Origin of the sequence: Rhizobium sp. BK316 (genome assembly GCF_014193695.1) — a bacterium.
Taxonomy (GTDB): domain Bacteria; phylum Pseudomonadota; class Alphaproteobacteria; order Rhizobiales; family Rhizobiaceae; genus Rhizobium.
In genome coordinates this window covers 114,377-339,375 of sequence record NZ_JACHZR010000002.1, presented here as the reverse complement: position 1 = coordinate 339,375, position 224,999 = coordinate 114,377, and the positions used below count along the sequence as shown (strand labels likewise).

General features: G+C 60.5%; 225 protein-coding genes, 2 tRNA genes and 3 pseudogenes (2 of these 230 running past the window's edge). 139 read left to right on the top strand and 91 right to left on the bottom strand.

Features of this window, described 5'->3' with window-relative positions; translation table 11 throughout:
- Nucleotides 1-142, bottom strand: partial view of an NADP-dependent malic enzyme gene (locus FHT87_RS10205; RefSeq protein ID WP_183727959.1) — the 5' portion only. The gene continues 2,144 nt to the left of window position 1, outside the view; only the first 142 of its 2,286 coding nucleotides appear in the window; it begins with the start codon at nt 140-142; the stop codon falls past the left edge of the window.
- Between the two features lie 113 nt (nt 143-255).
- Here FHT87_RS10205 and mutS point away from each other — a divergent pair, with 113 nt between their 5' ends.
- The 4 genes from mutS to murJ all read left to right on the top strand — a co-directional run bounded on the left by mutS (nt 256) and on the right by murJ (nt 7,853).
- Complete coding sequence (gene mutS / locus FHT87_RS10200) at nt 256-2,982, top strand: DNA mismatch repair protein MutS (protein WP_183801518.1); 2,727 nt, start codon at nt 256-258, stop codon at nt 2,980-2,982.
- A gap of 12 nt (nt 2,983-2,994) precedes the next feature.
- The gene (locus FHT87_RS10195; protein ID WP_183727955.1) at nt 2,995-3,270 is read left to right on the top strand and encodes a hypothetical protein; all 276 of its coding nucleotides are present in this window, start codon (nt 2,995-2,997) and stop codon (nt 3,268-3,270) included.
- Nucleotides 3,271-3,384: 114 nt separating this feature from the next.
- Nucleotides 3,385-6,276, top strand: a complete 2,892-nt coding sequence (locus FHT87_RS10190; protein WP_183801515.1) for a [protein-PII] uridylyltransferase — start codon at nt 3,385-3,387, stop codon at nt 6,274-6,276.
- Complete coding sequence (murJ, locus tag FHT87_RS10185) at nt 6,273-7,853, top strand: murein biosynthesis integral membrane protein MurJ (protein ID WP_183801512.1); 1,581 nt, start codon at nt 6,273-6,275, stop codon at nt 7,851-7,853. The genes FHT87_RS10190 and murJ overlap by 4 nt, the downstream gene beginning before the upstream one ends.
- 21 nt (nt 7,854-7,874) lie before the next feature.
- On the opposite strand, the gene FHT87_RS10180 is transcribed toward murJ, so the two are convergent.
- Nucleotides 7,875-8,303, bottom strand: coding sequence for a DUF882 domain-containing protein (locus tag FHT87_RS10180; RefSeq protein WP_183727948.1), 429 nt, complete (start codon nt 8,301-8,303; stop codon nt 7,875-7,877).
- Nucleotides 8,304-8,489: 186 nt separating this feature from the next.
- On the opposite strand from FHT87_RS10180, the gene FHT87_RS10175 reads away from it, so the two are divergent.
- The 16 genes from FHT87_RS10175 (at nt 8,490) to FHT87_RS10100 (ending at nt 22,389) form a co-directional block, all read left to right on the top strand.
- Nucleotides 8,490-8,894, top strand: a complete 405-nt coding sequence (locus FHT87_RS10175) for a VOC family protein (RefSeq protein WP_183727947.1) — start codon at nt 8,490-8,492, stop codon at nt 8,892-8,894.
- A gap of 91 nt (nt 8,895-8,985) precedes the next feature.
- Nucleotides 8,986-10,050, top strand: a complete 1,065-nt coding sequence (gene trpS / locus FHT87_RS10170) for a tryptophan--tRNA ligase (protein WP_183727945.1) — start codon at nt 8,986-8,988, stop codon at nt 10,048-10,050.
- A 75-nt stretch (nt 10,051-10,125) separates the two neighbouring features.
- Nucleotides 10,126-10,617 carry a universal stress protein gene (locus tag FHT87_RS10165; RefSeq protein WP_183727943.1) on the top strand — a complete coding sequence of 164 codons (492 nt, stop codon included), beginning with the start codon at nt 10,126-10,128 and terminating at the stop codon, nt 10,615-10,617.
- 107 nt (nt 10,618-10,724) lie between these two features.
- Nucleotides 10,725-11,291, top strand: a complete 567-nt coding sequence (locus FHT87_RS10160) for a NifU family protein (protein WP_183727941.1) — start codon at nt 10,725-10,727, stop codon at nt 11,289-11,291.
- Between the two features lie 88 nt (nt 11,292-11,379).
- Nucleotides 11,380-12,039 (top strand): tRNA (adenosine(37)-N6)-threonylcarbamoyltransferase complex dimerization subunit type 1 TsaB, encoded by a 660-nt coding sequence (gene tsaB / locus FHT87_RS10155; protein WP_183801509.1) that lies wholly within the window; start codon nt 11,380-11,382, stop codon nt 12,037-12,039.
- Nucleotides 12,036-12,536: an N-acetyltransferase gene (locus FHT87_RS10150; protein WP_183727937.1), complete on the top strand. Its 501-nt coding sequence runs from the start codon at nt 12,036-12,038 to the stop codon at nt 12,534-12,536. The genes tsaB and FHT87_RS10150 overlap by 4 nt, the downstream gene beginning before the upstream one ends.
- A 34-nt stretch (nt 12,537-12,570) precedes the next feature.
- Nucleotides 12,571-12,999, top strand: coding sequence for a Fur family transcriptional regulator (locus tag FHT87_RS10145; RefSeq protein ID WP_183727935.1), 429 nt, complete (start codon nt 12,571-12,573; stop codon nt 12,997-12,999).
- A 27-nt stretch (nt 13,000-13,026) separates the two neighbouring features.
- Nucleotides 13,027-13,824: a lysophospholipid acyltransferase family protein gene (locus FHT87_RS10140; protein ID WP_183727933.1), complete on the top strand. Its 798-nt coding sequence runs from the start codon at nt 13,027-13,029 to the stop codon at nt 13,822-13,824.
- Between the two features lie 48 nt (nt 13,825-13,872).
- Complete coding sequence (miaB, locus tag FHT87_RS10135) at nt 13,873-15,282, top strand: tRNA (N6-isopentenyl adenosine(37)-C2)-methylthiotransferase MiaB (RefSeq protein ID WP_183801506.1); 1,410 nt, start codon at nt 13,873-13,875, stop codon at nt 15,280-15,282.
- An 18-nt stretch (nt 15,283-15,300) separates the two neighbouring features.
- Nucleotides 15,301-16,353 carry a PhoH family protein gene (locus FHT87_RS10130; RefSeq protein ID WP_183801502.1) on the top strand — a complete coding sequence of 351 codons (1,053 nt, stop codon included), beginning with the start codon at nt 15,301-15,303 and terminating at the stop codon, nt 16,351-16,353.
- Nucleotides 16,353-16,868, top strand: coding sequence for an rRNA maturation RNase YbeY (gene ybeY / locus FHT87_RS10125; protein ID WP_183727927.1), 516 nt, complete (start codon nt 16,353-16,355; stop codon nt 16,866-16,868). The genes FHT87_RS10130 and ybeY overlap by 1 nt, the downstream gene beginning before the upstream one ends.
- Nucleotides 16,865-18,001, top strand: a complete 1,137-nt coding sequence (locus FHT87_RS10120) for a hemolysin family protein (RefSeq protein ID WP_183801499.1) — start codon at nt 16,865-16,867, stop codon at nt 17,999-18,001. The genes ybeY and FHT87_RS10120 overlap by 4 nt, the downstream gene beginning before the upstream one ends.
- Before the next feature lie 78 nt (nt 18,002-18,079).
- Nucleotides 18,080-19,684, top strand: coding sequence for an apolipoprotein N-acyltransferase (lnt, locus tag FHT87_RS10115; RefSeq protein WP_183801496.1), 1,605 nt, complete (start codon nt 18,080-18,082; stop codon nt 19,682-19,684).
- A gap of 153 nt (nt 19,685-19,837) precedes the next feature.
- Nucleotides 19,838-20,257 carry a helix-turn-helix domain-containing protein gene (locus FHT87_RS10110; protein WP_183727916.1) on the top strand — a complete coding sequence of 140 codons (420 nt, stop codon included), beginning with the start codon at nt 19,838-19,840 and terminating at the stop codon, nt 20,255-20,257.
- A 180-nt stretch (nt 20,258-20,437) separates the two neighbouring features.
- The gene (gene metK, locus FHT87_RS10105) at nt 20,438-21,691 is read left to right on the top strand and encodes a methionine adenosyltransferase (protein ID WP_183727914.1); all 1,254 of its coding nucleotides are present in this window, start codon (nt 20,438-20,440) and stop codon (nt 21,689-21,691) included.
- Nucleotides 21,688-22,389: a tRNA (guanosine(46)-N(7))-methyltransferase TrmB gene (locus tag FHT87_RS10100; protein WP_183727912.1), complete on the top strand. Its 702-nt coding sequence runs from the start codon at nt 21,688-21,690 to the stop codon at nt 22,387-22,389. Before metK ends, FHT87_RS10100 begins: the two co-directional genes overlap by 4 nt.
- A gap of 57 nt (nt 22,390-22,446) precedes the next feature.
- Here FHT87_RS10100 and FHT87_RS10095 read toward each other — a convergent pair whose 3' ends face one another.
- From FHT87_RS10095 to FHT87_RS10085, 3 genes are all read right to left on the bottom strand, one after another.
- A complete protein-coding gene (locus FHT87_RS10095; protein WP_183727911.1) occupies nt 22,447-22,632 on the bottom strand; it encodes a hypothetical protein in 186 nt (61 codons plus the stop codon).
- A 159-nt stretch (nt 22,633-22,791) separates the two neighbouring features.
- The gene (locus FHT87_RS10090) at nt 22,792-23,049 is read right to left on the bottom strand and encodes a DUF1150 family protein (RefSeq protein WP_183727909.1); all 258 of its coding nucleotides are present in this window, start codon (nt 23,047-23,049) and stop codon (nt 22,792-22,794) included.
- Nucleotides 23,050-23,096: 47 nt separating this feature from the next.
- Nucleotides 23,097-23,522 (bottom strand): Hsp20 family protein, encoded by a 426-nt coding sequence (locus tag FHT87_RS10085; protein WP_183727907.1) that lies wholly within the window; start codon nt 23,520-23,522, stop codon nt 23,097-23,099.
- A 282-nt stretch (nt 23,523-23,804) separates the two neighbouring features.
- On the opposite strand from FHT87_RS10085, the gene FHT87_RS10080 reads away from it, so the two are divergent.
- The gene (locus FHT87_RS10080; RefSeq protein ID WP_183801493.1) at nt 23,805-24,749 is read left to right on the top strand and encodes a nucleoside hydrolase; all 945 of its coding nucleotides are present in this window, start codon (nt 23,805-23,807) and stop codon (nt 24,747-24,749) included.
- A 70-nt stretch (nt 24,750-24,819) separates the two neighbouring features.
- Here FHT87_RS10080 and grpE read toward each other — a convergent pair whose 3' ends face one another.
- Nucleotides 24,820-25,455 (bottom strand): nucleotide exchange factor GrpE, encoded by a 636-nt coding sequence (gene grpE, locus FHT87_RS10075; RefSeq protein WP_183727903.1) that lies wholly within the window; start codon nt 25,453-25,455, stop codon nt 24,820-24,822.
- Between the two features lie 111 nt (nt 25,456-25,566).
- On the bottom strand, nt 25,567-26,655 hold the full coding sequence (gene hrcA, locus FHT87_RS10070; RefSeq protein ID WP_183727901.1) for a heat-inducible transcriptional repressor HrcA: 1,089 nt from the start codon (nt 26,653-26,655) through the stop codon (nt 25,567-25,569).
- A gap of 177 nt (nt 26,656-26,832) precedes the next feature.
- Here hrcA and rph point away from each other — a divergent pair, with 177 nt between their 5' ends.
- The 4 genes from rph to hemW all read left to right on the top strand — a co-directional run bounded on the left by rph (nt 26,833) and on the right by hemW (nt 29,906).
- Entirely contained in the window at nt 26,833-27,549 is a 717-nt protein-coding gene (rph, locus tag FHT87_RS10065) for a ribonuclease PH (RefSeq protein ID WP_183727899.1), read from the top strand.
- A gap of 74 nt (nt 27,550-27,623) precedes the next feature.
- Nucleotides 27,624-28,040 carry a VOC family protein gene (locus FHT87_RS10060; protein WP_183727897.1) on the top strand — a complete coding sequence of 139 codons (417 nt, stop codon included), beginning with the start codon at nt 27,624-27,626 and terminating at the stop codon, nt 28,038-28,040.
- A 9-nt stretch (nt 28,041-28,049) separates the two neighbouring features.
- The gene (rdgB, locus tag FHT87_RS10055) at nt 28,050-28,694 is read left to right on the top strand and encodes an RdgB/HAM1 family non-canonical purine NTP pyrophosphatase (protein WP_183801490.1); all 645 of its coding nucleotides are present in this window, start codon (nt 28,050-28,052) and stop codon (nt 28,692-28,694) included.
- Between the two features lie 9 nt (nt 28,695-28,703).
- Complete coding sequence (hemW, locus tag FHT87_RS10050) at nt 28,704-29,906, top strand: radical SAM family heme chaperone HemW (protein ID WP_183727893.1); 1,203 nt, start codon at nt 28,704-28,706, stop codon at nt 29,904-29,906.
- Between the two features lie 4 nt (nt 29,907-29,910).
- Here the strand turns inward: hemW and FHT87_RS10045 are convergent.
- Nucleotides 29,911-30,830, bottom strand: a pseudogene (locus tag FHT87_RS10045) (DMT family transporter).
- A gap of 142 nt (nt 30,831-30,972) precedes the next feature.
- Between FHT87_RS10045 and gcvA the strand changes: the two are divergent.
- Nucleotides 30,973-31,857: a transcriptional regulator GcvA gene (gene gcvA / locus FHT87_RS10040; RefSeq protein WP_183727891.1), complete on the top strand. Its 885-nt coding sequence runs from the start codon at nt 30,973-30,975 to the stop codon at nt 31,855-31,857.
- A 45-nt stretch (nt 31,858-31,902) separates the two neighbouring features.
- Here the strand turns inward: gcvA and FHT87_RS10035 are convergent, their stop codons facing one another.
- The 5 genes from FHT87_RS10035 to mutM all read right to left on the bottom strand — a co-directional run bounded on the left by FHT87_RS10035 (nt 31,903) and on the right by mutM (nt 37,681).
- Nucleotides 31,903-32,985, bottom strand: a complete 1,083-nt coding sequence (locus tag FHT87_RS10035) for a saccharopine dehydrogenase C-terminal domain-containing protein (RefSeq protein ID WP_183727889.1) — start codon at nt 32,983-32,985, stop codon at nt 31,903-31,905.
- Nucleotides 32,986-33,117: 132 nt separating this feature from the next.
- Nucleotides 33,118-34,671 (bottom strand): chromosomal replication initiator protein DnaA, encoded by a 1,554-nt coding sequence (gene dnaA, locus FHT87_RS10030; protein ID WP_183727887.1) that lies wholly within the window; start codon nt 34,669-34,671, stop codon nt 33,118-33,120.
- 862 nt (nt 34,672-35,533) lie between these two features.
- Nucleotides 35,534-35,812 carry a 30S ribosomal protein S20 gene (gene rpsT, locus FHT87_RS10025; protein WP_183727885.1) on the bottom strand — a complete coding sequence of 93 codons (279 nt, stop codon included), beginning with the start codon at nt 35,810-35,812 and terminating at the stop codon, nt 35,534-35,536.
- 195 nt (nt 35,813-36,007) lie between these two features.
- Nucleotides 36,008-36,781, bottom strand: coding sequence for an enoyl-CoA hydratase (locus tag FHT87_RS10020; RefSeq protein ID WP_183727883.1), 774 nt, complete (start codon nt 36,779-36,781; stop codon nt 36,008-36,010).
- Between the two features lie 9 nt (nt 36,782-36,790).
- Nucleotides 36,791-37,681: a bifunctional DNA-formamidopyrimidine glycosylase/DNA-(apurinic or apyrimidinic site) lyase gene (gene mutM / locus FHT87_RS10015; RefSeq protein WP_183727880.1), complete on the bottom strand. Its 891-nt coding sequence runs from the start codon at nt 37,679-37,681 to the stop codon at nt 36,791-36,793.
- A 153-nt stretch (nt 37,682-37,834) separates the two neighbouring features.
- On the opposite strand from mutM, the gene ubiE reads away from it, so the two are divergent.
- From ubiE to FHT87_RS09975, 8 genes are all read left to right on the top strand, one after another.
- Nucleotides 37,835-38,611 carry a bifunctional demethylmenaquinone methyltransferase/2-methoxy-6-polyprenyl-1,4-benzoquinol methylase UbiE gene (ubiE, locus tag FHT87_RS10010; RefSeq protein WP_183727878.1) on the top strand — a complete coding sequence of 259 codons (777 nt, stop codon included), beginning with the start codon at nt 37,835-37,837 and terminating at the stop codon, nt 38,609-38,611.
- A gap of 5 nt (nt 38,612-38,616) precedes the next feature.
- Nucleotides 38,617-40,191: a 2-polyprenylphenol 6-hydroxylase gene (gene ubiB, locus FHT87_RS10005; protein ID WP_183727876.1), complete on the top strand. Its 1,575-nt coding sequence runs from the start codon at nt 38,617-38,619 to the stop codon at nt 40,189-40,191.
- 91 nt (nt 40,192-40,282) lie between these two features.
- The gene (locus FHT87_RS10000) at nt 40,283-41,866 is read left to right on the top strand and encodes an aromatic amino acid lyase (RefSeq protein ID WP_183727874.1); all 1,584 of its coding nucleotides are present in this window, start codon (nt 40,283-40,285) and stop codon (nt 41,864-41,866) included.
- Between the two features lie 27 nt (nt 41,867-41,893).
- The gene (locus FHT87_RS09995) at nt 41,894-43,261 is read left to right on the top strand and encodes an amidohydrolase family protein (RefSeq protein WP_183727872.1); all 1,368 of its coding nucleotides are present in this window, start codon (nt 41,894-41,896) and stop codon (nt 43,259-43,261) included.
- Nucleotides 43,258-44,538, top strand: coding sequence for a Zn-dependent hydrolase (locus tag FHT87_RS09990; protein ID WP_183727870.1), 1,281 nt, complete (start codon nt 43,258-43,260; stop codon nt 44,536-44,538). Before FHT87_RS09995 ends, FHT87_RS09990 begins: the two co-directional genes overlap by 4 nt.
- Nucleotides 44,519-45,616: a DUF917 domain-containing protein gene (locus FHT87_RS09985; protein ID WP_183727868.1), complete on the top strand. Its 1,098-nt coding sequence runs from the start codon at nt 44,519-44,521 to the stop codon at nt 45,614-45,616. The genes FHT87_RS09990 and FHT87_RS09985 overlap by 20 nt, the downstream gene beginning before the upstream one ends.
- A 3-nt stretch (nt 45,617-45,619) precedes the next feature.
- Nucleotides 45,620-45,949, top strand: a complete 330-nt coding sequence (locus tag FHT87_RS09980; protein WP_183727866.1) for a TfoX/Sxy family protein — start codon at nt 45,620-45,622, stop codon at nt 45,947-45,949.
- A gap of 47 nt (nt 45,950-45,996) precedes the next feature.
- Nucleotides 45,997-47,658 (top strand): urocanate hydratase, encoded by a 1,662-nt coding sequence (locus FHT87_RS09975; RefSeq protein WP_183727864.1) that lies wholly within the window; start codon nt 45,997-45,999, stop codon nt 47,656-47,658.
- A gap of 11 nt (nt 47,659-47,669) precedes the next feature.
- Here the strand turns inward: FHT87_RS09975 and FHT87_RS09970 are convergent, their stop codons facing one another.
- Both FHT87_RS09970 and FHT87_RS09965 read right to left on the bottom strand, forming a co-directional pair.
- Entirely contained in the window at nt 47,670-48,071 is a 402-nt protein-coding gene (locus FHT87_RS09970) for a GFA family protein (protein ID WP_183727862.1), read from the bottom strand.
- Between the two features lie 58 nt (nt 48,072-48,129).
- Complete coding sequence (locus tag FHT87_RS09965) at nt 48,130-49,383, bottom strand: MFS transporter (RefSeq protein WP_183727860.1); 1,254 nt, start codon at nt 49,381-49,383, stop codon at nt 48,130-48,132.
- A gap of 91 nt (nt 49,384-49,474) precedes the next feature.
- Here FHT87_RS09965 and FHT87_RS09960 point away from each other — a divergent pair, with 91 nt between their 5' ends.
- The gene (locus FHT87_RS09960) at nt 49,475-50,350 is read left to right on the top strand and encodes a LysR family transcriptional regulator (RefSeq protein WP_183727858.1); all 876 of its coding nucleotides are present in this window, start codon (nt 49,475-49,477) and stop codon (nt 50,348-50,350) included.
- On the opposite strand, the gene FHT87_RS09955 is transcribed toward FHT87_RS09960, so the two are convergent.
- Nucleotides 50,319-51,251 (bottom strand): LysR family transcriptional regulator, encoded by a 933-nt coding sequence (locus FHT87_RS09955; RefSeq protein WP_183727856.1) that lies wholly within the window; start codon nt 51,249-51,251, stop codon nt 50,319-50,321. The two genes, FHT87_RS09960 and FHT87_RS09955, sit on opposite strands and share 32 nt — an antisense overlap.
- A 125-nt stretch (nt 51,252-51,376) precedes the next feature.
- On the opposite strand from FHT87_RS09955, the gene FHT87_RS09950 reads away from it, so the two are divergent.
- Nucleotides 51,377-52,141, top strand: coding sequence for an SDR family oxidoreductase (locus FHT87_RS09950; RefSeq protein ID WP_183727854.1), 765 nt, complete (start codon nt 51,377-51,379; stop codon nt 52,139-52,141).
- Between the two features lie 61 nt (nt 52,142-52,202).
- Here the strand turns inward: FHT87_RS09950 and FHT87_RS09945 are convergent.
- Nucleotides 52,203-52,370, bottom strand: a pseudogene (locus tag FHT87_RS09945) (NmrA family transcriptional regulator); the annotation flags it as partial.
- 149 nt (nt 52,371-52,519) lie between these two features.
- On the opposite strand from FHT87_RS09945, the gene FHT87_RS09940 reads away from it, so the two are divergent.
- The gene (locus FHT87_RS09940) at nt 52,520-53,440 is read left to right on the top strand and encodes a DMT family transporter (protein ID WP_183727852.1); all 921 of its coding nucleotides are present in this window, start codon (nt 52,520-52,522) and stop codon (nt 53,438-53,440) included.
- Nucleotides 53,441-53,512: 72 nt separating this feature from the next.
- Entirely contained in the window at nt 53,513-54,724 is a 1,212-nt protein-coding gene (gene coaBC, locus FHT87_RS09935) for a bifunctional phosphopantothenoylcysteine decarboxylase/phosphopantothenate--cysteine ligase CoaBC (RefSeq protein ID WP_183727850.1), read from the top strand.
- On the opposite strand, the gene FHT87_RS09930 is transcribed toward coaBC, so the two are convergent.
- Nucleotides 54,711-55,523, bottom strand: coding sequence for a class II glutamine amidotransferase (locus FHT87_RS09930; RefSeq protein ID WP_183727848.1), 813 nt, complete (start codon nt 55,521-55,523; stop codon nt 54,711-54,713). The two genes, coaBC and FHT87_RS09930, sit on opposite strands and share 14 nt — an antisense overlap.
- A gap of 548 nt (nt 55,524-56,071) precedes the next feature.
- Between FHT87_RS09930 and FHT87_RS09925 the strand changes: the two genes are divergently transcribed.
- The 5 genes from FHT87_RS09925 to otsA all read left to right on the top strand — a co-directional run bounded on the left by FHT87_RS09925 (nt 56,072) and on the right by otsA (nt 61,931).
- Nucleotides 56,072-56,749, top strand: a complete 678-nt coding sequence (locus FHT87_RS09925; RefSeq protein WP_183727846.1) for a FadR/GntR family transcriptional regulator — start codon at nt 56,072-56,074, stop codon at nt 56,747-56,749.
- Nucleotides 56,746-58,032 (top strand): MFS transporter, encoded by a 1,287-nt coding sequence (locus tag FHT87_RS09920; protein WP_183727844.1) that lies wholly within the window; start codon nt 56,746-56,748, stop codon nt 58,030-58,032. The genes FHT87_RS09925 and FHT87_RS09920 overlap by 4 nt, the downstream gene beginning before the upstream one ends.
- 100 nt (nt 58,033-58,132) lie before the next feature.
- Entirely contained in the window at nt 58,133-59,674 is a 1,542-nt protein-coding gene (locus FHT87_RS09915) for a carboxypeptidase (RefSeq protein ID WP_183727842.1), read from the top strand.
- A gap of 48 nt (nt 59,675-59,722) precedes the next feature.
- Entirely contained in the window at nt 59,723-60,520 is a 798-nt protein-coding gene (gene otsB / locus FHT87_RS09910; protein WP_183727840.1) for a trehalose-phosphatase, read from the top strand.
- Nucleotides 60,521-60,557: 37 nt separating this feature from the next.
- Nucleotides 60,558-61,931 carry an alpha,alpha-trehalose-phosphate synthase (UDP-forming) gene (gene otsA, locus FHT87_RS09905; RefSeq protein WP_183727833.1) on the top strand — a complete coding sequence of 458 codons (1,374 nt, stop codon included), beginning with the start codon at nt 60,558-60,560 and terminating at the stop codon, nt 61,929-61,931.
- Between the two features lie 160 nt (nt 61,932-62,091).
- Here the strand turns inward: otsA and FHT87_RS09900 are convergent, their stop codons facing one another.
- Nucleotides 62,092-62,799: a glutathione S-transferase family protein gene (locus tag FHT87_RS09900; protein ID WP_183727831.1), complete on the bottom strand. Its 708-nt coding sequence runs from the start codon at nt 62,797-62,799 to the stop codon at nt 62,092-62,094.
- Between the two features lie 111 nt (nt 62,800-62,910).
- On the opposite strand from FHT87_RS09900, the pseudogene FHT87_RS09895 reads away from it, so the two are divergent.
- Nucleotides 62,911-63,806: pseudogene (locus tag FHT87_RS09895) on the top strand (LysR substrate-binding domain-containing protein).
- Here FHT87_RS09895 and FHT87_RS09890 read toward each other — a convergent pair.
- Nucleotides 63,807-65,390: a peptide chain release factor 3 gene (locus FHT87_RS09890; protein WP_183727827.1), complete on the bottom strand. Its 1,584-nt coding sequence runs from the start codon at nt 65,388-65,390 to the stop codon at nt 63,807-63,809.
- Between the two features lie 90 nt (nt 65,391-65,480).
- Here FHT87_RS09890 and dut point away from each other — a divergent pair, with 90 nt between their 5' ends.
- Nucleotides 65,481-65,951 (top strand): dUTP diphosphatase, encoded by a 471-nt coding sequence (dut, locus tag FHT87_RS09885; RefSeq protein ID WP_183801487.1) that lies wholly within the window; start codon nt 65,481-65,483, stop codon nt 65,949-65,951.
- Nucleotides 65,948-66,841 carry a GNAT family N-acetyltransferase gene (locus tag FHT87_RS09880; RefSeq protein ID WP_183801484.1) on the top strand — a complete coding sequence of 298 codons (894 nt, stop codon included), beginning with the start codon at nt 65,948-65,950 and terminating at the stop codon, nt 66,839-66,841. The genes dut and FHT87_RS09880 overlap by 4 nt, the downstream gene beginning before the upstream one ends.
- 2 nt (nt 66,842-66,843) lie before the next feature.
- On the opposite strand, the gene FHT87_RS09875 is transcribed toward FHT87_RS09880, so the two are convergent.
- A complete protein-coding gene (locus tag FHT87_RS09875) occupies nt 66,844-67,308 on the bottom strand; it encodes an Lrp/AsnC family transcriptional regulator (RefSeq protein WP_183729182.1) in 465 nt (154 codons plus the stop codon).
- A 111-nt stretch (nt 67,309-67,419) separates the two neighbouring features.
- Here FHT87_RS09875 and FHT87_RS09870 point away from each other — a divergent pair, with 111 nt between their 5' ends.
- Entirely contained in the window at nt 67,420-68,322 is a 903-nt protein-coding gene (locus tag FHT87_RS09870) for a DMT family transporter (protein ID WP_183727821.1), read from the top strand.
- A gap of 4 nt (nt 68,323-68,326) precedes the next feature.
- On the opposite strand, the gene FHT87_RS09865 is transcribed toward FHT87_RS09870, so the two are convergent.
- Nucleotides 68,327-68,845, bottom strand: coding sequence for a DNA starvation/stationary phase protection protein (locus FHT87_RS09865; protein WP_183727819.1), 519 nt, complete (start codon nt 68,843-68,845; stop codon nt 68,327-68,329).
- A 230-nt stretch (nt 68,846-69,075) separates the two neighbouring features.
- Between FHT87_RS09865 and FHT87_RS09860 the strand changes: the two genes are divergently transcribed.
- Complete coding sequence (locus FHT87_RS09860) at nt 69,076-69,693, top strand: LysE family translocator (protein ID WP_183727817.1); 618 nt, start codon at nt 69,076-69,078, stop codon at nt 69,691-69,693.
- A 143-nt stretch (nt 69,694-69,836) separates the two neighbouring features.
- Nucleotides 69,837-70,799, top strand: a complete 963-nt coding sequence (gene cysK, locus FHT87_RS09855) for a cysteine synthase A (protein ID WP_183727816.1) — start codon at nt 69,837-69,839, stop codon at nt 70,797-70,799.
- A 105-nt stretch (nt 70,800-70,904) separates the two neighbouring features.
- On the opposite strand, the gene FHT87_RS09850 is transcribed toward cysK, so the two are convergent.
- The 5 genes from FHT87_RS09850 to rsmI form a co-directional block, all read right to left on the bottom strand.
- Nucleotides 70,905-72,437 (bottom strand): YifB family Mg chelatase-like AAA ATPase, encoded by a 1,533-nt coding sequence (locus FHT87_RS09850; RefSeq protein ID WP_183801481.1) that lies wholly within the window; start codon nt 72,435-72,437, stop codon nt 70,905-70,907.
- Nucleotides 72,438-72,701: 264 nt separating this feature from the next.
- Nucleotides 72,702-73,649, bottom strand: coding sequence for a glutathione synthase (gene gshB, locus FHT87_RS09845; protein WP_183801478.1), 948 nt, complete (start codon nt 73,647-73,649; stop codon nt 72,702-72,704).
- Between the two features lie 96 nt (nt 73,650-73,745).
- Nucleotides 73,746-74,249, bottom strand: coding sequence for a cupin domain-containing protein (locus tag FHT87_RS09840; protein WP_183727810.1), 504 nt, complete (start codon nt 74,247-74,249; stop codon nt 73,746-73,748).
- Nucleotides 74,250-74,383: 134 nt separating this feature from the next.
- Nucleotides 74,384-74,752, bottom strand: a complete 369-nt coding sequence (locus tag FHT87_RS09835) for a YraN family protein (RefSeq protein WP_183727808.1) — start codon at nt 74,750-74,752, stop codon at nt 74,384-74,386.
- Nucleotides 74,745-75,659 (bottom strand): 16S rRNA (cytidine(1402)-2'-O)-methyltransferase, encoded by a 915-nt coding sequence (gene rsmI / locus FHT87_RS09830; protein ID WP_183801475.1) that lies wholly within the window; start codon nt 75,657-75,659, stop codon nt 74,745-74,747. The genes FHT87_RS09835 and rsmI overlap by 8 nt, the downstream gene beginning before the upstream one ends.
- Before the next feature lie 247 nt (nt 75,660-75,906).
- Between rsmI and dnaN the strand changes: the two genes are divergently transcribed.
- The 7 genes from dnaN to FHT87_RS09795 all read left to right on the top strand — a co-directional run bounded on the left by dnaN (nt 75,907) and on the right by FHT87_RS09795 (nt 80,853).
- On the top strand, nt 75,907-77,025 hold the full coding sequence (dnaN, locus tag FHT87_RS09825) for a DNA polymerase III subunit beta (RefSeq protein ID WP_183727804.1): 1,119 nt from the start codon (nt 75,907-75,909) through the stop codon (nt 77,023-77,025).
- Nucleotides 77,026-77,136: 111 nt separating this feature from the next.
- Nucleotides 77,137-77,730 (top strand): phospholipid N-methyltransferase PmtA, encoded by a 594-nt coding sequence (pmtA, locus tag FHT87_RS09820; RefSeq protein WP_183801472.1) that lies wholly within the window; start codon nt 77,137-77,139, stop codon nt 77,728-77,730.
- Nucleotides 77,731-78,312: a histidine phosphatase family protein gene (locus tag FHT87_RS09815; protein ID WP_183801469.1), complete on the top strand. Its 582-nt coding sequence runs from the start codon at nt 77,731-77,733 to the stop codon at nt 78,310-78,312.
- A 6-nt stretch (nt 78,313-78,318) separates the two neighbouring features.
- Nucleotides 78,319-79,026 (top strand): orotidine-5'-phosphate decarboxylase, encoded by a 708-nt coding sequence (pyrF, locus tag FHT87_RS09810; RefSeq protein ID WP_183727798.1) that lies wholly within the window; start codon nt 78,319-78,321, stop codon nt 79,024-79,026.
- A 12-nt stretch (nt 79,027-79,038) separates the two neighbouring features.
- Complete coding sequence (locus FHT87_RS09805) at nt 79,039-79,326, top strand: DUF1330 domain-containing protein (RefSeq protein WP_183727796.1); 288 nt, start codon at nt 79,039-79,041, stop codon at nt 79,324-79,326.
- Nucleotides 79,327-79,436: 110 nt separating this feature from the next.
- A complete protein-coding gene (locus tag FHT87_RS09800) occupies nt 79,437-80,417 on the top strand; it encodes a complex I NDUFA9 subunit family protein (RefSeq protein WP_183801466.1) in 981 nt (326 codons plus the stop codon).
- 283 nt (nt 80,418-80,700) lie between these two features.
- A complete protein-coding gene (locus FHT87_RS09795; RefSeq protein ID WP_165911864.1) occupies nt 80,701-80,853 on the top strand; it encodes a hypothetical protein in 153 nt (50 codons plus the stop codon).
- A gap of 184 nt (nt 80,854-81,037) precedes the next feature.
- Here the strand turns inward: FHT87_RS09795 and FHT87_RS09790 are convergent, their stop codons facing one another.
- Nucleotides 81,038-81,835, bottom strand: coding sequence for an undecaprenyl-diphosphate phosphatase (locus FHT87_RS09790; RefSeq protein ID WP_183801464.1), 798 nt, complete (start codon nt 81,833-81,835; stop codon nt 81,038-81,040).
- A 279-nt stretch (nt 81,836-82,114) separates the two neighbouring features.
- Between FHT87_RS09790 and FHT87_RS09785 the strand changes: the two genes are divergently transcribed.
- The 5 genes from FHT87_RS09785 to FHT87_RS09765 all read left to right on the top strand — a co-directional run bounded on the left by FHT87_RS09785 (nt 82,115) and on the right by FHT87_RS09765 (nt 87,091).
- The gene (locus tag FHT87_RS09785; protein ID WP_113298271.1) at nt 82,115-82,807 is read left to right on the top strand and encodes a glutathione S-transferase family protein; all 693 of its coding nucleotides are present in this window, start codon (nt 82,115-82,117) and stop codon (nt 82,805-82,807) included.
- A gap of 12 nt (nt 82,808-82,819) precedes the next feature.
- A complete protein-coding gene (gene queG, locus FHT87_RS09780; protein WP_183801461.1) occupies nt 82,820-83,980 on the top strand; it encodes a tRNA epoxyqueuosine(34) reductase QueG in 1,161 nt (386 codons plus the stop codon).
- Nucleotides 83,980-84,849, top strand: a complete 870-nt coding sequence (locus FHT87_RS09775) for an SDR family oxidoreductase (protein WP_183801458.1) — start codon at nt 83,980-83,982, stop codon at nt 84,847-84,849. Before queG ends, FHT87_RS09775 begins: the two co-directional genes overlap by 1 nt.
- 409 nt (nt 84,850-85,258) lie before the next feature.
- Nucleotides 85,259-85,621 (top strand): septal ring lytic transglycosylase RlpA family protein, encoded by a 363-nt coding sequence (locus FHT87_RS09770; RefSeq protein ID WP_183801455.1) that lies wholly within the window; start codon nt 85,259-85,261, stop codon nt 85,619-85,621.
- Nucleotides 85,622-85,801: 180 nt separating this feature from the next.
- Nucleotides 85,802-87,091 carry an RsmB/NOP family class I SAM-dependent RNA methyltransferase gene (locus FHT87_RS09765; RefSeq protein ID WP_183801453.1) on the top strand — a complete coding sequence of 430 codons (1,290 nt, stop codon included), beginning with the start codon at nt 85,802-85,804 and terminating at the stop codon, nt 87,089-87,091.
- A gap of 3 nt (nt 87,092-87,094) precedes the next feature.
- Here FHT87_RS09765 and FHT87_RS09760 read toward each other — a convergent pair whose 3' ends face one another.
- Nucleotides 87,095-87,604: an HPP family protein gene (locus FHT87_RS09760; RefSeq protein ID WP_183727783.1), complete on the bottom strand. Its 510-nt coding sequence runs from the start codon at nt 87,602-87,604 to the stop codon at nt 87,095-87,097.
- A 233-nt stretch (nt 87,605-87,837) separates the two neighbouring features.
- Between FHT87_RS09760 and FHT87_RS09755 the strand changes: the two genes are divergently transcribed.
- The 4 genes from FHT87_RS09755 to FHT87_RS09740 are packed head-to-tail and all read left to right on the top strand — an operon-like array spanning nt 87,838 to nt 92,909.
- Entirely contained in the window at nt 87,838-89,115 is a 1,278-nt protein-coding gene (locus FHT87_RS09755) for an imelysin family protein (RefSeq protein ID WP_183801451.1), read from the top strand.
- A 47-nt stretch (nt 89,116-89,162) separates the two neighbouring features.
- Nucleotides 89,163-90,701, top strand: coding sequence for a di-heme oxidoredictase family protein (locus tag FHT87_RS09750; protein ID WP_183801448.1), 1,539 nt, complete (start codon nt 89,163-89,165; stop codon nt 90,699-90,701).
- Nucleotides 90,701-91,804, top strand: a complete 1,104-nt coding sequence (locus FHT87_RS09745; RefSeq protein ID WP_183727778.1) for an imelysin family protein — start codon at nt 90,701-90,703, stop codon at nt 91,802-91,804. Before FHT87_RS09750 ends, FHT87_RS09745 begins: the two co-directional genes overlap by 1 nt.
- 4 nt (nt 91,805-91,808) lie before the next feature.
- Entirely contained in the window at nt 91,809-92,909 is a 1,101-nt protein-coding gene (locus FHT87_RS09740) for a DUF1513 domain-containing protein (protein WP_183801444.1), read from the top strand.
- Here FHT87_RS09740 and FHT87_RS09735 read toward each other — a convergent pair.
- Nucleotides 92,888-93,967, bottom strand: coding sequence for a DUF2252 family protein (locus tag FHT87_RS09735; protein WP_183801442.1), 1,080 nt, complete (start codon nt 93,965-93,967; stop codon nt 92,888-92,890). The two genes, FHT87_RS09740 and FHT87_RS09735, sit on opposite strands and share 22 nt — an antisense overlap.
- 231 nt (nt 93,968-94,198) lie before the next feature.
- Here FHT87_RS09735 and FHT87_RS09730 point away from each other — a divergent pair, with 231 nt between their 5' ends.
- From FHT87_RS09730 to guaA, 3 genes are all read left to right on the top strand, one after another.
- On the top strand, nt 94,199-94,648 hold the full coding sequence (locus FHT87_RS09730; protein ID WP_183802656.1) for a PaaI family thioesterase: 450 nt from the start codon (nt 94,199-94,201) through the stop codon (nt 94,646-94,648).
- Nucleotides 94,645-95,283 (top strand): 5'-methylthioadenosine/S-adenosylhomocysteine nucleosidase, encoded by a 639-nt coding sequence (locus FHT87_RS09725; RefSeq protein WP_183727770.1) that lies wholly within the window; start codon nt 94,645-94,647, stop codon nt 95,281-95,283. Before FHT87_RS09730 ends, FHT87_RS09725 begins: the two co-directional genes overlap by 4 nt.
- A 193-nt stretch (nt 95,284-95,476) precedes the next feature.
- Nucleotides 95,477-97,039, top strand: coding sequence for a glutamine-hydrolyzing GMP synthase (gene guaA, locus FHT87_RS09720; RefSeq protein ID WP_183727768.1), 1,563 nt, complete (start codon nt 95,477-95,479; stop codon nt 97,037-97,039).
- 146 nt (nt 97,040-97,185) lie between these two features.
- On the opposite strand, the gene FHT87_RS09715 is transcribed toward guaA, so the two are convergent.
- Nucleotides 97,186-97,833 carry a TetR/AcrR family transcriptional regulator gene (locus FHT87_RS09715; protein WP_183801439.1) on the bottom strand — a complete coding sequence of 216 codons (648 nt, stop codon included), beginning with the start codon at nt 97,831-97,833 and terminating at the stop codon, nt 97,186-97,188.
- 196 nt (nt 97,834-98,029) lie between these two features.
- Between FHT87_RS09715 and FHT87_RS09710 the strand changes: the two genes are divergently transcribed.
- Together FHT87_RS09710 and FHT87_RS09705 are read left to right on the top strand one after the other, a co-directional pair.
- Nucleotides 98,030-98,923 (top strand): NAD(P)/FAD-dependent oxidoreductase, encoded by an 894-nt coding sequence (locus FHT87_RS09710; protein WP_183802653.1) that lies wholly within the window; start codon nt 98,030-98,032, stop codon nt 98,921-98,923.
- Between the two features lie 21 nt (nt 98,924-98,944).
- Nucleotides 98,945-99,418 carry an isoprenylcysteine carboxylmethyltransferase family protein gene (locus FHT87_RS09705; protein WP_183801436.1) on the top strand — a complete coding sequence of 158 codons (474 nt, stop codon included), beginning with the start codon at nt 98,945-98,947 and terminating at the stop codon, nt 99,416-99,418.
- A gap of 364 nt (nt 99,419-99,782) precedes the next feature.
- Here the strand turns inward: FHT87_RS09705 and FHT87_RS09700 are convergent, their stop codons facing one another.
- Complete coding sequence (locus tag FHT87_RS09700; RefSeq protein ID WP_183801433.1) at nt 99,783-100,433, bottom strand: hypothetical protein; 651 nt, start codon at nt 100,431-100,433, stop codon at nt 99,783-99,785.
- A gap of 239 nt (nt 100,434-100,672) precedes the next feature.
- On the opposite strand from FHT87_RS09700, the gene FHT87_RS09695 reads away from it, so the two are divergent.
- The 8 genes from FHT87_RS09695 to FHT87_RS09660 all read left to right on the top strand — a co-directional run bounded on the left by FHT87_RS09695 (nt 100,673) and on the right by FHT87_RS09660 (nt 107,562).
- Nucleotides 100,673-101,392 (top strand): ParA family protein, encoded by a 720-nt coding sequence (locus tag FHT87_RS09695; protein ID WP_183801430.1) that lies wholly within the window; start codon nt 100,673-100,675, stop codon nt 101,390-101,392.
- A 262-nt stretch (nt 101,393-101,654) separates the two neighbouring features.
- Nucleotides 101,655-102,176 carry a 2'-5' RNA ligase family protein gene (locus FHT87_RS09690; RefSeq protein WP_183801427.1) on the top strand — a complete coding sequence of 174 codons (522 nt, stop codon included), beginning with the start codon at nt 101,655-101,657 and terminating at the stop codon, nt 102,174-102,176.
- A 69-nt stretch (nt 102,177-102,245) separates the two neighbouring features.
- The gene (locus tag FHT87_RS09685) at nt 102,246-103,307 is read left to right on the top strand and encodes a succinylglutamate desuccinylase/aspartoacylase family protein (RefSeq protein ID WP_183801424.1); all 1,062 of its coding nucleotides are present in this window, start codon (nt 102,246-102,248) and stop codon (nt 103,305-103,307) included.
- A gap of 103 nt (nt 103,308-103,410) precedes the next feature.
- Entirely contained in the window at nt 103,411-104,541 is a 1,131-nt protein-coding gene (locus tag FHT87_RS09680) for a TIGR03364 family FAD-dependent oxidoreductase (protein ID WP_183801421.1), read from the top strand.
- A complete protein-coding gene (gene phnX, locus FHT87_RS09675; RefSeq protein WP_183801418.1) occupies nt 104,538-105,317 on the top strand; it encodes a phosphonoacetaldehyde hydrolase in 780 nt (259 codons plus the stop codon). Before FHT87_RS09680 ends, phnX begins: the two co-directional genes overlap by 4 nt.
- A 70-nt stretch (nt 105,318-105,387) precedes the next feature.
- Nucleotides 105,388-105,738, top strand: a complete 351-nt coding sequence (locus tag FHT87_RS09670; RefSeq protein WP_183801415.1) for an ArsC family reductase — start codon at nt 105,388-105,390, stop codon at nt 105,736-105,738.
- Between the two features lie 3 nt (nt 105,739-105,741).
- Complete coding sequence (ybaK, locus tag FHT87_RS09665; protein WP_183801412.1) at nt 105,742-106,215, top strand: Cys-tRNA(Pro) deacylase; 474 nt, start codon at nt 105,742-105,744, stop codon at nt 106,213-106,215.
- Between the two features lie 93 nt (nt 106,216-106,308).
- Nucleotides 106,309-107,562 (top strand): aminopeptidase, encoded by a 1,254-nt coding sequence (locus tag FHT87_RS09660; protein WP_183801409.1) that lies wholly within the window; start codon nt 106,309-106,311, stop codon nt 107,560-107,562.
- Here the strand turns inward: FHT87_RS09660 and FHT87_RS09655 are convergent.
- Complete coding sequence (locus FHT87_RS09655) at nt 107,510-108,433, bottom strand: EamA family transporter (protein ID WP_183801405.1); 924 nt, start codon at nt 108,431-108,433, stop codon at nt 107,510-107,512. The two genes, FHT87_RS09660 and FHT87_RS09655, sit on opposite strands and share 53 nt — an antisense overlap.
- 81 nt (nt 108,434-108,514) lie before the next feature.
- On the opposite strand from FHT87_RS09655, the gene FHT87_RS09650 reads away from it, so the two are divergent.
- Nucleotides 108,515-109,012 carry a MarR family transcriptional regulator gene (locus tag FHT87_RS09650; protein WP_183727740.1) on the top strand — a complete coding sequence of 166 codons (498 nt, stop codon included), beginning with the start codon at nt 108,515-108,517 and terminating at the stop codon, nt 109,010-109,012.
- On the opposite strand, the gene FHT87_RS09645 is transcribed toward FHT87_RS09650, so the two are convergent.
- Nucleotides 109,013-109,603: an NAD(P)H-dependent oxidoreductase gene (locus tag FHT87_RS09645; protein WP_183727738.1), complete on the bottom strand. Its 591-nt coding sequence runs from the start codon at nt 109,601-109,603 to the stop codon at nt 109,013-109,015.
- A 2-nt stretch (nt 109,604-109,605) separates the two neighbouring features.
- Nucleotides 109,606-111,186 (bottom strand): exodeoxyribonuclease VII large subunit, encoded by a 1,581-nt coding sequence (gene xseA, locus FHT87_RS09640; protein WP_183801402.1) that lies wholly within the window; start codon nt 111,184-111,186, stop codon nt 109,606-109,608.
- A gap of 580 nt (nt 111,187-111,766) precedes the next feature.
- Here xseA and FHT87_RS09635 point away from each other — a divergent pair.
- Nucleotides 111,767-112,009 carry a hypothetical protein gene (locus FHT87_RS09635; protein WP_183727734.1) on the top strand — a complete coding sequence of 81 codons (243 nt, stop codon included), beginning with the start codon at nt 111,767-111,769 and terminating at the stop codon, nt 112,007-112,009.
- A gap of 11 nt (nt 112,010-112,020) precedes the next feature.
- Here the strand turns inward: FHT87_RS09635 and FHT87_RS09630 are convergent, their stop codons facing one another.
- Nucleotides 112,021-113,868 carry a hypothetical protein gene (locus tag FHT87_RS09630; protein WP_183802650.1) on the bottom strand — a complete coding sequence of 616 codons (1,848 nt, stop codon included), beginning with the start codon at nt 113,866-113,868 and terminating at the stop codon, nt 112,021-112,023.
- Nucleotides 113,869-114,024: 156 nt separating this feature from the next.
- On the opposite strand from FHT87_RS09630, the gene FHT87_RS09625 reads away from it, so the two are divergent.
- Both FHT87_RS09625 and FHT87_RS09620 read left to right on the top strand, forming a co-directional pair.
- The gene (locus FHT87_RS09625) at nt 114,025-115,020 is read left to right on the top strand and encodes a glycosyltransferase (protein ID WP_183727732.1); all 996 of its coding nucleotides are present in this window, start codon (nt 114,025-114,027) and stop codon (nt 115,018-115,020) included.
- Nucleotides 115,017-115,400, top strand: coding sequence for a GtrA family protein (locus tag FHT87_RS09620; RefSeq protein WP_183727730.1), 384 nt, complete (start codon nt 115,017-115,019; stop codon nt 115,398-115,400). Before FHT87_RS09625 ends, FHT87_RS09620 begins: the two co-directional genes overlap by 4 nt.
- Nucleotides 115,401-115,505: 105 nt before the next feature.
- Here FHT87_RS09620 and FHT87_RS09615 read toward each other — a convergent pair whose 3' ends face one another.
- Nucleotides 115,506-116,492, bottom strand: coding sequence for a Gfo/Idh/MocA family oxidoreductase (locus FHT87_RS09615; RefSeq protein ID WP_183801399.1), 987 nt, complete (start codon nt 116,490-116,492; stop codon nt 115,506-115,508).
- Between the two features lie 180 nt (nt 116,493-116,672).
- Here FHT87_RS09615 and FHT87_RS09610 point away from each other — a divergent pair, with 180 nt between their 5' ends.
- Together FHT87_RS09610 and FHT87_RS09605 are read left to right on the top strand one after the other, a co-directional pair.
- Entirely contained in the window at nt 116,673-117,620 is a 948-nt protein-coding gene (locus tag FHT87_RS09610; protein ID WP_183727726.1) for an aldo/keto reductase, read from the top strand.
- A 14-nt stretch (nt 117,621-117,634) separates the two neighbouring features.
- Nucleotides 117,635-118,078, top strand: a complete 444-nt coding sequence (locus tag FHT87_RS09605; RefSeq protein ID WP_183727725.1) for a GNAT family N-acetyltransferase — start codon at nt 117,635-117,637, stop codon at nt 118,076-118,078.
- Here FHT87_RS09605 and FHT87_RS09600 read toward each other — a convergent pair.
- Nucleotides 118,068-118,685 carry a hypothetical protein gene (locus FHT87_RS09600; RefSeq protein WP_183727723.1) on the bottom strand — a complete coding sequence of 206 codons (618 nt, stop codon included), beginning with the start codon at nt 118,683-118,685 and terminating at the stop codon, nt 118,068-118,070. The two genes, FHT87_RS09605 and FHT87_RS09600, sit on opposite strands and share 11 nt — an antisense overlap.
- 144 nt (nt 118,686-118,829) lie before the next feature.
- Between FHT87_RS09600 and FHT87_RS09595 the strand changes: the two genes are divergently transcribed.
- On the top strand, nt 118,830-119,330 hold the full coding sequence (locus tag FHT87_RS09595; RefSeq protein ID WP_183727721.1) for a ferritin-like domain-containing protein: 501 nt from the start codon (nt 118,830-118,832) through the stop codon (nt 119,328-119,330).
- Between the two features lie 114 nt (nt 119,331-119,444).
- Nucleotides 119,445-119,804, top strand: a complete 360-nt coding sequence (locus FHT87_RS09590) for a nuclear transport factor 2 family protein (RefSeq protein WP_183727719.1) — start codon at nt 119,445-119,447, stop codon at nt 119,802-119,804.
- Nucleotides 119,805-119,854: 50 nt separating this feature from the next.
- On the opposite strand, the gene pheT is transcribed toward FHT87_RS09590, so the two are convergent.
- The 5 genes from pheT to infC all read right to left on the bottom strand — a co-directional run bounded on the left by pheT (nt 119,855) and on the right by infC (nt 125,009).
- Nucleotides 119,855-122,278, bottom strand: coding sequence for a phenylalanine--tRNA ligase subunit beta (gene pheT, locus FHT87_RS09585; RefSeq protein WP_183801397.1), 2,424 nt, complete (start codon nt 122,276-122,278; stop codon nt 119,855-119,857).
- A 15-nt stretch (nt 122,279-122,293) separates the two neighbouring features.
- Nucleotides 122,294-123,376 (bottom strand): phenylalanine--tRNA ligase subunit alpha, encoded by a 1,083-nt coding sequence (gene pheS / locus FHT87_RS09580; protein ID WP_183801393.1) that lies wholly within the window; start codon nt 123,374-123,376, stop codon nt 122,294-122,296.
- A 148-nt stretch (nt 123,377-123,524) separates the two neighbouring features.
- Entirely contained in the window at nt 123,525-123,929 is a 405-nt protein-coding gene (gene rplT, locus FHT87_RS09575; protein WP_112541929.1) for a 50S ribosomal protein L20, read from the bottom strand.
- A gap of 39 nt (nt 123,930-123,968) precedes the next feature.
- Nucleotides 123,969-124,172 (bottom strand): 50S ribosomal protein L35, encoded by a 204-nt coding sequence (gene rpmI / locus FHT87_RS09570; RefSeq protein WP_004108077.1) that lies wholly within the window; start codon nt 124,170-124,172, stop codon nt 123,969-123,971.
- A 300-nt stretch (nt 124,173-124,472) separates the two neighbouring features.
- Complete coding sequence (gene infC / locus FHT87_RS09565) at nt 124,473-125,009, bottom strand: translation initiation factor IF-3 (RefSeq protein ID WP_183729176.1); 537 nt, start codon at nt 125,007-125,009, stop codon at nt 124,473-124,475.
- Between the two features lie 179 nt (nt 125,010-125,188).
- Between infC and FHT87_RS09560 the strand changes: the two genes are divergently transcribed.
- Both FHT87_RS09560 and FHT87_RS09555 read left to right on the top strand, forming a co-directional pair.
- Complete coding sequence (locus FHT87_RS09560; RefSeq protein WP_183801390.1) at nt 125,189-125,986, top strand: alpha/beta hydrolase; 798 nt, start codon at nt 125,189-125,191, stop codon at nt 125,984-125,986.
- Between the two features lie 209 nt (nt 125,987-126,195).
- On the top strand, nt 126,196-126,795 hold the full coding sequence (locus FHT87_RS09555; protein ID WP_183727711.1) for a transglutaminase-like cysteine peptidase: 600 nt from the start codon (nt 126,196-126,198) through the stop codon (nt 126,793-126,795).
- Nucleotides 126,796-126,926: 131 nt separating this feature from the next.
- Here the strand turns inward: FHT87_RS09555 and mbfA are convergent, their stop codons facing one another.
- Nucleotides 126,927-127,910 carry an iron exporter MbfA gene (gene mbfA, locus FHT87_RS09550; RefSeq protein WP_183727709.1) on the bottom strand — a complete coding sequence of 328 codons (984 nt, stop codon included), beginning with the start codon at nt 127,908-127,910 and terminating at the stop codon, nt 126,927-126,929.
- A 173-nt stretch (nt 127,911-128,083) separates the two neighbouring features.
- Here mbfA and FHT87_RS09545 point away from each other — a divergent pair, with 173 nt between their 5' ends.
- Entirely contained in the window at nt 128,084-128,551 is a 468-nt protein-coding gene (locus FHT87_RS09545; protein WP_183727707.1) for a truncated hemoglobin, read from the top strand.
- A 4-nt stretch (nt 128,552-128,555) separates the two neighbouring features.
- On the opposite strand, the gene FHT87_RS09540 is transcribed toward FHT87_RS09545, so the two are convergent.
- The 3 genes from FHT87_RS09540 to FHT87_RS09530 all read right to left on the bottom strand — a co-directional run bounded on the left by FHT87_RS09540 (nt 128,556) and on the right by FHT87_RS09530 (nt 131,129).
- Nucleotides 128,556-129,449 (bottom strand): EamA family transporter, encoded by an 894-nt coding sequence (locus tag FHT87_RS09540; RefSeq protein WP_183727704.1) that lies wholly within the window; start codon nt 129,447-129,449, stop codon nt 128,556-128,558.
- A 93-nt stretch (nt 129,450-129,542) separates the two neighbouring features.
- Nucleotides 129,543-130,094 carry a recombination regulator RecX gene (recX, locus tag FHT87_RS09535; RefSeq protein WP_183727702.1) on the bottom strand — a complete coding sequence of 184 codons (552 nt, stop codon included), beginning with the start codon at nt 130,092-130,094 and terminating at the stop codon, nt 129,543-129,545.
- Nucleotides 130,095-130,103: 9 nt separating this feature from the next.
- Entirely contained in the window at nt 130,104-131,129 is a 1,026-nt protein-coding gene (locus tag FHT87_RS09530) for a histone deacetylase family protein (RefSeq protein ID WP_183727700.1), read from the bottom strand.
- Between the two features lie 153 nt (nt 131,130-131,282).
- Here FHT87_RS09530 and FHT87_RS09525 point away from each other — a divergent pair, with 153 nt between their 5' ends.
- The gene (locus FHT87_RS09525; protein WP_183727698.1) at nt 131,283-131,909 is read left to right on the top strand and encodes an HAD-IA family hydrolase; all 627 of its coding nucleotides are present in this window, start codon (nt 131,283-131,285) and stop codon (nt 131,907-131,909) included.
- Here the strand turns inward: FHT87_RS09525 and FHT87_RS09520 are convergent.
- Complete coding sequence (locus FHT87_RS09520; RefSeq protein WP_183727696.1) at nt 131,891-132,409, bottom strand: GNAT family N-acetyltransferase; 519 nt, start codon at nt 132,407-132,409, stop codon at nt 131,891-131,893. The two genes, FHT87_RS09525 and FHT87_RS09520, sit on opposite strands and share 19 nt — an antisense overlap.
- A gap of 28 nt (nt 132,410-132,437) precedes the next feature.
- Nucleotides 132,438-133,007 carry an XRE family transcriptional regulator gene (locus tag FHT87_RS09515; protein WP_183727694.1) on the bottom strand — a complete coding sequence of 190 codons (570 nt, stop codon included), beginning with the start codon at nt 133,005-133,007 and terminating at the stop codon, nt 132,438-132,440.
- A gap of 129 nt (nt 133,008-133,136) precedes the next feature.
- On the opposite strand from FHT87_RS09515, the gene tenA reads away from it, so the two are divergent.
- Together tenA and lepA are read left to right on the top strand one after the other, a co-directional pair.
- The gene (tenA, locus tag FHT87_RS09510; RefSeq protein WP_183727693.1) at nt 133,137-133,835 is read left to right on the top strand and encodes a thiaminase II; all 699 of its coding nucleotides are present in this window, start codon (nt 133,137-133,139) and stop codon (nt 133,833-133,835) included.
- Between the two features lie 76 nt (nt 133,836-133,911).
- Entirely contained in the window at nt 133,912-135,744 is a 1,833-nt protein-coding gene (lepA, locus tag FHT87_RS09505) for a translation elongation factor 4 (protein ID WP_183727691.1), read from the top strand.
- A gap of 5 nt (nt 135,745-135,749) precedes the next feature.
- Here lepA and FHT87_RS09500 read toward each other — a convergent pair whose 3' ends face one another.
- On the bottom strand, nt 135,750-136,796 hold the full coding sequence (locus FHT87_RS09500) for a helix-turn-helix domain-containing protein (RefSeq protein WP_183727690.1): 1,047 nt from the start codon (nt 136,794-136,796) through the stop codon (nt 135,750-135,752).
- Nucleotides 136,797-136,955: 159 nt separating this feature from the next.
- On the opposite strand from FHT87_RS09500, the gene FHT87_RS09495 reads away from it, so the two are divergent.
- Entirely contained in the window at nt 136,956-138,032 is a 1,077-nt protein-coding gene (locus tag FHT87_RS09495) for a class I SAM-dependent methyltransferase (protein WP_183727688.1), read from the top strand.
- 74 nt (nt 138,033-138,106) lie between these two features.
- Here FHT87_RS09495 and FHT87_RS09490 read toward each other — a convergent pair whose 3' ends face one another.
- Nucleotides 138,107-139,156 carry a GH25 family lysozyme gene (locus FHT87_RS09490; RefSeq protein WP_183729173.1) on the bottom strand — a complete coding sequence of 350 codons (1,050 nt, stop codon included), beginning with the start codon at nt 139,154-139,156 and terminating at the stop codon, nt 138,107-138,109.
- A gap of 185 nt (nt 139,157-139,341) precedes the next feature.
- Here FHT87_RS09490 and FHT87_RS09485 point away from each other — a divergent pair, with 185 nt between their 5' ends.
- Complete coding sequence (locus tag FHT87_RS09485; RefSeq protein WP_007813273.1) at nt 139,342-139,635, top strand: SelT/SelW/SelH family protein; 294 nt, start codon at nt 139,342-139,344, stop codon at nt 139,633-139,635.
- A 3-nt stretch (nt 139,636-139,638) separates the two neighbouring features.
- Here FHT87_RS09485 and FHT87_RS09480 read toward each other — a convergent pair whose 3' ends face one another.
- Nucleotides 139,639-140,046, bottom strand: a complete 408-nt coding sequence (locus FHT87_RS09480) for a BA14K family protein (RefSeq protein WP_183727686.1) — start codon at nt 140,044-140,046, stop codon at nt 139,639-139,641.
- Between the two features lie 168 nt (nt 140,047-140,214).
- Between FHT87_RS09480 and FHT87_RS09475 the strand changes: the two genes are divergently transcribed.
- The 20 genes from FHT87_RS09475 to FHT87_RS09380 all read left to right on the top strand — a co-directional run bounded on the left by FHT87_RS09475 (nt 140,215) and on the right by FHT87_RS09380 (nt 160,097).
- Nucleotides 140,215-140,299 (top strand) — tRNA-Leu (locus tag FHT87_RS09475).
- A 194-nt stretch (nt 140,300-140,493) separates the two neighbouring features.
- Nucleotides 140,494-141,687, top strand: a complete 1,194-nt coding sequence (locus FHT87_RS09470) for an integrase arm-type DNA-binding domain-containing protein (protein ID WP_183801387.1) — start codon at nt 140,494-140,496, stop codon at nt 141,685-141,687.
- Between the two features lie 81 nt (nt 141,688-141,768).
- On the top strand, nt 141,769-142,785 hold the full coding sequence (locus FHT87_RS09465; protein WP_183801384.1) for a hypothetical protein: 1,017 nt from the start codon (nt 141,769-141,771) through the stop codon (nt 142,783-142,785).
- A gap of 102 nt (nt 142,786-142,887) precedes the next feature.
- Nucleotides 142,888-143,094 (top strand): AlpA family phage regulatory protein, encoded by a 207-nt coding sequence (locus tag FHT87_RS09460; protein ID WP_115668775.1) that lies wholly within the window; start codon nt 142,888-142,890, stop codon nt 143,092-143,094.
- Nucleotides 143,095-143,577: a helix-turn-helix domain-containing protein gene (locus FHT87_RS09455; protein ID WP_183801382.1), complete on the top strand. Its 483-nt coding sequence runs from the start codon at nt 143,095-143,097 to the stop codon at nt 143,575-143,577.
- On the top strand, nt 143,574-144,674 hold the full coding sequence (locus FHT87_RS09450; RefSeq protein WP_183801379.1) for a tyrosine-type recombinase/integrase: 1,101 nt from the start codon (nt 143,574-143,576) through the stop codon (nt 144,672-144,674). Before FHT87_RS09455 ends, FHT87_RS09450 begins: the two co-directional genes overlap by 4 nt.
- Before the next feature lie 62 nt (nt 144,675-144,736).
- Entirely contained in the window at nt 144,737-146,365 is a 1,629-nt protein-coding gene (locus tag FHT87_RS09445) for a site-specific DNA-methyltransferase (RefSeq protein WP_183801377.1), read from the top strand.
- A gap of 2 nt (nt 146,366-146,367) precedes the next feature.
- Nucleotides 146,368-149,025 carry a DEAD/DEAH box helicase family protein gene (locus FHT87_RS09440; protein WP_183801376.1) on the top strand — a complete coding sequence of 886 codons (2,658 nt, stop codon included), beginning with the start codon at nt 146,368-146,370 and terminating at the stop codon, nt 149,023-149,025.
- A 276-nt stretch (nt 149,026-149,301) separates the two neighbouring features.
- Nucleotides 149,302-149,454 (top strand): hypothetical protein, encoded by a 153-nt coding sequence (locus tag FHT87_RS09435; protein WP_162831968.1) that lies wholly within the window; start codon nt 149,302-149,304, stop codon nt 149,452-149,454.
- Between the two features lie 322 nt (nt 149,455-149,776).
- Nucleotides 149,777-150,550 carry a glucose-1-phosphate cytidylyltransferase gene (gene rfbF, locus FHT87_RS09430; protein ID WP_183727684.1) on the top strand — a complete coding sequence of 258 codons (774 nt, stop codon included), beginning with the start codon at nt 149,777-149,779 and terminating at the stop codon, nt 150,548-150,550.
- On the top strand, nt 150,541-151,605 hold the full coding sequence (gene rfbG / locus FHT87_RS09425) for a CDP-glucose 4,6-dehydratase (RefSeq protein ID WP_183802647.1): 1,065 nt from the start codon (nt 150,541-150,543) through the stop codon (nt 151,603-151,605). Before rfbF ends, rfbG begins: the two co-directional genes overlap by 10 nt.
- Nucleotides 151,602-152,837 (top strand): class I SAM-dependent methyltransferase, encoded by a 1,236-nt coding sequence (locus FHT87_RS09420; protein ID WP_183801374.1) that lies wholly within the window; start codon nt 151,602-151,604, stop codon nt 152,835-152,837. The genes rfbG and FHT87_RS09420 overlap by 4 nt, the downstream gene beginning before the upstream one ends.
- On the top strand, nt 152,834-153,376 hold the full coding sequence (gene rfbC, locus FHT87_RS09415) for a dTDP-4-dehydrorhamnose 3,5-epimerase (RefSeq protein WP_183801372.1): 543 nt from the start codon (nt 152,834-152,836) through the stop codon (nt 153,374-153,376). The genes FHT87_RS09420 and rfbC overlap by 4 nt, the downstream gene beginning before the upstream one ends.
- Nucleotides 153,373-154,617 (top strand): glycosyltransferase family 2 protein, encoded by a 1,245-nt coding sequence (locus FHT87_RS09410; protein ID WP_183801370.1) that lies wholly within the window; start codon nt 153,373-153,375, stop codon nt 154,615-154,617. Before rfbC ends, FHT87_RS09410 begins: the two co-directional genes overlap by 4 nt.
- A 110-nt stretch (nt 154,618-154,727) precedes the next feature.
- A complete protein-coding gene (locus FHT87_RS09405; RefSeq protein ID WP_183801368.1) occupies nt 154,728-155,876 on the top strand; it encodes a DegT/DnrJ/EryC1/StrS family aminotransferase in 1,149 nt (382 codons plus the stop codon).
- A 29-nt stretch (nt 155,877-155,905) separates the two neighbouring features.
- Nucleotides 155,906-156,658 carry a CmcI family methyltransferase gene (locus tag FHT87_RS09400; RefSeq protein ID WP_183801366.1) on the top strand — a complete coding sequence of 251 codons (753 nt, stop codon included), beginning with the start codon at nt 155,906-155,908 and terminating at the stop codon, nt 156,656-156,658.
- Nucleotides 156,651-157,370, top strand: coding sequence for a formyltransferase family protein (locus FHT87_RS09395; protein WP_183801363.1), 720 nt, complete (start codon nt 156,651-156,653; stop codon nt 157,368-157,370). The genes FHT87_RS09400 and FHT87_RS09395 overlap by 8 nt, the downstream gene beginning before the upstream one ends.
- A complete protein-coding gene (locus FHT87_RS09390) occupies nt 157,367-158,092 on the top strand; it encodes a WbqC family protein (RefSeq protein ID WP_183801360.1) in 726 nt (241 codons plus the stop codon). Before FHT87_RS09395 ends, FHT87_RS09390 begins: the two co-directional genes overlap by 4 nt.
- Nucleotides 158,089-158,943 carry a phytanoyl-CoA dioxygenase family protein gene (locus FHT87_RS09385; protein ID WP_183745798.1) on the top strand — a complete coding sequence of 285 codons (855 nt, stop codon included), beginning with the start codon at nt 158,089-158,091 and terminating at the stop codon, nt 158,941-158,943. Before FHT87_RS09390 ends, FHT87_RS09385 begins: the two co-directional genes overlap by 4 nt.
- A gap of 29 nt (nt 158,944-158,972) precedes the next feature.
- Nucleotides 158,973-160,097, top strand: coding sequence for a class I SAM-dependent methyltransferase (locus FHT87_RS09380; RefSeq protein WP_348649361.1), 1,125 nt, complete (start codon nt 158,973-158,975; stop codon nt 160,095-160,097).
- Between the two features lie 36 nt (nt 160,098-160,133).
- Here the strand turns inward: FHT87_RS09380 and FHT87_RS09375 are convergent, their stop codons facing one another.
- Both FHT87_RS09375 and FHT87_RS09370 read right to left on the bottom strand, forming a co-directional pair.
- Entirely contained in the window at nt 160,134-160,460 is a 327-nt protein-coding gene (locus tag FHT87_RS09375; protein WP_183727668.1) for a hypothetical protein, read from the bottom strand.
- A gap of 70 nt (nt 160,461-160,530) precedes the next feature.
- On the bottom strand, nt 160,531-162,150 hold the full coding sequence (locus FHT87_RS09370) for a GumC family protein (RefSeq protein ID WP_183802645.1): 1,620 nt from the start codon (nt 162,148-162,150) through the stop codon (nt 160,531-160,533).
- 130 nt (nt 162,151-162,280) lie between these two features.
- On the opposite strand from FHT87_RS09370, the gene FHT87_RS09365 reads away from it, so the two are divergent.
- The 12 genes from FHT87_RS09365 to FHT87_RS09310 all read left to right on the top strand — a co-directional run bounded on the left by FHT87_RS09365 (nt 162,281) and on the right by FHT87_RS09310 (nt 177,725).
- Complete coding sequence (locus FHT87_RS09365; protein ID WP_183801354.1) at nt 162,281-163,336, top strand: glycoside hydrolase family 5 protein; 1,056 nt, start codon at nt 162,281-162,283, stop codon at nt 163,334-163,336.
- A gap of 1 nt (nt 163,337) precedes the next feature.
- The gene (locus tag FHT87_RS09360) at nt 163,338-164,609 is read left to right on the top strand and encodes a hypothetical protein (RefSeq protein ID WP_183727664.1); all 1,272 of its coding nucleotides are present in this window, start codon (nt 163,338-163,340) and stop codon (nt 164,607-164,609) included.
- A gap of 55 nt (nt 164,610-164,664) precedes the next feature.
- A complete protein-coding gene (locus FHT87_RS09355) occupies nt 164,665-165,681 on the top strand; it encodes an acyltransferase (RefSeq protein WP_183727662.1) in 1,017 nt (338 codons plus the stop codon).
- Between the two features lie 212 nt (nt 165,682-165,893).
- Nucleotides 165,894-166,778: a formyltetrahydrofolate deformylase gene (purU, locus tag FHT87_RS09350; RefSeq protein ID WP_183727660.1), complete on the top strand. Its 885-nt coding sequence runs from the start codon at nt 165,894-165,896 to the stop codon at nt 166,776-166,778.
- Nucleotides 166,779-166,994: 216 nt separating this feature from the next.
- Nucleotides 166,995-169,922 carry an aminotransferase gene (locus tag FHT87_RS09345; protein ID WP_183801352.1) on the top strand — a complete coding sequence of 976 codons (2,928 nt, stop codon included), beginning with the start codon at nt 166,995-166,997 and terminating at the stop codon, nt 169,920-169,922.
- 524 nt (nt 169,923-170,446) lie between these two features.
- Nucleotides 170,447-170,641 (top strand): hypothetical protein, encoded by a 195-nt coding sequence (locus tag FHT87_RS09340; protein ID WP_007813230.1) that lies wholly within the window; start codon nt 170,447-170,449, stop codon nt 170,639-170,641.
- Nucleotides 170,642-170,780: 139 nt separating this feature from the next.
- On the top strand, nt 170,781-171,776 hold the full coding sequence (locus FHT87_RS09335; protein WP_183727656.1) for a P1 family peptidase: 996 nt from the start codon (nt 170,781-170,783) through the stop codon (nt 171,774-171,776).
- Between the two features lie 44 nt (nt 171,777-171,820).
- Entirely contained in the window at nt 171,821-172,741 is a 921-nt protein-coding gene (locus tag FHT87_RS09330; protein ID WP_183727654.1) for a LysR family transcriptional regulator, read from the top strand.
- A 149-nt stretch (nt 172,742-172,890) separates the two neighbouring features.
- Entirely contained in the window at nt 172,891-174,420 is a 1,530-nt protein-coding gene (locus tag FHT87_RS09325; protein WP_183727652.1) for an ABC transporter substrate-binding protein, read from the top strand.
- A gap of 42 nt (nt 174,421-174,462) precedes the next feature.
- Nucleotides 174,463-175,410, top strand: a complete 948-nt coding sequence (locus FHT87_RS09320; RefSeq protein ID WP_183727650.1) for an ABC transporter permease — start codon at nt 174,463-174,465, stop codon at nt 175,408-175,410.
- The gene (locus FHT87_RS09315; protein ID WP_183729161.1) at nt 175,410-176,273 is read left to right on the top strand and encodes an ABC transporter permease; all 864 of its coding nucleotides are present in this window, start codon (nt 175,410-175,412) and stop codon (nt 176,271-176,273) included. The genes FHT87_RS09320 and FHT87_RS09315 overlap by 1 nt, the downstream gene beginning before the upstream one ends.
- Nucleotides 176,274-176,309: 36 nt before the next feature.
- Nucleotides 176,310-177,725 carry an amidase gene (locus FHT87_RS09310; RefSeq protein WP_183801349.1) on the top strand — a complete coding sequence of 472 codons (1,416 nt, stop codon included), beginning with the start codon at nt 176,310-176,312 and terminating at the stop codon, nt 177,723-177,725.
- Here the strand turns inward: FHT87_RS09310 and FHT87_RS09305 are convergent.
- The 3 genes from FHT87_RS09305 to FHT87_RS09295 form a co-directional block, all read right to left on the bottom strand.
- Nucleotides 177,707-178,561 carry an NlpC/P60 family protein gene (locus tag FHT87_RS09305; protein ID WP_183727646.1) on the bottom strand — a complete coding sequence of 285 codons (855 nt, stop codon included), beginning with the start codon at nt 178,559-178,561 and terminating at the stop codon, nt 177,707-177,709. The genes FHT87_RS09310 and FHT87_RS09305 overlap by 19 nt on opposite strands.
- A gap of 38 nt (nt 178,562-178,599) precedes the next feature.
- Nucleotides 178,600-178,950 (bottom strand): MarR family winged helix-turn-helix transcriptional regulator, encoded by a 351-nt coding sequence (locus tag FHT87_RS09300; protein WP_183727644.1) that lies wholly within the window; start codon nt 178,948-178,950, stop codon nt 178,600-178,602.
- A gap of 114 nt (nt 178,951-179,064) precedes the next feature.
- Complete coding sequence (locus FHT87_RS09295) at nt 179,065-180,456, bottom strand: M17 family metallopeptidase (protein WP_183801346.1); 1,392 nt, start codon at nt 180,454-180,456, stop codon at nt 179,065-179,067.
- Between the two features lie 139 nt (nt 180,457-180,595).
- Here FHT87_RS09295 and FHT87_RS09290 point away from each other — a divergent pair, with 139 nt between their 5' ends.
- Nucleotides 180,596-181,429, top strand: coding sequence for a tetratricopeptide repeat protein (locus FHT87_RS09290; RefSeq protein ID WP_183801343.1), 834 nt, complete (start codon nt 180,596-180,598; stop codon nt 181,427-181,429).
- 1 nt (nt 181,430) lies between these two features.
- Here the strand turns inward: FHT87_RS09290 and FHT87_RS09285 are convergent, their stop codons facing one another.
- The 10 genes from FHT87_RS09285 to FHT87_RS09240 form a co-directional block, all read right to left on the bottom strand.
- Nucleotides 181,431-182,063, bottom strand: a complete 633-nt coding sequence (locus tag FHT87_RS09285) for a LysE family translocator (protein ID WP_183801340.1) — start codon at nt 182,061-182,063, stop codon at nt 181,431-181,433.
- A gap of 177 nt (nt 182,064-182,240) precedes the next feature.
- Nucleotides 182,241-183,224: a type II secretion system F family protein gene (locus tag FHT87_RS09280; protein WP_183801336.1), complete on the bottom strand. Its 984-nt coding sequence runs from the start codon at nt 183,222-183,224 to the stop codon at nt 182,241-182,243.
- A gap of 15 nt (nt 183,225-183,239) precedes the next feature.
- Nucleotides 183,240-184,247: a type II secretion system F family protein gene (locus tag FHT87_RS09275; protein ID WP_183801333.1), complete on the bottom strand. Its 1,008-nt coding sequence runs from the start codon at nt 184,245-184,247 to the stop codon at nt 183,240-183,242.
- A 1-nt stretch (nt 184,248) separates the two neighbouring features.
- On the bottom strand, nt 184,249-185,733 hold the full coding sequence (locus tag FHT87_RS09270; RefSeq protein WP_183801330.1) for a CpaF family protein: 1,485 nt from the start codon (nt 185,731-185,733) through the stop codon (nt 184,249-184,251).
- A gap of 23 nt (nt 185,734-185,756) precedes the next feature.
- The gene (locus tag FHT87_RS09265) at nt 185,757-187,034 is read right to left on the bottom strand and encodes a CpaE family protein (RefSeq protein WP_183801327.1); all 1,278 of its coding nucleotides are present in this window, start codon (nt 187,032-187,034) and stop codon (nt 185,757-185,759) included.
- On the bottom strand, nt 187,031-187,747 hold the full coding sequence (locus tag FHT87_RS09260) for a CpaD family pilus assembly lipoprotein (protein WP_183801324.1): 717 nt from the start codon (nt 187,745-187,747) through the stop codon (nt 187,031-187,033). The genes FHT87_RS09265 and FHT87_RS09260 overlap by 4 nt, the downstream gene beginning before the upstream one ends.
- Nucleotides 187,744-189,255, bottom strand: a complete 1,512-nt coding sequence (locus tag FHT87_RS09255) for a type II and III secretion system protein family protein (protein WP_183801321.1) — start codon at nt 189,253-189,255, stop codon at nt 187,744-187,746. The genes FHT87_RS09260 and FHT87_RS09255 overlap by 4 nt, the downstream gene beginning before the upstream one ends.
- 5 nt (nt 189,256-189,260) lie before the next feature.
- Nucleotides 189,261-190,076, bottom strand: coding sequence for a Flp pilus assembly protein CpaB (gene cpaB, locus FHT87_RS09250; protein WP_183801318.1), 816 nt, complete (start codon nt 190,074-190,076; stop codon nt 189,261-189,263).
- A gap of 111 nt (nt 190,077-190,187) precedes the next feature.
- Nucleotides 190,188-190,700 (bottom strand): prepilin peptidase, encoded by a 513-nt coding sequence (locus tag FHT87_RS09245; protein ID WP_183801315.1) that lies wholly within the window; start codon nt 190,698-190,700, stop codon nt 190,188-190,190.
- Between the two features lie 101 nt (nt 190,701-190,801).
- Entirely contained in the window at nt 190,802-191,017 is a 216-nt protein-coding gene (locus FHT87_RS09240; RefSeq protein WP_183801312.1) for a Flp family type IVb pilin, read from the bottom strand.
- A 392-nt stretch (nt 191,018-191,409) separates the two neighbouring features.
- Between FHT87_RS09240 and FHT87_RS09235 the strand changes: the two genes are divergently transcribed.
- The 7 genes from FHT87_RS09235 (at nt 191,410) to FHT87_RS09205 (ending at nt 196,991) form a co-directional block, all read left to right on the top strand.
- Entirely contained in the window at nt 191,410-191,811 is a 402-nt protein-coding gene (locus FHT87_RS09235) for a pilus assembly protein N-terminal domain-containing protein (RefSeq protein WP_183801309.1), read from the top strand.
- A 113-nt stretch (nt 191,812-191,924) separates the two neighbouring features.
- Nucleotides 191,925-192,557, top strand: coding sequence for a TadE/TadG family type IV pilus assembly protein (locus FHT87_RS09230; protein ID WP_183801306.1), 633 nt, complete (start codon nt 191,925-191,927; stop codon nt 192,555-192,557).
- Complete coding sequence (locus tag FHT87_RS09225; RefSeq protein WP_183801303.1) at nt 192,557-193,138, top strand: TadE/TadG family type IV pilus assembly protein; 582 nt, start codon at nt 192,557-192,559, stop codon at nt 193,136-193,138. Before FHT87_RS09230 ends, FHT87_RS09225 begins: the two co-directional genes overlap by 1 nt.
- A 237-nt stretch (nt 193,139-193,375) precedes the next feature.
- Entirely contained in the window at nt 193,376-194,596 is a 1,221-nt protein-coding gene (locus FHT87_RS09220; RefSeq protein ID WP_183727613.1) for a phosphopentomutase, read from the top strand.
- Nucleotides 194,593-195,561: an adenosine deaminase gene (locus FHT87_RS09215; RefSeq protein WP_183801300.1), complete on the top strand. Its 969-nt coding sequence runs from the start codon at nt 194,593-194,595 to the stop codon at nt 195,559-195,561. Before FHT87_RS09220 ends, FHT87_RS09215 begins: the two co-directional genes overlap by 4 nt.
- 110 nt (nt 195,562-195,671) lie before the next feature.
- Nucleotides 195,672-196,301, top strand: coding sequence for a uracil phosphoribosyltransferase (upp, locus tag FHT87_RS09210; protein WP_183729158.1), 630 nt, complete (start codon nt 195,672-195,674; stop codon nt 196,299-196,301).
- 123 nt (nt 196,302-196,424) lie between these two features.
- Nucleotides 196,425-196,991: a TIGR02281 family clan AA aspartic protease gene (locus FHT87_RS09205; protein WP_183801298.1), complete on the top strand. Its 567-nt coding sequence runs from the start codon at nt 196,425-196,427 to the stop codon at nt 196,989-196,991.
- Between the two features lie 6 nt (nt 196,992-196,997).
- On the opposite strand, the gene deoA is transcribed toward FHT87_RS09205, so the two are convergent.
- From deoA to FHT87_RS09160, 9 genes are all read right to left on the bottom strand, one after another.
- Nucleotides 196,998-198,305 carry a thymidine phosphorylase gene (gene deoA / locus FHT87_RS09200; RefSeq protein WP_183727607.1) on the bottom strand — a complete coding sequence of 436 codons (1,308 nt, stop codon included), beginning with the start codon at nt 198,303-198,305 and terminating at the stop codon, nt 196,998-197,000.
- Between the two features lies 1 nt (nt 198,306).
- Entirely contained in the window at nt 198,307-199,083 is a 777-nt protein-coding gene (deoC, locus tag FHT87_RS09195; protein WP_183801295.1) for a deoxyribose-phosphate aldolase, read from the bottom strand.
- Between the two features lie 20 nt (nt 199,084-199,103).
- Nucleotides 199,104-199,898, bottom strand: a complete 795-nt coding sequence (locus tag FHT87_RS09190; protein WP_183801292.1) for a purine-nucleoside phosphorylase — start codon at nt 199,896-199,898, stop codon at nt 199,104-199,106.
- Complete coding sequence (locus tag FHT87_RS09185) at nt 199,895-200,284, bottom strand: cytidine deaminase (protein ID WP_007827313.1); 390 nt, start codon at nt 200,282-200,284, stop codon at nt 199,895-199,897. Before FHT87_RS09185 ends, FHT87_RS09190 begins: the two co-directional genes overlap by 4 nt.
- Nucleotide 200,285: 1 nt before the next feature.
- Nucleotides 200,286-201,257, bottom strand: coding sequence for an ABC transporter permease (locus FHT87_RS09180; RefSeq protein ID WP_183801289.1), 972 nt, complete (start codon nt 201,255-201,257; stop codon nt 200,286-200,288).
- A 10-nt stretch (nt 201,258-201,267) separates the two neighbouring features.
- Nucleotides 201,268-202,371, bottom strand: coding sequence for an ABC transporter permease (locus tag FHT87_RS09175; protein WP_183727597.1), 1,104 nt, complete (start codon nt 202,369-202,371; stop codon nt 201,268-201,270).
- A 7-nt stretch (nt 202,372-202,378) separates the two neighbouring features.
- Complete coding sequence (locus tag FHT87_RS09170; protein WP_183801286.1) at nt 202,379-203,890, bottom strand: ABC transporter ATP-binding protein; 1,512 nt, start codon at nt 203,888-203,890, stop codon at nt 202,379-202,381.
- A 72-nt stretch (nt 203,891-203,962) separates the two neighbouring features.
- The gene (locus FHT87_RS09165; RefSeq protein ID WP_183801283.1) at nt 203,963-204,955 is read right to left on the bottom strand and encodes a BMP family ABC transporter substrate-binding protein; all 993 of its coding nucleotides are present in this window, start codon (nt 204,953-204,955) and stop codon (nt 203,963-203,965) included.
- A gap of 319 nt (nt 204,956-205,274) precedes the next feature.
- A complete protein-coding gene (locus tag FHT87_RS09160) occupies nt 205,275-205,592 on the bottom strand; it encodes a hypothetical protein (RefSeq protein ID WP_183801280.1) in 318 nt (105 codons plus the stop codon).
- Nucleotides 205,593-205,815: 223 nt separating this feature from the next.
- Between FHT87_RS09160 and FHT87_RS09155 the strand changes: the two genes are divergently transcribed.
- Nucleotides 205,816-205,905 (top strand) — tRNA-Ser (locus tag FHT87_RS09155).
- A gap of 317 nt (nt 205,906-206,222) precedes the next feature.
- On the opposite strand, the gene FHT87_RS09150 is transcribed toward FHT87_RS09155, so the two are convergent.
- The 4 genes from FHT87_RS09150 to FHT87_RS09135 all read right to left on the bottom strand — a co-directional run bounded on the left by FHT87_RS09150 (nt 206,223) and on the right by FHT87_RS09135 (nt 209,846).
- Complete coding sequence (locus tag FHT87_RS09150) at nt 206,223-206,699, bottom strand: hypothetical protein (RefSeq protein WP_183801277.1); 477 nt, start codon at nt 206,697-206,699, stop codon at nt 206,223-206,225.
- A 2-nt stretch (nt 206,700-206,701) separates the two neighbouring features.
- Nucleotides 206,702-207,400, bottom strand: coding sequence for a DUF3800 domain-containing protein (locus FHT87_RS09145; protein ID WP_210277824.1), 699 nt, complete (start codon nt 207,398-207,400; stop codon nt 206,702-206,704).
- 844 nt (nt 207,401-208,244) lie between these two features.
- The gene (locus FHT87_RS09140; RefSeq protein WP_183801274.1) at nt 208,245-209,072 is read right to left on the bottom strand and encodes a serine protease; all 828 of its coding nucleotides are present in this window, start codon (nt 209,070-209,072) and stop codon (nt 208,245-208,247) included.
- A 210-nt stretch (nt 209,073-209,282) separates the two neighbouring features.
- Nucleotides 209,283-209,846, bottom strand: a complete 564-nt coding sequence (locus FHT87_RS09135) for a DUF6680 family protein (RefSeq protein ID WP_183801272.1) — start codon at nt 209,844-209,846, stop codon at nt 209,283-209,285.
- Between the two features lie 162 nt (nt 209,847-210,008).
- Between FHT87_RS09135 and FHT87_RS09130 the strand changes: the two genes are divergently transcribed.
- The gene (locus FHT87_RS09130; protein WP_183801269.1) at nt 210,009-210,215 is read left to right on the top strand and encodes a hypothetical protein; all 207 of its coding nucleotides are present in this window, start codon (nt 210,009-210,011) and stop codon (nt 210,213-210,215) included.
- Nucleotides 210,216-210,494: 279 nt separating this feature from the next.
- On the opposite strand, the gene FHT87_RS09125 is transcribed toward FHT87_RS09130, so the two are convergent.
- The 3 genes from FHT87_RS09125 to FHT87_RS09115 are packed head-to-tail and all read right to left on the bottom strand — an operon-like array spanning nt 210,495 to nt 213,438.
- Entirely contained in the window at nt 210,495-212,327 is a 1,833-nt protein-coding gene (locus FHT87_RS09125; RefSeq protein WP_183801266.1) for a hypothetical protein, read from the bottom strand.
- Nucleotides 212,294-213,160 (bottom strand): CHC2 zinc finger domain-containing protein, encoded by an 867-nt coding sequence (locus FHT87_RS09120; protein WP_183801263.1) that lies wholly within the window; start codon nt 213,158-213,160, stop codon nt 212,294-212,296. Before FHT87_RS09120 ends, FHT87_RS09125 begins: the two co-directional genes overlap by 34 nt.
- Before the next feature lie 44 nt (nt 213,161-213,204).
- Nucleotides 213,205-213,438: a helix-turn-helix domain-containing protein gene (locus FHT87_RS09115; RefSeq protein ID WP_183801261.1), complete on the bottom strand. Its 234-nt coding sequence runs from the start codon at nt 213,436-213,438 to the stop codon at nt 213,205-213,207.
- A 293-nt stretch (nt 213,439-213,731) separates the two neighbouring features.
- Between FHT87_RS09115 and FHT87_RS09110 the strand changes: the two genes are divergently transcribed.
- Together FHT87_RS09110 and FHT87_RS09105 are read left to right on the top strand one after the other, a co-directional pair.
- On the top strand, nt 213,732-214,223 hold the full coding sequence (locus FHT87_RS09110; RefSeq protein WP_183801258.1) for a histidine kinase: 492 nt from the start codon (nt 213,732-213,734) through the stop codon (nt 214,221-214,223).
- Nucleotides 214,224-214,306: 83 nt separating this feature from the next.
- Nucleotides 214,307-215,287, top strand: a complete 981-nt coding sequence (locus FHT87_RS09105; RefSeq protein ID WP_183801254.1) for a DUF72 domain-containing protein — start codon at nt 214,307-214,309, stop codon at nt 215,285-215,287.
- Between the two features lie 74 nt (nt 215,288-215,361).
- On the opposite strand, the gene pncB is transcribed toward FHT87_RS09105, so the two are convergent.
- The 8 genes from pncB to FHT87_RS09065 form a co-directional block, all read right to left on the bottom strand.
- Entirely contained in the window at nt 215,362-216,666 is a 1,305-nt protein-coding gene (gene pncB / locus FHT87_RS09100) for a nicotinate phosphoribosyltransferase (protein ID WP_183801251.1), read from the bottom strand.
- Between the two features lie 178 nt (nt 216,667-216,844).
- Entirely contained in the window at nt 216,845-217,135 is a 291-nt protein-coding gene (locus tag FHT87_RS09095; protein WP_183727577.1) for a hypothetical protein, read from the bottom strand.
- A gap of 87 nt (nt 217,136-217,222) precedes the next feature.
- On the bottom strand, nt 217,223-218,182 hold the full coding sequence (locus FHT87_RS09090; RefSeq protein ID WP_183801248.1) for a glyoxylate/hydroxypyruvate reductase A: 960 nt from the start codon (nt 218,180-218,182) through the stop codon (nt 217,223-217,225).
- A gap of 23 nt (nt 218,183-218,205) precedes the next feature.
- Nucleotides 218,206-219,834: an ABC transporter ATP-binding protein gene (locus FHT87_RS09085; RefSeq protein WP_183801245.1), complete on the bottom strand. Its 1,629-nt coding sequence runs from the start codon at nt 219,832-219,834 to the stop codon at nt 218,206-218,208.
- The gene (locus tag FHT87_RS09080) at nt 219,831-220,976 is read right to left on the bottom strand and encodes an ABC transporter permease (protein ID WP_183801244.1); all 1,146 of its coding nucleotides are present in this window, start codon (nt 220,974-220,976) and stop codon (nt 219,831-219,833) included. Before FHT87_RS09080 ends, FHT87_RS09085 begins: the two co-directional genes overlap by 4 nt.
- Nucleotides 220,976-222,061 (bottom strand): microcin C ABC transporter permease YejB, encoded by a 1,086-nt coding sequence (locus tag FHT87_RS09075; protein WP_183801241.1) that lies wholly within the window; start codon nt 222,059-222,061, stop codon nt 220,976-220,978. Before FHT87_RS09075 ends, FHT87_RS09080 begins: the two co-directional genes overlap by 1 nt.
- A gap of 149 nt (nt 222,062-222,210) precedes the next feature.
- Nucleotides 222,211-224,022, bottom strand: coding sequence for an extracellular solute-binding protein (locus FHT87_RS09070; protein WP_348647590.1), 1,812 nt, complete (start codon nt 224,020-224,022; stop codon nt 222,211-222,213).
- A 133-nt stretch (nt 224,023-224,155) separates the two neighbouring features.
- Complete coding sequence (locus FHT87_RS09065) at nt 224,156-224,785, bottom strand: TetR/AcrR family transcriptional regulator (protein WP_183727569.1); 630 nt, start codon at nt 224,783-224,785, stop codon at nt 224,156-224,158.
- Between the two features lie 40 nt (nt 224,786-224,825).
- Here FHT87_RS09065 and FHT87_RS09060 point away from each other — a divergent pair, with 40 nt between their 5' ends.
- Nucleotides 224,826-224,999 carry the beginning of a hydrolase gene (locus FHT87_RS09060; protein WP_183801238.1) on the top strand. It continues 399 nt past the right edge of the window, so the window shows 174 of its 573 coding nt (coding positions 1-174); the start codon lies at nt 224,826-224,828; its stop codon lies beyond the right edge, outside the window.

Genomic DNA, 224,999 nt, shown 5'->3' with positions numbered 1-224,999 from the left:
CCAGCGAGAGGTCGCGCTGCGTCGCCATCGGCTTGGTCGGGTTGATCTCCAGCTTGCCTGGCCGACCCATCGCATGAAACTCAAGCGCTTCCGTGTCGGTAACAGAGGTCACCGGCCGTTCTTTCTTCTTCATCTGGGACATACCTCCTCCAAACGTCTGTGGGTGACGTTTTCCTCTTTCCCAATTGCTGTTGTCATCTATAGCGGCGCGCGGATAGGGTTGGCACCTGTTTTTTTGGGAAAAACTGCACCTCCGTGAACGCACGAATAGACAGCAGAAACGAAGCCTTCTCGGCAGCCGAGCTTGCGACTGAGGAAAGCCGCGCCTCGGCGACGCCGATGATGGAACAGTATATAGAGATCAAGGCGAATAATCCGGATTCGCTGCTCTTCTATCGCATGGGCGATTTTTACGAGCTGTTCTTCGAGGATGCGCTCGAGGCTTCGCGCGCGCTCGGAATCACGCTGACCAAGCGCGGCCAGCATATGGGGCAGGACATTGCGATGTGCGGCGTGCCTGTGCATGCGGCCGACGATTACCTGCAGAAACTGATCGCGCTCGGCTTTCGCGTTGCTGTCTGCGAGCAGGTGGAAGACCCGGCGGAAGCCAAGAAGCGCGGCTCGAAATCGGTCGTCAAGCGCGACGTCATTCGCTTGGTCACACCAGGCACCATTACCGAGGAGAAGCTGCTTTCTCCCTCGGAATCGAATTATCTGATGACGCTGTCGCGCATTCGCGGCTCTTCCGAGCCTGTGCTGGCGCTCGCCTGGATCGATATTTCCACCGGCGTTTTCCGGGTGGCGGAGACGGATGCTTCGCGGCTGCTTGCCGATATCCTGCGTATCGATCCGCGCGAACTCATCGTGCCGGATACGATCTTTTATGACGGCGAGCTGAAATCGGTCTTCGACGTGCTCGGCCGCACGGCCGTTCCACAGCCGGCTGTGCTTTTCGACAGCGCGACGGCGGAGACCCGCATAGCGCGCTATTTCGATGTTTCGACGCTTGATGGCTTCGGCAGTTTTTCGCGCGCCGAGCTTGCCGCAGCCGCAGCTGCCGTCGCGTATGTCGAGAAGACGCAGATCGCCGAGCGGCCGCCGCTCGGACGGCCGGAACGGGAGAGCGGCGCTTCGACGCTGTTCATCGATCCGGCCACGCGCGCCAATCTCGAGCTTGTGCGCACGCTGTCCGGCGATCGCAACGGCGCGCTGCTCAAGGCGATCGACCGGACGACCACCGGCGGCGGAGCGCGGCTGCTGGCCGAACGGCTGATGTCGCCGCTGACAGATCCCATCCGCGTCAATGAGCGGCTTGATTCGATCGGCTTCCTGATGCAGGAACCGTCGCTCTGCGGCGAGCTGCGCGATGCGCTGAAACATGTGCCCGATATGCCGCGAGCGCTCTCCCGCCTGGCACTCGACCGCGGCGGCCCCCGCGATCTCTGGGCCATTCGTCAGGGGCTCGGCGCTGCCGCGCATATCGCCGGTTTACTGGGAAGCGCGATGCTGCCGGAAGAATTGGAGCGGGCGCGCAAGGGGCTGCAGGCACTGCCATCAGGCCTCGAAACCTTGCTCGCGGAAAACCTCGCCGAGGAACTGCCGCTCCTGAAACGCGATGGCGGCTTCCTGCGCGACGGCGCGAATGCCGACCTCGACGAGGTTCGGGCGCTGCGCGACCAGTCGCGCCGGGTCATTGCCGGCCTGCAGCTGCAATATGCCGACGAGACCGGCATCAAGTCGCTGAAGATCAAGCACAACAATATCCTCGGTTACTTCATCGAGGTCACTGCCGGCAATGCCGGACCGATGACAGATACATCAGAGGCGAAGGCCCGCTTCATCCATCGTCAGACGATGGCGAATGCCATGCGCTTCACGACGACGGAGCTGGCCGATCTCGAGAGCCGCATCGCCAATGCCGCCGACCGCGCACTGCAGATCGAGCTTGAAGCCTTCGATCGGATGACCGAAGCGACTGTCGCCGAAGCGGAAGCGATCAAAGTCGGTGCCCGGGCGCTGGCCGTTATCGATGTTGCGGCAGGTCTGGCATTGCTTGCCGAAGAGCAGGCCTATTGCCGGCCACTGGTCGACGGATCGAAGATGTTTGCCATCGAGGGCGGGCGCCACCCTGTTGTCGAACAGGCCCTGCGGCGTCAGTCCATCGGCCCTTTCGTCGCCAATAACTGCGATCTGTCGCCTGTCTCCGACGGCAAGGATGGCGCCATCTGGCTGCTGACCGGCCCGAATATGGGCGGTAAGTCCACCTTCCTGCGGCAGAACGCGCTGATCTCGATTCTCGCCCAGATGGGTTCCTTCGTGCCGGCAACGTCAGCGCATATCGGCATCGTCGACCGGCTGTTTTCGCGCGTCGGCGCATCCGACGATCTGGCGCGCGGGCGTTCCACCTTCATGGTGGAAATGGTCGAGACGGCTGCAATCCTCAACCAGGCAACCGATCGTTCCCTGGTCATTCTCGACGAGATCGGCCGCGGTACTGCGACCTTCGACGGCCTTTCCATCGCCTGGGCCGCCGTCGAGCATCTGCACGAAGCCAACCGCTGCCGTGGGCTCTTTGCCACGCATTTCCACGAGCTGACGGTGCTCTCTGAAAAACTTGCCCGGCTATCGAACGCAACAATGCGGGTGAAGGAATGGGACGGCGACGTCATCTTCCTGCATGAAGTCGGTCCAGGTGCGGCCGACCGGTCCTACGGCATTCAGGTCGCGCGGCTTGCCGGCCTGCCGGCTTCGGTCGTGGCCAGAGCACGCGATGTATTGACGCGCCTTGAAGATGCCGATCGCAAGAATCCGACGAGCCAGTTGATCGATGACCTGCCGCTCTTCCAGGTGGCCGTGCGCCGCGAAGAGACACCACGCGGGCCTTCCAAGGTGGAGGAGGCGCTGAGGACAATGAGCCTCGACGACATGACACCGCGCGAGGCGCTCGATGCGCTTTACGACCTTAAAAAGAAGATGAAGTAGGAGCAGCCCCCCGTGTTCATGGAAAAACTGCTTCAGGAAACGCAGCGCCTCTCCGTCATCGTCTCGATGCTCGAAATCATGAAACAATCGGATGGTAATCTTGAGGCGCGCGGCTGGAACACGCCGATCGGCATGGCGAAGATTACCGGCTCGTGCCTTGTCATCGGCGAACTCAGCGGTGCAATCATTGACGCTGGATACCGCGAATGTGACAAGGCGACGCTTAACGGCATCATGAGCGAGACCCGGCAAGTTCTCAATACGCTGCTGGCACAGGGCTCAGCCTGAGAACTTGCGGCAAAGCGTCCCTCGCCGACGGCTTGCCAACACCATTTCGCCAAATTTAAGGGTTCATGCAATATGAACGCCTGTGTCATCAGGCGGGCAAAGAGGCAATAGCGCATGCAGACGAAATCAGAGGCACGCCACGAGCAAGCGGCCCGGACCGAAGAGGCAACCGCTCGGCCGATGGGGATGCACGACATCGATTTCTCAGAAATCCTCGATGTGGAACTGCTGCAGGGGCAATGCGACGCCATTGCCGAAGCCAACCGCAATCGTCCCGACGTGCTGCGCAACGATCTTCTTGCCGTTTTGAAGAAGGCGAGCGTAGAAGGGCGCCAGAAGGTGCGTGACCTGCTCGACGCCCAGGGCGGCGGGCTTGATTGCGCCCACCGCATTTCCTGGCTGCAGGACCAGATCATCGCCATTCTCTACAATTTCGCCACCGAGCATGTCTTCCCGAAGCAGAAGGACAAGTTTGCGGTGACCGCTGTCGGCGGCTATGGGCGCGACACGCTGGCGCCGGGCTCCGATATCGACCTGCTCTTCCTCTTCCTGCCGAAGCCGGCGGAAGAGACGCACAAGGCCGTCGAGTTCATGCTCTATATGCTGTGGGACATGGGCTTCAAGGTCGGGCATGCGACCCGCACCGTCGAGGAATGCATCGCGCTTTCCAAATCCGACATGACGATCCGCACCGCCATTCTGGAAATGCGCTACATCTGCGGGCTGAAGTCGCTGGAGACCGAACTGGAAGCCCGCTTCGACAAGGAAATCGTCACCGGCACCGGACCGGAATTCATTGCCGCCAAGCTCGCCGAACGCGACGAGCGCCATCGCAAAGCGGGCGACACGCGATACCTCGTCGAGCCGAACGTCAAGGAGGGCAAAGGCGGCCTTCGCGACCTGCACACGCTCTTCTGGATTTCGAAATATTATTATCACGTCCGCGACCCGGCCGATCTTGTGCCGCTCGGCGTGCTGTCGAAGCAGGAATACCGGCTGCTGGAAAAGGCCGACGATTTTCTCTGGGCCGTGCGCTGCCACATGCACTTCCTCACCGGAAAGGCCGAGGAGCGTCTTTCCTTCGATATCCAGCGCGAGATCGCCGAGGCTCTCGGCTATCATTCGCGCCCCGGCCTCTCGGCCGTCGAGCGCTTCATGAAGCACTATTTCCTGGTCGCCAAAGACGTGGGCGATCTGACGCGCATCCTTTGCGCAGCACTTGAAGACCAGCAGGCGAAGTCGATCCCCGGCCTGACCGGCGTCATCAGCCGCTTTACCCACCGCAACCGCAAGATCCCCGGCAGCGTCGAGTTCGTGGAAGATCGCGGCCGTATCGCGCTCGCCAATCCCGATGTCTTCAAGCGCGATCCGGTCAGCATTATCCGGCTGTTCCATGTCGCCGATATCAACGGGCTCGAATTCCATCCCGATGCGCTGAAACGCGTCACGCGTTCGCTCGGCCTCGTCAACAACGATCTGCGCGAAAACGACGAAGCCAACCGGCTGTTCCTGTCGATCCTGACTTCCAAGCACGATCCGGCGCTGATCCTGCGGCGCATGAACGAGGCCGGCGTGCTTGGCCGCTTCATTCCCGAATTCGGCAAGATCGTCGCGATGATGCAGTTCAATATGTATCACCACTATACTGTCGACGAGCACCTGATCCGCGCGATCGATGTGCTGTCGGAGATCGACAAGGGCAAGGCGGAGGAACTGCATCCGCTCGCCAACAAGCTCATGCCGCATATCGAGGACCGCGAGGCGCTCTATGTCGCGGTCTTGCTGCACGATATCGCCAAGGGCCGGCAGGAGGACCATTCGATTGCCGGCGCCCGCGTCGCCCGCAAGCTTTGCGCCCGTTTCGGCCTGTCGCAGAAGCAGACCGAGATCGTCGTCTGGCTGATCGAGGAACATCTGACCATGTCGATGGTCGCCCAGACGCGCGACCTGACGGACCGCAAGACGATCACCGACTTCGCCGATCGCGTTCAGTCCTTGGATCGGCTGAAGATGCTGATGATCCTGACGATCTGCGACATCCGCGCCGTCGGTCCGGGCGTCTGGAACGGCTGGAAGGGCCAGTTGCTGCGCACGCTCTATTACGAAACTGAACTGCTGCTTGCCGGCGGTTTCTCCGAGGTGTCGCGCAAGGAGCGTGCCCAGGCTGCGGCCGAGGCGCTCTATGCGGCGCTGTCCGACTGGAGCCAGAAGGACCGCCGCACCTACGCCAAACTGCACTACCAGCCCTACCTGCTCTCCGTACCGCTGGAAGACCAGATCCGCCATGCGCATTTCATCCGCCAGGCGGACAAGGCCGGTCAGGCGCTGGCGACCTCGGTGCGCACCGACAGTTTCCATGCCATTACCGAAATCACCGTTCTTTCGCCCGACCATCCCCGCCTGCTTGCCGTCATTGCCGGTGCTTGCGCGGCAGCCGGCGCCAACATCGTCGACGCGCAGATCTTCACGACTTCGGATGGCCGCGCTCTCGATACAATCCATGTCAGTCGCGAGTTTCCGAACGACGAGGACGAGCTTCGTCGTGCCGCCACGATCGGCAGGATGATCGAAGACGTGCTTTCCGGCCGCAAGCGCCTGCCCGAGGTGATCGCGACCCGCGCGAAGAACCGCAAGAAGAGCAAGGCCTTCATCATTCCGCCGTCGGTGACGATCACCAACAGCCTGTCGAACAAGTTCACGGTCATCGAGGTGGAATGCCTCGACCGGCCGGGCCTGCTCTCGGAAATGACAGCGGTGCTATCCGATCTATCGCTCGATATCCAATCCGCGCGCATCACCACTTTCGGTGAAAAGGTCATCGATACATTCTACGTTACCGATCTCGTCGGTCAGAAGATTTCCGGCGACAGCAAGCGCGCGAATATCACTGCCCGTATGAAAGCGGTCATGGCCGAGGAGCAGGACGAACTGCGCGAGCGTATGCCTTCCGGCATCATCGCGCCTCCCGCTACATCAGCCGAAAAGAAAGCCGGTCCCCCCGCATGAGCCTCGTCAAGAAATTCGCCACCGTCGGCGGCGCCACGCTCGGCAGCCGCATCTTTGGTTTTGCCCGCGAAACGCTGATGGCAGCTGCTCTCGGCACCGGGCCGATGGCTGACGTCTTCTATGCCGCCTTCCGTTTCCCGAATCTCTTCCGCCGGCTGTTTGCCGAAGGCGCCTTCAACGCCGCCTTCGTGCCGCTCTTCGCCAAGGAGATCGAGGCGAACGGCACTGACGGTGCCAAGCGCTTTTCGGAAGAAGTCTTCGGCGTTCTCTTTTCCGTGCTGCTGCTCATCACCATCGTGATGGAGCTTTCCATGCCGCTGCTGGTGCGCTTCGTCATCGCGCCGGGCTTTGCTGATGATCCCGAGAAGTTCGGTATCACCATTCGCATGGCCGCGGTGATGTTTCCCTATCTCATGTGCATGTCGCTGACGGCGATGATGAGCGGCATGCTGAATTCGCTGCATCACTTCTTCGCCGCTGCCGTCGCGCCTATCTTCCTCAACGTCGTGATGATCGGTGCGCTCTTTTATGCGCTTTATACCGGCGCCGAACCGTTGGCGACTGCCTGGTATCTCTCCTGGGGCGTACTGGTCGCCGGTGTCCTGCAGCTTGTCGTCGTCTATGTCGGCGTGCTGCATGCCGGCATGAGCATCGGCTTCCGCTTCCCAAAGATGACGCCGAACGTCAAGCGGCTGCTGATCCTTGCGGTTCCGGCGGCCGTGACCGGCGGCATCACGCAGATCAACCAGCTCATCGGACAGGCAATCGCCTCCTCCCGCGAAGGCGCGATTGCCGCCCTGCAATATGCCGATCGCATCTACCAGCTTCCGCTCGGCGTCGTCGGCATCGCCGTCGGTGTGGTACTGCTGCCGGAGCTTGCCCGCGCGCTTAAGGGCGGCGCGTTGCGCGAGGCTGCCTTTTTGCAGAACCGCTCGATCGAATTCGTGCTGTTCCTGACGATCCCAGCTGCATTCGCGCTGTGGATCCTCTCCGACGAGATTATTCGCGTCCTCTATGAGCGCGGGGCCTTCGATCAGGAAAACACCCTGATCGTCGGCTCGATCCTGGCGATCTACGGCATCGGCTTGCCGGCTTTCGTGCTGATCAAGGCGCTGCAGCCGGGCTTTTATGCCCGCGAAGACACCAAGACGCCGATGCGTTTTTCAGCAATCGCGGTGGCGACCAACTGCGCCACGGCGCTGACGCTGTTCCCCTACATGGGCGCGCCGGGCATCGCAGTCGCCGAAGCCACGGCCGGCTGGATCAGCACCGTGCTGCTCTTCACCACGCTTCTGCGCCGCGGCCATCTGACTTGGGAATGGGCGCTGGCCAAACGCGCAGCGCTGCTGGTCGTCGCCGCTGCCGTCATGGGCGCCGTCATCATCTATCTCAAGCAGTACTGGGCGCCCTGGCTTGCCTCGGGGGCGCCGCTTCTGAGCAAGGTCGGCACGCTTGGCCTGCTGATCGCGATTTCTATGGTCGTCTATTTTGCGACCGCCTTCCTGATCGGCGGAGCAGACCTCGGCATGATCCGGCGCAACCTCAATCGCAAACCGGCATCGGCGAAGGACGCCTAAGGTCTGCAGCCTTTCCTGGTTCTAGCAATCGACCCAGCGTCGCTGCGGCCCGACATCGACATGGATGATGCCGTTGCAGTAGCTGCCGATCCCACCTATCCCGGGCGCGGTTTTTGCGGCCGCGATGATCGTTCGCTCCGACAGTCCGGGAATCCTGATATCGGCTGCCATGCACTTTCCATGCAGGGAGCCGTGGCGGCGGGGATGCGGCCGGAAGCCCGACGTTATCATCGGGCGGCGTCCGGTCTTTGCCGCGATATGCGACAAAACCGCCCGCAATCGCGCCGGAAAACAGCTGGCGCGAACACTGACGGTCTGCACCGTGTAAGCAATGCGCGTCTCGTGTTTGGGAAGTTGGCTGGTCTGCCGTCGATTGTCTTGACCGACGGCTGTGGTTGCTGATTGTAGGGCGAAAAGGCCTGCCATGGCGAGCAAACTGGCGTTCTGCATGGTCCCTCCGATCGGTTATCCCGACGGCCCCTTGGGCCGCCAGCCCGGCGAGAGGATTTTCAGTTCAAAGAAAGCTTTTCTGTGAAATTTTATACTCAATTCTAGCTAAACATACTGATCAATTTGGCGTAAAACTGGGCATTTTTCTGCAAACAAATGGAATAAACTTCCGAATCTGGAGATCCCATGATCCAATCTCTGTTCCTCGTCACCCTCGTCGTCGACGATTATGACCGCGCCAAAGCCTTCTATTGTGAGGCCCTCGGCTTCGAATGCCTTCAGGATGAAGTACAGCCGGAAGGCAAGCGCTGGGTCGTCGTCAAGCCAAAGGGCGGGGATGGCGCCGCCTTTCTGCTGGCGCAGGCGGCAAATGAAGCACAGCAAGCCGCCGTCGGAAATCAAACCGGCGGGCGTGTCGGCTTCTTCCTCAAGACCGACGATTTTGCGCGCGATCACGCAGCGATGCTTGATGCCGGCGTGCGCTTTCTGGAGGAGCCGCGACATGAGGTTTACGGTACCGTGGCCGTCTTTTCGGATCCTTACGGCAACACCTTCGATCTCATTCAACAGGCCGCGCCCGCGGCCTCTTGATTGCGGCCGGGCGCCCGTGCATAAGCGCCCGCGTTAGCAACATGGGCCTTTGGCCCTGAGGCCCTCCACCAGCCTAATCGAGGACAGCATCATGGGTGAATTCAAGAAGCTCGTATTCTCCGGCGTTCAGCCGACGGGCAATCTGCATCTCGGCAACTATCTCGGCGCGATCCGTCGCTTCGTGCAGCTCCAGGACGGCAACGACTGCATCTACTGCGTTGTCGACCTGCATGCGCTGACCGCACAGCTCGTCCATGATGACATGCTGTCGCAGACGCGCTCGATCGCAGCCGCCTTCATCGCTTCCGGCATCGACGCTGAAAAGCATATCGTCTTCAATCAGTCCGCCGTACCGCAGCACGCCGAACTCGCCTGGATTTTCAATTGTGTCGCTCGCCTCGGCTGGATGAACCGCATGACGCAGTTCAAGGACAAGGCCGGCAAGGACCGTGAGCAGGCTTCGCTCGGCCTCTACGCCTATCCGAGCCTGATGGCCGCCGACATTCTCGTCTACCGCGCCACGCATGTGCCCGTCGGCGAGGACCAGAAGCAGCACCTCGAGCTGACGCGCGACATCGCGATGAAGTTCAATCTCGATTACGCTTCGCATATCCGCAAGACGAATTACGGGATCGACATCACCGTCGGCGATGAGCCGGTGCATGCTTATTTCCCGATGGTCGAACCGCTGATCGGCGGGCCGGCGCCGCGCGTCATGTCGCTGCGTGATGGTACGAAGAAGATGTCGAAGTCCGATCCGTCGGACCTTTCGCGCATCAACCTGATGGACGACGAGGATGCGATCTCCAGGAAGATCCGCAAGGCCAAGACCGACCCGGATGGCTTGCCGAGCGAAGTGGCCGGTCTCGAAAACCGGCCGGAGGCTGAAAACCTCGTTTCGATCTATGCCGCACTCGCCGACAAGACGAGGGAACAGGTCCTCGCCGAATTTGGCGGCCAGCAGTTCTCCGTCTTCAAGCCGGCGCTGATCGATCTCGCTGTCCAGGTGCTGTCGCCGATAACGGGCGAAATGCGCCGCCTGATGAGCGATACGAGCCATATCGATGCGATTCTGCGCAACGGCAATGAACGCGCGCGAGCACGCGCCGACGTGACGATGCGCGAACTTCGCGAAATCGTCGGCTTCCTCTACTAATCCCATCGACATGCAGAGCTCCCGTGCAAAACGGGGGCTTGCAAATTTTCGGTCACAGGTGTCAGAGTCGGCACCATGGTATCAAAGCGACTCTCACGGCTCGAAGGTCATCGCCGCAAATTCATGGCGGTGATCGATGGGACACCCGAATGCCAACGCGCCGTCCATTATGCCGGGCGGCGCGCCAAGAATTCCAATGGCGGCCTCGTCCTTCTCTACGTGATCCCGGAAGGCGATTTCCAGCAATGGCTCGGCGTCGAGGAGATCATGCGGGCGGAAGCCCGCGACGAGGCGGAAGCCACCGTCGCAAAGATCGCACAGATCGTGCGCGAGACGATCGGCATCGAGCCTGAGATCGTGATCCGCGAGGGCAATTCGGCCGAGCAGATCAATGCTGTCATCGAGGAAGACCGGGACGTCGCCATCCTCGTGCTTGCCGCGGGCTCCGCCAAGGAAGGACCGGGACCGCTGGTTTCGTCCGTCGCGGGGCGTGGAGCGGCCTTTCCCATTCCGGTCACCGTGCTTCCCGATACGCTGACCAACGAGGAAATCGACGCTCTCTGTTAAGCCATTTCTTGAGTATCAGTCTCTTGAATCGGCCGGACAATAGGCTTATTTTCTTTTGAAGAATTCTAAAGACGGCAGAGGTCACGGCCCGCCGTATGGAGAGCGAAATGTTCATTCAGACCGAAGCCACGCCGAACCCAGCCACGCAGAAGTTCCTTCCTGGCAAGGTCGTGATGGAAAACGGCACGGCCGAATTCCGCAATGCCGATGAGGCGCAAGCTTCACCGCTCGCTGCCCGTCTCTTCGAAATTCCGGGAGTGATCGGCGTCTATTTCGGCTATGATTTCATCTCCGTCTCCAAGGACAATGCCGAGTGGCAGCACCTGAAGCCGGCTATTCTCGGCTCGATCATGGAGCATTTCATGTCCGGCAAACCGGTCATGGGCGACGCTTCCATCCTTTCGGAAGATGTCGATGCGGGCGATGAATTCTTCGACGAAGGCGATGAATCGATCGTGCTTACCATCAAGGAACTGCTGGAGACCCGAGTGCGTCCGGCCGTTGCCCAGGATGGCGGCGACATCACCTTCCGTGGCTTCAAGGACGGCAAGGTCTATCTGAACATGAAGGGCTCCTGCTCCGGCTGCCCGTCTTCGACGGCAACGCTGAAACATGGCGTCCAGAACCTGCTGCGCCATTTCGTTCCGGAAGTGCAGGAAGTGATTGCCGCTTAAAAATCTCTGGTGCGTCCGGCTGTTCATATCCGGTTCGGCCAGACGGATTTATGGATAGGCGACAATAGTTTATTCGGAAATTGATGGCATGATCGTTCTGGCGCTCGACACGGCAGGTGTAGATTGCGCTGCCGCTATTTATGACAGCGGCAGGAATACGGTGCTGGGGGAGGCATCGGACATGATCGGCAAGGGGCATGCTGAACATCTGATGGGTATCGTCGACCGCGCGCTGGATCAGGCGGGCGTCACGCTCTCGGATGTCGACCGCCTCGCCGTCACCATAGGACCCGGTTCCTTCACCGGTATCCGCGTCGGCGTTGCTGCAGCCCGCGGTTTTGCACTTTCCCTCAATGTGCCAGCCGTCGGTATCACGACACTCGAAGTCATGGCGGCTGCCCAGCGCGAAAAGATGCCGGGCCGGCCCGTGCTTGCGGCAATCGATGCCAAGCGGGATGAAATCTATCTCCAGTCCTTCGCAGCCGACGGCACGCCGCTCGACGAGGCGCGTGCGGTGAGCGTATCGGAGGCCAAGGCCTTTGCCGCCGACTTCGACGGTGAGATCACCGGTTCGGCGACACCACTCCTGAAGCCCGATGTGGCAGGCGAGCAGGTCAACTCCTTCCCGATCTCCATCGTGGCACGCCTCGGTGCGGCCGCGAGCCCGAATTCCGGAAAGCCGAAACCCCTTTATCTGCGCGGACCCGATGCCAAACCACAGGCCGGGTACGCGATTGCAAGAGTATGACAATGCTGGAAGCCTATCTGACGCTGAAGCCGGAATTCGAAATCGTCGCCATGGAGCCGGAGGATTGCCTCGATGTTTCCGTGCTGCATGGTGAGCGCTTCGCGCGCCCTTGGGGTGACGGCGAATTCCACAGCCTGCTTTCGCAGAACACCGTCTTCGGCTTCGTCGCCCGCCAGACCAATGCCATTTTGAAAAAGACTCTGCCGGGCTTCGTCCTTGCGCGCCAGGTGGCGGGCGAGGCCGAAATCCTGACCGTTGCCGTGCAGGCAAAGGTTGCTCGCTGCGGCCTCGGCTGGCGGCTGATGCAGGCCGCCATGCGCGAGGCGCGTCTTCGCGGCGGCGAGAACATGTTCCTGGAAGTCGACAACGGCAATACCGCCGCCCTTGGCCTCTATCGCAAGCTCGGCTTCGAGCAGGCGGGCGAACGCAAGGGCTATTATAAGGACGCCAATGGGGCTACCTCCACGGCGCTTGTCATGAAGCGCGTTCTTCGGTAGTTCCCTTCTCGACAGGAATAACGAGAAGGCAGCCATGACTGACGAAGCCAAGACCCTTGAGGAGCTTTGCGCTGAACGCGGCATGCGCATGACGGAGCAGCGCCGCGTGATCGCGCGCATTCTCGAGGACTCCGAAGATCATCCTGACGTCGAAGAGCTTTACCGCCGGTCCGTGAAGGTCGACGCCAAGATTTCGATCTCGACGGTTTATCGTACGGTGAAGCTGTTCGAAGATGCCGGCATCATCGCCCGGCATGATTTCCGTGACGGCCGCTCCCGCTACGAGACGGTTCCCGAAGAACATCACGATCACCTGATCGACCTGAAGACCGGCGTCGTCATCGAATTCCGCTCACCGGAAATCGAGGCATTGCAGGAACGCATCGCCCGCGAACACGGCTTCAAGCTCGTGGATCATCGGCTGGAACTGTACGGCATCCCGCTGAAGAAAGACGAAATCTGATAGGATGGCAGTCCGGGAGCGCCGCATTTGATCGTCTGGCTGCGCATTACCTTCGCGCTTACCGTCATCATTGTCGCGAGCATTCTGCTCATGCCGCTGCAGGTCCTGGCGCTTTATTTTGACTGGAAGCTGCGCCGCACACTGCCCCGGCGCTGGCATCGCATCGTCTGCTATTGTCTCGGCATCCGGATTCGCGTGCGCGGCACGCTTGAGAGCCGCCGTCCGCTGATGCTCTGCTCGAACCACTCCTCGTGGATGGACATCATGGTCATGTCGGCCATTGCCGACGTCGCCTTCATCGCCAAGATCGAGGTGCGCGACTGGCCGATCTTCGGCACCCTCGCCAAGCTGCAGAAGAGCGTCTTCGTGGTGCGAGAGGAAAAACGCCGCACCGGCGATCAGGCGAGCGAGATCGCCGGCCGCATGGCAGACGGCGAAATCGTCGTGCTGTTTCCCGAGGGAACGACCTCCGACGGCAATCGCCTGCTGGAGGTCAAATCGTCGCTCTTCGGCGCGGCTGCCATGGCGGTGCCCCACTCCCCCACCGGCATGGTTATGGTCCAGCCAGTGTCGATCGCCTATACGCAGGTCCATGGTATCGCCATGGGCCGCTACCATCGTCCGCTTGCGGCCTGGCCCGGCGATATCGAGCTTCTGCCACATCTCAGCGACATCCTGAAATGCGGGGCGATCGACGTCGAAGTTTCCTTTGGCGAGGCGGTCGAATATGGCGAGAAGACCAATCGGAAGGCGGTCAGCACGACGATCTCCGCCCGCATCCGCAACCTGTTGAACAGCAGTCTGCGCGGCCGCGACATCGCCTGAGGCGAGAGTCCCTTTTCTCGCGCGTCAAAAACCACTAAATAGCGCGCCATGACCCAGGACAGCGCCCTTCTTCTTGCCCCGGAGACTTCTCTCCGCGATGGCTCCAACAGCCGCAAGGTTTTCATCAAGACCTATGGCTGCCAGATGAACGTCTATGACTCGACGCGCATGAGCGATGCTCTTGCGCGCGACGGCTATGAGCCGACCGAGGACATGGAAGAGGCCGACCTCGTTCTGCTCAATACCTGTCATATCCGCGAGAAGGCCGCCGAGAAGGTCTATTCCGCGCTCGGGCGCCTGCGCGAGATGAAGAAACGCAAGGCTGCCGACGGCCGCGAGATGATGATCGGTGTCACTGGATGCGTCGCTCAGGCTGAAGGCGAAGAAATCCTGCGTCGCGCACCGGCTGTCGATGTCGTTATCGGCCCGCAGACCTATCACCGCCTGCCCGAAGCCCTGCGCCGCGCCAAGGAAGGCCATCGCGTCGTCGATACGGAATATGCGATCGAGGACAAGTTCGAGCACCTGCCGATTGCCGAGGCGCCGAAGATCCGTGCCCGCGGCGTGACTTCCTTCCTGACCGTGCAGGAAGGCTGCGACAAATTCTGCACCTTCTGCGTCGTGCCCTATACGCGCGGTTCCGAGGTCTCGCGACCGGTCTCTCAGATCGTCGAAGAGGCAATGCGGCTCGTCGATGGCGGCGTGCGCGAAATCACCCTTCTTGGACAGAACGTCAATGCCTGGCATGGCCTCGGCCCGAAGGGCGAGGAGTGGAGCCTTGGCGACCTGCTCTACCGGCTTGCCGATATCCCCGGCCTTGCGCGGCTTCGCTACACGACCAGCCATCCACGCGACATGGACGATCGGCTGATCGAGGCGCATCGCGACCTTCGCACGCTGATGCCTTATCTGCACCTGCCGGTTCAGGCGGGTTCTGACCGTATTCTCAAAGCCATGAACCGCCGGCACATGGCAGCAGAATACCTCTCCCTCATCGAGCGCATCCGCAAGGCGCGTCCCGACATAGCCCTCTCCGGCGACTTCATTACCGGCTTTCCGGGGGAGACAGATGCGGAATTTGAGGATACACTAAAACTCGTTGAGAAGGTGCGTTACGCGCAGGCCTTCTCGTTCAAATATTCGACGCGGCCGGGTACCCCCGGGGCGGAATTGAAGGACCAAGTGCCGGAAGATATCAAGGCAGAACGGCTAGAACGCCTGCAGGCGCTGCTTCTCAAGCAGACGCAGGAATTCAACGAGTCCTGCATCGGCAAGGAAATCGATCTTCTCCTCGAAAAGCCGGGCCGCATGCCTGGACAGCTCATCGGACGCTCACCGTGGCTGCAGTCCGTGAATGTTGATGCAAAAGCATCGCAAATCGGTGACATTATTAAAGTGCGAATCACAGGAACCGGAACCAACAGCCTGTTTGCCGAACGCGCAGAGGCTGAGGTTTAACCCAGGGAGCTCGACCGCTTGAACGGACAGGAATTGGTTTCTACTTCACCGCGCCACCCACGCATTGCGAGCGACGCCAATCACTTCGTCCTGACGTTCGAGAACAACCGGTTCGCCAGCGAACTTTTCGGACAGTTCGACCAGAATCTGAAGCTCTTGGAACAGCGGCTCAATATCGATGCGCGGGCGCGCGGTAATTCCGTTGTCATTACTGGCGATGTGCTGGCGACCAATCAGGCGCGGCGCACACTGGATTACCTCTATGAAAAACTCCAGAAAGGCGGCAGTGTGGAGCATTCAGATGTGGAAGGCGCAATTCGCATGGCGGTTGCCGCCGACGACCAGCTCACGCTGCCGACGATGGAGAAAAAAGCCAAATTGACGATGGCGCAGATTTCGACGCGCAAAAAGACCATTATTGCACGCACGCCGACACAGGATGCCTATATGCGGGCGCTGGAGCGCTCGGAGATGGTGTTCGGCGTCGGCCCTGCCGGTACGGGCAAGACCTATCTTGCCGTCGCCCATGCGGCCCAGCTTCTTGAGCGCGGCGCCGTCGAGAAGATCATCCTGTCGCGACCGGCGGTCGAAGCCGGCGAGCGCCTGGGCTTCCTGCCGGGCGACATGAAAGAGAAGGTCGATCCTTATCTGCGCCCGCTCTACGACGCGCTTTACGACATGATCCCGGGCGACAAGGTCGAGCGGGCGATCACCGCCGGCGTCATCGAAATTGCGCCGCTCGCCTTTATGCGCGGACGCACGCTCGCCAACGCTGCAATCATCCTCGATGAGGCGCAGAACACCACTGCGATGCAGATGAAGATGTTCCTGACGCGTCTTGGCGAGAATTCGCGGATGATCATCACCGGCGACCCGAGCCAGATCGACCTGCCGCGCGGCGTCAAATCCGGCCTCGTGGAAGCGCTGCATCTGCTGAACGATGTCGAGGGCATTTCGATGGTGCGCTTCAAGGATGTCGACGTCGTGCGCCATCCGCTGGTCGGTCGTATCGTCAAGGCCTATGACGCAACCTATATAGCGGCAAACGAAGAGGCCAGCCGGCAGGACTGATGGCCGAGCTCGACATACAGATCAGCATCGAGGACATGGGCTGGCCCGCCGAAGACGTGTTGCATGCCCTTGGCGAACGCGTACTGGGTGCGGCGGCCACTTATTTGCGGGAAGAGGAAAAGCAGCCCTTCCCGAAGATGCCGCCGGAAGTTTCGCTCGTCTTTACCGACGATGCCTCCATCCAGGACATCAATGCGGAATGGCGCGGCAAGGACAAGCCGACCAACGTGCTGTCATTTCCGGCCTTTCCGGTCAAACCCGGCAAAATGCCCGGCCCGATGCTCGGCGATATCATCATCGCCCTAGAAACAGTAGAGCGCGAGGCGCGAGAGCTCGAAAAGAGCTTTGACGATCATCTCACTCATCTTATGGTGCATGGTTTCTTGCATCTGCTCGGCTACGACCATATGAATAATGACGAAGCCGAAATTATGGAGGGGCTGGAGACTCGCATTTTGGCAGTACTCGGCCTATCTGACCCCTACGAGGGTCAAGACCTTAAAATGGAACCATGAGCGACTTTTCAACGAAGCCGGCGTCAGACGCCAAGGACTCGGACCAATCCTCCTCTTCCGACGAGGGTGGCAGTAGTCGACACCGACCGCAATCCTTCTGGTCGCGCGCTGCGCGCATCTTAAGACCACAACAGGGTTCGCGCCTGCGCGAAGATATCGCCGATGCGCTGATGACCGACCCGGCAGCGGCCGATGCCTTTTCGCCCGATGAGCGGGCGATGCTCCATAATATCCTGCGCTTCCGCGAAGTGCGCGTCGCCGACGTCATGGTGCCGCGTGCCGATATCGAGGCGGTCGACCAGACCATTACCATCGGCGAATTGATGATCCTCTTCGAGGAAAGCGGCCGCTCGCGCATGCCGGTCTATGCCGAAACGCTCGACGATCCGCGCGGCATGGTGCATATCCGCGACCTTCTTTCCTATATCGCCAAGCAGGCGCGCAACAAGCGCCGCAGCGGCACGAAGCCGGCGGCAGGCGCGCCGGCGATCGAGGTCTCTCCGGAAAACATCCAGAGGGCGCCGCGCTCGGCCAAGCCGAACTTCGACCTCGGACGCGTGGACCTGCAGAAGACGCTCGCCGAAACCGGCATTATCAGGCAGATCCTCTTCGTGCCGCCCTCGATGCTGGCCTCCGATCTGCTGCGTCGCATGCAGGTAAACCGCACGCAGATGGCGCTGGTCATCGACGAATATGGCGGTACCGATGGCCTTGCCTCGCACGAAGACATCGTGGAGATGGTGATCGGCGATATCGACGACGAACATGATGATGAAGAAGTCATGTTCAAGCGCGTTTCTGAAGATGTCTTCGTTGCCGACGCCCGTGTCGAACTCGAGGACATTGCCGAAGCCATCGGCCCGGATTTCGACATCAGCGAACAGATCGACGAGGTCGATACGCTGGGCGGTCTGATCTTCTCGGCACTGGGGCGCATCCCGGTGCGCGGTGAAGTCGTCCAGGCCCTGCCCGACTTCGAGTTCCACATCCTCGATGCCGATCCGCGCCGCATCAAGCGGGTGCGCATCACACGCAAGCGCCAGGCAATCCGCCGCCGCGTCAAGGCGGATGGTGACGGGCCGCCCATTGGCGACGGAAATGACGACCGGCCGGCGGAATCGACCGCAAACTGACCGTTCCGTAACACGACAAGCGCGCGCTTTTTTGAAAGACTGCGACTGGATTGATTCGCGGCTTTGATGGGAGTGCGCATGGAGCGGCTTGCGGACAGGACTATCCTCGTCTGGGGTTTCAAACGGTCAACGCTTGCGATCGCAGCAGGCGCCTTTGGCGTCCTGGCACTGCCTCCCGTCGGCTTCTTCGCCGCGATGTTCGTTTCCTTCACGCTGCTCGTCTGGCTGATCGACGGAGCGGCCGCCTCACCGGAAAGCAGCCTTCTCGGCAGGCTCTGGCCGGCCTTTGCCACGGGCTGGCTGTTCGGCTTCGGCTATTTCGTCGCCGGACTTTGGTGGCTTGGGCATGCACTGCTGATCGATTCAGACGAGTTTGCCTGGGCCTTGCCGCTCGCAGTCCTCGGGCTTCCATCCTGCCTTGCCATCTTTTATGGGTTGGCTGCAGCACTTGCGCGTATCTTCTGGTCCGACGGCATGGGGCGGATTGCAGCACTTGCTGCCAGCTTCGGCCTGCTTGAGTGGGTACGCAGTTTCATCTTCACCGGTTTTCCGTGGAACGCCATCGGCTATGGCATGATGCCCATGCCTCTCATGATGCAGTCCGCGCATGTGATCGGCACCATGGGGGTGACGGCTCTCTCGGTCTTCGTCTTTGCCGCTCCTGCCCTCATCGGAACCCGGCAGGGAGCGAAACTCGGCGTCAGTCTCGCGGCAATCCTCTTTGCAGCGCATCTCGGTTACGGCGCCTATATCCTTTATCTCACCCCGAAGCCCGAGGCGTTACCCGAGGACAAGCGGCCTGTCGTTCGCCTGGTCCAGCCGGCAATCGATCAATCGGTCAAGATGGACAATGATGCGGATCGCGAGGCGATCTTCGAGACACATCTCAAGCTTTCGACGGAAGCTCCCAAGGAAGGCGGCAGGAAGCCCGACATCATCGTCTGGCCGGAAACCTCGATTCCCTTCATCCTCACCGATAACAAGGATGCGTTGACGCGGATTGCCGATACGCTCGACGACGACCAGATCCTGATTGCGGGCGCCGTGCGCGCCGAAGAGCTCGGCCCCGGCTATCCCACCCGCTACTACAATTCGATCTATGTGATCGACGGCCGGGGGCAGATCGTCGCCGCCTCCGACAAGGTGCATCTCGTTCCCTTCGGCGAATATCTTCCCTTCGAGGACATGCTCAACGAACTCGGTATCCAGAATGTGGTGGAGATGCCGGGCGGTTTTTCGGCGGCCGCCAGCCGGCATCTGCTCGAGCTTCCGAGCGGACTGAAACTCTATCCGCTCGTCTGCTACGAAATCATCTTCCCGGACGAAATGACCGGCGACATCGGCCAAGCGAACGCCATTCTCAACATCACGAATGATAGCTGGTTCGGCTCAACACCGGGTCCCTACCAGCATTTCCAGCAGGCACGCGTACGGGCGGTCGAAACCGGTTTGCCGCTGATTCGCGATGCGAATAACGGAATTTCGGCGGTTGTAGACGCGCGTGGCGAAATCGTTTCAGGTCTTAAATTGGACGAAATCGGCTTTATTGATGCAACTCTCGATGGATTTGAAAAAAACAAAGGAAGCCCCTTTCCCCGCCAAGCGTACTTCTGGTTGACTGAAACGTTACTGATAGGCATTGCGCTAATTTCACGCAGGGGTTTTATTTTCAGGTTGAATTGACCAAAAACCCCTAAAATTGCATAGTGGCAGCAATCGGCGTTAGTAACGTATGCTTCAGGGTGGGTTATCGCGACTTGCAACGTGGCGTTACGGAATGAGGTCAGGGCATGCCGGTTAGAACAAGGTTGAATTTTTCTTTGCTAGGGCACGACCATGATTGAAAATAAGAAGAAGCCGAATCCTATCGATATCCATGTCGGTAGCCGCATTCGACTTCGCCGTACCATGTTGGGGATGAGTCAGGAGAAGCTCGGGGAAAGCCTCGGCATCACCTTTCAGCAAATCCAGAAATACGAAAAGGGCACCAACCGCGTTGGCGCCAGCCGCCTCCAGAATATTTCGAGCATCCTCAACGTTCCCGTTTCCTTCTTTTTCGAAGACGCTCCCGGAGAACATTCCGGTGCCGTGACCGGCATGTCGGAAGCCTCGAGCTCGAACTACGTCGTCGATTTCCTCTCCTCTTCGGAGGGACTCCAGCTCAACCGTGCATTTGTGAAGATCACCGATCCCAAGGTTCGTCGCAAGGTCGTCGAGCTGGTGAAAGCACTGGCGGCGGAAGCCGACTCCGACTGAGCGTCCCCAAAGCTCGGAAAAACTCAAGGCGGCCCAAAAGGCCGCCTTTTTGCGTTTTTGGGGCAAAATTTGTCATTTCGCCGCAGATATAAAGATATATTTATGTCCTTCTGTGCTTGTCATTCAGGCACGAACTGAGTACCTACTAGGCTGCTTTTATTCTTTGAGGGGAATCCCGGAATGCGCGCGAACTATCTCTTTACCAGCGAATCTGTTGCCGAAGGTCACCCGGACAAGGTGTGTGACCGCATCTCCGACGAGATCGTCGATCTGGTCTACCGCGAAGCGGCAAAGACGGGCGTCAATCCGTGGGGCGTGCGCATTGCCTGCGAAACTCTCGCAACGACCAACCGCGTCGTCATCGCCGGCGAAGTTCGCCTGCCGCCGAGCCTGATGAAGAAGGACAAGGACGGCAAGGACGTCATCAACCCGTCGAAGTTCAAGGCTGCGGCCCGTCGCGCCATCAAGGACATCGGCTACGAGCAGGACGGCTTCCACTGGAAGAAGGCCAAGATCGACGTGCTCTTGCACTCGCAGTCGGCCGACATCGCCCAGGGCGTAGACAGCGCCGCCGACCAGCAGGGCGACGAAGGTGCCGGCGACCAGGGCATCATGTTCGGCTACGCCTGCAAGGAAACCCCTGACCTCATGCCGGCGCCGATCTACTATTCCCACAAGATCCTGCAGCTGCTCGCCACTGCCCGCAAGAAGGGCGAAGGCGAAGTCGCAAAGCTCGGCCCCGACGCCAAGAGCCAGGTGACCGTACGCTATGTCGATGGCAAGCCGGCGGAAGCCACCTCGATCGTTCTTTCCACCCAGCATCTCGACGAAAGCTGGGATTCGAAGAAGGTTCGCAGCGTCGTCGAGCCCTATATCCGCGAAGCCCTCGGCGACCTGAAGATCGCCGACGATTGCAAGTGGTACATCAACCCCACCGGCAAGTTCGTCATCGGCGGCCCGGATGGTGATGCCGGCCTCACCGGCCGCAAGATCATCGTCGACACCTACGGCGGTGCTGCTCCGCATGGCGGCGGCGCATTCTCCGGCAAGGACACGACCAAGGTCGACCGTTCTGCCGCCTATGCTGCGCGCTACCTCGCCAAGAACGTCGTCGCTGCCGGCCTTTCCGACCGTTGCACGATCCAGCTCTCCTACGCCATCGGCGTCGCGCAGCCGCTGTCGATCTATGTCGACCTGCACGGCACCGGCAAGGGTGTTTCCGAAGATCAGGTCGAAGCCGCGATCCGTCAGAACATGGACCTGTCGCCGTCGGGCATCCGTCGTCACCTCGACCTCAATAAGCCGATCTATGCCAAGACCTCGGCTTACGGCCATTTCGGCCGCAAGGCCGGCCGAGACGGCTCGTTCTCCTGGGAGCGCACGGACCTCGTGAAGGCGCTCAAGGATGCCGTCAGGACCAAGGCTGCTGCATGACGGACATGGAGCGCCGGGGCCGGGCGACCGAAGCCTTCTTCGGTCGCCGCAAGGGGAAGGCTCTGCGTGAACAGCAGGCCGAAAGGCTCGCTACCCTACTCCCGGCATTCATTGTCGATCTCTCAGCGGCTCCCCCAGAGCCGCTGAAGAAGCTTTTCCCCGTCGCGGTCGAAAAGATGCGGCTGGAGATCGGCTTCGGCGGCGGGGAGCATCTCATCCACCGCGCGCTGGAAACGCCTTCAACGGGCTTTATCGGCGTCGAGCCCTTCATCAACTCCATGCAGAAGCTGCTGGCGCGTGTCGATGAAACAGGTGCGCGCAACGTGCGCGTCTACAATGACGATGCGACGCAACTTCTCGACTGGCTTCCCGATAACTGCCTCGATCAGATCGACCTGCTCTATCCCGATCCCTGGCCGAAGCGAAAGCACTGGAAGCGGCGCTTCGTCTCGAAGACCAATCTCGATCGTTTTCACCGCGTGCTGAAGCCGGGCGGGCACTTCTGCTTCGCCTCCGATATCGACACCTATGTGAACTGGACGCTGTTGAAATGCCGCGACCATGGCGGCTTCGAATGGATGGCGCAGAATGCCGCCGACTGGCTGACGCCCTATGAAGGCTGGCCGAGCACCCGCTATGAAGCCAAGGCCCGCCGTGAAGGCCGCTCCTCGGCCTATCTCACCTTCAGGCGCGTCTGAACCTACTTAAATGTGAGCTTTCAGGGCAAATCGGCCATCACGACATCCTCGACGCCTTCAGCCGATGACGGCAGTTGCCCTTGTCGGTGCGAGCTTTTCAAGGATCGAAAGGAAGACCGGGCTGTCGAGCGATACCGCACGGCGCTCAATCAGGCTCTGCCGGTAGCTATGTCCCTGGAGATAGGATTCGGAAAAGAGGGCGAGATCGACGCCATGTGCGTCGGCCCAGAGCAAATCGCTCAATATCACATCGGCCGCGGCCTCCGCGTCGTCAAAAATGGGAAAACGCTGGAAGGCGGCTATACGCATGGGCAAGGGACCAGCATGGGTCCCTCGCATCGCCCATTACCATTCTTCACACATGCATTCCGACGGCCAGCCCCTGCGGCAGACCGGTCGTGATCAATGCAGGCTGACCGTCTTCAGCTCGTCTTCGGCAGCCTTGAAGAAGGTGCTCGAGCGGTTGTCCGTCAGCAGGATCGGTGTACCATCGGCGCCGAACAATGCCCAGAGATCAACGTTCGGATCGATATCCGGCGCCTCGGGGAAGCACTTGGCAACCTCTTCGGTACGTATTTTGCGGATATAGGCGACCTCGCCATTGCCGATGCCGGCAAGTTCGGATTTGGTCAGACGCGACGTGGCTTCTTTCATCAACATTCCTGTTCCTCCGGGAGAAGGGACCAACGGTTCAACAAACCGTTGTGCTACTGTGAAACCGAAATGTTAATTTTCTTGACCATGCGCGCCGGTTCCGGTCGAATTAGATCGACAGAGAGCAGACCGTTCTTCAGGCTTGCGCCTAAAACCTGCATGCCATCGGCGAGAACGAAGGTGCGCTGGAACTGTCTCGCCGCAATACCGCGGTAGAGGTAATCGCGCTCGCCCTGATCGAGCTGACGGCCACGGATCAGAAGCTGGTTCTCCTCAGTGGACACATCAAGCTCTTCTTCGCTGAAACCGGCGACGGCAAGCGTAATTCGCAGACGTTCGGGCGCGTCGTCACCTGCGGCGATACGCTCTATGTTGTAGGGTGGATATCCGTCGCTCGCCTTGGAAATACGCTCAAGCGTCTTTTCCATGGCATCGAAGCCCAGAAGCAGCGGGCTGGCGAAAGGGGTGATGCGGCTCATCTTCCAAAGTCCTTGATGCAAGCGACCTCTCCGGACCTCACATGCAGCATCCGGGTACCCGTTAATATGGGAACGACGGTTGCCCGCTGCAAGGCGTGATAGCCGTCGGTCAGGCCTCTCGCATTTTAAGGTAAAGCCTCATGAGACCGTTTCCTTGACAAAGGACGTAGCGCCCCCCATCAAAACATGCCCCGGCGCGATGTGCTGATTTGCGACGGGAGCATGAAGACAATGAGAAGGTGCATGCTAGAGCGACGCGCACCACAGGATGGAACTACCCGGATGGCAGAACCGAGAAAGATCATTATCGACACCGACCCCGGCCAGGACGATGCCGCCGCGATCATGCTGGCCTTCGGCAGCCCGGAAGAGCTCGACGTGCTGGGCATCACCACCGTCGCCGGCAACGTGCCGCTGTCTCTGACAAGCCGCAACGCGCGCATCATCTGCGAGCTTTGCAAGCGGATCGACATCAAGGTCTTTGCCGGCGCCGACCGGCCGATCGCGCGCAAACTGGTCACTGCCGAGCACGTGCATGGCAAGACAGGCCTCGATGGCCCGACACTTCCCGAACCGACGATGCCGCTGCAGGCGCAGCATTCCGTCGACTTCATCATCGAAACGCTGCGACGCGAACCGGAAGGCACCGTCACGCTCTGTACGCTCGGACCGTTGACGAATATCGGCATGGCCTTCCAGAAGGCGCCTGATATCATCACGCGTATCCGGGAACTGGTGATGATGGGCGGCGGTTTCTTTGAAGGCGGCAACATCACGCCGGCCGCCGAATTCAACATCTACGTCGATCCGGAAGCCGCCGATATCGTGTTCCGCTCGGGCGTGCCCATCGTCATGATGCCGCTCGACGTGACACACCAGCTTCTGACCCGCAAGGACCGCGTGAAGCGCATGGCCGAGATCGGCACTCCGCCGGCCAAGGCGATGGTGGAGATGCTGGAATTCTTCGAGCGCTTCGACATAGAAAAATACGGCTCGGACGGCGGCCCGCTGCACGACCCGACAACGGTCGCCTATCTGCTGAAACCCGAACTCTTCAAGGGCCGGGACTGCAATGTCGAGATCGAAGTGACGTCGGAACTGACTGTCGGCATGACGGTCGTCGACTGGTGGCATGTGACCGACCGCAAGCGCAATGCGAAGGTCATGCGCCACGTGGATGCCGACGGCTTTTTCGATCTGCTGATCGAGCGCTTCGCGCGGATATGATCCACCAAGGCTACAGGAACAAGAAAGGCCGCTCGCGCGGCCTTTCTTCATTGTCAGGATTCCTGTCGCCTCAGGCGTCCTTCTCGTCCAGCACCGAGTTGGCCTCGGCTTCCACGAGTTTCGGACCGCCCTTGGCGACGCCGACCATCGCCGGGCGCAGCACGCGCTCGCCGATGGAAAAACCGGCCTGCACCACCTGCACGACCGTATTGTTCGGCACTTCGGTATTCGGCACTTCGAACATCGCCTGATGGAAGTTCGGGTCGAACTTCTGGCCGACCGGCTCCAGCTTGCGAACGCCGTGGCGCTCGAGTGCCGAGAGCATGGAACGCTCGGTCATATCCACGCCTTCAATCAGCGTTGTCAGGCCGGCATCGCCAGTAGCCTTGGCTTCCGGCGGAATAGCATCGAGCGCGCGACGCAGGTTGTCCGAAACGGCCAGCATGTCACGGGCGAAGCCTGCGACAGAATAGGACTTGGCGTCCTTGACCTCGCGCTCCGTGCGGCGGCGCAGATTGTCCATTTCGGCAGCGAGCCGCAGATAGCGGTCGCGCAGTTCAGCATTTTCAGCCTTCAGAAGCTCAAGCGGATCGGGTTCGCTCGCAACAGCTTCCTTCACGGCTTCATTCTCGACGTTTGCGGCAGCTTCGGCTGCGGCTTCCGCTGCAGCTGCGTCAGGTCCGTTCTGCGTCGTTTCATCGGTCATGACGGTCTCCGGTTGGTGTCTTCTCAGATGCGCCCGATATCGATGTTTGGCCGGAAAAAATCAAGTCTGCGTGACGAAGAAGCTGAAATTCCGCCGGTTCCGCACGAGCGATCAGAGAGAACCGCGCGAAAGGCGCGACACGAGCTGAGCCGTATAATCCACCATCGGCACGATGCGGGAGTAATTGAGCCGTGTGGGGCCGATCACGCCTACCGCGCCGACGATGCGGTCATCGTCGTCGCGGTAGGGAGCAACGATGAGCGAGGAGCCGGAAAGCGAGAAGAGCTTGTTCTCCGAACCGATGAAGATACGCACACCGGGTCCGCTTTCGGCGAGATTCAGGAGCTCGATCAAGCTATCCTTCTTCTCGAGATCGTCGAAAAGCAGGCGCAGCCGGTCGAGATCTTCCGTGCCGCCGACACCTTCCAGCAGGTTTGCGCGGCCGCGAATGATCAGCTGTGCCGGCTTGGACTCGTCCGAACTGCCGGCCCAGACGGCGATACCGCGCTCCACGAGATCCTGCGACAGTGCATCGAGCTCGAGGCGAACTTCATCTTTCAGCCGGCTCAATTGCAGGCGCAATTCCGGCAGCGTCTGGCCGGTCATGTGCGCATTGAGGAAATTGGCGGCTTCGGTGAGCTGCGAAGAGGTGACGCCTGCGGGCAGCTCGATGATGCGGTTTTCCACCTGATCGTGATCGCCGACAAGCACCGCCAGTGCCTTGGTGGGCTCCAGGCGGATGAACTCGACATGTTTCAGCACCGAATCGCTCTTGGAGGTAATGACGAGACCGGCGCCGCGCGAAATGCCCGAGAGCATGCGGCTTGCCTCGTTCATCATCGATTCCACAGGATTGTCGCGGTTTCCAGCCCGCACCTGTCGGTCGATACTGGCCCGTTCCTCCGCCGAGAGATCGCCAACCTGCATGAAGGCGTCGACAAAGAAACGTAAGCCCACCTGCGTGGGCAGGCGGCCGGCGCTGACATGCGGCGAATAGATGAGCCCCAATTCCTCCAGGTCGCTCATGACGTTGCGCACGGAGGCGGGCGACAGTGACATGGGCAGAAGACGCGAGAGGTTGCGGGAACCGAGGGGCTCGCCATGCTCGAGATAGCCTTCGACGATGCGCCGGAAGATTTCCTTGGATCGTTCATCCAGCGCGGCCACGGCATCCGAAATTGATGTCGACCTGTAGCTCATGAACTTTTCGCACCCGCACTGAATGATATCAGGGAAATATAGCCAATCTGCCCCCCGTGGCAAAAGGGAATTTGCAAATGCGCGCAGCCAATCGTAGAAGCGGGCGACGATACAATGCATGCATGGAATTGCCGGGAAGCGCTGCCGCTTTTCGGCATCCTGTTTCAGGAGAAGAGAATGCGGCCTTCAGGCAGAAAAACCGACCAGATGCGCAAGGTCTCCTTCGAGCGCAATTTTTCCAAGCATGCCGAGGGATCCTGCCTGGTGAAGTTCGGCGATACGCATGTGCTCTGCACCGCAAGCCTGGAAGACAAGACGCCGCCGTGGCTGCGCAACACCGGAAAGGGCTGGGTCACGGCCGAATACGGCATGCTGCCGCGCGCAACCGGCGAACGCATGAAGCGCGAAGCCGCTGCCGGCAAGCAGGGCGGCCGCACGCAGGAAATCCAGCGCCTCATCGGCCGCTCGCTGCGCGCCGTGGTCGATCTGACTGCGCTCGGCGAACGCCAGATCACGCTCGACTGCGATGTCATCCAGGCAGATGGCGGCACGCGCACGGCCTCGATCACCGGTGGCTGGATTGCGCTTTACGACTGCCTGCGCTGGATGGAAACCCGCAACATGATCAAGGCCGACCGCGTGCTGAAGGATCATGTCGCGGCGATTTCCTGTGGCATCTTCGCCAACCAGCCAGTCATCGACCTCGACTATCTCGAAGATTCCTCAGCCGAGACCGATGCCAATTTCGTCATGACGGGAGCCGGCGGCATCGTCGAGATCCAGGGCACGGCAGAAGGCACGCCTTTCACCGAGGAGGAATTCTCTTCGCTGATGGGCCTTGCCAAGGCAGGCATTACCGAACTGGTCGACTTGCAAAAGCAGGCGATCGCCTGAGGCTTCCATTCAAGCCTCGCCAGTGAATTTCCATGTCCCTGCTTCCGGGGGCGAGGTCGGACAAGGGGCGGGCAATGGCACAACCCATCGAAGGCATTCTCGAAACTGCGCTTTACGCGACCGATCTCGATGCGGCCGAAGCTTTTTACGGGAATGTGCTGGGCCTTGAGAAGATTACACGTTCGGGCAACCGCCATGTGTTCTTCCGCTGCGGGCCGGGCGTGCTTCTGATCTTCAACCCGGAGGAAACGGTGAAGCCGCCGGCGCCTGACAGCCTGCAGGTTCCGCCGCATGGCACGACCGGAAAGGGCCATGCCTGCTTCAGGGTTTCGGGAGATGATCTCGATGCGATGGCCAGGAAGCTGAAGGCTGCCGGCACCGCTATCGAATCCGAGGTTCACTGGCCGCAGGGCGGCCGATCCATTTATTTCCGCGATCCCAGCGGCAACAGCCTGGAATGCGCGGAAGCGAAAATCTGGGGCATGGAATAAGGATATTTTATGCGTAAGCTCGAAACCAAGACCATTGTTGTTGCCAGCCATAACCAGGGCAAGATCCGCGAGATCCAGGATCTGATCGGGCCGCTGGGCTTTACCGCCAAATCAGCTGCCGAGCTCAATTTCATCGAACCGAAGGAAACCGGGACGACCTTCGAGGAGAACGCGACGATCAAGGCGCTCGCCTCGGCGCAAGCCTCCGGCCTGCCGGCCCTGTCTGATGATTCAGGCCTCGTAGTCGATGCGCTCGGCGGTGATCCCGGCGTCTACACGGCCGACTGGGCGGAGACCGGTAACGGCAGCCGCGATTTCAACATGGCCATGGAGAAGGTCGAGAGAGCACTGGAAAAGGCCGGCGCCACCAAGCCCGAGCAGCGCACTGCCCGTTTCGTCAGCGTGCTCTGCCTTGCCTGGCCGGATGGCCATACCGAGCTTTTCCGCGGCGAAGTGGAAGGCACGGTCGCCTGGCCGCCGCGCGGAATACAGGGTTTCGGCTATGATCCGGTCTTCCAGCCGGAAGGCTATGATGTCACTTTCGGCGAGATGAGCGCGGAAGAAAAGCACGGATGGAATATCGGCAAGCCGCAGGCTCTGTCGCACCGTGCCCGTGCCTTCAAGCTCTTTGTCGAAACCTGCCTGGAAGCATAAGGCCAAGCTTTGAACATGATCGAGTCGCCTGCACTGATGCGCGATGCAAAGCTTCTGCCCGATACCGGTGAGCCCGGTTTCGGGATCTATGTGCATTGGCCTTTCTGCGCGGCGAAGTGTCCCTATTGCGATTTCAACAGCCATGTCCGGCATCAGCCAGTCGATCAGGAACGCTACGTCGCGGCCTTCCTGAAGGAGATCGCAACGGCCCGCCAGATGAGCGGGCCGAAGACGGTGACCAGCATCTTTCTCGGCGGCGGTACGCCCTCGCTGATGAAGCCGGAAACGGTCGACGCGATCCTTGGTGGCATCTCGCGGCATTGGCACGTTCCTGACGGTATCGAGATCACGATGGAGGCCAATCCTTCCAGCGTCGAAGCGGAACGCTTCCGCGGCTATCGCGCCGCAGGTGTCAATCGTGTCTCGCTCGGCGTGCAGGCGCTGAACGATCGCGATCTTAAATTCCTCGGTCGGCTGCATGATGTCGCCGATGCGCTGAAGGCGATCAAGCTCGCGCGCGACATCTTCCCGCGCATGTCTTTCGACCTGATCTATGCCCGCCCGAACCAGACGGTGGAAGAATGGGAGCGGGAACTCAAAGAAGCCATTTCCTACGCTGTCGACCATCTCTCGCTCTATCAGCTCACCATCGAGGAAGGCACACCGTTCTACGGTCTCCACAAGGCCGGAAAGTTGATCGTGCCTGACGGAGACCAGTCGGCGGCGCTCTACGAAGCCACGCAAGAGATCACCGAGCGCGAAGGTATGCCGGCTTATGAAGTGTCCAACCACGCCCGACCCGGCGCGGAGAGCCGCCACAACCTCACCTACTGGCGCTATGGTGACTATGCCGGCATCGGCCCCGGCGCGCATGGGCGCCTGACACGCGGGCCAGAAAAGATCGCGACTGCTACGGAACGCAAGCCGGAAGCCTGGCTGGAGCTCGTCGAACGCGACGGGCACGGCATCATCGAGCAAGAGCGTCTCGGTTTCGATGAGCAGGCCGATGAATTGCTGCTGATGGGGCTGCGTCTGAAGGAAGGCGTCGACCTTGCCCGCTGGCAGCAGCTTTCCGGCCGCGATCCCGATCCGAAACGCGAAGAGTTTTTACTGGAGCACGGCTTCATCGAGCGGATCGGCAATTCCCGCCTGCGCTGTACGCCGGCAGGCATGCTCATCCTTGATTCCGTCGTTGCGGACCTCGCCTGCTGAACCGTCAGGCGACGCGTCTCCTCCCCAGATTGACGAGCCTCCCATCGATCGCCGCAAGGCCGACCGCGATCAGGGCCATGCCGATCAGATGCTTGAGCTGCAACTGCTCGCCGAGAGCCGCCGCGCCGAGAAGAATCGCGCTGACGGGGATCAAGAAGGTCACCAGCATCAGGTTAGTGGCACCTGCAGTGGCCAGGATTCGGAAGAAGAGCACGTAGGCCACGGCAGTCGAGAGGATCGCAAGGCCTGATAGCGCCAGCCAAGTCTCGGCGGAGGGCATGGCGAGCGTCCAAGGCTGGTCGGCGACCAGGGCGATCGGCAGCATCAATACCGTCGAAGCCGTCACCTGTCCGGCGGCTGGAATGAGCGGCGCAAGGCCCATCCGGCGGAATCGCCGTCCCCAGATGCCAGCCAGCGAATAGGAGAAGGCGGCACCGAGGACCGCGAGTTGGGCAAGCACGTTCGAGCCGAGATCCTTCAAAGCGTCGAAGCCGATCATGTAGGCAACGCCGGCAAATCCGACGATCACGCCGAAGAGACGGTTTACCGTCAACTTTTCATCCGCCGTCAGCACATGGGCAACGATCACGGCGAAGAGCGGCGTCGTGGCGTTGAGGATCGACGCAAGGCCGCTCGCAATATGCGTCTGGCCCCAGACGATCAGGCAGAAGGGGATCATATTATTCAAGAGCCCATGCCGAAGAAAGCGATCCAGCTCTGCCTGTCGCGCGGCATGGCGTGGCCCATGGCACGCACGATCAGATTGAGCGCGATAGCGGCAAGCAGAACACGTCCAGTCACGATCGTGAACGGCGGCAGTGTTTTCACGAGAATGCCGTTGAAGAAGAAGGACCCGCCCCAGAGAAGCGACAAGACGATCAGCATGGCCCATTCTACGGCGCCCATGGATTTCTGCAGTGCCATGACAATCTCCTCTATCGAATTCTGCTAAAGCGTTCTTCGCGGCGCACCCACGCATATTTGCCAGAAATATCAGTTTTTATTAGTATTCCTTATCACCTGACAAACGAGCATTTCTTTTTCTATGATTGAGCTGAGCTAAACCATGAATGATCCGCTGCCCTCGCTATCGGCCCTGCGCGCCTTTGAGGCGACGGCGCGTCACCTGAGCATGACACAGGCGGCACATGAGCTGCATGTCACGCCCGGCGCTGTCAGCCTGCAGATCCGCGACCTCGAGGCTTCGCTCGGCGTCTCGCTTTTCGAGCGGCGGACCCGGCAAATTCTGCTGACCGCGGAAGGCCGCGATTATTTCGCGACGTTGCGCACCGCCTTCCAGCTCGTGCGCGAGGCAACGGCATCGCTGACCGCACGGCGGCGCGGCAATGCGCTGGCGCTCACCTGTACGGCAGGTTTTGCAACGCACTGGCTGCTGCCGCGGCTTCAGCGGTTCGAGGACATGCATCCGGACATCGATGTCCGCATCAGCGCCTCCCATCGCATGTTCGATTTCGAACGCGATGGAATCGATCTCGCCATCCGCCATGGACTTGGCGGCTACGAAGGGCTGATCAGCGAACGGCTGGTCGATGACGAGTTGGTACCGGTCTGTATACCGACAATTGCCACAGCGCTTGGCGCAGATCCTTCGCCCGACGATCTCGCCAGATATCAGCTCATCCACGACGTCTACCGCCGCGACTGGCAGCTCTGGCTGGCGGCCGCGGGCGCAACGAAAGTCGATGCCTCCCGCGGTCCGATCTTCAGCGACGGCAATGGCGCTTTCGAAGCGATGAAGTCAGGTTTCGGTGTGGCGCTGATGCGCCGCTCCTTCATCGAGAAGGAGCTTGCCGAAGGCCGGCTTGTGGCACCCTTTCCACTGGGGCTCACAAGCAAGCTTGCCTACCATCTGGTCTATCCAGGCACAGCGCTGGAGCGCCCGGCGGTCGCAGCGTTCCGGCGCTGGCTGCTTTCGGAAGCGACGGCTTAGAGCAATCCGGACGCAAGACCGCTACGCAGGTTTACTGGAATTGCTTTAATCCCGGCTGGTAGCTCCTGCCTTGAAGAGACTACCCGTCGGCGTCTTCAGGAACATCTCCAGTGGAATATGCTCCTGATGCAGGAAGCCGCTGGCCGGCAGCAAGCCGTCGCGGACCATCTCGATGACGGCAACCACCGACGCCGAGGTCGTCCAGGCGATCGCGGTGCGCCGCGCGCCGGCAATCTCGATCGGATAATAGGCGCGCACGAACTCTTTGCGACGCAGGGCACCATTGATCGTGCCTTCGGCCGCGACATGTACATAGACGACGTCATCATCGACCGGCGGCTTGGCGTTGGTCAGGATTTCACCGGCGAGCTGTCTCCTGTCGCGCATCAGAAGCTCATGGAAGAAGAAATTCATCAGCTCCATGTGGCCGGGATAACGCATCGTCTTGTAATCGAGGTTATCGACCTTGCCGAGCATGGTGTCACACATGGTGCCGAGACCGCCAGAGGTCGTGAAAGCCTCCAGCTTGACGCCACCGACATAAATCGTCTCATGCCATTCCATCGGCGAGACGAGCTTGCGCACGCCGCCCTCGATGACCTCGCAGTCATTCAGATATTCATTGACCACGCCTTCCGGCGACCAGTTGAAGGCATAACCCAGAAGTCCGGTCGGGTTCTGTGGCAGAGCGCCGACGCGCATGCGGATCGAGCGGCAGCGGTCGAAGCCATCGGCGAGGCTTGCGCCGACGATACCGACGAAACCCGGCGCCAGACCGCATTGCGGCGCCATCAGCCCGCGAGCGGTCTTGGAAAGCTCGATGATGAAATTGGTGGTCGGCACATCCTCGGTCAGATCGAAATGGTGGATGCCGGCAAGATGAGCGGCGCGGGCCAACTCGATATTCAGGTGGTAGGGCAGGCAGGACAGGACCGCCTCGACGCCCGACAGCAGCTCGCCGATGACGGAGACGTCGGTGATATCACCGGTTTGGCATTTGAAGGGCAGGTCGCCCACGGGCGGCTGCGCATCGACGCCGATAACCTCGAAGCCGCCCTCATGCAAAAGCGTTGCCGCCAGCCGCCCGACCTTGCCCAGGCCGATCACGGCAATCCGTTCAAAACTCATTAATGTCCTCCCGAGCGCCGACATTCTTCACCGACGCAATTTTCTCACGTGGAGGCTGTATAGAATAAAACGCTTATAAAAGAAAACAGCCGGGATCACTCCCGGCTGCCGGTTCATGGTGGCATGCACCGATTATTCGTTGATGAGGCGCTTCAGAAGCTCGATCTCATGCGAAAGTTTCGTGTCTCCCGATATCAGTTCCTCGATCTTGCGCACGGCGTGCAGAACCGTCGTATGGTCGCGTCCGCCAAAGCGGCGGCCGATTTCCGGGAAAGAGCGCGGCGTCAGCGTCTTCGACAGATACATGGCGATCTGGCGCGGCTTGACGATGACGCGCGTGCGGCGGTTCGAGACCAGCTCCTGGCGCGAGACGTTGTAGTGACGCGCGACGATACGCTGAATGTCCTCGATACGCACACGACGCGGTTCACCAGAACCGACGAGATGGGCCAGCAGCTCATCCACGCGCTCGATCGACAGGTTCGGCTCGAAGGAGCGGCGGAAGATCAACTGGTTGAAGGCGCCTTCCAGTTCGCGGCCGCTCGCAGTGATGTTGCGGGCGACATGCTGCAGCAGTTCGGCCGGGATTTCCAGTGACGGATCTTCCAGACGGGCCGCCGTCAGACGACGCTTCAGGATTTCGAGACGCATCTCGTAGTCCGGGGCGTCGAGCTCGATCGCCACACCGCCCTGCAGACGCGAACGGACACGCGGGTCGAGCGATTCCAGCTCCCACGGTGCGCGGTCGGCTGCGACGACGACCTGCTTGGCGCTGTCGAGCAGCATGTTCAGCAGATGGCAGAACTCATGCTGGATCATCTTACCCTGCAGGAACTGCATGTCATCAATGATCAGGAGGTCGATGTTGCGCAGCGAGTCCTTCAGCGTCAGCGCGTCATTGTCGCGGATTGCGGTCGCAAAACGCCACATGAAGTATTCGGCCGTCAGATAGACGACGCGCAGCCCACGCGGGTTCTGCACGGCGGCATTGGCGATCGCCTGCAGCAGATGGGTCTTGCCGAGGCCGACGGTCGCATGGACGAAGAGCGGGTTGAAGCGCACGGCGCCCTGACCTGCTTCCGCAATAGTCTTGGCGGCGGCGAGCGCCACACGGTTGGAGCTGCCCTCGACGAAGGTGTCGAAAGTGAAGCGGGAATCCAGCGGCGAGCCAAAAAGAGGCGAACCGACACTTGCCGGGCGCGCCGCAGCGGCGGCCGAAACAGCCTGCTGGACGATCTGCCCCGCCGGCTGGGCCGAAGCCGGGCGGCGAAGCTGGGTGGGCTGGGTGACCGGCTCGACGGAGACTGCATCGTCCAGCGCCTTCGTACCGGCGCGGGTTGCCGTGCGCACAAGGATCTCGACTTTCAGGATTTCGGGATCTTCAGCCTGGAACAGACCAACAATGAGATCGAGATACCGGTTGTTGATCCACGACTTCAGAAAGGTCGTGGGAACGGTGAGACGGACGACACTCTTGGAAACCGAATGAAGCTTGAGCCGCGCAAACCAACTTGCGTAGACGTCAGGACCGACTTGTGCCTTCAGACGCGCGCTGACGCGTTCGAAGAGAACGCCATGCTTCATCTCACCCTTTTCTTCCGTTGCGCTCAGGTGAATGGAACCGAAAGACTGCGGTGCAGCTTCCCCGTTATCCAGCGCACCCGTCGTCATCGAATTCATCTGCATAATGCCGCCTTTCATTTCCTCGGGCGGTCATTCGTTGACAGCCGCCCGATCATTCCCCGCTTTGACACAGCCGACGACACCCTCATGAGCCGCCCGCATGCCGGTTCACTCAAACACTGTCCCATTTCTGAGACCGACACAGAAACCCTTCAGTGGCCGCGGTCATGCGACAACCGTCACAAACGCTCTATGTCAGGCTGGCGGCCGATCCTCGTTTTTCGCCCGCAAGCCCGAACGCAATGTTACACCGTCCCCTGCCCCTTCTCCCGGCCTCGCGTAATACGTGTGGCTTCGGAGAGCACAAAACGTCCCCGTCCCGTGACAGCCACGTCACGGTACAATGCCGTCGAGTGCGTGAGAAAACGGAAGCTTTACGCTCCGCCGCAAGTGACACAGAACCATCGTCCTGCCGACGTGGCAGTTTGGACTGACTTCTGCAGGTGATGTCCGCGCCCTTTGCTGGACGCCATTTAGGCAGGATCAAAAGGCAAGATCAACGATGAATTTTACGCAAAATTAAGAAGCGGCCATTGACTCCGGCGGCCCCTTTAGGGCGTCACACCAACGTCAAAAAAGAATCGCTTTTGAATCAAGGAGATTCCCCAACTGGGCTATTTTGGACACGCATAAAAAGAAAAAAGAAAAAATCTTCTTGACTCATTTGATGCCGCGGGTTGCGTGACCAGAGTCGCAACCTTTAAAAAGATCCTTGCGTAACTTATTGTTTTTAAACGATTTTTCCTGTCATGCCCCTGACACGAAATCGTCGCCGGATTAACCATATCCGTGGCAGGCAGCGGAATCGAAAAAGCCCGGTAAAATTACCGGGCTAATCATAACGAGCAATTCGTTAATGAGATATTTAGGCGTTCGCAGAAGCCGAAAGAGCCTTCACACGAGCAGCGAGGCGCGAGACCTTGCGGGAAGCCGTGTTGGCGTGCAGGACGCCCTTGCTTGCGGCGCGTGCCAGCTCGGGCTCGGCTGCGAGGAAGGCTTCCTTTGCCTTGGCGGCATCACCAGCGGCGAGTGCCTCTTCGACCTGGCGAACGTAGGTGCGAACGCGCGAACGGCGAGCCTTGTTGACTGCGGTACGGCGAGCGATCTTGCGGGTCGCCTTTTTCGCCGAAGTTGTATTGGCCATGGATGCCTCTCTCAAGAATTCGAACAAAACTCCGCCATTGCCGCGCCGGCCCTGCGGCCACTCAAATTCAGCAATACGGGAGCATTAGTGGAAAACCTGAGCGGCTTTCCGAACCGTGGGCGGGCATATAACGCTAAAGCCGACCCACGTCAACGCGCATTTTCAAGGAAAGGCCCGTTTCCCTGCGCCGCCCGCTCACCTGTTCTTGAAGGCGGGTTTGCGCTTCTCGATGAAGGCGGCCATGCCCTCTTTCTGATCCTCGGTCGCAAAGAGGCTCTGGAAGAGGCGGCGCTCGAAACGCAGGCCCTCTTCCAACGTCGTTTCGAAGGCGCGGCTGACCGCCTCCTTCGCCATCAGTACCGAGGGACGCGACAGCAATGCGATCCTTGCAGCAGCCTCCAACGCCTCATCCAGCAGACCTTCGGGTGCCACCACACGCGAAACGAGTCCCGAGCGTTCGGCTTCCGCCGCATCCATCATCCGGCCGGTCAGAATAAGGTCCATCGCCTTGGCCTTGCCGACCGCTCTCGTCAGGCGCTGCGAGCCGCCGATACCGGGAATGACACCGAGGGTGATCTCCGGCTGTCCGAACTTCGCCGTCTCCGAGGCAATGATGAAGTCGCAGAGCATGGCGAGTTCGCATCCGCCGCCGAGCGCAAAACCGCTGACAGCGGCGATGATCGGCTTGCGGGCCTTGGCGATCTCGTCCCAGCCGCTGATAAAATCGCTCTTGTAGACTTCGGCAAAATCGAGCGGCTGCATTTCCTTGATGTCGGCGCCGGCGGCAAAGGCGCGCTCGGAACCGGTCAGCACGATTGCACCGATCGCCTCGTCTTCATGAAAGGCCGCATAGGCAAGCTTCAATTCCTTGAGCACGGTCGAATTCAGCGCGTTCAGCGCCTTGGGCCGGTTCAGTGTGATGAGGCCGACATTCCCTCGGGTTTCGACAAGAAGTGTTTCATAGGCCATGGCGCTCTCCTATTTCTGGCAGGTGGCGCAATAGAAGGTGGAGCGGCCAGCCTGCACGATGCGCGAGACCGTATCGCCACAGCCCGGCGTGCGGCAAGTTAGACCTTCGCGGTCATAGACGGAAAAGGAATGCTGGAAATAGCCGAGCGAACCATCCGTCTGGATATGGTCGCGCAAAGACGATCCGCCGGCAGCGATCGCATCGGCGATGACATCGCGGATGGAGCTGACCAGCAGGTTCAGCGGCTCCTTCGGCTTACCCGCCTTGTTCACCAGCGTGCCGGCTGCGCGCGTCGGCAACAGATGCGACCGCCAGAGCGCCTCGCAGACATATATATTGCCGAGCCCGGCGATGTTTTTCTGATCTAGGAGTGCGCTCTTCAGCGGCTGAGCCTTGCCCTCGAAACGTTCGGCCAGGTAGCCGGCTGACAATTCGTTGCCTGTCGGTTCCGGGCCAAGGCCGAACAGGAAGGGATTCGCATCGAGCTCGGAACGGTTGGCAATATCCATGAAGCCGAAGCGGCGCGGGTCATTGTAGATAACGCGGCGCGGGCCGCCCTCGCCGTCCAGATGGAAGATGGCGTGATCGTGCTTCTCGTCTTTGGAGCGCTCGTGCTGAAAATTGCCCGGCGTGGCAGTCAGCGGCCCCTGCTCGATCCGGAAGGAGCCGGACATGCCGAGATGGGAAATGATCGTCTTGCCACTGTCGAGATCAATGAGCAGGTACTTGGCACGCCGTCCGAGGCCGAGGATCTTCCGGCCGGATACCTGTTGCTCAAAACCCTGCGGAAAGGGAAACCGCAGATCGCCGCGGCGCAATTCCAGCCTCTCAATGCGCGCGCCCTCCATTGCCGGCGTCAGTCCGCGCTTCACCGTTTCTACTTCTGGCAATTCCGGCATCTTAACCCATCTATATCTAACGTGTTTCAACCGCCCGCGATGTGCGCTATAGCGCCAACGTGCCGCGGGCGGATTGTGGCCCACAGATAGCGCCGCGCCCTCGCTTTCGCTATGGTCGCCGCGTCGAATTCTTGATGTGAACGGAGTAGCTTGATGTCAGACAGCCGGACCTCCGCCGATGGCGGCATGGAAACGTCCTACGGCTTCCGCGAGGTGCCGACCGGTGAAAAGCAAGGCCTCGTCAACGAGGTCTTCCACAAGGTCGCCAAGCGCTACGACATCATGAACGACGTCATGTCCATGGGCATGCACCGTGTCTGGAAAGATGCGATGATTGCGGCACTGAATCCGCGCAAGGAGCCGGGTTACAAAGTGCTCGACGTTGCCGGCGGCACCGGCGATATCGCCTTCCGCATCGTCGAGGCCTCGAACCGTCAGGCGCACGCGACCGTGCTCGACATCAACGGCTCGATGCTCGGCGTCGGTGCGGAGCGGGCGGCAAAGAAGAAGCTTTCGGACAATCTCACCTTCGTGGAAGCCAATGCCGAGGACCTTCCTTTCGAGGCAAACAGCTTCGATGCCTATACGATCGCCTTCGGCATCCGCAACGTGCCGCGGATCGAGGTGGCGCTCTCGGAAGCCTATCGCGTGCTGAAGCGCGGGGGACGGCTGCTTGTGCTGGAATTTTCGGAAGTGGACCTGCCGGTTCTCGACAAGGTTTATGAGGCCTGGTCCTTCAACGCCATCCCGAAATTCGGCAAGGCGATCACCGGCGACGCCGAGCCTTACCAGTATCTTGTGGAATCGATCCGCAAGTTCCCGAACCAGGAGAATTTCGCGGCGATGATCCGCACGGCCGGCTTCTCGCGCGTGACCTACACCAATTATACCGGCGGCATCGCTGCGCTGCATTCCGGCTGGAAGCTCTGATCCGCATGAGTGCTTTCGGAGCATATTTCAGGCTCGCAAGGGTCGGCTGGATTTTGGTGCGCGAAGGCGTCATCTCGGCCCTGCCTTCGGAGGGTCTGCCGCCATCGATCAGCCTGGCGAAATCCTTCGTCGGCATGTTCGCCCGCAATCGAAGCAAATCCCAGAAGCGCAGTGACCGGCTGGCTAAAGCCGTTGAACGGCTGGGGCCGTCCTATGTGAAGATCGGCCAGTTCCTCGCGACGCGTCCCGATGTCGTCGGCGTCGAATTTGCCGACGACTTGTCGCAATTGCAGGACCGGATGGCTTTTTTCCCCGCGGCTGCCGCCAAGGCGAATATCGAGGGCTCGCTCGGACGTCCGATCACAGATCTCTATGCGAGCTTCGGCGATCCGATTGCCGCAGCCTCTATCGCCCAGGTACATGCTGCCGAGGTCAACACGCCGGCAGGACCTAAAAAGGTCGCCGTCAAAGTCGTGCGGCCGGGTGTCAGGGCGCGGTTTGCCCATGACATCGAAGCGATGTACCTCGTTGCCCATATGCAGGAACGCTTCATGCCAGCCAGCCGGCGCCTGCGGCCGGTCGAAGTGACGAAGACGCTGGAGCAGACCACCAAGGTGGAGATGGACCTGCGCCTGGAAGCAGCCGCACTTTCGGAGATTGCCGAGAATACCGAGAAGGATCCCGGCTTCCGCGTGCCGAAGGTGGACTGGGAGCGCACGGGCCGCGACGTCATCACCATGGAGTGGATCGACGGCGTCAAGATGTCCGATGTCGAAGGGTTGCGCGCCGCCGGCCACGATCTCAACGAGCTTGCCGATACGCTGATCCAGTCTTTCCTGCGTCATACGCTGCGCGACGGCTTCTTCCATGCCGACATGCATCCGGGCAATCTCTTCGTCGATGACGGCGGCATGATCGTCGCCGTCGACATGGGTATCGTCGGGCGCCTCGGAAAGAAGGAGCGCCGTTTCCTTGCCGAGATCCTCTACGGCTTCATTACCCGCGATTACATCCGGGTGGCCGAAGTGCATTTCGAGGCAGGCTATGTGCCCGGCCACCACAATATCGAGAGCTTTGCCCAGGCGATCCGGGCGATCGGCGAGCCGATCCACGGCCAGCCGGCCGAGACGATCTCCATGGGCAAGCTCTTAACGCTGCTCTTCGAGGTGACCGAACTCTTCGACATGCAGACGCGACCCGAGCTCGTGATGCTGCAGAAGACGATGGTTGTCGTCGAAGGCGTCTCGCGCATGCTCAATCCGCGCTTCAACATGTGGAAGGCATCTGAGCCGGTCGTCGGCGACTGGATCAAGAACAATCTCGGCCCGAAGCGCATCGTCACCGATCTCAAGGATGGACTGAAGGCAGCCGTAAAGCTTGCCGAAGCAGCACCTGAAATTGCCGCCCAGACGGAGAAATTCCACCATCAGCTTCTGCATATGAGCGAGCACGGGCTGCGCTTCGACGAGCAGACGGCTGAGGCCATCGGCAAAGCGGAAGCGCGCCATAACCGCTCCGCCAAGATAGCCCTCTGGATCATTGCGCTCACGCTTCTCTATATTGCCTGGGTAATGAGCTGACAGGAAGCAATAAAAGCATGATGTGTTCGGCATTTGGGATATCCCGCCAGATGTGAGGCTCGCTTAGTCTCGCCTCCATGGAGATGAGAACATGAAGCACGAACGCCCCGGAATCGAACTGAGCGGCCAGCCCTTCAGCTTTGCCGAGATGATGAGGATTGGCTCCGGCAAGGTTGCACTTTCAGCATCGGCGATCGGCATGCAGCGGGTGAAGATCGCGCGTTCGATCGTCGAAGATGCCATCGAATCCGGCATGCCGGTCTATGGTGCGACCACCGGTGTCGGTGCCATGAAGGATGTCGAATGGTCACCGGAGGATCTCGACGCCTTCAATCTCGGGCTCGTACGCGCCCATCACTTCGGCACCGGCACGCCCTTTTCCTGCAATGTCGTGCGCAATGCCATGGCGATGCGCGTCAATACGGCGCTGACGGGCCAGGTCGGTTGCACGCCTGAGTTGATCGAAGCTTATATACGAATGCTCTCGGCCGACCTCATTCCGGTCGTGCGCCGCACCGGTTCCATCGGCTGCGCCGATATCGGCCTCATGGGCCAGATCGGCGCAGTGCTGACCGGTGTCGGGGAAGCGATCTATCGCGGCAACCGCATGCAGGCGGCAGAAGCCTTCCGGGCAGCCGGCATGGCGCCGGTCAAGATGGCGCCGCGTGACAGCCTCGCCTCGCTCAGCGTCAATGCCGTCAGCTTCGCGGCAGCAGCCGAGACGACACGCAATGCTGCGGCCTCGATCCGCGTGCTGCTGGCAACCGGCATGATGGCTTCCGGTGCGCTCGGCGCATCGCGCGATCCCTGGCGGGCCGTGCGCCATGTCGGCACGGCGCGGGAGGCGCTGATCGGCGCCTGGCTTTGCAACGCCTCAGACGAATGGGAATGGCCGGTCGCCACCCACGTGCAGGACGCGCTGAGCCTGCGCATGATCGCCCAGGTTTTTGGTGCTGTTATCGAAAACCTGCTTTCGACCGGCCATAAGATCCTTGCCGCCACTGGCCGCTCCGACGACAATCCCGTCGTCGTGGAAGGACGGGTGATGACCTCAGGCGGCTCCTTGCCGCTCGATGTGACGATCCTCCTGGAATCGGCAGCGCTCTGCATGGCGCATGCGGCGCGTAACGCCTTCAACCGCTGCGTCCTGCTCGGCAACGGCCAGCGGCGCGACCTGCCGGTCAATCTTGTGCCGCCGGGTCGTATCGCCACCGGTTTCGGGCCGATCATCAAGCTTGCCGGCGAAATCTTCTCGCGCGTGCTTTCCATGTCGAACCCGGTTTCCGCGCAATCCCTCGTCGTTGCAGCCGGCCTTGAGGACGAGGCAGCCTTCCTGCCGCTCGTCATCGAACGTTTCGACCGGCAGATGCGGGCGCTGAAGCGTCTGGCGGCGCTGGAGGCCCTGCTTTCGGCACAAGCGATCGATATTATCGGCGACACGCCGAAGGGTGTGGCCGGCATGCTCTACGCGGTCGTGCGCAAACATGCGGCCTTCTATACGGTCGACCGGCCGCTTTCGGCCGAGGTGGAAGCGATCGAGAAAGAGCTCGGCTCGGATGAATTCATCTCGAAGCTGATCGAGCAGGTGCCGATTGCTTCCTTCGATGATTTCTTCGCGCTCGGTTCGCTCGAGCGCATCGAGGAACGGCTGACGCGAGAACCGGCCATCATCTGAATAAAGACCTATCGAGGGAGACGCGGCATGGATTTCGATCTCGTTCTGCAGGGCACGGTGGTGCTGCCGGAGCGTATTCTCGAAGGTGGCTATGTGGCCGTTCGCGAGGGAAAGATCGCAGAAGTCGGTATCGGCGTGCCGCCGGCAGCCAGGGAAAGGCATCTGCTTGGCAAGGCGCTGATCCTGCCGGGTGCCATCGACGCGCAGGTCCATTCGCTCTCCCAGAAGGGTCAGGAGGATTTCATCTGGTCGACTCGCTCGGCGGCTGCGGGCGGTGTGACCACCATCGTCGACATGCCCTATGACGAGGGAAATCTCGTCTGCTCGGCTGAGGCGGTGAAGAAGAAGGTCGATCACGCCGGCCCGCAGGCGCGGGTCGATTTTGCGCTCTACGGCACCGTCGATCCCGAGGAAGGGGCTGCCCGCATTGCCGAGATGGTGGAAGCGGGTGTTGCCGCCTTCAAGTTTTCAACCTTCGGCACCGATCCCAAACGCTTCCCGCGCATCCCACCGGCCCTGCTCGACGCCTGTTTTGCGGCGATTGCGCCAACCGGGCTGACGGCCGGCGTGCACAATGAGGATGACGAGGCGGTCCGCACCTATATGGAGCAGGTGAAGGCAAGCGGCATTACCGACTGGCGCGCGCATGGCCTGTCGCGCCCGCCGATCACCGAACTGCTTGCCATGCACACGATCTTTGAGACTGGCGCCAATACCGGCTGCCCATCCCATGTCGTGCATTGCTCGCTCGGGCGGGGTTATGACATCGCCCGAGCCTATCGCCGCGACGGTTTTGAGGCGACGGTCGAATGCTGCATTCACTACCTTACACTTGACGAGGAAAACGATGTGAAGCGCCTCGGCGGCAAGGCGAAGATCAATCCGCCGGTGCGTCCGCGCGCCGAGGTCGAAACCCTGTGGCGCAAGCTTGCCGAAGGCAATGTCTGGCTGGTCTCGACCGACCATGTGAGCTGGTCGGAAAACCGCAAGACCAATCCGGACATGCTGGCGAATGCATCGGGTGTTCCGGGTCTGGAGGTCATGGTGCCGCTCTTCATCAAGGGCGCCCTGGAACGCGGCATTCCCTTGACTTGGGCGGCGAAGCTAATGGCCGAGAACCCAGCGAAGCATTTCCGTCTCGACCACATCAAGGGCGCGCTGACATCGGGCAAGGATGCTGACATCGTCGTGCTGGAACCCAAGGAAACGATCTATGATGCATCGGCCAGCGGCAACAATGTCGTCGGCTGGAGCCCCTATAACGACATGCGCCTGCCGTGGACGGTCTCGGCAGCCTGGCTGCGCGGGCAAATGATCACCGAAGGTTCGAAGGTCCTGGCGGAGCCTGGTGCCGGCCGCTTCGTGCGCCCGCTGCCGCGACAGGTGCTGGCATGAGCCGCAACCTGCCCGTCAATCCCGGCCGGATCGCCGAGGATATCGAAGCCCTTTCCACCATCACCGAGCCGGGGCATCCCTGGACGCGACGGGCTTTTTCTCCGCTCTTTCTCGAAGGCCGCGCCTATCTCGAGGCACGCATGCGGGCGATCGGCCTGGATACCCGCATCGATGCCTCCGGCAACCTGATCGGCCGGCGGGAAGGCTTAAAACCCGGCTCCGGCGTCCTCATGCTCGGCTCGCATTCCGACACCGTGCCGGATGGCGGACGTTTTGACGGCATTGCCGGCGTTGCTGCAGCGTTGGAGGTGGCGCGGGCGCTGCGGGAAAAGGAAATACGCCTCGACCATGATCTGGAGATCGTCGACTTCCTGGCCGAGGAAGTCAGCATTTTCGGGGTCTCCTGCATCGGCAGCCGCGGCATGACGGGGCAATTGCCTCAGGCGTGGCTTTCCCGCACGGTGGAGGGGCGTGATCTTGCCGAAGCGATTGCCGAGGTCGGTGGGTCGCCGGGCATACTGACCCACGAGAACAAGCCCGATATTGCCGGGTTTCTCGAACTGCACATCGAGCAAGGCCCCGTCCTTGAGACCGAACACCAGGATATCGGCATCGTCACGGCGATATCAGGCATTACCCGCATCGAAATCACCGTCGAGGGTCGTGCTGATCATGCCGGCACGACGCCGATGGAATCGCGCGCCGATGCATTGGTTGCCGCTTCGCAGCTCGTCCTCGATATCCGCAATGCCGCCAGCGAACTTGCCAGGACACCCGGTCATTTTGCGGCAACCGTCGGTGAATTTCGCATCGAGCCGAATGCCGCCAACGTCGTTCCTTCCCGCGTCGTATTGCTGATCGATGGACGGGCCGAAATCCGCGCCGACATGGAGGCCTTCTGCCACTGGCTGGACGGCCATACGCAAAAGCTTGCTTTGGCCTTCGGCGTGACGATCGCGCCCCCCAACCGCATCTCCGACAATCTCCCGACACCTGCTGATAAGGGCCTGCTTTCCACGCTGGAGCGCGCCTGTGAGACGGTCGGCGCCAAACACCGCTTCATGGCATCAGGCGCCGGCCACGATACGGCCTGGATCGCCCGCATGGCGCCGGCTGCGATGATCTTCGTGCCCTGCAGGGAAGGCCGCAGCCATTCGCCGGATGAATGGGCTGAAAATGACGACATAGCACTCGGCGCCGCGGTGCTTTTCGAAGCGGTGCGCGAGATGGATCGGAACTTGATCAGGGAGAAGGGCGATGGGACGCATATTGGTTGAGAAGGACGTGGAAGCTGCCGTCAAGGGCGGTTCCGTCTATGCCGCCGGCGGTGGCGGCTGGGCCGATCACGGCCGGATGCTCGGCTATGCCGCCGTCAACATCGGCAAGCCTGAGCTCGTCTCCATCGAAGAACTTGGCGATAGCGACTGGGTCGCGACGGCGGCAGCAATCGGTGCGCCGGCCTCCACCACGCCCTGGGAAATGCAGGGTATCGATTATGTGAAAGCCGTGCAGCTTCTGCAGGAGGCGCTCGGCGAAAAGCTCTCCGGCCTCATCATCGGCCAGAACGGCAAGTCCTCGACGCTGAACGGCTGGCTGCCTTCGGCCATCCTCGGCACCAAGGTCGTCGATGCGGTCGGCGATATCCGCGCGCATCCGACCGGCGACATGGGGTCGATCGGCATGGCGGGTTCGCCGGAGCAGATGATCCAAACGGCCGTCGGCGGCAATCGATCCGAAAGCCGTTACATCGAGTTGGTCGTCAAGGGTGCGACTGCGAAAATCTCGCCGGTGCTGCGCGCGGCCGCTGATCAGTCGGGTGGCTTCATCGCCAGCTGCCGCAATCCGCTGCGAGCTTCCTATGTCCGCAAGAATGCGGCGCTTGGCGGCATCTCGATGGCGCTGAAGCTCGGCGAAGCGATCATCGAGGCTGAAAAACGCGGCGGATCGGCTGTTATCGACGCGATCTGCAAGACGACGGGCGGCCATATCCTGGCTGAGGGTACGATCACCAGGAAGGATGTGGTCTACACGAAGGAAGCCTTCGATATCGGCACGATCACAGTCGGTGCCGGCGACAAGGCCGTGACCCTGCATGTGATGAACGAATATATGGCTGTCGATGATGCCGGCGGCACGCGTGTCGCAACCTTCCCGGCCGTCATTACCACGCTCTCCGAGGAAGGCGAACCGCTCTCCGTCGGCCAGCTCAAGGGCGGCATGCATGTCTTCATTCTACACGTGCCGAAGGACATCATTCCGCTCTCGGCCAGCGTGCTCGACCCGACCGTCTATCCGTCCGTCGAAAAGGCGATGGGCATCGAGATCGCGCGCTATGCATTGGAGACGAGGGCCTGAGGCATGGCACGCGATCCCGGCCTGGAAGAACTGATGCGCGAGGAGCTCGGCGATCGGCCGGGGCTGACCGAAAAATCCATGTTCGGCGGCTGGGCCTTCATGCTTAACGGCAACCTGCTCTGCTGCGCACGCCAGGACGGCATGCTTCTCCGTCTCGGCAAGGGCAATGACGGCTGGGCGCTCGCTCTGCCCGGCGTGATCCAGATGCTGTCAGGCGAGCGGATCATGCATGGCTGGGTGCGCGCCAATGCCGATGTCTATGGCGACGATGCCATGAGACGGCGTCTCATCGATGCGGCACTCGCTTATGTGGAACCGATGCCAGCTAAGTGAAATTGCCGGTGCTGTATGCGCCGACGACGAAAAACGAGGAACCCAAGATGCCGAAGGCCAATCCACGCCATCCGAAATTTCCGATTCCCGGCGGGCCGGAGTTGCGCGCCAAGGGCTGGCGGCAGGAAGCGCTGCTGCGGCTTCTGGAAAATGTGCTCTCGGTCGGCGAGGATCCTGACAATCTCGTTGTTTATGCCGCGCTCGGCAAGGCGGCGCGCAACTGGCCGGCGCATCGGGGCATCGTCAAGGCTCTCACCGAGATGGACGAGGACCAGACGCTACTGATCCAGTCCGGCAAGCCGATCGGCCTCGTGAAGACCCATGCCAAGGCGCCGCTCGTCATCATGGCGAATTGCAACATCGTCGGCCAGTGGGCGAAGGCCGAGGTCTTTTACGAATTGCAGCGCAAGGGGCTGATCTGCTGGGGCGGGCTGACGGCCGGCGCCTGGCAATATATCGGCAGCCAGGGGGTCATTCAGGGCACCTATGAAATCTTCATGCGCATCGCCGAACGGCGCTTCGGCGGTGATCTCCATGGCCGCTTCGTGCTGACGGCGGGGCTCGGCGGCATGGGGGGTGCGCAGCCGCTCGCCGGCCGCATGGCGGGGGCTGCGATCCTCTGCGTCGACATCGATGCGGAGCGCGCCCGCAAGCGTCAGCAGATCGGCTATCTGCAGGAAATAGCCCCTAATCTCGACGGAGCGCTCGCGATGATCGATGCAGCCGTCAAGGAAAAGCGCGCGTTGTCCGTCGGGCTTGTCGGCAATGCGGCGGAAATCTATCCAGAGATCGCCCGGCGCGGCATCGTGCCCGATATCGTCACCGATCAGACCTCGGCCCATGATCTCGTCTATGGCTATGTGCCGAAGGGCATGAGCCTCGATCAGGTGAAGGGCCTGCGTGACGAGGGCCAGGGCCAGCTTATGGCCGCGAGCCGCACCTCGATCGTCGAGCATGTGACTGCCATGCTGGAGTTCCAGAAGCGCGGATCGGAAGTCTTCGACAACGGCAATCTCATCCGCACCCAGGCCCGCGAGGGCGGCGTTACCAATGCCTTCGACATTCCGATCTTCACGGAAGCGTATCTCCGCCCGCTCTTTGCCCGCGCGATCGGCCCCTTCCGCTGGATGGCGCTGTCGGGCGAAGAAAGCGATATCGCGCAGATCGACGATCTGCTCTTGGAGATGTTCCCTGACAACAAGATCATCACCAACTGGATCCGGCTGGCGCGCGAGCATATTCCCTTCGAAGGATTGCCGGCGCGCATTGCCTGGCTGGGTCACGGTGAGCGCACGGCGCTGGCCCGGCGCGTCAACGAACTGGTTGCGAATGGCGAGCTCAAGGGTCCCGTCGCCTTCTCCCGCGACCATCTCGATGCCGGTGCGATGGCGCATCCGAATATCATGACGGAGCGCATGAAGGATGGCTCGGACGCCATTGCCGACTGGCCGCTCATCGATGCGATGATGCTCTGCTCCTCGATGGCCGACCTTGTCGTCGTCCATTCGGGCGGCGGCGGTTATGCCGGTTACATGACGAGCTGCGGCGTGACCGTCGTTGCCGACGGATCCGAAGCCGCCGACGAACGTCTCGACCACGCACTGACCAACGATACGGCGCTCGGCGTCATGCGTTATGCCGACGCCGGCTACGACGAGGCACTGGACGAAGTGGCGAAGAAGGACGTGCCCTATATCCGGCTTGGCTGAATGCCACCCGCTCAGAGATGCCTTATTTCGGTGGGTGCTGCGTCGTAACGGTCATTCAGACCGTCGAAATAGGCGATGGGTGCCGCGGCAAGTTCTTCGGCATCTGCATCGTCGAGGCAGTTGATTGCGACGGCGATAAAGGGGCCGATGGTCTCGTTGTCGTTGCGAGCGAAGGAGCTCACGCCGCAGGTCTCGCAGAAGAGGTGATGGATCGAGCCGGAGCCGAAGAGATATTCGCGCAAATGGTCCCTGCCTGAGACCAACCGAAAATCATTTGGCTGCACGATCGCCAGCCAACTGCGTTTCTTGCGGCAGACGGAGCAATTGCATTTGAAGGTGCCGGCCGAGAGGTCGAACCCGGCCTCATAGGCGACGGCGCCGCAGTGGCAGCTTCCATGATAGGTTTTCTTCACGATATTCCTCCGAATGATATTTAACCTATCGGTTAAATTAATGATCGTGAACCGGAAGTCAAGGCGGGCGCCGGGCAAGCCGGCGCGCGGCCAGTGCAGAGAGAAAAGCCGACGCCATTAGGATGAGCGTGAAGACCACGACCGCGGCCCATCCCTCCATCGCCCAGAACCAGCCGCCTGCCGAGCCAATGACGCTGGAGCCGATGTAATAGGCGAGCATGTAGAGCGAGGAGGCGTGTCCTTTGGTGCCGACGGCGAGCTTGCCGACGAGACCGCTGGCTACAGAATGCGTCATGAAGAAACCGCTCGTCAGCACGATGATGCCGAGGATGATGAGCGGCAGGGATGCCGAGAGCGTCAACGCGCAGCCTGCTGCTGTGATGACGATGCCCGCCAGCAGCACGGTGAAGTGGCCGAGGCGGTCGCCGAGGATGCCGCCGATCGAGGACGCACCGATACCGAAGAGATAGACGGTGAAGATCAGGCCGAGTTCGGTCTGGTTGAGCTCATAGGGTGGCGCGACGAGGCGGAAGCCGGCGTAATTGTACATCGTCACGAAGGAGCCCATCGCGAAGAAAGCGATGGCGAAGATGAAGGGCAGCGCCGGATTGCCGAGATGCCCGAGCCAGGCCTTCAGATGGAACTGCGGATCGAAGCCTGCGCGACGCACGAAATTGCGTGAGGGCGGCAGCAGCGCGATAAAGCCGATGGCCGCAGCAAGGCCGATGGCGCCGATCAGGAATATGGCCGGCCGCCAGGAGAGATATTCCGCGAAGATCCCCGTCAGCACGCGGCCCGACATGCCGCCGAAAGCCGTGCCACCGACATAGAGGCCCATCGTGGCGCCAAGGCCGCGCGGATCGATTTCTTCTGCAAGATAGGCCATGGCGACGGCTGGCACACCGCCAAGCACGAAGCCCTGCAGCGCGCGGATAACCAGCAACAGATGCCAGCTTGGCGCAAAAGCGGTGGCGATCGTCAGCACGGCAGCTCCGACCAGCGAAATCGACATCAGACTGCGCCTGCCAAGCCCCTCCGAGACGGCTGCAGCGCAGACGATGGCGATTGCCAGGAAGCCCGTGGCGAGCGACAGCGACAGCGAGCTTTCGGCCGGGCTGACGGCAAATTCCTGCGCGAAGATCGGCAGCAGCGGCTGCACGCAATAGAGCAGCGAGAAGGTAGCGAAGCCGGAAAGGAAGAGCGCCAGGCTGGCACGGCGATAGGCGCCGGTGCCGCGTGTCAGATAGTGTCTTGCCTGGGTCTCCTCGGCTGTTTGCAGGCTGGCGACGTCTTGGATTGCAGAGTCGGACATGAGTCATTCCTTCCTGCTTCCGATCTAGTCAAGGCGCCTCCATTTGTCCAATATATGAAACTGGCGATCTTGATAGGTTTTGGAGATAGCGATGGAGCTGCGGCATATCCGATATTTTCTGGCGGTCGCCGAAGAGGGCAATTTCACGCGGGCAGCCGCGCGCCTCGGCATCGGCCAGCCGCCACTCAGCCAGCAGATCCGCGATCTTGAGGCCGAAATCGGGGTGATGCTCTTCCATCGCGTGCCGCATGGAGCGGAGTTGACGGTCGCCGGTACGGCCTTCCTTCCGGAGGCGAAGGCATCGCTTGCGGCGGCCGAGAAGGCGCGGCTTGCGGCTCAAAGCGCCAATCGCGGCGAGACCGGCCGGCTGTCGCTCGGTTTTACCGCCTCCTCCGCCTTCAATTCCCTAGTCAGCACCACGATCCGCCGCTTTCGCGCCCGCTGGCCCGAAGTGCGCCTGTCACTGACGGAGATGAATACGCTGGGGCTGATGCAGAAGCTGGAGCGCGGCGAGCTGGATGCGACCTTCATGCGTCCTGGCCTCAGCGATCCCGATGGCATCAGGCTGAAGCGCCTGCCGGACGAGCCGATGGTCGTCGCCCTGCCCGCCGGCCATCCGCTTGCAAAACACAGAATGCTGTCGCTCGCCTTGCTGGCCAACGAACCCTTTATCCTCTTCCCGCGGCTTGTCGGTCTCAGCCTCTATGACGATGTCGTGCGCGCCTGCCGCGAGGCCGGCTTCGAGCTGACCGTGGCGCAGGAAGCGCCGCAGATTTCTTCGGTCGTCAATCTCGTTGCCGCCGATCTCGGCGTTTCGATCGTCCCGGCCTCGATTTCTCAGATCAAACTTGCAGGGGTCGCCTACCGGCCGATCGAAGGCCCGCCTGCCGTGGCGCGGCTGGCGCTCGCCGTGCTGCGCAGCCAGCGCTCTCCCGTCACCGAAAACCTGATGAGCCTGCTATCCTGACAGCCGGATCCCAATAGGGTGGATCGCCGAAGGTCTTTTTCAGATGATCGGCGATGGCGCGCAGCTTGGCCGAGGGATTTCTGCCTTCGGGATGGGCCATGTAGATGAATTCCGGCTCCGGCCGGGCACCCACATCGATCTCGACCAGGCGCCCCTCGCGGATTGCGGGACCGATAATGAAGGTCGGCAAAAGCGCGATGCCGAGGCCTGACATCGCCGCATCGTGCAGCATATCGCCATTGTTGATGCCGAGACCCAGCATCGCACGAACGACGACCGCCCCTTCATCCGTTTGGAACCGCCAGTCGGCGACGCCGCGATTGGTGTAGAAAAGTCCGTGATGGCTGTTGAGATCGGCGAGCGAAGCCGGCGTTCCGTGACGCTCAAGATAATCGGGCGATGCCACCAACAGCCTTCGGCTGCGGGCGAGCTTCCAGGCGATCAGCCGTGAGTCTGCGATGGCACCGTGGCGGATGATCGCGTCATATCCGTCCGATGCCGGATCGACTCGCCTGTCGTCCATATCGAGCGTCAGCGCGATCTGCGGGTGCGCCTTCAGAAATGGATAGAGCGCTGGGCCGAGATGCAGGCGGCCGAACGTGACGGGGGCGGCGATGCGTAGCGGGCCTGACAGAGTGCCGCGGCGTTCCGCCATGTCGGCCTCGGCATCTTCCATTTCGCGGACGATGCGTACGGCGCGCTCCAGAAAGGCGGCTCCATCCTCCGTCAAGGTCAGCTTGCGCGTGGTGCGGTGGACGAGCATGGCGCTCAGTGTCTTCTCCAGCTCCGCCAGTCTTTCGCTGACGACGGATTTAGACAGCCGCAGCCGTCGAGCGGCCTCGCTCACCGATCCGGCCTCCACCACCGCAACAAAAGCCGTAATACCCTCGATCTTCATCATCGTTCGGCTTTTCCGAATTCGAGCTCCGCATTTAGGAGACTAATCCGAACGAAGAAAGAATGCCATCTTCCACTCATCGAAACCGGCGGCCACGCCAATCCAACCGAAATTCAGGAGATGGAACAATGAATCGTCTGATCAACAAGGTCGCAATCGTCACCGGCGCAAGCTCGGGTATCGGCCGCGTTACCGCCAAACTCTTTGCCGCTGAAGGCGCCAAGGTCGTCGTCGGCGCGCGCCGCCAGGCCGAACTTGAAAGCCTGGTGGCCGAAATCAAGGCCACGGGCGGCGATGCCGTCGCCGTTGCCGGCGACGTCCGCTCGGAAGACTATCACAAGGCGCTTGTCGCAGCCGCCGTCGAAAATTACGGCAAGCTCGACATCGCCTTCAACAATGCCGGCACGATCGGTGAGGCCGGCCCGAGCACAGAAGTTTCGGAGGCAGGCTTTGCCGACACGGTGGCGATCAACCTGACGGCCTCCTTCCTTGCCGCCAAACATCAGATCGCGGAGATGGTCAAGCACGGCAGCGGTTCGGTGATTTTCACCTCGACCTTTATCGGCTACAGCTTCTCCTTCCCGGGTGTGGCTGCCTATGCCGCCAGCAAGTCCGGCCTCATCGGACTCACACAGGCACTCGCCGCCGAATACGGCCCGCAGAATATCCGCGTCAACGCTGTTCTGCCCGGTGCCGTGGACACGGACATGTATCGGGAAATGAATGATACCTCCGACAAGCAGGCCTTCATCACCAACCTGCATGCCCTGAAGCGCGTCGCAACACCGGAAGAGCTTGCCCGCTCCGTGCTCTACCTAGCATCCGACGATGCAAGCTTCGTCACCGGCACAGCTTCGCTGGTCGATGGCGGTGTATCGATCACTCGTACCTGAGGGTGAAGCCTATCTCGTAGATATGAGAAGGCCGCGGTTCCTCCCACCGCGGCCTTCTCGTTCATGCGCTGGAGACGAGACGGCGAATCGCCGTTTCGATTGACATCGTACCCTTCTGCGATCTCTCGCGGCCACCTTCGAAGTCGACCCAGCCCTCATTGAAGCCGTCGAGCATGCGCATGCGGGGTTCCGGGTTCTTCATGCCCTGAGCACGGAACAGCTCTTCCCAGCCTGTTTGCCAAACCCGCCCTTGCCATGTCGAACGCCGGCCCTTGTTTAACCGTGTGATAGGGCATATTGGGCTAGACAACATCTCTCCGTGACTGCTCCCGATCCCTTTCCTGCCGGAGCCCGGTCCCCACCTCTTCGGAGTTTCACATGCTGATCGGCATCCTGTGCGGTCTTGCCACCTGTGCGCTATGGGGGCTGAGCTTCGTCGCCCCGCGCGTCGTCGCGCCCTATACGGCGATCGACCTGACGGTGGCGCGCTACGGGCTTTTTGCCGTCATCAGCCTGATCTTGATGATCAATCCGCGCTTTCGTCCAGTGGGTTTGCGGCGGTCGCTAGTTCTGACCGGCATTGCGCTCGGCAGTATCGGTTATGTCGGTTATTTCATGAGTATTTCCTATGCCGTGCATTACGCAGGCACTGCCATTCCACCGCTCGTCATCGGCACGATGCCTGTACTACTTGCCATCATCGCCAATCTCAAGGACCGGTCCATCGACTGGAGAACACTGGCAATACCGCTGATCCTGATAGGCGTCGGCATCGGCTGGGTGAATGTCTCGATCTTCGCCACGACATCCGCCAGCGATCAGCCGGAAATCCTGTTCGGCATCGTCGCCGCGCTGATCGGACTGGCGCTCTGGGTCGCCTATGGCATGATGAGCGCTGCGGTCATGCAGTCGCAGGATGCCCCAAGCGCCATGCACTGGACCGCCTTGCAGGGGATCGGCGCCGGCATCGGCGCACTCGTCCTCCTGCCCTTCACCTCGCTCGGGGAGACTGTCAGCTTCACCGGCACGCAGACTTTTCACTTCGTGCTCTGGGCAGCCGTCATGGGCATTGCCGGCTCATGGCTTGCCACGCTGTGCTGGATGATTGCCTCGCGCCTTCTGCCGCTGGCGCTTGCTGCACAGCTGATCGTTGCAGAAACCGTCTTCGGCCTGTTTTATGGCTTCCTGTTCGAGCAGCGCATGCCGACCGTAGCCGAGGCCGGCGGCGCGATCCTGCAGCTGATCGGCGTCGGCATGGCGATCGCGATCTTCACGGCGAAGCGGGTCAAACACGCCTGAGCGCCGGTGATTGCATGTTTTGCGTCAAAGGCTTAGGGTCTTACCCGTTCAAAGAAGCGGCGGGGAAAAACCATGGCTCTCAGCGGCAAACGCATCCTCATCATCATCTCGGGCGGCATTGCGGCCTATAAGAGCCTCGATCTCATCCGCCGCCTGCGCGAACGCGGCGCTTCCGTGCGCCCGATCATGACAAAGGGTGCACAGGAATTCGTGACTCCGCTTGCCGTCGGCGCACTTGCTGCCGACCATGTCTTCACCGACCTCTTTTCCCGCCAGGACGAACAGGATGTTGGCCATATCCGGCTGGCGCGCGATTGTGACCTGGTGCTGATTGCGCCCGCCACCGCCGACCTGATGGCGAAGATGGCGCATGGCCTTGCCGACGATCTCGCCTCCACCGTGCTGCTCGCCACCGACCGGCCGATGCTTGCGGCGCCGGCGATGAACCCGAAGATGTGGACGCATCCGGCGACAAAACGCAATGTCGAGACCTTACGGCGTGACGGTGTCCGCTTCATCGGCCCTATGGCCGGTGAGATGGCGGAAAGCCGTGAAGCCGGCACGGGCCGGATGGCCGAGCCTCTGGAGATCGTTGCTGCTGCCGAGGCGCTTCTCCATGATGGTCCGAAGCCGCTTGCCGGCAAGCGGGCGATCGTCACATCAGGCCCGACGCATGAGCCGATCGATCCGGTACGCTACATCGCCAACCGCTCCTCAGGCCGGCAGGGGCATGCCATTGCTGCAGCACTTGCGCAGCTCGGCGCCGATGTAACGCTGGTGTCCGGTCCGGTGACTATTCCCGATCCCGTCGGAGTCAGGGTGGTACCTGTCGAACGAGCCGAGGAAATGCGCGATGCGGTGCTTGCCGCCCTGCCCGCCGATGTCGCCGTGATGGTGGCTGCCGTTGCCGACTGGCGCGTCGCCTCGGCTGCCGATCAGAAGATCAAGAAACATCCGGGCGAATCCATTCCGACGCTGGCGCTGACGGAGAACCCTGACATTCTCAAGACCGTCGGTCATCACACGACGCGGCCGAAACTGGTGATCGGCTTTGCCGCAGAGACACAGGATATCGAGGCCAATGCCAAGCTGAAGCTGGAGCGCAAGGGCGCGGACCTGATCGTCGCCAATGACGTTTCACCATCGACCGGCATCATGGGCGGTACGCGCAATAGCGTAAAACTCATCCGCCGCGACGGTATCGAACAATGGCCCGATCTTTCCAAGGATGAAGTGGCAGAGCGGCTGGCCGCGCTGATCGCCGAACGGCTCATGCGGGAATAGAGACGGGCTCCGATCTTGCGGATGCACGCTTTTCGGGCTGGAAAGCCGTGATTTCCAAACCGTCGATGCTGACGGTCACGGCACTGCCATCGGGAATCTCCTGCCACGCATCGCCATCATCGTTCAGCGGCTCCGACACGAGGCAATATCCTCCGGCAAGCAGCGAGGCATAGAGCGTCGGCGCCTTGCGGTCGGTGGCATAGCGGACCGCATAAAGCGACTTGCCGTCCGAGAAGGCAGCGGTGAAACGCAACAGCACGGAACCCAGAATATTCTCCGCCAGACCTTCGACAAAGGCGATGGTTTGGGCCACAGCAGCGATCGGCGCGTCGCGCAGGCCAAACTGCAGTGCCAGCAGGAATAAAAGCTCGGAATCCGTCGTGCCGCTGCGAACGTTGAAAAGGTCATCGTCCAACATGGTTTCCATCGGCCGGCGCAGGCGTTCGAAGCCGGAAATCTGGCCGTTATGCATAAAGGACCAGGTTTCATGCGTGAAGGGATGGCAGTTGTCGCGCCGCGTGCCGCCGCCGGTCGCGGCCCGCACATGGGCAAGGAAAAGCGGCGAGCGGATCTGCCGCGCAAGGCTTTTCAGATTGCAGTCGGACCAGGCCGGCAGTATATCGCGGTAGCGACCCGGCTCCGGCCGGTCACCATACCAGGCAATGCCGAAGCCATCGCCATTCGTCGCCGTCTTGGCGCGGGTGGCGCAATGGGATTGCTCGATCAGGGAATGGGCGGGCGAAGATACCAGCTCCTCCAGATAGAGGGGGTCTCCGCGATAGGCTGCCCAGCGACACATGCTTTTGCTCCGGCCCGCCGCCTGCTGCGGCAGTAATGCTGAAAACGTCTTGGATTGTCTGATGCTACGGCTAACAAGGCCTTAACAGCCACCCGATTTGCAAGGCGAAGATGACGAATTCTTGACGACGGCCGAGATCACTTTCCGCAAAAACGATATGGATTTGCGTGATCGCGATGGCAGAAAGTCAGGCAATTGAACGACATAACCAGATGCCGGCTAAAAAGCAGCGATGCGCTTTCCTCTTGCATCTCAGAGGAAACAGCCTACCTTTGTGTCATCGTCAACGTAATGAAAGGAAGGTGATCCAATGTCTAGTGAGTTTTCGGACCTCGTAACGGGCATGGAAGTGGTGATGAAAGCGAGGCAGCCCTCGTTCTAAACCCAGCCTTCCTGGGACCGCATAAGACGGTCCGGCCAGTTACAGGCCAAACCTCATGGAAAGGGTCGCGAAAGCGGCCCTTTTTTATTGCCTTCATTGAGCCGTTGACGCTCGAGAGGAAAACCACTATTCATAAAGTCATCAGATGACTTTATGAATAGTGCTCATGCAGCCTCTCAACAAGACCAATCTTGCGGACACGGCCAGCGAAGCGATCCGCAGCGAGATCCTCGCCAAGCGCTGGGCTGTCGGCGAGAAACTGCCGAACGAAGCCTCGCTTTCTGCCATGCTGTCGGTCAGCCGCGGCACGGTGCGCGAAGCCGTGCGCGTTCTCGTCTCGCAGGGCCTCCTGGAAACGCGACAGGGCTCCGGCACTTATGTGCTCTCGATCACCGATAACAGCCTGCCGCTCGCCATGGCGCGGCGCGCCAGCCTGCGCGACCAGTTCGAGGCGCGCTGCGCGCTCGATGTCGAAGGCGCACGTCTGGCTGCCATCCGCAAGACGCCCGACGTCATCGCCGGGCTTCGCGCGCTGCTTGCCGAGCGTGGCAATTATGAAGGCGGCGATCCGGCAGGCTTCATCGAACGCGACCTTGCCTTCCACAAGGCGGTCATCGCCGCCTCCGGTAACCGGGCGATGATCGAGATCTATGATTTCTTCTCCACATCGATCGCAGAGACGATTGCCGCCACACTCGATAAGGCGATCCCCGAGCCCGACATGCAGGCGCATCAGGCGATCGTCGACGCCATCGAGACTGGCGATCCGGGCAAGGCCGATGCAGCCGTGCGCGACTTTATGGCGCCTGTCCTTTCCGCCCTCGACCGGATGCTTCTTTCATGACCATGTCCATACAGAACGTAGCGCTCGACGCCGTCGACGAGACGATGATCGATGCCGAAATCGACAGTGTGCCGACACCGCTGCCGCCGCAGAAGCAGAGCATGACTGCCCGCTTCCTGCTCGGTGCCAGCCTCGTGCTGATCGCGTTTAATCTGCGGCCGGTGTTTTCCAGCGCTTCCGCCCTGCTGCCGGAAATCCGTACCGAACTCGGCCTGTCGTCGCTCGGCGCCAGTCTTCTGACGACGCTTCCGGTCGTCTGCCTCGGTGCCTTCTCACCGCTGGCTCCTCGGCTTGCCCAGCGCATCGGCTCGGAACGGACACTGCTTGGCGTACTCCTGCTCTTGACGCTCGGTACGGCACTGCGCGGCCTTTCTTCCATTCCACTGCTCTTTCTCGGCACCGCACTTGCGGGTGCTGCGATCGCCGTCGGCAACGTGTTGCTGCCCGGACTGGTGAAGCGCGACTTCGCCGCGAATGCGGCTCTGATGACCGGCCTCTATACGATGGCGCTCTGCGCAGGTGCCGCAAGTGCTGCCGGCCTGACGCTGCCGATCGAACATGCGCTTGGCGGGTCGCTGGAAGGCGCGCTCGCCGTCTGGGCCTTGCCCGTTCTCGTCATTGGGCTGATCTGGCTGCCGCAGGTCATTGCGAGCGGTCGACAGCCGCGGCGCAGCGGCTTTCGTGTCGAAGGGCTCTGGCGGGACAAGCTCGCCTGGCAGGTCACGCTTTTCATGGGTCTGCAGTCGGCACTCGCCTATTGCGTCTTCGGCTGGCTGGTGCCGATCCTGCGCGAGCGCGGGCTTGATGGCGTTACGGCTGGCGGCATCGTTTCCGCTTCTGTCATGGTTCAGGCCGCGGCCTGCCTCGTCGTGCCGCACATTGCCGTGCGCGGTAAAGACCAGCGCCTTATCAACGTGACGCTCTGCGCTTTCGCCGTCGCAGCACTTCTCGGTCTGCTCTTCGCACCACTTTCCTCCGTCTGGGTCTGGGCTGTCCTGCAGGGGATCGGCCAGGGCGGGCTTATTGCCGCGGCGATGACGGCTATCGTGCTGCGTTCGCGCGATCCGCACGTGGCCGCTCATCTTTCCGGCATGGCGCAATGCGTCGGTTATCTGCTCGCCGCAATCGGCCCGTTCATCGTCGGCCTGATCCGCGGCTGGACGGGAAGCTTCGCCGGGTGCGCCGTGCTTTTCGTCGCGCTCGGTCTTGGTGCTGCCTTCAACGGATGGCAGGCGGGGCGCGCGCTGCATGTGAATGCGCGCACCATCGAGAAGGGCGAATAAGCCGGGCTCACTTGCGCATCACCATCTCTTGATCTCCATCGTAAGGGCGTGACTGCTAACCTATCTCAGCCGCAACCCGCACCTGCCGGAGGAGATATACTTGCGCTTTCGATCCCTGCTTTTCTTCGCCGCGCTGGCCGCCACACTCGCGCCTTCCCTCACTTTCGCGCAGCAGGAGGCCGGTGAACGCCGCGCGCCAGCCCAACAGAGCTCGGCCCGCGAGGGCGTGCTGAAGTTATTGCCGGCCGATTCCGTCACGGAACATGAGCTTACGACGGCCGATGGGCGCAAGATCGCCTATACTGCGACGGCTGGCACGATTGATCTCTTTGGCCAGGATGGCGGGCAGAACGCTGCAATTTTCTACACGGCTTACGTCGCCAAGGATGCCGAGCCGAATCGGCCGATCACCTTCGCCTTCAATGGCGGGCCGGGTGCGGCTTCCGCATTCCTGCATCTCGGCCTCGTCGGCCCGAAGGTGCTGGATTTCGGTCCTGATGGCCGTGACGGCGCAAATGCCAAGCTCGTCGATAACACGCATAGCTGGCTCGATTTCACCGATCTCGTGCTGATCGATCCGATCGGCACCGGCTGGAGCCGCACGATGAAGGCCGACGACGCCTCGAACTACTACAAGGTCGGCACTGACGCGCAGACGATGGCGAAGACGATCGCGCTTTACATCGCCCATAACAACCGCGCCAATTCGCCGAAATACCTGCTCGGCGAAAGTTATGGCGGTTTCCGCGCCGCCAAAGTGGCGTCCTCGCTGCAGGAGAGCCAGGGCATCATCATCGCCGGCACCGTCATGTTGTCGCCGCTGCTCGAAGGGCAGTTGATGTTCAATGCCGACCAGTTCGCGCTGGGTGCTGCACTGGAATTCCCCTCATTGGCAGCCGCCGAAGCCGACCGGCGCAAAAGCTTCAGCGAATCCGGCCAGCGCGACGCTGAGAGTTTTGCGCTTGGCGAATATCTCATGACGCTTGCCGGCCCCGCACCGACGGGCGATGCGGCAACGGCCTTCTACAACAAGATTTCCGGCCTTACGGGTGTTCCGCAGGATGTCGTCACCCGCAATCGCGGCTTCCTCGGCGATGCTTACGCCAAGCATTCCGGCAAGCAGACGGGCGAGGTGATGAGCCCATACGACGCTGCCTTCGCCACGCCCGACCCCTATCCGGAATCAGATTATGACCGGGGCGACGATGCGATCCTTGACGGCTTTACCCGGGCGTATGGCGGCGCCTTCGCCGATTACGCCCGCAACGAACTCGGCTTCAAGACCGAGATGACCTATACGCTACTCGAAAATGATATCAGCCAGCGCTGGGAGTGGGGCAGCGGTCGCGGCGGCGGTTCACGTTTCCAGGCAAGCGCCACCGATGATATCAGGCAGATGCTCGCTACCAACCCGTCCTTCCACCTGCTGATCGCCCATGGCTACAGCGATCTCGTGACACCCTACGGCGTCAGCCGCTACGTGGTCGATCATCTTCCGCCCTCGCTTGCGGGCAATCGCGTGTCACTGAAGCTCTATCGCGGCGGCCACATGTTCTATACGACCGCCGGCCAGCGCGTCGCTTTCACGGCGGATGCAAAGGCCTTTTATGCCGAGCATCCCGCCAGTCCTCCGGCGGATTGAAGGTGGTTGAGGGTTGCCGGAGGGCCGGGCTGACCTAGTTTCCCAAACATGGCAAACCGCAATCAGCTATCAGAAGCTCCGTCATCCGGCGGCGCTTCCCGGCAGGATAAAACCCTCTCCACACTCTCTTCCTATCTCCAAGACGGTGCACTCTTTCTCGATATCGACGGCACGCTCCTCGATCTCGCGCCGACGCCGGATGAGATATTCGTGCCGCCGTCGCTTCCGGCGCAACTCGACGCGCTGTCGCAGAAGCTCGGCGGCGCACTGGCTCTGGTGACGGGCAGAGGGCTTTCCTATGCCGACCGCCTCTTCACCCCCTTCCAGTTTCCCATCGCCGGCCTGCATGGGGCAGAGCGCCGCAGCCCTGACGGCAGCATCTTCAAGGTGGAGCCGACAGCCGAATTCGAGAGGCTGAAAATCGAACTCAGGGCAGAGACGGCAGGCTGGACCGGCATCCTCATCGAGGACAAGGGCGCGGCCGTCGCCGCCCATTTCCGCCTTGCGCCGGTGCGGCAGGCGGAACTTGCGGAGGTGATGCAGCGTTTCGCAAACCGCGCCGGACCGGACTGGACGCTGCAGCACGGCAAGATGGTTCTCGAAATCCGGCCCGCCAGGGCCAACAAGGGCGTTGCATTGGAGAGCTTTCTCGCAACGCCGCCATTCAACGGCCGCCATCCGATCGCCATCGGCGATGACCTCACAGACGAGGCGATGTTCGGCGTGGCGAACCAGCTCGGCGGATATTCCGTCCGCGTTGGCCCGCCGTCTGCAGGGACTGCCGCGCGCGGCACCCTGCCTTCCGCGGAAGCGGTCCGCGAGATCATCGCGAATTTTGCCAGCTGATTGAATTTGCAGTTATTTCTAATGAAAGGAATTTGTCATGAGCCGCCTTGTCGTCGTCTCCAACCGCGTCCCTGTTCCGGAGAAAAAAGGGGCCGCGTCCGCCGGCGGGCTTGCCGTGGCACTGGAAGCCGCGCTTGAGAAACGCGGCGGCATCTGGATGGGCTGGTCGGGAAAGATCGACGACGAGGGTGAACCCGGTCCGCTTTCAATCGAGGAACGCGGCAACATCACCTATGCGCTCACTGACCTGACATCCAAGGATGTCGACGAATATTACTTCGGCTTCGCCAACCGCATGCTCTGGCCGATCTGTCATTACCGGCTGGACCTTGCGGAATACGGGCGCACGGAGATGGCCGGCTATTTCCGTGTCAACCGCTTCTTCGCCCATCGGCTAGCGCCGTTGATCGAGCCTGACGACGTCATCTGGGTCCATGATTATCATCTCATTCCACTCGCCGCTGAGCTTCGGCAGATGGGGCTGAAGAACAGGATCGGTTTTTTCCTGCACATTCCCTGGCCGCCGGCAGACGTGCTCTTTGCCATGCCCGTTCACGAGGAAATCATGAGGGGGCTTGCTGCCTATGACCTCGTTGGCTTCCAGACCGATCACGATCTGGAAAACTTCGCAGGCTGCCTGCGCCGCGAAGGGATGGGCGACATGATTGGTGAAGGGCGTTTTACCGCCGGTGAGCGCCTGTTCCGCGGCGGAGCCTATCCGATCAGCATCGAGACTGCCGCCTTCGCCGAATTCGCAAGGAGAGCCGATAGCCATAGCATGGTGTTGAAGGCCCGCCATAGCATTGAGGATCGCAGCCTGATCATTGGCGTGGACCGGCTGGATTATTCCAAGGGGATCACCCAGCGCATCGATGCCTTCGAGCATTTCGTCACCAACAATCCGGCGCATCGGCGCAAGGTGACCTACCTCCAGATAACCCCGAAATCCCGCTCGGAAGTGCCGGAATACGAAGCGATGCAGCGGATGGTCGCCGAACAGGCCGGTCGCGTGAACGGCGCGCTCGGCACTGTCGACTGGGTGCCGATCCGCTATATCAACCGCTCCGTCAGCCGGCCGGTGCTCGCCGGTCTCTATCGGCTCGCCAAGGTCGGCCTCGTTACGCCGCTGCGCGACGGCATGAACCTCGTCGCCAAGGAATATGTCGCCGCACAAAACCCTAACGATCCGGGCGTGCTGGTTCTTTCCCGCTTTGCCGGCGCGGCGCGCGAACTGAACGGCGCCCTGCTCGTCAATCCCTACGACATCGTCGGCACGTCCAATGCACTAGCGCGCGGGCTCAATATGCCACTCGACGAACGTCGCGACCGCTGGCGGCGAATGATGGAGCATCTCCTGGAGCATGACGTTTCGCGCTGGTGCGACGATTTCCTCGGTGATCTCGCGGCCTGAATGGTTTGGCGGGCAAGCCCGCCGGCAGATAGGTTCGCAATCATAGGAAGTGGAGGAATCCTTGCTGGCCCCGCTTCGAAATGACTGGCTGGTGGAAATCGAAATCATCGCAGCCGCGTGAGAGAATGCCGCCCTGCCGGGACAGGGCAGCAAGGGACGATCAGGCAGCCCGGCGCAACAGACCAAGGGCCTCTTCGAGGTCGACCTCGCCCAGGAAGTTGCCGGTACTTTCGGCCTTTTCCTGATGCTCGATCGCATGAGCGAAACGAACGGCCGGTTCCTGCTGCATACGCTGATAGAGATCGTTCACTGCCGGAAACCGGCTGCGGTCGACGACCTCATGGAAGTCGTTCCAGCGCGCGATGCCGGTGAAATAGGCATCGGCAATGCCCGGCCCGCCGCCGAGCAGCCATTTCCGGCCGGCGAGTAGACGTTCCAGCGTGCGATGAACCTTCTCGACCCTCGCCATACCGTAAGCAACGAGGACCTCCTTCTCGGCAGGCTCCAATTCGTGTTCGACCGTGTGCCAGAGCGGGCTGAAGGCGTTGAAGAAGCTGGTATTCAGATAAGCGAGCATCTGGTTCAGCTGGTCGAACTCTACCGTGCCCTGGGCAAAGCCGAGTCCTTTATCGATCGAGTGCGCGCCGATGTAGTTGAGGATCGCCATGCTCTCGCTCAGCAGGCGGTCGTCCGGCAACAGCAGTGACGGCGTTTCGCCGACGGTATTGATGCGGCCGTATTCAGCGCCAGAGACGACTTCGGGCATCGGCACGCGGCAGAGACGGTACGGCAGGCCGGACCATTCCAGCGCGACGATGGAACCGAAGGAGCAGCCTTCCGGCACGCCATAGAACAATATGAGTGACATTATCGGGTCCTCTTTCATCAGGAATTGTTGACCCGGCCAATATGATTTCGTGGACGATAAAGTATCAGATGGCAATAATGCACCTTAAAGTCTATAAAACTGGAAGATAACATGGCCACCGCCTTCAATCTCAACGATCTTCATCTCTTCGTGCAGGCGGTGGAAAGCGGCAGCTTCACGGCTGCAGGACGTCATCTCGGCGTTCCGAAATCGACCATCAGCAAACGCGTCGCAGAACTGGAGGACAGGCTCGGCGTGCGCCTGATCCAGCGCACCTCACGCAGCTTTGCGCTGACGGATATCGGCAAGGACTTCTTCGAGCATGCGCAGGCCTCGATCATCGAAGCGGAAATAGCCGAGAGCATCGTGCGCAGTCGTCTGGGAGAGCCAAGCGGCACTGTGAGGCTGACGGCCGCCGTGCCGACGACGCAGTTCATGCTCGCCGAGCATCTGGCCGAGCTGACAGCGCGCTATCCAAAGTTAAAAGTGTCATTGCATGTGACCGACCGCTTCGTCGATATCGTGCAGGAAGGCTTCGATATTGCGCTGCGCAGTCACCGTTTTCCGCTCGGAGATTCCGCACTCGTACAGCGTCGGGTCGCAGTCCACCCGTTCCTGCTCGTCGCTTCGCCGGACTATATAGCGGAGTATGGAAGGCCAGAGCGACCCGGGGATACGCCGATCACAGAGCGATCATGCCAAGTCTCTCCGAGGCGCAATGGCGTCTTATTTCTGATGATGGGGCTGAGATCGTCATAGCGCCTCAGCCCGTCATGGCGGCGGACGAACCGATGGTGCTGCTGAAAGCGGCCCTCGCCAGCATGGGCATTACCATTCTGCCCACTTCCGTCTGCCATGACGCGTTGCGTGACGGCCGGCTGGTACGCCTTCTGCCCGGCTGGACGGCGGGCAGCATCAGCACGACGATCCTCATGCCGCATCGGCGCGGACAATTGCCGTCCGTGCGGGCGGTCGTCGAGTTCCTCGCCGAGCGGCTGGCGGGGTGATCAGGCGGCCTTGGCCGCGTGATATTCCTTGATTGCCACCATCTTGATCGCCGGATAGCGCTCCGCCTCGTAACGCAGCGAGAAACCATCCTGCGCCAGAAAGACCGGGTCGCCATCCAGATCGCGGGCGATATCGCCGCGCTTGACGGTCAGGAACTTGTCGAGGTCGGCCGGCTGGTCGGACGAGATCCAGCGGCAGACGGAGAAGCGCGACATTTCGAAGGAGACCGGCAGGCCATACTCGGCCATCAGGCGCTCCTTCAAGACATCGAGTTGCAGGGCGCCGACGACGCCGACGATGGCGGGCGAGCCGTCTTCCGGCTGGAAGAGCTGGACCACGCCTTCTTCAGCCATCTGCTGCAGGGCTTCCTTCAGCTTCTTGGCCTTCATGGCGTCTTCCAGACGGACGCGGCGCAGGATTTCCGGCGAGAAGTTCGGCACGCCCTGGAAGACCAGGCTCTCGCCTTCCGTCAGCGTATCTCCGATACGCAGCGTGCCGTGGTTCGGGATGCCGACCACGTCACCGGCAAAGGCCGTATCGGCCAATTGGCGCTGTGAGGCGAAGAAGAACTGCGGCGCGGTGAGGCCAAGCTGTTTGCCGGTGCGCGCAAGGCGCGCCTTCATGCCGCGCTCCAGCTTGCCCGAGCAGATGCGGGCAAAGGCGATGCGGTCGCGATGATTGGGATCCATGTTCGCCTGGATCTTGAAGACGAAGGCCGTCATCTTGTCTTCGGCGGCATGCACAGTGCGGATATCGGCCGTCTGGTCGCGCGGCGGCGGCGCGAACTCGCCGAGCGCGTTAATGAGATCGCGCACACCGAAATTGCGCAGCGCCGAACCGAAGAAGACCGGCGTCATATGGCCTTCGAGGAAGGCTTCCCGGTCGAAGGGACGGCAGGCTTCGATCGCCAGCTCGACTTCTTCGATGAAGGCATCGCGCTCGTTTTCCGGCAGCCGGCCGGCGACGCTCTGCGGACCGTTGACGGCGGTGACCTCGACCTCCGTATCGGAGCCGCGCACCGTGTTTTCCTTGAGATGATAGGAGCCGCAGAAGGTCTTGGAGCGGCCGATCGGCCAGGTGACAGGGGCCGTGTCCAGCGCCAGCTTCTCCTCGACCTCGTCCAGGATTTCGAAGGGATCGCGGCTTTCGCGGTCCATCTTGTTGATGAAGGTGATGATCGGAATGTCGCGCATGCGGCAGACTTCGAAGAGCTTCAGCGTGCGCGGCTCGATACCTTTTGCGGCGTCGATGACCATGACCGCGGCATCCACTGCCGTCAGCGTGCGGTAGGTATCGTCGGCGAAGTCTTCGTGACCGGGCGTATCGAGAATGTTGAAGACATTGCCTTCATACTCGAAGGTCATGACCGACGTGACGACCGAGATTCCGCGTTCGCGCTCGATCTTCATCCAGTCCGAGCGGGTCTGCATGCGGTCCTTCTTCGCCTTCACTTCACCGGCAAGCTGGATGGCGCCGCCGAACAGCAGCAGCTTTTCGGTGAGCGTCGTCTTGCCCGCGTCCGGGTGAGCGATAATAGCGAATGTGCGGCGGCGGGAGACCGCCTCGGCGAGACTTTCGGCCATGATGTGAATCCTGTGGAATTGCCGCGTATCTAGCGATTAAAGCGCGCCATTGCAATTGACCTTGCGACCCGAGGCGCGAAGTAATGCCGCATGACCCTTCACACCGATACTTGCCCGACCCTCAATCTGATCCGTTTGCCGAACGGCCAGGGCCTCGATCTGCCCGCCTATGAAACGCGCGGTGCAGCCGGCATGGACCTGCGCGCGGCGATCGACGCGGACAAACCGCTGCTGCTGGCGCCCGGCAAACTCGCGCTCGTTCCGACCGGCTTCGTTTTCGAAATCCCAGAAGGTTTCGAGGGGCAAGTTCGCCCGCGTTCCGGCCTCGCGGCCAAGAACGGCGTCACCTGCCTCAATGCACCCGGCACGGTCGACAGCGATTATCGCGGCGAGGTGAAGGTCATCCTCGTCAATCACGGCGAGGAGGATTTCACCGTCACACGCGGCATGCGCATCGCGCAGATGGTGATTACGCCATTCATCCAGGCTCGCATCGCCGAAGTCTTCGAGACGACCGAAACCGCGCGCGGCGCCGGCGGCTTCGGCTCGACCGGCGTATGACCGCCACTGAGACGACCGGCCTCAGATTCCGACAGGACTATTTCAGCGATCCGGCAGGCTGGGCCGCTCTCGTCTCCCTCCTTGACGATACGTTCGGCATCGATATCGATCCGCTGCGCGAGCTCGGCGGCGCGGATCCGACCAGCATGCCCTTCGGCTGGTTTACCGAGGGAGGTGTGCTTGCCGCCAATCTCTCGGCTTTTGCCATGCCTTTCGTCCTCAACGGCAGGCTGGTCAACGCGGCCGGACTTCAATCCGGCGCGGTCCGTCCGCCGTGGCGTGGCCGCGGCCTATACCGCGATGTGACGCACAAGGCTCTCGGCTGGTGCGAGGCGCAGGGCTTCGAAGCGGTCATCCTCTATACGGACAAGCCTGATCTCTACGCGCCCTACGGTTTCCGTTCGCTGCCGCTTCATAAATATGCCGGCCCTGCACCAGCCCCTGCAGGCTCCGCAGCATCGCGACCGCTGCAGCCGCGCGATGCCGGTGATCTTTCTCTGCTTCAGGACTTGCTGGCGAACCGCAAGCCGATTTCGGAGACGCTCGCCGTCGCCAGCAGCCCGGCGATGTTCCCCATCAACACGCAGTTCGATCCCACTATCCGCCTCAGCTATCTGGAAGAGGGCAAGGCCGCCATCGCCTGGAAGATGCCTGCAGCCGGTCACTTCGTTCTTCTCGATGTGATTGCGACAGAAATGCCTCCGCTTGCCGCAATCCTTGCCGGTCTCGGCATAGAGGCAACGACCGTCGAGACGCTCTTTCGTCCGGACAGGCTCGGCTGGTCCGGCAAGGCATTGCCTTACGAAGGTGGAACGCGGCTGATGCTGCGCGGGATGGAAGAAGTCAGCCTCGATCACCCAGCAATGCTCTCGCCAATGGCAGATTTCTGAGGCTATTTTTTCCGTATCAGCGGTGGAAGCCGGCGCTTGACCGGCGAAGACTTGATCATCGACGTATTGGTTTCCGCCCGCTCGGCCACCTTGTCGAGAATGCTGTCGAGCTCCCCCATAGAGCGGACGACGAGGCGGGCAATGAAACAATCGTCTCCCGTGACCTTGTCGCATTCAATGAATTCGGGCGTGTCCTGGATGATGCGCTCGACTATGTGGAGCTGGCCTGGCAGGGGGCGCACCCGCACAATGGCTTGAAGGGGATAGCCAATCGCTGCCGGATCGAGATCGATGGTGAAAAGCGTCACGACCCCACGATCTTCGAGTCGCCGCAGACGCTCCGCGGCGCTCGGCGAAGAAAGTCCTACAGCCTGAGCGAGCTCTTTTAGGGAAATACGCGAATTTCCCGCCAGCGCCTCTATCATTGCGCGGTCAATATCGTCGACTGCCTGTATCTCGTTAGCCAACATGGCAAAAACTCCTAACAAGATTAGGTTTATCCAGCCTTTCCCTTTCTTATCTTATAGAAAATGCTGCGATGCCGCAATACAATTTCACGCTAACGAATGGAGATGGCGATGCAAGGCGATATTAGAAGAGGCACAGCGGAGATGACGGCGGCGATGCTGATCTCGGGAACGATCGGCTGGTTCGTCGTCATGTCCGGCCAACCCGTCAGCGGCGTCGTCTTCTGGCGCTGCTTTTTCGGCGCCCTGACCCTGCTTGTCATCTGCACCGCCCTTGGCTTGCTGAGACCCGGCGTCATCAGCCTGCGCTCGCTCGGCATCGCCATCTTCGGCGGCATCGCCATCGTTTCCAACTGGCTGCTGCTGTTCGCCTCCTATTCGCACGCCTCGATCTCGATCGCGACGACGGTCTACAACACCCAGCCCTTCATGCTGCTCGCGCTCGGCGCGCTCTTTCTTGGCGAGAAAATCACAGGCACCAAGCTCTTCTGGCTTGGGCTTTCCTTCGCAGGCATGGCTGCTATCGTCGAGGCGAAGCCGCAAGCCGACGCCGTCTCCGGCAGCTATGGTCTCGGTATCCTGATGGCGCTGGGTGCTGCTTTCTTTTATGCGCTGGCCGCACTTGCCGCCAAATGGCTGCGAGGTACACCGCCGCATCTGATCGCACTGATCCAGGTTTCCACCGGCATCGTCATGCTGGCGCCGATGACCGATTTTACGAACCTGCCAGTCGATGCGGGATCATGGCTGATCCTGATCACCGTCGGCGTCATCCACACCGGTCTCATGTACGTGTTGCTTTATGGCGCAATCCAGAAGCTTCCGACGCATCTGACGGGCGCTCTGTCCTTCATCTATCCGGTCGCCGCCATCCTGGTCGACCGCTTCGCCTTCGGCCATGCATTGCAGCCGATGCAGATCGCCGGGGCGGCGGTCATTCTGCTCGCTGCCGCCGGCATGAATCTCGGATGGTCACCCGGCAGGCTCTTTCACCTGCCGGCGACCAGAAGCTAGGCCGCTACTTCGCCTGGCGGGTCGTTTCGAACAGGAACCAGACGCGGCGTTCGCTCTGGTCGATCCAGTTCTCAATCAGGCTGGCGGTCGCAACGTCATTATATTCGTCGCAGACTTCATGCACTCCGCGCAGGATGGAGACGAGATGAAGATTGTCTTCGCGAAGTTCCGAGAGCATGTCCTCAGGTGTGACATAATCCGCATCATTGTCCGGAATGCGCTGTTGGCGGGCGATCTGACCGATCGAGCGCAACGTCGTGCCGCCGATCTTGCGGGCACGCTCTGCAACTTCATCGGTCATGTCGAAGATCTGCTCTGCCTGCTCGTCGAGCAGCAGATGGTAATCGCGGAAGTGCGGACCGGACATATGCCAGTGGAAGTTTTTGGTCTTGACATAGAGCGTGAAGACATCGGCGAGCAGTGCGGTCAGTGCGGCCGAGATATCGGTGATCGCGTTGGTCGGCAGGTCGGAAGGGGTCTTGAGCGGCAAACGTCTGCGGGCTTCGGCTGAGGTCGGCGACATGCATTCTCTCCTTGGTGATGAAAACTTTCTGCATCGGGCTTGAGGGAAGCCGCGGCGGGCCATGTCTGCGGCCGCTTGCAAGGGGAAGATAGCAAGGCCGCATTGCTTTCCAAGTAGATCAAGGTTCAACGGACCTATTCTTTATGGTTATGGACGGATCAGCGCCAGGCGATTGATGAAGCCCGCCTGGCGCGCTTATAGGAAGATGACACAACCTCTTGGATCCGAAGATGAGCCTTACCGTCCTGATCGCCTATGCCGGCGCCCTATTTATCGCCGCCGCCATTCCCGGCCCGGGGATCACGGCGATCGTCGCCCGTGCGCTCGGCTCGAATTTCCGCGAGACCTTCTTCATGGGGCTCGGCCTTGTGCTCGGTGACATGACCTATCTCACCGCTGTCATCCTCGGCCTTGCCTTCGTGGCGCAGACCTTCACCGAAATCTTCCTCGTCATCAAGATCGCCGGCGCGCTCTATCTCGGGTACATCGCCTGGAAGCTCTGGACTGCCGGCTTGCTGCCGCAGGATATTGCCGCGAAGAAATCCAGCAGTGCCGGCATGTCCTTCCTGTCCGGCCTGCTGGTGACGCTCGGAAATCCGAAGACCATGCTGTTCTACGTGGCGCTGGTGCCGACGCTGATCGATCTCAACAGCATCGGGATGCGCGACTATCTCATGCTGCTCGCCGTCACCTTCGTCGTGCTGATGATCGTGCTCATTCCCTACATGATGCTGGCGTCGCGCGCCCGCACGATGCTGAAGCGGCCGCGCGCGCTGCAGGCGCTGAACCGCGTCGCCGCCAGCATCCTGGCGGGTACGGCAGCCTTCATCGCCACTCGTGCAGCCTGAAATAAACATTCGGCAACGGACGGTTTTCAAAGGATTTTTTCTCCGGCTTAAGCGAGCGGCGGATGACGCCACTCTGGTCTCATCGCCAGTTTGACCCTATTCTCTCCGCAGATTTCAGAATGGATTTCAAAGGGAGAGCACCCATGTCGCACAAACCGGGCCGCGGCCGCATCTATTCCTCCATCACCGATACAATCGGCGACACACCGCTTGTTCGCCTCGACAAGCTCGCCAAGGAAAAAGGCGTGGTTGCCAATATCCTCGCCAAGCTGGAGTTCTTCAATCCGATCGCATCGGTGAAGGACCGCATCGGCGTCGCGATGATCGAGAGCCTGGAAACGCAGGGCAAGATTTCTCCCGGCAAGACCGTGCTGATCGAGCCGACTTCGGGCAATACCGGTATCGCGCTTGCCTTCGCCGCCGCGGCCAAAGGCTACCGGCTGATCCTCACCATGCCCGAAACCATGTCGGTCGAGCGCCGCAAGATGCTGGCGCTGCTCGGCGCCGAACTGGTGCTGACCGAGGGGTCAAAGGGCATGAAGGGGGCGATCGCCAAGGCCGAAGAACTCGCCGCTTCGCTGCCCGATGCCGTCATCCCGCAGCAGTTCGAAAACCCGGCCAATCCGGAAATCCACCGCAAGACGACAGCCGAGGAGATCTGGAACGATACGGACGGCAAGGTCGATATTTTCGTTGCCGGCATCGGCACCGGCGGCACGATCACCGGCGTCGGCCAGGTGCTGAAGAGCCGCAAGCCGGATATCCGGGTCGTGGCCGTCGAACCAACCGACTCGCCGGTACTGTCAGGCGGCACGCCTGGTCCGCACAAGATCCAGGGCATCGGCGCCGGCTTCGCGCCGAAGATCCTCGATACGAGCATCTATGACGAGGTCGTGACGGTCAGCAATGACGAGGCCTTCCAGCAGGCGCGGCTCGTCGCCAGGCTCGAAGGCGTGCCGGTCGGCATTTCCTCGGGTGCGGCACTCGCGGCCGCAATCGAGGTCGGCCGCCGTCCGGAAAATGCCGGCAAGAACATCGTCGTCATCATCCCATCCTTTGCCGAGCGGTATCTTTCGACGGCGTTGTTCGAAGGGCTGGGGAGTTAAGTAGCAAATAGCGAATAGCGAATAGCGAATAGGATGGAGGCCCGTTCGGTGTCGGGCAAGCCGTTTGACTATTCGCTATTCGCCACTCCCTATTCGCTTCTATCCTCATGCCGCCGCCGTCAACCGCGCGCCGGCAACGCGGTAAGAAATCGCTTCCGCCAGATGGATCCGGCCCACGGTTTCCTTGCCGTCGAGATCGGCAAGCGTGCGGGCGACCTTCAACACCCGGTGATAGCCGCGCGCCGAAAACTTCATCTTGTCGGCGGCATCGCGCAGCAGTTGCAATCCCGCCGCATCCGGCTCGGCAAATTTCTCGATCATCGAGGTCGAGCAGCCGGCATTGGTGGAAATACCCGTGGCGCCTGTAGCGGCATAACGCTCGCGCTGGGTGTCACGGGCGCGGGCAACGCGCCGGGCGACATCGGCACTCGCTTCGGCCACTGTCGGCCGGATGAGGTCGGCGGCGGAAACGGCCGGCACGTCGATGCGGATATCGATGCGGTCCATCAGCGGGCCGGAAATGCGGGCCTGATAATCCGTCATGCAGCGCGGTCCTCGGGCGCAAGTGTGGCCTGGCTCGCCCGCCATACCGCAACGGCAAGGATTCATGGCCGCAATGAGCTGGATCCGCGCCGGATAGGAGACCCGGTGATTGGCGCGCGCGATGACGCATTCGCCGCTTTCCAGAGGCTGACGCAGGGCATCGAGCGCCTGCGGCGTGAATTCCGGAAACTCATCGAGGAAAAGCACGCCGTGATGGGCAAGCGAAGCCTCGCCCGGCCGGGCGCGCAAGCCGCCGCCGATGAGGGCCGCCATAGTCGCCGAATGATGCGGCGTGCGAAACGGCCTGCGGTCCGAGAGCCTGCCGCCGGAAAGCTGGCCGGCGATGGAATGGATCATCGAGACTTCCAGCAATTCTGCAGCCGAAAGCGGCGGCAGGATGGAGGGCAGCCTCGACGCCAGCATCGACTTGCCGGAGCCGGGCGGTCCGACCATCAACAGATTGTGGCCGCCGGCGGCCGCCACTTCCAGCGCCCGCTTGGCGCTTTCCTGCCCCTTGATCTCGGCGAGATCGGGAAGGTTGGCTGCATTGGGGCGAATGGATGGCTCCGGGCGTGAGAGTATCTGCGTGCCGCGGAAATGATTGGCGAGTGCGATCAGGCTGCGCGGCGCCAGAATGTCGATGCCGGAACCCGCCCATGCGGCCTCCGAACCGCTTTCCGCCGGGCAGATCAGCCCCTTTCCGGTCGCATTGGCGCCGATTGCAGCCGGCAGCGCCCCGGCAATCGCGGCGATCGTGCCGTCAAGGTTGAGTTCACCGACAACGACATAGTCGGACAAAGCATCCGCCGGAATGGCACCGAGTGCGGCCATCAGGCCGAGAGCGATAGGCAAATCGAAATGGCTGCCCTCTTTGGGAAGATCGGCTGGCGCAAGATTGACCGTGACGCGTTTTGCCGGCAGCGCCAGGCCGGAGGCATGCAAGGCCGCCTGCACCCGCTCGCGGCTTTCCGCAACCGCCTTATCCGGCAGGCCGACGATCTGGATTCCCATCTTGCCGGGAGCGACCATGACCTGGACCTCGACCGGCACACCTTCAATGCCCTGAAACGCAACCGTGCTGACGCGTGCGACCATGCCCTGCCCCGAAACCTCTACACCCCACCTATGAAGTCGGTCACAATCTGGCATGGAATTTGGAATAAAACAAGAACGATAAGCGAACGAATTCAGCTACCCGCTGCAATCAGATTGCGATGGGTTGTAAAGCCGGAACGAAGGCGATCAAAGGCGGAACACTTGGAGCATTTCCGTTTTTCGTCGAATCGCGGAAATGCTCTATCTCTTTGTTTCTACACAACTCCGGACGCAAAACTGCAGCACGGTTTTGCTGGAGTTGCTCTAGCCGCGCTTGCGCTCGATGGCATCCCATAACAGGCTTGCGATATCGGCGCCGCCGAACTTCTTCACCTCGCGGATGCCGGTCGGCGAGGTCACGTTGATTTCGGTCATGTAGTCGCCGATCACGTCGATGCCGACGAGCAGGAAGCCGCGTTCGCGCAAAGCTGGACCGATGCGCTCGCAGATTTCCTTCTCGCGCGCCGTCAGTTCGGTCGGCTCGGCGCGGCCGCCGACATGCATGTTGGAGCGGCTGTCATGCTCGGCCGGGACGCGGTTGATGGCGCCGGCAAATTCGCCGTCGACAAGGATGATGCGCTTGTCGCCCTTGCGCACGTCAGGCAGGTACTGCTGGGCGATGAAGGGCTCGCGGAAGAGCTGGCCGAACATTTCGAGCAGCGAAGACAGGTTGCGGTCATCCCTGGTGGAATGGAAAACGCCGGCACCGCCATTGCCATAGAGAGGCTTCAGGATGATGTCGCCCAGCTCGTCGCGGAAGCGGCGGATCTCGGCGGGATCCTTGGTGATCAGCGTCTTCGGCATCAGGTCGGAAAATTCGGTGACGAAGATCTTTTCCGGCGAGTTGCGCACCCAGGCCGGATCGTTGACGACGAGCGTCTTCGGGTGGATTCGTTCAAGCAGATGCGTCGCGGTGATGTAGGCCATGTCGAAGGGCGGGTCCTGGCGCAGCAGAACGACATCCATGGTCGAGAGGTCGACGCGTTCGGGCGCACCGAGCTCATAGTAATCACCCTTGACGTCGCGCAGCACCATCGGCTCGACGGAAGTATAGAGCTTGCCGTCGCGGAAGCTCAGGCGTTCGGGTGTGTAGTGGAAGAGATTGTAGCCACGCGCCTGCGCTTCGAGGCTCATGGCGAAAGTGGAATCACCCGCGATATTGATGCCGGAGACATGGTCCATCTGGACCGCTACGTTCTTGATCTTGGCCATTTCCGTCCCTTGAGCTGATGCCGCCCAGATGTAGGTCGGTCAGGCATCAAACGCAACGGCAATCAATGGCTTCGGATGTTTCCGCGGGCGCTATTTTCAGGCGGCGATGCCGGTACCGCCGCTGTTGCGCAAGAGGTTGCGCAGGCGGTAGGCGATGGCGAGCGGCTTCGGGAAAGGCTTGCGCAGGAAGGCGACCTTACGGACGTAATTGTCGACCCGCCAGTTCGCCCAGGTGCCGCCGGCGAAGAAAGCGACGTCGCCCGCCTGCAGCGTACGCTCCAGGCCGTCTTCGGTGGTGACGTGCACCTCGCCTTCGAGGATCATCACCGTCTCGTCCCAGCCGAAACGCCAGCGGAATTCACCTGATGTGCAATCCCAGATCGCCGTCAGCGAGGCTTCGTCATGGCCGCGGGAGTGTTCCGCCGTGCGCGCCTGCGGATTGCCGCTGATGATCCAATCCGGATTGATCGGCGTCGGCTTCAGCACCATGCGGTCGCTTGCCTGCGCGACGAAAGATTTGCCTGATGGCTTCAACGCGGCATAAGGCACCGACCGCGCAGCCGTCGCTGCGGCTGTTGCAAGCATCATCTTCCAGGCCATGAATTACCCCCAGTTGCTACCCCTAGCTGCGTCGTGGATAGCAAAAGAGTCATAAAAGCCCGTTCAAGCAGATGCTAAAACTTTAACGAAAGCTTGTTCGCCAGTTTTAGGCGCCCGCGGAATTTAGCGCCTCCCTAGAAAGCATCCGGGAAATGACGGGGCAGCTTCCCCGGCAATATCGCAACGATATCATAGCGCTGTGAGAGCTGGGCATAGTCCTGCTGACGGGCAAGCCAGAGATCACTTGCGGCCCGGATACGCTTTTGCGAAGCATAGGAGACGGCATCAACCGCGCCCATTTCGTCGGCGCGCGCCTTGACCTCGACAAAGATGGCCAGATCCCCCTTGCGGGCGACAATATCGATCTCGCCGAGCTTCGTCTTGTAGCGCAGGGCGAGAATGCGATAGCCTTTCAGCATCAGGAAAATGGCGGCAATATATTCCGCCGCCCAGCCGCGGCGCAGCGCCTTTCTCCTGCGGAGCGTCGCCTCGCCGTCAGCCATCCGCCGCCTTCATGTCGAGAAGCTTCTGGTAGAGCACCTTGCGCGGCAGGCCAGTCAAGCGGGCAGCCTCGGTTGCGGCCTTCGCGGTCGGCAGGTCTTTTGAGAGATCGGCGAGAACCGCGTCGACGTCGGCTTCGGTGGCGGGCCGCTCTTTCGGCGGGCCGATCACCAGCACGATCTCGCCCTTCACATTGTCATGTTCTTCATAGTGAGCTGCGAGTTCGGCAAGCGTGCCTCGGCGGAATTCCTCATAGGTCTTCGTCAGTTCGCGGCAGACCGACGCCTCGCGTTCGGCGCCGAGCACATCGGCAGCGGCCAGCAGCGTCGCGCCAATGCGATGGGGTGATTCAAAGAAAATCAATGTGGCTGGTGCGGCTACAAATTCCGCGAACCGATCGCGGCGCGCCTTGTCCTTGGTCGGCAGGAAGCCGGCAAAGAGAAAGGCATCGTTCGGCAGGCCTGAACCGACGAGGGCGGCAAGTGGCGCCGAAGCACCGGGAATGGGGATAACGCGGTAGCCCATCTCGATCGCCTGCTGCGCCAGCCGATAGCCGGGGTCGGAAACGAGCGGCGTGCCGGCATCGGAGACAAGGGCCACCGACTTGCCGGCTTCGAGCGCCTGTAGCAGTCGCGGCCCTGCCTCATCGGCATTGTGCTCATGATAGGCGAAGGGGCGGTTCTGGATACCGTAACGATCAAGCAGAACGCGGGTAACGCGGGTATCTTCGCAGGCCAGGACATCGGCACCGGCAAGCGTTTCCAGCGCCCGCAGCGTGATGTCGCCGAGATTGCCGATCGGTGTGGCGACGAGATAGAGAGCCGGTTCGAGCGGGCGCGCCGGTACTGCAATATTGTGCAGGCGAAAGCCGCGCCGTGCGCCGGTTTCCGCTGTCGTCTCTTCCGTCATGTCACTCGCTTTCGTCCCGCCGGGCTCTTCCCTTTATGGGCGAGCGGTGTCACTTCGACAAGGGGCCGCAATTTCTGTGAGCATTGCACTGCAAAACGGCATTTGCAGGCCTGTGGACAGCCATGCCTCTTGCAATCGTCGGCAAAGTTCTGCCATTTTGCCCGTCCACTCCCCTCTCCCAAAGGGGAAAGCAGTGCGCGGCGCTCGCAGGCGCCCAGACAATAAAGGTCGAAAGCGGTAGCATCCCATGCGTATTACTATTGAGCGGTCAAACCTTTTGAAGTCGCTGAACCACGTCCACCGCGTGGTCGAACGCCGCAACACGATCCCGATCCTGTCCAACGTGCTCTTGAAGGCTGACGGCCAGAGCCTCGACATGAAGGCGACCGACCTCGATCTGGAAATCACCGAAGCGACGCCTGCCAATGTCGAGCAGGCCGGCGCCACCACGGTTCCCGCCCATCTCCTTTACGACATCGTGCGCAAGCTTTCCGATGGCGCGGAAGTCCTGCTCGCGACAACGCAGGACGGCAGCTCGATGAATGTTCAGTCGGGCCGTTCGAAATTCTCGCTGCAGTGCCTGCCGGAGTCCGATTTCCCTGATCTGACGGCCGGTACCTTCACGCACTCCTTCAAGCTGAAGGCAAGCGACCTGAAGATGCTGATCGATCGCACGCAGTTTGCGATCTCCACCGAAGAAACCCGCTATTATCTGAACGGCATCTTCTTCCACACGATCGAAAGCGGCGGCGACCTGAAGCTGCGCGCCGTCGCAACCGACGGCCACCGTCTGGCCCGCGCCGATGTGGATGCGCCTTCCGGCTCGGAAGGCATGCCGGGCATCATCATTCCGCGCAAGACGGTCGGCGAATTGCAGAAGCTCGTCGATGTGCCGGATGCGATCGTCACCGTCGAAGTCTCCGACGCCAAGATCCGTATCACCATCGGCTCCATCGTCATGACCTCGAAGCTGATCGACGGCACCTTCCCGGACTATCAGCGCGTCATCCCGACCAACAACGACAAGGAAATGCGCGTCGACTGCACGAGCTTCGCCCAGGCTGTCGACCGCGTCTCGACCATTTCCTCCGAGCGCGGCCGCGCCGTGAAGCTCGCGCTCTCCGACGGTCAGCTGCTGCTCACCGTCAACAATCCGGATTCCGGTAGTGCTACGGAAGAAGTCGCCGTCGGCTACGATACGGATCCGATGGAAATCGGCTTCAACGCCAAGTATCTGCTCGACATCACTGCGCAGCTTTCCGGCGACGAAGCGATCTTCCTGCTGGCAGACGCCGGTTCGCCGACACTCGTGCGCGACACCGCAGGTGACGACGCCCTCTACGTATTGATGCCGATGCGCGTCTAAGCGCGCGTCGCATTTATTGTCGAAACCTTTCTGATCGCGACATGACCCCTTGTTTTTGCATCACCCTCCTGCAATTAAGGGAAAGTTGAACGGCAGGTATGGGAGGATGGTATGGCATTGCGGCTCAAGGAACGGCTCGGCAAGAAGTTTGACGAGGAGATCCGCTTCTTCAAGGGCATGATGCAGGGGCCGAAGACTGTCGGCTCCATCATTCCAACTTCCTCGATCACCGCCCGCAAGATGGCAAGCGTCGCAGATCCGCATTCGGACCTGCCTGTCCTTGAGCTCGGCCCAGGCACCGGAGCCATCACCAAGGCGATCCTTGCCCATGGCGTGAAGCCGGAAAAGCTCGTCGCCATCGAATATTCGACAGACTTTTACCAGCATCTCCTTCGCCTCTATCCAGGCGTGACCTTCATCAACGGCGATGCCTTCGATCTCGACAGGACGCTCGGCTCACTTCGGGATCAGAGATTTGATTGCGCCATCTCATGCATACCGCTCCTGAACTTCCCGATGCAGGCACGCATCTCGCTTCTCGAAAACCTGCTCGACCGCATGCCGGCGAGCCGGCCGTTCGTGCAGATCTCCTATGGTGCAGTGTCGCCAATCGTCGCCAACCCCGATCGCTACAGCATTCATCATTTTGATTTCATCGTGCGCAATATTCCCCCAGCCCAACTCTGGATCTATCGGCGCGGATAAATGTTTGGACTTTATATCACCCATCCTCAGGTCAAGATCGACCCGCAGATTCCCGTCCCCAAATGGGGTCTTTCCGACATCGGCGCCGAACGTGCTCGCAAGGCCATTGCGAGCGACTGGGCGAAGCGGCTGACCCGCATCGTCTCCAGCGACGAGACGAAGGCGATCGAAACGGCGGAAATCCTTGCCGAAGCTTCGGGTGCGAAAATCGAGATCGTGCACGGCATGCATGAGAACGATCGTACTGCTACCGGCTTCCTGCCGCCGGACAAGTTCGAAGAGGCCGCCAACTGGTTCTTCGCCCATCCGCAGGAGAGCTTCAGGGGCTGGGAGCGGGCCGTCGATGCGCAAGCCCGCATCGTCTCCGCGGTCGAAGCGATCCTCGCCTCGCATGACCGAAATGCGCCGATCGCCTTCGTCGGCCATGGCGGCGTCGGAACGCTGCTCAAGTGCCATCTGATGGGCACGCCGATAGCGCGCGACGGAGATCAGCCGGGCGGCGGTGGCAATCTCTATGCTTTCGGCCTTGCGGATCGCCGCTTATCATGCGACTGGACACCCATCGAAGACTGGCGGGGATGATTTGAGATGGACGCACGCGAGCGGTTGATCGTCGGACTGGATGTTCCAACGATTGGCGAAGCGGAAAGATTGGTTTCCACGCTCGGCGACGACATTCTCTTCTACAAGATCGGCTATCAGCTCGTCTTTGCCGGCGGGCTGGAATTTGCTCGCGACCTTGCCGCCAGCGGCAAGAAGATCTTCCTCGACATGAAACTGCTCGACATCGACAACACGGTCGCATCCGGCGTTGAAAACATCGCCAAGATGGGCATGTCGATGCTGACGCTGCACGCGTACCCGAAAGCGATGAAGGCCGCGGTCGAGGCGGCGAAGGGCTCCGGCCTCTGCCTGCTCGGCGTGACCGTGCTGACCTCGATGGATGCCGAAGACCTCGTCGAGGCCGGTTATCAATACGATCCGAGGACGCTTGTGGCACGCCGGGCCGAACAGGCACGTGCCGCCGGTATGGGCGGCATCGTCTGCTCCGCCGAGGAATCCGCTGCTGTTAGCGAGATCGTCGGACCTGATATGGCGATCGTTACACCCGGCATCCGCCCGACGGGCGCCGAAAAGGGCGACCAGAAGCGGGTCATGACGCCTAAGGATGCACTGAAGGCCGGGTCCACCCATCTCGTCGTCGCGCGCCCGATCGTCAAGGCACCGGAGCCGCGGGAAGCGGCACGCGCAATCCTCAATGAAATGGTCGCCGCGCTCTGGCCGGCGAACCGCTGAAGGGAGACAAGAATGGCCAAGGGATACTGGATCGCCCGCGTCGATGTGCGCGACCTCGAGCGCTACAAGGATTATGTCGCAGCTGCAAAGCCAGCCTTTGAAAAATACGGTGCGAACTTTCTCGCCCGTGGCGGCGCAATCACCGAGCTTGAAGGCAGGGCGCGCGCCCGTAACGTCGTCATCGAATTTCCCTCGATGCAGCATGCCGTCGACTGCTATAATTCACCGGAATACCAGATCGCCGCAAAAATCCGCCATGAGGTGGCTGATGCCGAAATGGTCGTCGTCGAAGGCATCTGAACCAGTTTCGAACGGGTAAGAACTGCGGCGCGATGGCCCTTTTCGTCGCACCGGGATTCGGCTAAGACGAAATCCACCACAGCATTCCAAAGCCTTTCGAGGAGCCTGCCATGACCCTTGCTAACCTGCCGCCGCTCGTCACCGTGTTCGGAGGGTCTGGTTTCATCGGCAGACACGTCGTGCGTGTACTGGCCAAGCGCGGCTACCGTATCCGTGTCGCCGTTCGCCGCCCCGATCTCGCGGGCTTCCTGCAGCCGCTCGGCAATGTCGGCCAGATCTCCTTCGTTCAGGCCAACCTGCGCTACCGCAATTCGATCGACCGCGCCGTCGAAGGCGCCGACCACGTCATCAATTGCGTCGGCATCCTCTTCGAGAGCGGCCGCAACACATTCGATGCCGTGCAGGAATTTGGCGGCCGTGCGGTGGCTGAAGCCGCCCGCAATGCTGGTGCGACGCTCACTCACCTCTCGGCTATCGGTGCAAACTCCGGCTCGCAGTCCAGTTACGGCCGCACCAAGGGCCGCGCGGAAGCAGCCATCCTGTCGATCAAGCCTGACGCAGTGATCTTCCGTCCGTCTATCGTCTTCGGCCCGGAAGACAGCTTCTTCAACAAGTTCGCCAACATGGCGCGCATGTTCCCGGTGCTGCCGCTCGTCGGCGGCGGCAAGACGAAATTCCAGCCGGTTTATGTCGAAGATGTCGCCGAGGCCGTTGCCCGCGCCGTCGACGGCAAGATCGAAGGTGGAAAGATCTATGAGCTCGGCGGCCCTGAAGTCCTGAGCTTCCGTGAATGTCTCGAGACCATGCTGAAGGTCACGGCTCGCAAGAACCGGCTCGTTTCCCTTCCCTTCGGCATCGCATCGCTGATCGGCAGCATAGCTTCGCTGGTGCCGTTCATCACACCGCCGATCACACCGGATCAGGTCAAGCTGCTGAAGCGTGACAATGTCGTTTCGAAGGAAGCCGAAGCCGAAGGCCGCACGCTCAAGGGCCTCGGCATAACGCCTACGATGGCGGCTTCGGTGCTCGAATCCTACCTCGTGCAATACCGCCCGCACGGCCAGTATACCGGCTCCGGCAAGGCTGCCTGATAATCGATAGCCGACAGTTCAAGCGCCGCTCGTGAAGTTTCGCGGGCGGCGTTTTTCTTTTTTGTGAGGCGCAAATCTGGCGCAAGCCCAGCGTGTTATGACGCGTTTCATAGGGTGTGACGTTGCATAAAAGACGCATAGGAAATTTAGTGGAATTAACACCAAATTTAGCAGGAACATTTATTGCTATTTGCTACTCCACTGACTAAACACCCCCGCGCGTCTTCAGACAGACTCAAGCGCCTCGCAGGCGTGCGGCAATCACTGTGAAAGGCTATTTCTAATGGGTAAGTCAATCGCGCTTCTTTTTGCGTGTGCGGCACTTGTCATCCTCGCAGGCTCCTTCATTGCGCCGGGCTCCGTCGCAGCGGTGAAGGGCGGTTGCTCGCCGGCCTACGGCGTCGATCCCTGCTCGACGGCCTCCATTACCCACTAAAGCGTTCACGATCTTTCAGATCGCTTGCCACGCTTCAGGCCTTTGTTTTACGCATGTCGTTATCGCAAAACCGCTGTACACTTTTGCGCGACATGCTTCGATAAAAAGCCGGCCCTTTCGAACCGGCTTTGGTTTTTATCCCGGTGCGAGCGACACATATTCGATCGCTCGCAGGTTTCGCGACTCAGGCGATCATGCCGGTCATCGCCATGCCGAGCAGCACAATACCCAAAATGATGCGATAGATCGCGAAGACCGTAAAACGGTTGCTCCTGATGTAGGCCAGCAACCACTTGACGGCGATGAAGGCAACGATCGTCGAAACGACGAAGGCAATGCCGAGCGCGGTCCAATCTTCGTTTGCCGCACCGCCATCCCTGAAGGTTTCCAGAAGCGAGAAGGCGCTTGCTGCATACATCGTCGGAATGCCGACGAGGAAGGCGAATTCGGTTGCCGCGGCGCGGTTGCCCGTGCCGGCCAGCATGGCGACGAAGATCGTGGCGCCAGAGCGGGACGTTCCGGGGAAGACGCCGGCAACGACCTGGGCGATACCGACCAGAATGGCAACAAGCCAGGTGATGTGAGAGCTCGGAGGGCGGCGGGCAGCGGCCCATTCGGCAAAGATCATCCAGATACCGCCGATGATGAGCGCCCAAGCAACTGGCGTTGCGTTCTCAGGCAGTTCGAACCCGAGCTTCTTGACCACCAGTCCAAGGGCCGCCGTTATCAGAAAGGCGACAATCAGCTTAAAAGCATAATCGCGGTGTTGCGGATCGCGCCAGCCAAGCAGCAGATCGAGCAGACGACGCCAGTAGATGATCGTGACGGCAAGGATCGCGCCGGCCTGAATGACAATATTGAATGTGTCGGTGCGGGCGCCGAGCCACTGTTCCGCAATGATCAGGTGGCCGGTGCTCGAAATCGGCAGGAACTCTGTGATCCCTTCTATAATGCCCAGAATTATAGAGTTTATATAGTCCATAAAGTGTCTCCGGTGTGGGGTTCGGTCGGACTGGAATGGCGGTCAGACTTATATTGCACTGCACAATCATCATTCGCCAGAGCGGGAGGCAAGAAAAGGCGAGAAGGGGAGTTGCGATGATTCAGGCAGCCATGTTTTGTCCCTCGTCAGGCAGATAGCCCCGATTCGCTTGTATTGCCGGGGCCAAGCTCCTATAGCTTCAACTAATGAGTCATGACTAGGGCGGTATAAGTGGCGCGCCCTTGAACCCATGCAGCACAATCAAAAGTCCGAGTATCGATGCCCACGCTTTATCATCATCCCATGTCGTCCGCATCTCGCTTCGTCAGGCTCATTCTGGCGGAATACGGCTATCAGGCGGAGCTGATCGAGGAACAGACCTGGGAGAAGCGCCGGGACTTCCTGGCGCTCAATCCGGCGGGCACGCTGCCTGTCTATGTCGACGACAGCATGCGGGCGCTCTGTGGCGCGACCGTCATTTCCGAATATCTCGACGAGACGCATGGCGTACTAAAGCGCGATCGTCGGCTGCTTGCCGAGGACCCGTTCCAGCGCGCGGAAATCCGCCGCCTGACGGAATGGTTCATGCAGAAGATGGAAAACGACGTCACCAAGCCGCTGGCGCGTGAGCGCGTCTACAAGCTGCAGATGACGGCGGACCAGGGCGGCGGAGCCCCGGATTCCAAGATGTTGCGTACGGCGCGTGCCAATATCCGCCAGCATATGCGTTATCTCACATGGCTTGCAGGCTCGCGCCAATGGCTCGCCGGCGACCGGATGAGCTATGCCGATCTTGCGGCCGCCGCCTCCATCTCCATCCTTGATTATCTCGGTGAGATCGACTGGTCGGAATCGCCGCTTGCCAAGGACTGGTACCAGCGGCTGAAATCGCGCCCCTCCTTCCGCCCGCTTCTGACCGAACGCGTGCGCGGCCTGACGCCGGTTTCCCACTATGCCGACCTGGATTTCTGACGAGGGCTTTTCATGCCCGACGCAAAAATCGATGATATAAAAGAGCGCAAGCGCCGCGACAATTTGACCGCCTTCCTGAAGGCGGAATCACTCGCTCTCGGCTTTGATCTCTGTCGCGTCACCCGTCCGGATTCGATTCCTGACGCAAAGGAGCGGCTCGGCCAGTTCATCGATGCCGGCCGGCATGGAACGATGGAATGGATGGCCGAGACACGAGAGCGCCGTGGCGATCCAAGCACGCTCTGGAGCGATGTGCGCTCGGTCGCGGTCTTCGGCCTCAATTATGGGCCTGAGGAAGATCCGCGCGGCATTCTCGACAAGAAGGACAAGGCGGCGATCTCCGTCTATGCCCGCAATCGCGATTATCATGATGTCATCAAGGGCCGGCTGAAGGAGATCGCCACACGTTTTGCCGCCAGGGCGGGCGCAGATGTTAAGGTCTTCGTCGATACCGCACCGGTCATGGAAAAGCCGCTGGCAGCTGCGGCCGGGCTTGGCTGGCAGGGCAAACACACCAACCTTCTCAGCCGCGAACATGGCTCCTGGCTTTTCCTCGGCTCGATGTTCACGACCGCCGATCTCAATATAGATATGCCCGAGACGGATCATTGCGGCTCCTGCCGCGCCTGCCTCGATGCCTGCCCGACCGCCGCCTTTCCGGCGCCCTATCAGATCGATGCGCGCCGCTGCATCTCGTATCTGACCATCGAGCACAAGGGACCGATCGATCCTGAGTTCCGGCCGCTGATCGGCAATCGCATCTACGGCTGCGACGATTGTCTTGCTGCCTGCCCGTGGAACAAGTTCGCAAGCGAAGCCTCGGAAATGAAGCTGAAGGCACGCGAAGATCTGAAGGAGCCGTCCATCGCCTTCCTTCTCACGCTTGACGATCCGACCTTTCGCAGCTTCTTCAGCGGCTCGCCGGTCAAGCGCATCGGCCGCGACCGCTTCATCCGTAATGTGCTGATCGCCGCCGGCAATTCCGGTGAGCGCAGCCTCATCGAGCAATGTCGCATTCTGGCCACCGATGCCTCGCCTACCGTGCGCGGCATGGCGGTCTGGGCATTGTCGCGGCTCATGAAGGCTGGCGAATTCGACATCTTTGCCGCACAAAGGGAAAGTGAGTCGGACGAGGATGTCCTCGGCGAGTGGCGAATGGCAGGAGTAAGCTGATGCATGTGATGATCTTTGGCTGCGGTTATTCCGGTACAGCGATCGCCAAGGCCTTTGGTGAGAGCGGCGTGCGCACCTCCGGCACGACCCGTTCTCCGGAAAAAGCCGAAGAACTGCGGAGAGCCGGGATTGAAGCCTTCCTTTTTGATGGCGAGACCTTGAGCGCCGAGCTGCAGGCTGCCATGGCAGACGTTACTCATCTCGTCCAGTCGATTGCGCCGCGCGACACCGATCCGCTGCTTGCATTGCTTGGTCAGGATGGCGCGGCACTTCTGCCGAAGCTCCAATGGATCGGCTATCTCTCCACCGTCGGCGTCTATGGCGATCATAAGGGCGGCTGGGTGACGGAAGAAGCCCTTTGCGTTCCGGTCTCCGGCCGCTCGAAGGAACGGTTGGAAGCTGAGGAGGCCTGGCTGGCACTTGGACGCGCCCGCGGCGTGCCGGCCGCAATTTTGCGTCTCTCAGGCATCTATGGGCCGAGACGCAACGCTTTCGTCAATCTCGATCGCGGTACGGCGCGTCGTATCATCAAGAAGGAGCAAGTCTTCAACCGCATCCGCGTTGAGGACATTGGCGCTTCCACCCGCTTTCTGTCGGAGCACGCGCTCGGCGGCATCTATAATGTCACGGACGATCAGCCCGGTCCGCCGCAGGACGTCATCGTCGAAGCGGCTCGCCTGATGGGCGTCGAGCCGCCGCCGGAACAGGCTTTCGAGACGGCAGAGATGACGGCGATGGCCCGTTCTTTCTACGGTGAGAACAAGCGGGTTTCGAATGCAAAATTGAAGGCTGCGGGCTTCCGTTTTGCCTTCCCGAACTACCCGATGTCGCTCGCCCAGCTCTGGCAAAATGGTCATTGGAGGGGTTGAAGAAACCTTCTCATTCGGGTGAGCGGGTTATAGCCCATAAAGAGTAGAAATTTCCTACTTTCTAATTTTAGGGAACTGAATTTCGCTCCGAATTATGGTTAACGGCCCCTAAATTTGCGCAAATGTGGCGTCAAATATGGCAATCGGAGAAAAAAAATTTTGTGATTTCCCGCGACTACCAACTGCTTACCGTTTTTCCGAAAAAATTATTCGGATTTTAGCTGATTTTATTAGGTTTTTTCCACAGCTTGACAAAGCGGTGTCCTGCTACCGCAATGTTATCAAAATCACAAATATTACAGACTGTAATATTCCGTGATCATCCTTGGCACTTTTTCGCCACTTTTCCCCGGATTGAAGCCCCACCGCCTGCGAAGGCGCAAGTTCAATAGTTGAGGGACAATCCGTTTTGAAGAAAATCTGCCGTTCTCTAATCACCACCGCAGCCATTGCAGCCTGTTCTTTCGTCCTTCCGGCGGAAGGGTTTGCTGCTAACGGATGTGGCGGTGCTTCGTGGTACGCACTTCGCTCCAAAACTGCTTCCGGGGAACGCATGAACCCGGCCATCTATACTGCCGCACATCGCTCTCTGGCGTTCGGCACCAAGGTGAAGGTCACCAACCGCAACAACGGCCGCAGCGTCGTCGTTCGCATCAATGATCGTGGTCCGTTTATCCGTGGTCGCGTGCTCGATCTGTCGCGCGCTGCTGCACAGAATATCGGCATGGTCTCCTCGGGCACTGCGAAGGTCTGCTACGAAATCATCAGCTGAGGCCAAGTCCTCCGCACAATCCCTGCGCCGGATGCGGCGCTTGCTCTTGCCGTCAATCGCGGGTAACCACGCGGTTGAGACTTGTGAACAATCCGCCCAGTCACTTAGGTTTCCCTGGCAGGTTTCCTGGGACTCATTTGCGTGGATCGTTCACCAGCCAAGGCAACAGGAGAAGTTTGAATGCGTTTGGGCGGCCGCCTCGAAGGGGCGATTTCGGTTCTGGCTGATATCGACGCCCGTAAAAGGCCTGTCGCCGATGCGCTGAAGGACTGGGGCCTCGCCCACCGTTTCGCCGGCTCCGGCGATCGGGCGGCGATCGGCAACATCGTCTATGACGCGCTGCGCATGCGGCTCTCCCATGCCTATCTGATGGACGACGACAGCGCCGTTGCCATTGCGCATGCCGTCATGTTCCGCCAGTGGGGTTTTACGCCGGAAACGCTGGCTGCGGAACTCGCCGACGACAAGTTCGCACCGACGCCGCTTTCGGCCGAGGCGCTCGCGGCCTTCGAAAACCGCTCTCTTTCCGATGCGGCCCCGCATGTGCAGGGCGATATTCCCGAATGGGTTCAATCCTCCTTCGAACAGGCTTTCGGTGACAACTGGCTTTCCGAAGCACAGGCGCTTGCCGGGCGCCCGACGCTTGATCTGCGCGCCAATATCCTGAAGGCCACCCGCGAAAAGGCCGTCAAGGCGCTGGAACGCGCCGGTGCCAATAAAGCGAAGATCGCACGCTATGGCATCCGGATTCCCGCCGGCGAGGGTGCCTCACGCTTGCCCAACGTGACGGCCGAGCTTTCGTTCCAGAAAGGTTGGTTCGAGGTTCAGGACGAGGGATCGCAGATCGTTGCCGATCTCGTGCTGCCTAGCGATGGCGAGCAGGTGCTGGATTACTGCGCCGGCGGCGGCGGCAAGACGCTCGCCATGGCGGCCGCCATGCACAACAAGGGCCAGGTCCACGCGTATGATGCCGACCGCAAGCGGCTTGCGCCGATCATCGAGCGGCTGAAGCGCGCCGGCACACGCAACGTTCAGGTCCATGACGATATCAGAGGCCTGTCCGGCCTGCGCGACCGCTGCGACAAGGTTTTGGTCGATGCGCCCTGCACCGGCACGGGCACGTGGCGCCGCCGCCCGGATACGAAATGGCGGCTGACCGCCAAGAACCTCGACGAACGCACCGCCCAGCAGCAGGACGCGCTGACGCAGGCAAGCGGCTTCGTGCGCCCCGGCGGCGAACTCATCTACGTGACCTGCTCGGTGCTGCCGCAGGAAAACGAAGAGCAGGTGCGCCGCTTTGCCGCCGACAACGGCGATTTCGAAATCGTCGGTGCTCTGCCTGCCTGGGATAGCCTGTTCGGCAAGGAGAGCACACGCCCGCGCTCTTCCGACGGCAAGACGATCACCCTGACGCCGGCCTCGACGGATACTGACGGCTTCTTCTTCTGCCGCCTCAAAAGGAAAGGCTGAGCCTTACGGCGACGGCGCCCGTAGCGGATATTGATGCCGCGGTGGGATGAGATGGTGCACGACGGCGATCGCAACCAGCAGAACGCCACCGAGCAGCACGACTGCAAACAGCGTCAATCCGCCGAGATGCGAGCCGAGAGCAACAAGCGGCACGGCACCTGCCGGCGGATGCGTGACCCTCAGCGCCAGCATGGCGGCGATCGCGATGCCGACGGCGATTGCCGCGACCCACCATAGACCCGGAAAGAAGAAAGCGGCTGCGGCACCGACTGCAGCAGCAAGGACATAGCCGCCGATGACATTGGCCGGTTGGGCAAGCGGGCTCTTCGGTTGTCCGAAGATCAGCACCGCCGTTGCGCCGAAGGGCGCGATCAGCAGCGGAATGCCTGTCGTGATGGCAAGTGTACCGACTGAAACCATGCCTATAACGGCGCCAATTCCAGACTTGAGGTGCGCATGGAATGCGCCCTTCGGTTCGTGGCGATGAATGAAATGCCTGATGTGATGACGCATGAAGGCCGGTCGGATGAGGGAGTATTCGGCGGGTCAGATGAAGGATTGAGCAGAGTGCGCGATAAATAGCGCGCGTCATGCCGAATTTTCAAGCAAATGCTTTTCAAACAGACAGAATGATCGCGGAAATCCATCCTTAAAACCATTCCAAACTAGAGTGTTTGACACCAGTTTGCTTTTGGGCGAAGAGACGAACGGCGGATTCAGACGGAAATCCGTCACAGGAGAGGATTATGAAGCTCAACCGCACATTCCGAGCAGCCGCGCTGGCGATTGCCCCCGCCGCCCTGCTCGCCCTTCCCGCGCATGCGGCAACCGACGCAGCCGCTGTCGTGAAACACTATGCCGAAATCGCTCATGCCAAGTACGAAGACTCGCTGACGACAGCCAAGGCGCTCGACGCGGCCATCGACACGTTTCTTAAGGCGCCTGATGATAAGACGCTGAAGGCTGCCAAGGACGCATGGATCAAGGCGCGTGTTCCCTACCAGCAGACCGAAGTTTACCGTTTCGGCAACCCAGTTGTCGACGACTGGGAGGGCAAGGTCAACGCGTGGCCGCTCGATGAAGGCCTGATCGATTACGTGGATCCCTCCTACGGCACGGAAAGCGACGAGAACTCTCTCTATGTCGCCAATGTCATCGCCAACAAGACGATCAAGATCGACGGCAAGGATGTCGATGCTTCCAGGCTGACGCCGGAATTCCTCTCCGGCACGCTGGCCGAGGCCGGCGGTATCGAAGCCAATGTCGCGACCGGCTACCATGCCATCGAATTCCTGCTCTGGGGCCAGGATCTGCATGGCACGGGGCCAGGTGCGGGCGAGCGTCCTGCCAGCGATTACGATCTGAAGAATTGCACACATGGCAATTGCGACCGCCGCGCCGAATATCTGAAGTCGGCTTCCACGCTGCTCGTTTCCGACCTGCAGGAAATGACCGACGACTGGGCAGCGGATGGCGAAGCCACCAAGCATGTCGAAGCCGATCCGAAGGCTGGCCTCGTCGCCATCCTGACGGGCATGGGTTCGCTCTCCTACGGTGAGCTCGCCGGCGAACGCATGAAGCTCGGCCTGCTGCTGCACGATCCGGAAGAAGAGCACGATTGCTTCTCCGACAACACCTACAACTCGCACCTGAACGATGCGATCGGCATCGCTGCCGCCTATACGGGCGAATACAGCCGCGTCGACGGCACCAAGATGACCGGCCCGTCGTTGCACGACCTCGTTGCCGCCAAGGACAAGGCTCTCGACGCCGAGATGACCGGCAAGCTCAATAAGACGCTGGATGCCATGCACGCCATGGCCAAGCGCGGCGAGACAGTCGAGAAGTACGACCAGATGATCGGCGAGGGCAACAAGGAAGGCAACGCTGTCGTCCAGGCTGCCATCGACGGTCTCATCGACCAGACGAAGTCGGTCCAGCGCGTTATTGCCGCACTTGACCTCGGCACCGTCGAGCTTGAAGGTTCCGACAGCCTGGATAATCCTAACGCTGTCTTCAAATAAGCAAAAAGGCGGGCCGCTCTGAAACCGGAGCGGCCCGGACCCTTGAAATGTCGCATAAACCGGCCCGCCGTCTCCTTGTCAGCGCAGCTTTCTGCGCCTCGCTTGCCGGGCTTCCCGTCGCAATCGCCGGCGCCTTCGATCTTCCGACCAGACGAACCGACCTTTCCGATGCGGACCTGAAGCGCGTTGCCGATATCGTCAGGCCGGCGGATGATTTCAGCAAGGCCGAGCCCTACGAAGCCATGCAGGCAGGTGCGGCAACATCCATCGATCCGGTCAACGAAGACAGCTTCTCGCATATTTCGGCCAATATCCCCTTCGAGGAAGAACAGAATTTCCGGCTCGGCAATGCGCTCTTCCGCAAGCTTTGGGTTTCGGCGCCATCCTCTACGCAAGCCTCCGATGGGCTCGGCCCGCTCTTCAACGCCCGTTCCTGCATGAGCTGCCACGCCAATGACGGTCGCGGCAAACCGCCGGAGGATGGTCCAAGCGCTACCTCGATGGTCCTGCGCATTGCCCGTGCAGCGAAGACAGCGGAGGAAGAAAAAGCAATCGCCGACGCCGATGTCATCAATTTCCCCGATCCTGTTTACGGCCACCAACTTCAGGACCTCGCGGTTCCGGGGCTTGCCGCCGAAGGCAAGGTTGCTGTCACCTATATCGAGGAGACCGTCACGCTTGCGGGCGGGGAGACGGTTAGCCTGCGCAGACCCGCTTATTCCGCCAAGGATCTCGCCTACGGGCCGCTCGATCCGGCAACAACGATCTCAGCACGCGTCGCCCCGGCGATGATCGGCCTCGGGCTGATCGAGGCAATTCCCGCGGCGGATATTCTCGCGCATGCCGATCCCGATGATCTCGATCACGACGGCATATCCGGCAAGGCCGCCATCGTACGCGACCATCGCACCGGCGAGATCACGCTCGGTCGTTTCGGCTGGAAGGCGCAGAACGCCAATGTGCGCGATCAGAGCGCCGACGCCTTCTCCAACGATATCGGCATTTCGACACCGGACAAACCAGATGCCCATGGCGATTGCACCGCGGCTGAGACAAAGTGCCTCGCCATGCCTGATGGCGTACAGAAACGCCTCGGCAACGAGGAAGCGCCCGGCCCGGTACTCGATCTCGTCACCTTCTATTCCGAGAACCTCGCGGTACCGGCCCGCCGCAAGGCAAGCTTTGCCGGCACGCTGCGTGGTAAGCAGCTTTTCTACGATTCGGGCTGCATTTCCTGCCATGTTCCGAAGTTCGTCACCCGACGCGATACGGCTGAGAAGGCGCAATCCTTCCAGCTCATCTGGCCCTATTCCGATTTCCTGCTGCACGACATGGGCGACGATCTGGCCGACGGACAGCAAGTGGGGCTTGCAAGCGGACGTGAATGGCGCACACCACCGCTATGGGGTATAGGACTGACCCGGACTGTCAGCGGACACAGCTTCTTCCTGCACGACGGCCGCGCCAGAAATCTCACCGAAGCAATTCTCTGGCATGGCGGCGAAGCTGAAAAAGCCCGCAACACATTCTCCTCGCTGTCAAAAGACGATAGAGAGGCCCTGATTACATTCCTGGAGTCACTCTGATGCGCCCCTGGCACACCCTCCTTTGCCTCGCCTTGACCGGCCTTGCCACATCGGCTGCCGCCCAGAGCGCCGCGCCGCCCGCTTCGGGCCTCAACGAGGATGCCGTGCCATCGGTCATGCAGCGTGCCGTCGATGAGGTCATTCGGCCCGGCTACCGCAACATGCAGCAATCGGCCGCACGCCTGACGACCGCCATGAACGACCTCTGCGCTTTCGGTACGCAGCAGACGCTCGACCGCGCCAAGTCCGCCTTCGACGATACGATCCGCTACTGGTCGACGATCGAGATCGTGCAGACCGGCCCTGTCATCCAGGACAATCTCTTCGAGCACATCCTCTTCTATCCCGACCGCAAGGGTGTCGGCCTCAAGCAGGTTCAGGCGCTGATCGCCAAGGCCGATCCGAAGGACGCGACCGTCGATGCCATCGCCGGCAAGAGTGTGGCCTTGCAGGGCCTGACCGCGCTGGAATATGTGCTTTACGGCAATGGTTCCGACGACCTGATCAACCAGAAGGGTGGCTTCCGCTGCCTCTACGGCCAGGCGGTCGCCGGCAATATCCAGCGCGAGGCTGGCGAAGTCGTCGCGGCCTGGGAGAAGCCTGACGGCGTGCAGGCGAGCTGGAAGCATCCCGGACCGCAGAGCGACGATTTCATGGATAACAAGGAGGCTGTCACCGCCCTTCTCGGTATCCTCGTCCATGGTGCTGAAAATGTCCGCGACCAGCGGCTGGAGCAGTTCTACAAGGGCAAGGATACGCCTGCCCGCCCGCGCATGGCGATCTACTGGCGTTCGAAGAATACCTGGAAGTCCATGGCCGCCAATCTCGAAGGCATCCGAACGCTCTGGCAGAAGGCCGGCATGGCCGAGTTGCTGCCGCCGGAAAAGAAGCAGATTGCCGATGCGATCGACACCAAGCTCAAGACGATCATCGACAGCGTCTCCAAGCTGAACCCGGATATCGAAGTCGCCGTCAGCGATGCGGAAAAGGCCAAGCTCGATACGCTGCTGACGGAAAGCCGCGACCTCATCACCACGATCAGCGACCAGTATGGCGCCGCGATCGGCCTTTCGGCGGGCTTCTCCTTCTCGGACGGAGACTGAGCCGATGTGGCGCAGCGCCGCCATCGACCGACGCGGCTTCATCAAGGCCGCCGGCATCGGCTTCCTGGCCGCGCTGAAGCCACAGGCGCTGTTGGCGCTCGACCGCGCGGATGCAGTCTATGCCTCTGGCATCCGTGCTGCCAACGGCTCCTTTGCCGTGGCGACGGTCACCAAACGCGGGGAGATCGTCGATCAGGTGGTGCTTCCCGCCCGCGCCCATGGTATGGCCCATTGCAGCGCAACTGGGCACACAGTCGCCTTCGCCCGCCGGCCCGGCACTTTCGCCATGATCTTCGATCCCTGGAACAAGGGCGAACCCATCGTCATCACCTCGCCGGAAGGCCGGCATTTCTACGGCCACGGTGCTTTTTCGCCGGATGGGCGGCTGCTCTATGCCAGTGAGAACGACTTCGACAACAACAGGGGCATGATTGGCCTCTACGATGCGACGAACCGTTTCGTCCGCATCGGCGAATATGAAACCTATGGCGTCGGCCCGCATGACATGACGGTTTCCGATGACGGCCGCATGTTGATCGTTGCCAATGGCGGCATCGAGACACATCCGGACTTTGGCCGTACCAAGCTCAATCTCGGCAACATGCAGCCGTCGCTGGCGCTCATCGATGCGGCGACCGGCACACTGATCGAAAAACATGCCCTGCCGCCCCAATGGTCGTCGGTCTCGACGCGGCATGTCGATATCGATGCCAGCGGCCGCATCTGGTTTGCCTGCCAGTACGAGGGGCACCGCAGGGATCTGCCGCCGCTCGTCGGCCATTTCGCCAAGGGCGAGGATCTTGTTTTCATCGATCTGCCCGAGGAGACGACACGGCGGCTTGCCAACTATGTCGGTGCGATCGCGGTCAACCGGAAGGACGGGCTCGTCGGCGTCACCTCGCCGATCGCCGGTGCGTCCGTCACCATCGATGCGAAAACGGGCAAGGTGCTGCGCGAGGAAAGCATTCCCGATGCCGCCGGCATTGCGCCTGCTCCCAGTGGCTTTGCCGTTTCATCCTATGACGGCGACTTCCTTTCGACCCATAGCGATGTCGCATGGGACCAGCATATCGTGCGCATCGCTCAGCAAGCTTTGCTGCGGTAAGCCTTCCAGTCCCTTTCAATGGCTTCCGCTGCTGCCCGTGCTGCCTCGTAGAGCCAATCCTCGCCGCGGGAACGCAGGTCATTGCGAATTGCCGCGGCACCCGCTGCGTCATCCGAATGACAGTTGGCGATCTCAAAGCCCATCAATTCCAGCATTGAACCGTTCAACAGGGTCTTCGCGTCGGTCTTGATCTCGATCTTGCGGCTGTTCGGCGAAAGCCTGCGAACGAGAATGCGACCGGTCACCATGAAATGGGGATCGGGGCTGCGCATCCGCCCGGCAGCGATGACCCCGGTTCTGATGACGTGATCTCCAGACCTTGCCAGCGACCAGGCGGAGGGCACAAGCGCCTTGGCTTCACGCAGCACGGGTCCGCCGCGCCACTCCTTCACATAGGCGACGAAACGCGGCCGCCCGAGACTTCCCGTCCCCTTCGTCACCGGTGCGGGCGTGGCGTTTCCCGAACCCTTTGGTAGAGCATTTTTCAAGGCCTCGACAAAACGGCCTGGGGCCGGCTTTTTGCCGGGCTTACGCTTGTCGCATTTTTTCCAGAAATCTTTCCGCTCATCTTCCGAAAGCAAAAGTTTATCGCGGAGCCACGGATGATCGCGCTCCAGGATGATCGGAGCCGGGTGATCGAGGCCGCGCACATAGCCGGCGAGGATGAGCTCGGCGATCGCCCTGCCGGAAATCCCGTCGTCCGGCTGAGCCAGAACGGCGCTCGCCACCAGCCGCACGAGATCCAGCCCATAAGGCATGATCGCCGCGTCGTCGAAATCATTGGCGCCCCAGACGAGCCGCCCCTCGATATCCCGCCAGGTGCCGAAATTCTCCAGATGCGTGTCGCCGATCGACAGCACTTGCGGCATGTCGGCAAGCTCCGGCCTGACGTCGTAGATGATCTCCGCCCAACGCCAGTAGGTTGCGCGCAAGAAGACGAAGGCGTCCTCGCACATCTTCCGGTGTTTCTCGTCAACATCGTCCTGCACGAACTCGCCCTGCAGCTCGTTTGCCAGCCACGCCTCGTAATCGCTCATAGATTGAGAAAACGTTTTCATTAGCTCGCCCTCAGGTTTGATTGATCATAATCCTGTTGAGCGTCATTCAGAAGAGATCCCGTGGCAAAATAAGCAAAAGCGATTCTCAACCGCAAGAGATTGCGCGGACAAACATCCGACAGGCCACGTGATCGAAAAGCCGTAGCTTGAGACAAAAGCTCAGTGAGCCGGATTGCAATCTTGTCGAATCCGCCCGGCCATGCCACTTTCGCGGCGATGAGAGGGACTGCGATGAACGACACCGACAGGGGCGATTTCCGGGAACGGATCCGCCAGAATTTTTCCCGCCAGGCGGCCATGCATACGATCGGCGCGGAGCTGACGCGCGTCGAGCACGGCATGGTGGAAATCGAACTTCCCTTCGACGTCAAACTGACACAGCAGCACGGCATTTTGCACGCGGGCATCATTTCCGCGGCGCTCGATTCGGCCTGCGGTTTTGCCGCCTATAGTGTTATCGATGCCGATGCCTCGATCCTCACGATCGAGTTCAAGGTCAACCTCATGTCGCCGGGGCGCGGCGAGCGTTTCCTCTTCAGGGGCGAGATCACCAAGCCCGGCTCCAACATCATCGTCGCCGATGGGCGAGGTTATGCGATCAGCGACGGGCCGGCCAAGCTCATCGCGTCCATGACCGGGACGATGATGGTCATTCGCGGAAGAGAGGGAATTACGGGATGAAATTCGAACTGAAGTCGGTCGCAGGCAAGTCCATCCTGTTCGTCATGGCCGCGGAGGCCGAATATGGTCCCTTCCTGCGTTCGCGTATCGAGCCGCTGATGACCGGCGTCGGCCCTGTCGAGGCTGCAATCGCGATCTCCAAGTCGCTCTCCCGTCTCGATGCGTCCGACGATCTGCCCGATCTGGTCGTCTCGCTCGGCTCTGCGGGTTCGGCGCGCCTGCAGCAGACCGAAGTCTATCAGGTCACCGCCGTCTCCTATCGTGACATGGACGCCTCACCGCTCGGCTTCGAAAAGGGCAAGACACCGTTTCTCGACCTGCCGGCCGATCTCGAACTGCCGCTGCGTATTCCCGGCATTCCCGAGGCCACCCTTTCCACCGGCGGCAACGTCGTCTCGGGTGCCGCCTACGCCAATATCACAGCCGACATGGTCGACATGGAGACCTATGCCGTGCTGCGCGCCTGCCAGGGATACAAACTGCCGCTGATCGGCCTTCGCGGCATTTCCGACGGCGCGGTCGAGCTGCAGCATATTTCCGGCTGGACCGAATATCTGCATATCGTCGACCGCAAGCTTTCCTACGCCGTCGACAGCCTGTTTACCGCTTTGGAAGACGGCGTTTTCTGGTTCTGAAGCATGTCGCGCAAAAGTGTGCCGCGGCTTTACGATAATGACATGCGAAGACAAAAGCTTGAAGCGTGGCAGCGAATTTGAACGATCGCGACACGCTTCAAGCGCTGAGAACAGGGACAATCGGGACAATAAAACCCGGCTGCGGCCGAATTCCCGGATTGCAAGAAGAGGCGCTTTTCATTAAAGGCTCGCCATGACCCAGACAGCACATCCCGATAGCGTTCTCATCGTCGATTTCGGCAGCCAGGTGACCCAGCTCATCGCACGACGCGTGCGCGAAACTGGTGTCTATTGCGAGATCGTTCCCTTCCAGTCTGCCGAGGAGGGCTTCAGGCGCCTTCAGCCGAAAGCCGTGATCCTGTCCGGCAGCCCGGCCTCGACGGTCGATGAAGGATCGCCCCGGGCGCCGCAGGTCATCTTCGACAGCGGCCTTCCGGTCTTCGGCATCTGCTATGGCCAGCAGACGATGTGCATGCAGCTCGGCGGCATGGTGGAAAGCGGTCATCACCGCGAATTCGGCCGTGCATTCCTCGAGGTCGATGAGGACTGCGCCTTGTTCGAAGGCCTCTGGTCCAAGGGTTCGCGCCATCAGGTCTGGATGAGCCACGGCGACCGCGTGACGAAACTGCCCGAGGGCTTCGAGGTTGTCGCAACCTCGTCCAACGCGCCTTACGCCTTCATTGCCGACGAGAAACGCAAATATTACGGCGTGCAGTTCCATCCGGAAGTCGTGCATACCCCCGATGGCGCCAAGCTGATCGCGAATTTCATCCACAACATCGCCGGCATCCAGGGGGACTGGACCATGTCCGCCTACCGCCAGAAGGCTGTCGAGGACATCCGCCGCCAAGTCGGCGACAAGCGCGTCATCTGCGCGCTATCAGGCGGCGTGGATTCCTCGGTTGCAGCCTTGCTCATTCACGAAGCCGTCGGCGACCAGTTGACCTGCATCCTCGTCGACCACGGCCTTATGCGCAAGGACGAGGCCGCAGGCGTCGTCGCCATGTTCCGCGAGCACTACAATCTGCACCTGATCCATGTCGACGCCGCCGACCGCTTCATCGGCGAGCTCGAAGGCGTTTCCGACCCGGAAACCAAGCGCAAGATCATCGGCCGCCTGTTCATCGAGACTTTCGAGGACGAGGCGAAGAAGCTCGGCGGCGCCGATTTCCTCGGCCAGGGCACGCTCTATCCCGATGTGATCGAATCGGTCTCCTTCACCGGCGGCCCTTCCGTCACCATCAAGTCGCACCACAATGTCGGCGGCCTGCCGGAGCGCATGAAGATGCAGCTCGTCGAGCCGCTGCGCGAACTCTTCAAGGATGAAGTACGCGCTCTCGGCAAGGAACTCGGCCTGCCGGACAGCTTTATCGGCCGTCACCCTTTCCCGGGTCCAGGCCTTGCCATCCGCTGCCCAGGCGGCATCACCCGCGAGAAGCTCGATATCCTGCGCGAAGCCGATGCGATCTATCTCGACGAGATCCGCAAGGCCGGTCTCTATGACGCGATCTGGCAGGCTTTCGCCGTGCTGCTGCCCGTCCAGACCGTCGGCGTCATGGGCGACGGCCGTACCTATGAATTCGTCTGCGCACTGCGTGCCGTGACCTCCGTCGACGGCATGACGGCGGATTTTTATCACTACGACATGGAATTCCTCGGCCGCGCCGCCACCCGCATCATCAACGAAGTCCGCGGTATCAACCGCGTGGTTTACGACGTGACAAGCAAGCCGCCCGGCACGATCGAGTGGGAGTGAGGGGGGAACGGTGGTGATCGCGCAGTCTAAGCGCCAATTTTCGCTGCCGTGTCTGTTTCATCCATTTGGGCTGTGCTTGAATGGCGCCTCCCAAAAAAGCGGGCGTTATTGGTTGCTCGCCGCCCTCCTTCGCGGCCTCGTCTAGGCTATCCGCCCGCGTGGTCGTTGCTACCGTGCGCGGCGATGAACATGGCAACAGCCGACCGGCAATAGGATTCGATTTCGTTGTCGTCCTCTGCTCTCGCCTGATCGAAGCGTGCGATAGTCAGGAGATCGGATCCTTTGAAAAGCGCGGCAAACAAGCGGGCGGACCGGTGAGGATCGGGCACGTTCAGAACCGCCTTCGCATGCAATTGACGCAACAGGGCCTCGATTTGGGCGATGATGTGGGCGGGGCCGGCTTCATAATGGAGCTTGCTCAACGACTTTTGACTCGTCACGTCGGCCATGACCATGGCTTCGACACTGCGGACGTCCGGGCGCAACAGCGTGCGAAGCAGTGATGATCCCACCCCCATGAGCTGATCTTCGGCCGAACCGTCCACGCCTTCAAAAAGGGCCTGTGGTATTAACTGATGGCAGCGGGCCGCAAACGCCGCGCCAAACAGCGCCTCTTTGTTCTCGAAGTGCCTGTAAATGCTGAGCTTGGATATCTTCGCCCGCTGGGCGACCATGTCTAATGTCGTCGCTTGGAAACCCAATTCTGCAAAGAGTTCGCCCGCGGCGTCGACTATGGTTTGGCCAAGCGCCTCGTTGATGGGCCGGCCGCGTCGGCCTCGACTATTTTCGGTCACGACAATTCCAGTCCTTGACAGTATCTTTATTCTTGAATTACGATACTATGCAGTGTCCGAAATCCCAAGAGCGGATTTCATCGTGTCTGCCAAATCAAGTTTCCCTTGGCCGCCCAGCGATATCGAATGCGCATCGCTGAACGATATTGCGCGCCAGGCTCAGCCCCCCTCCATCCACAACACGGAGCCCATCGCCATGGATGACGTCATCATCATCGGCGGCAGCTTTGCCGGTCTCGCAGGCGCTCTGCAGCTCGGCCGTGCCCGCCGCAAGGTCACTGTTCTCGATACCGGCCTGCCGCGCAACCGCTTCGCCGGCCACTCGCATGGTCTGCTCGGCCACGATCACAAGCCGCCGCTGGACATCCTGGCCGAGGCGCGGCAGCAGCTGGCGCGCTATCCCACGGTCAAGCTGGTCAATGCCCGGGCCGACAGCCTCTCTGGTACCATCGACAATTTCTCGGTCCTCACTGACGATGGCGCAAGCCTTGGGGCGCGCCGCCTGATCCTGAGTTATGGCGTCGCCGACCAGATGCCTGATGTTCCGGGCTTTGCCGAAGGCTGGGGCACGTCCATCGTGCCCTGCCCCTATTGCGACGGCTTTGAAGTCGCCGGCCAGCATTGGGGCCTCGTCTGGTCCGGCCCGCAGTCGCACAATCAGGTCAGGCTGTTCCACGATTGGACCGACAGGTTGACGCTCTTCGCCGATGGTCACGACATTCTGCCCGATATCCGGTCCGATCTGGCGCGTCGCAACATACCAGTCGTCGAGGGCCGGATCACCGAGATCGCCCGTCACGGGGGCCATAGCGCCACCGTCAAGCTCGATACCGGCTCCGATGTCGCAGTCGACATCCTGTTCGCGCATCCGCGCAACAAGCCGTCCGCAAGCCTGCATGAATCACTGGGTCTCGCCGCGGTCGATACGCCCCTCGGCATCGCCCTCAAGGTCGACGAGCGCCGCGAAACCAGCATGCCCGGCATCTACGCCGCCGGCGACCTCGCCAACCCCGGCATGCCCTCGGTCACCACGGCATCATGGCAAGGCGCGATGGCGGGTATCTTCGCCCAGCAGTCGATGCTAGTTTGAGAGTACAGATTGGAGATGAGCATGGCCGTCGAACCGGACAGTGCGGGTGTGCGCTTCCCTCCGCCCTTCGTCTATCTGGGAGCGCTGCTGTTGGGGCTGGCGGCGGAGCGGTTCGTCACCCTGCGCTCTTTCGGCATCGACTGGCGGTTGCTGGCCGCGACGGGCGCGCTGCTGTTCGTTGCCGGCGCGGGGATGATGCTTGCGGCGGCGGGGCTGTTCCGGCGGCTTGGCACCAACGTTCCGCCGTGGCAACCAACGACCCTCATCGCAACGACCGGTCCTTATCGGTGGACCCGCAATCCCATGTATCTCGGCATGGCACTTGTCTATGCCGGCCTTGCGATCGGCTTCGACGGGCCGATCGCCTTCGCCTTGCTTCCGTTGGTGCTGATCGCGATCCAGACGCAGGTGATCGCCCGCGAGGAGCGCTACCTCGAAGCGAAGTTCGGCGACGACTACCGCCGCTACAAGGCCAAGGTTCGCCGCTGGCTCTGACTATTCCGCCGCTGCCGCCTGCGGGGCCTTCTGATAAACCAGCACCGGCTTCCTTGCCGCGAGCTATCATATTCTGAAGGTTGCGGCCGGTGTCACGGAACGCGGACCCTCTCTCCCCTGAGAGGCGTCTTTGGCCGGTCAGTGGGTCCGGAAAGGCGATCGACTTCGATAGATGCCGAAACCGCACAAAAAATTTTCGTGCTATTTTTCCCCTTTGAAATCAAAACTGTAACATTTTGACGGCCCATGGGTCGGCTTTTCGCGCGGCACGAAAAAACCTAGCCATATCAATGACCTAACTAGATTTGGAACAATCGAGTGGGAGTGACGGGCGCGCGCTGTCATTTCGATGAATTTGGTGTTCTCAATTTTGATATAGGTCGATTTCTATCGAGAGATCAGTGAGCCAATTCGAGAAATCCTCGATCACGAAGTAAAGACTCCGTAAATCCAGGCACTCTGTGGCAATTCGAATAGGAGAGCCGTCCAGCTCGGTCGAATAGCGGAAGGTTATCGAACGCGGGTCGATAGAAGCCAGTTCAACTATGCGCGCGAGCATATGCTCCAAACAGCATTTGGCATCGCTATCAAAATTGCTTGTGGCGTTTCGAAACGCTTCAACAAGCACATATAGGTCGTGCCCAGCACCTTTGGGAATTTCTCCGCCTGCATATTGGATGTGCCACTTAAGTGCGACTTCAACAGCGTGGCGAAAATTAAATAGCGCGGGAAAAATCAAGGTGCTGGCCAACAATGGCGTTAGTAGCATCTCTCGAAGCAAGATCAGACTTGCGTTGAGATAACCTGCCCAAATTCTACTCTCTCGCCATCTGTCTTCGAATGGAAACTCAATAGCGATGCCACCTATCTTCGGTGGCGCAAGTAACCGCGCGTCAGTATCCTTTTGAAACTCAAGATAAAGTTCGATTTCCTCTTCGTCACTTGCAGACATCACCACACACCAAAGGTCGTTGACTATTTTTGCCGCAGACGCGTTGCCACAAAATACAGCCAAGCCAGCCTGCTGAGTGATTTTAACGCCTTAAAGTTCGGTAAGCACAGCGGCTCGCTGCCGCTGGTCGACTAAGAATTGCACCCAGAAAAAATCAACCTCGGACAGCAAGGTAAAACAGCGCCACACAAGGTTGCTGTTTGACCTTTTCACCTCATCACTGTGAAAGCCGCTGTTCCTTAAAGCCCGAGACGCGCCTCCCAGGGATGATCGCCGCCAACTCATCAACCCGAGGTAAGTCGATGCCAATCATTACATTTGCGAATACGAAAGGGGGCGCCGGCAAGACGACGGTCGCTCTCGTTCTTGCCACAGAACTGGCTCGCCGTGGCCATCGCGTTTCCGTTCTGGATGCCGATCCGCAGCAATGGGCCAGCCGCTGGCACCGTCTGTCCGGTGAAGCAGCCGAATTCGCCGTGATCTCCAATGTCGCGGAAGATACGATCGAACAGCAGATCAAGGATCTCAAGAAGCGCGGCGGTTATATCATCGTCGACCTGCCGGCCGGCATGAGCCCGTTGATGGCGAAGGCCATCGGCTTTTCCGATCATGTGATGGTTCCGGTGCAGGGCTGCGCCATGGATGCCGTCGGCGGCGCGCAGGTGCTGGAGATCATGAAGCAGCTTGCTTCCCAGCACGATATCCGCATCCCGCATTCGGTCGTGCTGACCCGCATCAGCTCGATCATCACCACGCGTGCGCTCTTGGCCGTCAAGGGACTGCTAGCACAGCAGCAGGTGAACGTCATCGATACGGCACTGATCGAACGCGCCGCATACCGCGACATGTTCGTCTCCGGCGGCAGCCTCTATACGATGGATCCTGCCCGCGTCAGCAACCTCGACAAGGCACAGGGCAATGCTCGCATGCTGGCGGATGACATTCTTCGTCTCGTGCCGCCGAAGGCCGCGCGCGCCAAGTCTTCAAAGAAGGCAACTGACGTCGTCAAGAACGCTGCTTAAGACGTGCAGTCCCCCGTTCATTCGATGTTTGCAAACGGCTGCCTTTCGGTAGCCGTTTGTGTTTCGAGCATAACGTTTGCGATAAATGTTCTTGTTTTGTTCTTTACAAAAAGATCAACTTCGGTAAGCTCCTCCTTGTACAACAAGGAGGCGGGCGATGCAGTCCGTAGTTCAAATGCCTCATTTTCCACTCGATCCGAATGGCTCAGGTCTCCGGAAGAAATCCAGTCCCGTTGGGGAACGTCACCACAGATTGTTCTTCATGCTTCGCCCGACCATCGAAGCGGCATCCGAAGCGCTGGAGATCGCTCAAGCCCGTCGCTACGCCCATTCGCTGACCGGACCTTCGCGGCCCCGCGAGCTGCTTCATGTCACGCTGAATGGCATCGGCGCTTACCGCAGGCTACCACAGGATATCGTGTTCGGCGCAGAACAGGTTGCCGCGACAGTGCGCGCCCGGCCGTTCGATCTCGTGCTCGATGAAGTCATGAGCTTCAGCCATCCAGGCGAACCGCAGGCCTTCGTCATCTGCAGCAGGCGGGAAAACGAGGCGCTGCAGGATCTTCGTCGCCAAATCCAGGAGGGCTTATACGAGGCTGGATTGCCCTATAACCTCGGTGGCCATCTGACGCCGCACATGACGCTCCTCTACGATCGCAAAACGGTTCTGCCTGAAAAGCTCAACCGGCCAGTGCAGTGGAATATTCGCGAATTCCTGCTGATCCATAGCATCTATGGAAAGAGCGAGCACAACGTCGTCGGCCGTTGGCCGCTGCTCGGCTGAGCCGCGCTTGCGCCTTGGATGGGGATTCGCATAAGACTTCCCACCCAATACGAAATGCGGAGCAAGACAGTGGACGTTTCAGAGATCATCATCCCCGGCGATACGCCCGGCATCGAATGGAGGCTGCCGGTCATGCGTTTCAAGGGAAATGATCCTGCCGCGCCCAAGGTCTATATCCAGGCCGCACTGCACGCGAACGAACTGCCGGGAACGGCGCTGGCGCATTTCCTCTGCGGTAAGCTGCGGCAGGCCGAAAGCGAAGGGCGGATCACCGGCGATATCGCGCTCGTACCCCAGGCAAACCCGATCGGAGCGGCACAATCGCATTTCGGCGAACTGCAAGGCAGGTTCGATCTCGGTTCGAGGACCAACTTCAACCGCGACTTTCCACTGATCTCCGTCCGTGACCGGCCAGAACTCATTGACGAGCTTGATAAATATCCGGCTGCCGATCGCCTGAAGCGGGAGCTGATCCATATGGCGCTCGGCGCCGATCTGGTGATCGACCTGCATTGCGACGATGAATCGCTGCAGTATGCCTATATCGACGAAGCCTTCTGGCCGGAAGCGGCAGATCTTGCGAGCGCGCTCGAAATGGAGGCAGTGCTGCTTTCGGATGGTGAGAGCTCAGCCTTCGAAGAAGCGGTCGGCTTCGCCTGGAAATATGAGGTGCCGGGCGAGCGCAAGGCGAGGCTTCCGGGCAAGCTCTCCGTGACGGTGGAACTGCGCGGCCGGCGCGATGTCTATCCTGGCATGGCCGACAAAGACGCCGAAGGTCTTCTGCAGTTCCTAATCGGGCGCGGTGTCGTCAGTGGCAAAGCGGCCGGAGATGCTTCCTTCTCCGGGCCGGCCGTGCCGCTCGACAATGTCGAGATCGTACGCGCGCCGCAGGGCGGCACCGTGCTGTTTCACCGCAATATCGGCGAGCGCGTTTCGGAAGGAGAGCTTCTGGCCACGATCGTCACCCGCTCGGGCTTTGCCGAAGGCGATATCGATATCCGCGCGCCACAGGACGGGCTGCTGCTCACCCGCACGTCCGATCGGCTCGTACGCCGGCGTGGCGACCTGATGAAGATCGCGGCCGACCAACCGAGCAAGGCAACGCGAAAGGCCGGTACGCTGGAAGACTGACCGGCGTTCTTTTCCACATGCGCATGTAAGGCCCAGCGCAACTGTCACACAGGCTTCAAGAAAATCCGCCAAGCCGTGGCAGACATGTTGCGAAGGAGCTTTCATGCCGCATTACGACATTGCGATCGTCGGCGCGGGTATTGTTGGGCTGGCGCATGCGCTGGCGGCGGCAAAGCGCGGCAAACGGGTCGTCGTTATTGACCGCGACGCACAGGCAAATGGCGCCTCGGTGCGCAATTTCGGCTTTGTGACGGTGACTGGCCAGCAGGCCGGCGACTGCTGGGACATGGCACGCCAGGCCCGTGATATCTGGGCCGAGATTGTCGACGATGCCGGCATCGACGTCCTGCAGCGCGGGCTGCTGCTTGCTGCGAGGCTCGACGAATCCGAAGCCGTGATCGATGCCTTCCTGCGCACGGAGATGGGCGAAGGCTGCGAAAGGCTGACGCTCGACGAGGCGCGGCGGCTCGTGCCGGCACTGCGGCCGGAAGCAGGGCGTTTCACGCTCTACAGTCCGCATGAACTGCGCGTCGAATCCCGAACGGCCATTCCGCTGCTCGCCCGCTATCTCGAAGTCAAATATGGCATCGAGTTCCGCCGCTCCACAGCGGTGAGCGCAGTGGAACCGCCGCGGATCGAGACTTCAACCGGGTTGATCGAGGCGGAGACCGCGGTCGTCTGCCCCGGCGACGATTTCAAGAGCCTGTTTGCGGACCGGATTGCTGCCTACAACGTCACGCGCTGCAAGCTGCAGATGATGCGTGTCGTGCCGGCTCAGCGGGTTTCGCTGAGCACTGCCGTCATGTCCGATCTCGGGCTTGGGCGTTATCTCGGCTATGCCGAATTGCCCGAAGCGACGGCCCTGAAGGCGCGGCTCGACCGGGAATTCAAGCCGGAGCGGGAAAACGGCATCCACCTGATCGTCACGCAATCGGAGGATGGCTCGCTGATCGTCGGCGACAGTCATCATTACTCCGAAACGCCCGATCCTTTCGGTCTCGAGCGGGTCGACCGGCTGACCCTCGACGAGATGGACGCCGTGCTCAATCTGCCGGGACGCTTCATCACCGAGCGCTGGATCGGCACCTATGCCTCCGCCCCGGACCGCTGGCGCTTCACGGACAAACCTTCCGACGCCTTACGCGTCGTCGTCGTCACCGCGGGCTGCGGTGCTTCGACCGCCTTCGGCATCGGCGAGGAAACCATCGAGGATCTTTACGGGAGCGCAGCATGAGGCAATTCAAGGCAGTGATCGTCGACTGGGCCGGCACGATGATCGATTTCGGCTCTTTCGCACCGATGGGCGCCTTTGTGGGAACCTTCGGCAAATTCGGCGTCGAGGTGACGATCGCCGACGCCCGCAAGCCGATGGGGCTTCCGAAGCGGGCGCATATTGCCGCGATGCTGGCCGAGCCGCATATCGCTGCCCGCTGGCAGTCGGCACAAGGCGTGCTTCCGGACGAGGCGGCGATCGATAAGGTCTACGAGCTCTTCGTGCCGCTGAACGAAGCTGTCGTGGCCGACTATTGCACGCTGGTGCCGGGCGCGATCAAGACGATCGAATACCTGCGCGAGCGGCAGATGAAGATCGGCTCAACGACAGGCTATACACGCTCGATCATGGAGCGCGTGCTGCCGCTTGCCGCCGAACAGGGTTATGCGCCCGACAATCTGATCTGCGCCGACGATCTGCCGCTTGGCCGGCCGACGCCGATCGGTATGTATAAGTGCTTCCTCGACCTGATGGTCTATCCGGCCTCTGCCGTCCTGAAGGTCGATGACACTGAACCCGGCATTGCCGAGGGTGCTGCCGCAGGATGCGTAACCGTTGGCGTGACGCTCTCGGGCAACGAGGCGGGGCTGACACCTGAAGAGGCGGATGCGCTTTCGTCAGAGGCGCGTGCCGCGTTGCACAAACGGATCGGCGAGAAGCTGATTGCCGCCGGCGCCGACTACGTCATCGAGACCGTGGCCGACCTGCCAGCCCTTATCGAAGAGCTTGAGGGATAAAGGACTGACGGCGTTTGCAGCGCTCATCCAGCGTGGTATCTCCCTTAGGAATCAGGGAGATCGAACCGGCATGGCCGTCACCATCTACGGTATTAAGAACTGCGACACGATGAAGAAGGCCCGCAGCTGGCTGGACGAACACGCCGTCGCCTACGACTTTCACGACTACAAGGCCGTCGGCATCGACCGAGCGCATCTGGAACGCTGGATCGACGAGGCAGGCTGGGAGACGGTGCTGAATCGCGCCGGCACGACCTTCCGCAATCTGCCTGACGCCGCGCGCGAAAATCTCGACCGCGAGAAGGCGATCGCCCTGATGCTCGACCAGCCATCGATGATCAAGCGGCCGGTGCTGGAAACCGGCGGCAAGCTGCTGGTCGGCTTCAAGCCGGAGAACTACGCGCAGACGTTCAAAGGCTGAGCCATGTCCAAGAACACCCGCGCAACCCAGGTTCTCACACAGGCCGGCATCGCCTTTACGGTTCATACCTATGATTATGATCCAAGTGCCGAACGCGTCGGGCTGCAGGCTGCCGAAGCGCTGGGTGAAGAGCCGCATCGCGTGCTGAAGACGCTGATGGCGGAAGTCGATGGAAAGCCGGTCTGCGTGGTCGTGCCGTCCGATCGCGAGGTCAGCATGAAGAAGCTCGCCAGCGCCTTTCGCGGCAAATCCGCCAATATGATGAAACCTGCCGATGCCGAAAGACTGACGGGATACCATGTCGGCGGCATCAGCCCGTTCGGGCAGAGGAAGATCGTGCCGACAGCACTCGAGGAGACGGCGCTTGCAGAGCCGCTGGTCTACATCAACGGCGGACAGCGCGGTCTGCAGGTGCGGCTGGCCCCCAAGGACGCACTGAAAGCACTGAAAGCGACAGCCGCTGCCCTGATCGCCTGAGGCGAGATGAATTGGCCTGAGCGCTTCATTTTCGCCGTAAAGGGGTCTAAGTCTTTCACCTCCGTCGCAGATATCAAAAGGCAGGTTGATCCCATGACGTTCATGCCCCAGAGCCACAGCTCCGTCGATCCCGTCAAACTCGAGAGGCTCGCGGAAGTCGCCATCAAGGTCGGCCTGCAGCTTCAGCATGGGCAGGATCTCGTCATTACCGCCCCTGTCGTGGCACTGCCGCTGGTGCGGCTGATCACCAAACATGCCTACCTCGCGGGCGCCGGCCTGGTTTCGACCTTCTATTCCGACGAGGAGACGACGCTGGCGCGCTATCAGTATGGCAGCGACGAGAGCTTCGACCGGGCTTCCGGCTGGCTTTATGACGGCATGGCGAAGGCCTATGAGAAGGGCTCGGCGCGCCTTGCAATTGCAGGCGACAATCCGATGCTGCTGTCGGAGCAGGACCCAAGCAAGGTCGGCCGCGCCAACCGCGCCAATTCCACGGCCTATAAGCCGGCGCTGGAGAAGATCTCCAACTTCGACATCAACTGGAACATCGTCTCCTACCCGAACCCCTCCTGGGCAAAGGTGGTCTTCCCCGACGATCCGGAAGCGATCGCCGTCGCCAAGCTCGCCAAGGCGATCTTCGCGGCGTCCCGCGTCGATCTCGACGACCCGATCGCGGCCTGGGCCGAGCACAATGCCAATCTCGCCAAGCGTTCGTCCTGGCTGAACGGCGAGCGTTTTGCCTCGCTGCATTTTACCGGACCGGGCACGGACCTCACCGTCGGCCTTGCTGATAGACATGAATGGCATGGCGGCGCCTCGACGGCGAAGAACGGCATTACCTGCAATCCGAACATCCCGACCGAGGAGGTCTTCACCACGCCGCATGCGCTACGCGTCGAAGGCCATGTGTCGAGCACCAAGCCGCTCTCGCATCAGGGCACGTTGATCGACAATATCCGGGTGCGCTTCGAGGGCGGCCGCATCGTCGAGGCCAAGGCCTCGCGCGGCGAGGAGGTGCTGAACAAGGTGCTGGATACGGATGAAGGTGCACGCCGGCTCGGCGAAGTGGCGCTGGTGCCGCATTCCTCGCCGATCTCGGCAAGCGGCATCCTCTTCTATAATACCCTGTTCGATGAGAATGCCTCCTGCCATATCGCGCTCGGCCAATGCTATTCAAAGTGCTTCCTCGACGGCGCTTCGCTGAGCCAGGAACAGATCAAGGCGCAGGGCGGCAATTCCAGCCTGATCCATATCGACTGGATGATCGGCTCCGACAAGGTCGATATCGACGGCATCAGGCCTGATGGATCGCGGGTGCCGGTGATGCGCCAGGGGGAATGGGCCTAACAACGCCCGCCTTCGGCATCAGGCTGCGCTGGCTGAGCCAGACACTGACCAGAACCATGACAAAACCCGAGAGCTGAGTTGGCGTCAGGCTCTGGCCGAGCGCCAGCCAGCCGAGCAGGGTCGCGACAACAGGGCTGAGGAAACCGAGCGATGCCGCGGCCGAAGGCTCGATGCGCGAGAGGCCGCGAAACCAAAGCAGATAGGTGAAGGCGGCACCAATGAGGCCAAGATAGGCGATGCCGAGGATATTGGTGGCCGATGGCGCGGGAAGCGCGGGCTCCAGCAACAATGCGATGGGCACGAGCAGGATGCCGCCTGCGGTCAATTGCCATGAGGTAAACGTCAGGCTGGAGACGGGCGGCTGCCAATGGCGGGTCAGCACCGTGCCGAAAGCCATGGAGACGGCGCCGGCGAGACCTGCGGCAACACCGACAGGATCGAGAGCCGCTTTGGGGCTCAGCACCAGAAATGCCACCCCACTCATGCCGATCAGGCCGGCAACGACTGCTAGGACGCGGATCGGCTTGCCGAGGAAAAGGCGCGAGAGCGCAATGACGATCAACGGCTGCACGGCGCCAACGGTAGCGGCCACGCCGCCCGGCAGCCGGTAGGCTGAAACGAAGAGCATCGCCCAGAAGAATGAGAAATTCAGAGCGCCGAGAATGAAGGCACGGCCCCACCAGATGCCTGTGGGCAGTTTTCGGACAATCAGCAACAGAAGCAGGCCGGCCGGCAACGCGCGCAGCATGGCGACCGTCAGCGGATAGCCCTGCGGCAGGAAAGACGTCGTGACGAAATAGGTGCTGCCCCATATGGCGGGTGCAATCGCGGTCATCAGCACATCGACGGCGTAGCGAGGATTTTTCTTCATATCAAGAATCTCTACTTCAAGATAAATTCAGAATAGTGCATTTTATCTTGACGTCAAGAGATCTGCTGATATCGATGCGGCATGGGCAAAACGAAAGAAGATCACGTCGACAGGATCCTAGCGCAATGGCGGCGCGAGCGGCCGGAGCTGGATGTCGAACCCATGGGCATCTTCGGCCGGCTGAAGCGGCTGACGACGCATATCGGCCGCGAAGTGGAGGCAGTGCTTCTCAGCCATGGGCTCTCCTCCTCCGCCTTCGACGTACTGGCAACACTTCGCCGTTCGGGCTCGCCCTACCGGCTATCGCCTGGAGAATTGCTCAGCATGACCATGGTGAGCTCCGGCACGATGACGAACCGGATCGATCAGCTGGAAAAGGCCGGTTTCGTGGAGCGCCTGTTCAATCCCGAGGACCGACGCAGCGTGCTGATCGCGCTCACCGAGAAGGGGCTGGCGACCGTGGAAGAGGCGGTCGGTGCCCATGTCGCCAACCAGCAGCGGCTGACGCGCAATCTGACGGTCGAGGACAAGGCGGAGCTTGATCGGCTGCTGAAGAAATTCCTGTCGGATTTCGAATAGTCAGACGGCGGCAAGCGCCTTCCGGATACGCTCCAGATGCGCCTTACGCCTGGCCTCCGTCGCACGGTCCATATCATGGAGGCTGATCATGCGGAAAACGAGTTTCCTGGAGCAGAAATTGGCGATGCCGCGCTTGAGCAGGCGACGGACGGGATTGCCCATATAGAAATGCACCAGCCACCAGGGCGAACCCGTCGTCGTCAGCGCATAAAGCAGCCTGATATTGGTGAGCTGCGGCACGATGCGGCCGCCAGCGACATCATGGGTGAAGGCGACACCCGGCGCAAAGACGCGATCGAAGAAGCCCTTCAGGATTGCCGGGAAATTGAACCACCACTGCGGAAAGACGAGGACGAGTCCATCGGCCGCCTTCAGTCGATCAACAATACCGGCAACGGCAGAGGTGTCATAAGACACGTCGAAATAACCGCCTCGTTCGGCATTCGACAGGCGCGGATCGAAATCCTCGGCATAGAGATCAAGCAGGTCGACGACATGGCCAGAGGCTTCCAATGCTTTGCGGGCCGTCAGCGCCACCGAAGCGGCAAAGCTTTCCTGCAACGGATGGGCAAGCACCAGCAGGACCCGCATCGCTAAAACAGGCTTCCCTGCTTCGGCGGCTCGCCGGCCTTGGCAGTACGCCTCTTCGACCCCGCTGGCGGCATGCCGCCTTCCGTCGTCATGGCGCCGACGCGGCCATCGGCGAACTCGATGGCAATGCCCATGCCGGCGGAGAGAGCAGCGGCCTGCGAGACCGGCCTGTTTTCCTCGTCGCGGATGACGGCGTAACCGCGTTTCAGTACGTTCTTATAGGAGAGCGATTGCAGCACACGGTCTTGCGCGGAGAGCTCGGCGCGCGCGCGGGTCAGTTGATGGCGGATCGCGGTATCGGCATGGCGCGAAAGATTGCCGAGCCGCTCGCGGCTGCGGTCGGTCTGGGTTTTCAGCCGGGCGGGCAGCGAGGCGAGGATGGCCCCGGCGCGTTCGATGCGGGACTTCGAGCGATCGACCAGCCGCTCGACGGTGCGTTCTGCGCGGACCATGCGCTCGTTCAGAAGCTGACGGCGCTCGGTGATGCGGTTGGACAGCACGTCCGGGCGCAGATGCGAGGCGACACGCTCGAAACCGCGGCGCTTATTGATGGTGTTGAGTTCCAGCCCGCGGCCAAGGCCAGTGGCCGCCTCATCAAAGCGGCGGCGGGGCAGTGCCAGCAGCTGGTCGAGCGACGGCAGGGCGCGCATCAAGGCGCGAACGGACTGGCGACGCTGATCCATCTGGCGGCTCATGCAGCCTTGCAGGCGGGCGGTGAGACCTGCGGTCTGCGCTTCGAGTTCAGCTTTGACGGGCACGGCCATTTCGGCGGCACCCGTCGGCGTTGGCGCGCGCACATCGGCGGCGTAGTCGATCAGCGTCCAGTCCGTCTCGTGGCCGACGGCAGAGATCAAGGGAATCCGGCTATCGGCCGCGGCACGCACGACGATTTCGTCGTTGAAGCTCCAGAGATCTTCGAGGCTGCCGCCGCCGCGGGCGACGATCAGCACATCCGGACGCGGAATCTCACCGCCAGGTTCCAGAGCGTTGAAGCCATTGATGGCGTTTGCCACCTCCTCGCCTGAGCCTTCCCCTTGCACCTTTACGGGCCAGACGACGACGTGGACGGGAAACCGATCCGAGATACGGTGCAGGATATCGCGAATGACGGCGCCGGTCGGCGAAGTGACTACGCCGATCACCCTGGGCATGAACGGCAGGCGTTTCTTGCGCGCGGGATCGAAAAGGCCTTCTGCGCCGAGACGGCGCTTGCGTTCCTCGATCAGGGCCATCAGCGCGCCGGCGCCGGCAGGCTCCAGGGTCTCGATGACGATCTGGTATTTGGAAGAGCCGGGGAAGGTCGTGACCTTGCCGGTCGCGATGACTTCCATACCTTCTTCCGGACGGAACTTCAGGCGGGAAAAGGTGCCCTTCCAGATGACCGCATCGATGCGAGCCCGATCGTCCTTCAGCGAGAAATAGGCATGGCCGGACGAATGGGGGCCACGGTAGCCCGAAATCTCGCCACGCACACGCACCTGATCGAAGGCTGTCTCGACGGTCCGCTTGATGGAACCGGAGAGCTCCGAGACCGAATATTCCGCGAGATTGGTAGGCGAATCGCCGTCAAAGACATTGCTCATCTCCTCTTTCTATTTTGATCGACCTCAAACTGAAAGGTCGGGGCTGGAGAAGCGCGAATTTTTATTCAAAAAACGGCGGAAAACCCAAGAAATAGGGATATCGCTGCTTCAAAAAAAATCTTAGTATCATTCACGTTCGTAGGGAGTGGCGAACACCGACCCGAAAAATGAGCATGCTGGTGACAGTGAAATTTCCCCGCCGATGGAAGGCGCGGGAGCGATCGCTTCTTTCGTCGTCGCTATTGCTCACCCGTTATAGGTATCGGCTCGCCCTCTTTCCGAACGACCAGTCGATCAGGCGTCGATCGAATTGCCAGCGTGATGCTGCTTCGTTCAAACGTCGTTGCTGCCGCTGGAGGGTTCCGTTTACGTAAATGAGAAAGTAACGGAACTTTTCAGCCTGTAACAGAGTTGACTTATATGGAGACAAAAGCCCGGCGCAAGCCGGAGGAAATGCCGTCAGGTGAACGCATCCGTAACCATGGCTGCAATTGCAGCTTTCATTAACGGTGGCCAATAAACTTTTGTTAGCGGAGGGCTCCTAGGCTCCTCGCAAACAACCTGAAGAAGAGGTGACGACATGATCATCCTGACAGCAACCACACTGGGCCTCACCGCTGGCCTGATGCGCTCGGCCAGCGTCATTGCACTGGTCGCCATGCTGATTGGCGCAACCTTTGCACTCGCTGCTATCGCCTCCGGCGGTGCGGTATCATTCCTGGCGCTTCTCTACACGATCATCGGTTATAATGCCGGCCTGCTGCTTTATCTCGGCGGCCTCTTCACGACCGATCGTCTGCGGGCCGTACTCGCCCATTCCTGAAAGATAGGGCGTCAGTTCGGCGTCGTCCGGTAACGGAAGAACTGAACACCGCTGTCAGCCGCTTTCGGCAGCGGATCGAGGTAGGCCGGAATATTTCCCTTGCCGAGCTGCGCATAGAGCCCGTTGGGCTTCAATCTGGCGATTTCACTGGTCTGCAGATCATCCGGGCAGAACGCAAGTACCGTGACGCCCGCTCCCCTCAGAAATGCTTCCGCCTCCTGCGGCTCGGCCAGACCGATATGCATTTCGGTCAGCATGCCACCCTGGTTGCGATGATAGGGCGCCGACAGGACACGGTTGGCGGTGTAGCGCAGGATCGGTACACCCATTTCCGACGGCGCCGAGACCAAACCAGCCGGCAGATCGCCAAGCGGAGCGAGGGCCTGTTTCGACGAGCAGGAGAGGCTATCCGAGTCCACGGCATTCTTCGTCTCGTTGACCTGCATTTCGACGAGTGCGCCGCCGACGGCCCATACCGCCGGCACACTTGCCAGAACCGTCACGATATAGACGAGGGCAGCCGCGGCATTCTCGCTATCGCCGTTCGACATGCGGCGCACGTCGATGATCAGCAAGGCAAGCGGCAGGATGGACAGCAGGTTTGCGAAGACGGCTCCCCGGACCTGGACCAGGGCGACGGCCCAGCTGACGCTCAAGAGCGCCAGAAGGACGAGATGGACCTGCACGCGATCGCCCTGCACGGAGCGGAAAATGCAGACGGTAATCGCGAGCAGGCCAGGCGCATAGAATGCGCCAAGCGAAAAGGGATCTGTCCGACTGAGCGCGAGAATGGATTGCGCTTCCGAGACATTGCGAAGCCAGAGCTCGACCAGCATGGGATCAAGATCGGCAAGCGGATTGCGAAGGCATTGCGGCGCAATGACCATTGCCGAACCGAAAATAACAGCGCCGACGGCTGCGAGCACGGCAACACGCAGGCCACGGCCGAGACGGCTGGCAAAGGCTGCGGAAACCAGCAGCAGGCCGCCACCGATGGCCGCCAGGCTGTAGAAGCCGAGCGAAAGATTGTCGCAAGTCACCACGGAATATTGCTGTGGCGGTATTGTCGCGAAGAAGAAGATGCTGATCGTGACGGCGAGGCTGAAGCCGAAGGCCTTGGTAGCGGCAGCGAACGGCTCGCCCTCCCAGATCCAGAGCAGCGCCACCACCAGGCAATAGATGGCAACGAAAGGCGTGGTTTCCGCGCCGATCGCGATCGCCAATGCGGCCACCGCACCTGCAACCACATAGTTCCAAGCGCGCTGCTTTTCATCAAAGAGCATCGCCGTCATGGTCGCGACAAGTGCGAGCTGGACATTATGATGATCGATGGCGCCGGGCGCAAAGCGATTGCCGGTATAGATTGCCATCCCGGCAAGGCAGAAAGACAGGTGCATGCCGGCAAGCCCCCCGACACGCTGGCCGGCAAGGCCCATGGCAAGCATAGCAGGAAAAACAAGCGACAGGGGCCAGACCACGAGTGCAGCGGCTTCCGCGGCATCGTGTCCGAGGAAAAGGCCGAAAAGGCGGATCAGGATAGCGATCGGCAGGTCGATCAGCCGCGACCAATGTATGAGCGTGCCTTCGCCGAGGCCGAGCCTGTACTGCATCAGGTCGAACCAGCCCTGCCCGTTCAGGAAATCTCTGATCTCCACGAGGCGCATGCCGTCGTCGTTGTCGGGGCCGACATAGTCGACCGGACCGCCGGCATATTTCATGACGGTGATAATGCCGATCAGGATAACCGTGTAGATGAGGGCGGATGGCAGAAGACGGGTGAGCAGCTGCCGGATCCTGCCGATGAATCCAATGCCAGCTGATGCGGATTGCGCCTTGGCGATCGGCTGCACTGCGTTCATCATGATAGCCGGGTCGTTGTGTGATGGGCAAACCTTAGCCCTGGCTTGTCAAGAAAGTGTAAACCACAGGAAATGGCGCTTTCATTTCCTCATAGGGGCTTGTTAACGCCGCATGCAGTAAATTCGCCCCGGTTTCTTTGTAACGAGTATAACCCCATGGCGCGATCGCTTAGCGAAAGTCCTGATATTGCCGTTCTACTCCCCTGCTACAACGAGGCGGCAACGATCGGTGCTGTCGTCGGGGGGTTCCGGGCGGCACTGCCCGATGCACATATCCACGTCTATGACAACAATTCCACCGATGGCACGGCGCTGCATGCCATGCTCGCCGGCGCGCAGGTCGTGCGCGAGCGGCGCCAAGGCAAAGGCCATGTGGTGCGCCGCATGTTCGCCGATATCGATGCCGACATTTACATCATCGCCGACGGCGACGGGACTTATGCGCCCGAGGATGCCGAAGAGCTGGTGCGGACGCTGCTGACGGAACGGGCCGACATGGTGGTCGGCACACGGCGTGGCGTGCATGACGATGCCGGCCGGCAGGGGCATGCCCTCGGCAACCGGCTGTTCAACATACTCTATCGCGCGATCTTCGGACCTGACTTCACCGATATCTTTTCCGGCTATCGGGCCTTCTCACGGCGTTTCGTCAAGAGCTTTCCCGCGGTTTCCGGCGGCTTCGAGATCGAGACGGAAATGTCGGTGCATGCTTCGCGGCTGAAGCTGCCGGTGAGCGAACTGGAACTGCATTATGGCCGGCGGCCGGAAGGCTCGCATTCGAAGCTCTCGACCTTCCGCGACGGCGGCAGGATCCTCTGGATGTTCGCCATGCTGATGAAGGAGACCCGGCCCTTCGCTTTCTTCGGCACGATCAGCGCGCTTTTCATGCTGGCAAGTCTCGGCTTCATGGGTCCGGTGCTGACGGAATATTTTGCGACCGGCCTCGTCAGCCGTATGCCGACCTGGGTGCTCTCGACAGCGCTTGCGATGATCTCCATCATGCTGTTTACAGCCGGCGTCATTCTCGACTCCGTTGCACGGGCGCGGGCCGAGCAGTTGCGCATCCATTATATGAACCTGGCGGCGCCGGTTTCAGCAAAGGATAAGACCTCGCCCATAACACTTGATGGCAAAGAGGCGGACGCAGCGTGAAGAAACTCATTCGCTTCGCGCTCGCCGGTGGGCTTGGCTTCATCGTCGATGCGAGCGTGCTTTCTGCCCTTCTGCAGCTGACGCCGCTCGGTCCCTTCATTGCCCGGCTGATTGCCATTGCACTCGCGATGGCGACGACATGGGCATTCAACCGGACCTTCACTTTCGATCGATCCGGCCGATCGCTGGCGGCGGAAGGCTTTCGCTACGGCTCGGTCGGCGTGACCGCCGCTCTCGTCAATTACGCGCTTTATTCGGCGCTGCTTCTGTCGTTACCGGCGCTGCAGCCGCTTGTTGCAATGGTGCTCGCGACCGCAGCGTCGATGTTCTTCAGCTTCTTCGGCTATTCCCGCTTCGTCTTCCGCGAAAAAGCCGAATAAACTCCAGAGCATTTCCGTTTTTCTTCGAATCACGGAAATGCTCTATCTCATTGTTTTCACGCAATTCCGGACGCAAAACCGCTGCGCACTTTTGCTGGAATTGCTCTAGACGGCTTCCCAGCCATCCTGCTCGCTGGCGCGGTAGATGGCGTCGATGACCTTCTGATTGAGTTTGGAATCTTCCAGCGTGACGATCTCTTCCTTTTCGCCTGCCGCGGCACGGGCAAAGGCTTCCGCCTGGCACCTGTACTGGCGGCTGTCCTGGAAGCGGATAATGCGGGATTCGTTGTGGCCGCGATCGGTCACTTCGATCTCCTCGGCCCCCCAGCGATTGGCGTTGAAGGGCGACTTGACCTCGATATAACCTTCGGTGCCGTGGAAGACCATGATCTGACGGCCGGCCATCTGGGTGGAGATGTAGAAGCTCAGCTCGAAATCGCCGAAATCGGCCTTCACGCTGGAATAGATATCCGTGCCGAATTCCGCATCGCGCTCGGTGATCGCCTGGATCCAGGACGGCTCCTTGCCCGTGGAGAAGCGGGTGCTGACGACGGGATAGACGCCGATATCAGGCAGGCCACCGCCGCCGAGTTCGGGGATGTTGCGCATGTTGCCGGGGTCGCGATTGTAATAGGTGAAGACGCCCTGCACATGACGAAGCTCGCCGATCGCACCATCCTGCAGCAGCGAGCGAACCTTCCGCCAGACCGGCGAATAGGTGACCATGAAGGCTTCGCTGATGATGACCCTGTTACGGTCGCGCGCAGCGATGAGATCGTCGATCTCGGAGGCCTTCAGCGCGATCGGCTTTTCGCAGAGCACATGCTTGCCGGCATCGGCGGCCTTGATCGACCACTCGACATGCTGGGCGGTCGGCAACGGGATATAAACGGCATCGATGGTGTCGGAGGCCAGCATTTCCTCATAGGAACCGAAGGCATGCGGCACGGAGAAACGGTCCGCCATGTCACGGGCGCGTGCAAAATCACGGCTGGCGATCGCGGTGATGACGCAGTTTTCTGCGTCCTGAATGGCGGGAACGACATTATCCCGGCCGATCTTGGCCGTTGAAAGTATACCGAAACGCAACATGAAAGGTCCTCCTGAAATTCATCCGGCGCATTTTATGCAGCCCTCTCATGCGGCGCAATGGCGCGACCGGCGATCACGGAAGTTTGGTTTCCTTCGGCGATACTCCGCGCTAGGTTACTTGCGAACGGCGTTCTGCCGTTTCCTCAGATTTCAATCACTTCAGCATTTTGGGAGAGCGCCATGGAAATGCGCCGGCTTGGAAAAACAGGTCTTTTTGTCTCGCCGATCGTCTTCGGCGGCAATGTCTTCGGCTGGACGGCCGACGAGAAAACCTCCTTCGACATTCTTGATGGCTTTTTCGATGCTGGTCTCAACACGATCGACACGGCCGACGTCTATTCCGCCTGGGTGCCGGGCAACAAGGGCGGCGATTCCGAAGAAATCATCGGCAAGTGGTTGAAGAAAGGAAAGGTCTCGCGCGACAAGGCCGTCATCATCACCAAGGTCGGCTCGGACATGGGTCAGGGCAAGACGCTGAAGGCAAACTATATCCTTGGGGCGGTCGAGGATTCGCTGCGCCGGCTGCAGACCGATTATATCGACCTTTATCTCTCGCACTGGCCGGATGGCGATACGCCGCATGAAGCATCGCTCGGCGCCTATGCCAAGCTTCAGGAACAGGGCAAGATCCGCTCCTTCGGCTGCTCGAATTTTGATGCAAGCCTGCTGCAGGCCTCCTTCGACGCCGCCGACAAGGCAGGCCTGCCGCGCTATCAGGCGCTGCAGCCGGAATATAACCTCTATGAGCGTTCGAGCTTCGAAGGTCCGCTTGCCGACCTTTGCGTCAAGGAAGACATCGGCGTCATCACCTATTTCAGCCTCGCGGCCGGCTTTCTCTCGGGCAAGTACCGCAGCAAGGCGGATACGGAGGGCCGCGCACGCGAAGGCCGTGTCGCACAGTATCTCGACGACAAGGGCATGCGCATTCTTGCCGCCCTCGACAAGATTTCGGCCGAGACAAGCGCCAAGCCTGCGGAAATCTCACTCGCCTGGCTTCTGCGAAAGAAGGGCGTGACGGCGCCGATCGCCAGTGCTACGAGCCTTTCCCAGCTTGAAAGCTTGGTGAAATCGGCAACGCTTGAGCTTTCCGACGAGGCGATGGCGCTGCTCGATAAAGCAGGCGCCTGAAACGAGGTGATGGCATGACCGTGACGATCCGTGACGCGAAACCCGAAGACGAGACACGCTGGCGTGCGCTCTGGGCAGACTATCTCGCCTTCTACGAGGTCACCGTCGATGCCGACATCACTGATTCCACGTGGCGCCGGGTCTTCGATCCGGCGTCGGCAATCTTCATGCGGGTGGCGGAACTCGACGGCGAAGTCGTCGGCTTCACACTCTGCCTGACGCATGAAGGTACGTGGATCCGCGGCAAGGACTGCTATCTCGAAGACCTGTTCGTATCGGAGAAGGTGCGCGGCAAAGGCGTCGGCCGGGCGCTGATGGACGACCTCGTCGACCTCTGCAAGAAGAATGGCTGGTCGCGGCTCTACTGGCATACGAGCGAGCAGAACAAGACGGCCCAAGCGCTCTACGATACTTACGTCGAGAGTGACGGCCACATCCGCTACCGCATCAATTTCTGAGCGGCGGAAAGCCCTCATACCATTCGGAATGATCGCCTTGCCAATTGGCCATGCCCGGCTTGGTCAGGATGCCGCGTGGGCGCACATAACTCTGGATCACACGCTTCGGCCGCTCGTGCCACTGGATGTTGAAGGCCCATAGCTTCGGAAAAAAACAGAGCGAGGCATAAGGCAGGTGGTCATGGATCCACCAGGCGAGCCGCTGCCAGTCGCTTTCATCGCTGTAGCGGTCGACCATCCACGGGATGGCGATGCAGACGGCAGCGCCCATGCAGCCGTCAAAATCTCTGACATCCCAGATGTGATGGGCAGCCGTGGCTGCATTGGTCGAACAGTTGAGCTTATTCTCGTTGCCGAAGCGGTTGACCTCGGGCGAACGGTAGCCGGAGCGAATATGCAAGCGCCCGAAACTCGCTTCCAGCGGCTCCAGAAGTTCCTCGCACAGGCGACGGCCTGTCTCGATTGCAAGATCGGGGTCGTCGGGGATGTTTGGTATCCGATAGAAATCGGCGATCTCGGAGTGGAGAAAATCGCGGAAGAAGAAGTTCTTCGACAGGCGCACCCGGCCAAGATCCTCGAGCCCCTTCATCGATCTCGGTTTCTTCATGCACGGTCCTCCCGATTCCTGACGATACCGTCGCCCGGACGATGCAGTGATTCCACCCGAAATGCGTGGGAACAATTAGCCCGGTGCCAACTTCTAAGAAATGTCGCCCGAGGGGCGCAAATCCATCAACAAAGGAACGGAACAATGGCCAAGGAAAAGACACTGGAAGATCTGTTTTACGATACGCTGAAGGACATCTATTTTGCCGAACGGCAGATATTGCGCGCCTTGCCGAAGATGGCACGCGCTGCTCAATCGACGGAATTGAAGGCAGGTTTCGAAAAGCACCGTGAAGAAACTGAAGGCCATGTCGAGCGACTGCAGCAGGTTTTCGAAATCATCGGCAAGCGTGCCCAGGGCAAAACCTGTGAAGCGATCCAGGGCATCATCGCCGAGGGCGAGGAAATCATGGAGGAATTCAAAGGCACATCGGCCATCGATGCGGGCCTGATTTCTGCAGCCCAAGCCGTCGAGCATTATGAAATCGCCCGCTACGGCACGCTGAAGACCTGGGCGCAGACGCTAGGCTTCAAGGAAGCCGTCACGCTTCTCGACCGGACTCTGCAGGAAGAAGGCAAGACCGACCAGCTTCTGACAAAGCTTGCAATGACTGCCGCGAACCAGAAGGCTTCGCGCGCAGCCTGATACTTGTCCTCACATAAGGAGAGCGGCCACCGCCGGCTGCTCTCCTTCTCCCAGTCTTGTCTTCGCCGACGACCCCGCTATCATCTCCTTCAGAATATGAGGCGAGGTGTCGATATGGCCGACAGGCAGGCAATCGAAGCAACGGTTCATCTCTATGTCGAGGGCATGGCCTTCGCCAATGAGGCAGCCCTGAAGAAAGCGTTCCACCCGAAGAGTTCGATCATCGGGCACTATCAAAACGCGGTGGAATGGCTCTCGCGCGATGAATTCATTGGCGCAATCATCGAGGAAGGGGCAGCACCGCCCGGCACTCAACCTTACATGGATATCGAAAGCATCGATATATCAGGCGATGCAGCGACCGTGAAAGTAACCGACGAATTCGCCGGCATGCGCTTCACCGACTATCTCTCGCTGCTGAAGATCGAGGGCCGCTGGACGATCGTCAGCAAGCTCTATCATCTTCACATATGAAAAAGCCGGCAGCCCGCGCTGCCGGCTATAATATCTGGCTTGTAGCCGGCTCAGCTTCGGAGAACACCGCCGGTAAACTTGGCGACGCTGGCAACGATCTTCTGCGTCAGCGCCTCGAAATCCTCGTCGGTCAGCGTGCGCTCGGCCGGCTGGATCTGGACTTCAATCGCGACAGACTTCTTGCCTTCGCCAACCGAGGCACCTTCGAAAATATCGAAGACATTGACACCTGTGATCAGCTTGCGATCGGCGCCGGTGGCAGCCTTGATGATGGCGCCGGCTTCCACCGTCTTGTCGATGACGAAGGCGAAGTCGCGCTTGACGGCCTGGAAGGGCGAGAGATCGAGCGCCGGCTTGGTGCGGGTTGCCTTCTTCTTCGGCTCGGCCATGGCATCGAGATAGACTTCGAAACCGCAGAGGGCGCCGGAGACATCGAGCTTTTCGAGCGTCGTCGGATGGAACTCGCCGAAGGAACCGAGGATCACCTTCGGACCCATCTTGATCGTGCCGGAACGGCCGGGGTGATACCATTCGGGACCGCCCTGCTCGATCTGGATATTGCCCATCGGCAGGCCGCAGGCTTCGATAACTGCCAGTGCGTCAGCCTTGGCATCGAAGACGTCAACCGGCTTGCCGCCGCCCTTTGAGGCGTTCGACCACATGCGGCCGGCACCGGCAAGCGAGGCTGTGCCGCGGCGGATGCCGCCCGCCACGCGCCGCTGGCCTTCCGGCGTGTCGTTTTCGTAGGTACCCGAGACTTCGAAGATCGCCACGTCGCCATAGCCCTTATCGGCATTGCGCTGGGCGGCCGTCAGCAGACCCGGCAGCAGCGAGGGGCGCATGTCCGACATTTCGGCAGCGATCGGATTGGCGAGCTTGAGGGCTGCGGAACCGCCGCCGAAGAGCTTTGCCTGATCTTCCGGAATGAAGGACCAGGTGACGGCCTCCAGCATGCCGCGCGAGGCAAGGGCGCGCTTGGCCGCGCGGGTGCGGATCTGCAGCGTTGTCAGGATCTTGCCGTTGACGGCAGCATGGCTTTCGAGCGGGGCCGGCCTGATATTGTCGACGCCGTGAATGCGCATGACCTCCTCGACGAGATCGGCCTTGCCGTCGACATCGGGACGCCATGAAGGAACGGACACGGAAACGCGCTCGCCGGAGCCGGAAACCTTGAAGCCGAGGCGGGCCAGGATCGTGTTGCTTTCCTCCGTCGAGACGTCCAGGCCTGTCAGGCGCTTGACCTCCGAATAGGGGAAGTCGACGATCTTCGGCTCATAACCCTTGTAGCCGACAATCTCGGCCTTGGCCGGCGTGCCGCCGCAAAGCTCCAGCACCAGCTCCGTCGTGCGCTCGAGGCCGGGAACCATATATTCCGGATCGACGCCGCGCTCGAAACGGTAGCGGGCATCGGTGATGATGCCGAGCCCGCGGCCGGACTTGGCAATGTTCATCGGGTCCCAGAGAGCGGATTCGATCAGCACGTCGACAGTGTTCTCGTCGCAGCCGGAATGTTCGCCGCCCATGATGCCGCCGATCGATTCGATGCCGTTTTCATCGGCGATGACGACGTTGTTCGGGCCGAGCTTGTATTCGCGCTGATCGAGCGCCAGCACGGTTTCGCCTTCCCTGGCGCGGCGGACGGTGAGGTTGCCCGTGACCTTGGCGGCGTCGAAGACGTGCATCGGCCGACCCTGATCAAAGGTCATGTAGTTGGTGATATCGACAAGCGCATTGATCGGACGCAGGCCGATGGTGAGAAGCCGCTGCTGCATCCAGCGCGGGCTTGGGCCGTTCTTGACGCCACGGACGAGCCGCAGGCTGAAGCCGGGGCAAAGCTTCGTGTCATCGAGATCGAGCGTCAGCTTCACCGGCGTTTCGCCTTCGGCGGCGAAGGTCGGAGCGGGCCGCGTCTTGAGCGTGCCGAGGCCGGAGGCTGCGAGATCGCGGGCGATGCCGTAGATCGAGGTGCAGTCCGGACGGTTCGGCGTCAGGTTGATCTCGATGACCGGGTCGTCGAGATGGGAATATGCGGCATAGCTCGTGCCGACTGGCGCATCTTCCGGAAGGTCGATGATGCCGTCGTGATTGTCGGAGATCTGCAGTTCCTTTTCCGAGCACATCATGCCGCGGCTTTCGACACCGCGGATATTGCCCACTGACAGTGTCACGTCGATGCCGGGAACATAGGTGCCGGGAGCCGCGAAAGCGCCGACGAGGCCGGCACGTGCATTCGGCGCGCCGCAGACGACCTGTACCGGAGCACCTTGGCCGATATCGACCATCAGCACCTTCAGGCGGTCTGCCTGCGGATGCTTCTCGGCCGAGAGAACCTTGGCGATGACAAAGGGCTTGAAGGCTGCCTTGTCGTCGACATCATCCACCTCCAACCCGATCTCAGTCAGGCGGGTGCAGATTTCATCGAGCGTGGCATCCGTTTCCAGATGATCCTTAAGCCAGGAGAGCGTGAATTTCATAGGTCGAATCCTCCCTTAAACGCTCAGGCCGCCGAACAGCGTCGGCATGTCGAGCGGGCGGAAGCCGTAATGGTTCATCCAGCGGACATCGGCATTGAAGAAGTCGCGCAGGTCGGGCATGCCATATTTGAGCATGGCGATGCGGTCGAGGCCCATGCCCCAGGCGAAACCCTGATATTCGTCCGGATCGAGGCCGCCGTAGCGCAGCACGTTCGGGTGGACCATGCCGCAGCCGAGGATCTCCATCCAGTCGGTGCCCTCGCCGAACTTGACGATCGGGCCGGAGCGGTCGCACTGGATATCCACCTCGAATGACGGCTCGGTGAAGGGGAAGAAGGACGGACGGAAACGCATCGTCACGCTGTCGACCTCGAAGAAGGCCTTGCAGAACTCTTCCAGCACCCAGCGGATGTTGGCGACATTGGCCTTCTTGTCGACGACCAGGCCTTCGACCTGATGGAACATCGGCGAATGCGTGGCATCGGAATCCTGGCGATAGGTCTTGCCGGGAATGATGATGCGAATCGGCGGCTTCTGCGCTTCCATCGTGCGGATCTGCACCGGCGAGGTATGCGTGCGCAGGACTTTGCGCTCACCCTCCTCATCCGGATTGAAGAAGAAGGTGTCGTGCATCTCGCGCGCCGGATGCCCTTCGGGAAAATTGAGCGCCGTGAAATTGTAGTAGTCGGTCTCGATATCAGGGCCTTCTGCGATCGAGAAGCCCATGTCGCCGAAGATCGCGGTGATTTCATCGACGATCTGGCTGATCGGATGGATGCGGCCGCGCTCGGCGGGCGAGGACCGGACCGGCAGGCTGACATCGACCGTTTCAGCCTTCAGGCGGGCGTTGACGGCCGCTTCCTTCAGCACCGATTTGCGTTCGGCAAGCGCGTCCGTCACCTCGTTCTTCAGGGCATTGATCGCCGCGCCGCGAGTTTGGCGCTCTTCCGGCGTCATGGCGCCGAGCGTCTTCAGGAGTTCTGAAACGGAACCCTTCTTGCCGAGCGCCGAAACGCGGAACGCTTCGAGCGCAGGCTCGTCATTGGCGGCGGCAATTTCGGCAAGCAAAGAGGATTTCAGCTGGTCGATATCTGACATTGTCTTCTTTCCGTCCAGATCAGGCGGCGTTCGAAATGGCGGGCCGGGCGGCCGGCGCCAGCACTATAGAGAAAGAAAAACCCGCGCCAGCCCAAACCAGCGCGGGTTTCCCAAAATTCAAAAAAGCGTCAAGCTTGGGAAGCGCTGGTTAACGAACCGCGCCTTCAAACTCGTTAGCCGTGCCGGTGTCCTTGAGGTATTCAAGGGCCTTCTTGGCGGCAGCAACCAGGGCGCCGAATGCTTCCGGCTCGTGGATTGCCATGTCGGAGAGAACCTTGCGGTCGACTTCGATGCCAGCCTTGTTTAGACCGTCGATGAAGCGGCCGTAGGTCAGGCCGAATTCGCGGACGGCAGCGTTGATACGCTGGATCCAGAGGGCGCGGAAGTTGCGCTTGTTAACCTTGCGGTCGCGATATGCGTACTGCTTGGCGCGATCGACGGCAGCCTTGGCAGTACGGATGGTGTTCTTGCGGCGGCCGTAGAAACCCTTAGCCTGCTTCAGAACTTTCTTATGCTTGGCGTGGGCGGTGACGCCTCTTTTTACACGTGCCATTTCATGATCTCCTTAATCTAACGCGTTACCGGAATAGTCTCAGAGACCGTTCGGCAGATAGTTCTTCACGACCTTGCGGCCATCGGGTTCTGCCAGAACCATCGTGCCACGTGCATCGCGAATGAACTTGTTCGTGCGCTTGATCATGCCATGGCGCTTGCCAGCGGCAGCCGCCTTGACCTTGCCGGTAGCGGTGATCTTGAACCGCTTCTTGGCAGAGGACTTCGTCTTCATCTTGGGCATTTTGCTACTCCGTTCTGAGAGCTCCTCACCCGCTTCGTTAAAGAAGCCCTTCCGCGAAAGCCCGGTTTTACGGTCTTCGCCAAAGGCGCGGGAGCATTTGTTGTTGATCTGCGGGTCCAGTGACGAAACCTGCCCGCAAGCATTCGAAACTGCCACGGCATGCCCTGCCGGTCAGTTCGGACGCGCGCTTATAACCGCAGCGCCATGAAAGTGCAACGGGGCGGATGACGAATCTTGCCGCCTCGGAAAACACAAAAGCCGCCCTGTCGGACGGCTTTGAGCGAAAGGATGCGGCTCCGGTCACTTCGGCGCCAGCACCATCATCATCTGGCGGCCTTCGAGCTTGGGCTCAGCTTCAACCTTGGCGATCTCGAGCGTATCGGCCTTGACCTGCTGGAGAAGCTTCATGCCGAGTTCCTGGTGCGCCATTTCGCGGCCGCGGAACTTCAGCGTCACCTTTACCTTATCGCCTTCGTCGAAGAAGCGGCCCATCGCCTTCATCTTCACCTCATAATCATGGGTGTCGATGTTCGGGCGCATCTTGATTTCTTTGACTTCAACGATCTTCTGCTTCTTGCGCGCCTCGGCGGCCTTCTTCTGGTTCGAATATTTCAGCTTGCCCAGATCGAGGATCTTGCATACCGGCGGTTCGGCATTGGGGGAAATTTCGACGAGATCGAGGCCGGCTTCTTCCGCCATTCTCAAGGCCTGGTCGGTAGGCACGATGCCCATATTCTGTCCGTCAGCTGCGATCAGCTGAACTTTGGGAATGCGAATCTCCCGGTTCGAGCGCGGTCCATCCTTTACGGGCGCGTCGGTTTTAAAGGGTCTGCGAATGGTCGTATTCTCCTCGCGTTGTTCGGAACGTTGCAGCTTCGTGTCCCTCTCGAAGGGGGCACAAACGAGGTCACGTCATCGCTGCAACGGAGTCAATAACACCCTTTAGCGGAAAAATCACCTGCTGTCAGCCTGTCAAGAATCTGTTTTATAGGCCAAAACAACAGGAGTTCTGCCCGATGTCCGATCAAATGACCGTCCTTGAGCCCGAATTCCTCGATGTCGGTGAAGACGAGGCTGCGCGGCAGATCGCCATGCTGGTGCGCCCGGCTCAGCCCAACACCGACCTTCCCGCCCTCGTTTGGCTATCCGGCTACCGATCGGACATGAGCGGCAGCAAGGCTATCGAGATCGACCGGCTGGCCTCGGAACTGGGCGCGGCCTGCATCCGTCTCGACTATTCCGGCCACGGACTTTCCGGCGGCGCCTTTACGGATGGCACGATCTCGCGCTGGCTGGAGGAGGCGCTCGCAGTGATCCGTCATATCGCACCGGACCGGATGATCCTCGTCGGCTCCTCGATGGGCGGCTGGATTGCGCTCAGGGTGGCGCAGGAGCTCGCGCGGCATGGCGGGCCGAGGCTCGAGGGCATGGTACTGATCGCACCGGCCCCGGACTTCACCTCCGATCTCATCGAACCGAACCTCAGGAAGAAAGAACGCACGTCTCTTGAACAGCGCGGTTACTTCGAGGAGCGTTCGCAATATAGTGTGGAGCCCAATATCTATACCCGCGCGCTGATCGAAGACGGGCGCGAGAACCGGGTGCTGACCGGGATCATCGAAACGGGCTGCCCGATCCATATCCTGCAAGGCATGAAGGATGCAGATGTTCCCTATCTGCACGCAATGAAGCTGGTCGAACATCTTCCGGCCGACGATGTGGTGCTGACCTTCATCCGCGACGGCGACCACCGGCTTTCGCGCCCGCAGGACATCGAACGGCTGCGCAGCGCCGTCAAAGGCCTGATCCGCTAAGTGGAAGCCGGTCACTCGCCAAAGAATATGCAGCTGCCTCAATAGAATGCCATGGTTGAACAAGTTCCGTTCAATCACCCAAAGGTTACGTTGCATTTTAACCATGTCTGCGAGTTGCAAAGTCCTCACAAGAAGTAACGATTGACTCCTTTCGGCCCTCTCCGTTAACTGTTTGTTAATAAATAAAGGGCGATGCAGGGAAGTAGGGCGTGCGGATCAAGGGTTTCCTCGTGGCCATGATGGCCGTGTTTGCAATGGCGCCGGCGGCTATTCCGGCTCCTAGCAAGAATGCCTCCATGGTGACCGGCAGTGCGACTTCGCAGCCGATCGGTCACTACGACTTCTGTCAGACGCATCGCGCTGAATGCGGTGCCAATCGCAATAGTGGCCCGCTCGCCATGACCGGCGGCAAGTGGGCCACGGTCCGCGCCGTCAACGCGACCGTCAACCGCACCATCACGCCGATGACCGACAAGGAAATCTACGGCAAGGACGAGGTCTGGGCCTATCCGACCACGGCCGGCGACTGCGAGGACTTCGCGCTCCTGAAGCGCCGTATTCTCATCCAGCGCGGCTTCTCGCCCGCAGACCTGCTGATGACCGTCGTGCGCAAGCCTGACGGGGAAGGCCACGCGGTTCTGACGCTGCGCACCGCCGAAGGCGACTTCGTGCTCGACAACCTCGCGACCGACGTCAAGCCGTGGTTTTCGACGCCCTATACGTTCATCAAGCGCCAGTCGAGCTTCAATGCCGGCCGCTGGGTCACCATCGAGAATGGCCGCGACGTCCTGGTCGGCGCTCTGAAGTAAAGAGTTTTGAGGGGGACTGTGGGGAAGGCCGGCGAAAGCCGGTCTTTTTCATTTGAGGAATGCGGTCGCGCTGCAATCGATTCACCGGATCGATTGCTCGGGCTTCGCCCGACCGCCCGTCACCCTCATATTCACGCGTTCCCGATAAAAATGCCGGCTGCCAGTACGAGGCTGCCGCCGACAACCACCTGGAAGGCCGCGCGCAGGAACGGCGTCTCCATATATTTGTTCTGGATGAAGGCGATCGCCCAGAGCTCGAAGAAGACGATGATGGCGGCGGTGATGGTCGCGGTCCAGAATTGCGGGATCAGATAGGGCAGCGCATGGCCGAGACCGCCGAGCGCCGTCATGATACCGCAGGCAAGGCCGCGCTTGATCGGCGAGCCGCGGCCGGAAATCTTGCCGTCGTCGTGAGCCGCTTCGGTGAAGCCCATCGAGATGCCGGCGCCGACCGAGGCAGAGAGACCAACGAGGAAGGTCTGCCAGGTATCCTGCGTCGCAAAGGCGGCGGCAAAGATCGGTGCGAGCGTGGAAACCGAACCGTCCATGAGGCCGGCGAGGCCCGGCTGCACATAGGTCAGCACGAACCGGCGACGCGCCGTCTCATCCTCTTCCTTCTTCACATCCTCAGGCGTGTGCTTGTCGCCGAGCATGCGGGCGATGTCCTCATGGCCCTGTTCGGCGAGCGCAAGATCGCCGAGCAACTGGCGGGTGGAGGCATCAGAGGTGTGCTTGATCGCCTCGATATAGAAGCGGTAGGCCTGTTCCTCCATCGCCTCGGCCTCCTGCCTGATGGCATCGAGAGACAGGTTGGCGCGCAGCCAGTCGGGCTTGCGCTCGTAAAATCCCTCGACATGCTCACGGCGAATCAGAGGAATTCGCTCACCGAAGCGCTGACGGTGAATTTCGATCAGCGACCTTCGGTGCGTGTCCTCCACCTCAGCCATATCTTCGAACACCTTGGCGGAAGCCGGAAACTCTTTTCGCAGATGTTCCGCATAGGCGAGATAGATGCGGGCATCATCCTCTTCCGAGGCAATGGCGAGCGCCAGGATTTCCTGCTCGGAGAGAGAACGGAAAGAACGTTTCGGTGATCTGAAAAACCGTGCCAGCATAGGTAATCTCCAATAATTTAGAATTATTCTAAACTTAAAGGGGCAGGCAGCGTGGGTCAAGATCAAAGCCCTGCGGGATTGACATAATGACGCGATCGACCGATCGCGCTTTGCTGAGACGGCTCGTCAACCTATATGAAGGCCGCGAGTTGCAAGCGGCGCCGAGGTTAAAGATGAATAATGAGATACAGGGGCGGGCCGCACATGTTGCAGCGATCCGCGAAAAGGCCGAAGCCGAGATGAAAGAGATCGGCGTGGACGAGGCCTTCATTTCAAAGCTGGTGGAGACCTTCTACGGGCGGGTACTGGCGCATCCTGAACTCGGGCCTGTCTTCGATGCGCGGCTTTCCGGGCGCTGGCCCGAACATATGGACAGGATGAAAAGCTTCTGGTCGGCCGTCGCCTTCCGGAGCGGTGCCTATGGCGGCAAGCCGGTGCAGGCGCATCTCGGCGTCGCGAACATGACGACGGATCTTTTCCCGAAATGGCTTTCGCTGTTTTCCACAACGCTCGACGACGTGGCGCCGACGCCGGAAGCCAAGGACTGGTTCATGGCGACGGCGGAGCGGATCGCCAAAAGCCTGACGCTGTCGCTCTTCTACAATCCGGCGCTCGACGATCCCACGAAGAAGACGGACTGACCCTTCACTGCCTTGCCGAAAAGGTCGCACCAGCGCTTGCGGCCACGACCAAGGCCGTTCCGGCCATCTGCAGAAGCGTCATGGGCTGCATCAGGATGATGAAACCTGCGAGTGCGGCAATGGCCGGCTCGAGGCTCATAAGAATGCCGAAGGAGGTTGTCGGTAAGCGCCGCAAGGCGATCAATTCCAGCGTGTAGGGCAGCAGCGGCACGAGAATGGCAAGGCCCGCCATTTCGATCAGACCGGAAGCATCAAGCTTCGGCACAGCGCCGGCAAAACCGAAGGGTGTCGCAACCAAAGCGGCAACCATGAGCGACACGGCAAGCCCTTCCAGTCCCTTGAAGCTCGCACCGATCTTCTTCGTCAGAACGATATAGATCGCCCAGCCGGTTCCCGCGCCGAACGCGAAGAGAACACCCAAGGGATCGCCAACCCAACCTTCACCATCATGAGCGAGAGCCAGAACGCCGAGCGCGGCAACCAGCGGCCAGACGAGACGCCGGCCGAACCCGTAGCCGATGGTTGCCACAGCAAGCGGGCCAAGAAAATCGATCGCCACGGCAAGACCGAGCGGAATGCGCTCGATCGCCGAGAAGAAGCTCATGGTCATCAGCGCGGTCGTCGTGCCGAGGACCAGGGCGCTTGTCCATTGGTCGCGGCTGTAGCTTGACATGCGCGGGCGCACGACGATCGCCAGGATGATCGCTGCAAAGACAAGGCGCAGCCAACTGGCGCCGGCCGGCCCATAGGTGGAGATGGCAGAGGAGGAAAGGGCTGCACCGAACTGGATTGACGACATGGACATGAGGCACATCAGCCCGCCAGCCGCTACCCCGCCCAATGCCGATGATGTCTGCGCGGTCAGCGTGCCCGCTCCGGCATTCGTTCTGTCTTCCATTGATGTCTCCAATCGCGCGCTCTTCATACGAAGGCAGCTTGCGGGCGACAAATTCAAACTTCTGATCGGGGTAGCAAAAGGCTTGATGCGATATCAGAGACGACCAGCGAGGATCACCTCTTCCGCATCCTCAAAGCTCATCTCGAAAACTTTCCTGCCGATCTCGAAGCTGAAGCCGTTACGGGCGAAGGCGGAGAGCTCCTTCGCCTTTCGTTTTTCGTCAAGCTCAACGCGGCGAAAGGGGCCGAAGGCGCGTTTGCGGGCGAATATCGCCGCGGCATAGAGATCGTCAGCCTCTTCAAGCGCAGCCTCAACCCTGTCACTGGAGACGCCCTTGACCGCAAGCTTCTGGGCGATGGCGCGTTTCGACTTGCCGCTGCGCACGGCGGAACGCGTGCTGATTTCGGCATAGGCGGTATCGTCGATCGCCTTGTTGTCATAGGCGAATTTGACGGCGAAATCGGCGACGGCCTTGACCTGGGCTGCGCTGATATCCTCGAACTTCTCCTTCGCCTTGCGGGTGATGGCGTCAAAGAGCTGCTTTTCCGTCATCATGCGCCGCTCGAGCCGGTAGATGGTCGAATTGCGTGCCCAACTCAGCATGCGGGACGTCGGGATATCGGATGAAATGGTCTCCTCGGTCATCGGCAGTGATCAGGCTTCCAGGCCCTTGAGCACATTGGCGACGTTACGGCCGATTTCCGGCACCCCATAACCGCCTTCCATGCAGGTGACGACGGGCAGGCCGACAGCGGAAATCATCTCGCCCATGCGGATGAAATCCTCCGATTTCAGCGTGAAGAAGGAAATCGGATCGCGCTCGAACGTATCGACGCCGAGCGCCATGACGATCGCCTCCGCACCGAAGGCCTTGATGCGGGAGAGCGCATCGGCAAGTGCTGCCGACCAGACATCAAAACTCGTGCCGCGCGCCATTGGGTAATTGCGGTTGGCACCCTCGCCCTCCCCTTCGCCCTGTTCATCGGCATGGCCGAGGAAATAGGGAAAGGCGTGGATGGGATCGCCATGCAGCGAGGCGGTAAAGACGTCGCCTCGGCGATAGAAGAGATCCTGTGTGCCGTTGCCATGGTGGAAATCGACATCGAGCACGGCAATCTTCCCGGCGCCGTGATCGAGCAGGCGCTGGGCCGCGACGCCGGAATTGTTGATGAAGCAATAGCCGCCGAAGAGATCGATGCCCGCGTGATGGCCGGGCGGGCGGCAGAGCGCGAAGGCGAAGCGGTTGCCGGCATTGAGCCAGTCGGCGCCCGTCATCGCGCAGCGCATGGAGGCAATGGCAGCCTCGTAGGACCCTTTGGTGATGGAGGTATCGGCAGCATTGGCATAATGGCCAATCGCGCCGACGATATTTTCGGGCACGCGCTGGCTGGTGCGGCGAACAGGGAAGGAATTGGCGATCGCTTCGCCCTTATATCCTGCCGCCACCCAACGATCCCAGACCGTCGCCAGAAATTCCAGATAGGCCGGGTCATGCACCTTGCGTGCGGTTTCGAGGCCATGGCTCTCCGGCGCGACGACATCCGAAAAGCCTGCTTCCTTGACCGCAGCAAGGATCCATTCCGCCCGGAACGGCGCCTCGAAGGGCGTCACGAGCTGACCATCATGCAGCTCCGTCTTCGCATCACGCAGTTTGTGGTCTTCGGAATAGATGACGCGCACGAGTGTCCTCCGCAAATCAGTCTGTCGATCTCAAGCCTTACACAGGCCCGTCCGAAGAAAAAAGCGCTGAACACGCCTTGATCGTCACGACGGACGACGCCACGTTCAACCCGATTTCAGAATGCACCGCTTTTCCTCAAGAGATTATGCCCCATGAAAATCCTGATGGTCGATGTCGATGGCGTGCTGGTCCACGGGCGACCGACGGACGGTCTGCCGCTCTTTACCTACCTCGAACGCGACCTCGGCTTGGCGCCGTCCTTGCTTCAGCAGGAATTCTTCAAACCCTATTGGGTCGGGATCGTCACGGGACAGGAGCCGATCGAACCCCGCCTGACGGAGGTTCTCGACCGCATCGCCCCGCATCTCACCGCCGAGAAACTGCTCGACTACTGGTTCGAAAATGACTCTCGCCTGGACCGGCACCTGCTTGCCGACCTCGCACGCCTGAAAGACGAAGGTACGCTTCTTTATCTTGCGACCAATCAGGAGCACAGGCGCGCGGCCTATCTGCGCGACGTGCTCGAACTGGGGGCGCTTTTCGACGGCATCTTCTATTCCGCAGCGCTCGGTAGTCGAAAGCCTGAAAGCGATTTTTTCCGCCTTGCGACCGATGGCGTCGGTGTCGCGCCTGAAGACATCGGCTTTATCGACGATGTCGAGGAGAATATTGCGACAGCCACGCAATTCGGATGGAAGGCTTTGCACTGGACACCGGCGTCGGCGCTTGCAGATGCTATCGCCGCCTTTACGCAGACTGCTCAGGCGACCCGCTTGTAGAACAACGTCGTGGCGCAAAGCCCGCCTTCCGGCCATAGCGCGTAATCGGGGATAACGCCGACGCGCTCCCAGCCGAGACGCGGATAGATCACTTCGGCATCGCTGCCGGTTGCCGTGTCGAGGACGAGGATCGTCTTGCCGCGGCGGGCCGCTTCCTGTTCGGCCATTTCCATCAGCAGGCGCGCCAGGCCATAGCCGCGGGCGGAGCGATGGACGAGCAGCTTCTTCAGATCGCCGCGGTGCGGCTGGTTCGGCATCTGGGCAGCGCCGACCTGCACGGTGCCGACAATTTTGCCGTCGACTTCGGCGACAAACAGCAGGGTGGCGTCATCAGCCACGGCCTCGGCGACGCCACGCCAATAGGGTTCGGCATCAGCCGATGTATAGGGCTGCATGAAGCCGACAGAGGCGCCGCCATTGACGCAGTCGGCCAGCACCTCGCAAAGATCGGGAATGGCGGCGTGGGCTTCGGCGGCGGAGAGAAGGCGGATCCTCGGCATAAATATTCCCCTGATAAACAAGCGTGAATTAGTGGCTGCCGTGATCCAGCACGACGCAATAGCGTGCCGGCGCATGACCCGGATTGTGAAAGACATGGCCGTCGCCAACCGGCATGAAGAGACAGTCGCCGGGCTTGAGGCGATGGACGGTCTCGCCGACGGTCATTTCCAACTCACCGTCAAAGAGCCAGACATGCTGGGTCATGCCGCGACTTGCGGCATGCGGCGGAAAGCTGACGCGCGCGCCGGCCGGAAACTCGACATCGACGATATCGACATCGGAAGCCGTACCCCGCGGCGAGACGGCGCGGCGCATATAGCCGGTTTCTGGATCCCGCCAGACCTGCTGGTCCTCACGACGAAGGAGCGGCGACACGTCCTGCCCTTCATCGGCAAAAAACTCTGAAAGCGACAGTCCGAGTGCGGCGCAGACCCTCGCCAACAGCGAGGCCGTTGGGCTCGCTTCCGCGCGCTCGATGCGGGAGATCATCGCGCGGCTCACGCCGGAGGCTGTGGCCAGATCATCCAGCGTGAGGCTCTTTTCCAGCCGCAGCGCGCGGATGCGGATGCCGATCGCCTGTTCGAGTTCCTGTTCCATGTCTTAACCCAAGTTTCTACTATAAGAGAAATACAAGATCTGATGATGGAATCAAGCCCTCGCGAACAGCCTTGCTTTCACCACAGCGCCGTCGATATATGACAACGGCATTGAAGAGCGGAGACCAGCATGGACGGCATTGCGCAGGGCACTGAGACGACGGCAAACTTCACGGCTGCCGCCTGGGACCGCATCAAGCCCATCATGGCCGAGATCGAGCGGTTGCCGCTGCTGGAACGGCTTTCGGACGGAACGCTGCCGCCGGAGGTTTTCCGCCATTATATCCTGCAGGACGCGATCTATCTGAAGCACTATGCCCGCTGCCTCGCCATCGTCGCGGCCAAGGCGCCCGACAATGCGCAGGTGCTGCGCTTCCTCGGCTCGGCACAGAAGGCGATCACCGTCGAGCAGGGCCTGCATGCCGGTTTCCTGAGCCAGTTCGGCATTTCGAGCGCGGATGTGACGGCTGCGGAGCCTTCTCCCTCCTGCTTCGCCTATACGAATTTCCTGCTGGCGACGGCCTATCACAGCTCTTATGCTGTGGCGCTTTCGGCCATCCTGCCGTGCTTCTGGATCTATTGGCATGTCGGCGAAGGCATCAAGGGCAGGCCGGCGATCGAGGGCAATGTGTTCCAGGCCTGGATCAATACCTATGGCGATCCGCAATTTGCAGCCGGCGCCCGCGAAGTGATCGCACTGACGGATATGGCCGCCCGCACCGCCTCTCCCGCAGAGCGCCAACAGATGATGGACGCCTTCGCGCGCGCCTCGCAATATGAATGGATGTTCTGGGATTCGGCCTGGCGGCTGGAGAGGTGGCCGGTCTGAGGCGCGCTTCCCAGACTTCAAAATAGCGTAAACGGCGGGATAATTACCGCTTTGCGGGCGATCTGCGCGCTGCTATATGGCGCGCATGAGCACCAATTCGACGACTCCGCTATCCCATATCCGCAACTTCTCGATCGTGGCCCACATCGACCACGGCAAATCGACACTTGCCGACCGCCTCATCCAGACGACCGGCGGCCTTGCCGAGCGTGAGATGTCCGAGCAGGTGCTCGACAATATGGATATCGAGCGCGAGCGCGGCATCACCATCAAGGCACAGACCGTGCGCCTGCATTACAAGGCGAATAACGGCGAAACCTATGTGCTGAACCTCATCGACACGCCCGGCCACGTTGACTTCGCCTATGAAGTTTCGCGCTCGCTGTCGGCCTGCGAGGGCTCGCTGCTCGTCGTCGACGCGTCACAGGGCGTGGAAGCCCAGACGCTCGCCAATGTCTATCAGGCGATCGACAACAATCACGAGCTCGTCACTGTCCTCAACAAGATCGATCTGCCCGCGGCCGAACCCGACCGCATCAAGGATCAGATCGAGGAAGTGATCGGCATCGATGCATCCGAGGCCGTGCTGATCTCGGCCAAGACCGGTCTCGGCATTCCCGACGTCTTGGAAGCCATCGTTCACAAGCTGCCGGCGCCGAAGAGCCCCGGCGGCGAAAAGGCGCCGCTGAAGGCGCTGCTCGTCGACAGCTGGTACGACACCTATCTCGGCGTCATGGTTCTGGTGCGCATCATCGACGGCGTGCTGTCCAAGGGACAGACGATCCGCATGATGGGCACGGATGCCAAGTATCAGGTCGAGCGCGTCGGCGTGCTGACGCCGAAGATGGTCAATGTCGACAGCCTCGGCCCGGGCGAGATCGGCTTCATCACCGCTTCGATCAAGGAAGTGGCCGATACACGCGTCGGCGACACCATCACCGAAGACAAGCGCCCGACGGCCCAGGCGCTGCCGGGCTTTAAGCCGGCGCAGCCGGTGGTCTTCTGCGGTCTGTTTCCGGTCGATGCCGCTGATTTCGAAGACCTGCGTGCCGCGATGGGCAAGCTTCGTCTCAACGACGCATCCTTCTCCTTCGAAATGGAATCGTCGGCGGCACTCGGCTTCGGCTTCCGCTGCGGCTTCCTCGGGCTCTTGCATCTCGAAATCATCCAGGAGCGCCTGGAGCGCGAGTTCGACCTCGACCTGATCGCGACCGCCCCCTCCGTCGTCTATCAGCTGACGATGACCGACGGCAGCGAGCGCGAGCTGCACAATCCGGCCGATATGCCCGACGTCGTCAAGATCGCCGAAATCCGCGAGCCGTGGATCAAGGCAACGATCATGACGCCTGACGACTATCTCGGCGGCATCCTGAAGCTCTGCCAGGACCGCCGCGGCATCCAGACCGAGCTGACCTATGTCGGCACCCGCGCGATGGTGACCTATGAACTGCCGCTCAACGAAGTCGTCTTCGACTTCTACGACCGGCTGAAATCGATCTCCAAGGGTTATGCGTCCTTCGACTATCATCTCGAAGGCTATCGCGAAGGCAACCTCGTCAAGATGTCGATCCTCGTCAACGGCGAGCCGGTCGACGCGCTTTCGATGCTCGTGCACCGCGCTGCGGCTGAAAAGCGCGGCCGCGACATGTGCGAGCGGCTGAAGGAGCTGATCCCGAAGCACATGTTCAAGATCCCGATCCAGGCGGCGATCGGCAGCAACGTGATTGCCCGCGAAACCATCTCGGCGCTGCGCAAAGATGTGACCGCAAAGTGCTACGGCGGCGACGCCACCCGCAAGCGCAAACTTCTGGAAAAGCAGAAGGAAGGCAAGAAGCGCATGCGTCAGTTCGGCAAGGTGGAAATCCCGCAGGAAGCGTTTATCGCGGCGCTCAAGATGGGCGACGAGTAAGCGCCTCAGCCTTTTGACGGTCGCGCATAATCGGGCACGCGAAACCTGCGGCGATAGCTGCCGGGTGTCAGACCTGTCATACGCTTGAAGAGCCTGCGGAAAAACGCCGGCTCTTCATAGCCGACCTGCCAGCTGATCTCATCAACCGGCGTATCCGTGCGCTCCAGCCGGCGCTTCGCATCCTCCACTCTCAAACGCTGAACATAGGCGATCGGACTGACACCGGTCGCCTGGGTGAAGCGGCGCTTGAAAGTGCGCTCTGTCAGGCCGGCATGACGGGACATTTCCTCGATTGGATTGGCGACCGAGAAATGGCTGGAAAGCCAGTCCTGCGCTGTCCGGATCGCTGTATCGCCATGACCCCTGCGGCCCTCGAAGACGATATAAGGCGCCAGCCCATCCTGATGCCATTGCAAGGCGAAGAAACGGGCAATCGCCTGCGCGGCCGAAGCACCCACATGGCGGGCGATCAGGTACAGGACGAGATCATGCCAGGTCATGGAGGCACCGGAGCTGATCAGCTCTTCACGCCTGCCGCAGACCACGAGCACCCGCTCGGGATGGACAGGAACCTGCGGGAAACTTGCCCGGAAGGCCTCGGCATAGCCGAAATGCACTGTCGCATCCATGCCGTCGAATAGCCCGGTCTCGGCCAGCAGAAAGAGGCCCGAACAGGCCGAGCAGATCAGCGCGCCGCGGGCATGCATGGCGCGCACCCATTTTACAAGCTCCGGATAACGCCCCTTCTCCCATCCGCCCGATGGCAGCAAAACGGAGGGGACGATGATGATATCCGTATGGTCGAGAGATGAGATGCTGCGCTGGACGGTAATCGGGAGGCGGCTTGCAAGTTCCAGCGGCTCGGCGGATGTGCCGACAATTTCCACCTTAAAGGGCGCTTGGCCGGCAAGGACATCGCTGGCTGCCGGCAGAACCGCAAAGGCGTTCATCACATCGAAAATGCCGCTCAGGGTCGATACGACCGCCTCGGGAATGGCCACGAGGCTGACATGAAGCGGCCTGGAAGCGACATGATCGGCACCGGATTGCATCTCATCCCCCGGAAGAAACAGGTCCGCTATTCGTCTCTTTTGCCTACACCGGCGCAACGATTGGCGCAAATGGCCCGCTTCTGGCTCATGCCGCTCTGCCGTAAGACCCCCGCTGCTGTCATTCCATTTCCATTCTGAATGTTTCGACAGGAGAAGGAAATGGACCAGATAAGAAACAACACTATAGATGCGACCAAACTCGATCTCATCGTCTCGCGGGCAATCGGCGACCTCTCGGCCGGCTACGGCGGCGTGATGGTGAGCATCGGCCACCGGCTCGGCCTCTATAAGGCGATGGCGAAGGCCGGGCGGATCAGTTCGCACCAACTTGCGGCCATCACCGGCTGCGCGGAGCGGTATATCCGCGAATGGTTGGGTTCGCAGGTGGCAGGGGGCTATGTGATCTATGATGCGGCAAGCCACAGCTATGAACTGCCGGCAGAGCATGCGCTAGTGCTGGCCCAGGACGACAGCCCGGTCTTCATGGCCGCTGCATGGGCAATTCCGGCTTCGATGTGGGCTGATGAGGACAAGGCGTTGGATGCCTTCCGCACAGGCGCCGGCATTCCCTGGGGCGATCATGACGGCAGGCTCTATTGCGGCGTGGCATCGCTCTACCGCAATGCCTACAAGGCGAGCCTTGTCGCCGAATGGCTGCCGGCTCTCGATGGCGTCATCGAGAAACTGAAGGCTGGCGCTCTGGTCGCCGATGTCGGCTGCGGCCACGGTCATTCAACGGCATTGATGGCCGAAGCCTTTCCGTCATCCCGCTTCCGTGGTTTCGATTCGCATCAGGAATCGCTCGACGAGGCCCGGGAGGTTGTTGCTGCGGCGGGCGGAACAGAGAGGGTCACATTCGAGACGGCGCGGGCGGACGCCTATTCCGGTTCGGATTACGATCTCATCTGCTTTTTCGATTGCCTGCACGACATGGGCAATCCGCTCGCCGTCGCGAAACACGCGGCCAGAACCATCGCTCGCAACGGAACGGTGATGCTGGTCGAGCCCTATGCGAAGGATGGCGTGGACGACAGTATCTCGCCGGTCGCGCGCATGTATTATGCCGCCTCGACGACGATCTGCTGCGCTCATGCGATCTCTGACGGCGGCCATATCGTGCTTGGCGCACAGGCCGGCGAGAAAAGGCTGGCCGAAATCTTCCGGAAGGCCGGTTTCACGCGGTTTCGCCGGGCGATGGCGACGCCGTTCAACCTCGTGCTGGAAGCGCGACTCTGATCCTTGCGGTCGGAGACGAATGCCGCAGGGCTGCCATCGTCAGTTCTGCGGCATCTTTGTACAGGGTGAAATTCTCAGAGGCCGGCTACCCAGCGATGCCATTCTTCCTCGCTGCCGCGGAAGACATTGAGGTCGATGCGGCCTTCGACGCCGTGCGAGAGGCCGGAGCCGGAATATTGCCAGAAGAGCCATTTGCGGCCCGGATAGACCTTCGACGGATGCTCGGCCACCGCGCGCAGCCAGAAGTGATAGTTCTGGAAGGCGCCTTCGAGATTGTCCTCATAGAAATCCGGAGCCGTGTAGATGATCGGGCGCTTGCCGTAGTGCCGCTCGATCTTCTCCATGAAGACCTGCATTTTTTCCAGCACGCGGGCGCGCGAAAGCTTCACCTTGCAGCTCGATTCACCGTTCCATTCGACATCGATGACCGGCGGCAGCGCATCCGGATCGCGCGGGACGTTGCGGATGAACCAGTCGGCCTGCTCGCCGGCGGTGCGGCACCAGTAAAAGAAATGATAGGCGCCGCGCTTGATGCCGGCTTCCTTGGCGCGCCGCCAGTTGGTCTTGAACATCGGGTCCAGATGGTCGCCGCCATCGGTCGCCTTGATGAAGGCGAAGTTCGCGCCGCGGGTTCTGAGCGTTTGCCAATCTATGTCACCCTGCCAACGGGAAACGTCGACGCCGTGGACGGCCAGCTTGCGCGGCGAGGTCCTGCCAAAATTGATCGGCTTGGCATCGCGGAAACCATAGCCGTAGACGCGTGAGCGGCCACGGGTCGGCGGCTCGATAGCGGGTGCCGCCGCCATGGCGAATTCGACGGGGCGATCGCTTGGAACCGGCATACCCGGTTGCGATGTGGCTGAAGGCGTCACTGCCGAGAAGGCCCTGGACTCCGGCACGGGGGCTCCCCAGGCAAGGCTTGTCTGCGGAGTGGCATCGTCCGCATCGATCGCGGCGACTGTGGCCTGCGGCACAGGTGCCGGCGGCGGGGTGACGGAAGCCGTGATTTCCTTGGAAGGCTTCGATGTGACGCCGGCGGCAAGATTCTCCGGACCGGAAGCCGACGAGCAGCCCGCCAGAGCAAGGCAGGCAAGAAGGATCGCTGGGATAGCCGTGGAACGCATGAGCACCGTTACGCAAAACAAGAACCAGGGTGCCTCAGCCATTTCGGGAAAACACCAATCCGGAATAGCTAACGGAAAATTATCAAAAAAGACTGAATCCGAACTTTCTGTCCGCTGATTCGGCGCCAGGCGCATTGCAGCGCCGTTTGCGAGTCTCTAGATCCCCTGGGATGAAGGAGATTCCGATGACCGAGAAAGCCCGCGTGACGATCCTCTACTGCACTCAGTGCAACTGGCTGCTGCGTGCCGCCTGGATGGCGCAGGAACTGCTGCAGACTTTTACCGACAGCCTTGGCGAGGTGGCGCTCATTCCCGGCACCGGCGGCAATTTCGAAATCCGCGTCAATGGCGATCTAATCTGGGAGCGCAAGCGCGACGGCGGTTTTCCGGGGCCGAAGGAACTCAAGCAGCGCGTGCGCGACATCATCGAGCCCGATCGCGATCTCGGGCATACCGATCGCGCTTCGCTGGAAAGCTGACACTTAGTTATAAGGCGAGTTGCAGGTCTTGTAGATGCCTTCATAGGTCAGGAAACGATCCGTTCGCGGATTGTAGGAGCGGTATTCGTTTCGGCACCATTGCTGATGGCGGGTCTGATTGTCAGCCGACGGCTGCACACGCGGCGCCGGCGGCGGATCGTAGGTCAGCCGTGGCGGTAACTGGCCGGGCGGCTGGTAATATTTCGGGCCGGCGGCATTCGGCGGGCGATAGTTCGGCTGGACATAGGCCGGGCGATGCCATTGCTGCGGACCAAAGCCGAAGCAGCCGCGATAATCGCAGATCGTCGACTGCGTATTGACAGGCCCCAGCGATGGCGAGGCGGCATTGGCCCCGGCCAACGGCACTGCCACAAGCAAACCGGCAAGAAGAGCGGGGCGAAGGTCGAACATGGTGCGTTCCTTTCCAATGTCCCTTATATAGGGTGGAGAAACGGGCCACGCCATCCACTGACCCGTGGCACGCGACCACAGCTTCGTGAAGCTTTTTCACAGACTGTCAGGAAAACTTCAAAAACCCTGTTGACAGCAAAGAGCGACCCCCGTACATGGCTCTCCGTCGCCCAGATGGCGGAATTGGTAGACGCGCAGGTTTCAGGTACCTGTGCCGCGAGGCGTGGAGGTTCGAGTCCTCTTCTGGGCACCAAATTCCCGTTTCAGACCGTCCCAGATGGTCCAAAAGCAAAGCAAAGAGCCCGGTTTTCCGGGCTTTTTTGTTGTCTAACGTCCAGTGACGTCCCGTTGCATCCGAAAGTTTTGTTGGTAGCATCGTTGGTGCTTGGCAGAAAATGCCAACAGCGGCTTGACCCGATGCCAACAGATTTCCGGCTGGATACCAACATGGCGCTCACCGACACCGCCCTAAAGGCCCTGAAACCAACAGAAAAACCAACAAAGCATAGCGACGGCGGCGGGCTGCATGTTCTGCTTTCGCCGAAAGGCTCGAAGCTGTGGCGTTTGTCCTATCGCTTCGACGGCAAACAACAGACGATGGCGCTGGGCTCATATCCGGCCGTGACGCTTGCCGATGCCCGCCGGCTCAGGGAAAACGCTAAGGCGCTGCTGGCCAAGGGCATCAACCCTTCGCATCATGCGAAACTGGAGCGCATCACCAAACAAGCCAGCAATGCCGTCACCTTCAAGGCAGTGGCGGAAGAATACCTTTTGAAGATTGCGAAAGAGGGGAAGGCCGACACGACCCGGAACAAGAAGGAATGGCTGCTTGGTCTCGCCATGCCCGACATTGGTTCGCGGCCGGTTTCCGAAATCACCGCCGCCGAAATCCTTGTTCCGTTGCGAAGGATCGAAGCCAAGGGCAACTATGAAACCGCCCGGCGCGTGCGCTCCACCATCGGGCAGATTTTCCGCTACGCCATTGCCACGGCGCGCACCGACAACGACCCGACGTTTGGTTTGAAGGGCGCATTGACGGCGCCGGTTGTCTCGCATCGTGCCGCGGTCACCGACAAGAAGGCGTTCGGCGGATTGCTTCGCGCAATCTGGGCCTATGAGGGCATGCCGGAAACGCGCATGGCGCTGCAATTGATGGCCCTTCTCTATCCCCGGCCCGGCGAGCTTCGCCAAGCCGAATGGAGCGAAATCGATTTTGACAAGGCGATCTGGACGCTGCCGGCGTCTCGCATGAAGATGCGCCGCGAGCACCGCAAGCCGCTGTCGGGCCAAGCCTTGGCAATCCTCGAAGAGTTGCGCATGCTGACCGGTGACGGGAAGCTATTGTTCCCCGCCGTCACGTCGCGCACCCGCACAATGAGCGAAAACACGATGAACAGCGCGCTTCGCCGGATGGGTTTCACTCAACACGAAGCGACGTCCCACGGCTTCCGGGCCAGCGCATCCACATTGCTGAACGAAAGCGGCAAATGGGCGCCGGATGCGATCGAGGCGGAATTGGCCCATGTCGGCGCCGACGAGGTACGCAAGGCCTATCACCGGGCGCTCTATTGGGAAGAGCGGGTAAAGATGGCCGATTGGTGGGCCGGCGAAATAGAAAGACTGCGCGAAATTCTGGGATAACAGCCGCTTTAGGGTTGCATGACTCCACTGCCGAGGACTTTGGGCACATAATGCCACCGATCAGCAATCGGATTCGGCGGAATGGAAGATCAATTGCCAGCCTGGGAACGCGATCCTATCGGATTTGTGATTGACCGGCTTTTTCCTGACCAGCGCATTTTCGCAAATCAGGAATATTGGAACACCTATCCCGAACATAAGCAGCGTTACGAAGTTGCAAAAGACGCTGCGGATCGCTTCATCGATACTCTCGGCAAGAGTCTTTCCATCGAACGCTTCAATGAAATTCTGGAAGAGCAGATTCAGAAATTCCTCGAAGAGCAAATTGAGATGGCGAATAGGCTAGATGCCTCGCGCTTCTTCAATAAGCGCATCGCGGAAGCGAACTGGGATTACTGGTCGAAAATATCCTATTGGACGCCGGAGGAAGCGGCGGCCATATCATTCGGCAAAGAACCCAATCTCGTCAATTTGCAGAGTTTGCGGCCCTACGCAACGAATTCGATCTTTGTGGGTTCTTTCTGCGCGCAAATGGAACTTATCAGGCGAGCGACCGAGGCCGGCCAGTTATTGGAGAAAAACACGCCGGAGTTTTTCATCGCGTGGGCGCTAAGAACGGGGTTTCAGATGCATCCTAAGGCGATCGAGGCTGTGCAAGCCCGTGGGCGACAGATTGCCGATTGGAAAACCGAATTCGACACTCTGGCGACCTTTCTAGAGAGCCTTGTCGTGGAGCACGATCGAACGGAGACCGAGTTGCGCATGCAAGTAGACCAGGCCCAAGGCGAGCTATCCAGTATTCGCGATGCGGCGCTCGCCCTACTGGAAGAGAATACCGAGCTTCATGCCAAGCTGGCAGAACTGTCATCCGAGCCCGGGAACCAAAAGCCGACTCCACCGCGCGAGCGCGAAAGCATGCTCAAAATGATTCTGGCGATGGCGATGAAGAAGTATCAATTCGACCCCACGAAACTAAAGAACAGCGCGACTACCAACATCGCAGGCGCCGTCACAGAAATCGGTTTGCGGATCGATGAAGATACTGTTCGGAAATTTCTGAATGAAGCCAAGGTCTTGCTGCAAGACAATTCCGAATAGCGATTCGTGAAAACCGATTTCGGTTTGTTGTTCCCGAATTCGGCCAAGCCCACTATCGGCCGACTTAAAACCATCTCGTTTCAACCAAGACGAGGTGGCACCATGCCGAACAACACCCATTTCCCCACGACCGGCTTCGTCCGGCTTTCCGCAATCATCGCGCCGAACGGGCCAATCCCTGTCAGCAAGTCCACCTGGTGGGCCGGCATCAAGGACGGGCGGTTTCCGAAGCCGGTAAAGCTTGGCCCGCGCATCACCGCTTGGCGGGTGGAAGACATTCGATCGCTGATCGACAGCGGAGGCCGGTGAATGGCCGGGCGTCGCCCGAACCGGCGGGCGATCAAGCAGCACTACAGTTACACGATCGAGGAAGCGGCCCTTGTCCTTGGCGTGGCGAAGGGCAGCGTGCGGCGATGGCTGAAGGCGGGATTGCCGCACCTTGCCGACCAACGGCCCTTCCTGATCCTGGGCAGTGATTTGCGCGCCTTCCTCGACAAGCGGGACAGTACGAGACAGCGATGCGGGCATCACGAATTCTTCTGCTTCCGCTGCCGTGAACCGAAAGCCGCTGCCGGTGGATTGATCGACTACACGCCGCGCACGGCCTTTAGCGGGCAGCTCAGCGCAATCTGCGAGGATTGCGACACGATCATGCACAAGAACTTCAGCGCCTCGAAGCTGGCTCTTCTGGAGCGCCAAACAGCGGTTTCATTTCCCCAAGGTGATCCACGCCTAAACGAGATGAACAATCCCCGTTGCAATGATCACTTCGAGAAGGAGCTGAAGAGATGAAAAAGCACCACCCGAAAAACGAGCGGATCAAGCGCCGCTATTTCGATTATCTGAAGGAAGCGAAGCGGATGGACGTGAGCAGCGTGGATCTTGTCGCGGCATCTATCGCGGCTTTCGAGCAGTATTCGAATTATCAGGATTTTGCCAAGTTTCATATTGAGAAGGCCAAGGGCTTCAAGGCTCACCTCTACCAACAGCGCAACGCCACGACCGGCAATCCGCTGTCCAAGGCGACGATCCATTCGCGGTTGATGGCGCTCAAAGCCTTCGTCTTCTGGCTTGCCGGACAACCGGGCTACAAGGCACGGATTTCCTATGCCGATGCCGACTATTTCAATCCGAGCGCCAATGACAGCCGCATTGCCACGGCGCGGCGCGAAAAGAAGGTGCCGACGGTGGAGCAGGTCCGGCATGTCATCTTCGCCATGCCTGATGGCAGCGACGTAGAGAAGCGCGACAGGGCGATTGTCGCCTTTACGCTTCTGACCGGCGCGCGCGACAATGCGGTGGCGTCCTTCCGGCTGAAGCATGTCGATCTTGAAGCGCGAAGCGTGTTTCAGGATGCGCGCGACGTAAGGACGAAAAGCCGCAAGACCTTCACCACCTTCTTCTTCCCCGTCGGTGAAGACGTCGAAGCGGTGCTTGGCGATTGGATCGACCATTTGAAAGGTAAGCTATGGTTCGGCCCGGATGATCCGCTATTTCCGGCAACGAAGGTCGCGCTCACCAATGCCGGCCTGTTCGGCGCCGTCGGGCTTTCGCGCGATCACTGGAAGAACGCATCCGCCATCCGGCGCATCTTCAAAAGCGCCTTCGAGGCGGCGGGCCTGCCCTATGCCAATCCGCACAGCTTGCGGAACACGCTCGCCATGCTGGGCGAACGGCGCTGCCGCACACCGGAAGAATTCAAGGCCTGGAGCCAGAATCTCGGCCATGAGCGGGTGGCGACGACGCTTAACAGTTACGGCACGGTGGCGACCAATCGGCAGGGGGAGATTATCACCGGGTTGAAGGCCGAAACGATTGGCAACGGCGTACCGAACATCGAGATCGAAGAACTTGCGGCACTTGTGGCCCGGATGCTCAAGAAAGCGTGACAGGGCTGAACCGCGTCTTTACAAAGCTGTCAGCGAACCAATGACAGATTGCAGGACCGCACATGCCCACACTCGACTGGATCGGCAAGAAAGCCGTGGTGAACCATCATCGCGAGGTTCCCTATCGGCTGATCCATTGCAACAAGGACAAGAGCCATGGGGATCCGGACGCCGGCAATCTGCTGGTACAGGGCGACAATCTCGAAGCGCTGAAGGCGCTGCTGCCCTATTACGCCGGCAAGGTGAAGTGCATCTATATCGATCCGCCCTACAACACCGGCAATGAAAGCTGGGTCTACAACGACAATGTGAACTCGCCGGAAATCCGCGCTTGGCTCGGCAGCGTCGTGGGCAAGGAAGCTGAAGACCTGTCCCGCCACGACAAATGGCTGTGTATGATGTATCCGCGCCTGCGGTTGCTGAAGGAGTTTTTGACGGAAGACGGCGTTATCTTTGTGTCGATGGACGATAGCGAGGCCGGTTCGCTTAGAATGCTGCTGGATGATGTATTTGGGCGCGGCAACTTCCTTGCTTCTATCATCTGGCAAAAAGTCTTCTCACCGAAAAATTCAGCCCAATTTTTCTCAGACGACCACGACTACATTTACGCCTACGCGAAAAACATCGGCCTGTGCCAATTGGGTTTGTTAGCGCGTGGAGCGGAGCAAGACGCGCGCTACACCAATCCCGACAATGACCCGCGAGGCCCGTGGACGTCTGGCGATTTTTCCGCCCGAAATTTCTATGGCGAAGGTACGTATGCGGTCGAGACGCCGTCCGGTCGAATTATTCCCGGACCGCCGACGGGTATGTATTGGCGAGTCTCAAAGCAAAAAATGAAGGACCTGGACACCGACGGCCGCATTTGGTGGGGCGAAACGAAAGACAATGTTCCCCGCCTGAAACGTTTCCTATCCGAAGTTAAACAGGGCGTCGTTCCGCAAACCCTTTGGTTCTATAAGGATGTTGGTCACACACAAGAAGCCAAAAAGGAGCTTCTTGAGACTGTGGATTTCGCTGACAGCGGATCGGTTTTTATTACCCCAAAACCGACGCGCCTGATGAAACGCATCATCGAAATCGCGTCGGAACCCGGCGACATCATTATGGACAGCTTCGCCGGATCAGGCACGACAGGCGTCGCCGTTGCCCGTGAAGGTGGCGGACGCCGCTTCATCCTGATCGAAATGTTGCCGTCCATTGCCGAGCCGGTGACCGCAGAGAGACTTAGACGGGTCATGAGCGGTTACGAGAAAAACAAGTTGGGAGGCAAGACCGAAACCGTCGAAGGCACCGGCGGCGGTTTCCGCTTCTGCACCCTGGGCGAACCGCTGTTCGATGCCGACGGCAATGTCTCGCCGGCCGTCACCTATCCCGACCTCGCCGCGCATGTGTTCTTCTGCGAAACCGGCTCGCCGATCCCCAAGCGCGCCGATGGCGCCTCGCCGCTGATCGGAACATTCCAGAACCGCGCGATCTATCTCCTGCATTCGGCGGAAGCCGTGGGCGTGGCGCGCGAACAGGCGGGCAATGTGCTGACCGGCGCCATCCTCGAAGCGCTGCCGCTGCCGGCGGCGGATTTTGCCGGCGCGCGGATCGTCTATGCCGAGGGCTGCACGGTGCCGGACGACCGCTTGTCCGCCCTTGGCGTCACCTTCAAGCAGATTCCCTACCAAATCGAGGGGATTTGAAAATGGCGCTACCCGTGTTCTCCCTGAAAAACTATCAGCTCCAGACGCTTGCGAGCCTTCGCCGCTTTCTCGAAAGGACGGTGGAGCTGAACGATGCCGATACGGCCTTCTATGCCCTGACAAAGCGGGCTTTCTATCAGCCGCCGGGATTGCCGGGCCTTCCTTACGTCTGCCTTCGCGTGCCGACCGGCGGCGGCAAGACGATCCTCGCCGCGCACAGCATCGCGATTGCGGCCGATGCCTTTCTGCGTTGCGACAATCCGACCGTGCTTTGGCTGGTGCCTTCCGACACGATCCGCGAACAGACGCTGGAAACACTTTCGAACCGGGCGCACCCGAACCGGCGGGCGCTCGCCGATCGGTTCGGCGAGAATGTCCGGGTCATGACCATTCAGGAAGCACTCTATGCCAAGCGCGCCGATTATGACGGCGGCGCCGTGGTGATCGTCGCGACCATCCAAGCCTTCCGCGTGGAAAAGACCGAAGGGCGCAAGGTCTACGAGGCCAATGGCGAGCTGATGGACCATTTCAGCGGCATCGCCAACGAGCAGCGCGCCATTCTCGAAGCCGGGCCTTCCGGCGATCCGCTACCGTCGCTCGCCAACGTGCTGCGCATGCGCCGGCCGATGGTGATCGTCGACGAGGCACACAATGCCCGCACCGACCTTTCCTTCGACACGCTGGGGCGGCTTTCCCCGTCGCTGATCGTGGAGCTGACGGCAACGCCGGTCACGCCGGACGAGCACAAGCCGGAAAAGGGCATCTACGCCTCGAATGTGCTGCACCATGTCTCGGCAGCGGAACTCAAGGCGGAAGAGATGATCAAGCTGCCGGTCATCCTTCGCGGCCGGGCCGATCCGCGCGACACGATCAGCGATGCCATGGCCTGGCTGGACGAGCTTTCGGCAACGGCGCGGGCGGAAGAGAACATTACCGGCGAATTCGTCCGGCCGGTGATGCTGCTTCAGGCCGAACCGCGCTCGAAGGACAAGCCGACACTGCACGCTGACGAGGTGAAAAAGCTTCTGATCGAAGACTTCCGCGTGCCGGAGGAGCATATCGTGATTGCGACCGGTGACAGCAAAGGCCTTGATGGCGTCGATCTGTTCGACCGCGATTGCAAAGTGCGTTTCATCGTCACGCAACAGGCGCTGAAAGAGGGATGGGACTGTTCCTTCGCCTATGTGCTGTGTTCGGTTGCCGAGCAGAAATCGGCGCGGGCCGTGGAACAGCTTCTGGGCCGCGTGCTTCGCCTTCCCCACGCCAAGCGCAAGCACCATGAAGACCTGAACCGGGCCTTTGCCTTCGCCACGACGACGAGTTTTCAGAACGCCGCAAACACGCTTCGCGACGGGCTGGTCAACAACGGCTTCGAGCGCGTCGAAGCGCAAGCGCTAGTGCGGGCCGTTGCCGAGCCGCTGCACGGGCTGGAGCCGGGCGGGCTGGCGCATCTTCATGAAGAAGCCATTCCGTTCGAACTGGACTTCCAAGCCTTCGAGAAGAACATTCACACCCTGACCGGCGGCCGTGTCGAATTCGATCCGGAAAGACAGGTCATCCGGGCGCGTGGTGCGCTCACCGACTACGACAGGACGGCGCTGCTTCTGGCCTTGCCCGATGCTGCTGCCGGCATGGTCGAAGCCCTGGTGCACAAGTCACGCGGTGCGCGGCTGAAATCAACCGGCGATGAACAGGACGCCATCCGCTTTGCGGTGCCGCGCCTTGCGGTCAAAACCGCCCACGGTTTGCAGCTCTTCGATCGTGGGCACTTCCTCGACATTCCCTGGAAGCTCGAAAACGACGATCCGGCGCAAATCATGGATTTCTTCGTTCCGCCCAAACAGGCCCGCGACGAAGCGCATGTCGACGTGGATCAGTCCGGCCATGTCAATGTCGAATTCGTCACTGACCTGCACGAACAGTTGATGCTCAATCTTCAGGAACGCGGCTGGACGAAGAATGCGCTGGTGAATTGGCTTGACCGGCGCCTTCCCTTCACGACCCGGCGGGACATTACCCGCATTTCCTCGACGCTCTTCATTGCCAAGGCACTGGACCATATTTCCGCGCAAACCGGCATGTCCCTCGAAGCCCTGGCGCGGGCGAAGTTCCGGCTGGTCGAAGCACTGGTGAAGGTGATCGCCAAGCACCGCGACGGCCGCGAAACGCAAGCCTTTCAACAGGCGCTCATTCCGCAAGGCGGGCTGGACTTCAAGACGAGCGCCGAGCTGGAGCTTGTCTTCGAGGAAAGCCGCTATGCCTATCGCGAGCCCTACAAGGGGCGGACGGATTTCAAGAAGCACCTTTTCCGCGTGGTCGGCGATCTGGAGCCGACCGGCGAAGAGCACGAATGCGCGGTCTATCTGGAGCGCATGCCGGAAGTGAAGGCATGGGTGCGCAATACGTCTCAACAGCCGAATTCGTTCTGGCTTCAGACGGCAACGGATAAGTTCTATCCCGATTTCGTCGCGCTGCTTTCCGACGGGCGCATTGTGGTGATAGAATACAAAGGTTCGCACATCGCAAGCGCCGACGACGCGAAGGAGAAGCGGCTTGTCGGCGAGTTGTGGGCAGACCGTTCCGGCGGCTCTTGCCTGTTCCTGATGGTCGAAGGCAAGGAATTCGGCCGGATTGATGCCGCAATCCGCAAGGGCGCCTGACTTTATTGGGGATAACCCGAAAAGATGGAGAGATGGGCAGGCAAGCGAGACAGGGATTTTGATTTGTTGGTATTTTTGTTGGTACGGCGCAAAATCGAACTGATTCAATCTTAATTATTTCAATCAGATAGGCCGACTTTTCTAGTCCTCTTCTGGCACCATTTCCTTTCTCGAAAGAGCTTGTTTTCCAATATCTTCTGTCGAGAAGCCGCTCCCTGAGCGGATATATCTTAGTATTGCCACATAAATGCCAATATGCCTCATTTCGATGGACGCATGCGGATCCAGGTCTACATCATCGCTTTTCTTCTGAGCGCCATCATGTGGGGCGTGACGTTCGACGCCGCGCGCAACGCCTATCGCGCCGCCCACACGGCTGGTTTGATGCCCAATCTGCACATCCAGCATAAGATCGACCGGATTCTCTGAGCGCCTCGTCCCCTGCAGAGCGCTTTTCTTACCCCTCAAAAATCATAGGCATGCGACGCCGATGCAGGGCGTTGCAAAATAGCAAATAATTCCAAGACACTATCGGGCAAACCACTCAGCGGGCGGGCAGAAACCACCCGGCTGATGGTTATTTTCGCCTTGGCTAAGGCAAGCCTCGCACAAGAACGAAATCGGATACCGGCATCACGATGAAGTTACTGCCGTTCCGCTCCGTGGAGATCGTTGCCCGCATACCGGACATATTCGCCTGGCGCATGCCAGCGGCAATGGATGTTATCAGACACTTTGGAGTTCGCTTGGGATGAAAGTCGTAATTCTGGCAGGTGGTCTGGGTTCGCGCCTCGCCGAAGAGACCAGTGTGCGGCCTAAACCTCTGGTCGAGATCGGCGAGAAGCCGATCCTCTGGCACATCATGAACATCTATGCCCATCACGGCCTGAATGATTTCATCATCTGCGCCGGCTACAAGGGCTATATGCTCAAGGAATATTTCGTAAACCTGTTCCTGCATCACAGCGATATCACCGTCGACCTCGCCACCAACGCGATCGAATACCACAAGGGCTCCAAGCCCAGCTGGAAGGTGACCATCGTCGATACCGGCATGAACTCCATGACGGGCGGCCGTATCAGGCGCATCCGTGACCATCTGGCCCCGGACGAACCCTTCTGTTTGACCTATGGCGACGGCGTCGCCGATATCGATATCACCTCGGAAATTGCCTTCCATCGCAGCCACGGGCTGAAAGCGACGATGTGCGCCGTGACGCCTCCTGGCCGTTTCGGCGCGACAAATATCGAAAACGATGTCGTGACCGCCTTCATCGAAAAGCCGAAGGGCGACGGCCAGCGCATCAATGGCGGCTTCTTCGTGCTGCATCCTTCCGTCATCGACCTCATCGAAGGCGACGACACGATCTGGGAAGCCGGCCCGATGCAGTGGCTGACATCCAACAAGCAACTTGCCGCCTTCCGCCACGACGGCTTCTGGCAGCCGATGGATACGCTACGCGAGCGCAACCAGCTCGAAGAGCTCTGGAGCTCCGGAAAGGCACCGTGGAAGATATGGGCTTGACGGACTTCTGGACTGGCAGGCGTGTGTTCCTGACGGGACACACGGGGTTCAAGGGATCCTGGCTTTCGCTGTGGCTGGAAAAACTCGGCGCGGAAGTGGCGGCAGTCTCGCTCGAACCCGAGACCAGTCCCTCCCTTTACGCCCGGCTTTCGCCCTGGAACGGACAGGGCCATCATATCGCCGATATCAGGGATGCGGCGGCGTTCAGACAGCGCCTCATCGATTTCGAGCCCGAGATCGTCATCCACATGGCAGCGCAGGCGCTGGTGCGTCGCTCCTATGAAAATCCGACCGAGACCTTCGCGACCAATGTGATGGGAACTGCAAACGTTCTGGATGCAGTGCGCGAGACACCTTCGGTCCGAACGGTTCTCGTCGTCACCTCCGACAAGGTCTATGCCAATAACGGCAGCGGCATTCCCTTTATCGAAAGCGATACGCTCGGCGGCAAGGACCCCTATTCCAATTCCAAGGCCTGCACCGAACTCGTCGTTCAGAGCTATCGCGACAGCTTCTTCAAGGGGCGCGACATCAGCGTTGCGACCGTGCGCGCCGGCAACGTCATCGGCGGCGGCGACTGGTCGAAGGATCGGCTGATCCCGGATTTCATCCGTGCTTTTGAAAGCAGCCAGCCGATCCAGCTCCGCTACCCGCAAGCGATCCGTCCCTGGCAGCATGTGCTGGAGCCACTCGGCGGTTATCTTGCCTTTGCCGAAGCGCTGACGCTTTCGGATGAGACGGAGTTACCCGAGGCGCTCAATTTCGGGCCGGCTCCGCAGAGTTTCGCGACCGTTGCAGAACTTGCCGATGCGCTCGGCCTTGCCCATGGCGTCAACGACGTCTGGAAGCAGGCGCCCGGAACGCATCTGCCGGAGGCGCCTGCCCTGACATTGAGCTCGGCCTTGGCGCTTTCCGCCATCGGCTGGCGCCCGCGCCTGAGCCTGCAGCAGACAATCGACTGGACAGCCGCCTGGTACAAGGCCAACCGCGAAGGAGCCGACATGCGCGCCTTCTCGCTCGGCCAGATCGCGGCTTATGAGGAAGCAATATCATGACAGCGCATAATTGCCGGTTCTGCGGCGCTCCCTTGAAACATCGTTTCGTCGATCTGGGCTCGACGCCGCTTGCCAACGCCTATCTGACGGAAGAGCAGCTCAAGCAGCCGGAGCCGTCCTATCCGCTGCGCGCCTTCGTCTGCTCCGAATGCTGGCTGGTGCAGGCCGATGCCTTCGTGCCGCCGGAAGACATCTTCAGCCACTACGCCTATTTCTCCTCCTACAGCGACAGCTGGGTGGAGCATGCCCGCCAGTTCACCGTCATGGCGCGCAAGCGTTTCGGCCTGAATGAGACATCGCAGGTCATCGAGGTGGCGAGCAATGACGGCTATCTGCTGAAGCACTTCGTCGAGGCCGGCGTGCCGGTGCTCGGCATCGAGCCGGCCGAAAACGTCGCCGAGGTGGCGCGGCAGATCGGCGTGCCGACGGAAGCACGCTTTTTCGGCAAGGAAACGGCGGCCGATCTCGTCTCCCGCGGCCTGGCTGCCGATATCGTCATCGGCAACAACGTGCTGGCGCATGTCCCTGACATCAACGATTTCGTCGGCGGGCTCTCTGGCGTGCTGAAGGCTGAAGGCGTCGTCAGCGTCGAATTCCCGCATCTGCTGCGGCTGATGGAGAACATTCAGTTCGACACCGTCTATCACGAGCATTTCTATTACCTGTCGCTGCTCGCAGTCGAGAAGGTCTTTGCGGCACATGGCCTGAAGGTCTTCGACGTGGAAGAACTGCCGACGCATGGCGGCAGCCTGCGCGTGCTCGCCTGCCGCGCAACGTCTACCGCTCATCCCACCGGCCCCGGCGTCGCCAAGGTGCGCACTGACGAAGCGGCCGCCGGCTTCAGCGAGGTCGAAACCTATGAAGCCTTTCAGAGCCGGGTGGCACCGATCAAGGACGGGCTGCTCGCCTTCCTCACCGAAGCCAAGCGCAAAGGCAAGACTGTCGCCGCTTACGGCGCTGCCGCCAAGGGCAATACGCTCCTGAATTTCTGCGGCGTCGGCACCGACCTCATCGCCTATGTCGTCGACCGCAACCCGCACAAGCAGGGCCACTTCCTGCCGGGGAGCAAGCTGCCGATCTACGCACCGGAAAAGATGGACGAGACGCAGCCGGACTATGTTCTCATCCTGCCCTGGAACATCAAGAATGAAGTCGTGGCGGCCAATAGCCGGGTCGGCGACTGGGGCGGACGCTTCGCCGTCGCCGTGCCGGAACTGTCGGTGATCGGATGAAATTCGTTCCGACCGCGGTTTCAGGCGCTTTTGTCGTGGAAGTCGACGCGCGTTCCGACGAGCGTGGACTGTTCGCGCGGACCTTCGACGCCAAGAGCTTTGCCGACCACGGTCTCGTGCCTGTCTACCCGCAATGCAACGTCTCGCAGAACCACAAGCGCGGGACGTTGCGCGGCATGCATTATCAGGCCGAGCCGCGGCCGGAGATCAAGCTGGTGCGCGCAACGCGCGGCAGGGTCTTCGACGTGGCGCTCGATCTGAGGCTGGATTCGCCGACCTATCTGAAATGGGCCGCCGTTGAACTCGATGCAGCACGGTACAACGCCTTCTACATACCTGCCGGCTGCGCGCACGGCTTCCTGACGCTCGAGGACGATTGCGAGCTCTTCTATCAGATGTCGGAAGTCTATGTGCCGGAGCTTGCCCGCGGCGTCCGCTGGGACGACCCCGCCTTTTCCATCGCCTGGCCCTTCACGCCTGGTGTCATCAGCGAGCGCGACGCCGCGCTTGAAAGCTATAGCCAGGAGACAGGCCTTTGAGCGGCATCAAACTCAGCATCTGCATTCCGACCTACAATCGCGAAGCCTATCTCAGAAACGCGCTGGAGCATTGCGAGACCTATAATTTCAGCTTTCCCTACGAGATCGTCATCTCCGACAATGCCTCGACGGACAATACGACCCAGGTTGTCGAGCAATTCATCGCCAAGGGGCTGCCGATCCATTATCACCGCCGCGCCGTGAACGGCGGCTCGGGACCGAACCTTGCCTGCGCCTTCCATCATGCGGTCGGCGAATATTCGATCTACCTTGCCGATGACGACTTCCTGGTGCCTGCCGGCGTCGAAGCGGCAATGACCTATCTGGACGCCAATCCCGATGTCGTCGCCTGCCAGGCGCCCTGGTATCTCTATGATGAAGTTCACGATCGGGACCTCTCGCAATTCTACGATATCGCCGAGAACACCAAGTTCGCGCAGCAGAATTTCATAGAGCTCTTCCAGTTCATCTTTAACGGACACATCTTCCCCGAGATCGGCATTTATCGCTCCTCTGCCCTGCGCTCCGCCTGGGTGCCACGCGACTTCTGCTTCTGGGCTTTTTCCTATCTCGCGCATTTCGTCGATCAGGGTGCGGTCACTTTCCTCAAGCAGCCCTTCTATCGCTCGGTAGCGGTCTCCAAGATCGCGCCGGCACGCCAGCAGGCCGGCAATGACGATGTGATGACCTCATGGGACAAGTATCGCGGTGGTCTCGAATACTTCCTCTATATCGCCGCCAAGCGTGGGAAACTGAACACCAGCCGCGAGGCGCGCGCCATCTACGACGAGATGTGCAAGGTCTTCACGCTGAACCGCATCTCTGTCGCCATTCGTTTCTGGGTGGCACGCAAGGATTTCATCAAGGCATACGAGCTCTATACCCGCATGGCGCTCGGCGGCCTCGGCGAACATCCCGAAGTCGCTGAGCTTCGCCACAGTCTCCCGATGATGGTGGCGATCCAGACGCTCACCTATCAGGTCAACGCGACCGCCGGCATCAGCAGGCTCATCCTCAGCGGCATGGCCGATCCGAAATCGATCGGCGAGATGCTGCGGAACATGGGCCTGCTGCCGGAGATCGAGATTGTCGCCGACCCGCAGACGCATGAGCCGGCGCTTCTGGAGAAGACGGCGATCTTCGCCGCCGACATGCCACGGCGCGAGAACTTCCTGAAGCTCGGCTACAAGCCTAACCTCATCTTCATCGAAACCGACGTGACGCAGCATGTGCTCATCTGAAGTTGCGTTCGACGCTGCAAAGCCTCGCGCCAGTTTCACCCCCTAGTTTTTACAGAGTTCCGTGTGCCCCGATTTCGTGAGTCTCAGGCCCCATCACAAAGAATTAAGGCATGACCAACAGGATATTCTACACCAAACCGTCGATCACCGAGCTTGAGACGAGCTATGCAGCCGATGCTGCAGCGAACGGCTGGGGTGCGCGCTGTTACGACTATATCATTCGCTTCGAGAAGGAATTCGCGGCCTATCTCGGCACCAGCCATGCGATCGCGACATCGAGCTGCACCGGCGCCATGCATATGGGTCTTGCCGCGCTCGGCATCGGCGCCGGTGACGAGGTGATCCTCGCCGACACGAACTGGATCGCGACCGTCGCGCCGATCAAGCATCTGGGTGCCGAGCCCGTGTTCGTCGATGTGCTGCCCGATACTTGGTGCATCGACCCGAGCGAGGTCGAGCGCCATATCACGCCGCGCACCCGCGCCATCATCGCCACCCATATCTACGGCAATCTCTGCGACATGGATGCGCTGCTCGATATCAGCCGCCGCACCGGCATCCCCGTTATCGAGGACGCTGCAGAAGCAATCGGCTCCGTCTGGCATGGCCGCCGCGCCGGCTCCATGGGCATTTTCGGCACCTTCTCCTTCCACGGCACCAAGACGCTGACGACGGGCGAAGGCGGCATGTTCGTGACCAGCGACGCCCATCTCTACGAAAAGGTGCTGACGCTCAGCAATCACGGCCGCGCGCGTGGGCAAACCAAACAGTTCTGGCCTGATGCGATCGGCTTCAAATACAAGATGTCGAACATTCAGGCGGCGATCGGCTGCGCCCAGCTGGAGCGCATAGAAGAACTCGTCTCCCGCAAGCGGGAGATTCTCGCCGCCTATATGGTGCGTCTCTCGACGCTCAACGGCATCAGCATGAACCCGGAGTATACCGGCACGATCAACGGCGCATGGATGCCGACGGCCGTGTTCCACCCCGCCATCGGCATCACCCGCGAAGTGCTGCAACAGGCTTTCGAAGCGGCCAATATCGATGCGCGCGTCTTCTTCCACCCGCTGTCCAGCCTTTCGATGTTTGCGGAAAAGCCAGCCAACATCAACGCCTGGAGCATTCCGGAGCGGGCGATCAACCTGCCGAGCTATCACGACATGAGCGAGGCCGATATTGAGCGCGTGGCGGAAACGCTGATCTCGGTCGTCCGCAGCCATAAGGACAATAGCGCCGTTCAACTCCGCCAGTCGGCCTGAGCGCAGAATAGACAGAAGGTTTCAGAGTTATGACCACCAAGGATGATCGCCTCGAATTCGAAGCCCGCAAGCGCGAAATGTCGCTTTCGCTCGGCAAGGACGAGGAAGCCTTCCAGCAGGCGCTCAACACGATTGTGACGCTCGACAAATATGATTACTCCTATCTCTGGTCGTGGATGGGCGTGCCGATCATCCAGATGCCGGCCGACGTGATGGCCACCCAGGAAGTGATCTGGAACACCAAGCCCGACATCATCATCGAAACCGGAGTGGCGCGCGGCGGCTCGATGATCTTCATGGCGTCGTTGCTGAAAGTGATCGGCAAGGGCAAAGTGATCGGCGTCGATATCGACATCCGCGCCCATAATCGCGATTCCATCGAGAAGCACCCGCTTTCGCCGTTGATCACATTGATCGAGGGACCGTCGACCACCGTCGAGACGCTTGCCAAGGTGAAGGCCGAAATCCCGGCCGGCGCCTCCGTCATGGTCGTTCTCGACAGCGACCACAGCCGCGATCACGTGCTCGACGAGCTACGCTGCTACGGCCCACTGGTTACCGAGGGCCAGTATATCGTCGTCGCCGATACGCTACTCGGCCGCGGAGACATGTCGCAGACGCCGACAAAGCGCTCGAAGATCTGGTATCCGGGCGACGAGCCTTACGCGGCGCTCAATGCCTATCTCAAGGAAACCGACCGTTTCGAGACTGACGAAGTGCTGAACGGCAAGCTGGTGCTTTCCAGTTCGCCGGGCGGTTACATAAGGTGTGTCCGTGGCTGACAAGCGCAGACTGAAGATTGGCGTGATTTGCTCTGCTGGTGGGGCGCCGTTTTTCACGGCCGCCGACCTGGCGGTGCGGACGTCCTTTCTCGATTACGCTGACCTGACATTGATCACCGATCGGCCGTGCGGCGCAGAAGCCGAAGCCGATAGGCGATCTGTGTACAGACAGCGACTGGAGGAGAAAGATCGTGTCCAATTCAGCGCGAAAGCCTGCACGATTCTCCAGGAACGCAGCGTGGATTTGGTCCTTCTCTACTTCGCAAGGCTCGTCACCGCCGAGCTCTTTTCAGTCATCCCTTCGCTGAACGTGCACCCATCCCTTCTTCCGGCTTTCGCCGGAATAAACGCACTCAAACAGGCTGTACAGTATCCGGTTCCGATTATCGGTTCGACGCTGCATGCCGTCAGTGCCGGCGTCGACGACGGCTCCATTGTGGCGCAGGTCGCAACGCCCGCGCTCGGAACCTTCACTGCCGACGAGCTTGGGCCTTTGTCGTTTCTACACAAGGTCTATCTTACGCTTTGCGCAATCGATCTTGTTGCCAATGACTTCCTTGTTATCAAGCCGGCCTCCGAAACTGTGGTCCTGTCCGAAGGACTGCGCGTTACGGCGTCTGCCGCGCCTGCGATTCAAACACCGTCTCTCCTCTCGGCATTCTCTGATTTTCAGAGGACACGATCAGCTCTCGAGGGGTATCTGGTCCCATGACTGCCGTTGTCATTACCCAACCGATGCTGTTTCCATGGCCCGGCTTCTTCGAGCAGTTGATGCTTGCCGACAGCTATATCTACCTTGATGATACGCAGTTCTCGAAGGGCAGCTTCACGAACCGCATCCAGCTTCTGCGTGGTAACGATCGCTGCTGGATGACGATCCCGCTTGCTGGCAAGGGCAGCTTCCAGATGATTTCGGAGCTCACGGCGGCGGGCGACGACTGGAAGGCAAGCCATCGCGCGCTGCTGCGGCAATCGCTGCTGGGTGCGCCCCACATTGACGATGCGCTTTTGATCTTTGACAGCGTCTATCGCCATTCCTCGCTGCTGGAATTGCTGATCGCCAGTATCGAGGAGCCTGCCCGCTATCTCGGTATCGGTGCCAATCGGAAGATCGAGAAAACAAGTGAGATGGGCATCGAAGGCACGTCGTGGCAGCGGGTGCTCGACATCGTTCTGAAGGCCGACGGCACCCGCTACCTGACGGGTCACGGGGCAGCGAACTATCTCGACCATGCGGCTTTCGAGCGGGCCGGTGTGCAGGTCGAGTATATGAACTACAGCCGCACACCCTGGCCCCAGCCGGTCGGCACGTTCACCCCTTATGTTTCTGTACTCGATCTCATCGCCCGAATGGGTCCGGAGGCGCGTCGCTGTCTCATCCCGGCCACCGTGGCGTGGCAAGACTTCCTGAAGGAGGAAACGGTAACATCATGACCAACGCAAAGATCACCGACGGCCTGCGTGCCGAATTCAACAGCAACGGCTATCTCGTCATGCGCGGCTTTTACGATCCCGCTGCAGACATCGCGCCGATCCAGGAAGGCATCCGCCAGATCCTTGAAGTGATCTGCAGGAAATACGGCATCGATGCCCCGACCGAAACGACCCATGAGGCGATGACGATCGCCTATCCGATGCTGATCGCCAAGAACCGCGCATGGGGCGGCGAAGTCTATGACGCCGTCAAGCAGATCCCGGCCTTCATGCGGCTCGTTACCAACGCAACCAATGACGAAGCCTTCAGGGGACTGCGTCCGGACAGTGTTCCGGGCATTGCAGCCGGCGGCTACGGTATCCGGATCGACAATCCGGGCGAGGAAAAGTTCCGTGCCCAGTGGCATCAGGAATTCCCATCGCAGTTGCGCAGTGTCGACGGCGTTGTCTTCTGGACACCTCTTCTGCCGGTCACGCAGGACATGGGGCCGGTGCAGATCGCCCACGGTTCGCATGCCGAAGGCCTCGTTCCAGTCTATGAGGACGATGCCGGCGCCGGCAAGACGGGCGCTTACGCGCTGCATCTCGATCGCGCCGAAGAGCGTCTGGCCCGCTACAAGCACGTCGCACCGCTGACGAACCCTGGCGACCTCGTGCTGATGGACTTCCTGACGCTGCATCAGTCGGGCCACAACGTCTCGACCACGCCGCGCTGGAGCATCCAGTTCCGCTATTTCAACTACCTCGAGCCGGTCGGCATCCGCATCGGCTGGAAGGGCTCCTTTGCCGCCGGCGTGAAGTTCGCCGATGTGCTCCCGGAGCTCTCCGTACAACGCGAGGCAGCCGAATGACGTCCTGCCGCGTTTGCAGCAAAGAGATTGTGTCGCCGGCCTATGAAACGCCGGCGCCTGCCCTTACCTCCATCATGACGCTTCTGGACATCCCGACCCGCGTTTATATCTGCGATGGTTGCGGCCACGCGCAATGCGATGAGATTCCGGATATCAAGGGCTTCTATGATACCGGCTATCGTATTTCGCTGAGCAGCGAGGACCATGACCAGATTTTTGCGGTCAAGGCAGATGGCACCGTGATCTATCGCACGGATCATCAAGCAGAGATTTCCCGCAATCTGCTCAATCTTTCTCAGGGTGCCAAGCTTCTGGATTACGGCGCCGCCAAAGCCACAACGCTGCGCAAAGTGGTTGGCGCCAGGCCCGATATAAAGCCTCATGTCTTCGACGTTTCCGCCGACTATGCGCCTGCATGGGAAGGCTGGATCGCATCCGAGGCGCAGGCGACCTACGAGGCGCCTGAAGAATGGACAGGCCGTTTCGATGCAGCAATGAGCCATTTCGTGATCGAGCACGTGGCCGATCCCGTCGGTTTCATCAGCGGCATCCGCAAACTGCTGAAGCCGCACGGCACGCTACTACTTTCAATGCCTGACGTTTCGGCCAATCCTGGCGACATGACGGTAGCGGACCATGTCAATCATTTCAGCGAAGCCTCGCTGCGTCGGGCTCTTGCCGCCGGTGGCTTCGAAGTTTCGGTGCTCGATACGACATCCTTCCCAGGTGCTTTCTTCGTCGTCGCTATCCGCAGCGAAACGCCTGTAAAGGAAGAACAGGACGCAGCTCTCGTTCGGCAGGCTGTCGATCGCGGACTGGAAATCTGCGATTTCTGGCGGGTTTCGGCCGGCGGACTGGAAAAACAGGCAGCGATCTTCCGCGGACGCAAGGCGGCAATCTATGGCGCAGGCTTTTATGGAAGCTGGATCTTCAGCCGCATCAGCAAAGACGTTGAGGTGACGGCCTTCCTGGATCAGAATCCGAACATGCAGAATGCAACGCATTTCGGCCACCCGGTCACCGCACCGACGGCAATCGCCGAAGACGCAGAGGCCCTGTTCATCGGCCTCAATCCGCTGAAAGCACGCGCTGCAATCGGCAACATGCCATACCTGCACAAGCCGGGTCTGGAACTTGTCTGGCTGGATTCGTAACGCTGTCAAGCCGGTGGCGTCTTTCGCCTCCGGCTTTCACCGCACCGGCTGGTAATGGCCGCGCAGCGGTACGCGGCTGTCCATAGACACGACACCGTCACGTTCGCAGACATACATCAGCGTCGGCATACCGCCGGAGCGGAAGATCTCATCGTAGCGGCGGCGGATCTGCACGGTTTCGGTGTGGCAGTCGTAGGACTCTTCCACCTTCTTGTCCGGCTGGGCCTTCACGCCCGGAAGATCCTTGTAGGGATAGAGCGGCTGCACGGCCTGCTTGCCGGAATTCTGCCAGTCGATAGCAAAAGCAGGTGCGGCGGAAGCGCCGGCAGCAAGCGATAGCAGAAGAACGGCAACGAACCGCATCACAACCTCTTTCCGGCGCATCGTCCGTTCGATGCCCATTTTCAGGATGTAGGAGGATCAGCGGCCGCCATCAAGCGGAGGCGCGGGCTGGTTTGCGGAAATAGCTTCTGATGACGGGATGAGAGAAGAGGCCAGCGAGGATCGCAAAGCCTGCGCCGACAGCAAAGCCTGCAAGCAGGCCGCCGATCATGCCTGCGACCATGATGACTTTCTTGCTCGGTCCATCCGCCTTGACAGGAACTTCAGCGGGCGAGACGACGCGTATATTGCTTTGGCTCAGGTTCTGCTCTTCGCTGGTCTCACCGGAACGCTTCAGAACTGATTCGTAAAGTTCACGGGCGGCAGTCGCCTTGCGCTGCAGCTCGTTCAACTGCACCTGCTTGTCCGATGTCGTCGCCTGCAGGGCCTTCTGGACCGCGAGCTCCTTTGCGATATCGTCTTCGGCCTTCTTGGCCTGTTCGTATTCGGTTCTTGCCGAGGTCGCGACCCGCTGCAGCTCACCCTTGATTTCAATGCCAATACTGGCGAGCGAAGAGCGGGCAGCCTGGAGGCGCGGATGGCGGGTGCCCATCTGGCTCTGCAAGCTGCCGACGACAGCGGCCTGGGCGGAATATTGCTGCCGCAGGCTGACGAGCGGCGACGTGCCCGTGGCTCCGTCCGTCTGGCTGCCGGCGACGACATCCTCGACCCTAAGATTTGCGGCGGCATCGGCACGGGCCTTGGCCTGAATGGTCTTTTCCTGGGCGGTGACGAGCAGCGTATTGAGCGATGAAAGGCGCTGGTCGGAGATCAGATTGCCCTCGGTCGCCGCCATGTCGTTGTCGGCGCGGAAGGTTTCCACCGCCTGCTCTGCTTCCTGCACCTTCCGGCGCAGATCGTCGAGGCGGCCGTCGAGTGCTGAGGAGGTCGTCTCATAAAGGCCTGATGATGCGCTGCTTTCCTCCTGCATGAAGGAGGTGACAACCTGGTTTGCGAGCTTTGCGGATTTTTCCGGATCGCGTGTCGTTGCGGCAAGCGAGACCACGTAGGTGTTGTTCTCGCGTGTGATCAGCAGAGCCTTCTGAAGGGTGCCGATGATGGCGGCGCCATCCGTCCTGCCGCCTGTGAATTCCGGATCCTGATTGAGCTTCATGGCGTCGGCTACGCGACGCAATACGTTGCCCGAGGTCAACAACTGAACCTGGCTGTCGATCAGCGTCGAAATCATTTCCGGCGACGGGGCCGCGTTCTGAGAGCCGCTGTCGGCAAGACCGATCTGGCGCGGATCGAAATAGAGGGCGGCAACGGCGGTGAATTTCTGCGGAATACGGGGCGCGATCACCGCGCCGGCGGCGGCACCGACGAGGCAAAGACCGGCAATGATCAGGCGCCGGCTCCAGACGGCAGCGACCGCAGATCTGATATCCAGCAATGGTCCGGCGGCATCAGGTGCCTGCTCGACCACAGGTTCGGGCGCTGACGGGGGTTCGGCGGCAGGAATATCGCGGCGTGACGCTTCGGCGGGACGACTTTCCGACGCTGTCCCGCGAACCGGAAGAGGATCGGGCTCGGGGGGCGGTGGAGGCGGAACGAAATCGGTCGGCCGGATGATCGGGCTGCGCGCACGGGTGCCTTCAGGCGCAGGCTGAGACGACTCATAACTGCGCCAGGCAGGCAAGCGGCTCACCCTGTTCCCGTCATACTGATTCATAGACACCGCATCCACCCGGCGAGAAAGCATGGCCGAGACAGAGCGACTTTAGAAATTCTTAGCTAACGGACCGTTAAGATGCCGGCATCGAAGCCGACGTGGCGACCTGCCGCGACCCGCGAGGATAGCCATGAAACGGAAAAGACTGCTGCAGAGGCTGCTGCTTGCCGCCGTCACGGCCAGTTCGTCCACCGCCCATGCCGCTGACGTGCCACTCTGCTATTATGGCGTCAATCTCTCCGGTGCCGAATATGGCGAGCGTGGCGGGGTCTACGGCACGAACTACACCTACCCAACCGAAGAAACGATCAGCTATTTCGCTGAGAAGGGCATGACGATCATCCGTCTGCCCTTCCGCTGGGAGCGGCTGCAGCCGGCGCTTGGCGCACGGCTCGACAATGACGAGCTGCAGCGGTTGAAGGATACGGTTTCGCTGGTTCGCAAGCATAAGATGAGCGTGCTGCTCGATCCGCATAATTTCGGCTACTACGACAAGGATCAGATCGGCAAGCCACCGGCGACGAATGCAGCCTTTGCCGATTTCTGGGCGCGGCTTTCCGTCGAATTTGCCAATCAGGACGGCGTGCTCTTCGGGCTGATGAACGAGCCGCACGACATTCCAGCGACCGACTGGCTGAAAGCCGCCAATGCCGCAATCCGCGGCATTCGGGCGGTCGGCGCCCGCAATCTCATCCTCGTTCCCGGCACGGCCTGGAGCGGAGCGGCAAGCTGGGAAACCGATGTGATCGGTGGTGCGAACGGAACCGTCATGCTCGGCGTGCGCGATCCGCTCGATTTCTACGCCTATGAATTCCATCAGTATCTCGATGCGGATTCCTCCGGCACGCACGAGACCTGCGAGGGTGCAAAGGCGGCGACCGATGCCATCACCAACGTGACTGCCTGGCTGAAGAAGAACGGCAAACGCGGTTTTCTCGGCGAGTTCGGCGCCTCGGAGAATGCGGATTGCCTCGATGGCCTGAAGACCATGCTCACCACCATGTCCGACAATAGCGATGCGTGGATCGGCTTCTCCTACTGGGCGGCTGGCGAATGGTGGCCGGCCAACGAACCTTTCAACGTGCAGCCGCGTGACGCGCCCGAGCGCCCGCAGATGCGCCTGCTTCAGCAAATGGTTGCCAAACAAGCGCCCGTCTGCGCAGCGGTAAAGCCTGCGGGGAAGTGACATGGCAGCAATTGGAGAGACAAGCACGAGATTCGAAACGGTTGCTCATGCGGCCAGTCCGGCTTCGCGTCTCGATTACCCTGTTCTGATCCTCGGGCTGCTCTCGGTTCTCTACAACGGCATCCTGGCCTTCATAAACCACAATGTCATGCCGCTTTCGTTGACGCATGTGGCGGCCAGCGAAGGCCTGATCATGGCGAGCGCGATCATCTACATCCTGCGCAAGGGCATCTATGAGGAAGACCTTCCGGCCTTTCTGTTCATGCTCTTCACGCTGATCGTGACGATCTATGTCAGCGCGCTCAACCGGATGGCCTTTATCGATCATTTCCGCAATGTGCTGATCATCTTCTGCTTCACGGGGCTTGGTGGCTGGTGCAACGAGCGGACGCTGAAGCTGATCTTCCGGGTGGCCTGCTTCATGGTACTGCTTTTCCTGATCTTCGAGATCATCAGCGTGCCCTTCTATGTCAGCATCGTGCACCCATCCGACTATTTCGCCAACACACGCGGGCTGAAGCCGCTCAGCTTCAACACGACGGGCCTGTTCCAGAATGCGCTTGGCTTTCCAGGTCGATTCTCCTTCGGCATCATCGACCATCGTTCGTCATCGATCTTTCTGGAACAGGTATCGCTTGCCAATTTCTGCGGCGTGATCGCGATCTACCTTATTTCGATGTGGGATAGGTTGACACGGGTCGATCGGGCTCTGGCCATAGCGACGGCGCTCCTGATCCTGACGACAAACGACACCCGCACGATGCTGATCTTCTGCATCTGCTGTATCGGCGGCTATTTCGTCTTTCCGAAAATTCCCAAGGTCTTCAATCTGGCACTGATGCCGCTCATCGTTTGCGCCGGCTTCCTTGTCTACATGAAGGACCCCAATGCGATCGGCGACAACTTCACCGGCCGTATCAATCTGACGATGAAGAAACTGATAGATCTCGATCCGCTGGCGATCCTCGGGCTTTCGGTCGATAAAGTCGCCGAATTCGCCGACAGCGGCTATGTCTATCTCGTCTATGGCGCGACGATCTTCGGCGTCATCGCCTTCTGGCTCTTCGTCTGCCTGTTCCCGGCGGGCACAAGCCCGGCACAAAGACGCTGCGCGCATTCACTTTCTCTTTTCATTTTTCTGAATATGATGATCGGAGGAACGGCAATCTTCTCCATGAAGATCGCCGGCCTTCTCTGGCTTGTCATCGGGTTCATGCGTTTCCGCGACACGCCACGCATCCGGCAGGGTCGTCCGGCAAATGTACTGAGTTGACGAAGCGGGCTACCCGACGGGCGATCCGCGGGAGCCTGTGGGAGCAAGACACCAGATGCTTGTCCAGCTGCAATATCTGCGTGCCATAGCGGCGCTGATGGTCGTTTACTTCCATGCCATCCTGCAGCTTGCCAAGGTCAATCCCGCCGTCGACGCGACCTCGTTCATCTATGGCGAAACGGGTGTCGATATCTTCTTCGTGCTCAGCGGCTTCGTGATGTGGCTGACCACCAGCGGACGAAACATGACGCCGGTCGATTTCGCCCGCAAGCGCGTCAAGAGGATCGTGCCGCTCTATTGGCTGGCGACGCTGTTTTCGGCAACTGTGGCGCTTATCGCACCGTCGCTTCTCAAATCAACGGTCTTCGATCTGCCGCATCTGATGGCCTCGCTGCTCTTCATGCCGTGGATCAACCCGGTCGACCCGACAATGATCGCGCCTGTCATCGTGCCCGGCTGGACGCTGAATTACGAGATGTTCTTCTATTTCGTCTTCGCGCTGCTATTGCCGATCCGCGAGGATTATCGCCTGCCGGCCCTCTTCGGTGCCTTTGCAGCCATCCTGATCGTCTGTCATCTGCTGCCGGAAACGACCGCCACCAAATTCTACGGCGAGCCGATCATCCTCGAATTCCTGGCCGGCGTGGCACTCGGCTGGCTCTATCGCCAGAAACTCCTGCTGCCGCAACGCTGGGCCTGGGTTCTGCTGGCCGTCGGCTTTGCCTTCCTGTTCATCAACGAGGATCTGGTGCGGCCGGACGACCGTTATTATGGCTGGGGCATACCGGCGATATTCATCGTCTACAGCGCTATTTCCATCGACTTTTCGAAATTGCCCTTTGTCCGCTGGCTCAACTATCTCGGCGACGCCTCTTACGAAATCTACATCACGCATGCCTTCACGCTGGCGTTTCTCAGAATTATCGCCAACCACTTCCCGATCGGTGCGCTTCAGCAGCCTGTTATTTTCGTGATCCTTTGCCTCGTGCTCTCTTCCATCGTGGGGGCGATCATTCACGAAATCATTACCCCGCGCAGAAAAGTCCGGGTTGCCAGCCGGCCGGCCATTTGACGTCAAAACGTCAGAGGGCGAGGACGGGCTTTCCGACGGCGCAGGCAGAACGGAATCCCGCGCGGCGTGTCATAAGCTTGCGGTCATGAAAGCAAATGCCGCAGGCGTGAAAGTTCGGCTTGCAATTTGTTGCAGAAATGAAAGCTTGCCGGCCTGTTCGCGGCCGCAGCTTTGATCTAAGCACGGCCGACGGCTGAGAAGAGGGAGAGGACATGACGGACTACGTATTGACGGTTTCCTGCAAGTCGACGCGCGGCGTCGTAGCGGCGATTTCGACTTATCTCGCCGAAAAGGGTTGCAACATCATCGACAGTTCGCAGTTCGACGACCTCGACACAGGCAAGTTCTTCATGCGCGTCAGCTTCATCTCCGAAGAGGGCGCCACCCTTGCGGAGATCAAGGAAGGCTTCAAGCCGATCTACGAGAAGTTCGAAATGGATGCGGAAGTGCATGACGGCAGCGAGCGCCTGAAGGTGCTCCTGATGGTCTCCCGTTTCGGCCACTGTCTCAACGACCTGCTCTACCGCTGGAAGATCGGTGCTTTGCCGATCGATATCGTCGGCGTCGTCTCCAACCACTTCGATTACCAGAAGGTCGTGGTGAACCACGACATTCCCTTCCACCACATCAAGGTGACGAAGGAAAACAAGCCGCAGGCCGAGGCCCAGCTCCTTGATCTTGTCGAACAGACCGGCACGGAACTCGTCGTTCTTGCCCGCTACATGCAGGTTCTGTCGGATGCGATGTGCCGGAAGATGTCCGGCCGGATCATCAACATCCACCATTCCTTCCTGCCGAGCTTCAAGGGCGCCAATCCTTACAAGCAAGCCTATGAGCGCGGCGTGAAGCTGATCGGCGCCACGGCGCATTACGTGACGGCCGATCTCGACGAAGGCCCGATCATCGAGCAGGATACGGCGCGCATTACCCATGCACAGAGCGCTGAAGACTATGTCTCGATCGGCCGCGATGTCGAAAGCCAGGTGCTGGCGCGCGCCATCCATGCGCATATCCACCGCCGCGTGTTCCTCAACGGCAACCGCACCATCGTCTTCCCGGCCAGCCCCGGAAGCTACGCCTCCGAACGCATGGGTTGAGCCAACAACCCACTTCCCCCAAAACCGCGGCTAGAGCGCCGTGCGTCCATGCGGACGCACAAAGGTCGCTCTAACTCTTTTGACCTACGCATCAGGCTTTCCGAAAATCGATTCCGATTTTCGGGCCGATGCTATAGTGCAATCTTCCGTTGCTTGTCGGCAAGTGCTTGATTATCTGTTTTAATAGATAATCGAATCATGCCGCGGAGGGGTGCCATGACCGACGAAGCGCTTGTTGACCGCATGGCGCTGCCGCGCCCCGATGTTACCGCTTCCGAGGCCGCGGATATCCTCCTTTCCCATTACGGGCTTTCCGGCACGCTGTCCGAACTCGGCAGCCAGCAGGACCGCAACTACCGGCTCGACACGGAAGACGGCCGCTATGTGTTGAAGATCTGCCATGCCGCCTACGCGACCGAGGAACTCGAAGCGCAGAATGCCGCGATCCACCATTTGCGCGCCAAGGCGGATGCGCCCCGTGTTCCCAATGTGATAGCGTCCACCGAGGGGCAGGAGATCGTTTCCGTCAGCGTGCGGGAGCAGGATTATCAGGTCCGTTTGCTGGAATATCTCGAAGGCGAAGGCCTGACGCACCGTGCCTATCTGGCGCCTGCCTCGGTCGCGGCGCTCGGCGCGCTCTGCGCGCGGCTGGCCGAGGCGCTTGCCGATTTCACCCATCCCGGACTCGACCGCAGCCTGCAATGGGACCTGCGCCGCGCCGGACCCGTGGCCGTGCAACTGCTTTCCTCGATTACCGACAGCGTCGCGCGCGACAGAATCGCCAAGACGATGGTCATGGCCGTGCGCCGCATCCAGCCGCTTGCGCCGTCGCTGCGGCTTCAGGCGGTTCATCACGACGTGACGGGTGATAATGTCGTCAGCCGCCCTGATGTGCATGGGCGGCCTGTTCCTGACGGCGTGATCGATTTCGGCGACATCATCCGCGGCTGGCTGGTCGGCGATCTTGCCGTGACCTGCGCCTCGCTGCTGCATCAGGCAGACGGCGATCCCTTTTACATACTGCCGGCCGTGAAGGCCTATCACGAGATTTATCCGTTGACCGAGGGAGAGCTGAAAGCACTCTGGCCGCTCATCGTGGCGCGCGCCGTCATCCTCGTCGCCAGCGGCGAGCAGCAGATCGCGATCGATCCTGATAATGACTATGTCAGAGGCAATCTGGAGGGCGACCGGCGCATCTTCGATACGGCGATGTCCGTACCGTTCGAGCTGATGGAAGCGGCGATCCTGAAAGCGGCCGGTCTCGATATTGCCCGTGCCGATACGACGGACTGGCAGCCGCTCCTGCCTGACATCGATCCCGCAGCCATCGCCTATGTCGATCTCGGCGTGCAGAGCCCGCATTTTTCCGATGGCAACTGGCTCACGACCGACATGGACTGGCGGCTTCTTGCCCGCGCAGCAACGGAAACGGGAGCAGCCGCAACGCGCTACGGCGAATATCGCCTGTCCCGCACTGGCCTGCACCATGCAAAAGCCCAGGCGACCTATGCTCTGCATATGGATATCTGCCTTGCTGCGGGCAGCATCGTTGCCGCGCCTTTTGCCGGCCGGATCACCTGGTACGACCAGCATCTGGTCCTCACAGGCGCCGATATGAAGCTGCATATCGACGGCATCGAACTTTCAGTCGATGACGGCAGCGAGGTCGCCGCCGGTCAGGCGCTCGGCACGGTCTCCGGCGAGACGTCCTCACTCGGCGGATTGCGCCTGCAGCTTTGCAGCATCGCCGGCTTCGAGCCGCCGCTCTTTTCGACACCGCAACAAGCCGGGGCGTGGTCCGCGCTCTGCCCCTCGCCTTCGGTGCTCCTCGGGCCGGACGCCGATGCGCCAAAACCCGAAACGGCAGCGCTTCTCGAGCTGCGGCAGGCGCATTTCGCCAGTCCGCAGAAGAATTACTACGCGCACCCACCGCAGATCGAGCGCGGCTGGAAGGAGCATCTTTTCGATGTCGAGGGGCGCGCCTATCTCGACATGGTCAACAACGTCACGATCCTCGGGCATGGCCATCCACGCATGGCGGAAGCGATCGGCCAGCAATGGCTGATGCTGAACACCAATTCGCGCTTCCATTATGCCGCCGTCGCAGAATTCTCCGAGAGCCTTGCCTCCTTGGCACCCGATGGCTTGGATGCGGTGTTTCTCGTCAACAGCGGCTCGGAAGCCAACGATCTGGCGTTGCGGCTTGCCTGGGCGCATAGCGGCCGACGCAACATGGTCTGCCTGCTGGAGGGCTATCATGGCTGGTCGGTGGCAAGCGACGCAGTCTCCACCTCCATCGCCGACAATCCGCAGGCGTTGACGACACGGCCGGACTGGGTTCATGCCGTCGTTTCGCCCAACACCTATCGCGGCCCCTTCCGCGGGCCGGAGTCGACGGCGGATTATCTCGGCACCGTGATGCCGGTGCTGGAGGCCATCGATGCCAAAGGTGAGGGGCTGGCCGGTTTCATCGCCGAATCGGTCTATGGCAATGCCGGCGGTATTCCGTTGCCCGACGGCTATCTGACAGAGGTCTACCGGCAGGTGCGCGAACGCGGCGGTCTCTGCATCGCCGACGAGGTGCAGGTGGGCTATGGGCGGCTCGGCCATTATTTCTGGGGCTTCGAGCAGCAAGGCGTCGTGCCCGATATCATCACCATCGCCAAGGGCATGGGCGACGGCCACCCGCTCGGCGCTGTCATCACGACGCAAGAGATTGCCGCTTCGCTGGAGAAGGAAGGCTATTTTTTCTCCTCGGCCGGCGGCAGCCCGGTCAGCTGCGTTGCCGGCATGACGGTTCTCGATGTCATGGCCGAGGAGCGTCTGCAGGACAATGCCCGGGAGGTGGGCGACCATCTGAAGGGGCGGCTGGCGGCACTCATCGACCGCTATCCGATTGTGGGCGCCGTGCATGGCATGGGCCTCTATCTCGGCCTTGAATTGGTGCGCGACAGAGTGACGCTGGAGCCGGCGAGCGAAGAGACGGCGGCGATCTGCGACCGACTCTTGGAACTCGGTGTCATCATGCAGCCGACGGGTGATCACCTGAATGTGTTGAAGATCAAGCCACCGCTCTGCCTGAGCCAACAAAGTGCTGATTTCTTCGTCGACATGCTGGAAAAGGTGCTTCAGGAAGGCTGGTAGACGGGGAAGTTCGGGCATTAACGAATTCGATCTTTTCGAGGCTTTTCGATTTTTAACGAAACACCCCATTGCCGGAATCAAACCGACTTCCTATGTCTGCCTCGGCGATTTCGAGGCGTCTCGAACCGTCACATTGATTGCACGAAGGCGTGATAGAATTTTTTCTGCAAGTTAAAATGTGATGGAATGAAATTTTTCGGATCGTCGAGATTTTGACACGTTTCGGAATATGTTTCTTATAGACCATCAGATATTCTCTACCAAGTTTGTAGATTATAGAAATGGTCTTTCACCGGCCCCCGGGCTCTTCGGGGATCTCGCAAGTGCAACGCCAACGCAAGGAACGAGACATGGTTGATTTCGAAATTCTCGCCGTACTGCCTGGGCGATCTGTGCTTGGCAATGACCGTCCGGGCGCCCTCTCCCGCCCGAACTGTCGAATGTGACATTCGTCCCCCTTTCAACGGTACCAGACAAGTCAATTCGCCATAGCCTGCGCATCCGCGCGGCAGGAGTTCTATGTAATGAAAAAAGAAGTTATCGAATATGCAGGCATCCCGGTCGGGATCGTCATTCCGGATGAAGACCGGCTGAAATTCATCGCCGTCAAATTCCATGTCCATGACCTCGACGAGCAGCATTTCAGCTCGCCCGCCGAGGTGAAGCTGGCCATTCACGATCTGATGACCCGTCGCCACCCGAAGCCCCTTCATGCCTGATGCGGAACGCGGCTTCGACACCATGGAGAATTTCCGACCGGCCCGGCAAAACGGGCCGGTCTTGTTTTTTACCAGTCTTGTCTTTTAAACGCATTTGACTTCCTATCGGCGCGCTTCCCTTCAAGACAGGAGCCCGCGCTTGTCCGATCTTCTCAATCTCCTCACCGATATCGAAGGTGTCTCCGTCGGCCACGCAACCAACCTCTCGCTTGGTTCCGGAGTCACGGCCATCGTCTTCGATGAACCGGCAGTCGCCTCCGGCAGCGTGCTCGGCGGTGCGCCAGGCGGGCGCGATACAGCGCTGCTCGACCCTTCCATGGTGGTCGATGCCGTTGACGCCTTCGTGCTGTCAGGCGGATCGGCCTTCGGCCTCGACGCGGCAGGCGGTGTGCAGGCGGGATTGCGGGAGATGGGACGCGGATTTCAGGTCGGCCCAGTTCGTATCCCGATCGTACCTCAGGCGATCCTGATGGATCTGCTGAATGGCGGCGACAAGGACTGGGGCGTGCATTCGCCCTATCGCGAGATGGGCTATGAGGCCGTGAAGGCCGCCCGCAAGGGTGCCTTCGATCTCGGTACTGTCGGTGCCGGCACGGGGGCAACGACCGCGACCTTCAAGGGCGGGATCGGCTCGGCAAGCGCCGTCAGCAGCGCCGGGCATCGCATCGCAGCCATTGTCGCCGTCAACGCCGTCGGTACAGCGACAATCGGCGAAGGCCCGCATTTCTGGGCGGCCCCCTTCGAGCAGAATGGAGAATTCGGCGGGCTCGGCATGCCCAGCGAAATCGATCATCAACTGCGGCTCAAGAGCGTGAAAACGACAGCCACGACGATCGGCGCTGTGGTCACCAACGCATCGCTGATCAAGGCCGAGGCACACCGGCTTTCCGTTGCCGCCCATGATGGGCTCGCGCGTGCAGTGCTGCCCGCCCACCTGCCGCTCGACGGCGATACGATTTTTGCGGCTTCCACCGGCAAACACAAGCGCAACGACATGGCAAGCCTGATGGAATTGTGCCATCTGGCCGGGATCGTCATGGCGCGGGCAATCGCACGCGGCGTCTACGAGGCCACGGCGCTTCCGGTACCGGGCGCGCAGATGGCGTGGCGCGACCGCTATACGGCCGGGCGCTGATTGCCTAGATTACATAAAAGAGCCTGACGGCGGAGAACGGGTGAATGCAGATTCGGGCGCTGATGTATTTTGACGAGCTGGTGCGAACCAACTCCATGCGCCAGGCAGCCGAAAACCTGAATGTCGCGCCGACGGCGATCAGCCGGCAGATCGAGAACCTCGAATACCACTTCGGCGCGCCCCTGGTCGAACGCAGTGCCCGCGGTGTGAAGCTGACGGCTGCCGGGGAACTGCTGGCAGCACGCGCCGGCCGCACGCTGCGCGAGCTCGACCATGTGCAGCAGCTGATCGAGGACTTGAAGGGCCTGCAGCGCGGCCGTGTCAACATTTATGCGAACGGTGCGACGGTCGCTAATCTGCTTGCGCCGGCGCTCGCCGAATTCAGCCTGAAATATCCGAAGCTGCGCTTTGCCGTGACGATCACCAGCGCACGGGCAGCCATCGAAGCCGTCAACAGCGCGGAAGCCGATATTGCTGTGACGCTGTTTGCGCCGCCGATGTCCGGCACCAAGGTGCGGCTGCGCTCGGAAATCGCCTATGATCTCATCACCGCGCCGAACCATCCCGCAGCGTCGCGGCCGGATATTCCGCTCAAGGAGCTGGCCGAATATGCTTTGGCGCTGCCCGATCAATCCTTCGGTTTCCGCCAGGCCTTCGACGCGCTCTTCGAGAAGGAAGGGCTGAGCCTCGATCCGGTCTTCGTGACGAGTTCGCTCGAAATGCTCAAAGAACTGGTATTGAGCGGCGCGGCGGTAACGCTGCTGCCGGCGCTGACCGTTCGCCGCGAAATCGAGGCCGGGCAGCTCTGCGCCATTCCCCTTGCCGGCAAGACCGGCATCCGCACGCATGTCGATCTCTGCGTGGCGCCCGACCGGCAGCTTTCCTTTGCCGCAACGAAGCTTCTCGATTTCATCGAACGCTTCATGCGCGAACGCGCCAACCGCAGGGCGGGAAGCAAAGAGTAGACCCACGGGCTTGCATTGGGCCAAGAATTACGGTGTAGCTTTTTCGGCTACACTGAGCACACAAAATCGTCATTGTGTGTGCACTGCCGTGGTGTCACTCTATGCGCAAAAGGGTTCTGCCGAACAGCGGAACCAAACAGGGGAACAGGATGATCAAGGTTTCGCTCGCGCCGTCGGCGCGCCTCATGCGGCGTCTTTCGATGGGCGCTGCGCTTTCCGCCGGCATCATGATGCTGGCGCTGACGCCCGCGGAAGCCGCCAAGACCACGCTCAGTCTCGGCATGAGCGTCGAGCCGACCGGACTCGACCCGACGATTGCCGCCCCCGTCGCCATCGGCCAGGTGACCTGGCAAAATATCTTTGAAGGGCTGGTCAGGATTGACGAGACCGGCAAGGTGCAGCCGCAGCTCGCCAAGAGCTGGGAGATTTCCCCTGATGGCCTGACCTATACGTTCAAGCTGCAGAGCGGCGTGAAATTCCATGATGGCGAGGCCTTTGATTCCGCCGCCGCAAAATTCGCCCTCGACCGCGCCCGCGGCAAAGATTCCGTCAATCCGCAAAAGCGCTTCTTCGCGTCGATCGCGTCCATCGACACGCCCGATGCCGAAACGCTGGTGCTGCATCTCTCCACCCCGACCGGCAGCCTGATCTACTGGCTCGGCTGGCCGGCCTCTGTCATGGTCGGGCCGAAATCTGCCGATAACGATAAGACGACGCCTGTTGGTACCGGGCCGTTCAAATTTTCCGCCTGGGCCAAGGGCGACCACGTGGAACTGGTCAAGAATGACGATTACTGGAACAAGGATGGTAGCGCCAAGCTCGACAAGGTGACCTTCCGCTTCATCAACGATCCTCAGGCACAGGCGGCGGCACTGAAATCCGGCGATCTCGACGCCTTTCCGGAATTTGCCGCACCGGAGCTGATGAGTTCCTTCGATGGCGATGCGCGTCTTGCGACCAAGGTCGGAAATACCGAACTCAAGGTCGTTGCCGGCATGAACAATGCACGCAAGCCGTTCGACAACAAGCGCGTACGCCAGGCCCTGATGATGGCGATCGACCGCCAGACCGTCATCGATGGTGCCTGGTCCGGCCTGGGCACGGCCATCGGCAGCCACTATACCCCGAACGATCCCGGTTATCAGGACATGACGGGCGTGCTGCCTTATAATGTCGAAAAGGCCAAGGCACTGCTTACTGAGGCCGGTTATCCCAACGGCTTCACCTTCACGATCAAATCACCGCAGATGGCCTATGCGCCGCGCAGCGCACAGGTGATGCAGGCCATGTTGGCCGAGATCGGCGTGACGATGAATATCGAGCCCACGGAATTCCCGGCGAAGTGGGTGAAGGATGTCATGACCAGCCGTGACTACGACATGACGATCGTCGCCCATGCCGAACCGATGGACATCGATATCTATTCGCGCGATCCCTATTACTTCAACTACAAGAATCCGGCCTTCAACGATCTCATGAAGAAGGTGCAGGAAACGACCGATCCAGCCGAGCAGGCGAAGTTTTACGGCGAAGCGCAGAAGATTCTCGCCGAGGACGTGCCGGCGCTCTACCTTTTCGTCATGCCTAAACTCGGCGTCTGGGACAAGAAGCTGAAGGGCCTGTGGGAGAACGAGCCGATCCCCTCCAACGTTCTCAGCAACGTTTCCTGGGAAGAGTAAGGATCGAGGGCGGGTGGCGGCTGACAGGGTGACGAAGACGATATGATCGCACTGCTTTCCCGCCGCCTTGCCGGCCTAGTCCTTACCCTTCTCGTCGTTTCGCTTGTGATCTTCGCCGTCATGGATCTGCTGCCGGGCGATCCCGCCTCGATCATGCTCGGCACCTCGGCAAGCCCGGAGACACTGGCAGCGTTGCGGCATGAGCTCGGCCTCGACCAGCCGCTCATCCTGCGTTACGGCCAATGGCTCGCCGGCGTCTTCTCCGGCAATCTCGGGCAGTCCTACACCTACGGCGTACCGGTCGCCGGGCTGATCGTCGAGCGGTTGGCCGTGACGCTGCCGCTCGCGTTGATCGCCATCGTACTGTCGGTGCTGATTGCACTGCCGCTCGGCGTGCTGGCAGCGGCGCGGCGGGGTGGCATCCTCGATGCGATCGCCACGATCTTCTCGCAGATCAGCATCGCCGTGCCGGCCTTCTGGGTGGCGCTGCTGCTCATCATCCTGTTCTCCACAACGCTCGGGCTGATGCCGGCAGGCGGTTTTCCGGGATGGGACGCCGGGCTTCTGCCAGCGCTGCAGGCGCTGCTGATGCCGGCAGTGGCGCTGGCGCTGCCGCAGGCCGGCGTTCTCACGCGCGTCGCACGGTCTGCGGTGCTCGACACCATGCACGAGGATTTCGCGCGTACCGCCGTCGCCAAGGGGCTGCCGCAAAGCACCGTGCTCTGGCGGCATATCGTGCCGAATGCGCTGGTACCGATCCTGACCATTCTCGGGCTGCAATTCACCTTTCTTGTCGCTGGCGCGGTGCTGGTCGAAAACGTCTTCAACCTGCCGGGGCTGGGGCGGCTTGCCTTTCAGGCCCTGTCGCAGCGCGACATCGTCGTCATGCAGGATGTCGTGTTGTTCTTCGCAGGCCTCGTCATCGTCATGAACTTCATCGTCGATCTCTCCTATCTCGTGATCGACCCGCGCATGCGAAAGGCGGCATGATGGCACCCATCGTTTCCTCCGCCTTTGTCCGGCGTCGCCGAAGCTTCCGATTTAGCCGGCGAAAGAACCTGATCGCCGGCATCGGTATCGTCGGCTTTCTGGCTGCCATTGCCTTGCTATCGCTGTTCTGGACACCGCTGCCGCCGGCGAAGATGCAGATCATTCACAAGCTGCAGCCGCCGCTTGCCTTCGGCCTGCTCGGCACGGACCAGTTCGGCCGTGATGTGCTCTCTATGCTGATGGTCGGGTGCTGGAATTCGCTGTCCATCGCCATCAGCGCGGTCGCCATCGGCGGCACGCTTGGTTCGATCGCCGGTGTTTCCGCGGCGGCCATCCGCGGCCCCTGTGAGGCGCTGCTGATGCGCGCCTGCGACGTGATCTTTGCGCTGCCGCCGATCCTTTCCGCCATGATACTCGGTGCATTTCTCGGGCCGGGACGCTTTACCGCCATCGCGGCCATCGCCGTCTTCATGATACCGGTCTTTGCACGCGTGACGCTCGCTACCTCCCTGCAGGCCTGGAGCCGCGACTATGTGCTGGCGGCGCAGGCGATCGGCAACAGCCGCTTCACGATCTCGGTGCGGCATGTGCTGCCGAACATCATGAGCCAGATCATCGTGCATGCGGCGATCCAGCTCGGCCTCGCGATCCTGACCGAGGCCGGCCTTTCCTTCCTCGGCCTCGGCATGGCGCCGCCCGCGCCGACCTGGGGACGCATGCTGGCGGACGCGCAGACCTTCCTTTCGCTTGCTCCGTGGCTGGCAATCCTGCCCGGCCTTGCCATCGCGCTCACCGTCTTCGGCTTCAACATGCTGGGTGACGGATTGCGCGATCTGTTCGACCCGCGCGAAGCGAGCCGCTGATGTCCTCCCAAGACAAACCGCCCGAAAGATCAGACCATGCCAGATACCGATTTCACCATCCGCGAACTCAGGCGACGCTTCGCTGACAAAAGCCTCTCGCCGCTCGACTACTGGCTCGCGCTCGAAAAGCATATCGATGCCTGGGAGCCTTCGATCGCAGCGCTTTATCTCTATGATCCGGAAGCAGCGCGCGAGCAGGCAATGGCATCGGGCGAGCGCTGGATGAAAGGTGAAACGCTCGGACCGCTCGACGGCATTCCTGTTACCCTCAAGGAATTGATCGCCACCAAGGGACAACCGGTGCCGCTCGGCACGAAGGCGGTCGAGTTGAAGCCAGCGGAAGCGGATGCGCCGGCAGCGGCGCGGCTGCGGGAGGACGGCGCGATCATCTTCGCCAAGACGACCTGCCCAGACTACGGCATGCTCTCGTCAGGCCTTTCCAGTTTCCATCATCTCAGCCGCAACCCGTGGGACATCACACAGAACCCCGGCGGTTCGAGCGCCGGCGCTTCGGCGGCGGCGGCTGCCGGCTACGGGCCACTGCATATCGGCACGGATATTGGCGGTTCTGTGCGCCTGCCGGCCGGCTGGACTGGTGTGTTCGGCTTCAAGCCGAGCCATGGGCGCATTCCAGTTGACCCCTATTATGTCGGTCGCTGCGCGGGACCGATGACCCGGACGGTGGAGGATGCCGCTTATTCGATGGCAACCCTTTCCCGCCCCGACTGGCGCGACGGCACCAGTCTGCCGCCGAATGATTTCGACTGGATGAATCTTGCTATCGATCTCAGCGGCATGCGGATCGGACTGATGCTCGATGCGGGCTGCGGCCTGGCTGTCGATGATGATGTGAAGATTGCCGTCGAGCAGGCCGCGAAACTCTTCGAGAAGGCGGGTGCGACGATCGTTTCCGCAGGGCCGGTGCTGACACGGACCATGCTCGATGGGCTCGACGATTTCTGGCGTGCGCGTTTCTGGGGCGACATTGCCGGGCTGAGCGAGGAGCGCCGCGAAACGATCCTGCCCTATATCTACGAATGGGCGAAGGGCGGTGCCGATGTCAGCGGCGTGGATGCCGTCAAGGGTTTCAATCAGACGATCGAAATGCGCAAGACCTGTGGCCGGCTTTTCACCGAGGTCGATGCGGTGTTGTCACCGACCAATCCGGTCGTCTCCTATCCGGCCGAATGGCCCTCTCCGACCAACGATCCGAAGCTGCCCTTCGAGCACATCGCCTTCACGGTGCCGTGGAACATGTCGGAACAGCCGGCGTCGTCCATCAATTGCGGCTTCTCGAAGGGCATGCCGATCGGCCTGCAGATCGTCGGACCACGCTTCGACGACATGCGGGTGCTGAAACTCTCGAAAGCATTCGAGGATTGGACGGGCGGCATCAAGGACTGGCCAAAGCCGCCGACCGTCCGAAAGCAATCTCAGAACGGGCGCCGATAGCCGGTCGGCTGTTCGTAGAGCCAGCCGATGCGCTTGACGGCAGCGTCGAAATTCTCACGCGCCACGGTCATCGTGTGACCGTTGGCGTGGATGATGGTTTCGGGATCTTCGAAGATGGCGACGTGCCCCTTCCAGAAGACCAGATCGCCGCGGCGTACATCTGAGCGCTCGATCGGCTCGCCAAGGCCAGCCGCCTGCATATCGGTATCGCGCGGCGCGCTTCTGCCGGTCATCTGCAGCGCAAGCTGGATGAGGCCGGAGCAATCGATGCCAAGGCCGGAGCGGCCGCCCCAGAGATAGGGTGTTTCCAGGAAGCGGGCAGCGATATCGACGTAGTCCTGGCCATCCAACGCTCCAAGCGGCTGGAGATGCTTGGAGAAGATCGCCGTGCCGTCATTGAGCACCAGATAGCGATTGCCGCGCGCTTCCGTTTCGCCTGATATATGGACACGACTGCCCATCGACAGCACTGTCTTATACGGTTTGCGCAATTCCGGTTCGGGATAGAGGAAGGTGCGCTGCGGAACGACGATATGTGTCGGAGCCGGCACCGCTTCGGCGATCGCCTGTTCGGGCAGGTAGCCGACATAGCCGTCGGATGTGGCCTTGACCCAGCACCAGCCATCAGCACGATCGAAGACCGTAACGTCCTCGCCGAAAAGCAGCTCCGTATCAATACCACGGGCAAGATCCGGCTGCGGACGCAAGGCAATGACCGGAACGCAGACGCGCGCCGGCGTGCCGCTCACAAAGCGCGTCGCTTCGACCTTGCCTTCAAGGCCGGCTTCCGCGAGATCCGGGCGATAAGCGTGAAGGCGGCGGTCGAGCATCGTCATGGAATTCCTTTCAAATGGGCCTTTCAGTCGGGGGCCTTTCAGACCGGAAGCTTGCGGCCCTGCTCGCGCACGAGATCGCCGAGCTTTTCGAGATAGAGCGCGCCGCCAACGGTGCGCTTGATGATGACATTGCGCCGGTCGGCATCGTCGCGGACGCGATCGACGAGGCCCATCTCGCCCATCGTATCCAGCGCCCGGGTGATGACCGGTTTCGTCACGTTCAGCGTCGCGGCCAGCCCGCGCACGGTATGCGGCGGCGGCACGAGATAGATATGCAGCAGGATCGCCATCTGGCGCAACGTCAAATCTCTGTTGTCGTGACGGACTTGGTCGAGCGCCACGCCGTGCCAGAGGCCAAGCGCCTGTGAGGCGGTCAGTTCAATCGGCACGGCCCCTCCGGAAAATCGTTACGCTAACGTTTCATTTTCCGGCAATTGACCCGCGCAAGCAAGAGGCGGCACAGAATGCCGCCTCGCAAGGTGAATAAAATTTTAACGACCGGCTCAGCGGACGCTCTGGCGAATATGATGGTAGAGCGCACGGATGGCCTGCGCCTCGCCGCCTCCAGGCGAATGTGCGCGCTCGTTCGGCGCCCAGCCGTAGATATCGAAATGCGCCCAGCTCTTTGCTTTGCCGACGAACCGCTTCAGGAACAGTGCTGCAGTGATCGCACCGGCCATGCCGCCTGCCGGAGCATTGGTGATATCGGCGAACTTGGTGCGGATGTCCTTCTCGTAGCCAGCGTAAAGCGGCAGGCGCCAGAGCGGATCGTCCGTCTCGAGACTTGATTCCATCAGGTCTTGCGCGAGGTTCTCATCATCAGTGAAGAAGGGCGGCAGATCTGGGCCGAGGGCAACGCGGGCAGCACCCGTCAGGGTCGCCATGTCGATCAGCAGATCGGGCTCTTCCTCGTCGGCATAGGCGAGTGCGTCGGCCAAAATCAGGCGGCCTTCGGCATCGGTGTTGTCGATCTGGACCGTCAGGCCCTTGCGGCTCTTGTAGATGTCGCCGGGGCGGAAGGCATTCGACGAGATGGAATTCTCGACGACCGGGACGATGACACGCAGATCGACCTTCAGCTTTGCATCCATGATCATGAGCGCGAGGCCCATGACGTTTGCAGCACCCCCCATATCCTTCTTCATCAAGAGCATGGAAGAAGCCGGCTTGATGTCGAGGCCGCCTGTATCGAAGCAGACGCCCTTGCCGACCAGCGTCACCTTGCGGTGGCCCTTCTTGCCCCAGCGCAGTTCCAGCAGGCGCGGCGCATCGGCACTGGCGCGGCCGACGGTATGGACCAGCGGGAAGTTCTCCTTCAGCAGGTCGTCACCAATGATGACCGACATCTCGGCCTTGTAGTGGGCGGCAAGGCTGCGGAAAGCGGCTTCGAGCTGCTCCGGACCCATGTCGTTGGTCGGCGTATTGATGAGGTCGCGGGCAAGAAAGACGCCGGCGAGCTGGCGCTTGATTTCGTTGGCGTCGGCATCGCGCGGGATCATCAGCGTCGCGGCCGGGGATTTTTCGGACTTGTAACGGTCGAAACGGTAGCTGCCGAGGCCGAAGCCGAGCGCGAGACGGTTCGCCGTCAGCGGTGCGGTCTCGATGTGCCAGTCGCCGGCCGGAAGCGCGCGGGCGAGCTTGCCGGTGATGTAGGGCTGCTCCGACGGATTCGTGCCGAGCCCGAAGAGTGCACCGCCGAGATGGCCATCGGCTGTCGGGATCAGAAGCAGCGAGCCGCTTTCCGCCTTGTAGCCGGCTTTGCGAGCCCAATCGAGCGCGATCGGATCGATGGTGCCGGTTTCGATATGGGCGGGCGTGACAGCGAAGATCGGCAGCGTCGACCCACCCTTGGTGTTGAAAGGCGTCGGTCTCTCGATGAACTGGAAGGGGGCCATGGTTGTCCTTGGAGGCGGGGGCAGAATCACTTCTTAACTGTCTGTTAGGGTTAACAGACTATTGCTGGAGCGAAGATTGCGTCAAACCTTTCCCTGTTCCGCTTTGAGGTCAGGCGCCGATTTCATTCAGGATCGCGCAATGCCCGTCTCGGCCTCCATTCCTCTCAAGAAGCGTATTTTGCAGGGAACCGCGACTGCCGTCGTCATGCTGGCGCTTGCCGGCTGCTCGACGACGGCAAAGGACCGGATGACGACCGGCTCGATCCCGAAGCTCGACAGGCCGGTCGAGCAGATGGACGCCAATCAATTGCGGGCCGCCACCGACCGCGTCGGCCAGGCCTATGAGAAGAACCCGCGCGATCCCGTCAACGGCGTCAACTACGCCAATCTGCTGCGCATGAACGGACGCGACGCACAGGCGCTAGCCGTCATGCAGCAGGTCGCCATCGCCAATCCTGCCGACCGCAATGTGCTTGCCGCCTATGGCAAGGCGCAGGCAGCCGCGGGGCAGCTTCAGCAGGCGCTGGACACGATCGGCAGGGCGCAGACGCCAGACCGTCCCGACTGGCGGCTGATCTCGGCAGAAGGCGCGATCCTCGATCAGATGGGCAAGCCAAACGATGCGCGTCAGCGCTACCGCGATGCGCTCGACATCCAGCCGAACGAGCCGTCGATCCTTTCCAACCTCGGCATGTCCTATCTGCTGACGGGCGATCTGCGCACGGCGGAAACCTATCTTCGCTCGGCGGCAGGTCAGCCCTCCGCAGACAGCCGCGTGCGCCAGAACCTCGCCCTCGCCGTCGGGCTGCAGGGACGTTTTCCAGAGGCCGAGCAGATCGCGCGGCGCGAACTCTCGCCGCAGCAGGCCGATGCGAATGTCGCCTATCTGCGCGGCATGCTTTCGCAACAGAATTCCTGGCAGAAGCTCGCGGCGAAAGACACGACGTCCGCCGCCGCCAGCAATACCAACTGAGTTATTTGCCGCTCAATCCGGACAGGATGAGACGCAGGCCGAGGCCAGCCATGACCGCGCCTGCGGCCCTGTCGATCCAGGCCTTGGCAGCAATATAAACCTTGCGCGGGTGCTGGGCCGAAAAAGCGAGCGCAACGATCGCATACCATCCCGCTTCGACCAGGAAGACACCGACCGGCAGCGCCAGCAAAAGTTCCACCGGCACGGTTTTGGGCAGGAGTGCGGCAAAGATACTGGCGTAGACAACGATCGCCTTCGGATTGCTCAACTGCGTCAGCAGGGCGGCCGTGAAACTGCGCGCCGGCGTGCTTTTGCCGGCGATATCGCCTGAGAGCGCGAGCGGTTCACTTGCTCCCTTCCAGATCGCCAACGCAATGTAGATCAGATAAGCACCGCCAGCGATCTTCAGCACGAGATAAAGCCACTCGAATTGCGAGAGCAGCGCCGTCAGACCAGCAAGAGCGAGAACAGCGAAGGTCACGCCGCCGACGCCCATGCCGAGTGCTGCGGCGAGCCCATCAAAGCGGGAGCGGGAGATGGCAATGCGCGAGACGACAACGAAACTCGGACCGGGGCTCATGGCGCCGATCACCAATGCGCTGATGATGCTGATAAAGATGCCGAGAGACGACATGGCAAAACTCCATCTCTTTGTTTCACGCGAAACCGCCGCACATTTTCGCTGAATTGCCCTGATAATCGAGGGGTGCGCAGGCGAGCGGCGAAAAACGTTCGTGCTTCCCGATTGTGGCCCAGCTTCGCCAATTATGCGGGAGCGCAAGCTAGCCGGATTCCCTCATAGCGGCAAGCGTCAGAACCGGTCGGCGACCTGGATGCCGGCGGGGCCGAGGATGACCGCGACCAGCACCGGCAGGAAGAAGAGGATCATCGGCACGGTCAGCTTCGGCGGCAGGGCGGCAGCCTTCTTTTCCGCTTCGTTCATGCGTTCGTCGCGGCCTTCCTGTGCCAGCACGCGCAGCGCCGTTGCTACCGGCGTGCCGTAGCGATCTGCCTGAATGAGCGCCTGGGTGACCGAACGAACGAGATCGATCTGGGTGCGGGTTGCGAGATTTTCGAGGGCGACGCGGCGATCCGGCAGGAAGGAGAGCTCAGCGGTCGTCAACACCATTTCTTCGGCAAGCGGCGGCGATTGTTCACCGAGCTCTTCGGAGACACGGCGCATGGCCGCTTCGATGGAAATGCCCGATTCCACGCAAATCAGCATCATATCCAGCGCATCTGGCCAGGCGCGCTTGATGGACAGCTGACGCTTGCCCATACGGTTGGAGATATAGATGTTCGGTGCATAGAAGCCGATATAGGCGATGCCGATGACGATGAAGACCCGTATCGGCAGGCCCTTGTCGGCAAGGTTGCCGAGGCCGAACATCCAGAATGCGGCAACGGCCAGGAAGAGAAATGGCAGAAGAAAGCGCGCGACGAGGAAGGTGTTCAACGCGTTTTCCGAGCGAAAACCAGCGGCGCGCAACTTGTTCATCGTGTTGTCGTCGACGAGTGCCTTGCGCAGGTTGAAACGCTCGACAATCTGGCGGACGGGCCGGTTGTTCTGGCTTCTGAGCGTGGCCTTGCCGCCGGCGTCGGCATTCAGGCGGGCGCGTTCGCGGGCGCGGATCTGCTCGCGCTCGGTCGAGACGGCCTTCATGCGCTTGTTGAGATCGCCACGCTCGAAAAAGGGAACGGCAAGCGTGTAGAAGGTGGCGAAGACGGCGATGGCGACGAGCACCGCCACGATCATGGCGGGATCGGTCAATGTTGCGGCAAGTTCTTCCGACATGCTGCCTTGCTCCCGCTAGATATCGAAGTTGATCATGTTGCGCATTACAAAGATGCCGATCGACATCCAGATCGCCGAAAAGCCCATGATGAAGTGGCCGCGCGGATCGGTGAACAGGACCATCATGTATTGCGGCGACGTCAGGTAGACGAGCGTGGCAACGATGAATGGAAGGGCGCCGATGATGACGGCAGACGCCTTGGCTTCCATCGACAGCGCCTTCACCTTGGCCTTCATCTTCTTGCGGTCGCGCAACACCTTGGAGAGATTGCCGATCGCTTCCGACAGGTTGCCGCCGGCCTGCGACTGGATGGCGATGACGATCGCGAAGAAATTGACTTCCTGCAACGGCATCTGATTGGTCATGCGTGCACAGGCTTCGGGCACGCTGAGGCCCACCTGCTGCGATTCGACGATACGGCGGAATTCGCCCTTGACGGGCTCGACCCCCTCGGTCGCAACGAGGCGGATCGCATCGTTCAGCGGGAGGCCTGAGCGGATGGAGCGGACGATGACGTCGAGCGCGTTCGGAAACTCATCGAGGAACTTGTTCTGGCGGCGCGAGACGAGGAAGCCCAGCACCCAGCGCGGCAGACCAAGCCCAGCGGCCACGGGAATACCGAGCATGATCGGTGTCGATGCGCCGGCGAGGAAAAGCAAGACCAGCAGCACAAACGCGAAGAGTGCGCTGAAAAGATAGAAGCGGACGGGCGTGATCGGCAGTCCCGCCTGCACTAGGCGGGATTTCAGTGACAGCGTTTTCCTGGTCTTTTCGTGCTGCCGCTTTTCGAGATCCTTCAGGCTGTCCTGCACCGATTTGCGACGCTTCGACAATTCCTGCACACGGTCGCGGGCGGCCTTGACCTTGGTGCGATCGAGTTCGGCCGATTTGACGCGGTTGATGCGGCTTGCCGATTTCTTGTCGCTCTCGATCCGCGAAAACAATACGGCATAGCTGACCGCTGCCGCCGCAACGGCTGCGAGAACGACGATTGCCAATACTGTCGGATCGATGCCGAACATCTCATTCCTTCGATTTCGATTCCATCTCGTCGAGCGCGGCGGCGAGGCGTTTTTCTTCGTTGTAATAGCGGGCGCGATCCCAGAAGTGCGGCTTGCCGATACCGGCAGACATATGGCGGCCAATCAGACGACCGCTGGCGTCCTCGCCTTCGATCTCGTAGCGCATCAGATCCTGGGTAATGATGACGTCGCCCTCCATGCCGACCACCTCGGTGATCTGGGTGATACGGCGCGAACCGTCGCGCAGGCGCTGCGCCTGGATGATCACGTCGATCGAAGAGGAAATGATCTCCCGCACGGTCTTTGCCGGCAGGGTGAAGCCGCCCATGGCGATCATCGATTCCATACGGCTCAGACATTCGCGTGGGTTGTTGGCGTGGATGGTGCCCATGGAACCGTCGTGACCGGTGTTCATGGCCTGCAGGAGGTCGAATACTTCGGGTCCGCGCACTTCGCCGACGATGATGCGTTCGGGACGCATGCGCAGGCAGTTCTTGACGAGGTCGCGCATGGTGATCTCGCCCTCACCTTCGATGTTCGGCGGGCGAGTTTCGAGACGCACGACATGTGGCTGCTGGAGCTGCAGTTCGGCCGTATCTTCGCAGGTGATGACGCGCTCGTCGCGGTCGATATAGTTCGTCAGGCAGTTCAGAAGCGTGGTTTTGCCGGAGCCCGTACCGCCGGAGATGATGACATTACAGCGGACGCGACCGATGATCTGCAGCACGGTTGCGCCTTCCGGCGTGATGGCACCGAAGCGCACCAGCTGATCGAGCGTCAGCTTGTCCTTCTTGAATTTGCGGATGGTGAGCGCCGGGCCATCGATGGAAAGCGGCGGGGCGATGACGTTGACACGCGAGCCGTCAGGCAGGCGCGCGTCGCAGATCGGGCTCGATTCATCGACGCGGCGGCCAACCTGGCTGACGATACGCTGGCAGATCGAAAGAAGCTGCGAATTGTCGCGGAATCGGATTTCGGATTCGATCGTCTTGCCGCCGACTTCGATGAAGGTCTGACCCGCACCGTTGACCATGATATCGGCAATGTCGTCTCGCGCCAGCAGCGGCTCGAGCGGCCCATAACCCAGGACGTCGTTGCAGATATCCTCGAGCAGTTCCTCCTGCTCGGAGATCGACATCGCGAAATTCTTGATGGTGATGATATCGTTGACGATATCGCGGATTTCCTCGCGCGCGCTTTCGCCATCCAGCTTGGAAAGCTGCGAGAGGTCGATCGTATCGATCAGCGCGGAAAAGACCTGCGCCTTGGTGTCGTAATATTCGTCCGTGCGGGCGGGGCGCTTGCGCTGCGGCGTCTGCATCGGTGGCGGCGCCACCTGCTGGCGGGCAGGCTCGCGCGACGGCTCGACGAACACCGCGGGACCGGATGGCGCTGCCGGGGCGGCAGCGGGCATCGGCGGCGGAGGAGCGGCGACACCGCCGGCACCGGCCTTTCCGAAACCTTCATTTCCGCGTTTTCCGAACATTGATCCGATCCAATTCTACTCGTTCACTTGCGCTTCAGAAGGCCGAGAAGGCCGCCCTTCCTGGATTTCTTGATCGCCACGCGACCGGTGACGATGTGCGAGATCTGCGAAAAGGTCTCTGAAGTCGGCGACTTCGGATCGACCTCGGAAATCATCCGGCCGCTGTTGGCGGCGTTTCCGAAGAGGCCGATATCGAAGGGAATGATGGCAATCGGTTCGACCTCCAGCGGCTCACAGAAATCGGAAACCGAGATTTCCGGCCGCTTCGGCATGCCGACCTGATTGAGAATGAGATGCGGTACCTTGTCGTTCGGGCGCATCTTGCGGAGCGCATCGAGCATGTTCTTGGTGTTGCGCAGGTTGGCGAGATCGGGGACCGCGCAGATAACCACTTCGTCGGCGCTTGAGAGTACCGAACGGGTCCAGTCCGACCAGGCATGCGGAACGTCGAGCACCGTGACAGGCGCGCTGCGCTGCAGCACATCCATGACAGGCTGGAAGGCCTGGCCCTCGAAATCATAGGCGCGGTCGAGAAGCGAGGGGGCGGCCAGCAGCGAAAGATGCTCCGAGCACTTGGTCAGCAGGCGGTCGAGGAAAACCTCGTCAAGCCGCTCCGGCGCAAAGACGGCCTCGGCAATGCCTTGGGCCGGATCCTGATCGAAATCGATATTCGCCGTGCCATAGGGCAGGTCGAGATCGGCCAGGATCGTCTCGGTCGAGAACAGGTTCGAGATACCGAAGGCGCAATTATGGGCGACAGTCGATGCGCCGACCCCGCCCTTGGCGCCGATGAAGGCAATGCTGCGGCCAAGCGGCTCGGCTTCCGGATCGACGAAGATTGCCGCCATCGCGCCCATGATGTCGGGCATGGCGATGGGCTGGACCATGTATTCAGAAATGCCGTTGCGGATCAACTCGCGGTAGAGACCGATGTCGTTGTAGTAGCCGACGATGATGACCTTGGTCGAGGGATCGCAGACGGCGGCGAGCGGCGCGAGCTCGGCAAGCAGGTTGGCCGGGTTCGTCCTGGTTTCAAGGATGATCAGGTTCGGTGTCGGTGCGCCGGAGAACATGTTTGCAGCGGCAGCCGTGCCGCCGCTGGTGATGCGCAGACTGACTTTCGACATGCGCCGGTCATTGGCACAGCGCTCCATCACCCGCTGCAATCCTTCGCTTTCGCAGAAGGCGTGAACGGAGATGCGCGGCAGCGGCCGCATGTTTTCCAGTTCGCCCATGCGCATCGCCTCTTCGGCATGGCGGAGTTCGCTGCTATTCTTGATCGCGTAGTCGACGGTACTCATTCTTCTGTCCCGCGGTATTCCTTGATCACCTGGTTACGCTGCTCTGCATCGATCGGGGTCATGCCGCGCGGAGCGACGAAATCTTCCGGATTGGCGACCTGGGCGGCGAGGTTGTTCTGCGAGGCACAGCCGAAATTGTAGTAATTCTGGTTCGTGAAATCGGCCGAGATATCCTTCGGCCATTGGCCACACTGGGTCGTTACCGCCGTCATGCCGGTGAAGCTCAGGCGTATCGGCGCGGCATCGAGAAGGCCGGTTGCCGCATAGGACGTATTGATGATCTTGCTGCTGGCAATGCCGCGCGAAGCAAGTTCGGCGCGAACCTGGCTGCGCAAGGCGCGCGCTGCTCCTGCATTTGCCGACCCCTCGGGAGACAGGATGTAGACGGGGCCAGAGGCGCGCGACACGTAATTCTGCGCAAAGCCGCGGATCAGTTCGCGCTGGGCGATCGTCAGGCGGCGATCGCTGGAGGCGACGGGAATATCTACCGTCTGTTCGGCTTCCGTGACGACGATGGGATGGCGCTCCCGGTAATCGTCGGGAATACCGCCAGTCGTCAACTGATCGCGCGGGCCGGCGCAGCCGGAAAGGATTGCAACGGCGAGCGATGCAGCCACGAGCCGAGGCTTTGCGGTGCGGGAATGTTTCGCGTTCCAAGGGGCCATTGCCTGATCTCTGTTGGTTTTCATCGGTTCAGACCGTGCCCCGCTCATTTGTAGATAAATCCGATGGAGCCGTGGAACTGCGCATCGGCAATCGGCGCCTGAGAGCTGCCGTAAACCTTGTTGACGCGGTTCATGAAGAAGGCGGACGCATCATTCGTCGGGCTGAAATTGTCATCCGGCCGATTGAGCTGATTGCGCGCTACCGGACGCACCAGGTAGGGCGTCGCGATGATGACGAGTTCCGTTTCCTGGCGTTCGACCCCTTTCTGACGGAAGAGCGTGCCGAGAAGCGGGAGCTTCGAGACGCCGGGGGTGCCGTTCATCGTCTGGGAGATGTTGTCGCGGATAAGGCCAGCAAGAGCGATCGAGCCACCCGACGGAAGCTCGACCGAGGTCTGGGCCGAACGGCGCTGATAGGTCGGCGCAGCACCCGATACCGACGGCGCGGGCTCGGAAACATTGGTCGTAATCTGCAAGCTGATGCGGCCGGAAGAAAGGACCACCGGCTTGAAGGCCAGATTGATACCGTAATCATAGGGAACGACGGTGACGTTTCCGTTATTGTCCGTCGTCGAGTAAAGAACCTGGCCGCCGGAATTGAAGGTCGCAGCCTGGCCGGAAATCGCCGTCAGCGTCGGCTCGGCCAGCGTGCGGACGACCTTGCCCTGTTCCAGCGCATTCAGGTAAGTCGAAATATCGTATTTGCCGATCGAGTTCTTGAAGAGCGCGGCCAGGCCGCCACCGATGACGGATGTGGCGCTATCGGCCGATGGGCTGCCGAGTTGGGCGACCGTCATGCCCGAGGAGTTGGTGACGAGATTGTCGAAACCAAGCTGTTTCAGGACTTCACGGCGAACCTCGGCGATCGTGACCTTGAGCGTGACCTGGTCCTCGCCCTGGATCTGCAGGAGGTTGACGACCTGGGACTGCTGACGGCCTTCCACAAAGAGCGCAACTGCGCTGTCACCGCCGGTCCCTGAAGCGGTTCTCGTGCGCGTCGTGGCCTCGCCGCCTTTCAGGAAGGCCATGGCGAGCGACGCTGCCTGGGTCGCATCCTGCGGTGTGCGAACGGTACCGGTCAGTACGATATTGTCGGAGACGATTTCGACTTTGATGGCAGAGTCCGGGATGAAGCGGCGCAGATTGGCCTCGAGACCGGAGACGTCGCGCTCCACCTCGACATCGAGGCTGACGACCTCTTCGCCGCTGGCGCCGAACACGAAAATATTGGTCTGCCCGACCGTCTTGCCGAACAAATAGATGCGCCGCGAGGTGCGGGTCACTGCATCGGCCATGCTCGGATCGGAAACGAGAATATCGTGCGCGTCATCAGGCAGATCGACGACGACGGCCTTGTTGAGGCCGAGCTTCACGCGGCGATGCGCGCCGGGACCGCCCTGCGATATGCGGATGAGGCTTTCCGACGCGGCATTGGCCTGTTCGATACCCGAGGATGCAACGAAGGAGAGCGGCGTGATGCCGGCGGCAGCCATTGCCAGGGAAAGGCAGGCGGTGAGGAAAAGCCCGGCGCGCTGTTTTGAGTTGCCCATCTGCATTTCCCTTACTCCGGCTTCACTGAGCCGGTGGCATCCGTGACGATGGAGCCGGACTTGATGACCTGGATGAGTGCGCTGCCGTTATCACCGCTCAGCAAATAGTCTGCCGCGCTGGTGTCCTGCTCCCGCGCGTCAGCAACCGAGCGCAGGGCAAGCGAAAGGCGATCGGCCATCTGTTGGGCGACGGCCAGAACCTTGGTCTGGTCGGGGGTCAGCTCCAGCGTCGCAGTGGTGCCGACCGCGGCCTTTGTGCCGTCCTCCTTCTCCTCGATCTGCTGATCGATGGCGAGAACGCGAACATTGCTCAGCACGGTTTCGGTTATGTATTTGTCAGTGCCCTGCCCCTTGCGCACCATGATGACGTCGACGCGGTCATTGGGGAGGATGAAGCCGCCTGCGCCGGTCGCGACGGAAATCTCGGTCGCCACGGCACGCTTGCCGGCAGGAAGCAGCGAAGACAGGATGCGGCTGTTGGAATCGGCGACCTTTTCCGGACGGATCGGCTCTCCTTCGAAGACGGGCAAGCGCACGACGGCGCCCTGCAGATCCTTGATCGCATCAGGCCGATCGGTCTCGGTAATGAAGCCCTGGACAACGCCATTCTGCGGCCAGGCCATCCAGTGGACGGACTTTTCATCCAGCCTTGCGCCCACGGGCAGATTGGCGCTGGAGACCAACACGTTGACGGTCGGCTCTTTCTCGATGACGGATTGGACCTTCGTCACGACACCGCCACTGCCGGCCATGTTCATGGCAAGAAAGCCGGCAAGGCCGGCTGCCACCACGGCGACAGCTAGGATAATAAGGCGGGCCGGTTTCATTGATCATTCCTTGGGGCACAACGCGTTCGCCCCCGCAGAATGCTCAGGAATTGGTATAATTATAGTTAATGGAACACTTACATTTTAAGTTAACGGCCAATTAAAATGCCGTCACTTCAGGCTTTCCAGTGCGGCGATGAAGAGCGGCGAGGACGGGAAGGCCAGGAAGCCGCCGATTGCGATGGCGATACCATAGGGTATCTTCTTGGCGAGCAGCAGCGAATTGGGAATCGGCAGGCCGATGGCCAATATCATGTCTGCCTGTGACCGGATCATCAGGATCGCCAACGTGACCGCGCCGCCAATGATACCGACATTAGCCAGAAAAACCACGAGAGCGGGATCGTAACCAAACCAGATCGCGGCCGCGCTCAGGAGTTTCGCATCTCCACCACCCATCACGTTCAGCGCAAAGAGGGCAAAGCAAATGCCGAACACGATCGCGGCGCCCAGTGCGTGCATTCCGATTGCCGGAAGCGCAAGACCGCTCAATGGCGCCAGCACGACAAATGAAACAACCAGGATCAACGATATCCTGTTCGGGATCGTCATCGTCAACAGATCGGATATTGCCGCAAAGGCGAGGCAGAGCGGAAAAACCAGAAGGATTGCGGCTACGATCATCTTCTCACCTGCCCCAAGTTCTCGTCTGCTCAAGACGAATAGGCTCACGGCGTTCGCTCGTGAGCCTGATCTTTTCCAAACGGGAGCTACGCTCCCGGTAATTAGCCGTTGGGGGGGGTGCTGCCGCCGCCTGCTGCCGGCGGGTTGACAGCGCTGTCCAGCTTACCACCCAACGTCACGAACGTAGAGTTCAGCTTGTTGCCGAGCGTGGTGGCGCCAGCAACGAGGGCTACGGAAATGAGGGCGGCGATCAGGCCGTATTCGATTGCGGTCGCGCCGGATTCATCCTTCAGAAAACGGCTAAAAAGCTTGGTCATGGTTACCTCTAACTCCAGTTGATGTTCAGCACGTCCGCCAACTGTTGCCGTTGATCGGATGGCTGCAACCTAGCGAATGGCCGTTTCCATCGACTTAATGAAATGCCTTAACAAGGTGTAAACGAGACAACCGGCCCGCTCAGGGTAAGTAATTCCTTACCTCATTGCTTAGATTTCTCATGAATTTCCAGAAGCAATGTGGAACAATAGCCGTGCGGCATCCAGAAATGGCACGAATTTCCGCCGCCCGTCGATTTCACGCCTCGTCGGCGCGTACCGAAATGGTCCGATGCGTTTCACGCATGAACATGGCGTGGAAAGCTTAAAGCTTCGTTCACCATTTTTTTCCATTCTATCTGCAATTTGCATTGCGATCGTGAAAGAGGGCCAAAATGCCATCGAACGGCAAAACCGTTTTCTTTGCCTGGGTGATTGCGGCTCTTACGGCATCCGCGGCCTCTGCCCAGGAAGACATGCTGCGCGTCTATATGGATCACGCGCGCGTCCTGAAGCTCGACCGGCCGGTCAGCAAGGTCATCGTCGGCAATTCCAAGGTTGCCGATGCGACGGTCGCCGACGCCAGGACGATCGTGTTGACGGGCCGCGCCTTCGGCACAACCAACATCGTGTTGCTCGATGGCGATGGCAACGCCATTCTGGACGAACGCATTCTCGTCTCCATCGATGAAGGCAACACGGTGCGCGTCTATCGCCAGACGGAGCGCTCGGTTCTTTCCTGCACGCCCAATTGCGAGCAGCATTCGCAGCAGGGTGAAGCCGCTTCCGCAAACTAGGCGACATCAACGAAGCTCACGCGCATTCGTTAAAATAGCTGCTCCGGCCTGAAACGGAAAATCAACGAACACGCCTTAGTGTGGCGCCCGAAGAACATTTTCGAGGCCAGACTATGGCGATCAGTGAGCAGGAGACGGGCAAGGTGCGTGCGTCCCTCCGTTTATCCAGACTTCGCGCCCTAGCCCGCTCGCGCGACGGCTCCGCGGCGATCGAGTTTGCGCTGCTGGCCATTCCCTATTTCGTCGTCATATTCGCCATCCTGGAAACCTTCATCGCCTTTGCAGCCGAAGAACTCGTCTCGAACGCCGTCGATACGATGAGCCGCCAGATGCGGACCGGGCAGATCACCTTCGCCGATTCCGCGCGTGCGAGCTACAAGACGCAGACCCAGTTCCGGCAGGCCTTCTGCGACGAAATTTCGATCATTATCCGCTGTTCGGATACGGAGGCGGCAACACCCGCCAAGCTCTACCTGGATGTGCAGAGCTTCCCCACTTTCGCTGCCATCCCGACGGCGATCCCAAGAATGTCGACGGATAAATATTCCGATCTGAAAATTTCAGCCTTCAAATTCACGCCCGGCGGTCCCGGCTCGATCAACATGCTGCGCGCCTATTATCGCTGGTCCATCATTGTCGATCTCGTGCGTCCCTATATTACAGGGCTTCGTCCGGTTGGCAGTTCCATGCCGAGCGAATATTTGATCGTCTCAACGGCTGCCTTCCAGAACGAGCAGTATCCATAATGGCGCGTCGCGGACTTCTCATACGGCTGGCTTCGACGGCGCGGCGCCTTGCGACCGACCGGCAGGGTGTCGGTGCCATCGAATTTGCCATCATCTTCCCGGTTCTGGTCATGCTTTATCTCGGTGCATTCGAGATCACGATCGGGCTCAGCGTCAGCAAGCGCACGGCACGTGCCGCCGGGTCGATCGCCGATATCATCACCCAGCAGCAGAGCGTCACAAAGAGCTCGCTCACAGATATTGCCAAAGCCGCATCGCCAATCTACTCGCCCTACGACAGCTCGGATATGTTGGTGAAGGTCACCGCAATCCAGATCGACGGCAGCTCCAATCCTACGGTCATGTGGTCCTGGGCATCAACGGGGGCAGCGCCTTATGCCAAGAACAGCACAGTTTCCGACGTTCCGACGGAAATGAAAAAGGCCGACAGCTTCCTCATCCGAAGCGAACTCAGCATACCCTATGCGCTATTCGTCTTTGCGCCCAATTTCATGCCGACGGAGATGCGCACCATCACGATCAGCCGCAGCTATTTCTATCGCCAGCGACAGAACAAAGATATCCCCTGCGGCGACTGCTAAAGCACGTCGCGATCCCTGGGATCTGAAGCTTCCACACCCCAAATTTGCCAAGCGGGTCCCGTCATTATATGGCTGGGCACTACTGCATAATTCCTTAAATCGGAATCGATTTAAGAACAAAAATCATGCAGCAATTTAAAGTTCTACAGCGTTCTTTGCGCGTCCGAAAAGACGCGCGGCGCTGTAGTCAGATCGTTCCAGCTAAAGGCTGACGACAGCAGATAATACGGGTGAAAAATGGCGCGTGCCTTTCTCTTCGTTCTGGATTCCTTCGGTGTCGGCGGAGCACCGGATGCGGCAACCTATGGCGATGAGGGCGCCGATACGCTCGGCCATATCGCCGAATTCTGTGCGGCCGGTGCGGCCGACCGTGCCGGCCTGCGGTCCGGCCCGCTTTCGCTCCCGAACATGTCGGCGCTCGGCCTGCTGCATATTGCGCGAGCGGCCTCCGGGCAATTTCCCGCCGGCATGCCGCTGCCGGACGAGATACACGGTGTCTATGGCGCCGCCAACGAAACCTCACGCGGCAAAGACACACCGTCTGGACATTGGGAAATCGCCGGAACGCCTGTTACCTTCGACTGGGGCTATTTTCCTGATAAGGGCGATGCCTTTCCGCAGGAACTGATCGAAGCGCTCTGCCGCGCAGCCGATGTGCCCGGCATTCTCGGTAATTGCCACGCCTCGGGAACCGAGATCATTGCCCGCTACGGCGAAGAGCATATGCGCAGCGGCAAGCCGATCTGCTACACATCAGCGGATTCCGTGTTCCAGGTGGCTGCCCACGAGGTCTATTTCGGCCTCGACCGCCTGCTCAACTTCTGCCAGATCGCCCGCGGCCTGCTCGATCCCTACAATATCGGCCGCGTCATCGCGCGCCCCTTCATCGGTCAAAGTGTGGCGACCTTCCAGAGAACGGGCAACCGCCGCGACTTCTCGGTGCCGCCGCCGGAACCGACGCTGCTTGACCGGCTCGTCCAGCATGGCCGCAATGTGCATGCCGTCGGCAAGATCGGCGATATCTTCGCCCACCAGGGCGTTTCGCGGGTCATCAAGGCAAATGGTAACGATGCCCTGATGGATGCTTCCCTTGCTGCAATCGACGAGGCGGAGGACGGCGATCTCGTTTTCACCAATTTCGTCGATTTCGACATGCTCTATGGCCACCGCCGCGACGTTGCGGGTTATGCGGCTGCCCTCGAAGCCTTCGACGCGCGCCTGGGCGAGGTTCATCAGAAGCTGCGGGAAGGTGATCTCGTGGTTCTCACCGCCGATCACGGCTGCGACCCGACCTGGCGCGGCACCGATCATACACGCGAGCGCGTGCCTGTTATCGCCTACGGTCCCGGTATCAGATCGCGCTCTGTCGGCGTGCGCAGGAGCTTTGCCGATATCGGCGAGAGCGTTGCGCGGCATCTCGGTATTCCCTCCGGACCGCATGGAAGGAGTTTTCTGTGACGTCGCATTTGAAGAAGGTCGAGCTGCACTGTCATCTGGAAGGTGCTGCTCCCCCCGACCTGACGGAAGCGCAGGCACATAAATACGGCATCGACATCAGTGCCTATCTGCAGGACGGCACCTATGTCTGGCATGATTTTGCGAGCTTTCTGGAATGCTACGACAAGGTTTCCGAGGTCTACAAGACCGAGGAGGACTATGCGCTGCTGACGGAAACCTATCTTGAAGAGCTGGCCGGCATCGGCACGATCTACAGCGAGCTCACTGTTTCGCCCGACCATGGCAAGCGCATCGGCCTCGGCGCCGACGCCTATATATCAGGCATATGCGAAGGCATCCGCCGGGCGAAGGCAAGGAGCGGCATCGAAGCGCGACTGATCGTGACCGGGGAACGGCATTTCGGCCCGGAAAGCGTGATCGGCGCTGCGGAATATGCGGCGAAGGCCAAGAATCCGCTGATCACCGGCTTCAACCTTGCCGGAGAAGAGCGGATGGGCCGCGTTGCCGATTATGCGCGCGCTTTCGACATCGCCCGCGATGCAGGGCTTGGCCTGACGATCCATGCCGGCGAAGTCTGCGGCGCCTTCAGCGTTTCGGATGCACTGGACGAGGTGCGCCCCGCGCGCATCGGCCACGGTGTGCGCGCAATCGAGGATGCCGACCTCGTGAAACGGCTTGCCGACGCGGGCACTGTGCTTGAGGTCTGTCCCGGTTCGAATATCGCGCTCAGGGTTTTTGAGGATTTCAGCTCGCACCCGTTACGCAGGCTGAAGGACGCCGGTGTGAAGGTGACGATCAGCTCCGACGATCCGCCATTCTTCCATACCTCGCTCAAGCGGGAATACGAGCTCGCCTCCGGTGCTTTCGGCTTTAGCGATGCCGATATCAATGCGATGACGCGCACGGCCATCGAAGCAGCGTTCGTCGACGAAGAGACCCGCAAGGCGTTGCTCGCGCGCCTTTAACGGGTCGCGGGATTGTTAATGGTCCAGGCAAATGCGCCCCCGCTCTTGAAGTGGAGGCCGTTTCCATGAAAGAAACAGCCGATAAGAACAAAGAATTGGAAGGTTTCCCTATGGACGGCGTCACAGTCATCGATCATCCGCTCGTGCAGCACAAACTCACCATCATGCGGCGCAAGGAAACCTCGACAGGCAGCTTCCGCCGGCTGTTGCGCGAAATCTCGACACTGCTTTGTTATGAGGTGACGCGCGATCTGGAACTGACCATGGAGACGATCGAAACGCCGATCCAGGAGATGCAGGCGCCGATCCTCGAGGGCAAGAAACTGGTTTTCGCCTCCATCCTGCGCGCCGGCAACGGCCTCTTGGAAGGCATGCTCGATCTCGTGCCGTCCGCCCGCGTTTCGCATATCGGCGTCTACCGCGATCACGAAACGCTGCAGCCGGTCGAATATTACTTCAAGGCGCCTGAGGATGTGGCCGAGCGCCTGATCATCGTCGTCGATCCGATGCTTGCGACCGGCAATTCCTCGATTGCCGCGATCGACAAGCTGAAGGAGCGCGGCGCCCACAATATCCGCTTCCTCTGCCTGCTGGCCGCCCCTGAAGGCATCAAGAATTTCCGCAGCGCCCATCCGGACGTTCCGGTCTTCACGGCGGCGATCGACAGCCATCTCAACGAGAAGGGTTATATCGTGCCCGGTCTCGGCGATGCCGGCGACCGCATGTACGGCACCAAATGATTTCGACTTCCTTTACCAATTCGAAAGACTTCCAAGGCCCGGCGCTTCATTCCGGGCCTTTTTATGTCGCGGTTAGCAACTTTTCAGCAGTTGTGGCTTAGCTGCTTGAAGCATGAGGTCCGCATGAGGCGGGTTTTGTACAGGAAGGATTTCTGTTTCATGCTCATGCGCACCGTCATATTTGCCAGCATCGCGGCTGCGCTGGCGACACAAGTGCCTTCTCTGCTCACCCGCACGACGCAGCCCGGCAATACGATCTCCGCAAATTTCGTCTCGACCGAAGATAACGCGCCTGACACGTCGGCCACGATTTCCGACGGCGGCATGATCAGCCTGCAGGCCGACGCGCGGGGTCACTATACCGGCAATTTCAGGATCAACGGCAAGCCGGTGCAGGGGCTGATCGATACCGGCGCCACTTATGTCGCACTGAACGAAAGCCTTGCGCGCAGGCTCGGCTACAGCGGCAACCAGCTCGACTTCCGCTACGCGGTTAATACCGCGAACGGCCAGACCAAGGCCGCGCATGTGACGCTTGATCGCGTGGAAATCGGCGGCATCCGCGTTCGCAGCGTCGAAGCCTTCGTGCTGAAAGACGAAGCCCTGAGCGGCACGCTGGTCGGAATGAGCTTCCTGCGGAAGCTTGCCTTCTACTCCGTCGCCGACGGTTCGCTCAGCCTCAAGCAGTAAATTCCATCAGATACGGCCGGCAATAACGGGGGGAAGCTCCGGCTTCTCGTCGGCAATGCGATAGTTTGCGGCAAGTGCGACGGCGGCTCGTTCCGCCGATGCCTCATCTGCTGCGTGAACGAGCGCTATCGGATCGCCCTCATTCACACGCGTTCCCAGCGGCAGCAGACCGGTGAAGCCAACGCTGTGGTCGATCCTGTCGGCCGGATGGCGCCGCCCGCCGCCAAGGTCGATCACGCTCATGCCCACATCGCGGGCGTCGCAGGCCGCGAGCCAGCCGGTGCGCGATGCCGCAACAGGCCGCTCGATCGGCGCCCTGCGCAGATAGGCATCCGGCCGCTCCAGAAGATCGGCCGGGCCGCCGAGCATATGCACCATGCGTGCGAAGATCTCCGCAGCTTTGCCGGAAGAAAGCGCGTCCTGCGCCTTGCTCTCCGCCTCCATAAGCGAGCCGGCAACGCCCGACTGCACGAGCATTTCGGCGGCAAAGGCAAGCACTATGGTTTCAAGGCGGGTACTGGCCTTTCGGCCAGCCAGGAAATCGAGACAATTGCGCACTTCGACAGCATTGCCGGCGCTATCGGCAAGCGGCTGGTTCATATCCGTTATCAGCGCAGATGTCTTCACACCCGCGCCATTTGCGACCTCGACCAGGGAATGCGCCAGCACGATCGCCTGCTCCGGATCGGCCATGAAGGCACCGTTGCCGGTCTTGACATCGAGCACCAGCGTCTGAAGGCCGGCAGCAAGTTTCTTGGACAGGATTGAGGCCGTTATCAGCGGGATGGAATCGACGGTTGCCGTCACGTCGCGCACCGCATAGAGCCGGCCATCGGCTGGCGCCAAGGTACCCGTCGGGCCGATGATGGCGCAGCCGACCTCCTTCACCACGTTTCGGAAGAGAGCGGCATCCGGATTGATCGTATAGCCTGGAATGGATTCGAGCTTGTCCAGTGTGCCGCCGGTATGACCAAGGCCGCGGCCTGATATCATCGGCACAGCCAGACCACAGGCAGCAGCGATTGGGGCAAGCATCAGCGAAACATTATCGCCCACACCACCGGTCGAATGCTTGTCGGCGACGGGGCGGTCGATACCGTTCCAGGAGAGCATATTGCCGGAACGCGCCATGGCGAGCGTCAGAGCGACCGTTTCCGTGCGCGACATGCCCTTGAACCAGACCGCCATGGCGAAGGCGCCGATCTGGCCTTCCGAGAGGTCGCCGGCGGCAAGTGCCGCAATGAAGGCGTCGATATCGCCTGATGGCAATTCGGCGCCGTTGCGTTTCTGGCGGATAATCTCCTGCGGGATCATCTCAATAGCCCGAGACAGCCGCCGGCTTCGGTTCCGTGCCGCTGAGGACGGCCATGATATGGTCGAGCAGGCCGGAGGCACCGAAACGGAAGGTGGAGGGCATCGGCCAGTCCGGCGTCATGATGGTTTCGGCCAGGCTCAGATAAAGGGCCGCATCGGCGACGGTCGAGATACCGCCTGCGGGCTTGAAACCGACCTTGCGGCCACTCTCCCTGATCGCGCGGATCATGATGTCGGCGGCTTCCAGCGTGGCGTTGACGGAAACCTTGCCTGTGGAGGTCTTGATAAAATCGGCGCCCGCTTCGATCGCCAGCTCAGAGGCGCGGCGGATGAGGGCCGCGTCCTTCAGCTCACCGGTCTCGATGATGACTTTCAAGAGGACAGGCGCGACACACTCGGCGCGCACGGCCGAAACCATATCGGTGACGGCCTTTTCGTTGCCCGACATCAGCTTGCGATAGGGAATGACGAGATCGATCTCATCGGCGCCGTCGGCGATCGCCTCACGCGTTTCGGCGGCGACATCGGCGATTTCCAGATCGCCGGAGGGAAAATTGACGACGGTCGCGATGTGGACCGGATGGCCTTTGCCGAGCACGGTGCGGGCATGGGCGACGAAACGCGGCCAGATGCAGATCGCGGCGCTGTTGCCATAAGGCGTCTGCGCGCGGGCGCAAAGCGTGTCGATCTGCTCCTGCGTGCAGTCGTCATTCAGATTGGTGAAATCGAGAAGGGAAAGGGCGACGGCGGCCGTTTCCCGGCTGGAATGGCTATTCATTTCGCTTCCTCCGCCGGTAATCAATTACCGGCAATCATCTCTTTGAGTATGGCGGCGAGACGGGCACCGCCAACCGGCGCCATATCCTTGGTCTCCTCGTGGCTGAGCTCGTTTCCGGTCATGCCAGCCCCATAGTTGGTGATTACCGAGGCAGCCGCAACCCTCAGGCCCAGCATTCTTGCAATGATGACCTCGGGCACAGTCGACATGCCGACCGCATCGGCGCCGAGGATACGGGCCATGCGGATTTCGGCCGGCGTCTCGAAACTCGGGCCTGAGAACCACATGTAGACACCGCTTGCGAGCGGAATGCCGAGCGTCTTGGCTGCCTTGTGCATAGCCGCCGAAAGCTCGGCATCATAGGCATTGGTCATGCCGACGAAACGATGATCGCTTTCTTCGCCGATCAGCGGGTTCATGCCGGAATAGTTGATGTGGTCGGCGATCTGCATGACCGAGCCGGGCGGTATTTCGTCTTTCAGCGAACCCGCCGAATTGGTGAGGATCAGGACCTCGACACCGAGGGCATGTAACACCTCGATCGGCAGGCGCATGGCGTTGGCATCGCCCTTTTCGTAATAGTGGACACGACCCGAGAGCATGATGACCGGCACCGAACCGAGATGGCCGGCAACGACGTTTCCGGCATGACCGGAGACTGCACTGACTGGAAAGCCCGGCAGGTCCTTGTAGGGGATGCAGACAGCATCCGTGACCTGATCGACCAATGAGCCGAGACCCGAGCCGAGCACGATGCCGTAGCGCGGCTTGAGACCGCCGAGCAAAGCAGCCAGCAGATCGACGGTCGCGTTCATCCGAGTTCGGTCTCAAAGCTGAAGGGAAGCAGCTCTTCCATGGTCATGGTCTTCTTCACCCCGGCTTCGTCGCAGAGATAGATCTTCGTGTCCTTCGAGGCGAATTCCGAGATCTTCTGCCGGCAGCCGCCGCAGGGCGGGCAGAGCGGCAGCTTTTCGGCGATGACGGCCATTTCGACGATCTTCTTAGCGCCGCCCATGATCATGGCGCCGATCGCCGTCGGCTCGGCGCACCAGCCCTGTGGGAAGGAAAGGTTCTCGATATTGGCGCCGGTATAGACCTTGCCGTCTTCGGCGCGGATCGCCGCGCCGACCGGAAACTTGGAGTAAGGAGCATGCGCGAAGGCCATGGCGCCGCGCGCCGCTTCGAACAGGTCGTGGGACATATCAACGCTCCTTCACATAGGGCACGCCGCCGGCCTTCGGCGGGATTGCAACGCCGATGAAGCCGGCGAGCAGAACACAGGTCAGGATATAGGGCAGCGCCTGGAAAACCTGAACCGGCACCTCACCGATCAGCGGCACCTGTTTGCCCTGCATGAAATTCGCCAGCGCATCGAGGAAACCGAAAAGCAGGCAGGCGAACATGACGGGCACCGGCCTCCACTTGGCGAAGACGAGGGCGGCGAGCGCGATATAGCCCTTGCCGGCCGACATGTCCTTGATGAAGGCAGCCGATTGGGCGATCGCCAGATAGGTGCCGGAGAAGCCGCAGAGAATGCCGGCGCACATGACGGCGCGGTAGCGCAGCCAGGTTACCGAAATGCCTGCCGTATCCACCGCACCCGGATTTTCGCCGACGGCGCGAAGGCGAAGGCCGAAACGCGTGCGATAGAGGACCCACCAGGAGAAGGGCACGGCGAGGAAAGCGAGATAGGTGAGGATATTGTTGCCGGAGATCACGCCGGCATAGAGCGGGCCGATGAGCGGCACGTCCCTGATAGCATCGGCACCCGGCAGAATGATCGGTGCGAAGCGGGCGTCGGGCGCCAGCTGCGGCGTGCGGCCGCCCTGCCCGAACCAGGCCTGGCCGAGCACGATGGTGATACCGGCGATGAAGAAGTTGATGGCGACACCCGAGATGATCTGGTTGCCGCGATTGGTGATCGAGGCAAAGCCATGCACGAGGCTGAGCGCCACCGAGCACACGATGCCGGCGCCGAGGCCGGCCCAGGCCGAGCCGGTGAGATAGGCGATGCAGGCGGCGGCGAAGGCCGAGCCCAGCATCTTGCCTTCGAGACCGATATCGAAAATACCGGCGCGCTCGGAAAACAAGCCGGCAAGCGCGGTGAAGATCAGCGGAATGGAGAGCCGGATCGTCGAACTCAGAACGTTGATGAAAATTTCATAATATTCCATCGTCTGTTCCTCAGGCTCGCTTGAACTGCTGGTAGATGAGCACCATTGCCGGGCGGAACATATATTCCAGAGCACCGGCAAACAGGATCACCAGACCCTGAATGACGAGGATCATCTCGCGGGTGATGTTGGGCATTTCGAAGGAGATCCAGTCGCCGCCCTGATAGAGGACGCCGAAAAGGATCGCGGCGAAGATGATGCCGAGCGGATGGTTTCGTCCCATCAGCGATACGGCGATGCCGACGAAGCCCGCGCCGCCGACGAACTCCACCTGCAGACGAGCCGACGAGCCCATGACCGGGTTCAGCGCCATCATGCCGGCGAGTGCGCCAGAGAGCAGCATGGCGATGATGATGGTGCGCGCATGGGGCGTGCCGGCATAGGCGGCGGCGGTCGGGCTGATGCCCAGCGTGCGCATATCGAAGCCGAGCTTGCTGCGCCAGACCAGCACCCAGACAAACCAGGCGGCGAACAGCGCGATGATGAAGGAGACGTTGAAGGGCGCTGCCCCGAGCTTGGCGCCGAACATGCTCATGACCCAGCCGAGCTTCGGAAGCTGTCCGCCTTCGAGGAAGGTGCGGGTTTCCGGCGCCATCTTGCCCGGCACGATCAGCACATGCACCAGCAGATAGACCATGAGAGCGGCGGCAATATAGTTGAACATGATCGTCGTGATGACGATGTGGCTGCCGCGCTTGGCCTGCAGGAAGGCGGGAATGAAGGCCCAGGCGGCCCCGAAGAGACCGGCGCCGATAATGGCAACCGGCATGGTCACATACCAGGGCACATAATTGTCGAGTGCCAGCGCCACCAGCGCACAGCCAAGCCCGCCAATATAGGCCTGACCTTCCGAGCCGATGTTGAAGAGGCCGGCATGGATGGCGACGGCGACCGAAAGGCCGGTGAAGATGAAGCTCGTCGCGTAATAGAGCGTGAAGCCGATGCCTTCACCGCTGCCGAAGGCACCTTCGATGAGCAGCGAAAGCGCGGCCAGCGGGCTTTCGCCGATCAGCCAGATGACAAAGCCCGAGATCAGGAAGGCGACGACCAGGTTTAAAAGAGGGATCAGACCGTAATTGATCCATCTCGGTAGGGATACGGAAGCAGTGCTCATCGAGGCCTCACGCGGCAATGCCGGCCATCATCAGGCCGAGGGTCTGTTCACCGGCATCGGGCGTCTTCTCGCCGACGACATGGCCGGCAAACATGACAAGGATACGGTCTGAAAGGGCGCGGATTTCGTCGAGCTCAACGGAGACGAGCAGGATGGCCTTGCCCGCATCGCGCATCTCGATGATCCGGCGATGGATGAATTCGATGGCGCCGATATCGACGCCGCGGGTCGGCTGGCCGATGATCAGCATCTTCGGGTCGCGCTCGATCTCGCGGGCGACGACGATCTTCTGCTGGTTGCCCCCGGAAAAATTTGCCGTCTTCAGGCGCGGGTTCGGCGGGCGGATGTCGTATTTCTCGATTTTCTCCATTGCATCCTTGCGGATGGCGTCGAGATCGAGCAGCGGGCCGCGGCTGTATTCGGGACGGTGGTGATAGCCGAGTACGGCATTTTCATATTCCTCGAATTTCAGGACCAGGCCCATGTGATGGCGGTCTTCGGGAATGTGCGCGAGGCCGAGCTCGCGCAGGCGGGCCGGATCGGCCTTGTCGATCGGCTGGCCATCGAGCAGGATTTCGCCCGATGCCGGCTTGCGGATACCTGATATCGCCTCCAGCAGTTCCGACTGGCCGTTGCCGGCGACACCGGCAATGCCGACGATCTCGCCGGCGCGGACATCGAAGGAGACGTTGTCGACCATCGTCACGCCCCTGTTGTCCTTGACCGTCAGGTTGCGCACGGACAGCAAGACGTCGGCGGGCTTCGCCTCGCCCTTCTGGACGCGCAGCAGCACGCGGCGGCCGACCATGAGTTCGGCGAGCTCTTCGACCGTGGTCTCGCTCGTCTTGCGGGTGGCGACCATCTCGCCGCGGCGCATGACGGAGACGGTATCGGTGATCGCCATGATTTCGCGCAGCTTGTGGGTGATCAGGACAACGGTCTTGCCCTCGTCGCGCAGCACGCCGAGGATGCGGAACAGGTGATCGGCCTCGGCCGGGGTCAGCACGCCCGTCGGCTCGTCGAGGATCAGGATCTCGGCGCCGCGGTACATGGCTTTGAGGATTTCCACACGCTGCTGCAGGCCGACCGGAAGCTGCTCGATCAGCGCGTCCGGATTGACCTCCAGGCCGTATTCGGTTTCCAGCCGCTTGAGTTCGGCGCGCGCGGACGCAACGCCCCTTGCCAGCAGCGCGCCGCCTTCGGCGCCGAGCATGATGTTTTCGAGGACGGTGAAATTATCGACCAGCATGAAATGCTGGTGCACCATGCCGATGCCGGCTGCGATGGCCGCCTGGCTGTCCCTGATGGTGATGGGCTGGCCGTTGACGCGGATCTCGCCGCTGTCGGCCTGGTAAAAACCGTAGATGATGGACATCAGGGTCGATTTGCCAGCGCCGTTTTCCCCGATAATGCCATGGATCGAGCCCTTGGCGACGGTCAGGTTGATGTCCTTGTTGGCGTGAACGGCGCCGAATTTCTTGTCGATGCCGACAAGTTCGATAGCGGGCTGGTCTGTCACAGCAGGCTCCAAATAAGAAAAGGGCGTATGGCGAAAATCCTTGTCCGCCATACGCCCGATCTCAGTTACGACTCACTTCGGGCAGGCATTGTCCGTGGTGTAATCGTGAACCTTGATGGTGCCAGCAATGATGTCGGCCTTGGCCTTGTCAACGGCAGCCTGCATCTCCGGCGTGATCAGCGGCTTGTTGTTCTCGTCGATCGCGGCGGCAACGCCGTCTTCCTTGATGCCGAGAGACTGGACACCAGCGGTGAACTTGTCGCTCTTGGTGTCGTTGAAGGCGTTGTAGACAGCCAGATCGACGCGCTTGACCATCGAGGTCAGAACGGAACCCGGATGCAGATGGTTCTGGTTGGAATCGACGCCGATCGACAGTTTCTTGTTGTCGGCTGCCGTCTGCAGAACGCCGAGACCGGTCGCACCGGCTGCCGCGTAAACGACGTCAGCGCCCTGGTCGATCTGGTTCTTGGTGAGCTCGCCGCCGCGAACCGGGTCGTTCCAGGCTGCACCGGTCGTGCCGGTCATGTTCTGGAAGACTTGGATATCAGCCTTGGCGGCGCGTGCGCCCTGCTCGTAGCCGCATTCGAACTTGCGGATCAGCGGAATGTCCATGCCGCCGACGAAGCCGACCTTGCCGGTCTTCGACGCCATGCCGGCGAGAATGCCGACGAGATAGGAGCCTTCCTCTTCCTTGTAGAGGACGGAGCGGACGTTCGGCTTGTCGACGACGGAGTCGACGATGATGAACTTGGTGTCCGGGAATTCGGCGGCAACCTTCTCGACAGCCGAGGTCCAGGCGAAGGAAACGGCAACGACCGGGTTGAAGCCGCGGCTTGCGAAGTTGCGGATGGCCTGCTCGCCCTGGGTGTCGCCGGTCGGCTCGAAATCGCGGTAGGCGATGCCGGTTTCCTTCTTGAACTTTTCAGCGCCGTTGAAGGCAGCTTCGTTGAAGGACTTATCGAACTTCCCGCCGGTGCCGTAAACGAGAGCCGGCTTGATGTCGGCGGCAAGCGCCGTCGTCGACATCGCTGCCACGGCAAGGAGGGTGAGAAGGGATTTTTTCATGAGTTTGCAGCCCTGTTGTTGCTATTTGTTTGGGGTCCTCCCGCAAGCCTTTTTCAGGCATGTCTGCGGAACCACCGACCTCCCCCCGGAGGCCTGGCTGCGCGCATCCTTGCATGGCTCCGCGAAAAATTCACGAGAAATTTTTCGGTTGGTAAAGATTTGCCATGATTGCCGAAAATCAGCCCACAGGTCCTGAATTCTGGGCAAATCGACCGCTGAAATGCAGATTTTCTAACCAATGCCCTGGCGGCACCAGGCTCATCATCCGGCCGTTTCAGGAACTGCCGATTGCACTTTTTCAGACCCTCCAACCCCTCAGCTATGCGGTAAAGCGGCCTGCCACCGGCGGCTTCTTGTAACCGATCATCCACAGGATGAGCGACAGGACCAGAAGCACGGCAAAGGCCGGCTGCAGCATGAGCCACTGAAAGATGAAGGCGTAAAAACGCGGATGGACGTAATAGGAAACGGAGGACTGGAGCGCTGATAGCGTCGAGGGACTGACATCCTGCCAGGCATCCGCCATCGGGGTCATGATCACTTGCGAGGATGCGACGGACTGAATGGAATCGATGGTTCCGGCAATGACCGCAACTGCCAGCGCAAACAGACTGGCGAGACGCAACAAGAAACGCATCAATTCCTCCGACGACGGGTGTGCCTGATGTCCGGCGAGCCGCGCCATTCTTCACTCAAACCTAGACATAGGTCCGGAGCAGACACAGCGCAATGGACGGCATGCGCGCAGTTTTATCGGAAGAAGTCAAAAAACTGTTAGATTTGGGTTGATCGGCAAAAATTCATCGGTATATATCGCGCCGTTCCGACGATTTGCTCCTCTCCGGTGCGAAACGCAAAATGGACAGGTGGCCGAGTGGTTGAAGGCGCACGCCTGGAACGCGTGTGTACGTGAAAGCGTACCGAGGGTTCGAATCCCTCTCTGTCCGCCATTTTTGTTTGTGTCTAATCCATTGAGAGTGCTGCATTATTTAATGCCAGTGCGCCTGTATCGTCGTTTGACATTCACTTTTAGCCCTGACGGACAGCTACAGAGGGTATGCACTCAACTTTTTCCCACTACTAACTACCTAATATGATTCGAACTTCGCTCTTCGCAGACTCCGTTCTTTCAAAATGTCAATAACCTTTCATCAAAAATACCTTGACTTTTGTACCCTCATGAACGCATATAGTAACCATCTCATCCACCAGCTTTAAGCGTCAGTGTGGAAGGAGTTACGGCCCCGCTTCGGCGGGGCTAGTCGTTTTAACGGTATGTCTGCCAGCGCTTCGCTAGTTTCCGCCGCTCGTGGGTTTGCGTTACCGAATAAGCAGTCCACGGCAGAAAGAAAGTACGTCGGTTGGCGATGACCAGCATGTAATCATGCTCTTCGCACCAAATATGCGTCCTGATCTCACCACGTATTTCTTGGTCCCAGACCTTCAAATCAGGATCAGTCGCATTGTCCATTATGGAGCGTGGCCAGCAAATTCGTTCACAGCGCCTAAAGTCTATCGTGCGCTCGGACTCAACCGATCCTTCCGAGATGAAGTGCCAAAACGTCGCCTCTTTATCTTGTTCGACTGGATAACGCTTAAGCCGCACAGGAAGCCCACGAAAGGTGGGCGTTGCACCTCCAAGGAAATCTCGGCGGAAGTGCCCATAGAGAGCATCGAGATATAAATCCCAATCTCCACCATACTCATTGAGCAGCACGAGAGGAGGCAACCAGTTAATCGCCAAGCTTAGTGCTCCCCTTGCCAGTAGAGGATGTTGAATTTCTCCTCTTTGTAGAGGGTGCTGCGGCTTAGCGAATAACCACTGCGCTCAGCGATTCGATTGATAACCGCCCGCTTACCCTCATTCGCGTCTAGCTCCCGCGCTTTATAGGCCATTGCGCCAATGAGCACGTCCGCGATTTGACTTTGGGCCACCTCGTGTGAACGAATCTGCTGGACTTTATGGATGACCTGCCGAGAGAAATCATACGCGTTATTACACAGAACATCGTGAAGCTTCTGGACCTTGGCGTTGCTTCGCGTGTCTTTTATATCTAAATAAATGTTATATTGGTCAGATGGCCTCAATATGATTTTGAGCATATTGAAGTACTGTTTATAGTACCAGTCGTCGTGAGTTTGATTAAATTTTTTGTGGTTTATTACTTGTTTGTCTGGGATAACCAAGCATCGAAAGTTGATGTCGTCATCGTCAAAAAAATAATCCACCAAGTCCAAGTACATCTGAACTTTAGATGAGCTAATTTTCGTCCACTTGAATTCGAACCCAGGCGACATGCCGTGGCGCTCACGAATATCTTTAACGCGTTGTGAAATCTCCTGCTTTTTATCAATCAGGGACCACACGGCCCCAAATACCATCGCCTTCTGCCCATCGTTCTCAAGATGACAAGATTCATCGCAATACACGTTATAAATAAGCATGATTCTTCAACGTCCTCAATCAAGAGCAATGATAGTAAGCCGCGCACTTGGTTTCAACTAAACTTGAACCAACGGCGGAATAACTTCCAAACCTGTTGGGTCATGCGCCGACGCAAGGCCGCGTATCGCAGACACCATACACGTGGTAGAGCCCTGGTTCTTTCCGTGCCGTGGAGGCAAGACGCAAGGGGACCGGTGCGGGCGGGCTCTGTCCAGATCATCGCTAGAGCGGCGGGGCGTCAAACCCTCGGTCACGGTCTCTAAAGGCCACGACCTTTTGCATGCTGCTGGTGGGTTTCAGCGGGGATGCGCCGTGTTCTGCCTCAACTAACAGCTTTTCGATGCGCCCAATCATCGTTTCTGCGTGAGGATAGAGCCCAGTCGCCGTGCTTCGCCACTCGTGCAGTTTCATGAGGCCAGTCTCCCAGTCAGCCCAGGTGTTGGCGTTCTGTATCATCGGCTTTAGCTCTCAGCCATAGCTTGAAGCTGGGTTGTATCAGATAACATCTTTGCCAACCCCTCTCGGCAGCCAAGGATCACTTCGGAGTATTCAGGGAATGCCGCCGCGAGTCGCCGCTCAATGCCGGGCGTCGTGGCGCTAAGGAGCTGGGTTGCGCGCATGCATTCGGCCGCCACCTCAGAGACCAGCCTGTAAGCCCCTACTTTCCGGTCACTCGCTTGAAGGGCTCGGTCCTTCTCCCACCCAATAGCTGACAAGATGATTGAGAGAAGGTCCATCACTTGATCCCGCCCAGCGCCCGTAAGTCGAGCATGCCGGGAGAGTGGGTTGTGGTCAAGCGGCTCAGCCCATCACCCGAACCTTCAAGTATCGACAGGTGATCGGTTACTTTATTCGGCGAGGCTTAATGTACTCAACCTCCGCGGCCGCTAACAGTTCTTCAATCGCAGACACGTGCCAAACACGGCCTAGATCGGATTCAGGATTAATTCGCCCCGAATATATGCCAAGAAACTCCCACACCGTTTCCCCGGTCAACGTGGTGTTGATGCGTCCGTCCTTTATCGAGCGATAGCCTCCAGGACGATATGCTATTACTGCGGAACCGGACTGGCCGGGTCGCGTTCTACAGTCAATTATAAACGACGGGTTATCTGGGGAGATGAAACTGAGTTCCTGAGCAAGGAAGCCTGTTGCCCAAAGAGGGAAATGTTCGGACGACGAAAGCCCAAATGGGAATCCGATTACGCTGATCGGTTCTGCTGGTCCAATTTCTATGGAACGGCGGTCAAGATCGGTTTTGAGAAAATATGGATACTTAGTTACATCGGAGCCCCAGGAAAGATTCAGTGCAACCATATCTGCGTTTGCTCCGAGTCTGGGATGTTCTATCCAGAACGGAGTGCCATCACTGCGATAAAGGGGAAGTTTAACCTCCTTCCACTTCCAGACACTTTCGCTCGCCTTGTGGAAATGGATGACAATGTTGTCGGGTATCGCTCCATTACGATTCAAGCATTTGGATGTTTCCTGATGCCTGCCAGTTACGTTGTGGCGATTAGTAATCAATGCGCAGTGTGATTCTTTGTCATTTGCAGCGAGAAAAACTGACCCACTCGCGAGTAGCAGGTCACCATAATACATTTCTATGTATAAGGACTTTAAGCTCGGAACTGCAACGTTGAGCTTGGCGGGAGTAGTCTCCAAATCCATATCGACACCACGAGTTAAGCGCTCTGCTTCATGTATAGTGTGGGAGCCCTAACACAAAGAACTCTCTAGCTTTTGACCAAGTTGAAAGTGACCAAACTGCGGGAACGGACCCGTGTCTCAGAGGCCATCTATGTGTCAGTGTCCGCGCGATTCCCCCTACCCTTGATTAGACCCAATCTTTTTTAAAATGAGGGTGCCGCCACTAGGCGTTTATTTAATGTCTTCCGGCGTTGCGGCAGCTTCGGTTTGGATCAGCGACTGAGGCGGCGGTATGACAGCAACTGGTAACACGGCATTGCCCGTGGCTATGGCGGTAAGGGACTCTCTCAAACGCTTTTGCGCCTGCTCCTCATCCAGCCATCCTTGCGGGGCGTAGGCACCGCGAAGAATTTGCAGCTGCTCGACAGGGGTTCCTACTGCCTTTGACATTTCCGATAGAAGATAAGCGACATGAAGATCCGCTTTCTCGCCCAACCGCGCACGGGCCTCTGCTTGAAGCCACATCGTGTCATCAAAAATGGCCATGAGTTCCTTGTAGCGCTGCATGACCGCGTTCTCGGAATAGAAGTAAACCGGAACAAGGTTCAGCGCGCCCACGAACTCTGCATTTGTGGGATTTCTACGGGTCCGCATCATGGAAACAAATAAGCTGCGTCTGCTGCTCTTCCAGGCTGACCGTTCTTGATACCAGAGCGTTATCGCCACTGCCGCAATAGGGCCAACGAACGTTGCAACTACCACCGCCCAATCAACTTGGGACACCCAACCCATCATCACCTTCCCTCGCCCGAAATTGGAGCAAAGTGCCATAAATTCCGTGCACCGCAAGTCTCAATAGACCAAGCTCTTGCGAGTCTGTCGTGAAGTCACCAAGATGTTCCGGACTTTCGATGAACAGCCACTTCATTGCCAGCAACACAACCGGGGAGACCAGCAATGACGAATTTCAAGGCTGAGGACGAAGCGATCGGGACGATCATCCTGGTGGAGGAACTGTTTCAATCCCTGGGCAAGTCCGGCATCGTGCCTGCAGCCGTCATGGCTGACGTCGTGCGCGGCGCGGTTGCGAGACTGGATACGACCGATCATTTCGGCGCGGGTGCGGCTGTCCGTCATTATTTCGAAAGCTGGCTGTCGAAGTAGATAATCTTCGCTGGCTGCATAGGATGCATAGGATGCATAGGATGCAGGGGCAGTTTTCAGCGCTCCATGGGAATTGTCAGATTCAATGCCTGTCATGTCACCATCTGACATTTCCCACACGACGTATAAAAAATCCTATGCATCCTATGCATCCTATGCAGAGAGGTACTTGAAAGTCCCTCATTAGGGCGGGGACATTGGTTGACTGCCGCGAAGAACATCCACTTCGACGAAAGCACCGGTGCAACTTAGCCTCGTCGCGTAGGCAGCGTCTTTGCCTCAACTTTGGCCCGCACTTTGGACTTTCCAAAGGACCGCATTGGCGCGGTTCTTTCCAGCACCGACGATCATTTGTCCGTCGACAATCCGCCCGCAGTTCTTGCGCAGGAAACCGCTGAACCGCGTCGTATTCAGCCTGCCGCGCTCGATGAAATCGCCAAGCGCCTCGACCAGCGCTTCATGCCGGCGGTTACCAACAGGGTCGAAGGCGCCTTCGTCCACCATCCTGGCAATATCGGCCGCGGCCCAGGGTTTGCCGGCCGGCAGGGCCGCGATGATTGCCGACGTTCTTTCCTTCTCCGGGTCGTTGTCGCGGATCCTGGCAGCGTTGCCGAGCGGGTCGGGCAGGCCGAGCCAGACGAGCGCGGAGCGGACGAGGTTCGACCAGTGCTCGAAGGAACCGAGCGCCGGCGAGACCTTGGCGGCCTCACTGGCGACGAAGGCCCGCAGGACGGTCAGGGCCGATGTGACGATCTCCACCCGCTGGCGGCGCGTATCCTCGATGACGTCGCTTGCAAAGACGCGCTCTTCCGGCCGCTCGACGCCGGCATCGAGGTTGATCAGGACGACGCGCCGCGTCAGGTCGCCGGCAAAGCGCAGCCCGTTGCCCGTGGCGCAGAGCATGACCGCCGTTGCCGAGTCAACCGCAAGCGTCTTGCCGAGGGGACGGATACTGACTTCCTCCTGGGACAGAACCTGACAAAGATGATCGGAGCGAAGCGCCACCGACAGGTTGTCGAGAGCGATGAAACTGTCGCCCTGCAACAGCCTGGACTCGAGGACCTTGCGCAGCTCGTTGTCGTCGCCCGCATAGGAGTTGACCGCAGCGAGCCGGCCGGTCGCGAGAATGGCGGCAACGTCCACCAGCTTGGATTTGCCCGTGCCGGGCGCCGTCGCATTGACCCCGAACAGCGGGGCGGTTTTCAGGCTGGGGCGGACGATCGCCGTCAGGATCATGGCGAGGGCTGCCGATTCATCGATGCCGCTCACGAAGGGGAAGCTCGCGACAAGCTTCCTGATGTTTTCCAGCGCTGTCATGGCTTGCGCCCTGTCGGGGCATTCGGGGATTTGGGGCCATGTCTTGTCCGATTCGAAGAGTATGCCGGATTGCCGGTCGAAGCCCTTGGTGTCGATGACGGTGCCATCGCTGCGCATCGTCGGCAGGGATGCGACCGCCGTGATCTGCGGGAAAGGCCATTCCCCGTGCCGCGCAATGACGGATCTCGCGACCAGTGCCGGGCAGGACACGGCGTTGTAGCCGAGTGTCCTTCGCGCGTCGGGTTTCAGCCAGCGTATGTATTTCGTCAGTATTACGATCAGCGCATGCTCATCGACGGGGACCAGCACCGTCTTTTCCTTCCCCGCGATGCGGACGGCGTGAAACAGGGCCGTGTCGCGGGCATAGAGCGGCGCGCCGGCATCGATGGCCAGGCGGCAGGCAGTCGTTACCGCTTCCGAAAGGTCGGCTTCATGGAAGAGCAGCGTCGGCCGTTCGTCTCCCTCCGTGGTCGGTGGGGGCAGGTCACGGACGACTGGTTTGCGGTGCGATACGCGGCCCTTACTCTCGACCGTTACAGGTTTTTCGTCGTCAGCACCCGCGGGCGCGAAGGGGCGCACCGTGGCCTGCATGAAGGCGTCGATCTCGGCCGGCGTCCATCCGTCATCGAGCGCATCGGCGCAGTCCCAGCCGCGGCCGGGAAAAAGGCCGGCGCGCCAGTCGTCGACGCGATAGCATTCGAGTTCGCTTGCGACACCGACATCGGCAAGACCGACAAGCCGGATGCGAGCCCCGAGGCGCGTCAGCTGCAGCGCGATTTCATGCGCTGCAGCCATGCCGGGCGATCGAAATCCGGCCATATCAGCACGTCGCGGCCCGAGAGCGGCGACCAGTCGGTGTGCCTGACGCCCTGCGTGCCGCCCGCCCAGGAAACGACCGCCCGCTCGCTCGCCATGCTGAGCCTGTCGCGGCACTTCTCGCCCTCGACAATGATCACTTCTTTCTCGCCGATATCCTGCAAACCATAGAGCGGCCGCGGCTTGGCGAACGGCAGGCGGCACCATGTTTGCGTCCCGTCGGGCAGGCGGGCGAACATGACCATCGGCGTTTCCTTAGCCCCATCGGCGAGATCATGGCGCAGCACGTAGCCAAGGAGCGAACCGTCAGCGTTGCGATAGGGAAACACCATCGACGGCGCAAAGGAGCCCCATTCGGAGCGCCCGCCCCTGCGCTTGGGATTGTAGAGCCTGACAGGCCGGCCGGGCACCAGCAGATCCGCCGGCGGCGGCAGGGCCGTTATGCCCTCATAGGCATCCGGCGCCTTGTCCGGCCCCGGCCGGGCGGCCGGCCGGCTGCCGATGCCGCCGAGGATGCGGATTGTTTCGGGCATATCGACGCCCTTCATCTCCCGCACGAAATCAAGGACATCGCCTTGCTTACCGCAGCCGAAGCAATGGAAACGTTCCACTCCATCGCGTGCTATGAAAACCTTGAACGACGGCGTGTCTTCGGCATGGAACGGGCAGCAGGTTTCGAACTCCCGTCCATTCCGGCCGAGCTTGTAGCCGTATTGCGTGATGGTCGAAGACAGCGACACGTCACGCCGCAAACGCGCGATATCATCAGTGTCGCCGGTCTTCGGCGACGCGTATTCAGGCATCCGGTACATGAGATTTTCCGTATTGAGCAGGAAGGCTGGGGGCTATCGCGCGATCACAGAGGCTCGGGCTCGCAGGCTTCTTCGGCGGGCTGCCGGGACAAGGCCGAGGCCCGAACGCTCCGATCCACGAAGCTCTGCAGATCCTGAGGGCGGAACAGCGTGCGGGAACCGACCTTGACGAAGGGAAGCTGGCCGGCCTTGACCTGCCGGTAAATGCTGGCGCGGCTGATGCCGGTCGCCTCTGTGACTTGCCTGATGTTCAGCAGAATTCTCGGGGTGACTTCCACGGTTTCTCTCCAGATCCTGACGTATCCAGGCGTATCTGTAGAGGCGGATAGTTGAGAGGAAGAAGTCACTCCGATGCGGCGGGCATCTCCTTTGGCTCAACGCACATTTGGCAGCTCGCTGCCCGCCATTTCCCGAAGACACCAAAAATGGATCACGACGGCATGCGCTTGTCCCGGCTCCTGGTAAGGCTTGGCAAAGCAAAAGCCGGTAACGATCCGATGTGGCGCGATCCGGAGCGAGAGGGGCGGCAAGGGCTGCTGCCCGTCGGGACGCGACCATGCGGGGACCTACCATGAAGAAGCTCATCATTGCCGCAGCCTTTGCGGCATTCCTGCCTGTGATGGCCCAGGCGGAAACGCTGGAATTTCCGAGCGACGATCCTGTCGCGAGCGTAACCATTCCCGACAGCTGGGGGCCGAAGGAAACGGAGACCGGCATCGATGCCCAGTCCGAGGATTCGGCGATCTATCTTTCGATCGACGTTGCCGATGAAGCGACGAGCGACAAGATCATCGACGAGGCCTTCGCCTTCCTGCAGAAGAATGGCGTCAGCATCGAGGAGAAGACCCAGAAGGAGTCCGAAGCCGAAATCAACGGCATGACGATGAAAACCTTCGACTGGGACGGCAGCGACAAGGAAGGGCCGGTCAATATCGGCGTCGCCGTGCTTTCGCCAAGCGAAGGCAAGCTGCTCCTGATCACCTACTGGGGCACCAAGGGCAAGCAGGATGCCCATGACGACGAGCTGATCGCTATCATCAGCTCGCTGAAGCCGACCGGCTGAGCTTGCCCGATGCGAGGCGCTGCCGCCAGGGCGGCGCCTTATTGCATTCGGGAACAAGAGCGCGCCGGCACAGTTCCCTTTCCATGGCAAAAACAGGCACGATCCGCATCGGCATATCGGGATGGACCTATGTGCCCTGGCGCGGCGTCTTCTACCCTAGGGGATTGGCTAGGAAGAGCGAGCTTGCCTATGCCTCGCGGCAATTTCCCTCCATCGAGATCAACGGCACATTTTACGGGCTGCAGAAGCCGGATGCTTTCGCCAGCTGGCGCGACGACACACCCGACGGTTTCGTTTTCTCGGTCAAGGGCTCGCGCTACATCACCCATCTGAAGCGCCTGCGCGACGTCGAGACGCCGCTTGCCAATTTCCTGGCTTCGGGCGTGCTGCGTTTAGGGCCGAAGCTCGGGCCAATCCTTTGGCAATTTCCGCCGAACCAGACATTCAATGCCGAGCTCTTCGACAACTTCCTGGCGATGCTGCCGAGGGATACGGATGCTGCGGCCGATATGGCGAAGCGGCATGACGAACGGCTCGACGGCCGAGCCTGGACGAAGAGCGAGAGGGTGCTGCCGATGCGCCATGCGCTGGAAATCCGCCACGACAGTTTCTGCGCACTCGAATTCATCGAACTGCTGCGCAGGCACAAGGTCGGGCTGGTGGTCGCCGATACCGTGGAATGGCCGCTGCTGATGGATGTGACGGCGGATTTCGTCTATTGCCGCCTGCATGGATCGGAGCAGCTTTACGTCAGCGGCTACAGCGGCGAGGCGCTCGATCGCTGGGCCGGGCGCATCAATGCCTGGACGCACGGGATCGAGCCCGGCGACGCCAACCGTATCAAGCCGCCGCTGAAACGCTCGGCAAAAGGCCGCGATGTCTATGTCTATTTCGACAATGACGTGAAGGTACGCGCGCCGGCCGATGCCCGCTCGCTCGCCGGGAAGCTCGGTGTCGCTCTGCCGCCTGATGACAGTCTCGTCGACAAGCCGAAACGCCGTGGCGGAAAGCCCGTCACCGAGGAGCCGCGCCAGCATTGGCCGGCGCTGCGTACCTCACCCTAGAACCGGTCAGATGGCTCCAAGATCCGGATGAGGGGCTACAGGCGCCAGTCCAGCCGTCAAAAGGGATCGCAGTTTTAGACCAGCACGGCCTGATCAGTGCGGTCCTCGGTGCCGAAGAATTTCAGATAGCGCTCGACCTCGGCCGGTTCGCCGGTCGCCTTCTGGGGGTTGTCCGAGAGCTTGACCGCCGGGCGGCCATTGGCGTCGCTCACCTTGCAGACGATGGAAATCGGCAGGAAATCGGAACTGTCGTTCGGCGCGCAGCCGGCGAAGTCATTCGTCAGGTTCGTGCCCCAGCCGAAGCTCATGCGCACACGGCCTTCGAAATGCTTGTAGGTATCGATGATCGCATCGACATCGAGACCATCGGAGAAGATCAGGAGCTTCTGGCGCGGGTCGCGGCCCATCTTCTTCCACCAGTCGATGATCTTTTCGCCGCCTTCGACCGGCGGGGCGCTGTCCGGGCGGAAGCCGGTCCAGTCGGCCACCCATTCCGGCGCGTCGCGCAGGAAGGCGGCGGTTCCGAAGGCGTCCGGCAGCACGATCAAGAGGTTGCCGCCATAAAGCTTGTTCCAGTCGCGCAGCACCTTGTAGGGCGCGTTCTTGAGCTGCTCGTCGGTTTCCGCGAGAGCTGCGGCGACCATCGGCAGCTCGTGGGCATTGGTGCCGACGGCTTCGAGATCGGAATCCATAGCCAGCAATACATTGCTGGTGCCAGTAAAGGCTGGGCCGATGCCTTCCTTCAGCGCTTCCACGCACCAGCGCTGCCAGAGGAAGCTGTGGCGGCGGCGGGTGCCGAAATCGGAAATGCGCAGGCCCGGCAGCTCACGCAGTTTCTCCACCTTGGCCCACATCTTGGCCTTGGCGCGGGCATAGAGAACATCGAGCGTGAAAGGCCCCATCGTCTTCATGGCTGCGCGCGAGCGCATCTCGTTGATGATGGCGAGGGCCGGGATTTCCCACATGGTCGTTTCCTTCCACGACCCATGGAAATCGAGCACATATTGCCCGTCCTTCTTGGAAAGCTCGTATTCCGGCAGCTGGAAATTGGAGAGCCAGGCCAGGAATTCCGGCTCAAAGATCTGGGCGCGGCCATAGAAGCTGTTACCGGCCAGCCAGATCATCTCCTTCTTGGCGAGCCTCAGCGTGCGCGCATGATCGAGCTGCTCGCGCAGTTCGCCCTCGTCGATCTGCTCTGCGAGGCGCACGCGTTTGGTGCGGTTGATGAGGGTGAAGGAGGCGTCGACATCAGGATAGAGCTTCCAGATCATCTGCAGCATCAGGAGCTTGTAGAAATCCGTATCGATCAGACTGCGGACGATCGGATCGAGTTTCCAGGTATGATTATAGACGCGCCTTGCGATATCGGTCCTGGCCATGAAGCTCCTGCCTGTCCGTCAATCCGGTCAGGTGCGGCCGTCTTGCAGCCGGCGCACGAAACCGGCTCGTGCGCCTTCTTATCGAAAAATAGATCGGCAAAGTCCAGAAAAAACAACAGGCAACGTCCCGCAGCGGGAATGGCTGCGGGACGTGGTTTAAATGCCTGACATCCGCACGTTATCGTGTGGGTGCTGGCTGGGCCGGTGCCGGGCCGGCGTTCTGCGGCGGAGCCTCCGGAACCTGAGACTGCAACTCCTGGCCGGGCTGCTGCGGGGCAACGTCATCGGCTTCCTTCTGACCCCAGATCTCGACTGGGATCCAGACAAGGAAAGCCAGGACCAGCGCGGCAATCAGCACAGTCAGAATGCGGTAGCCCATGCGGCCCTGCCTGGCCTTAAGCGACGAAATCCGGTTTTCTTCATGAAGCTTCTGATCGGACTTTCCCCAACGCGTTCCCATATGCGCCATGATCGTCTCCTTCCGGTAAACCACAAGCCAAGCCTGCGGCGCTTCTGGAAAGAAACGAGAAGCGATGGAGGATGGTTCCGAGAGAGGTCAATATCCCGTTGTGCGATCGACGACGAACTGCAGCGGCTCGCCGCGTTCGAAGCGGGCTATCTGGCTCTCGACATGACGGAAAAGTGCATTCTCTTCCGAAGTCGCGGCGTCATGCGGCGTGATGAAGACGTTTTCCAGATGCCAGAGCGGATCATCCGCCGGCAGCGGTTCGACCTCGAAGACATCGAGCGAGGCACCGCCGAGCACGCCGCTTTCAATCGAGGCGACGATATCGGCCTGGATCTGGCTCCTGCCGCGACCCGCATTGATGAAGACCGGCTTGCCGAGCGCGCCGCCCTGGCGAAGCTTGGCGAAGAAGGCCTTGTCGTAGAGACCCGTGGTGTCAGGCGTCAGCGGCAGCAGGCCGACGACGATATCGGTCTTCGACAGGAACGTATCGAGTTCCGAACCGCCGAATGTTTCGATGCCGTCCACTTGCTTCTTCGAGCGCGACCAGCCGATCACATCGAAACCCATGACGCGCAGCTTGGCGGCAGCATCCTGGCCGAGAATGCCGAGGCCCATGACACCGACGGTGATTTCGGCGGCTTCCGGTGGGACGAGCTTGCCCCAGACGCGGTCGCGCTGGTCCCGGTCATGCGCGCGCTGCAGGCGCAGATGCATGAGGCATTGCATGACCACCCATTCGCTCATGCGCGTCGTCAGGCTGCGATCGACGAAACGGACGATTGGAAGATCGGGCAGATCGGGAATGGACAGGATGCTGTCGACCCCGGCACCACCGGAAAAGAGCACCTTCAGGTTCGGCGCGCGCTGAAAAATATCCGCATCCGGCTTCCAGAGCAGCGCATAGTCCACGCCTGTCAGGTCGAGCCCCTTGCTGGCGGGATCGGCGGCATTGATGCTGCCGCGGTCGGCAAAGGCGGTCTTCAGGATGCGGGCGGTGGTTTCTGGATCGAATTTGAGGTCGACTAGAACGGGAGGTCTTGATGACATGATCTTCTTTACGGCTGGCGGTTTTATTGCTGAACTGCTGGTGTCGGCACCGCCTCGATATTGAAGGCGGCTGCCATCAGCGCCTTGGTATAATCATCCTTCGGCGCGCGGAAAATCTCCGATGACGGCCCCTGCTCTACGACCTTGCCGAAACGCATGACGATGACATCATTGGCCAGCGCCTTGACCACCTTCAGGTCGTGGCTGATGAAGAGATAGGCGAGATCATGCTTCTTCTGCAGATCGCGCAGCAAGTCCACCACCTGTGCCTGCACGCTCATATCGAGCGCCGATGTCGGTTCATCGAGCATGACGAAGCGCGGCTTCAAGACCATGGCGCGAGCAATGGCGATGCGCTGGCGCTGGCCGCCTGAGAATTCGTGCGGAAAACGCCAGCGGGTGAGCGGATCGAGGCCGACCTCCTCCAATGCCCAGCAGACGCGCTGATCGCGCTCGTCAGCGGAGAGAGAGCGCTCATGCACCTTCAGGCCTTCGGCGACGATATCCCCGACCGACATGCGCGGGCTCAGCGAGCCGTAGGGATCCTGGAAGACGACCTGAAGCTGGTTGCGCAGCGGCCGCATCTCCGTGAATGAATAGCTTGCTATATCTTTCCCGACGAAGGAGATGCGGCCCTTCGAGGAGATAAGGCGCGTCAGCGCCAGGCCAAGCGTGGTCTTGCCGGAGCCGGATTCGCCGACGACGCCGAGCGTCTGCCCGGCGCGCAGCGTCAAATCGATGCCATCGACCGCCTTCACGTGATCGACGACCTTGCGCATGAAGCCGGCCTTGATCGGGAACCAGACCTTGATGTCACTGCCTTCCATGACGACCGGTTTGGAGGGGTCGGTCACCGGCGGTTCGCCGCGCGGTTCGGAGGCGAGCAAATGGCGCGTGTAGTCATGCTTCGGATCGGTGAAGACCTCTTCCACCGTGCCGGTCTCGACGATCCTGCCCTTGGTCATGACGCAGACGCGGTCGGCGAATTTGCGCACGATGCCGAGGTCGTGGGTGATGAAGAGCATGGACATGCCGTGCTCGCCCTTCAGCTTGCGCAGGAGTTCGAGGATCTGCGCCTGGACGGTGACGTCGAGTGCCGTGGTCGGCTCGTCGGCGATCAGCAGTTCCGGCCGGTTGGCGAGCGCCATGGCGATCATGACACGCTGGCGCTGGCCGCCCGAGAGTTCATGCGGATAGGCCTTCAGCCGTTTTTCCGGCTCGCGTATGCCAACCTGGTTCAACAACTCCAGCACGCGGGTGCGCGCCGCCTCCCCGGTCAGGCCCTGATGCAGGTCCAGGATTTCGGCAATCTGCTTTTCGATCGTATGGAGCGGATTGAGCGATGTCATCGGCTCCTGGAAGATCATGGTGATGTCGTTACCGCGAACCGCGCGCAGTTCGCGGTCGGGCGCCTTCAGCAGATCCTTGCCCTTGAAGAAGATCTCGCCGCCCGGATGACTTGCCGAGGGATAGGGCAGAAGCCGCAGGATGGAGTTTGCCGACACCGACTTGCCGGACCCGGATTCGCCGACCAGCGCGACAACCTCGCCCGTCCCGATATCGAAGGAGATGCGGTCGACGGCAAGCGAGGTTTCGCCGCCCTGATGGAAGGCGACCGAGAGGTCGCGGACGGAGAGCAGCGCTTCACTCATTGGAACGTCTTTCTCGGATCAAAGGCATCGCGCACCGCCTCGCCGATGAAGATCAGCAGCGAGAGCATGATCGACATGGTGAAGAAGGCCGTCAGCCCGAGCCACGGCGCCTGGAGATTGGCCTTGCCCTGGGCGATCAGTTCGCCGAGCGACGGGGAGCCCGGCGGCATGCCGAAGCCCAGGAAGTCGAGCGAGGTCAGCGTGGTGATCGAGCCGGAGAGGATGAAGGGCAGGAAGGTCAGCGTCGCCACCATCGCATTCGGCAGCATGTGCCGCCACATGATGGTGCGGTTGTTGACGCCGAGCGCGCGGGCGGCCCGGACATATTCGAAATTGCGGGCACGCAGAAACTCGGCGCGCACGACGCCGACGAAGCCCACCCAGGAGAAGAGCAGCATGATGCCGAGCAGCACGAAGAAGCCCGGCGGCAGGATGGCGGCAATGATCAGCAGGATGTAGAGCACCGGCATCGAGGACCAGATCTCGATGAAACGCTGGAAAAACAGGTCCGTCCAGCCGCCGAAATAGCCCTGGACGGCTCCGGCCGTAACACCGATGACAGCCGAGCAGATGGTGAGCACCAGGCCGAAGAGCACGGAAATGCGGAAGCCGTAGATGACCCGGGCCAGAACGTCGCGCGCCTGGTCATCCGTGCCGAGCCAGTTGAGATTACCGAGCCTGCAGCCGGGATCGTTGATGCCTTGCGGATAGGCCGAGCAACGCTCCTCCGCCGACATCAGCCAGAAGGGCGCGGTTGGGGCCGAATGCGGGATATTGGAATTGACCGATTGATAGGAATAGCGGATCGGCGGCCAGATCATCCAGCCGTTGGCATCGATCTCGTCCGAGATGACGGAGGAGCGGTAGTCCGTCTCGGCGAGGAAGCCGCCGAACTTCTCCTCGGGATAATCGATGACGACAGGGAAAAGGATCTCGCCCTTGTAGGAGGCGATGATCGGCTTGTCGTTGGCGATGAACTCGGCAAACAGGCTGAGCACGAAGAGGACGAGGAACAGCCAGAGCGACCAGTAACCGCGCCTGTTGGCCTTGAAGTTCCGCCAGCGGCGGACGTTGGTCGGCGACAGCAGACCCTTGCGGGGCGGGCGAACGGGCGATGTTGTGGGGTTTGCAGCGACGTCCATCAGACATCCCTCCGCTCGAAGTCGATGCGCGGATCGATCCAGGTATAGATCAGGTCCGAGATCAGGCCGACGAAGAGGCCGAGCAGCGAGAAAATATAGAGCGTTGCAAAGACGATCGGATAGTCTCGGTTGACGACCGAGAGGTAGCCGAGGCGGCCGAGACCATCGAGCGAGAAGATGTTCTCGATCAGCAGCGAACCGGTGAAGAAGGCGGAGATGAAGGCGGCCGGAAAGCTTGCGATGACGATCAACATGGCATTGCGGAAGACATGGCCGTAGAGCACCTGGCGCTCGTTCAGGCCCTTGGCACGCGCGGTGATGACATATTGCTTCTTGATCTCGTCGATGAAGGAATTCTTGGTCAGAAGCGTCGTCGTGGCGAAGGATGCCAGCGACAGCGAGATCAGCGGCAGCGTGAGATGCCAGAAATAATCGAGCGGCTTCTGCCACCAGGCAAGCTGGTCGAAATTATCCGAGATCAGGCCGCGCAGCGGAAACCAGTCATAGAAGGAGCCGCCGGCGAACAGCACGATCAGCAGGATGCCGAAGAGGAAACTCGGCACGGCATAACCGACGACAATGACGCCGGAGGTCCAGACATCGAAAGAGGAGCCGTCCCTGACTGCCTTGCGGATGCCGAGCGGAATGGAGATGGCGTAGGAAAAAATCAGGATCCAGATGCCGAGCGAGATCGAGACCGGCAGCTTCTCCTTGATGAGGTCGAGCACGGAGGTGTTGCGGAAGAAGCTCTCGCCGAAATCGAAGCGGATGTAATTCCACATCATCTCGCCAAAGCGGGTCAGCGGCGGCTTGTCGAAGCCGAATTGCTTTTCGAGCTTGGCGATCAGTTCCGGATCGAGGCCCTGAGCGCCGCGATATTTCGAACCGGCATCGTCGAATTGCTGGCCCGCGTCGCCACCGCCGCCGAGGCGCTGGTCGGCGCTGTCGGCCTGGCCCGTCAACTGGGAGATCACCTGCTCAACGGGGCCGCCGGGGGCGAATTGAACGACGATGAAGGAAATCGCCATGATGCCAATGATCGTCGGGATCATCAGGAGCAGGCGGCGAAGGATATAGCCCCCCATCAGTCTCGAGCCTCCGGGAATATCTTCGCCTGCATGCCTTCCAGTCTATTGCCGTTCAATCTGCCAGCCTTCCCTTGCCGGCGTGTGCCGGCGTTTCATGATTCGCCGATGCCATTTGGAGCGCAGGCCTCCTCGCATTGCAAGTCCGCTCATTTCGCCGAAGTGGACCACCAGGCATCGGGGAAGCCGAGGCTGTATGCCGGAAACTCTGCCGGACGTGTCACCGTGTTCCAATAAGCGATCGAATAGGTGTCGCGGTAGAACAGCGGAATGACATAGTGGTTGGCGAGCAGCACACGGTCCATGGCCTTGATGGCCGCAACCTGCTCATCTCGATTAGGGGCAAAGATAATCATGCGAACGAGCGCATCGATGGCCGGATTGGCAATGCCGGCATAGTTGCGCGAGCCTTGCTGATTGGCGGAACCCGATCCCCAGTAGTCGGCCTGTTCGTTGCCCGGGTTCACGGTTTGAGCCCAAACATTCCAGATCATATCGAAATCGAAGCTGCGCGCGCGGTTGGTATATTGCGCGGCATCAACCGTGCGGACCCGCGCATCGATGCCGATCTTCTTCAGATTGGTGGCATAGGGCACCGCCCAGCGCTCGAGCACGGGACTCGACAACAATATCTCGAAACTCATCGGCTGGCCGCTCTTGGCATTGACCATGCGATTGCCCTTCAGCTCCCAGCCGGCTTCCCTCAGAAGAGAGATCGCCTTGCGAAGGTTGTCGCGGCTCTTCTGCGGATCTCCGCCGACGGGATTGCTGTAGGGGGTGGTGAAGATATCCGCGGGGACCTGATCCTTCAGGCCCTGGAGAATTTCCAGCTCCCTGCCCTGCGGAAGGCCGGACGAGGCAAGATCGGTGTTCCAGAAGTAGCTGTCGATGCGCTTGTAGCTGTTGAAGGCTATCGTGCGGTTCAATTCCTCGAAATCGAAACCGTAGTTCAAGGCCTCGCGCACCCGCTCGTCCTTGAAGATGTCGCGCCGCATATTCGGCACGAGCGCCTGCATGATGCCGGTGGAGCGCAGGGGATTGGTGACATCTTCCTTCTTGACGCGCCCTTCCTTCACCGCGGGGAAATCATATCCGGTTGCCCAACGCGCCGCAAAAGTCTCCTGCCAGTAATCGCTGTTGCCGGCACGAAACGCTTCGAACTCGACATCGCGATCACCATAATAGGTGTAGAGAATGTTGCGGAAATTGTTTTGGCCGACGTTCACATTGAGGTCCTTGCCCCAATAGTCATCCCGCAATTCGTAGCGGATCGTCGCACCAGCCGAGAAGGCGGCAATCTTGTACGGCCCTGAACCCATGACGGGCTCAAGCGTTGTCTTCGAAATGTCTCGCGGCTTGCCATCCGGTCCCGGTGCTTCCCACCAGTGTTTCGGTACGATCACCAATTGGCCCAGAATGTCCGGCAGTTCGCGATTGTTCTTCTCGTCGAAGGTGAACGTAACGTCCCGCTCGCCCGTCTTCTCGGCCTTGACCACGTGACGGTAGTAGTTTCCGGTAAGCGGGTTCAGCTCCTTGGTCTTGTCGAGGCTGAAAATCACGTCTTCGGGCGTGACCGGCTGGCCATCGGCCCATTTCGCTTCCTTGCGAAGGCGAAAGGTCGCGCTCGAGACGTCGGGTGGATAGGAGACACCTTCGGCAAGCAGACCATAGGAGACCAGGAGTTCGTCATCGGCGGGTTTCAGCAGGGTGTCGTAAACGCGCGCCAAGCCGACCGCGATCTGGCCTTTTGCGAGCAAAGGATTGAAGGTGTCGAAAGTGCCGCTGGAAGACAGCCGCAAGTCACCGCCTTTCGGGGCATCGGGATTGACGTAGTCGAAATGGGTAAAGCCCGGCTTGTACTTCATCTCGCTGATGACCGAGCTGCCAATCTGGAACTGCTGATCCTGAGCCAATACAGCCGCAGGTATAAGCGTACCCAGAAATACTACCAGAACGCTGATTTTCGACCACGAAGCCACTATTCATTCTTCCCCTGTTATTAGCCTTCTCCGACAATACGAGAAATGCAGGCGAAAAACAGGAAAGACTTTGTTTTTTACCGGGCTCGCGAAATTTTGACCTTACCAGCGGAGGTCAGGGCGTCACTTCCTCGAGACGCTTGCGGAGCATGCGGCGCAGCTCTCCGACCAGGCGCGGATCGCCCGAGCCGTCGGGGTCGTTGGCGGCCGCGACGACGATGCGCAGCAGCTCCAGGACGAGGGCGCCCAGGAGATCGACATCGCGCTCGACCGACGGTTCAGCATTCTTCAGGAGTGCGGCGATGCTGGCGCGAAGCTCCGCGCGCGATTTCGCCTTGCGTTCCTTGGGCACATCGCGCCTAGCTGCGAGAACCGGAAATTCCGGATGATCCTCGATGAAGCGGCCGAGCCGCGTGAAAATCGCATCGCCGATTTCGGCAGCACTCTTCCCCCTGGTCTTTTCCGCGAGTTCGGCGAGCCCGCTGTTCAGACGCTGCAGGCGATCGATATGCAGCGCCTCGGCAAGCAGAGGCTTGGTCGGAAAGAACTGATAGAGCGAACCGATCGAAGAGTTCGCGGCCGCAGCAATCTCCGTCATGGTCGCAGCGTCATAGCCTTTTTCGAGAAAGACCCTGGCTGCCGCTTCGAGCAGGGTCGCGACGCGTTCATGGCCGCGCTGCCGTTTCGGCACACGGGTTTGCGGTTCAGGGCTTGATTTTTGTGAGGCAATCCTCGTATTTTTCATTGTGAGGATATCCTCATATTTTCTTCCCCGGAGACTCCCGATGTCCCTTTACGATCCGAAGACCACCGCACTCATTTCCATCGACCTGCAAGGCTTCATTATCGGCCGGCAGCTTGCGCCCCATTCCGCCCGGCAGGTGATCGAGAACACCGCCGCGATCGCCACGAAACTGACGTCCGAAGGCGGGACGGTGATCCTCGTTACCGTCGGATTC

Excerpts from the sequence above, each read along its gene's own strand:
- FHT87_RS10190 (WP_183801515.1), top strand. The coding sequence starts at position 3,385 with ATGCAGACGAAATCAGAGGCACGCCACGAGCAAGCGGCCCGGACCGAA.
- murJ (WP_183801512.1), top strand. The coding sequence starts at position 6,273 with ATGAGCCTCGTCAAGAAATTCGCCACCGTCGGCGGCGCCACGCTCGGC.
- FHT87_RS10180 (WP_183727948.1), bottom strand. The coding sequence starts at position 8,303 with ATGCAGAACGCCAGTTTGCTCGCCATGGCAGGCCTTTTCGCCCTACAA.
- FHT87_RS10175 (WP_183727947.1), top strand. The coding sequence starts at position 8,490 with ATGATCCAATCTCTGTTCCTCGTCACCCTCGTCGTCGACGATTATGAC.
- trpS (WP_183727945.1), top strand. The coding sequence starts at position 8,986 with ATGGGTGAATTCAAGAAGCTCGTATTCTCCGGCGTTCAGCCGACGGGC.
- FHT87_RS10165 (WP_183727943.1), top strand. The coding sequence starts at position 10,126 with ATGGTATCAAAGCGACTCTCACGGCTCGAAGGTCATCGCCGCAAATTC.
- FHT87_RS10160 (WP_183727941.1), top strand. The coding sequence starts at position 10,725 with ATGTTCATTCAGACCGAAGCCACGCCGAACCCAGCCACGCAGAAGTTC.
- tsaB (WP_183801509.1), top strand. The coding sequence starts at position 11,380 with ATGATCGTTCTGGCGCTCGACACGGCAGGTGTAGATTGCGCTGCCGCT.
- FHT87_RS10150 (WP_183727937.1), top strand. The coding sequence starts at position 12,036 with ATGACAATGCTGGAAGCCTATCTGACGCTGAAGCCGGAATTCGAAATC.
- FHT87_RS10145 (WP_183727935.1), top strand. The coding sequence starts at position 12,571 with ATGACTGACGAAGCCAAGACCCTTGAGGAGCTTTGCGCTGAACGCGGC.
- miaB (WP_183801506.1), top strand. The coding sequence starts at position 13,873 with ATGACCCAGGACAGCGCCCTTCTTCTTGCCCCGGAGACTTCTCTCCGC.
- ybeY (WP_183727927.1), top strand. The coding sequence starts at position 16,353 with ATGGCCGAGCTCGACATACAGATCAGCATCGAGGACATGGGCTGGCCC.
- FHT87_RS10120 (WP_183801499.1), top strand. The coding sequence starts at position 16,865 with ATGAGCGACTTTTCAACGAAGCCGGCGTCAGACGCCAAGGACTCGGAC.
- lnt (WP_183801496.1), top strand. The coding sequence starts at position 18,080 with ATGGAGCGGCTTGCGGACAGGACTATCCTCGTCTGGGGTTTCAAACGG.
- FHT87_RS10110 (WP_183727916.1), top strand. The coding sequence starts at position 19,838 with ATGATTGAAAATAAGAAGAAGCCGAATCCTATCGATATCCATGTCGGT.
- metK (WP_183727914.1), top strand. The coding sequence starts at position 20,438 with ATGCGCGCGAACTATCTCTTTACCAGCGAATCTGTTGCCGAAGGTCAC.
- FHT87_RS10100 (WP_183727912.1), top strand. The coding sequence starts at position 21,688 with ATGACGGACATGGAGCGCCGGGGCCGGGCGACCGAAGCCTTCTTCGGT.
- FHT87_RS10090 (WP_183727909.1), bottom strand. The coding sequence starts at position 23,049 with ATGTTGATGAAAGAAGCCACGTCGCGTCTGACCAAATCCGAACTTGCC.
- FHT87_RS10085 (WP_183727907.1), bottom strand. The coding sequence starts at position 23,522 with ATGAGCCGCATCACCCCTTTCGCCAGCCCGCTGCTTCTGGGCTTCGAT.
- FHT87_RS10080 (WP_183801493.1), top strand. The coding sequence starts at position 23,805 with ATGGCAGAACCGAGAAAGATCATTATCGACACCGACCCCGGCCAGGAC.
- grpE (WP_183727903.1), bottom strand. The coding sequence starts at position 25,455 with ATGACCGATGAAACGACGCAGAACGGACCTGACGCAGCTGCAGCGGAA.
- hrcA (WP_183727901.1), bottom strand. The coding sequence starts at position 26,655 with ATGAGCTACAGGTCGACATCAATTTCGGATGCCGTGGCCGCGCTGGAT.
- rph (WP_183727899.1), top strand. The coding sequence starts at position 26,833 with ATGCGGCCTTCAGGCAGAAAAACCGACCAGATGCGCAAGGTCTCCTTC.
- FHT87_RS10060 (WP_183727897.1), top strand. The coding sequence starts at position 27,624 with ATGGCACAACCCATCGAAGGCATTCTCGAAACTGCGCTTTACGCGACC.
- rdgB (WP_183801490.1), top strand. The coding sequence starts at position 28,050 with ATGCGTAAGCTCGAAACCAAGACCATTGTTGTTGCCAGCCATAACCAG.
- gcvA (WP_183727891.1), top strand. The coding sequence starts at position 30,973 with ATGAATGATCCGCTGCCCTCGCTATCGGCCCTGCGCGCCTTTGAGGCG.
- FHT87_RS10035 (WP_183727889.1), bottom strand. The coding sequence starts at position 32,985 with ATGAGTTTTGAACGGATTGCCGTGATCGGCCTGGGCAAGGTCGGGCGG.
- dnaA (WP_183727887.1), bottom strand. The coding sequence starts at position 34,671 with ATGCAGATGAATTCGATGACGACGGGTGCGCTGGATAACGGGGAAGCT.
- rpsT (WP_183727885.1), bottom strand. The coding sequence starts at position 35,812 with ATGGCCAATACAACTTCGGCGAAAAAGGCGACCCGCAAGATCGCTCGC.
- FHT87_RS10020 (WP_183727883.1), bottom strand. The coding sequence starts at position 36,781 with ATGGCCTATGAAACACTTCTTGTCGAAACCCGAGGGAATGTCGGCCTC.
- mutM (WP_183727880.1), bottom strand. The coding sequence starts at position 37,681 with ATGCCGGAATTGCCAGAAGTAGAAACGGTGAAGCGCGGACTGACGCCG.
- ubiE (WP_183727878.1), top strand. The coding sequence starts at position 37,835 with ATGTCAGACAGCCGGACCTCCGCCGATGGCGGCATGGAAACGTCCTAC.
- ubiB (WP_183727876.1), top strand. The coding sequence starts at position 38,617 with ATGAGTGCTTTCGGAGCATATTTCAGGCTCGCAAGGGTCGGCTGGATT.
- FHT87_RS10000 (WP_183727874.1), top strand. The coding sequence starts at position 40,283 with ATGAAGCACGAACGCCCCGGAATCGAACTGAGCGGCCAGCCCTTCAGC.
- FHT87_RS09995 (WP_183727872.1), top strand. The coding sequence starts at position 41,894 with ATGGATTTCGATCTCGTTCTGCAGGGCACGGTGGTGCTGCCGGAGCGT.
- FHT87_RS09990 (WP_183727870.1), top strand. The coding sequence starts at position 43,258 with ATGAGCCGCAACCTGCCCGTCAATCCCGGCCGGATCGCCGAGGATATC.
- FHT87_RS09985 (WP_183727868.1), top strand. The coding sequence starts at position 44,519 with ATGGGACGCATATTGGTTGAGAAGGACGTGGAAGCTGCCGTCAAGGGC.
- FHT87_RS09980 (WP_183727866.1), top strand. The coding sequence starts at position 45,620 with ATGGCACGCGATCCCGGCCTGGAAGAACTGATGCGCGAGGAGCTCGGC.
- FHT87_RS09975 (WP_183727864.1), top strand. The coding sequence starts at position 45,997 with ATGCCGAAGGCCAATCCACGCCATCCGAAATTTCCGATTCCCGGCGGG.
- FHT87_RS09965 (WP_183727860.1), bottom strand. The coding sequence starts at position 49,383 with ATGTCCGACTCTGCAATCCAAGACGTCGCCAGCCTGCAAACAGCCGAG.
- FHT87_RS09960 (WP_183727858.1), top strand. The coding sequence starts at position 49,475 with ATGGAGCTGCGGCATATCCGATATTTTCTGGCGGTCGCCGAAGAGGGC.
- FHT87_RS09955 (WP_183727856.1), bottom strand. The coding sequence starts at position 51,251 with ATGATGAAGATCGAGGGTATTACGGCTTTTGTTGCGGTGGTGGAGGCC.
- FHT87_RS09950 (WP_183727854.1), top strand. The coding sequence starts at position 51,377 with ATGAATCGTCTGATCAACAAGGTCGCAATCGTCACCGGCGCAAGCTCG.
- FHT87_RS09940 (WP_183727852.1), top strand. The coding sequence starts at position 52,520 with ATGCTGATCGGCATCCTGTGCGGTCTTGCCACCTGTGCGCTATGGGGG.
- coaBC (WP_183727850.1), top strand. The coding sequence starts at position 53,513 with ATGGCTCTCAGCGGCAAACGCATCCTCATCATCATCTCGGGCGGCATT.
- FHT87_RS09930 (WP_183727848.1), bottom strand. The coding sequence starts at position 55,523 with ATGTGTCGCTGGGCAGCCTATCGCGGAGACCCCCTCTATCTGGAGGAG.
- FHT87_RS09925 (WP_183727846.1), top strand. The coding sequence starts at position 56,072 with ATGCAGCCTCTCAACAAGACCAATCTTGCGGACACGGCCAGCGAAGCG.
- FHT87_RS09920 (WP_183727844.1), top strand. The coding sequence starts at position 56,746 with ATGACCATGTCCATACAGAACGTAGCGCTCGACGCCGTCGACGAGACG.
- otsB (WP_183727840.1), top strand. The coding sequence starts at position 59,723 with ATGGCAAACCGCAATCAGCTATCAGAAGCTCCGTCATCCGGCGGCGCT.
- otsA (WP_183727833.1), top strand. The coding sequence starts at position 60,558 with ATGAGCCGCCTTGTCGTCGTCTCCAACCGCGTCCCTGTTCCGGAGAAA.
- FHT87_RS09900 (WP_183727831.1), bottom strand. The coding sequence starts at position 62,799 with ATGTCACTCATATTGTTCTATGGCGTGCCGGAAGGCTGCTCCTTCGGT.
- FHT87_RS09890 (WP_183727827.1), bottom strand. The coding sequence starts at position 65,390 with ATGGCCGAAAGTCTCGCCGAGGCGGTCTCCCGCCGCCGCACATTCGCT.
- dut (WP_183801487.1), top strand. The coding sequence starts at position 65,481 with ATGACCCTTCACACCGATACTTGCCCGACCCTCAATCTGATCCGTTTG.
- FHT87_RS09880 (WP_183801484.1), top strand. The coding sequence starts at position 65,948 with ATGACCGCCACTGAGACGACCGGCCTCAGATTCCGACAGGACTATTTC.
- FHT87_RS09870 (WP_183727821.1), top strand. The coding sequence starts at position 67,420 with ATGCAAGGCGATATTAGAAGAGGCACAGCGGAGATGACGGCGGCGATG.
- FHT87_RS09865 (WP_183727819.1), bottom strand. The coding sequence starts at position 68,845 with ATGTCGCCGACCTCAGCCGAAGCCCGCAGACGTTTGCCGCTCAAGACC.
- FHT87_RS09860 (WP_183727817.1), top strand. The coding sequence starts at position 69,076 with ATGAGCCTTACCGTCCTGATCGCCTATGCCGGCGCCCTATTTATCGCC.
- cysK (WP_183727816.1), top strand. The coding sequence starts at position 69,837 with ATGTCGCACAAACCGGGCCGCGGCCGCATCTATTCCTCCATCACCGAT.
- FHT87_RS09850 (WP_183801481.1), bottom strand. The coding sequence starts at position 72,437 with ATGGTCGCACGCGTCAGCACGGTTGCGTTTCAGGGCATTGAAGGTGTG.
- gshB (WP_183801478.1), bottom strand. The coding sequence starts at position 73,649 with ATGGCCAAGATCAAGAACGTAGCGGTCCAGATGGACCATGTCTCCGGC.
- FHT87_RS09840 (WP_183727810.1), bottom strand. The coding sequence starts at position 74,249 with ATGGCCTGGAAGATGATGCTTGCAACAGCCGCAGCGACGGCTGCGCGG.
- FHT87_RS09835 (WP_183727808.1), bottom strand. The coding sequence starts at position 74,752 with ATGGCTGACGGCGAGGCGACGCTCCGCAGGAGAAAGGCGCTGCGCCGC.
- rsmI (WP_183801475.1), bottom strand. The coding sequence starts at position 75,659 with ATGACGGAAGAGACGACAGCGGAAACCGGCGCACGGCGCGGCTTTCGC.
- dnaN (WP_183727804.1), top strand. The coding sequence starts at position 75,907 with ATGCGTATTACTATTGAGCGGTCAAACCTTTTGAAGTCGCTGAACCAC.
- pmtA (WP_183801472.1), top strand. The coding sequence starts at position 77,137 with ATGGCATTGCGGCTCAAGGAACGGCTCGGCAAGAAGTTTGACGAGGAG.
- FHT87_RS09815 (WP_183801469.1), top strand. The coding sequence starts at position 77,731 with ATGTTTGGACTTTATATCACCCATCCTCAGGTCAAGATCGACCCGCAG.
- pyrF (WP_183727798.1), top strand. The coding sequence starts at position 78,319 with ATGGACGCACGCGAGCGGTTGATCGTCGGACTGGATGTTCCAACGATT.
- FHT87_RS09805 (WP_183727796.1), top strand. The coding sequence starts at position 79,039 with ATGGCCAAGGGATACTGGATCGCCCGCGTCGATGTGCGCGACCTCGAG.
- FHT87_RS09800 (WP_183801466.1), top strand. The coding sequence starts at position 79,437 with ATGACCCTTGCTAACCTGCCGCCGCTCGTCACCGTGTTCGGAGGGTCT.
- FHT87_RS09795 (WP_165911864.1), top strand. The coding sequence starts at position 80,701 with ATGGGTAAGTCAATCGCGCTTCTTTTTGCGTGTGCGGCACTTGTCATC.
- FHT87_RS09790 (WP_183801464.1), bottom strand. The coding sequence starts at position 81,835 with ATGGACTATATAAACTCTATAATTCTGGGCATTATAGAAGGGATCACA.
- FHT87_RS09785 (WP_113298271.1), top strand. The coding sequence starts at position 82,115 with ATGCCCACGCTTTATCATCATCCCATGTCGTCCGCATCTCGCTTCGTC.
- queG (WP_183801461.1), top strand. The coding sequence starts at position 82,820 with ATGCCCGACGCAAAAATCGATGATATAAAAGAGCGCAAGCGCCGCGAC.
- FHT87_RS09775 (WP_183801458.1), top strand. The coding sequence starts at position 83,980 with ATGCATGTGATGATCTTTGGCTGCGGTTATTCCGGTACAGCGATCGCC.
- FHT87_RS09765 (WP_183801453.1), top strand. The coding sequence starts at position 85,802 with ATGCGTTTGGGCGGCCGCCTCGAAGGGGCGATTTCGGTTCTGGCTGAT.
- FHT87_RS09760 (WP_183727783.1), bottom strand. The coding sequence starts at position 87,604 with ATGCGTCATCACATCAGGCATTTCATTCATCGCCACGAACCGAAGGGC.
- FHT87_RS09755 (WP_183801451.1), top strand. The coding sequence starts at position 87,838 with ATGAAGCTCAACCGCACATTCCGAGCAGCCGCGCTGGCGATTGCCCCC.
- FHT87_RS09750 (WP_183801448.1), top strand. The coding sequence starts at position 89,163 with ATGTCGCATAAACCGGCCCGCCGTCTCCTTGTCAGCGCAGCTTTCTGC.
- FHT87_RS09745 (WP_183727778.1), top strand. The coding sequence starts at position 90,701 with ATGCGCCCCTGGCACACCCTCCTTTGCCTCGCCTTGACCGGCCTTGCC.
- FHT87_RS09740 (WP_183801444.1), top strand. The coding sequence starts at position 91,809 with ATGTGGCGCAGCGCCGCCATCGACCGACGCGGCTTCATCAAGGCCGCC.
- FHT87_RS09735 (WP_183801442.1), bottom strand. The coding sequence starts at position 93,967 with ATGAAAACGTTTTCTCAATCTATGAGCGATTACGAGGCGTGGCTGGCA.
- FHT87_RS09730 (WP_183802656.1), top strand. The coding sequence starts at position 94,199 with ATGAACGACACCGACAGGGGCGATTTCCGGGAACGGATCCGCCAGAAT.
- FHT87_RS09725 (WP_183727770.1), top strand. The coding sequence starts at position 94,645 with ATGAAATTCGAACTGAAGTCGGTCGCAGGCAAGTCCATCCTGTTCGTC.
- guaA (WP_183727768.1), top strand. The coding sequence starts at position 95,477 with ATGACCCAGACAGCACATCCCGATAGCGTTCTCATCGTCGATTTCGGC.
- FHT87_RS09710 (WP_183802653.1), top strand. The coding sequence starts at position 98,030 with ATGGATGACGTCATCATCATCGGCGGCAGCTTTGCCGGTCTCGCAGGC.
- FHT87_RS09705 (WP_183801436.1), top strand. The coding sequence starts at position 98,945 with ATGGCCGTCGAACCGGACAGTGCGGGTGTGCGCTTCCCTCCGCCCTTC.
- FHT87_RS09695 (WP_183801430.1), top strand. The coding sequence starts at position 100,673 with ATGCCAATCATTACATTTGCGAATACGAAAGGGGGCGCCGGCAAGACG.
- FHT87_RS09690 (WP_183801427.1), top strand. The coding sequence starts at position 101,655 with ATGCTTCGCCCGACCATCGAAGCGGCATCCGAAGCGCTGGAGATCGCT.
- FHT87_RS09680 (WP_183801421.1), top strand. The coding sequence starts at position 103,411 with ATGCCGCATTACGACATTGCGATCGTCGGCGCGGGTATTGTTGGGCTG.
- phnX (WP_183801418.1), top strand. The coding sequence starts at position 104,538 with ATGAGGCAATTCAAGGCAGTGATCGTCGACTGGGCCGGCACGATGATC.
- FHT87_RS09670 (WP_183801415.1), top strand. The coding sequence starts at position 105,388 with ATGGCCGTCACCATCTACGGTATTAAGAACTGCGACACGATGAAGAAG.
- ybaK (WP_183801412.1), top strand. The coding sequence starts at position 105,742 with ATGTCCAAGAACACCCGCGCAACCCAGGTTCTCACACAGGCCGGCATC.
- FHT87_RS09660 (WP_183801409.1), top strand. The coding sequence starts at position 106,309 with ATGACGTTCATGCCCCAGAGCCACAGCTCCGTCGATCCCGTCAAACTC.
- FHT87_RS09655 (WP_183801405.1), bottom strand. The coding sequence starts at position 108,433 with ATGAAGAAAAATCCTCGCTACGCCGTCGATGTGCTGATGACCGCGATT.
- FHT87_RS09650 (WP_183727740.1), top strand. The coding sequence starts at position 108,515 with ATGGGCAAAACGAAAGAAGATCACGTCGACAGGATCCTAGCGCAATGG.
- FHT87_RS09645 (WP_183727738.1), bottom strand. The coding sequence starts at position 109,603 with ATGCGGGTCCTGCTGGTGCTTGCCCATCCGTTGCAGGAAAGCTTTGCC.
- xseA (WP_183801402.1), bottom strand. The coding sequence starts at position 111,186 with ATGAGCAATGTCTTTGACGGCGATTCGCCTACCAATCTCGCGGAATAT.
- FHT87_RS09635 (WP_183727734.1), top strand. The coding sequence starts at position 111,767 with ATGATCATCCTGACAGCAACCACACTGGGCCTCACCGCTGGCCTGATG.
- FHT87_RS09630 (WP_183802650.1), bottom strand. The coding sequence starts at position 113,868 with ATGAACGCAGTGCAGCCGATCGCCAAGGCGCAATCCGCATCAGCTGGC.
- FHT87_RS09625 (WP_183727732.1), top strand. The coding sequence starts at position 114,025 with ATGGCGCGATCGCTTAGCGAAAGTCCTGATATTGCCGTTCTACTCCCC.
- FHT87_RS09615 (WP_183801399.1), bottom strand. The coding sequence starts at position 116,492 with ATGTTGCGTTTCGGTATACTTTCAACGGCCAAGATCGGCCGGGATAAT.
- FHT87_RS09610 (WP_183727726.1), top strand. The coding sequence starts at position 116,673 with ATGGAAATGCGCCGGCTTGGAAAAACAGGTCTTTTTGTCTCGCCGATC.
- FHT87_RS09605 (WP_183727725.1), top strand. The coding sequence starts at position 117,635 with ATGACCGTGACGATCCGTGACGCGAAACCCGAAGACGAGACACGCTGG.
- FHT87_RS09600 (WP_183727723.1), bottom strand. The coding sequence starts at position 118,685 with ATGAAGAAACCGAGATCGATGAAGGGGCTCGAGGATCTTGGCCGGGTG.
- FHT87_RS09595 (WP_183727721.1), top strand. The coding sequence starts at position 118,830 with ATGGCCAAGGAAAAGACACTGGAAGATCTGTTTTACGATACGCTGAAG.
- FHT87_RS09590 (WP_183727719.1), top strand. The coding sequence starts at position 119,445 with ATGGCCGACAGGCAGGCAATCGAAGCAACGGTTCATCTCTATGTCGAG.
- pheT (WP_183801397.1), bottom strand. The coding sequence starts at position 122,278 with ATGAAATTCACGCTCTCCTGGCTTAAGGATCATCTGGAAACGGATGCC.
- pheS (WP_183801393.1), bottom strand. The coding sequence starts at position 123,376 with ATGTCAGATATCGACCAGCTGAAATCCTCTTTGCTTGCCGAAATTGCC.
- rplT (WP_112541929.1), bottom strand. The coding sequence starts at position 123,929 with ATGGCACGTGTAAAAAGAGGCGTCACCGCCCACGCCAAGCATAAGAAA.
- rpmI (WP_004108077.1), bottom strand. The coding sequence starts at position 124,172 with ATGCCCAAGATGAAGACGAAGTCCTCTGCCAAGAAGCGGTTCAAGATC.
- FHT87_RS09560 (WP_183801390.1), top strand. The coding sequence starts at position 125,189 with ATGTCCGATCAAATGACCGTCCTTGAGCCCGAATTCCTCGATGTCGGT.
- mbfA (WP_183727709.1), bottom strand. The coding sequence starts at position 127,910 with ATGCTGGCACGGTTTTTCAGATCACCGAAACGTTCTTTCCGTTCTCTC.
- FHT87_RS09545 (WP_183727707.1), top strand. The coding sequence starts at position 128,084 with ATGAATAATGAGATACAGGGGCGGGCCGCACATGTTGCAGCGATCCGC.
- FHT87_RS09540 (WP_183727704.1), bottom strand. The coding sequence starts at position 129,449 with ATGGAAGACAGAACGAATGCCGGAGCGGGCACGCTGACCGCGCAGACA.
- recX (WP_183727702.1), bottom strand. The coding sequence starts at position 130,094 with ATGACCGAGGAGACCATTTCATCCGATATCCCGACGTCCCGCATGCTG.
- FHT87_RS09525 (WP_183727698.1), top strand. The coding sequence starts at position 131,283 with ATGAAAATCCTGATGGTCGATGTCGATGGCGTGCTGGTCCACGGGCGA.
- FHT87_RS09520 (WP_183727696.1), bottom strand. The coding sequence starts at position 132,409 with ATGCCGAGGATCCGCCTTCTCTCCGCCGCCGAAGCCCACGCCGCCATT.
- FHT87_RS09515 (WP_183727694.1), bottom strand. The coding sequence starts at position 133,007 with ATGGAACAGGAACTCGAACAGGCGATCGGCATCCGCATCCGCGCGCTG.
- tenA (WP_183727693.1), top strand. The coding sequence starts at position 133,137 with ATGGACGGCATTGCGCAGGGCACTGAGACGACGGCAAACTTCACGGCT.
- lepA (WP_183727691.1), top strand. The coding sequence starts at position 133,912 with ATGGCGCGCATGAGCACCAATTCGACGACTCCGCTATCCCATATCCGC.
- FHT87_RS09500 (WP_183727690.1), bottom strand. The coding sequence starts at position 136,796 with ATGCAATCCGGTGCCGATCATGTCGCTTCCAGGCCGCTTCATGTCAGC.
- FHT87_RS09495 (WP_183727688.1), top strand. The coding sequence starts at position 136,956 with ATGGACCAGATAAGAAACAACACTATAGATGCGACCAAACTCGATCTC.
- FHT87_RS09490 (WP_183729173.1), bottom strand. The coding sequence starts at position 139,156 with ATGCGTTCCACGGCTATCCCAGCGATCCTTCTTGCCTGCCTTGCTCTG.
- FHT87_RS09485 (WP_007813273.1), top strand. The coding sequence starts at position 139,342 with ATGACCGAGAAAGCCCGCGTGACGATCCTCTACTGCACTCAGTGCAAC.
- FHT87_RS09480 (WP_183727686.1), bottom strand. The coding sequence starts at position 140,046 with ATGTTCGACCTTCGCCCCGCTCTTCTTGCCGGTTTGCTTGTGGCAGTG.
- FHT87_RS09470 (WP_183801387.1), top strand. The coding sequence starts at position 140,494 with ATGGCGCTCACCGACACCGCCCTAAAGGCCCTGAAACCAACAGAAAAA.
- FHT87_RS09465 (WP_183801384.1), top strand. The coding sequence starts at position 141,769 with ATGGAAGATCAATTGCCAGCCTGGGAACGCGATCCTATCGGATTTGTG.
- FHT87_RS09460 (WP_115668775.1), top strand. The coding sequence starts at position 142,888 with ATGCCGAACAACACCCATTTCCCCACGACCGGCTTCGTCCGGCTTTCC.
- FHT87_RS09455 (WP_183801382.1), top strand. The coding sequence starts at position 143,095 with ATGGCCGGGCGTCGCCCGAACCGGCGGGCGATCAAGCAGCACTACAGT.
- FHT87_RS09450 (WP_183801379.1), top strand. The coding sequence starts at position 143,574 with ATGAAAAAGCACCACCCGAAAAACGAGCGGATCAAGCGCCGCTATTTC.
- FHT87_RS09445 (WP_183801377.1), top strand. The coding sequence starts at position 144,737 with ATGCCCACACTCGACTGGATCGGCAAGAAAGCCGTGGTGAACCATCAT.
- FHT87_RS09440 (WP_183801376.1), top strand. The coding sequence starts at position 146,368 with ATGGCGCTACCCGTGTTCTCCCTGAAAAACTATCAGCTCCAGACGCTT.
- FHT87_RS09435 (WP_162831968.1), top strand. The coding sequence starts at position 149,302 with ATGCGGATCCAGGTCTACATCATCGCTTTTCTTCTGAGCGCCATCATG.
- rfbF (WP_183727684.1), top strand. The coding sequence starts at position 149,777 with ATGAAAGTCGTAATTCTGGCAGGTGGTCTGGGTTCGCGCCTCGCCGAA.
- rfbG (WP_183802647.1), top strand. The coding sequence starts at position 150,541 with ATGGGCTTGACGGACTTCTGGACTGGCAGGCGTGTGTTCCTGACGGGA.
- FHT87_RS09420 (WP_183801374.1), top strand. The coding sequence starts at position 151,602 with ATGACAGCGCATAATTGCCGGTTCTGCGGCGCTCCCTTGAAACATCGT.
- rfbC (WP_183801372.1), top strand. The coding sequence starts at position 152,834 with ATGAAATTCGTTCCGACCGCGGTTTCAGGCGCTTTTGTCGTGGAAGTC.
- FHT87_RS09405 (WP_183801368.1), top strand. The coding sequence starts at position 154,728 with ATGACCAACAGGATATTCTACACCAAACCGTCGATCACCGAGCTTGAG.
- FHT87_RS09400 (WP_183801366.1), top strand. The coding sequence starts at position 155,906 with ATGACCACCAAGGATGATCGCCTCGAATTCGAAGCCCGCAAGCGCGAA.
- FHT87_RS09390 (WP_183801360.1), top strand. The coding sequence starts at position 157,367 with ATGACTGCCGTTGTCATTACCCAACCGATGCTGTTTCCATGGCCCGGC.
- FHT87_RS09385 (WP_183745798.1), top strand. The coding sequence starts at position 158,089 with ATGACCAACGCAAAGATCACCGACGGCCTGCGTGCCGAATTCAACAGC.
- FHT87_RS09375 (WP_183727668.1), bottom strand. The coding sequence starts at position 160,460 with ATGCGGTTCGTTGCCGTTCTTCTGCTATCGCTTGCTGCCGGCGCTTCC.
- FHT87_RS09370 (WP_183802645.1), bottom strand. The coding sequence starts at position 162,150 with ATGAATCAGTATGACGGGAACAGGGTGAGCCGCTTGCCTGCCTGGCGC.
- FHT87_RS09365 (WP_183801354.1), top strand. The coding sequence starts at position 162,281 with ATGAAACGGAAAAGACTGCTGCAGAGGCTGCTGCTTGCCGCCGTCACG.
- FHT87_RS09360 (WP_183727664.1), top strand. The coding sequence starts at position 163,338 with ATGGCAGCAATTGGAGAGACAAGCACGAGATTCGAAACGGTTGCTCAT.
- FHT87_RS09355 (WP_183727662.1), top strand. The coding sequence starts at position 164,665 with ATGCTTGTCCAGCTGCAATATCTGCGTGCCATAGCGGCGCTGATGGTC.
- purU (WP_183727660.1), top strand. The coding sequence starts at position 165,894 with ATGACGGACTACGTATTGACGGTTTCCTGCAAGTCGACGCGCGGCGTC.
- FHT87_RS09345 (WP_183801352.1), top strand. The coding sequence starts at position 166,995 with ATGACCGACGAAGCGCTTGTTGACCGCATGGCGCTGCCGCGCCCCGAT.
- FHT87_RS09340 (WP_007813230.1), top strand. The coding sequence starts at position 170,447 with ATGAAAAAAGAAGTTATCGAATATGCAGGCATCCCGGTCGGGATCGTC.
- FHT87_RS09330 (WP_183727654.1), top strand. The coding sequence starts at position 171,821 with ATGCAGATTCGGGCGCTGATGTATTTTGACGAGCTGGTGCGAACCAAC.
- FHT87_RS09325 (WP_183727652.1), top strand. The coding sequence starts at position 172,891 with ATGATCAAGGTTTCGCTCGCGCCGTCGGCGCGCCTCATGCGGCGTCTT.
- FHT87_RS09320 (WP_183727650.1), top strand. The coding sequence starts at position 174,463 with ATGATCGCACTGCTTTCCCGCCGCCTTGCCGGCCTAGTCCTTACCCTT.
- FHT87_RS09315 (WP_183729161.1), top strand. The coding sequence starts at position 175,410 with ATGGCACCCATCGTTTCCTCCGCCTTTGTCCGGCGTCGCCGAAGCTTC.
- FHT87_RS09310 (WP_183801349.1), top strand. The coding sequence starts at position 176,310 with ATGCCAGATACCGATTTCACCATCCGCGAACTCAGGCGACGCTTCGCT.
- FHT87_RS09305 (WP_183727646.1), bottom strand. The coding sequence starts at position 178,561 with ATGACGATGCTCGACCGCCGCCTTCACGCTTATCGCCCGGATCTCGCG.
- FHT87_RS09295 (WP_183801346.1), bottom strand. The coding sequence starts at position 180,456 with ATGGCCCCCTTCCAGTTCATCGAGAGACCGACGCCTTTCAACACCAAG.
- FHT87_RS09290 (WP_183801343.1), top strand. The coding sequence starts at position 180,596 with ATGCCCGTCTCGGCCTCCATTCCTCTCAAGAAGCGTATTTTGCAGGGA.
- FHT87_RS09285 (WP_183801340.1), bottom strand. The coding sequence starts at position 182,063 with ATGTCGTCTCTCGGCATCTTTATCAGCATCATCAGCGCATTGGTGATC.
- FHT87_RS09280 (WP_183801336.1), bottom strand. The coding sequence starts at position 183,224 with ATGTCGGAAGAACTTGCCGCAACATTGACCGATCCCGCCATGATCGTG.
- FHT87_RS09275 (WP_183801333.1), bottom strand. The coding sequence starts at position 184,247 with ATGTTCGGCATCGATCCGACAGTATTGGCAATCGTCGTTCTCGCAGCC.
- FHT87_RS09270 (WP_183801330.1), bottom strand. The coding sequence starts at position 185,733 with ATGTTCGGAAAACGCGGAAATGAAGGTTTCGGAAAGGCCGGTGCCGGC.
- FHT87_RS09265 (WP_183801327.1), bottom strand. The coding sequence starts at position 187,034 with ATGAGTACCGTCGACTACGCGATCAAGAATAGCAGCGAACTCCGCCAT.
- FHT87_RS09260 (WP_183801324.1), bottom strand. The coding sequence starts at position 187,747 with ATGAGCGGGGCACGGTCTGAACCGATGAAAACCAACAGAGATCAGGCA.
- FHT87_RS09255 (WP_183801321.1), bottom strand. The coding sequence starts at position 189,255 with ATGCAGATGGGCAACTCAAAACAGCGCGCCGGGCTTTTCCTCACCGCC.
- cpaB (WP_183801318.1), bottom strand. The coding sequence starts at position 190,076 with ATGAAACCGGCCCGCCTTATTATCCTAGCTGTCGCCGTGGTGGCAGCC.
- FHT87_RS09245 (WP_183801315.1), bottom strand. The coding sequence starts at position 190,700 with ATGATCGTAGCCGCAATCCTTCTGGTTTTTCCGCTCTGCCTCGCCTTT.
- FHT87_RS09240 (WP_183801312.1), bottom strand. The coding sequence starts at position 191,017 with ATGACCAAGCTTTTTAGCCGTTTTCTGAAGGATGAATCCGGCGCGACC.
- FHT87_RS09235 (WP_183801309.1), top strand. The coding sequence starts at position 191,410 with ATGCCATCGAACGGCAAAACCGTTTTCTTTGCCTGGGTGATTGCGGCT.
- FHT87_RS09230 (WP_183801306.1), top strand. The coding sequence starts at position 191,925 with ATGGCGATCAGTGAGCAGGAGACGGGCAAGGTGCGTGCGTCCCTCCGT.
- FHT87_RS09225 (WP_183801303.1), top strand. The coding sequence starts at position 192,557 with ATGGCGCGTCGCGGACTTCTCATACGGCTGGCTTCGACGGCGCGGCGC.
- FHT87_RS09220 (WP_183727613.1), top strand. The coding sequence starts at position 193,376 with ATGGCGCGTGCCTTTCTCTTCGTTCTGGATTCCTTCGGTGTCGGCGGA.
- upp (WP_183729158.1), top strand. The coding sequence starts at position 195,672 with ATGGACGGCGTCACAGTCATCGATCATCCGCTCGTGCAGCACAAACTC.
- FHT87_RS09205 (WP_183801298.1), top strand. The coding sequence starts at position 196,425 with ATGAGGCGGGTTTTGTACAGGAAGGATTTCTGTTTCATGCTCATGCGC.
- deoA (WP_183727607.1), bottom strand. The coding sequence starts at position 198,305 with ATGATCCCGCAGGAGATTATCCGCCAGAAACGCAACGGCGCCGAATTG.
- deoC (WP_183801295.1), bottom strand. The coding sequence starts at position 199,083 with ATGAATAGCCATTCCAGCCGGGAAACGGCCGCCGTCGCCCTTTCCCTT.
- FHT87_RS09190 (WP_183801292.1), bottom strand. The coding sequence starts at position 199,898 with ATGAACGCGACCGTCGATCTGCTGGCTGCTTTGCTCGGCGGTCTCAAG.
- FHT87_RS09185 (WP_007827313.1), bottom strand. The coding sequence starts at position 200,284 with ATGTCCCACGACCTGTTCGAAGCGGCGCGCGGCGCCATGGCCTTCGCG.
- FHT87_RS09180 (WP_183801289.1), bottom strand. The coding sequence starts at position 201,257 with ATGGAATATTATGAAATTTTCATCAACGTTCTGAGTTCGACGATCCGG.
- FHT87_RS09175 (WP_183727597.1), bottom strand. The coding sequence starts at position 202,371 with ATGAGCACTGCTTCCGTATCCCTACCGAGATGGATCAATTACGGTCTG.
- FHT87_RS09165 (WP_183801283.1), bottom strand. The coding sequence starts at position 204,955 with ATGAAAAAATCCCTTCTCACCCTCCTTGCCGTGGCAGCGATGTCGACG.
- FHT87_RS09160 (WP_183801280.1), bottom strand. The coding sequence starts at position 205,592 with ATGCGTTTCTTGTTGCGTCTCGCCAGTCTGTTTGCGCTGGCAGTTGCG.
- FHT87_RS09145 (WP_210277824.1), bottom strand. The coding sequence starts at position 207,400 with ATGCTTATTTATAACGTGTATTGCGATGAATCTTGTCATCTTGAGAAC.
- FHT87_RS09140 (WP_183801274.1), bottom strand. The coding sequence starts at position 209,072 with ATGGATTTGGAGACTACTCCCGCCAAGCTCAACGTTGCAGTTCCGAGC.
- FHT87_RS09135 (WP_183801272.1), bottom strand. The coding sequence starts at position 209,846 with ATGATGGGTTGGGTGTCCCAAGTTGATTGGGCGGTGGTAGTTGCAACG.
- FHT87_RS09130 (WP_183801269.1), top strand. The coding sequence starts at position 210,009 with ATGACGAATTTCAAGGCTGAGGACGAAGCGATCGGGACGATCATCCTG.
- FHT87_RS09125 (WP_183801266.1), bottom strand. The coding sequence starts at position 212,327 with ATGGCTGCAGCGCATGAAATCGCGCTGCAGCTGACGCGCCTCGGGGCT.
- FHT87_RS09120 (WP_183801263.1), bottom strand. The coding sequence starts at position 213,160 with ATGTACCGGATGCCTGAATACGCGTCGCCGAAGACCGGCGACACTGAT.
- FHT87_RS09110 (WP_183801258.1), top strand. The coding sequence starts at position 213,732 with ATGAAGAAGCTCATCATTGCCGCAGCCTTTGCGGCATTCCTGCCTGTG.
- FHT87_RS09105 (WP_183801254.1), top strand. The coding sequence starts at position 214,307 with ATGGCAAAAACAGGCACGATCCGCATCGGCATATCGGGATGGACCTAT.
- pncB (WP_183801251.1), bottom strand. The coding sequence starts at position 216,666 with ATGGCCAGGACCGATATCGCAAGGCGCGTCTATAATCATACCTGGAAA.
- FHT87_RS09095 (WP_183727577.1), bottom strand. The coding sequence starts at position 217,135 with ATGGCGCATATGGGAACGCGTTGGGGAAAGTCCGATCAGAAGCTTCAT.
- FHT87_RS09090 (WP_183801248.1), bottom strand. The coding sequence starts at position 218,182 with ATGTCATCAAGACCTCCCGTTCTAGTCGACCTCAAATTCGATCCAGAA.
- FHT87_RS09085 (WP_183801245.1), bottom strand. The coding sequence starts at position 219,834 with ATGAGTGAAGCGCTGCTCTCCGTCCGCGACCTCTCGGTCGCCTTCCAT.
- FHT87_RS09080 (WP_183801244.1), bottom strand. The coding sequence starts at position 220,976 with ATGGACGTCGCTGCAAACCCCACAACATCGCCCGTTCGCCCGCCCCGC.
- FHT87_RS09075 (WP_183801241.1), bottom strand. The coding sequence starts at position 222,061 with ATGGGGGGCTATATCCTTCGCCGCCTGCTCCTGATGATCCCGACGATC.
- FHT87_RS09065 (WP_183727569.1), bottom strand. The coding sequence starts at position 224,785 with ATGAAAAATACGAGGATTGCCTCACAAAAATCAAGCCCTGAACCGCAA.